This window comes from Sinorhizobium numidicum (assembly GCF_029892045.1).
Lineage (GTDB): Bacteria > Pseudomonadota > Alphaproteobacteria > Rhizobiales > Rhizobiaceae > Sinorhizobium > Sinorhizobium numidicum.
Map to the genome: position 1 here is coordinate 3,525,062 of NZ_CP120368.1, position 230,010 is coordinate 3,755,071.

Here is a 230,010-nt window from a genome sequence, read left to right on the forward strand (position 1 = left end):
TCGAAACGGTCATTGACGCCGCCGTGGCCGACACCATGGCTCGGACCGGCACTCAAGGCTAGCGGGAAGGAAAGAAGAATACATGATCCGGATACTGTTCTTCATCCTGCTTGTCCTCTGTCTCGCTCTCGGTTTTGCATGGCTCGCGGATCGCCCGGGGGAATTGTCGCTGATCTGGCAGGGGCAGCGCATCGAAATGAGCCTGATGCGCGCCGCTTCCATCCTGATTACGCTCGTCGCCGCGGTCCTGATCGTGATCTGGCTGATCCGGACGATTTGGCTGTCACCGCATACCGTCACCCGCTACTTTCGCGCTCGCAAGCGCGACCGAGGCTACCAGGCGCTTTCGACCGGGCTGATTGCAGCCGGCGCCGGAGACGCCGGTCGCGCCCGCAAGATGGCGGCGCGCGCGCAAGGCCTGATCAATGCCGATCGGGAGCCGCTCATTCATCTGCTTGAGGCGCAGACGGCGCTCATCGAAGGCAAATACGACGACGCGCGCAGGAAATTCGAGCTGATGGCGGATGATCCGGAAACGCGGGAGCTCGGCTTGCGCGGACTTTACCTCGAGGCCAAGCGGCTCGGCGCCACCGAGGCCGCGCGCCAATATGCGGAGCGCGCTGCCGAAAAGGCGCCGCAGCTGCCATGGGCGACGCTCGCAACCCTCGATCACCACAGCCAGGTCGGCCAATGGGACGAGGCGATCCGCCTCCTCGATCAAAGCCGCGCCGCGCACGTTCTGGACCGGAAGGAGGCGGACAGGAAAAAAGCCGTGCTCCTGACCGCGCGTGCGATGAGCAAGCTCGACACTGATACGAAGGCGGCGCGCGACGATGCCCTGGCGGCGCTGAAGCTCGAAGGCCGGCTGGTGCCTGCCGCGCTCGTCGCCGCAAAGGCGCTGTTTCGCGAGGGCAATTTGCGCAAGGGCGCTTCGATCCTCGAAAGGATCTGGAAAGAGGAGCCGCATCCGGATATCGCGCGGCTTTATGTGCGGGCACGCGGCGGCGATTCCGCCGTCGATCGCTTGAAGCGCGCAAAGAGGCTCGAATCCTTGCGCAGCAACAATGCCGTTGCTCTGGCAGCAGTTGCCGAAGCAGCGCTCGAGGCACGCGAACTTCCGCTTGCCCGGGTAAAGGCGGAGGCGGCCGCGCGGCTTGCGCCGACCGAAAGTGTTTTTCTGCTGCTCGCCGACATCGAGGAGGCGGATACCGGCGACGAGAGCCGCATGCGCCACTGGATGGCGCAGGCGCTGCGCAGTCCCCGCGACCCGGCCTGGACCGCCGACGGCGTCACTTCGCCGTCATGGCTGCCGGTCTCGCCGGTCAGCGGCCGGCTGGACGCCTTCGAGTGGAAAGCGCCGCCGTCGCAGCTTTCGGGCTCGATCGAGGATGGTCATCTGAGCGCCGACGAGGCGATCCGCAGCCTGCCGCCGGTATCGGCCGCGCAGCATGCGCCAGCGCGCGAAGCGCCGGGAGCGACATCTGCAGACTCGGCTCCGACCATTGTCGAAGCCGAGCGCGAGCCAGAGATAAAGGTCCCTGAACGGAAGGAAACCGTTGCCATGCCGGCCAAGAGCAAGGAGCCGATTTCCGACGAGGAGGCGGATCCTTTCTTCGGCCGCCCTCCGGACGATCCCGGCGTTCGCGAGCGGGCGTCGGAGGAGAGTAGCAAGGCGAATTTCCGGTTGTTCTAGAGCACCGCGCGTTCAAATGAACGCGCAAGGGATGCTCTAGGACTTTGAACCTGGAGCGAATGAAGCAAGTGCGGACGGTTTTCCGCCGCCGTCTCGCCATCTTGCTAGGATCGATATTTTGGCGGGCTGTGGGCATAAGACATGTTTGAACGGTTTCGAGCGTTTCTCGAGGAACTGACGGGGTCCGCCGCGCGAATCGACAAGGGCGACCCCCGCGTCGCGGTGATCGGACTCTGCTTCCAAGTCATGGAAGCGGACGGCGCGGTCCGCACCTCGGAGCGCCGCAAGATGAGGGCGGTCATCAAGGAGCACTACCAGCTTGACGATGCGGCCCTCAATGCGCTGGTCGAGGCAGGCGAGACCGCCGAAAGCGAGGCGATCGACTTCTTTCAATTCACCTCCGAGATCAAGCGCCACCTTTCGGAGGAACAGCGCATCGAGCTTGTCGGCAAGCTGTGGGAAATCGTCTATGCCGACGGCCTGCGCAGCGAGATGGAGGATCACGTGATTTGGAGGATCGCTGATCTTCTGGGCGTGTCCGGACGCGACCGGGTCTTGAAACGGCAGCAGGCAGCCGCCAAGATCAATGCGGTGGAGGAGGAGAACGAGGCGCAACAGGAAAGCTGAAGATGTTCGCAGAGCCCCGCGACGCCAAGAGACCCATCCTCATTGTCTTGCATCAGGAGCGATCGAGCGCCGGCCGCGTCGGGCACATCCTTGAGCAGAAGGGTTTTACCCTTGACATTCGGCGCCCGGCCCTCGGCGATGCGCTGCCGCCGACGCTGGAGGCCCATTCGGGCACGATCGTCTTCGGCGGCCCCATGAGCGCAAACGACGAGGAAGAATTCGTCCGCCGCGAAATCGATTGGCTGTCCGTGCCGCTTCTCGAAAACAAGCCCTATCTCGGCATCTGCCTCGGTGCGCAGATGCTCGCCCGCAATCTCGGCGGCAAGGTTGCCGCTCACCACGAAGGCATGACCGAAATCGGCTGGTATCCGTTGACGGCGACCGAAGCCGGCAAGGCGCTGATGGACTGGCCGGCCATGGTCTATCACTTTCATCGCGAAGGGTTCGATCTTCCGAAAGGGGCCGAGCTGCTGGCGACCGGCGAAACCTATCCAAATCAGGCCTTCCGCTACGGCGAGAACGCCTGGGGGATCCAGTTTCACGGCGAGCTGACGCGGGCGATGATGCATCGCTGGGTGGTTCACGGCGCCCACCGTTTCGTCCTGCCCGGCGCGCAGATGGGCAAGGCCCACCTCGACGGACGAATGCAGCACGACGCACCGCTGCGAACCTGGATGGAGAATTTTCTCGAGCTGATCTTCCTGGGTGGCGAGCCGCTCGCTCCTGTCCGCACATAGAACGTCGGGCGAGAGGACGCCGCGAGGCCCCTTCGCCGCGCTTGCGGGGAGAAGATGGCCGGCAGGCCGGACGAGCGGCCTTTTTCAACCCTCTCTACTTCAAGTCGCGCCTCCCGGCCGGTGCCGCTCCGGCACGTCGAGCGCATCGATCCAAGAAAGCGCAAGAAGAAATAACGCCGGTAACCCACGTGCTTGAACGCGCCGAAACGGTGCGCGGCGTGAGCGGCCGATATGACGGAGATGCTCCTCGGGTGAGAAGGCAGGAGGCCCCGCGTCGTTAAACATGATAGCGCGAGGCGGACTGGCGTACTTGCCCGTTTAGTTCCCAATGTCTAAATGTCTGTCAACAACGAATTGGAGACTGGCATGCTTGCTGTCATCGGCACCTTGAATTTCATAATCAATATCGCGTGGTTTCTGATCATCGCGTCGGCGATTTTCTCCTGGCTCTATGCGTTCAACGTCATCAACGTGAACAACCAGGCGATCAACATGATCGGCCGCTCGCTCTATCAGTTGACCGAACCGCTCTATCGCCCGATCCGTCGCGTGCTGCCGGATATGGGCGGCGTCGACCTTTCGCCGCTCGTCGTGCTGGTGATCCTCTATTTCATTCAACTCTTCCTGAACACGACGATAGCCCCGGCACTGCTCCGATGACATGGCACGCGGCGCCCTCACCGGTTTCGACGATCATGTTCGCCTGACCGTCCGCCTGACGCCGAACGGCGGCCGCGATGCGATCGACGGGTTCGTAAGTGCCGCAGACGGGGAGGACTATCTCAAGGTTCGCGTGCGTGCCGTGCCGGAGAAGGGAAAGGCGAACCAGGCCTTGATTGCCTTCCTTGCCAAGGCATTCGGTATTGCAAAGAACAGGATCTCGCTCATTGCCGGCGACACGCAGCGCAAAAAAATCCTCCGGATCGAGGCCGATCCGGAGGATATCAACAAACGTCTGGCCGAAATCGTCGGCGAGACTGGATAATTACTTCTTCGCTTTGGCGCGCTCGACCGCTTCCTTGATCAACTGCTTGGCCATGCCCGCATCCTTCCAGCCGAAGATCTTCACCCATTTGCCGGGCTCCAGATCCTTGTAGTGCTCGAAGAAGTGCTCGATCTGCTTGAGCGTGATTTCCGGCAGGTCAGTGTAATCATGGACCTTGTCGTAGCGCTTGGTCAGGTGGGCCGACGGCACCGCGATGATCTTTTCGTCCTGGCCGGAATTATCTTCCATCATCATCACGCCGATCGGGCGGACATTGATGACGCAGCCCGGCACCAGCGGACGGGTATTGCAGATCAGGACATCGATCGGGTCGCCATCGTCTGACAGCGTGTGCGGAACGAAACCGTAGTTACCCGGATAGGTCATCGGCGTGTAGAGGAAGCGATCAACCACCAGCGTGCCGGCTTCCTTGTCCATTTCGTACTTGATCGGATGCCCGCCAACCGGAACTTCCACGATCACATTGACATCTTCCGGTGGATTCTTTCCGATGGAAATCGCGTCGATCCGCATGAGCACCTCCAGGGTCGTTGAAAAGTCGCCCCGTCGGATAAAGGTAAACATGCCGCGATGCAACATAACTTTCGTTCGGACGGGCGGAATTGCTGTTCGGTATCGGTGAAGGAGGATCCCGCAGACGCTTCTTTATCCTGCCGTTTCCACGCTTTTCTGTGCTCCGGCCTTTGCCAGTGACAGCATCTGGACCGATGCCGGCCGCGACAAATGACCCATTATCTGCCGCAGCAAAAGATCTGCCGAATGAAGGGCAACGAAAGCAACTCAAACCGCTACAGCGACCTTTGTGCGTCTAAAAGGAGGCACGGCGCTGTGGCGCGTTCAGTTCCAGACGAAGCCGACCTTCTTCAGGTATTTATCGCCGAAATCTTCCATGCCTTCGGCGATGTCTCGGCCGCCGGCCGTTTGGAAAAAGCTGCAGGCATGTTCGCTTTCTTCCAGGCACCAGACGACCAGACCCTTGCAGCCGAGCGACTTCAGAAGGCTCTTCGCCTCGCCGAAGAGAACGCGCCCGAGGCCGATTCCCTGATATTCCGGGCGGAGATAGATCTCGTAGATTTCGCCTTCCTGTGGCAGCGCCCGTGCGCGGCTGAGGCCGAGCGTCGCGTAGCCGGCGATGGTTCCCGCCACGTCGACGACCAACAGCGTTGCCGGGCCGCGCGTTGCCTTGCGCCACCAGATTTCGTCGCGCCGGTTGACCATCTGGATCAGCGGGCGGTGCGGGATGATGCCGGCATAGGCTTGCAGCCAGGACACGCGATGCACGTCGGCGATTGCCGCCGCCTCACGTGGCTCCCCGGGCCTGACCTCGATCGAAACAGTCTTCATGACTTAGGACTCTAAACACACGACACGGCGAACCGGAATCCCGCCGGGCTGCCAAGCAGCGTTAACCCACAGGCAACTTTAACGGCATCCACTCGAAGGTTAACGCCTTTTTAACTTTGTCTGCAAGCCGCCCGCGACTGGCACACACAGCAAAAAACCCCGGATCGCTCCGGGGTTTCTCAAATGCCGAGATCATGATTGACTTAGAGCGGGATGCGGGCGGGAAGCCGCTGCACAGCTTTCCGCGATCTCGCCCGGGATTCCTTTGACCTTTACGCCGCGCCGGCGGTGCGGGCCTTTTCGAAGCGCTTGCGCTCGTTCGGATCGAGATACATCTTGCGAAGCCGGATCGACTTCGGGGTGACCTCGACCAGTTCGTCGTCCTGGATCCACGACAGCGCCCGATCGAGCGTCATGCGGATCGGCGGCGTCAGCTTTACCGCCTCGTCCTTGCCGGATGCACGCATGTTGGTGAGCTTCTTGCCCTTAAGCACGTTCACTTCCAGATCATTGTCGCGCGTGTGAATGCCGATGATCATGCCGGCATAGACCTTCTCGCCAGCGTCGATGATCATCGGGCCGCGATCTTCCAGATTGAACATCGCGTAAGCCACGGATTCGCCGGCATCATTGGAGAGCAGAACACCGTTCACCCGGCCGCCGATCTCACCCTTGTAAGGCTGGTAGTCGTGGAACAGGCGGTTCATGATCGCCGTGCCGCGCGTGTCGGTCAGAAGTTCGGACTGGTAGCCGATGAGGCCGCGGGTCGGCGCGAAGAACACGAGCCGGACGCGGTTGCCGCCGGACGGACGAAGCTCGGCCATTTCGGCCTTGCGTTCGGACATCTTCTGCACGACGACGCCGGAATGTTCTTCATCGACGTCGATAACGACTTCTTCGATCGGCTCAAGAAGCTGTCCTTTCTCGTCCTTGTGCATGACGACGCGCGGACGCGATACGGCAAGCTCGAAGCCTTCGCGGCGCATCGTTTCGATCAGGACCGCAAGCTGCAGTTCGCCACGGCCGGAGACAAAGAATGAATCCTTCTCGGAGGATTCCTCGATCTTCAGCGCGACGTTGCCTTCGGCTTCCTTGAACAGGCGGTCGCGAATGACGCGCGAGGTGACCTTGTCGCCTTCGGTGCCAGCGAGCGGCGAATCGTTGACGAGGAAGGACATGGTGACCGTCGGCGGATCGATCGGCTGCGCCTTCAACGGCTCGGCGACGGCCGGGTCACAGAATGTGTCGGCGACGGTGCCCTTGGAAAGGCCGGCGATCGCGACGATGTCGCCCGCATGCGCTTCCTCGATCGGCTGACGCTCGATGCCGCGGAAAGCGAGGATCTTTGAGATGCGACCGGTTTCGAGTAGCTTGCCGTCCTGCCCCAACACCTTGACGGCCTGGTTCGGTTTGATCGAACCGGAATGGATGCGCCCGGTGATGATGCGGCCGAGGAAGGGGTTGGCTTCGAGAATGGTGCCGATCATCCGGAATGGACCTTCGCCGACGCTCGGCTCCGGGACGTGATCGAGAACGAGATCGAGAAGCGGTGCCAGACCCTGGTCCTGCGGTCCTTCCGGCGCGACGTTCATCCAGCCGTTGCGGCCCGAACCGTAGAGAATCGGGAAGTCGAGCTGCTCATCGGTCGCATCGAGCGCCGCGAAGAGATCGAACACCTCGTTGATAACTTCCTCGTGACGGGCATCGGGACGGTCGATCTTGTTGATCGCCACGATCGGACGAAGGCCGACCTTGAGCGCCTTGCCGACGACGAATTTCGTCTGCGGCATCGGACCTTCGGCAGCGTCGACCAGAACGATGGCGCCGTCCACCATGGACAGAATGCGTTCGACCTCGCCGCCGAAGTCGGCGTGGCCGGGCGTGTCGACGATGTTGATGCGCACGCCCTTCCACTCGACCGATGTCGCCTTGGCAAGGATGGTGATGCCGCGTTCCTTTTCCAGCTCGTTGGAATCCATCATGCGCTCGGCGACACGCTGGTTGTCGCGGAAGGAACCGGACTGCTTCAGGAGTTCGTCAACGAGAGTGGTTTTCCCATGGTCGACGTGCGCGATGATCGCGATGTTACGAATGCTCATTTTTCGTCTCGGAAAGTTCTGGGCGCGCGCGACAAGGCGGGCACCGCTTTTCAGTTGCCGCGCTCATACAGGTTTTTTTGCAGGAGCGAAAGGGGGAGAGGACCGTACTAGCCGCGCCGAATTGCGAGCACGCGGAGGATTCTGTCCGCATTGCCAGGCCGCGCTCACGCAACCGCCGCGGGATCGAGTGTCACGCGCCAAAGTTCCTGGTCCCGCCGGTCCATCAGCCGCACGGTCATCTGCCGCGACTGGCCGTTGATATCGACGATACCGAAGAATTGCAGACCTGCGGACGGCGGCAGGTTGCTATCGATGGCGCCGCCGGACGCTTTTATGAACCGGACTTCCGGCCCGAAGGTCATGTCGAGCTCCTTCGGCCCATAGGTGCCGGAGTGCAAGGGGCCGGAGACGAACTCCCAGAAGGGCAGGAAATCCTTGAACGCGGCGCGCGACGGATCGTAGTGATGTGCTGCCGTGTAGTGAACATCCGCCGTCAGCCAGACGAGATTGTCGATCCCGTTGTCGCGGATGAAGCGGAGAATATCGGCGAATTCCGCCTCGCGTCCCGACGGCGCGCCGTCGTCTCCGTTGGCAATCGCATCCGATCCACGCTTCTCAGCATAATCGTCCCAGACGACGAGACCGATCGGCATGTCGCAGGCGATCACCTTCCAGGTGGCGCGCGAGGCGGCAAGCTCGCGCTTCAGCCAATCCGCCTGGCGCCAACCGAAAAGGCCGGCATCGCCCTCCCCCTGGTTCGGGCCGCGATAGGAGCGCAGATCGACGAAGAACACGTCGAGCAACGGCCCGTAGGCGATCTTGCGGAAGATGCGTCCCGGCTGCGTCGGCAGGGTGCGGATCGGCGTCATCTCATGGAAAGCGCGCGCGGCCCTGGCGGCATAGACCGCCACGTCCTTCTCCGGATAGCGCGGATCGTCGCGAAGGTCGGTGGAGGCCGACCAGTTGTTGAGCACCTCGTGATCGTCCCATTGGTAAAAGGTCGGGCAGACGGCGTTCAAATCGCGCACATGGGTGTCAAGCAGGTTGTATTTCCATTGACCGCGATATTCCTCGAGCGTGCGGGCGACGTCGCGCTTCTCGGGCGTGACGATCCTGTTCTTCCACATGCCGCCGTCCCTGAGCTTGATCTCGTCGGGAATCGGGTTGTCGGCATAGATCGTATCGCCGGAATGGATGAAGAAATCCGGCTCGTGCAGGCGCATGGTCGAATAGGTCTTCATGCCGACCTCGTCGATCCCCCATCCCTGGCCGGCCGTGTCGCCGGACCAGACGAAGCGCACGGATCGTCTGCGCAAGGGAGCGGTACGGAACCGCCCGACGATCGGCTCCGAAACACGATTGCCGTCATGGAGATCGACCGCTGAGAAGCGGTAGAAAATGTCCTGGTCCGGCAGCAAATTGTCGAGGCGGTATTTGACCGCGCAATCGGTCTGCGGCGTCGCGTCGACATCGGCGAGCCGCACGGCATTCGAAAAGCTCTCTGTGGTCGAATAGTCCACCGTGACACGCGCCGGTCGGTCGACCCGCGTCCAGATCATGCCCGATTGCGTATCGACATCACCGGACTGCACGCCATGCAGAAATTCCGGCCTCCCGTAGCCGCGGGCATAAAAGGGCGTCGCAAGCCCCGAAGAGGCGCCGAGGCCGGCCGCACCGGCGGATAAGAGGAAAGTGCGCCTGGTAAGCGTATTTCGAGCAGCAGCCAAAGCCTGCCTCCGTTTCGCGAATCATCGGTTTCTCGCGAGCGGACCATTGGCGCGCGCTGTGTCAGCGGCTTTACAGGCGGATGAAACTATTTGAACGGTTTGGCGACAGTTCTGTGACGCGCCGGTCAGCGCAGGTGCCTAGACGACCGGCTCTCTTAGTGCATCTAGTGAGTGAATTCGTACCGGTCTCTTATGTGCTCGTTGAAGTAGCGGCCCGGGGAGTCTGCCTCTGTCAACTCCTCATAAACGCGCTTTGGAACATCGTAGTAACGATAAGCGCCGCGTCTGCCTACGAACCAGATGCTCAACGTCCGATGGGGTATGTCGTACTTAACGCGCCTGATCACAGACGATTCCAGCGTTGCAGAGGCTTGCAGGACTGGCATTGTGAGTCCTCCGGCTGATGTTCAAAAGCACTCATGCGCTATAACGACGCTAACCGCGGCTTTGATCCTCATACGTTGAGTTTACGAGTGGCGTTCGGCCACCTGGCTGCTATGAACGATGTCAGAATTGCACGAAGGTCTTTTTGCCTTGCCTCGATCGGACAGTCCCTCTCGTGACCGGCTCGAAACCATTCTCGCGCGGCTGGAGCAGCGCCGGAACGAAGAGCGGGTCTTCGTAAAACTCTACCCGGAAACGGCCCGCCCTGAAGCGGACGCCGCCGACCGAAGGCTGCAGGAGGGAAAAAGCCTTGGACCGCTCGACGGCCGGATCGTCTCGATCAAGGACCTCTTCGATGTCGCCGGCGAGCCGACCCTTGCCGGCTCCATCATCCGCCGCAATGCGTCGCCGGCGAGCGCGGACGCAGCGATCGTCCGACGGCTGCGCGCGGCCGGCGCCGTCGTCATCGGCAAGACGCACATGACCGAGTTCGCCTTCACCGCCGTCGGCCTCAATCCGCATTATCCGCTGCCAGGCAACACGTTCGATGCGAGCCTCATTCCCGGCGGCTCCTCTTCCGGTGCGGCCGTATCGGTCGCGGAAGGCACGAGCGAGATCGCCATCGGCTCCGATACCGGCGGCTCGGTGCGCATCCCGGCGGCCCTGAACGGTCTCGTCGGCTTCAAGCCGACAGCCCGCCGCGTGCCCTTGGATGGCGCCTTCCCCTTATCGCCGAGTCTCGATTCGATCGGCCCGCTCGCCCGTTCGGTCGCCGATTGTGCGCTTGCCGACGCGATCATGGCTGGCGACACGCCAAAGCCGCTTGCGCCGCTGTCGCTCAAGGGCTTGAAAATCGGCATTCCAAAGGGCGTTCTTCTCGAAAATCTCGCGCCGGACATCGCCGAGGCATTCGAAACAAGCCTGCAAATGCTCTCCCGCGCCGGGGCAAAGCTTGCCGAATGCAACGTCGATGACCTCCTCGCGCACTTCGCCGTGGCGACGTCGATCGGCTCCGTCGCCGGGCTCGAAGCGAGCCGCATCCATGCGAACTGGCTATTGGACGAGAACGCCGCGGTCGACATCCGCGTGAAATCCACCCTCCGCCGCCTCGCGGTGCCCGACGCCGCAGTCGAAAACCTGCTGACAACGCGCCAGCGTCTGATGCGCGCAATGGACGAGCGGCTGACGCCCTATGACATGATCGTGCTGCCGACGACGCCGATCGCCGCTGTCCCGATCTCCGCCGTGGAAGACGACGAGAGAGAATACCGGCGCGTCGAGGATCTGCTCTTGCGCAATACCGAGGTCGCCAACCAGTTTGACCTCAACGCCGTCACGCTGCCGCTACGGGGCACGAGACTGCCGGCAGGATTGATGCTGATCGGCCGAAGCGGAACCGACGGGATGGTGATGGCTGCGGCTCTGTCAGCTGAGACGTTGCTGCAGGCTGGTTAACGGGAACTGCACGGCTAATGCTTTGTGGGAAACGTCGCGTCGTCACCAAGGATCCGAAGCGCATCCTCGAGCGCGGCAACCAGAATATCGGTCAGTTCGTCGCCATCATTGTGCATCAGGAACAGGGCTACGGCCGAATCCTGTGGGTCGCTGTAGTGCTCAACGTCGTTTGACATCCCATCGTCCTTGGTTCGCCGCGTCACATTCCGGCTGTTGCCACGACCATAGGAAGGCCGACTTGCGCAGGGCTTGAGCGGCAATGCGCAACGGCGTGCATGTCGAGCCTTCCGGATTTCGCGCCCTGTACCGGCCGAACCCGCACCGGTCCGTCAGGCGCGCTCGCGGGGCAGCGGTCATGTTTTTGCTCGCCCTGCCCTTCTAGAGCGTTTCATGTTTTGACGGAAGCGTAGCCTGCGTTGGCCAGATAGTTTGAGCATTCGTGTGGTTCGATTGTCTGGACGAGCGCTCCGATGTGTCGCCAGGCGTCTTCGACGGTTCGCTTCTGGGCCTGCCGCATCCAGTGCTTGATCTTGGAGAAAGCCTGCTCGATCGGATTGAGATCCGGCGAATAGGGCGGCAGGAACCAGAGCCGTGCACCGGCCGCCTTTATGATCTGCCGGATAGCTGCCGATTTGTGGCTGCCGAGATTGTCCATGATGACGATATCGCCGGGTTTGAGCGCGGGCACGAGCTGTTGCTCGACATAGGCGCGGAAACACTGGCCGTTGATCGGTCCGTCGAAGACACAGGGAGCAGTCAGCCGATCGCTGCGCAAGGCACCGAGGAAGGTCAGCGTCCGCCAGTGGCCGTGCGGAGCAAAGGCACGCAGGCGCTTGCCCTTTGGTCCCCAGCCTCGAAGCGGTGTCATGTTGGTCTTGATCCAGGTCTCGTCGATAAAGACCAGCCGCTCAGGATCGAGATTGCGCTGAAAGGTCTTCCATCGCTCCCGCCTGCGAGCGATGTCGGCGCGGGCTTGCTCAAGGGCGAACAGGGTTTTTTTTGAAGCGCAGTCCCTCGCGCCGGATGAATTCCCAGATCGTATTGTGGGAGACCGTGACGCCGCGTCTTGCCAGTTCATCCTTCAAGCCATGCAGCGTCAGATGCGGGTTCTGATTGAGCCGCTCGGCAATGAAAGCGCGATGCGGTTCCAGAATACGCTTGCGATGCCCGCCCATCTTGCCCGGTGCGCCAGAACCGGTCGCACGATAGCGCTGCGACCATTTCACCACGGACGAGACGGCAACTCCGAAGCGCGCCGCCACCACACGGCTGGTCTCGCCGCTCAAAACCGCTGCCAAAACGCGGTCGCGAAGGTCGTTCGATAAGGGTCGCGTCATCCAATGCTGGCCTCCTTCCAGCCAGCATCTTGATGATGTGGACGCCCCCGCACCGGCTGCGGCTATGATGCCGGCCTGTCATCCGAAGCAGCAAGAGGAGCATTCACGATGAAGATCACGATCATGGGATTGGACCTGGCCAAGAGCGTGTTTCAGGCGCATGGCATCGACGAGACAGGCAACACCGTGCTCGTGAAGCGGTTGCATCGGAAGCAGATGCTGCCCTTCTTCTCAAAGCTACCATCATGCCTGATCGGGATGGAGGCGTGCGGAACAGCGCATCATTGGGCTCGCACGCTCGCGGCGATGGGGCACGAGGTCCGGCTCATCCCGCCGTCCTATGTGAAGGCCTATGTCAAGCGTGGCAAGAGCGACGCGCTGGATGCCGAAGCAATCTGCGAAGCCGTGCAGCGCCCGACGATGCGGTTCGTGCCTGTGAAGACGGTGGAGCAGCAGGGCATTCTCATGACCCACCGCGCGCGAGCGCTGCTCGTTCGCCAGCGCACCATGGTCGCAAATGCGCTGCGGGCGCATTTGGCAGAATTCGGCCTTGTCGCCAATCCCGGCATTGCCAATCTGGCCAAGCTGGCGCAGCAAGCGCTGTCCGATGAGGACGGCCTACCTTCTTATGCACGCACTTCGCTGGATATTCTGATCCGGCAGATCATGGTGTTTACCGATGAGATTGCGGTGCTGGATCAGCAACTTCACGCTTGGCATGTCGACAGCGAAGCCAGTCGTAGGCTCGCAGCGATCCCCGGCCTCGGCGTAGTCACGGCCACGGCTGTTGCTGCCACCGTCACCGATCCCGATCAATTCCGTTCAGGTCGGCAATTTGCCGCTTGGCTCGGCCTGACGCCGCAACAGCATTCGACAGGGGGCAAAACCCAGCTCGGTGGCATCTCCAAGCAAGGAGACCGATATTTGCGCCGATTGCTGGTTGTCGGTGCTACCGCCGTCATCCGTCACACGAAGGACAAGGCAACACCCATGGCGAATTGGATCAGAAAGCTCTTGGAGAAAAAGCCGTTCAGGCTCGTCTCCGTCGCGCTCGCCAACAAGCTCGCGCGGATCGCATGGGTCGTACTGACCCGAAAGGAAGCTTATAGGGCTCATGAGCTGACGGCCTGAGTTCGATCCCAGACAACCCGAATTGGTAACGGCAGTCGATGATGTGTAACGATCGAGCCAATGGTGAGGCCAACCCGTCTGATTCAATGCGCTTCAAAAGCGCGCCAGCTTGATCAGGGACCTCACCGGCGGATTTCCATCAGGGCCAGCGGTCAAACTCTACGCCGCACAAACAGGCCGGACATATGAAAGCAACCGATCAAACCATCCCCGACAAAAGGCCCTTGCCATAGGGGCGTCCACATATGAATCACAACAACGACGATTCGGGAATCGGCAACGATTCAATCAAACACGGAAACGCTCTAGGCACGTTACACGACCACGCAAATTCAGTGTCGGAATGCGAGAATGGCGAAGAAGACGAAGCGCGATGAGGTCTACTACCTCCAACGGCTCAAGACCGAGTTTCCGGACGTGCACGCCGCCTTCCTGGCCGGCAAGATCCCGTCGTTGCGCAAAGCCCTCGTCCTCGCCGGCCTGAAGCCGGAGCGAAGCCGGCTCGATAAGCTGAAGAATTCCTGGGCGAAGGCTACAGATACCGAGCGCGACACGTTCCTGACCTGGCTCGCGGCCACAGGCGCGATGCCCGCGAACGCGACATCATTCTCCACCCCCTCGCCGCCTGCCAATTTCCGGGCCACGGAAACCCGCATTGCAACCGGCCGCTACCTGCTTGCCTCCACGATCGCCGAGATCAAAACGATCATGGCCCGGCGGCGACTCACGCCCGACGACGTGATGCGCGAAATGGGTTTCCCCTCCGACGACCGCTCGCTGGCTCGCGCGCTTGGCCTGAATGCAAGCCTGAGATTGACGGTGATCGCTGCATTGGAAGTGTGGTTGCGGAAGAATGCCGCGGATTGATGGATGTTCCGGTATTTCGAGCGCGGAAAGCCGCGCTCCTGCAACATGAATCGAGGCGGCCTACTGCATGGTGGCCATCTAAAAAGACGCACAGCACTGTAGACCACGTGGTCTAGCCTATTTATTTGGGAGAATTGACCGGTCTGGGAGAGGATGACGATTTGTGCCGGATGAACGGACGACACGTCCGCTTTGCGGAGGTGTTGACGCCCCCGTGCAAGAAGCGTTCGGTCGAAGAATAAATGAGGTTCGGTAAAATCGCACTGCTCGGCGTCGACGTTGGCTACTCCCGCTTACGCCCGCCGCCACCGGCATCGCCTGGAGCGCTGGAGACGACTGCGGCTCGGCAAAGATGCACAGCGATTGGGACCGCCGACAGCATCACATTCCGGCCTCGACGCCATTCGCCGTGATTGCCATCGATGGACCTTTGACGCCACCAACCGCACCCGACGATCTCGATCGCTTCTGTGACGCCTCTTCATCCGCGGCGCATTCCAGAAGCATTGCAAGCCGGGGCTTAGCCAGCGCGACTATGGCCACGATCTGAGAAAAGCTGCCGCGCAGACCGCCGCGCAGGTGCAGCACCTCGCGGATGCAACAACGATCAACAAATCCGTTATCCTCGGCACCGCGATTTGTCGAAGCCTTTCAGAACGCCTTTCTCGGAGTTCTTCTGTCCGACGAGCGCTTTGCCATATCCAAGGCGGCGAAACGCAAGGACTTCGACTGGCTTTACGATCACGCCGTCGAGACTGGCATTCTCGAAAGCCTAATTGAATTCAGCGGCTGGAGCGATGAACGCTTGCTTCAGAACGTCCTGACAGAAAGAGATTACGAAAAGTTGGCAGCCTGGATCTGACTGCTGACGACCGCGTGCGCCGCTGTTGGGAAATCAGAAGTTGTTGGCGAGGAAGCCGGAGGCTGGCTCTAGTTGCCCCCCTCGGAGTTGTGGGCGCCTTGGGCGTCGGATGCTTTGGCTCAAAACAGGGCAGCTATCTTGGCGCAGAGCGGCTGATGCCAGCCGCCACCGCTTTGACCCGCTGCCCTCCGATGTGCGGATGCGGCCAAGATTAAGGCGATCGAACAGTCACATAAGGGCGAGGATAATAGCGGTAATGTTTATGGCGGAGAGGGGGGGATTCGAACCCCCGATGGGCTTGCACCCATGCCGCATTTCGAGTGCGGTGCATTCAACCACTCTGCCACCTCTCCGCGGGGCCGGTTGGCGCCTTGTCGGCGCGGTCGGGTTCATAGCGGCAGTTTCTGTCGCTGGCAAGGGGCAGGAGGAAGAATATCTTTCAATATGGCGGCTTTCGCCTTGACAGCAAAGAGCGATTCCCGTAATTCGCGCAATGAAGTGGTGTGGTCTGCCCGCACCGCGCCGGGTAGAATTTGTGCCCGTTCACCGGCAGAGTTCAAGGGGTCTCCCGAAGCGCTCTGCTCAACCATCGACTGATAAAAAGACGGCCTTGCTGTTTCAAGCAAAGAGCCGGACCGAACATGAAAGGATAACGAATGTTCGCAGTCATCAAGACCGGCGGTAAACAATACCGCGTGGCGGCCGACGACGTCATCACCATCGAAAAGCTGGAAGGCGTTGCTGGCGACAAGATTGAATTCACCGAGATCCTGATGGTCGGCGTCGGCGCCGATGCCACCATCGGCGCTCCGTTTGTCGAAGGTGCCGTCGTCAGCGCCGAAGTTGTGGACCAGGGCCGCGCCAAGAAGGTCATCGCCTTCAAGAAGCGCCGCCGCCAGAACTCCAAGCGTTCGCGCGGCCATCGCCAGCATCAGACGACCGTCCGCATCCTGGACATCGCTGCTGCCGGCGGCAAGGCGAAGAAGTCTTCGAAGAAGACCGAAGCCGCCGCTGAAGCTGCTGCAAACTGAGTTCCGGGATCGAAGGTTTAAAGGAGAACACCAATGGCACACAAGAAAGCTGGCGGTTCGTCGCGCAACGGTCGCGATTCTGAGTCCAAGCGCCTTGGCGTGAAGAAGTTCGGCGGCGAAGCCGTCATTCCAGGCAACATCATCGTGCGCCAGCGCGGCACGAAGTGGCACGCGGGCGCCAATGTCGGCCTCGGCAAGGACCATACGATTTTTGCGCTTACGGCAGGTAACGTGGACTTCCGTACGAAGGCCAATGGTCGCGTGTACGTGTCTGTAATGCCGAAAGCGGAAGCAGCGGAATAAGCCGGTAGCGCTCTAAAACAGCCGGCGTCTCATCGACCCGGCTGACGCACCGCAAGGTTCAAAAGCCAGACTTCAAAGGGGAGATGGGGCAATACCCAACTCCCCTTTTCTCGTCTCTGGAGGATGAACCATGCAAACCGAGCTGTTGAGGGAAGACCAATCACGGTCTCCCGAACAAAGGCTGAGGCCTCAGCGGTCAAGGACCGATTGCCCGATATTGTTATCGCCCCGGCTCGTTCTGCGCGCGCCCCACGAAGACGATATCGACGCCCTTGCCCATCTTGCCAATAACGCCAATATCGCCACGATGGTCTCGCGCATGCCGCACCCCTACACCACGGCGGACGCGGCCGATTTCGTGCGACGCGCGAAAGCCGGCACGATTGGCAAGTGCGTCTACGCGATCACCAAAGCGGACAATGGCGCATTTCTGGGCTGCTGCGGCATCGAGCCGCATCCCGACGGCAAGACGGCGGAGCTCGGTTACTGGTTGGGCGAACCCTACTGGAACCAGGGCTACGCCACCGAAGCGGCGCAGGCGCTGACCGACATGGGCTTCCGCACCCGCGACATCGATCAGATCGATGCACGCTGCCGCGTCATGAACATCGCCTCGCGTCGAGTCATCCAGAAGTGCGGCTTCCAGTTCCAGGGCTCGGGCATGATCGACAGCCTGGCGCTCGGCGGCATGGTCGCTGTCGAATGGTACCGGCTCGACCGCAAGACCTGGGTTTCGCTGAGAAGCTGGGGAGGCACGCGATGAATGCGCTCGTTTCCGAACGGTCGCGGATCGCCGTCCGCCCCAATCCCGGCCCCTGCCCCATCATCGAAACCGAGCGGCTGCGGCTCCGGCCGCACCGCCTCGCTGACGCGCAGGCGATCGCCGAGTCGCTTGGCGACTTCCAGGTGGCTCGGATGCTGGCACGGGTGCCCGCACCCTATCACCAGCAGGATGCGCTCGACTGGCTGAACCGCCAGGCCGCCAACGTCCTGCCGGATTGGACGCTCGCCATCACCACCGGCGACGACGTCCATATCGGCTGCGTTGGTATCGAGCTTAGGTACGGCCAGTGGCATGTCGGCTACTGGCTGAACCGGTTCTATTGGGGCAAGGGGCTGGCGAGCGAAGCGGTTTACGCCGCGGTCGAACGCTTCTTCCGCCGCATGCCGGACGCGGTGCTGCATTCGGGCGTCTTCGCCGATAATCCGGCCTCGCTCAAGGTGCAGGAGAAGCTTGGCTTCAAGGTCACCGGCTGCAGCCAGATCTACGCGCTCGCCCGGAGCGCGATGGTCGCGCATATAGAGACGCGGCTAGCGGCAGCGGACCTGCGGCGGCCGGCCTGACGATAGCCTCCGCCAAAACTTTGCTTTGGCGGAGGCATGATTCAATGGAGTTCAATACCGACGGGCAAATGGTCGGATCCGGTGGCGTCGTAATCGGTCCAGGCGTCCTTGAGGCGGGAGACAAGACCGGCACTGAGAAAGCAATAGTCGAGATGCAGGCGCCTTTCGGGATCGTCCGGATCAATCCAGCTATAGCTTTCCGGTGTCAACCGGCCGAGATGGGCAAGCGCGTCGACCGGATTGCCGACGCGGAGCGACCGCCCGTAAAAGGCATCGGAAGTCCCGGTCATGACATTGTATTCGGGCGATTCCGGCTCCATGTTGAAGTCGCCCATGACCACGAAGTCTTCCGGATGCGGCGGTTCGGCAAAGCCGAAATCGGCAGCGCCGGAAATGGCGCCACCCTCCAGCGGATAGTTGACGAGCCGCTGCTTCAGACACTCGATCTGGGCGATGCGCTCGGCCGGCAGGACATGGTCGAGATGGACGGAGTAGACACGCAATGGGCCGGTGGGGGTGGCGACCAGCGCTTCCGTCGCGCCCCGCTGCAGGTTCATGGGGCTGACCGTTCGGGTGCGCGGCAGCATGATCAGCCGCGTCGAAAGGATCGGCCAGCGCGAAAGGATCATGTTGCCGAACTGAAAGCGGCGGTTGACGGCACGGCCGTTTTCGATCGACGAGCCGGCATCGATGTCGCAGGGCGCGTGAAAGACGGAAAAATAGCCGGGAAGCAACTCTGCGAGGGCCGAGACGAGATCGGCATTGCCGTTGCGGTGGAAGTTGCGCGTCACCTCCTGCAGGGCGATGATATCGGCTTCGCGAACAGAGGCGGCAATCCGCTCCGGGTCGAAGCGCCGGTCGAGACCGATGCCGTATTGAATATTGTAGCTTACGAAGCGCACGATAGTCTTTGACCTCCAAGGTAACCGCCTATATCGATGGCGGCAAAATAGCCGATACAGAAAACAGATGGCAGCCAGATGAAATTTCTCGATGAAGCAAAAGTCTATATCCGGTCAGGAGATGGCGGCTCAGGTGCCGTCTCCTTCCGCCGCGAGAAGTTTATCGAGTTCGGCGGCCCGGATGGCGGCGACGGCGGCCGCGGCGGCGATGTCTGGGTCGAGGCCGTCAACGGTCTCAACACATTGATCGACTTTCGCTATCAGCAGCATTTCAAGGCCAAGACCGGCATGCACGGCATGGGCCGCAATCGCACGGGCGCTGGCGGCGCCGACGTGACGCTGAAGGTCCCGGTCGGCACGCAGATCTTCGAGGAAGACAACGAAACGCTGATCATCGACATGGTGACCGAGGGCCAGCGCTACCGGCTCGCCGCCGGCGGCAATGGCGGTTTCGGCAATGCCCACTTCAAGTCTTCGACCAACCAGGCGCCGAACTGGGCCAATCCGGGCCTCGAGGGCGAGGAAAAGACCATCTGGCTCAGGCTGAAGCTGATTGCCGACGCCGGCCTCGTCGGCCTGCCGAATGCCGGCAAATCGACCTTTCTCGCCGCCTGCACCCGTGCGCGGCCGAAGATCGCCAACTATCCCTTCACGACGCTTCATCCCAACCTTGGTGTTGCGACCGTCGACGGCCAGGAGTTCATCATCGCCGACATTCCAGGCCTGATCGAAGGCGCCCATGAGGGCGTCGGCATCGGCGATCGTTTCCTCGGCCATGTCGAGCGCACGCGCGTGCTGCTGCATCTGGTTTCCGCGCAGGAGGAGGACGTTGCGAAAGCTTACAAGACCGTGAAGCACGAGTTGGAAGCCTATGGCGGCGGATTGGAGGACAAGCCGCAGATTGTGGCGCTGGCGCAGATTGACGTCCTGGACGACGAAGAGCTGAAGGTGAAGTCGAAGGCACTGGCCAAGGCTTGCGGCGCGCCGCCGCTGTTGATCTCCGCCGTTACCAACAAAGGCATGACGGAGGCGCTGCGAGCGCTTCGCAGCGTCATCTCCGCCGCCAAGTCCGGCGAGGAAAAGGCCTGAGATGACAACGACCCGCAAAGCCCTGCAAAAGTACCGTCGGATCGTTATCAAGATCGGCTCGGCCCTGCTCGTTGACCGCAAGACGGGCCTCAGGAAAGCCTGGCTCGACGCCATGTGCGCCGATATCGCCGCGCTCAAGGCGAAGGGCGTGGAAGTGCTCGTCGTCTCCTCGGGCGCCATTGCGCTCGGCCGCACCGTTCTCGACCTGCCGGCAGGCGCCTTGAAGCTTGAGGAAAGCCAAGCGGCCGCAGCCGTCGGCCAGATCGCACTGGCGCGCGCCTGGTCGGAAAGCCTCTCCAGCGGCGCCATCATTGCGGGTCAGGTCCTGCTGACGCTCGGCGACACGGAAGAGCGCCGCCGCTACCTCAACGCCCGCGCGACGATCAGCCAGTTGCTGAAGCTCGGTTCGGTGCCGATCATCAACGAAAACGACACGGTCGCGACCACCGAGATCCGCTATGGCGACAACGACCGCCTCGCCGCCCGGGTGGCGACGATGGTCGGGGCCGATCTTCTCGTCCTGCTCTCGGACATCGACGGCCTCTACACCGCGCCGCCGCATCTTGATCCCGACGCCCGCTTCCTCGAGACGATTGCAGAGATCACCCCGGAAATCGAGGCTATGGCCGGTGGGGCCGCGTCGGAGCTTTCGCGCGGCGGCATGCGCACCAAGATCGACGCCGGCAAGATCGCCACCACTGCGGGCTGCGCGATGATCATCGCCTCGGGCAAGCCGGAACATCCGCTCGCCGCGATAGAGGCCGGCGCTCGTTCGTCCTGGTTCGCCCCCTCCGGTTCGCCCGTCACTGCGCGCAAGACCTGGATCGCCGGGCAGTTGCTGCCGGCGGGCTCGCTCACGATCGATGCTGGAGCGGAGACCGCCTTGCGGTCCGGCAAGAGCCTGCTGCCGGCCGGTGTCCGCCAGGTGACGGGCGCATTCAGCCGCGGCGACACGATCGCGATCCTCGGCGCCTCCGGCCGCGAGATCGCCCGCGGGCTCGCCGGCTACGATGCCGACGAAGCGCGCCAGATCGCAGGCAAGAAATCAGCCGAAATCGCCGCGATCCTCGGCTATGCCGGTCGAGCCGCCATGGTGCATCGCGATGATATGGTGATGACGGCGCCAGCCGGCGTGCGCCCAGAAGACGGAAGACCGGAAGACGGAAGCGACGAGAGGAAGGGCGAGGTCCATGCTTGACACGGTCGAGAACGGCAAGGAGGTCAACGCGATCATGCTGGAAATCGGCCGCCGCGCCAAGGCTGCCAGCCGGCCGCTCGCCATCGCGAGCGCCGAGCGCAAGCATGCAGCCCTGATCGCCATGGCAAGCGCCATCGTCGCAAGCACCGAGGCAATCCTGGCCGCCAATGCGATCGATCTGGAAAACGCCCGTGAGACCGGTGTCGCGACGGCCTTCATCGACCGGCTGACGCTGACGGGCGACCGGATCCGTGACATGGCGGACGGCATTCGCGCGATCGCCGAATTCAAGGATCCTATCGGCGACGTGATCGCCGAATGGGACCGCCCGAACGGGCTGCACATCGAACGGGTGCGCACGCCGCTCGGCGTCATCGGCGTGATCTATGAGAGCCGCCCCAATGTCACGGCGGACGCCGGCGCGCTTTGCCTTAAGGCGGGCAATGCGGTGATCCTGCGCGGCGGCTCCGACAGCTTCCATTCGTCGCGGGCGATCCATGCCTGCCTCGTCGAAGGACTGAAGGCGGCGGGACTGCCGGAACACGCGATTCAAATGGTGCCGGTCGCCGACCGCGCCGCCGTCGGCGCCATGCTTTCCGGTCTCGACGCGGCGATCGACGTGATCGTGCCGCGCGGCGGAAAAAGTCTCGTCGCCCGCGTGCAGAACGAGGCACGGGTGCCGGTCTTCGCCCATCTGGAGGGCCTTTGCCACATCTATGTCGATGCCTCCGCCGACCTCGACATGGCGAAAAATATCGTCGTCAATGCCAAGATGCGCCGCACCGGCATCTGCGGCGCAGCCGAAACGCTGCTGATCGACCGAAACGCCGCCGCCCGGCTGGCAAAGCCGCTGCTGCAGGCGCTCGCCGACGCGGGTTGCGAGGTGCGGGTTTCGGAAGAGCTGAAGGATCTGCTGCCCGGCTTAAAGCCGGCAAGTCCTGAGGATTGGGCGACCGAATATCTCGATGCGATCATTTCGGCAAAACTCGTCGACGGCATTTCCGGCGCCATCGAGCACATTGATAGCTGGTCTTCCGCCCACACGGAGGCCGTCATTGCCGAAGATCCCGCCGTTGTCGAGCGCTTCTTCGCGGAAATCGATTCCGCCATTCTCCTGCACAATGCTTCGACGCAGTTCGCCGATGGCGGCGAGTTCGGCATGGGCGGCGAGATCGGCATCGCCACCGGCAAGATGCATGCGCGCGGGCCCGTCGGCGTCGAACAGTTGACATCGTTCAAATACCGCGTGCGCGGCACGGGGCAGGTGCGGCCCTGAACAGGCTCACCGAAGTGAATGCGCACTATCTGCGCATGCCGCATGTCGAAAGCGGCATGACCGTCGGCCTGTTCGGCGGTTCCTTCAATCCACCCCATGAAGGCCATGTCCTCGTTGCCGATACGGCGCTGCGCAAGCTCGGGCTCGATCAGCTCTGGTGGATAGTGACACCGGGCAACCCGTTGAAAGACCAGAATAATCTGGCGCCGCTGGCGGAGCGGATCGCGCTCAGCGAAAAAATCGCCATCAATCCGCGCATCAAGGTCACCGCCTTCGAGCAGGCGCTCGGCCAGAGCTATACCGCCCGCACTCTCGAAATCGTCCGGGCCCGCAATCGCGATGTGCGCTTCGTCTGGATCATGGGGGCGGACAATCTCATGAACTTTCACCGCTGGCAGAATTGGCGCCGAATTGTCTGCATGTTCCCGATCGCGGTGATCGACCGGCCGGGTTCGACGCTCGCCTATCTGTCCTCTCGCATGGCACGGACTTTCGGCTATGCGCGCATCGACGAAGACCATGCACCGGCTCTCCCCTTCCGTCGGGCGCCGGCCTGGACTTTCATTCACGGACCCCGCTCTCCGCTAAGCTCGACGGCGCTTCGTTCGGCCAAATCCGGGTGAATTCCCATGATTCACGTCTCGTGTCTTGAAACTGCACTGGTTTGGTGCCTACATTTACGGACGGTTCGACGCTATTGCATGGTTCCTTAGATCGATTGAGGGTTAAACCATGCAGCAGTTCAAAGTGTTACAGCGACTTTTGTGCGTCTGAAACGGCGCACGCTGTAAATTTCGAATCGGACGTGCTTGTTCTGTTCATTTGGAAAGGAAAAACCCTGACAACAGCACACGCCAAGGGATATGCGATTGCCGCATTCCCGCGCAGCACGGAAGAAAGCGACGAAGCCGCTGTCCGTGCGCTTCAACTGGTCCTCGAAAGCCTAGAGGACTCGAAGGCAGAAAATATCGTTACCATCAATATTGCCGGAAAATCGGCGCTGGGAGACTTCATGGTCGTCGTCTCCGGGCGATCGAACAGGCATGTGATGGCGATTGCCGACCACTTGATCACGGACCTGAAGGACGATGGCCTTGGCAGGGCCCGCGTGGAAGGTCTTGAGAGTGGTGACTGGGTGCTGATCGATACCGGCGATGTGATCGTTCACATCTTCCGGCCCGAGATCCGGGAGTTCTACAACATCGAAAAGATGTGGGCCGCCCCGGAGATCGAGGACAGCACCCTGCACTGAGACGCGCCGCCCGTACCTGACCCATAACCTCGGTACGGAGCGACGACCGGTGCCGGATTGAAATGCGGCTGTCATTGCCCGAGCGGGCCGATGGCAGCGAGAATGGGTTTTGCCGATCGAAATCCTTGTCGATCTGGCGCCGGTGGGGACATAACGGCTCATGCGTATCGGGCTTTTCGCAGTCGGCCGCCTGAAGGCGGGGCCGGAAAAGGATCTCGCGGCCCGCTATTTCGATCGTTTTGCCAGGGCGGGGCCGGCCGTGGGCCTCGAACTCGCTCGCGTTGTAGAAGTTAACGAGAGCCGCGCGGCCAACGCGGAGACGCGCAAGCGCGAGGAAGCGGCCCAGCTTGAAAAGGCGCTTGCTGACGGCAGTCTTCTCGTCCTGCTCGACGAACGTGGCAAGGCGGTCGATTCGGAAGGCTTCGCTTCCCTGCTCGGGACGTTCAGGGACAGCGGCAAGCGCGACCTGATGATCGCGATCGGCGGCGCCGATGGGCTCGATCCGGGGCTCCATGCGCACGCCGACGCCGTGCTGTGCCTCGGCAAGATGACATGGCCGCACCAGCTTGTGCGCATCCTCATCGCCGAACAGCTCTATCGCGCCGTGACGATCCTATCGGGCCATCCCTATCATCGGGCCTGAACCCCACCTACAGCACCGTGCGCCTTTTCAGACGCACAAAGGTCGCTGTAGCAGCGAGCGATAACGAGAATATGTATTGGTGGGCTTCGCCAAATCAGATTAGGCTTTGCTCACTTATTTCGCAGACCCACGAGACAGCATGACGCGCGCGAGGAAAAAAGCCGAATTGAGCCGGATGAGGTCTGCCGCGCGGCGGATCGGCCGGCGCACGGCATTGGCAGCGGTTCTTCTGTCGATCGTCACCCCGGCCCTGGCCCAGGATGCGGCTGTCGACGCAGCTCCCGGTGCAGCCGCGACGCAACAGGGTCCGCCCGACCCGGCAGCCAACCTGGCGCTCCGGCGCGACAGCACGCGCAGTGAGCTCGAGGCGCTGTCGAAGACGATTACGCTATCGCGTGAGCGCGCCGAGGCTCTCGAGCAGACGATCGCCGACATTGACAAGAGCAACGAGGCGTTGCGCGCCGCAATCATCGATTCGGCAAAGAAGCGGCAAGGGCTCGAGCAGCAGATTGCCGACGGCGAAAAGAAGCTCCGCGACCTGCGCGTCAAGGAGGACGTGGTGCGGGGCTCGCTCAGAGCCCGGCGTGGCCTGCTTGCCGAGGTGCTCGCCGCACTGCAGCGCATGGGCCGAAATCCGCCGCCGGCGATCCTGGTGAAGCCGGAAGACGCATTGGCCTCGGTCCGCAGCGCCATCCTGCTCGGCGCGGTGGTTCCCGAAATACGCGAGCAAACCGACAGCCTCGTCGCCGACCTGAAGGCGCTCGCCGAGATCCGCAGCGGTATCGCCGGCCAGCGCGAAGAACTGACCGCAGCGATGACCGCCAATCTCGAAGAAGAGCGCCGCATGTCGATGCTGGTCGCCGAAAAGGAGAAATTGCGCCGGCAGAACGCAACCGAACTCGCGGCGGAAGAGCGCAAGGCCGAAGAGCTGGCGCTGCAGGCGACCAATCTCGAAGGGCTGATCTCATCCCTCGAGAACGAGATTTCCTCGGTACGCGATGCGGCCGCGGCTGCGCGCGCGCAGGAGGAGGAGCGGCTGCGGATGAGCGAGGCCGAACGGGAAGCGGCACGCGAGCTCGCCCGCAGCGCGGTGCCCGACAAAAACCGCATTGCCCCCGCATACGTCTTTTCTGAGCTGCGGGGCCGGCTCGCCTATCCCGTCGCGGGATCGCTCCTGCGGCAGTTTGGTGATGCGGACGGCACCGGGCACTCGCTGCAGGGGGCCATGCTGGAGACCAATGCAGGCGCGCTGGTGACCACGCCGGCCGACGGATGGATCGTCTATGCCGGCAGTTTCCGCAGCTACGGGCAGATGATCATTCTCAATCCGGGCGACGGCTATCACATCGTGCTGTCCGGGATGGAAAATGTCAGCGTCCGACCCGGGCAATTCGTCGTCGCAGGCGAGCCCTTGGCGACGATGGGTGCAAAAAGAGTCGCGAGTGCGGCGGCCTTGGCGCTGGAAACGGACAGGCCAACGCTTTACATTGAATTCCGAAAAGACGGGAAACCGGTTGATTCCCGACCGTGGTGGACCGCAGCAGAGGTTGGAAAGGCGCGAAATGATACGTAGAGCTTCACTTGTTCTGGTCGGGGCGCTGATGGGTGCGACTGCGATGGGCGTCGTCTATTCGGCAACCATGCCGGCCGTGGCGGCCAATTCGTCGACATACCGCGAACTGGCAATTTTTGGCGACGTGTTCGAGCGCGTGCGCGCGCAATACGTGACGCCGCCGCAGGACGACAAGCTGATCGAGAATGCCATCAACGGCATGCTCTCCTCGCTTGATCCGCATTCGAGCTACATGAATTCGGCCGATGCGGAGGATATGCGCACCCAGACGCGCGGCGAATTCGGCGGCCTCGGCATCGAGGTCACGATGGAAGAGGATCTCGTCAAGGTGACGAGCCCGATCGACGATACCCCTGCCGCCCGCGCCGGCGTGCTCGCAGGCGATTTCATCTCGAAGATCGACGGACAGGATGTTCGCGGCCTGAAGCTCGAGGAAGCGGTCGACAAGATGCGTGGTGCCGTTGGCACGCCGATCAAACTGACCATTCTTCGCAAGGGCGCGGAAAAGCCGATCGAACTGACGATCGTGCGCGACGTGATCGCGGTACGTGCGGTCAAGGTCCGCACCGAGGGTGATGTCGGCTATCTCAGGGTGATCTCCTTTACCGAGAAGACCTTCGACGACCTGAAGAAAGGCATCGAGAAGATCAAGACGGAAGTTCCCGCCGACAAGCTCAAGGGCTATGTCCTTGACCTGCGCCTCAATCCGGGCGGTCTGCTCGATCAGGCGATCAACGTTTCGGATGCCTTCCTGGAGCGCGGCGAGGTCGTTTCGACCCGCGGCCGCAACCCGGACGAGACCCGCCGCTTCAATGCGACACCGGGCGATCTGAGCGATGGCAAGCCGGTTGTCGTGCTCGTCAACGGTGGCTCGGCATCGGCATCGGAAATCGTTGCGGGTGCTCTTCAGGATCTCAAGCGCGCGACCGTTCTCGGCACGCGTTCCTTCGGCAAGGGTTCCGTTCAGACGATCATTCCGATGGGCGAGGCCGGCGCGCTACGTCTGACGACGGCGCTCTATTACACGCCGTCCGGCAAGTCGATCCAAGGTACTGGCATTACGCCGGACATCAAGGTCGAGCAGCCGCTGCCGCCGGAACTCTTGGGCAAGGTGGAAGCACAGGGCGAGTCCGATCTGCGCGGCCATATCACGGGCCAGAACGAGACCGACGAGGGATCGGGTTCTGTTGCCTATGTGCCGCCGGAAACCAAGGATGATCTGCAGCTCAACTATGCGCTTGATCTGCTCCGTGGCAAGAAGACGGATCCGTCCTTCCCGGCCAGCCCCGAGCAGGCCGAACTCAAGAAGTAAATCCCCGTTGCGGTTCCGCGGACAGATCCGGGGAACCGCAACGGCACTTCAGACAAACAAAGGCGCCGGGCTGTTCAACCCGGCGCCTTTATATTATGCACGGCAATGCAGCCGAATCCGCTGATTCTTCGTACACGGCGCATTCCTCACCGGTAACTTTCCTTCAGGTCGACCGAGGCTCCATTTGGGAACCGATCTCAATGCCCCCCTTGGCCAAAGCCGAAAGGAGAGACCGGCGCGCAAATACGATCTGCGCCGAACGATCGGCTATTCCTCCCTCTGCATCTTTGCGCTCGCCATCATTGGCGTTTCGGGTTGGAGCGCCTTCTCACCTGACGGCCTGACCCGCGCGCCCGGCGCGCCGGATGGTTCCGAGACGACCATCGCTTCCTCCGGGCAGGCGGCACCCTTAGCTGAGCCCGGCCAACCGCGAGGGAACGGCGCCGCCTCGCTTCGTCCCAACGGGGCATTCTCCGGAGTCCATGTCGAGGAAATGCTGACCAATGACGGTGCGACGGTGACGAAATACACGCCGCGATCGCGCGAGAGCGATGGTCCGGCGCTGATCAGTACCGGATCGGCCCGAGGTCAGGATCCCCGCATGGCAGCGCTTCCGAACGAGCATCTGCTCGAGGACAGTCCGCAGGGCCGGCTGCCGATTGTCGGCCCGGACGGATCGCGGCCAATGGATCAATATGCGCGTCCCTGGTCCGGCGCGCGCGGCGTCCGCATCGGCCTTGTCGTCGGCGGATTGGGTCTCAGCCAGACGGGAACGCAGCGCGCGATAAATGAGCTGCCGCCGGAGGTGACGCTTGCCTTCGCTGCAGCCGGCAACAGCCTGCAGCGCTGGATGCAGGAAGCACGGCGCGACGGCCACGAGATCCTGTTGCAAATCCCGATGGAGCCGTTCGACTACCCGGACAACGACCCGGGTCCTCGGGCGCTTCGCGTCTCCCTGAGCGCGACAAAAAACCTGGCCGAATTGCACCGGAGCATGGGTGAGATCACCAATTACACCGGCATCATGAACTATCTCGGCGGTCGCTTCCTCTCCGAAGCCGACGCACTCGAACCGGTGATGCGCGACCTCGGTAAGCGGGGGCTGCTGTTCCTCGACGACGGCACCTCGGCGCAATCGCTCTCCGGGACCCTCGCCGGCGCCTTCGATGTGCCGCACGGCTACGCCGATCTCGTAGTCGACGGCGAGATCAGCCGCGGCGCGATCCTGCGCAAGCTTGATGAACTCGAGCGCATTGCGCGGCGCAACGGCGGCGCGATCGGCGTCGCTTCCGCCTTCGACGAAAGCGTCGAAACGATTGCAAAATGGATGGAGGAAGCCGGCGGCCGCGGCATCGAATTCGTCGGCGTTTCCGCACTCGTCAACGATCCGCAACAAAGATGAGTTACTGCATGTTCCGTTAAATCGGAGTCGATTTAACGATAAAAACATGCAGCAATTCAAAGTGCTACAGCGACCTTTGTGCGTCTGAAAGAGGCAGGCGCTGTAGGGGAGATGCAAGGGCTGATCTCAAACGTCTGGCTGTGAACCATTTTGCGTTCGCATCCGGCCGCTTACGCATCGGAACCGATCGGTGGGTGATCTCGGGTGATCAAAATCGCCGGATCCGGCCAAGGAAGGGAAGCAAGCATGAGCAAGGATAAAGGCAAGGTTGTGAAGGCGGAGGACCTGCCCTACCGGCCCTGCGTCGGTGTCATGGTCCTGAACCGCCAGGGCCTTGTCTGGGCCGGGCATCGGGTCGCCGTCGGCAATTCGGAATACGACGGTTCACCGCAGCGGTGGCAGATGCCGCAGGGCGGCATCGACAAAGATGAAGATCCGCTGAAGGCCGCCTATCGTGAACTCTATGAAGAAACCGGCATCCACTCGGTCTCGCTGCTCGCCGAGGCGCCGAACTGGATCAACTATGATCTGCCACCGCATCTCATCGGTATTGGTCTGAAGGGCAAGTACCGCGGCCAGACGCAGCGCTGGTACGCCTTCCGCTTCGAGGGCGATGAGAGCGAGATCGCCATCAACCCACCGCCAGGCGGCCATGATCCGGAATTCGATGCCTGGGAGTGGAAGCCGATACGCGAATTGCCGGAGTTGATCGTGCCCTTCAAGCGCAAGGTCTATGAAGAGGTCATTGCGGCTTTTTCCCATCTCATAAGCTGACCGCGGCCGGATCGATCGCGGCGCCGGCGGCAGGTCTCAGATGACAAGAAAACTCCGCGCGTTGGACGCGCGGTGTTGTAAATCTTTCAAATACAGCGCCGCGCGTCTTTTCAGACGCAAGGTCGCTGCAACGTTTGGAATTAATGCATAATTTTGTCCTTAAGCCGGATCCGATTTAGGGAATTATGCAGTGGGTCAGAAAATTCACTCGGCTTCGTCGGCAGGGGCGGCGTTGAGTTGGCCGTATTTTGCCTCGCCGATCTTTTTGAGCAGATCGAGCTGGGTTTCGAGGAAATCGATGTGGCTTTCCTCGTCGGCGAGCAGTTCCTCGAAGAGCTTCATGGAGACATAATCGCCGGCGGCGTGACAGACGTCGCGGGAATTCTTGTAGGCGCTGCGGGCGTCGTATTCGCCGGCGAGATCGGCTTCCAGAACTTCCTTAACGTTCTGCCCGATGCGCAAGGGTGCGACGGTCTGCAGATTGGGGTGGCCGTCGAGGAAGATGATGCGGTCGATGAGTTTGTCCGCGTGGTGCATTTCGTCGATGGATTCGGCACGCTCTTTCTTGGCCAGGAGTGTGTAGCCCCAGTTTTGGAGGAGACGGTAATGCAGCCAGTACTGATTAACCGCACCGAGTTCGAGAAAGAGCGCTTCGTTAAGCTGCTCGATGACCTTTATGTCGCCTTTCAAGATCCGCCCTCCGGTTTGCTTCGTGGAATTGTTTGAGGCGGGTCATGAAATCAAATATCTCGGCTTCCGTCGAGTCGCGACGGGCGTGATATTGCTCGGTGGTCCGGATGATGATGCCGACGACGTTGGGGAAGCAGCCACAGCAGCGGCCGCGTTTTTCCATCGCGTGGTAGACCTTCGCCGGCACGATCAACTGCCAACAGTCCTCGTCGAGAAGGCTGATGATCGTGTCTTCGATTTCTTTTTCACTGATGAAATTACAGCTGCAAACCAGCATCTCGTCTTGCCTGTGAAACGCAACGCCATGAATTATTTTTATAAAGCAAAAGAGGATATTTGCCGTCAAGAAAAAACTCCTCAGGGCGAATAGAGGCAGTGAGTTAGATTGATTCTAAACTTGAGGAAAAGCTTCGTATTTTCATTACATTAGAGGATTCTAGGGAGGATATCTCCCCTTCCGATTTTTTGTCTTTTAGGGAAGAACCTGCGACATTTTTACACAGAGGCAAGCGAGGAATGCCACGGATGCTTTCGCGATCTACCGTCAATGGAAGTTGCGCCCTTTCGGCATGACATCGGCCGCTTCATCCGTCTGTTCGCGCTGCTCTCGAGCCGTGCGGGCAGGCAAGGCCAAACGCAATTGCTTCAGTGCCTTCTTTTCACGGGCATCTGCCGTCGGCCGCAACGCCTCGTCTGTTCGCTCGTTGGCCGCGAAACGCCGCGCCTCCTTGCGCAAGAGGCCGAGCATTGGCGTTATGTCTTCGACATGTTCGGCGACCACATGAATGACACCGCTTTCGCTCTGTAAGCGGCCACGGACCTTCACAAGCCGCGAACCCATGACCTCTCGCCGATATTTATTGAACGTCTTTTCCCAGACAATGATGTTGGCGACACCGGTCTCGTCCTCGATCGTCATGAAGATGACGCCCTTGGCAGAGCCCGGCCGCTGGCGAACGAGAACCAGGCCTGCCACAGTCACCCTTCTTCCCGTTGCCGTCTGTGCCAGAGCCCGATTGGAAAGGATGCCCATTCGCGAGAAATCGTCCCGCATGAAGGAAACCGGATGGGCTTTCAGGGAGAGTGTCAGGTATCGGTAATCATTGACCACATGCTCTCCTTCGAGCATATCAGGCAGGATGACGGCTGGCTCGGCCATTAGACCCGCGGACCCCGCGCCATCGAAAAGCGGCAGACGCTCGACCGCAGACGTTTCATCCAGCGCTTTCACCTCCCAGAGGGCAGCACGCCGGTCGAGGCCGATCGAGCGGAAGGCATCGGCATCCGCAAGGCGTTCCAGGACGGATCGGGTCAGTCCGGAACGGATCCAGAGATCGTGAACGGAGCGGTATCCCTGCCCCCTCTGGGCGACAAGCCTGTCCATATCCGTTTGCCTCAACCCCTTGACCAGCCTGAACCCGAGGCGAACCGCCTTCTGCGTCTGGATCACATCTCGCATTCCGGCGTGGCGAGGCTCGATCGCCTTCTTATCGAACATGTCTGTGCCTTCAAGCAGGGCATCCCAATTCGAATGACTGATGTCGACCGGCAGTACCTTGACCCCGTGTTCCCTGGCATCGCGCACCAGTTGGGCCGGCGCATAGAAACCCATCGGCTGCGAATTCAGGATCGCTGCGCAGAAGACATCCGGATAGTAGGCCTTGAACCAGGACGAGGCATAGACAAGGGATGCGAAAGAGGCCGCATGGCTTTCGGGGAAGCCGTATTCGCCAAACCCTTCGATCTGTCTGAAGCAGCGTTCGGCGAAATCCTTGTCGTAACCGTTCCTGACCATGCCATCGATCATCTTCTGCTTGAAGGTATGAATCGTGCCGGTCCGCTTGAAGGTCGCCATGGCGCGCCGCAGGCGATCGGCTTCGCTGGGTGAAAAGCCGGCGGCGGTGATCGCGATCTGCATCGCCTGCTCCTGGAACAGCGGCACCCCGAGCGTCCTTTCCAGCACCGCCTTCAATTCCGGGCTCGGATATTCGACCGGCTCCTGCCTTTCACGCTGTGCTTCGCGCCGCTTCAGGTAGGGATGCACCATATTGCCCTGAATGGGGCCCGGGCGGACGATCGCGACCTCGATCACCAGATCATACATTTCGCGCGGCTGAAGGCGCGGCAGCATGCTCATCTGCGCACGGCTTTCGATCTGGAAAACGCCGATCGTATCGGCGCGGCAGATCATGTCGTAAACGACTGGCCTCTGGTCCTCATAGATTTCCGCGAGCGTTTTCTGCTCATGATAATGCGCCTCCAGAAGCTTGAAGGCCTTGGCGAGGCAGGTCAGCATGCCGAGCGCCAGCACATCGACCTTCAAGATCTTCAAATGATCGAGATCGTCCTTGTCCCATTCGATCATGTAGCGATCGGGCATGGCCGTGTTCATGATCGGCACGACCTCGTCGAGCCGATCGCGGGTGATGACGAAGCCGCCGACATGCTGCGACAGATGTCGCGGAAAATTCATGAGAAGGCTGGCATAGGCAAGGACGCGTTTCGTGAGCGGATCGGATATATCGAGACCCGCACCTTTCGCCTGGTCTTCGCTGAAGGACGAGGTGCTCCAGCCCCAGATCGAACTCACGAGGGCCGACTGGACATCCTCTGAAAGGCCGAACGCCTTGGCGACCTCGCGCCCGGCGGAGCGTGACCGATAGCTGATAACCGCAGCGGTAAGGCCGGCATGCTCCTTGCCATAGGTTCTGTATATATGCTGGATGACCTCTTCCCGTTGCTCGTGCTCGAAATCGACATCGATATCAGGCGGCTCATCACGATCGCGCGACAGGAAACGATCGAAAAGCAGCGTGAACTTCTGGGGATCGACCTCGGTGATGCCGAGACAGAAACAGACCGATGAATTGGCCGCAGACCCCCGCCCCTGGCAAAGGATTTCCGCATCGCGGGCAAACTTCACCAGTTTGTGCACGGTGAGAAAATAGGGTTCGTATTTCTTGTCGTGAATGAGTTCCAGTTCGTATTCGATCTGCCGCTTCACCTTTTCCGGCACACCGTCGGGATAGCGTTTGACCGCTCCTTCGGCGACAAGCCTTTTCAAGGTTTCGGCCGGTGTCTCTCCTTCGGCGTTTTCATCCGGATATTGATGGCTGAGTTCGTCGAGATTGAAGGAGAGCCGTTTGAAAAACTTTCGCGCATTAGCGATCGCCTCGGGATAATCGCTGAAAAGCCTGGCCATTTCCTTCGGGCTCTTCAGATGTCTTTCGGCATTTTTCTGAAGCAGGAAGCCGGCGCCGGCGATCGTCACATGTTCGCGAATTGCGGTCACGACATCCGCAAGAGGCCTGTAGTGCGGGTCGTGGTAGAGCACGTCATTGGTGGCCAGAAGCCCGACACCCGCCTTCCGGGCGAGTGCGGCAAGAACAGCAAAATCATGCCGGTCGAAACCGTCATAATGCGGTGTCAGACCGAGAAAGAGCCTGTCGCCCGCGTGATCCTGCAATTTTTGCAGGAGTCCTCCTACCGCTTCTGGTTCCGGCCGCCCTTCGCCTTGCATGAGGATGAGAAGAAGATCCTCCTGCCACTCCAGAAGATCGGCAAGATTGAGGGTACAGTCGCCTTTCTTCGAGCGTAGATTCCCGGCGCTGAGCAGCCGGCAAAGATGTCCCCATCCTCGCCTGTTCCGGGGATAGGCCAGGATATCAGGCGTACCGTCGGCAAAAACGAGACGGGCGCCCGGCTGGAAAGGATAGCCCTCCACCTTTGCCTTGGCATGCGCCCGGACGACCCCTGCAACGCTGTTGCGGTCAGCGATACCGAGGCCGGCAAGTCCGATCTTCTTGGCAAAGACGATCATTTCCTCAGCCGGCGCCGCACCCTCGAGGAAGGAAAAATTCGTCCGCGTGCCAAGCTCGTAGAAGATCGGGCCCTCACTCATGCGAAAACTCCATGCATGAACCAGCGGGCCGAAGAGACCTCCCTTCCGAAAAGACCTTCGCGGAACAGCCAGAAACGGCGGCCCTCCTGGTCCTCGACCCGAAAGTAGTCGCGCGTGGGATGGCCCTCCCCATCGAGCCACCATTCGGCGGCAATGCGTTCCGGTCCCTCGGCACGGGCGACGCGATACTGGGTCTTTCGCCAATTGAAGCTGCGGGGGGCGCCGTCGGGCACCTCGGCCGTCGCCTCCACCAGTTCAGGATGAGCGAAAATCCGCAAGGGGCGGTTCTCAGGAAAAGTCTTTTCTTCGGTTGGAGAAGAATCCATCAGCGCCGCGACATCCCTCAAAGCTGCAAATCCGCCCGCCCGCTCCGGCAGATGGCTTTCGGCAAGGGTCGTAATCATCAGGCTATCCGGCCCGAAACGGGCAGCTACCTTGTCGGCGAAGGCTGCAAGCGGCTGGCTTTCGTCGGGCGCACCGGAAAAATCCTGCTGAGCAGGATCGAGCCTTTCGCTTCGCAGGACGGAAAGCCGCAGGATTTCGAATCCGTAACCTGCGTCAAGATCATCATGGATTGCCTGCAACCGCTCGCGAAAGAGAGCCGCAATGCGGTCGACGTCATTCAAGGCGGCGGCCGCATGCGCCTGAACGCGAAACACCCGGCCATCGACGCGGAAAAGCAGAAGCTCGAACAGACGCCCGCCTTCGCCATGTCGCTCCAGGGAGGACCGAAGGTCCTTGGCGAGATGCCGGGTCAGTTCGAGAATGTGCTCTTCATCCTGAAGCGGCTCGGCGAGCCGGCGTTCGGACGAAAAGCTCGGCACGGGCAGGCGGGGCGAAAGAGGCTCGTCCTCCTGGCCTCTCGCCTGATCGAGCCTTAGGAGGAGCAAGGAGCCGAAACGGCGGGCCAACGGCGCGCGCGGCGCTTCGAGAAGGTCGCCGATCTGCTTCAGCCCGACCCGCTCGAGGAGGGCGGTGGTTTCCGCCGGCAGGCGCAGTGCGGCAACCGGCAAGGGGGCGAGGATCCGTTCGGCATCCTCGGCCTGGATGACGGCAGCATTGCCATACCGGGCAACGGCCCAGGACAGGCCGGCAGAGGAGGAAATGGTCGCCCGCGCCTCGACGCCGAGCGAAAAAAGACGCGAAAGCACGTCGTTCACCAGCGCCTTCTCGCCGCCATGAAGATGCGCGCAGCCGGTGATATCGAGGAACAGGCCCTCTTTTCCGTCAAGCGCGACCAGCGGCGTATAGCGATCGCACCAGTCAGCAAGCCCCTCCAGAAAAGCCTGGTCCGCCGCCGGATCGGCGGCAATCACGTCGAGCGACGGGCACATGGCGCGGGCTTCTGCAGCCCCCTGGCCGCGCTTCAAGCCTATACGTTCCGCAAGCCCGTCGAGCGCCACGAGACGCATGGCATTGTCGATCTTGGCGGCAAAAACCACAGGCGGATGATCAGGACGCCCGCGAGAAAGCCAGGAGGCGCCCCACCGATTCCGCGCTACTCGATCGGCCGGCAGATGCGGAAAGTGGATCGACAGAATTCGCTGGCTGTGCGCCTCTCTGAAGAGCGACGGATTGGTGCTGCTCGATGGGGTAAAAGCGGCGGTCATGGGCATTCCATTCCAGACAGATGTCAGCAGGTGCGTAACCCCTGCTTTTTTCGACAAGGAGGTGAAAGGCGGGATGACCGATGCTGCCGCAAAGCACCAAGCCATCGGGGAGAGGGCGTTCGCCGGCCGGCGCCGGCTTGATCTGAAACCGGAAGAAGGCGCTGCTCGCCTCCTCCTCTCCCGCCTGCCGGAAAAGAAGAAGAGGCACTCCGCCCGCCCGGGCTCTGACATGCAGGCGTCTGCTCTCACCTAGGGCAAGACAGGCGGGATTGCCGCGGATCTCCAGAACGACGGCAGCAAAGACCGGCACTTGAAGCGCCGTTTCGGCAATCCAGAGCGCATCCTTGACCGTGCGTGCCGAAAGGAAGAGAAAACGCTTGATGTCGAGCCCGTAGGACTTGAGCCCCGGCGCGTAGAGATGCCCAGCCTCACGAGAAGCAAGCGCTTGGCTGATCCACAGGACTGGCGCCAGATGCCCCTTCTCCGTCCTCATACGCTGATAAAGCACCGCAAGCGCCGTTACGAAACCGGCAGCCGCACCGGCATCGCGGGTTTCGCCATTGCGGATTTCCGTCATGCCTTCAAGCGGAAGTCCGCCTTCGAGCACATCATCGAGCCGCGGGATTCCGAGGGGCAGAACCTTGCGACGGGAGCTCCCTTCCCTGTCGCGCCGAAAACCGGCGGAATCGTTCACCTTAGCTGCCCGAGCGATCCCCGGCAGCCTGCGGTCTTCAATCCGTGCGATGGTTTCGCGAAGGGAAAGAACGGTTTCCCGTTGCACGGCGGTCTCGGCCATGACGGTCAACTCCATGCAGATGTTCACGTTATGTTCGTATGGATTCCAGAGCCTGCTAAAAGAGTCAACAACGAAGTTTGAGAATTTATTCCTTACGGGCCGCGGGACGGAATTCGACACTCGAAAAACACAGGCAAAATCGCTATATGAGGGCAACAAGGAGTGCCCATGGCCCGCATTGACCAGACCGATGATTGGCGGGAACGCCACGCACCGACGCTTACCACATTCGAACAGCTCGCGATTGAAGCCTACAGCCATCTGCCGCAGGAATTTCGCCAGCTGACGACCGATCTTATTATCGAAGTCGCCGATTTTCCGAGCGACGACGTCTTCGAAGACATGGCACTCGAGACACCCTTCGACCTGCTCGGCCTTTTCGAAGGCCGTGGCATCGGCGAACGCTTCACTATGGAAACCGGCGAGTTTCCAAACCGCATCACGCTATATCGCCGCCCGATCCTCGACTACTGGGCGGAAAACGAGGAAACATTGGGCGATATCATCACCCATGTGCTGATCCATGAGATCGGCCACCATTTCGGCCTTTCCGACGACGACATGGAACGGATCGAAGCGAGCGTGGAACACGTGGGCGGCTAAAGCGCGAGCGGCTTGTTCTCGCCATTTGCCCCTCATCCCTCCTGCCGGCCACCTTCTCCGCGCAAGCGGGGCGAAAAGGACAAGCGGCGAGTTCCGGATTCAAAGCTCCTTTCCCCGCCTGCGGGATTATGGGTGAGGGCAACCACTATCCATCTGTGGACGCCCCCTCAAGCGCAAGTGGTTTTTTCTGGAAAGGATAAGCACGTAGTCGGATGCTGCCATCTGTCCGGCCTCTGGGTGCAGTGATAAAGCTGCGGGCCTGTATGGGAGTTCGCGGACCGGATCCAAATCACCCAAAGCGTGCTTGAGAGCACGGTGGAAAGCCCTGGTTCTTCCGGTCCCGTCTCGCCGACTGGGTGCCATACCCTCCTTCGATCCTCCTGCGCCTGCGACGACCTCACATCCGCAGCGGCATCACGCCGCCGCGGCCGGAGCCCGATAAATGCCGCCGCTGGCCAACAGCGCCCAGACGATCCTCGCCATCTTGTTGGCCAGCGCCACCGTCACCAGCATGCGCGGCTTGCGCGCCATCATCTGCCCCAGCCATGATCCGGTCGGCGCACCGCGTCTGCCGGCCTGCAGCACGACGGCGCTCGCGCCGATGATCAGCAGCCGTCGCAACGTTCGCTCGCCCATCTTTGAGATGGCACCGAGCTTCTGTTTGCCGCCGCTCGACTTCTGCAACGGGGCAAGGCCGAGCCAGGCTGCAAAGTCGCGGCCCTTGCGGAACATTCCCGCCGGCGGAGCCAGGGCCACGATCGCGGTCGCGGTGATCGGGCCGACGCCGGGGATGGTCATCAACCGCCGGGCAACCGCATCTTCGCGCGAGCGTCGCGCGATCTCGCCATCCAGGCTGGCAATCTGCTCGTCCAGTACCCGCAGGCTATCGATCAGCACCTTCAAGGCCGTACGGGCGCTCTCCGGCAGCGGGCAGGCCGGATCCTCGATCCCCTCGATGAGCACCGCTATGTGAGACGGGCCCTGCGGCACGATCCAGCCATATTCCATCAGATGGCCGCGCAAGGCATTGATGAGCTGCGTGCGCTGACGAACCAGCAGATCGCGGGCGCGGAAAACAATGGCGCTTGCCTGCTGCTCTTCCTCCTTCACGGCCACAAACCGCATACTCGGGCGTTGTGCCGCCTCGCATATCGCCTCGGCATCGGCGGCATCGTTCTTGTGCCGCTTCACGAACGGCTTCACATAGGCTGGCGGGATCAGCCGAACCGTGTGGCCGAGCCTGCCGATCTCGCGCGCCCAGTAATGCGCTCCGCCGCAAGCCTCTATCGCTACGACGCATCGGGGCTGTGAGGCGAAGAAGCCAAGCAGCTTTGCGCGCGCGATCTTCTTGCTGAAAACAGCCGCACCCGACGCATTCGCGCCGTGCGCCTGAAAAACCCGCTTCGCAATGTCCAACCCGATTGTGCTAACCTCAGTCACGGACGCCTCCTCCAAGTGCTGTTCAACACCTCCACTTTGGCACATCGATGCCGTCAGGGGGCGTCCACCCCATCACCCATCGCCTTATTGCTCCGACAGCTTGATATCGGGATGATAGTCCTTTCCTTCGACTTCCTTGACGACCGCCTGGCCGCATTGCATGTGCTGGGTGTCGGCATTGAAGGCGTAGGTCGGCGCGCCGTGCAGGGCCCATCCCTGGTTCAAGGCGGCCGTTACCTTGTGGCAGAACGAAGCGTCGTCGGGGCCGGTGAGAAAACGATAGAGTTTCAAGATTTTGCCTTTCGTTTTTCGATGATCTCCGCCTTGGCGGCGAGTTTTACGGCTTGGTCGAGATGCAGCCGCTCGACCATGCGGCCCTTGAGATTGATCACGCCCTTGCCTGCATTTTCCGGCAGCGCGAAAGCATTGATGATGGCGTGCGCTTCGGCGATAGCCGCTTCATCGATACCGAAGCATTGATTGGCCACATCGATCTGCGCCGGGTGAATCAGCATCTTGCCGTCGTAACCCATATCGTGCCCCTGCCGGCACTCGGCCTCGAACCCCTCGGCATCGCGGAAATCGTTGAAGACCGCATCGATGGCGTCGAGCCCGCTGCCGCGCGCCGCAAGCAGAATTTGCATCAGCCAGGGTATGAGATAGGTGCGGCCGGAAAGAGCGGGAACGCCCGTCTCCTTTCTCAAATCATTGAGGCCGACGACGACGCAATCGAGCCGGCCACCGACGGTGCGGCCAGTCTCGGCGATCGCCGGACCGTTGATGACGCCGCGCGGCGTTTCGATCATCGCCCAGAGCCTTAAGTCTTCCGGCGCATCGTTCTCGGCGAGCCAGTCGAGAGCGGCCTGGATATCCGCGGGACTTTCGACCTTGGGGAGAAGGATCGCGTCGGGTTTGGCGGCAAGCGCTGCGGTGAGATCCTCCCGACCGAAGCCCGATCCGGACGCATTGACGCGGATGATCACCTCACCGTCGGGGCGGTTCGCACCAAGATGCTGGCCAAGCGCCTTGCGTGCCTGCGCCTTGCGGTCCGGCGAGACGGCATCCTCGAGATCGAAGATCACGGCGTCCGCCGCGAGATCCCGCACCTTCGCGAGCGCGCGGGCATTGTCGGCCGGAACGCAGAGCACCGAACGGCGCAGGCGAACGGGATGGTGATCGATCGCTCTTGTCATTCGCTCGTTGTGCCCGCCTTTCGGTTTTTGCGCAACAGCACCATGCGCCCTTTCAGGCGCGCAAAGGTCGTCTAACACTTTGAATTGCTGAATGGCGTTATCCTTAAATCGGTCACGATTTAAGGGACCATGCAGAAGACAAGGAGATCGGCAGCCTCTCCCCTTGCAAGCAGCGGCGCCAGCACCCACATCCGGAGAGAAAGGTGACGTTCATGCAAAGTATCCGCTCTGTTTTCTTCACGGCCGTTGCCATCGCCATCATGCTGGCCGCCTTCGTCCTCACCGCCTCGCTTGCCTTGGCGCTCGCCGGCATCGCCGCCGTCGTTGCCATCGGCAGCGCCATCGCGGCAAGGTTCAATGCGAAGCCGGTGCATGCGCGCGCTCGCCCGAATTCGGCCGAAGCCAAACGCGAGATACGGATCTGGAACGACGGGCGCGGTACGATCATCGATCTGTGATCGACCTCAGCACGGCCGCACACGCAGATTTTCCTTCATTTCGGCGCAAAACTGCTCTAAACGCTGTCCCAACATTTCCGCTGAAATCGAAGGCCAAAGTCATGGAAAAGTTCGTCAAGCTCACCGGCGTCGCTGCACCCCTGCCCGTCGTCAATATCGACACGGACATGATCATTCCGAAGGATTACCTGAAGACGATCAAGCGCACCGGCCTTGGCAAGGGGCTTTTCGCCGAAGCCCGCTACAACGAGGACGGCTCGCCGAACCCGGATTTCGTTCTCAACAAGCCGGCCTATCAGAACGCCAAGATTCTTGTCGCCGGCGACAATTTCGGCTGCGGCTCTTCGCGCGAACATGCGCCTTGGGCGCTCCTCGATTTCGGCATCCGCTGCGTCATTTCGACTTCGTTCGCCGACATCTTCTACAACAACTGTTTCAAGAACGGCATCCTGCCGATCGTGGTCAGCCAGGCTGACCTCGACAAGCTGATGGACGACGCCAACCGCGGTTCCAACGCCGTGCTGTCGATCGACCTCGAAGCGCAGGAAATCACCGGTCCGGACGGCGGTTCGATCACGTTCGAGATCGACGCCTTCAAGCGCCATTGCCTGCTGAACGGCCTCGACGACATCGGTCTGACGCTGGAGAAGGCAAGCGCCATCGACAGCTTCGAGAAGCAAAACGCCGCATCGCGCCCCTGGGCTTGAGCGCCGATGGCGCGTAAGCTCATCTCTTCTGGCTCCCCTTTCGAGAAGACGGCAGGCTATTCGCGTGCCGTCGTTCAGGGCGACTGGTGCTTTGTCTCCGGTACGACCGGCTATGATTACGCCACCATGGTTATGCCGGAAACGGTCGAGGAACAGGCACGCAACTGCCTGAAGACGATCGAAGGCGCCCTGAGGCAAGCGGGATTCTCGCTTTCAGACGTGGTGCGCAACCACTATTATGTCACCGATGCCGGCTTCGCCGATCGGGTCTTTCCGATCTTCGGCGAAGCCTTCGGAAACATCCGCCCGGCCGCGACGATGATCGTCTGCGATCTGATCCGCCCGGAAATGCTGATCGAAATCGAGGTCACGGCGTTTCGCGGCTAGATCACGATGATTTAGGTCGAATCGAAACCGGGGAGAAGGTCGCGGCAGCGGAATGAGGAGCCGCGCGGGGAACAAACATCGGCTGGTTGGTAAACGATAGCCAGCTAATGACCTGGCTGGCCTCTGATGGCGCCGCACGCCCGAGGCCGTGAATCCTTTTTCGTTGACCGCGCGGCATTGATCGCGCTATCAAACGATCCGTGGTGATTTGGCCGGCCGGCTTGCAGCCACGTTAAAGAAATCGCTAAAGGGCCGAGGAAAAACGGATTTCCGAGGACCGGTCGCGATCATCTCGCCGCCGGTTTTTTTTATTATCGAGTGGACCCCATGCCCATCAAGATACCCGATACACTGCCCGCCTTCGAGACCCTCGTGCATGAAGGCGTGCGGGTGATGACCGAGACCATGGCGATCCGCCAGGATATTCGTCCGCTTCAGATCGGGCTTCTCAATCTCATGCCGAACAAGGTCAAGACCGAGATCCAGATGGCCCGGCTGATCGGCGCCTCGCCGCTGCAGGTCGAATTGTCGCTGGTGCGCATCGGCGGGCACCGCGCTAAGAACACGCCCGAGGATCATCTCCTCGCCTTTTACCAGACCTGGGAAGAGGTGAAAGCCCGCAAGTTCGACGGCTTCATCATCACCGGTGCGCCGGTGGAGACGCTCGAATACGAGGACGTCACCTATTGGGACGAGCTGAAGCGCATCTTCGATTGGACGGCGAGGAACGTCCATTCGACGCTGAACGTCTGCTGGGGTGCGATGGCGGCGATTTACCATTTCCATGGCATTCCAAAATATCCGCTGAAGGAAAAGGCGTTCGGCGTCTACCGTCACCAGAACCTAAAACCCTCGTCGGTCTATCTGAACGGCTTTTCGGATGATTTTGCCGTCCCGGTCTCGCGCTGGACCGAGGTGCGCCGCGCCGATATCGAACATGTGCCGGATCTCGAAATCCTGATGGACTCGAAGGAGATGGGCGTCTGTCTCGTGCACGAAAGAAAGGGAAATCGCCTCTACATGTTCAATCATGTGGAGTACGATTCGACTTCGTTGTCGGACGAATATTTCCGGGATGTGGATGCGGGCGTGCCGATCAAGCTGCCGCACGATTACTTCCCTCATAACGACTCGAGCCTGCCGCCGCAGAACCGCTGGCGCAGCCACGCGCATCTCCTCTTCGGCAACTGGATCAACGAGATGTACCAGACGACGCCTTACGAGCTGGAGAAGATCGGCACCGGAGACCGTTAGACGCAACAATGTTCATCCCTTTTTCCTCGAACAGAGGGCAGCGACGAAGAAATCGTCCCGTTGAATTCACCTGCGGCGCGGCCTTTCGGACGCGCTAGCGCCGCCGCAGAAAAGTATGACTTTCCGGTTGCCGCACCGCTGGAAATGACGCAGGTTGCCGCCGGTTCCAGGAGTTGAGTTGCGGGATGCGGACGAAGCTGCGCATGTTTCCATGATCCCGCGAGAGGGGAGACAAGATGAGCACGGACACGGAAATCTTTGGGCGCCTGCCTTCCGGTGAGCAGGTCCATCGCATCACGCTTAGGGGCAGCGGATTGACGGCGAAGGTGATCACCTGGGGCTCGGTGATCCAGGACCTCAGACTTGAAGGCCACGCGCCGCCACTCGTGCTCGGTTTCGAGGATTTCGACAGTTATCCCGTCCACTCCCCCTACTTCGGCGCCACACCCGGCCGCAACGCCAACCGCATCGGCGGCGGACGCTTCACGCTCGACGGCAAGGCCCATCAGCTCGACCTGAACGAAAAGGGCGTGACGCATCTCCACGGCGGCAGCGATAACATCGCCAAGCGCAACTGGACGATCATCGATCGGGCGGACGACAGCGTCACGCTTCGGATCACTGACCCCGAAGGACGCGCCGGCTATCCCGGCAATTGCACGATCACCTGCACCTACACGCTGAAGCCCGGCGACGTGCTGAGCGTGATCTACGAATCGCAGACCGACGCGCCGACGCTCGCCAATGTCTGTCAGCACAGCTATTTCAATCTCGACGGCGGAGATGACGCGCGCGGCCACGATATCATGATTGCGGCCGACCATTACCTTCCGACGGACGAGCGGCTGATCCCGACCGGCGAAATCCGCGCCGTTGCCGGCACCGCCTTCGATCTCCGCGAAATCACGTCAATGCGGCGGCAGGTGGAAGGGGAGAAAATCGCCTATGATCACAATTTCTGCCTCTCGCCGGAACGGACGCGGAAACGATCCGTGGCGCTGGTGCGCAGCATCAATTCCGGGGTGTCGATGGAGGTGCTGACGACAGAACCCGGCATTCAGCTCTACACCGGCAGCAAACTGGACGTGCCGGTGCCGGGCCTCGACGGCCGTTACTACGCCCCCTTCGCCGGCTTCTGCCTCGAAACCCAGATCTGGCCCGACGCCATCAACCACGTCGGCTTCCCAACGGCCGTGCTGCGCCCAGGCGAAACACTGCGGCAGGAAACAGATTACATCTTCATGAAGAGCTGACCGAGCGCGATTGCACGCCGACAGGGGCGCTTCTTCAGCGCGGGTGAGAAAGACTGTGCGCGGTTTCTCGCAGCGTCCCGCGCTGAATCGATCAACGTGCTATGCGGCGGCTCTCATTGCTGAGCGGTGCGCTTTGCGCCAAGCGCGTTATCGATGCTCCAGGCGCCCGGCCCCGTGAACACGAGGAGCAGGAACACGAAGCAGTAAAGAATGGCTGCGTCTCCACCGTTCAAAGCCGGGAAGAAGCTTTGCGGTGCATGGACCATCCAATAGGCCACCGCCATCTCGCCAGCCAGAAGGAAAGCCACGGGACGGGTGAACAGTCCGAGCAGGATCAGGAGACCGCCGACAAATTCCATGATGCCGCCGATCCCCGACACGGAGAAGAGCGCCGGCAGCCCGCCCTCAGGCGGGGCTGGGAAGCCGAACAGCTTTTGCGTGCCATGTTCCATGAAGATCAATGCCGTCACGATCCGAAGCACAGCAACGGCGAAATGACTGTAGCGGTCGAGGAATTCCATCTGTCGCATGATGACGTTCCTGTGGTTTGGGTCGAGTTATGATGATCGCCGCGGCGCCGTGCGCTCTTTCAAATGTACAAAGGTCTTCGAATTGCTACGTATTTTTTATCCTTAAATCAGGTCCGATTTAAGGAAACATGCAGAAAGCCCCGACGAGACGTACACGCTCGGGCACTGCGAAGAATGAGAACCAGCCTGTTTAGGAGAAACTGGAGCGGGTGAGGCGATTCGAACGCCCGACCCCAACCTTGGCAAGGTTGTGCTCTACCCCTGAGCTACACCCGCTCATCGACCGCGGCCCGGGGGTAGTCGGTGGACCGTGGATGTCGTCTTGCGGCGACGGGCGCTATATGGCCTAGGCGTTTTTCAAATGCAACAGGGAAATGGCGGGAAGGCGAAGAAATTTTTCAGGCTTCCGGTAAAACCCCGGAAACGCCGCGTTTTCCGCTCTCTGCCGCCGCGTCTAAGATTGCAGAGGCTGCTTCTTCTCCTTAAAGCAGGGCGGAAAACGCGATAGCAGGAAGGATAGGAGCATGAGTGAGGCACAGCCGAAGACTGCGGAAGACCTGTTCCGCTTTCTCGACGAGCTTGATATCGAACATCGTACGAAGCGCCACGCGCCCGTCTTCACCGTCGCCGAATCGGTGGCACTTCGCGACGAAATTCCCGGCGGACATACAAAGAACCTGTTCGTGAAGGATAAAAAGGACAATTATTTCCTTCTCACCGTCGAGGAGCATGCGACGGTGGACTTGAAAACCGTGCATCAGATCATTGGCGCGGCGAGCAGGGTCTCGTTCGGCAAGCCGGAAAAGCTTATGGAATATCTGGGCGTGGTTCCCGGCGCCGTGACCGCCTTTGGCGCGATCAACGATACAGGCGGAAATGTGAAGATGATTCTCGACGAGGCGCTGATGGCTTTCGACACGATCAATTGCCATCCGCTCTCGAACGATCAGACGACCTCGATCGCCTCGAAGGACTTGTTGCGTTTCATGGAAGCGACCGGACACGAGCCGCTTGTCTTGAAAGTGACAGCCTGACATACGATCTTTGGCGCGAATGCATTAAGTCGGACGGCAAGTCCGCGAGGAGAGAAGAATGAGCGGTAGCGACAATCCCTATGCAGGATCCTTCGGCAATCAGATGACGGCTTCGGCCTCGTTCGGCGAGCCGGCGCCGAAGGCCGCGACCGCAGGCGACCTGATCAAGGAGACGACCACCGCCACCTTCGCCCGCGACGTGCTCGAAGCGTCGCGGCAGCAGCCGGTTCTCGTCGATTTCTGGGCCCCCTGGTGCGGCCCCTGCAAGCAGCTCACTCCGATCATCGAAAAGGTGGTAACGGAGGCTGCCGGCCGGGTGAAGCTGGTCAAGATGAACATCGATGATCATCCCTCAATCGCCGGCCAGCTCGGCATCCAGTCGATTCCGGCCGTCATCGCCTTCGTCGGCGGACGCCCGGTCGACGGCTTCATGGGCGCCATACCCGAAAGCCAGATCAAGCAGTTCATCGATCGCATTGCCGGTCCTGCTGTCGATGAGGGCAAGGCCGAGATCGAAACCGTGCTTGCCGACGCAAAGGCGCTGCTCGATGCTGGCGATGCGCAGAATGCCGCCGGCCTCTACGGCGCCGTTCTGCAGGCTGAGCCTGAAAATGCCGCTGCGATTGCCGGCATGCTCGAAAGCATGGTCGCGGTCGGGCAGCTTGCCGAGGCGCGCGAGGCGCTTTCGGAGCTGCCGGAGGAATTGGCCAAGGATGCGGCCGTGAGCGCCGTCTCCAAAAAGCTCGACCAGATCGAGGAAGCCCGCAAGCTCGGCGATCCGACAGCCATCGAGCACCAACTCGCACTCAATCCGGATGACCACGCGGCGCGGATGAAGCTTGCCAAGATCCGCAACGTCGAGGGCGATAGGACTGCCGCTGCCGAGCATCTGCTGACGATCATGAAGCGCGACCGGAGCTTTGACGACGACGGCGCCCGGCGCGAGCTCCTCGGCTTCTTCGAGGTATGGGGCCCGAAGGACCCGGCGACGATTGCCGCCCGACGCAAGCTTTCGTCTATTCTCTTCTCTTGAAGACCGTTGCCGCTGCGCCGAAAGCCGGCGCTTTTGGCCGTATCCGCAGCCGGATCACCCCTTTCGCCCTTGAGATTTTCAAGGGGCGCACCATTTCATGGTCGGGCGCTCTGCGCAAAAGCATGCGCGGCAGCCCGCCAGCGCATAAACCGAAAATCGGAAGCGATCAGCGGTAAGCTATGCGCAGATTCTGAAGTGTTGCGGCGTCCTTTGCGCGTCAAGTTTGGCGCGGGCGCGCGCTGTGAGTGCAAGGTCTGCCAGAATGCATGTCGGAAATGCGCGCTATCTCGGTCCGCAGGATTTGCCGGAAATTCTCCCGGTGTTGCCCCTGACGGGCGCACTCCTGCTTCCGGGCGCACAGCTTCCGCTCAATATCTTCGAACCGCGCTACATCGCCATGTTCGATGACGCGCTCGCCGGTAACCGCCTGATCGGCATCGTCCAGCCATCCTTCTCCGAGGGGCGCAGCGACATCGACCCGTCGCCGGTGCCGGCGCTGTGCCAGGTCGGCTGTATCGGCCGTATCACCTCTTTCGCGGAAACGGGTGACGGCCGCTATATCACCTCGCTCACCGGCGTCTGCCGCTTCCGGCTCTTCGCAGAGGTTGCCGGTACCCGTGGTTACCGCCGCTTCCGCATTGGTCCCTTCGCGACCGATCTCGAAAATCCGGATGATGAAAGCCTTGTCGACCGGGAGGCGCTTCTGGCCGCCTTCCGGGCCTATCTGGACGCCAACAAGCTGGAAGCGGACTGGGAAAGCGTGGAACGCGCAAGCAATCGCACGCTGGTCAATTCGATGGCGATGATGTCGCCCTTCGGCCCGGCGGAAAAACAGGCGCTGCTGGAAGCCCCTGATCTGAAGACGCGCGCCGAAACGCTGATCGCGATCACCGAGATCGTGCTCGCCCGCAATTTCGGCGATCTCGACAATATTTTGCAATGAGCGGCAAAGCCATGGACGTCAATGCCAGCAAGGTCGATCCGAAACTTCTCGAACTGCTTGTCTGCCCTTTGACGAAGGGCCGGCTCAGCTATGACGCGGAGGCCAATGAACTCATCTCCGAAAAGGCCCGCCTTGCCTACCCGATCCGCGACGGCGTGCCCATCATGCTGGTCTCGGAAGCACGCAAGATCGAAGACTGAGCGCTCGCGCTTTCGGCCTTAACAGGCGGTCCGCCCTTTACCTAGATCGGCTGGCCGGAAAGCAGGCGCGGGTCCCCTTCGCCGGCAATGCCGGCTGCCTGGCGGATGAAAAAACTCTTCAGCGACGGAAGGCGATCGACAAGGCCGAGGCCGATATCCCGGGCGATCCTCACGGGAGTGATATCGTTGGAGAACAGCCGGTTGAGGACGTCCGTCGTCACCCCCATGCGAAAGGTGTCGAAACGCCGCCAGGTCTGATAGCGCTCGAGAACCGCGAGCGAGCCGATGTCGAGACCGAGACGATCCGCTTCGACGATAGTCTCGGCGAGCGCCGCCACATCCTTGAAGCCGAGATTGAGGCCTTGGCCGGAAATCGGGTGGATGCCATGTGCAGCATCGCCCGCAAGTGCGAAGCGGGGCGCGACAAAGTCGCGGGCAAGCGTAAGCCCGAGCGGAAATGCCCGGCGGCCGCCGACGACCTTGAGATGGCCGAGCTTGTGGCCAAAGCGACGCTCCAGCTCCTCGTCGAAAAGAAAGTCGTCGCCCTTGACGAGGCGCTCGGCGTCGTGGGTGCCTTCGGTCCAGACGAGCGAGGAGCGGTTGTTCTTGAGCGGCAAGGTCGCGAAGGGTCCAGCGGGCAGGAAATGCTCCTCGGCGGTCCCTCCATGCGGCCGCTCGTGCTCGACCGTCGTCACGATGCCCGATTGGCCATAATCGAACTCGACGACCTTGATCCCGGCTGCCTCGCGCAGCTTGGAGCGAACGCCGTCGCAGGCGACCAGCAGGCGCGCCTCCAACCCTTCGCCGCCGGCGAGCGTGATAGCGACCGCGTGGTCGCCGCTCTTGAAGCTCTCGACCATTTTCGCTTGCCGGACGGGTATGCTGAAGTCCTTGCAGGCGTCGCGCAGGGCACCGACCAAGGCCGTGTTCGGCACCATATAGGCGAAGGGGCGTCCATCGCCGCCGTCGCCCTCGAAGGTGAGGAACACCGGGCGGACCGGATCGGCCGCTTTCGAATCGGTGATCACCATGCGCAGGATCGGCTCGGCCTCGGCCGCAATCGCCTCCCAAATCCCGAGCACGTCGAGCATCCGCTCGGCGGCCGCAGTGACGGCGGAAGCCCGTTCGTCCTTTTCCCAGGCGCCTTCCGGCGCGCCGTCGACGACCATTACCTGAAGATGCGGCGCCGCTTTTTTCAGGGATACCGCGAGCGACAGACCGACGTAGCCGCCTCCGGCAATCAATACATCGATCATCCGCCTGTCTCCCGTCACACTTGAGCATCCTTCGATGCCTATATAGATCAATGCCATCGCCGTTCCTACCATCGGAGACCGCCGAAAATGTCGCGCCCCGCAGAAACACCCAGGCCACCCATGGACACGCTTCTTGCCACGCTCGATCTTGAAAAGCTGGAGGAAAACCTGTTCCGGGGTCGCAGTCCGCAGGTCGGCTGGCAGCGCGTCTTCGGAGGCCAGGTGATAGGCCAGGCGCTGGTAGCGGCGCAGCGCACCGTCGACGAAGGGCGCTACGTCCATTCGCTGCACGCCTATTTCATGCGGCCGGGCGATCCTTCCGTCCCGATCATCTATGAGGTCGACCGCATCCGCGACGGATCGAGTTTCGCGACGCGGCGCGTCGTCGCGATCCAGCATGGTAAGGCGATTTTCGCGATGTCGGCCTCCTTCCAATATGACGAGGACGGTTTCGAGCACCAGTTCTTCATGCCAGACGTGCCGATGCCGGAAACTTTGCCGGGCGAGCAGGAACTGAAGGAAAAATTCCTCATCCATGCGCCCGAAGCGATTCGCCGCTACTGGGAGCGGCCGCGACCGATCGAAATCCGGCCGGTGTCGCTGCAACACTATTTCTCGCGCGACACGCTGCAGCCCACCCAGGACGTCTGGGTCAAGGCCGTCGGCGCCGTGCCGGACGAGCGGCATCTGCAAGCGGCCGTGCTTGCCTATATCTCCGACATGACGCTCCTCGACACGTCGCTCTATGCGCACGGAACCTCGGTCTTCGACCGCAACCTGCAGGTCGCCAGCCTCGATCACGCCATGTGGTTCCACCGGCCCTGCAAGATGGACGACTGGCTGCTTTACACGCAGGATAGTCCAAGTGCCCATGGCGCTCGCGGCATGACCCGCGGCAGCCTGTTCGATCGCTCAGGCGTGCTGATTGCATCCGTGGCGCAGGAAGGGCTGATCCGTAAAAAGGCAACTGAATAAAAAACAGTCAAAATTTTATTTTTGCCCATTTTTTAATCGAAAGGATTGGCGATTTTTTAGCATTCCGCGGCAGGACCTTAGCGGAATGGGCTTTTTCCATGTCTTTTCCGTGACTTAACCCACCTCATCGAATCTGGCACGCCCCTTGAATGTAGCTTTCCGGTTGCCTGACGCTTCACGCGCTCAGCAGCAAGGAGAGACGGCCTCCTGCCGGAGGCAGACAAGGATGGAAAACCGATGAAAATTGTGATGGCCATTATCAAGCCGTTCAAGCTCGATGAGGTTCGCGAAGCCCTCACTGCCGTTGGCATTCAGGGTTTGACCGTGACCGAAGTGAAGGGCTACGGCCGCCAGAAGGGACACACCGAAATCTACCGCGGCACCGAATACGCCGTGAGCTTTCTGCCGAAGCTGAAAATCGAGATCGCAGTTCCGTCGGAGATCGTCGACAAGGCCGTCGAAGCCATCGCCTCGGCCGCGAAGACCGGCCAGATCGGCGACGGCAAGATCTTCGTCTATTCGATTGACCACGCCGTGCGCATCCGCACCGGCGAAACCGATACAGAAGCGTTGTAAGCCACGCCGTTCAGGGAGCATTTCTCGATGTCATCATTTAAACTTTCCATCTCTCTCGGGCGTGTGGGCGCATTTGCTGCCGCCCTGCTCGCGCCGGTCGTCGCCTTGGCCCAGGAGACGGCGCCTGCTGCAGCCCAGGCCGTTGCCGCAACGCCGGTTGCGGATAAGGGCGACACCACCTGGATGCTGTTGTCGACCATCCTCGTGCTGTTGATGACCGTCCCCGGACTTGCGCTCTTCTATGGCGGCCTCGTGCGCGCCAAGAACATGCTGTCGGTGCTGATGCAGGTTCTGATGATCACCGCCGTGGTGATGATCATCTGGGTCACCTACGGCTATTCGCTGGCCTTCACGGACGGCGGTTCGCTCAACTCCTTCGTCGGCGGCTTCTCCAAGATGTTCCTTGCCGGTGTCGATACGACGACACTTGCGGAAAGCTTCTCCAAGGGCGTCTTCATTCCCGAATACGTCTTCGTCGTCTTCCAGATGACCTTCGCCTGTATTACGCCAGCGCTTATCGTCGGCGCCTTCGCCGAGCGCATCAAGTTCTCGGCCGTCATGCTGTTCGTCATCCTCTGGGTCACCTTCGTCTATTTCCCGATCGCCCACATGGTCTGGTTCTGGGGCGGCCCGAGCGCCTATACGGCCCCGACCGGCCTGATCTTCTCCTTCGGCGCGATCGACTTCGCCGGCGGCACCGTCGTCCACATCAATGCCGGCATCGCTGGTCTCGTCGGCGCGATCCTGCTCGGCAAGCGCGTGGGCTACAAGAAGGAGATCATGGCGCCGCATTCGATGACGCTCACCATGGTCGGCGCCTCGCTGCTGTGGGTCGGCTGGTTCGGCTTCAATGCCGGCTCCAACCTCGAAGCCAATGCCTACGCTGCACTCGCCATGATCAACACCTTCCTGGCAACCGCAGCGGCGATCATCTCCTGGGCCGTGGTTGAAACGCTGGTTCGCGGCAAGGCTTCCATGCTCGGCGCCGCATCCGGTGCCGTTGCCGGTCTCGTTGCCGTCACGCCGGCTGCCGGCTTCGCCGGCCCGATGGGCGCGATCGTCCTCGGCCTCGTCGTCTCGCCGGTCTGCTACTTCTTCGTCGATGTGGTGAAGAACAAGTTCAACTACGACGACAGCCTTGACGTGTTCGGCATTCACGGCGTCGGCGGCATCCTCGGCGCCATCGCAACCGGCATCCTCGTCAACCCGGCTCTGGGCGGCGCAGGCATCGTCGATTACTCCACGGCCGACTTTGCCGCCGGCTATGCGGGTACGGCGACGCAGGTCTGGGCCCAGCTCAAGGGCGTTCTCGTCACCGTCCTCTGGTCCGCAATCGGTTCCGCCATCCTCTTCAAGGTGGTCGATGCGGTCGTCGGCCTGCGCGTCACGGTCGAAGCGGAACGCGAAGGCCTCGACCTGTCCTCGCACGGCGAAGCTGCCTATCACACCAGCTAAGCGCATCGCGGCGCCGAACGGCGCCGCCAACAGTCCCGTCGCGGTCCGTATCTTGCGGATCGCCCTTAGCCCGGATCCTCGCGATCCGGGCATTTTTTTGCCCGACGACATTCCCCTTCCGCTATTTTGCGAACACACGCGCATGGTTAATGTCGCATTAACCGTACTCCGCTTAGGTTGATTCCATGGCACGCAATGTGCCCGGAGCATCTCGCTTCCGCGCCGAACAAGGCGGACAGGATGTTCCGGAATCCAAGAGCTGGAATGTTCCTCACGGTTTATCACGAACGGTGGCGCTCCAGGAGATCGAGACGGGCAACAGGCAAACATGAGCAGAAGCAATCCCGCAACGCTTGACAGCCGTTCCAACGGGTTCGTGCTAAGCACCTTCGTTTGGCGCCAGATCGCCTCGCTGGCGGGCTTTGGCCTGTTCGCCGCGCTGGCGCTTGCCGTCGCCGCGCTGTCGACATGGAACGTTTCCGATCCGAGCTTCTCCTATGCGACCTCGGACGAACCGACCAACGTGCTCGGCTACGCCGGGGCCACCTTTGCCGATGTCTTCATGCAGTTCTTTGGCCTGGCAAGTGTGGTGGCGCTGCTGCCGGCCGTCGCCTGGGCCCTCGTTCTGATTGGCGGCAAACCCTTCGACAAGATTTTCAAGCGGCTGGGCCTCTGGTTCGTCGGCTCGGTGCTGGCAAGCGCAGCGCTGAGCTGTGTACCGGCGCCCATTACCTGGCCGCTGCCGAATGGCCTCGGCGGTGTTTTTGGCGATATGATCCTGCGGTTTCCGGCGCTTTTCACCGGCGCCTTCCCGACCGGGACTTTCGCGACCACTCTCGCCTGCCTTTTTGCCGCGCCGGCCGCCTGGTGCCTGATCTACAGCGCCGGCCTCATAGGGGTGAGCGAGGAGGAAGAGGAAGAGCCGGCACCGCAAGCCGCCCCCAGCAAGGCACGCACGATCCGCGACGAACTCGATGAAGAGGACGAGGGAGGACCTTTCACGCTGCTGATGGGGTCGCTCGCTCATATGCGCTTCACGGCACAGGCCCGGCTGCGCCGCGCCTTCGGCATGAGCGGCACGCGCACCACCAGGCGCGAGTACGATGAACCTTACGACTTCAACAATGACGAATTCGGCACGTTGAACGAGCCTGCCCGGCCGAAACCGCTCGCGGCCGCCGATCGCATCGAGCCATCGCTCGGTCGGCCGGATCGCCGCGTCGTGACGCCGCCGCCGATCATGGCCGACGAAGACGACGATCTGCCCTTCGATATGGACGAGCCGCGCCCTGCCGGCATCCTGCCGGAGGATGACGAAGACGACGTTGCCGCCGACTGGGCGCCGAGGGCCGCGCCGCCGAAGCCGACGATCGCGAACCCGGGATCGCGCGTTCTCTCGCCAGCGCCGCGGCCGAAGGGCGGCCAGCGTATCGAACGCGAGGCGCAACGCTCCTTTGTCGACGAGGACGGCGATTTCACGCTCCCACCGATGCATTTCCTTGCGGAGCCGAAGAACGTCACCCGCGATGCCTCCCTCTCGGCCGACGCGCTCGAGCAGAACGCCCGCATGCTCGAAGGCGTGCTCGAGGACTTCGGCGTCAAGGGGGAGATCATCCATGTCCGCCCTGGCCCGGTCGTCACGCTCTACGAACTGGAGCCGGCGCCCGGCATCAAGTCCTCCCGCGTCATCGGCCTCGCCGACGACATCGCCCGCTCGATGAGCGCGATCGCGGCCCGCGTCGCTGTCGTGCCGGGCCGCAACGCCATCGGCATCGAGCTGCCGAACCAGCGGCGCGAGACGGTCTATCTGCGCGAACTGATCGGCTCGCGTGACTTCGAGACGACGAAGGCCAAGCTGGCCATGGCGCTCGGCAAGACGATCGGCGGCGAACCGGTCGTCGCCGATCTCGCCAAGATGCCGCATCTGCTCGTCGCCGGCACCACCGGCTCGGGCAAGTCGGTGGCGATCAACACGATGATCCTGTCGCTGCTTTACCGCCTGCGGCCAGACCAATGCCGCCTCATCATGATCGATCCGAAGATGCTCGAGCTCTCCGTCTATGACGGCATTCCGCACCTGCTCTCGCCGGTTGTCACCGATCCGAAGAAGGCGGTGGTCGCGCTGAAATGGACCGTGCGCGAAATGGAAGAGCGCTACAAGAAGATGTCGAAGATCGGCGTCCGCAACATCGACGGCTTCAATACCCGCGTCGAACAGGCGCTTGCCAAGGGCGAGGCGATCACCCGCACCGTCCAGACCGGCTTCGACCGCCAGACGGGCGAGGCGGTCTACGAGACGGAGGAATTCGACCTTTCGCCGATGCCCTATATCGTCGTGATCATCGACGAGATGGCCGATCTGATGATGGTCGCCGGCAAAGATATCGAGGGCGCGGTGCAGCGGCTGGCGCAGATGGCCCGCGCCGCCGGCATCCACGTCATCATGGCAACGCAGCGCCCATCGGTCGACGTTATCACCGGCACGATCAAGGCGAACTTCCCGACGCGTATTTCCTTCCAGGTCACCTCGAAGATCGACAGCCGCACCATCCTCGGCGAACAGGGGGCAGAGCAACTGCTCGGCATGGGCGATATGCTCTACATGGCCGGCGGCGGACGCATCCAGCGTGTCCACGGTCCCTTCGTCTCCGATACGGAAGTCGAGGAAGTCGTCGCCTACCTCAAGACCCAGGGCGTGCCCCAATATCTCGACGCGATCACCGAGGATGACGACGAGGAGAACGAGGGCGGCGGACCGGCCGGCACTTCGAATCTTGCCGATTCCGACGATCCTTACGACCAGGCGGTGGCGATCGTGTTGCGCGACGGCAAGGCCTCGACTTCCTACGTGCAGCGCCGCCTGGGGATCGGCTATAATCGTGCCGCCTCGCTGATCGAGCGCATGGAACAGGAAGGCATCATCGGACCCGCGAATCACGCCGGCAAGCGCGAGATCCTGGTGCCGACCGAAGAGGACATCACGGGCCGGTAAGGCCGGCCCCCTGCCGCACCCGCCGCGAGGGTGGCGGCCTGATAACGGTCATTTGAGAACCAGGCGATTACGGCATCGGACAACGCCTTGAAGACGCCCCACTTGCTCTCCAAATGATCATGAAATGAAGGAGACTGCGATGACAGAGACAAGAACCGGCGACGGCAGCAATCGGGCAATCTCGCGGCGCGTCTTCGTTTGCGGCCTGGCGGCTCTCGCGGGCATGGCCGGCACGACGATAGACGTGAAGCAGGCGTCGGCGCAGGCGTCCGGCACCGCCCAGAAGATCGCCGATCATTTTTCGTCGGTGAAGACGATGGCGGGCGAGTTTGTGCAGTTCGGCCCGCGCGGCGAACAGACGGGCGGCAAGTTCTACATCCGTCGGCCCGGACGAATCCGCTTCAACTATGAAGCCCCCTCGCCGATGCGGGTGATCGCCGACGGCAGGTCCGTCGTCATCGGCAACATGAAGCTGAAGACGTGGGATATCTACCCGCTGTCGAAGACGCCGCTCAACCTGCTGCTCAGCGAGAGGATCGACCTTAGCAGCAGGATGGTGCGTGACGTTCGGGAGGAATCCGACCTCATCACCATCGTTCTCGGGGATCGGTCGATCTTCGGCGATTCGACGATCACGATGATGTTCGACCGGAAGACCTATGACCTCCGGCAGTGGACAATTACCGATGCGCAGAAGAAGGACACCTCGGTGATGATCTTCAACGTTCGAACCGGGATGGAACTGGACGACAAGGTCTTCCGCATCCCTTATGACGAAGTGCGGAATAGAAAAGGCGGCTGACGGACAAAGCCAAGACCGTCCGACATAGGCCGCCTCCGGGCGGCCTTTTCATGTCTTGCCGACCGGCGCTGGACCTGCTTAAAACGCCACGCGTTGCCGGGCGCATCATCACGCTCCCACCACCGGATAACATCTCCAGGAGAATGACGAATGGCTCTGTCCATAGCCACGTGGAATATCAACTCCATCCGTCTGCGCATGCCGCTGGTGGAGCATTTCCTCGAGCAATGGCAGCCGGATGTCCTCTGCCTACAGGAAACCAAGTGCCCGAACGACCAGTTCCCGTCGTCGTCGCTCAAGGCGCTCGGCTATAAATATATCGAGATGCACGGTCAGAAGGGTTATCACGGCGTGGCAACCGTCTCGCGCCTGCCGCTGCATGAGCTTTCCGATCGCCGCGACTATTGCGGCGTCGGCGACGCGCGCCATCTTTCCGTGGTCTTTGAGGTCGGCGACAAGAGAATTCGGCTGCACAACTTCTATGTGCCGGCCGGCGGCGACGAGCCGGATCGCACGATCAACCCCAAATTTGGACACAAGCTCGACTTCGTCGATGAAATGAAGCTCCTGCATGCCGAAGCGGAGGCTGGCGTCTCGTCGATCCTGGTCGGCGACCTCAACATCGCGCCGTTCGAGGACGACGTCTGGTCGCACAAGCAGCTTCTGAAGATCGTCAGCCATACGCCGATCGAGACGGAGGGCCTGATCTCGGTGATGACCGGCGGCGCCTGGGTCGACCTGATGCGCCAGCACGCGCCGCCGCCCGAAAAACTCTACACTTGGTGGAGCTATCGGGCGAAGGACTGGACGGCCGTCGACCGCGGCCGCAGGCTCGACCACATCTGGTCCTCCGCCGATCTCGCACCAAAGCTCATTCGTGTCGACATCCTGCGCGAGGCGCGCGGCTGGGAACGCCCCTCCGACCATGTCCCGGTGATCGCGCATTTCGAGCTCTGAACTGCTGCTGCGCGTCGCGCTGAGGCGGTGGAGCGGGCGCGCACAGGGCGCTTCCCAGCGTGGGGCTACTCCTCCCCAACCTCTCCCCGCACGCGGGGGGAGAGGGGTTTTTTGACCTCGGAGGTGCCGCTTCCACCTTCTCCCGTCAAACGAGGAGAAGGTACCGGCAGGCGGATGAGAGGCAAAATTGATGCGCGCTCACTTTATGCAAAACGCCCGGCGAGCGCCTCGACGCGGCGGATCATCGCCTGCAGGTTCTCGCGGATGCGGGCTTCCACCATTGCGGTAACCTCCGGATACTCTTCCAGCATCCGGCGGAAAAGCGGCCGGTTGATGCGGATCACTTCGCTGTCTTCGTCGGCGGTCGCGGTGAACTTGCGCTCGACCATGGAAATCAACGCCAGCTCGGACAGGAGTGCACCGCGGCCGACGGTGGTGACGGGCTGTGGCCGGCCGTCGGCCTCCGCCTTCGAAAGCGAAAAGCTGCCGGCTGCAACGGCGTAGGCGCAATCGGCCGGCGCCCCTTCGCGGAAAAGCTCATGCCCCTTCGGCACCCGGCGGCGCTCCGCGCCGAAAGCGATCAGCCGCAGCTTGTCCTCGCCGATATCGGCGAAGAGCGACACGTTGGACAAAAGCGCGATGTCGTCGTTGAGCCCCAAGCGGCGAATCTCCCGTTACGGAACGATCTTGTAGCCGCCGTTCTCTGTCACCAAAATCTCCGCATTGGAAGGGTCACGCTCGATTTTCTGGCGCAGCCGGTAGACATGCGTTTCGAGCGTATGCGTCGTAACCCCGGAATTGTAGCCCCATACCTCCTCGAGCAGGACGTCGCGGGTGACCACCTTCTGATCGGCGCGATAGAGATAACGAATGATCGCCGCCTCCTTCTCGGTCAGGCGTATCTTCTGGCCGTTCTCCATGGTCAGGAGCTTCTGGCTCGGCTTGAAGGTATAGGGGCCGACACTGAAGGTTGCATCCTCGCTCTGCTCGTGCTGGCGAAGCTGCGCGCGGATGCGGGCAAGCAGCACTGCAAAACGGAAGGGCTTCGTCACATAGTCGTTGGCGCCGGCTTCGAGCCCGAGAATCGTATCCGAATCGGTGTCGTGACCGGTGAGCATGATGATCGGCGCCTTGAACCCGCCTTTGCGCAGGAGCTTTACCGCCTCGCGCCCGTCCATGTCCGGCAGACCGACGTCCATGATCAAGAGGTCGACCTGATGGGCGCGCGCCGCCTGGATGCCTTTTCCGGCGGTCGCCTCCTGCAGCAGATCGAACTCCTCGTAAAGAGAAAGCTGCTCTATCAATGTCTCACGCAGGTCATTGTCGTCATCGACAAGGAGGATCGTGCGAGTCGCCATGGGACAATTCCTGTTTGTTTCCTGATTCAAACTAGCTCAAATGCCGCCCTTGGCAAAGCGCGGCCGCCGTTCAACGTTGTTATATATGCAACCGTGCTTATGGTTGTCTCAAGATCACGGGCAACGCAAAAATCTGTGAGAATCATGCGCAAGAAAACGTCGGGAGTAAGATCGAAAAAATCCATGATCATCGTAAGAGCAGCTCCGAGAGACCGCAAGCGCGCGCTTATCAGCTTCGGAGGCAGAACCGAACAGGCGGCGATCGGGCGAAGTGGCATCACGGCGGTAAAGCGCGAAGGCGACGGCGCGACGCCACGCGCGGCAATGAAGCTGATCGGCGGCTACGTGCGCCGCGACCGCGTCTCCTTGCCGCCGACCCGCCTGCCTATGCGGACAATACGCCAAGACATGCTCTGGTGCGATGCGCCACGGCACGCTTCATACAATCGCCCGGTCAAGGCTCCCTTCCCCGCCAGCCATGAGTCGATGATGCGGGAGGACGGACTTTACGACGTCTGTCTTGTGATGGACTGGAATATCTCGTCCAGGCGGCGACACGCCGGTTCTGCGATCTTCTTCCACCTCATTCGCCCGGGCTACGAGCCGACGCAGGGTTGCATCGCCGTCAGCCTGCCGGCGATGAAACGGCTCATCCGGTATATGCGCCGGGGAATGCCGGTCAGGGTCATCTGACAGGCGGCTCATGGTCAGTTCACCCGTCAAGCATGCGCGGTGTGACGAACCGAACGAGACGGCCGTCGCCGGGCGAAACGTCCGACCATTGCTCGCTGTCGAAATCCAGCACGGCGAGCCCTGCCGTCGGAAATTTTTCCCGCAGGCGCTCTATAGCCGGCGGATCGCCGCTACCGGCGAGGAGCAGCGCAAGATCCGCCAAGCCCGGATTATGTCCCACGAGAAGAAGATTGCGCACCGACGGTTCCACCGTGCGAATGACCTCAAGAATGGCCGCGGCGGCAACCTCGTAAATTCCGACGGCGTCGCGCGCGGCAATGCTGCGCGGCAGCGCCTCCGCGACGAGATCCCAGGTTTCCTGGGCGCGCCGCGCCGTCGAGATCAACGCGAGATCCGGGACCAACCCTTGCTTAGCCATGTAGGCCCCCATGATCGGCGCTGCCTTTCGTCCGCGCCCGGCAAGCGGGCGGCGATGATCGGCAACGCCCTCCGGCCAAGCCGATTTGGCATGGCGGAGCAGCATCAGGCGGCGTGTTCGTGGCGGGTCGTTTCCGGGCATGGAAGTTCTTCGTAGGGGAGGAAACCAATCAATAGACCATCATTGTCGCACCCTTGCTGGCGCTTGTCTCGTCAGAGAAGCACTTGCAGCGATTGCAGCGCCGTGCGTTTTTTCAGACGCACAAGGTCGCTGTAACACTTTGATTGCTGCATGGTTTTATCCTTAAATCGGTTCCAATTTAAGGAACCATGCAGTAGTCGGACATGCTGTAGGCAATAAAAAAAACCGCCCCGAAGGGCGGCCCTAAACGCCGGAAAAGCTCGAACCGGCTTATTTCCACTCGCGGATATCGACGAAGTGGCCGGCGATTGCTGCCGCGGCCGCCATCGCCGGCGAAACGAGATGCGTGCGTCCTTTGAAGCCTTGGCGACCTTCGAAGTTGCGGTTGGACGTGGACGCACAGCGCTCGCCCGGCTTCAACCGGTCGTCGTTCATCGCCAAGCACATGGAGCAGCCGGGTTCGCGCCAGTCGAAGCCGGCTTCCTTGAAGATCTTGTCGAGACCTTCCGCTTCGGCCTGCTCCTTGACGAGGCCCGAGCCCGGCACAATCATCGCCGAGACGGTCGGGGCAACTTTGCGGCCCTCGACAACCTTGGCGACGGCGCGCAGATCCTCGATGCGGCCGTTGGTGCAGGAACCGATGAAGACCCGGTCGATGGCGATATCGGTGATCTTGGTAGCCGGCTTGAGGCCCATATAGTCGAGCGCACGCCACTTCGAAGTGCGTTTCGTCTCGTCCTGGATGTCATCCGGATTCGGAACGGCCCCCTGAACCGAAACGACGTCTTCCGGCGAAGAACCCCAGGAGACGATCGGCGGCAGGTTGGCGGCGTCGAGCACCACGACGCGGTCGTAATGGGCGCCTTCGTCCGTGTGCAGCGTCTTCCAATACTCGAGCGCCATGTCCCAGGCCTTGCCCTTCGGCGCGCGCGGCTTGTCCTTGATATAGGCGAAGGTCGTTTCGTCCGGTGCGATCAGGCCGGCGCGCGCGCCGCCTTCGATCGTCATGTTGCAGACGGTCATGCGGCCTTCCATCGATAGCGAGCGGATCGCCTCGCCGGCAAACTCGATGACGTGGCCGGTGCCGCCGGCGGTGCCGATTTCGCCGATAATGGCGAGAATGATGTCCTTCGCGGTAACGCCCGGCGGCAATTGGCCGTCGACACGCACCAGCATGTTCTTCGCCTTCTTTTGGATCAGCGTCTGCGTCGCCAGAACATGCTCCACTTCAGACGTGCCGATGCCATGCGCCAGCGCCCCGAAAGCACCGTGCGTCGAGGTATGGCTGTCGCCGCAGACGATCGTCATGCCGGGCAGGGTGAAGCCCTGCTCAGGGCCGACGATGTGGACGATGCCCTGGCGCTTGTCATTCTCGGAATAATACTCGACGCCGAAATCGGCAGCGTTCCTGGCAAGCGCCTCGACCTGGATGCGGCTCTCCTCGTTCTTGATGCCGAGGTGACGGTCCGGCGAGGTGGGCACGTTGTGGTCGACGACCGCCAGCGTCTTTTCCGGCGCGCGGACCTTGCGGCCGGTCATGCGCAGGCCTTCGAAGGCCTGCGGGCTCGTCACCTCGTGCACGAGGTGACGGTCGATGTAGAGAAGACAGGTACCGTCATCTTGGCTGCTGACCAGATGGTCGTCCCAGATCTTGTCATAGAGGGTACGCGGTGCGCTCATGGCGAAATATCCATCGAATTTTCAGAGTATGGGAAAAGCCGGCGGCAATGCGGCCGGAACACTGATCGGTCAAACGATCAGGATAGGCGGCTGGTGAGCGCGCCGGAGACGCGCGCGAAAAAGCGTGCCGGCAGACGCTTGTGGTCCTGCAGCACGACGATTTTCTGCTCACGACATCCGAATTTGGATTCCATGGCCGTGCTCATATCAATTTTTCGACCGTTCGGCAATCGGCGAGATGACGCCCTCACCGCGCCTCCGACCGTCTCAGCCGCCGCTCGAGCCCTCGTAAGCCAAGCGAAAGGCCGATCGTCAGGATGAGATAGATGTAGGCGACGATGGAATAGGTTTCGAAGAAGCGAAAGGAACCGGAGGCATAGATCTTGCCCATCTGGGTAATGTCGGCGACGCCGAGCACGGAGACGAGGGAGGAATCCTTGACCATAGCCACGAAGTCGTTGCCGAGCGGCGGCAGGATGACGCGGATCGCCTGCGGAAAGACGACGAGGCGAAAGCGCTGATAGCGCGAGAGCCCGAGCGCCTTGGCCGCCTCCACTTGCCCTTTGTCGACCGACTGGATGCCGGCGCGAAAGACTTCGGCGATGAAAGCGGAATAGCCGATCATCAGCGCCAGGATCGCCCGCCACATCAGCGACACGTCGCGAACCACGAGCGGCTCCATCCAGCCCGCCGTAATGAAGGGTGCTGCCAGGAAATTCGCCGCCACCACCAGCGCCGGCGCGCCGACGAAGGCGATGTAGAAGAGCAGCACGAGGATCGGCACGCCGCGGATGACTTCGGTGTAGAAGCGCGCGATCTGGCGCAGCGCGACGTGCTCGGAAAGCGCCATCAGCGCGATGCCGAGGCCGAGCACCGTCGCCAGCGCGAAGCCCGTCAGCGTCACGAACACCGTGACACTGATACCCTTGAGAACGACGGTGAAGACCTGGGTGAAAATGTCGTTGGTGACGATCACCGCGGCAAGCACCACGGCGATGGCGAGAAGGGCGACCAGCCACCAGGGATAGTCGCCCTTCTCGGAAGTGTCGGATGATTTAACCGGCGCCATTGTTCGCCATCAGCCGCCCATCTTGTAGTCGAGGAACCACTTCTTATTAAGCGCGTCGAACGTGCCGTCCTCCTTCAGCGCCTTGATGGCGGCGTTGATCGGAGCAACAAGGTCGGAGCCCTTCGGGAAGATGAAGCCGAAATCCTCGGTGCCGAGCGGCTCGCCGACGACCTTGAGGGCGCCTTCGGACGAATCGACATAGCCCTTGGCGGCAACGCTGTCGGTCAAGACAAGATCGACGTCGCCGGCCTTCAGCGCCTGCACCGTCGCTCCGAAGGTCTCGAACAGCTTGATGCGCGGGTTCTGCTCGTTGCCGTCGAGGATCTCATAGACCGCGGTGTAGAAAGGCGAGGTGCCGGGCTGGGCGCCGATAAGCGCATCCTCGACCGCCGCAAAGCTCTTGGCGTCTTTGAAGCGGGTTTCGTCGCCGCGCACCAGCATGAACTGCTGCGACCGCATGTAGGGATCGGAGAAATCGACCTTCTCCTTGCGGTCGTCCTTGATGGTAATCCCGGTCATGCCGATTTGGTATTGACCGTCGGAAACCGCTTGAATCATCGCGTCCCAGCTCGTGTTCTGGTATTCGAGCTTGAAGTTCAGCCGCTTGGCGATCTCGTTCATCGCATCATATTCCCAGCCGATCGCTTGGCCGGTCTTGGGATCGACGAACTGCAGCGGCGGATAGGCATTCTCCGTCACGACGACAACCGTCCGGCCGCCGAGATCCGGCAGGTCGCTCGCGGCTGCGGGCACGGAGAATGCGAATGGAACGGCAAGGGCTGCGGCGATGCCCGCAAGCACATGGCGACGGATTGTCATTGGAGGAACTCCCGAAAATTGTGGCAGCAGAAAATGTCACAAATTTCGCCGGAAAGACAAGCAGATAGTGCTAAAAAAGAAAGGCGGCCAAAAGGCCGCCTTCCTGCAGGTTCAAAGAACTGAAATCTTATTCTGCTGCGGCTTCCGCTGCCTTTGCTTCGGCAGCTTCGGCTGCCGCCTTTGCTTCGGCGGCTTCCGCTGCTGCCTTCTCGGCAGCAAGCGCCTGGGCGGCTGCGACCTTTTCAGCCTCGATGCGTGCCTTTTCCTCGGCAATGGCCTGACGCTCGGCTTCGTTCAGCTTGCGAGCGCGCGTGCCGGTGTTCTCGACGATGCGAGCCGACTTGCCGCGACGATCGCGCAGGTAGTAGAGCTTGGCGCGGCGGACCTTACCGCGGCGAACGACTTCGACGCTCTCGACGAGCGGCGAATAAACCGGGAATACGCGCTCGACGCCTTCGCCGTAGGAAATCTTGCGAACGGTGAAGCTCTCGTTGATGCCGCCGCCGGAGCGGGCAATGCAGACGCCTTCATAGGCCTGAACGCGGGTACGGTTGCCTTCGACGACGCGCACGTTCACGCGGACGGTGTCGCCGGCGGAGAAATCGGGAAGAGTGCGCTTGGCGGCGATCTTGGCGGCCTGTTCGGCTTCCAGCTGCTGGATGATGTTCATCGGTTTAACCTTTGCTTTCTTCTGAAACAGCCAGAGCGCTCTCGATCGGCCTGTCGGACTTTCCTTCAGGCCTTGCCGTCTTTACGCAGGAGCGGATTCGCCATTCTTTGTTGATGGTCGACGGGCAAGAACCCGAACCGGGCCGGCACATACACCAAACGACCCGGCTTGTCATCCCCGAAAGCCGATTTTCCAAGTGTTCGGCCGGTATTTTATCAGACTTGTCGAAAATGCAGGCATGAGAAAACGACGACACGGCGGGCTTGCGGTCGTTTCCACCAACCGCTATCCCGAGACCACACGGTTCGGGGATAGCCATGACGATAATGCAAGCCTTGCTGCTTTTTGTTTCGGGGTTCCTGTCCGGTGTCGTCAATGCCATCGCCGGCGGTGGTACCTTTCTGACCTTCGGCGCCATGACGCTTGGCGGCCTGCCGCCGATCGTCGCCAACGCCACGTCGTCGATCATCCAGTTGCCCGGCTACATCACCTCGGCGCTCGCCTATGCCAAGGAAATCCGCGCCGACCGGCGGAACGCGATCGTCCTCGGGCTCATTTCGGCCGTTGGCGGGCTCGCCGGCGCATTGCTCTTGCTTTCGCTCTCCAACCCGTCCTTCCGCGCGATGGTGCCCTGGCTGCTTGTTGCCGCGACGGCGATCTTCGCGGCGGGTCCGCTTCTGAAGCCGAAAGCACGCAGCGATGAACACCGCATCGGCCCGCTCGGCGTCGCGAGCCAGATGGCGACCTCCGTCTATGGCGGCTTCTTCGGCGCCGGTATGGGCATCATGATGCTCGCGGTGCTCGGGCTTGCGACCGGCGGCGGCTATCACAGGTTGAACGCGCTGAAGAACTTCATCTCGATCGTCATCGCCACGATCGCCATCTTCGTCTTTGCGGCGGGTGGCGTCGTCTCCTGGCTGCACGCGGCGATCATGGTGCCGGGTGCCGCACTCGGCGGCTATGCGGGCGTCTGGGCGGCCCGGCGCGTGTCCCAAACCGTCATCCGCGCGCTCGTCGTCGCCGTCGGCCTGCTGCTCGCCGCCTATTATTTTTTCACGGGCTGAGGCGAAGGCTCCCCGTCTTTCCGACTGTGCTCCAGAAGATCGGGACGGCGCTCGGCCGTCAAACGGCGGGCCTCCGCCTCGCGCCATTTGGCGATGGCGCCGTGGTTTCCGGAGGTCAACACTGCCGGGATTTCATGACCCTCGAAAACCTGCGGCCGCGTATAATGCGGGTGTTCCAGGAGACCGCCCTCGAAGCTCTCGTGGATGCCGGACAATTCATTGCCCATGACGCCTGGCAATATGCGCACGACGGCATCCAGCAGAACGAGCGCTGCCGGTTCACCGCCGGAAAGAATGTAATCGCCGATCGAGATTTCTTCGAGATTGCGCGTATCGATCACCCGCTGGTCGACGCCTTCGAAACGGCCGCAGACAATGACGACGCCGGGACCGGACGCAAGCTCGCGCACGCGGTCTTGCGTCAGCGGCCGGCCACGCGGGCTCATCAGCAGACGCGGCCGATGATCATCCGCCGAGACATGATCGATGGCGCGGGCGAGAACGCCGGGCTTCAGCACCATGCCGGCGCCACCACCCGCCGGCGTATCGTCCACGGTCCGGTGCTTGTCCTCGGCGAAATCGCGAATCTGCACGGCCTCGATCGACCATTGGCCGCGCTCCAGCGCCTTGCCCGCGAGCGAGACGCCGAGATGCCCCGGAAACATTTCCGGATAGAGCGTCAGGACCGTCGCGCGAAAAGACATCGCAGGACCGCTCACTTGCGTTTCGGGAATGGGCTGCCCGCGCCTTCGTTCTTGTCATCAATGAGACCGGCAGCAACCGGATCGACCAGCAGCCTGCCGGCTTCGAGATCGATTTCGAGCACGGACCACTCGGTAAACGGGATCAGCACCGGCCGCTTGCCGGGGCCTTTCAGTTCCAAAAGGTCGCCGGCGCCAAAATCGAACACGCCGGTCACCGAGCCATAGCTTTTGCCCGTGCCGTCGACTGCTTCCAGTCCTTCGAGATCGGCGTAGAAAAACTCGTCTTCATCGAGATCGTCGTCGGGAAGGTTGTCGCGCTCGACGAAAAGTTCGAGCCCGTTGAGCCCCTCCGCCGCGGTTCGATCATTGATGCCGCGAAAACGTACGACGACCATGTTCTTGGCTTCACGGATCTCGAGCACTTCGAAAACGCGGCCGTCGGCGCTATGCAGATTGCCGTAGTCGCCAAGCGCCGTCGGATCCTCAGTATAGGATTTCACCCGCACCTCTCCGCGCAGCCCTTGCGCCGCGCCGATGGTCGCCATCAGGATAGGGTTTTGAAGCTTCATCATCTTCCGGCATCCAGGTAGGGTCTGCAGTGCACAAAGCGTGTTTTCATACGCGTGCCAATAATGCAAAACGGGCAGCATGGAAATGCCGCCCGTTTGCCACACCGTTTGACGGATGTTATTCCGCGGCAGTTTCCTGAGCGGCTGCGGCTGCCTCTTCGGCCTTCTGCTTGGCCTCGGCGGCGCGTTCCTGCGCCTTCTTGCCCGGCAGCGCCTTGTTCGGGTTGCTGCGGGCCGGGCGCTGGGCAAGACCAGCCTGGTCGAGGAAGCGCAGGACGCGGTCGGTCGGCTGTGCGCCCTGGGCAATCCAATGCTGAACGCGCTCGGCGTCAAGCTCGACGCGCTTTTCGTCGTCCTTGCCGAGCATCGGGTTCCAGGAGCCGAGCTTTTCGAGGAAGCGGCCGTCACGCGGGCTGCGCGCATCGGCAACGACGATCTGGTAATAGGGACGCTTCTTGGAACCGCCACGGGCGAGACGAATTTTCAGTGCCATTTCAATTACTCCTTGCAGGCTTTCTTGACCGCTTCGTTCAAGCGGAATGGGTTGCACCGGCGCTGCCCGCGGGCTGCGAGCGATCGGCGGCGATGGCTTCATGATGCCGGATGACTTCCTTGATGATGAAGTTCAGGAACTTCTCGGCGAAATCCGGGTCCAGATTGGCATCCTTCGCCAGGTGGCGAAGGCGTTCGATCTGGTATTCCTCGCGCGCCGGGTCGGCCGGCGGCAGCTTGTGCTTGGCCTTGAGAACGCCGACCGCCTTGGTGCAGCGGAAGCGTTCGGCCAGCATGTGAACGAGCGCGGCATCGATGTTGTCGATCGACTGCCGGTAGCCCGCCAATTCCTCTGTGATCTCGGGATCAATCATTCTCTCGCGGCCCTCATTTCTTCTTCGGCAAGCCGGGAAGACCCGGGAACCCGCTGCCGAGACCCGGAAGCTTGGCAGTGCCAAGACCGGGGAGTCCGCCGCCACCGAGGGCGGGCAGGCTGCCGGGCTTGCCGAGGCCGGCGGCTTCGGCCTGCTTCTGCAACGCCTCGAGCTGCTTCGGATCGAGCTTCGACAGGTCCGGCATGCCGCCGTTCAAGCCGCCAAGGCCCATTTTGTTGGCAAGCCCGCCCATCATCTGCTTCATCATGCCGCCTTTGCCCTTGCCGCCCATCATCTTCATCATGTCCGCCATCTGGCGGTGCATCTTCAGAAGCTTGTTGATGTCGGCTGCATCGGTGCCGGAGCCGGCAGCGATGCGCTTCTTGCGCGAATGCTTGAGCAAATCCGGATTGGCGCGCTCGGCTTTTGTCATCGACGAGATGATGGCGAGCTGGCGTTTGAAGAGGCTATCGTCGAGTCCGGCGGCGGCCATCTTGTCCTTCATGCCCGACATGCCGGGCATCAGCCCCATGATGCCGCCCATGCCGCCCATCTTCTGCATCTGGCCGAGTTGATCGGCGAGATCGTTCAGGTCGAACTTGCCTTTGGCCATTTTGGCGGCCATGGCGGCCGCCTTCTCGGCGTCGATGTTCTCGGCAGCCTTTTCGACCAGCGAGACGATGTCGCCCATGCCGAGGATGCGGTCGGCGACGCGGCGCGGATGGAACTCCTCGAGTTCGTCCATCTTTTCGCCGACGCCGATCAGCTTGATCGGTTTGCCGGTGACTGCGCGCATCGAAAGCGCCGCACCGCCGCGGCCGTCGCCATCCATGCGGGTCAGGACGAGACCGGTGATGCCGACGCGCTCATCGAAGTTGCGGGCGAGATTGACCGCATCCTGACCAGTCAGCGCATCGGCGACGAGCAGGATCTCGTGCGGGTTGGACTTCCGCTTGATCTCCGCCATCTCGATCATCAGCGGTTCGTCGATATGGGTACGGCCGGCAGTATCGAGAATGACGACGTCATGTCCGCCGAGCTTCGCCGCCTGTACGGCGCGCGCGGCGATATCGGTCGGCGACTGACCGGCGATGATCGGCAGCGTATCGACGCCGGTCTGCACGCCGAGCTGGCGCAATTGCTCCTGCGCGGCCGGACGGCGGGTGTCGAGCGAGGCCATCAGGACCTTCTTCTTGTCCCTGGCCGTCAGCCGCTTGGCGATCTTGCCGGTCGTCGTCGTCTTGCCCGAGCCCTGGAGACCGACCATCATGATGACGACGGGAGCCGGCGCATTGAGGTCGATCGTCACGCCCTCGGAGCCGAGCATGGCGATAAGCTCGTCATGAACGATCTTGACGACCATCTGGCCGGGCTTGATCGATTTCAGGATTTCGGCGCCGACCGCCTTCTCGCGAACCTTTTCCGTGAAGGAGCGCACGACGTCGAGCGCGACGTCGGCTTCGAGCAGCGCACGGCGGACCTCCCGAAGCGCCGCGGAAACGTCAGCTTCCGACAGGGCGCCGCGGCCGGTCAGTCCATTCAATATGGAACCAAGACGGTCCTGGAGGCTCTCGAACATTCTTTCTTCCTTCTTGTTTCCGGTTGCACCAAAAGGATCAGCCGGAAACGTGGGTTCCCTCGCGCGGAAAACAAGGCGCAAAGCCAAAAACCACCCGAGGGCGCCACGCGCTGTCGGGTGTTGACCTCCGGGCTCTCTTTATACCTTTGCGGGGCCCAGTCGGCGGCTTCGAAGTCTTCACTTGCGAAGGAATTGGCCGGGATTAACAGCAAAGCGAACGAAAAGTCAAGGATCGACCCACGTTCGATCGCCTCTGTACGAGCGGAAACCCGCCGCACAGGTCCCTCGCCCCGCCGGTAGCGTCAGATAAGGACGGCGCCGCGCCCTTCGAGCGCCGCGACATGTTTGCGCCAGTCCGCTTCGTCGTGGCTCAGGACCGCGTCTTCAACGATCTCCACCCGATAGCCGCGGTTGAGCGCGCCGTTGGCGGTGGCCTGCACGCAATGGCAGCCGTCGAGCCCCGTCAGCAGCAGCGTGCCGATCCCCTTCGCCGCGAGATAGCCCTCCAGCCCCGGCGACGAGAAGCTGTCGCTCAACGGCTTCTCCACTTCGATGTCCGGCGAAACCGGCAGCTCGGGCGAAAGGCCGAGACCTTTCGAGCCGGGAATGCCGCGCCCCTCCCCGAAGAGCCGGATCATCAGCCTGATCAGCGGTGATCGATAGACATGGCGAATGGCGATGACCGGGATCTCGGCCTCTTTCGCCTTGGCCGCCATGATACCGATCGCCGCGAGACGCGCCTTCAGATAGGCCTCATCCCATCCGTATTTTCCGTCGACGGACGTGAAATCTTTCTGCATGTCGATGATGAGAAGGGCGAGATTCGGTCGCATGGAGAAATCGATGCGCTCACCGGTGGTCGGTGCTGATGTCTTCTGCAACTCGCGCCGCAGCGCGAAGACAAAGAGCGCTGCCACGACGATGATCGCCCCGGCCACTGAGAGAAACGCCGTCACGGACCCTCCTCCCGGATCTCGCCCGCCTGTCGGGCAAGCGCCTCGAACGCGGCGTCGATCCGCGTCATCACGCGCAGGGCCACGACCACCTCGGTCTGGTTGATATCCCCGAGCACCGCGTGCAGCATTTCGATCTCGCGCCGATGGACGGCGCTGAACAAGTCCCGCCCGGCATGGGTCGGAGCGCAGAAATAGGCCCTGCGGTGCTCGGGATTGGGCTGCTTCTCGACGAGGCCTTTCGCCAGAAGTCCTGCCGCTATGCGCTGCACGAATTGCCGCTTCATCGAGAGCCGCCGGGCCGCCTCCGGTACCGTCAGCGGCTCCTCGCAGAGCGCCTCCAGCACAGCACGCTCCGTGACCGTAATCCCCGCTCCCTCGAGCATTTTCTCGAGCGTCCGTTGGACGTTGAGATGAGCCGGGCGCAAAAGCTTGATGGCTTTGTAGAGGCGTTCCTGTTTATCGAAGCGGACGAGCATGGCGCATACTAGCAACCGAGTTGTCATCTTCAAGAATTTCTTAATGACCTTTGCCGCAACCCTGTGCTCGGACGCGAAACGCTCCTATCTTTCGGTCGGGAGAGGTGCTTGACCCTGCAGCGCCGCGCGTCTAACCAGACGCGCAAAGGTCGCTGTTTGAATTGCTGAGTGATGAGGAAAGCTGGCAACCCGTACTATAGCGGCCCCGTCTCGGATCATTTTGACGGCGTTCGCTTCTTCAATCCCGGCGGCAACATGCCACGCGGCTTCGCCGATCTGTTGCGCTGGCAGTTCGGCGGCGGCAGGGCGAAATGGCCGGGGCGCTACGATAGCCCCTTCCTCCAGGCCACACCCGATCTTACCGTCGACGGAGATCGTCTCCGGGTGACGATGGTCGGACACGCGACGCTGCTGATCCAGGTGGGTGGCGTGAATATCCTGACGGACCCGGTCTGGTCGCACCGCGCAAGCCCGTTCGCCCTTTTTGGCCCACACCGCCGCAATCCGCCGGGCATTCTGATGGACGACCTGCCGCCGATCGACATCGTTCTCGTCACGCACAATCACTATGACCACCTCGATCTGGATACGTTGAGCGCTCTGAACGACGAACATGCGCCGCATGTGATAACCCCGCTCGGCAACGACACGATCATCCGCCGCGCCGTCCCGGATGCGGAGATATCGGTTCTCGACTGGGGCGATCGGATCGATCTTGACGACGGCGTCGTCATCCATGCGGAGCCCTGCCATCACTGGTCAGCCCGCCGCTCCCGCGACCGGCGCATGGCGCTGTGGGCCGCCTTCGTCATCGAGACGCCAGCCGGCAAGATCTACCACGTCGGCGATACCGGTTTTCACGAGGGGATCAATTATCGCGCCGCGCGCGCCAAGCATGGCACTTTCCGCCTCGCCAACCTGCCGTTCGGCTGCTACGAACCGCGCTGGTTCATGGAGAGCCACCACCAGAATCCGGAAGAGGCGGTCATGGGCATGATCGCCTGCGGCGCCGCACACGTGGCGGGACACCATTGGGGTACGTTCCGCCTGACCGACGAGGGCATCGAGGAGCCGCTGCAAGCGCTGGAAGCGGCGCTCGAAAAGGCCGGCATCGAACAGGCCCGGTTCAGGCCGCTGCGCCCGGGGGAAGTCTTCAACGTTCCTCTCTCATCGGTGGCCCAGGAATAACGCCGGCACTGGTAATTTCCGGGCTTTTCCGCCATATACAGCGCAAATGAAGGGCGCCTCCCCGATTGGAGGCCGAGTTTGGACAATCGCGACATGGCCGACAACGTGCAATTTGCCAGGATGAACGGACTTGGAAACAAGATCCTGGTCGTCGACATGCGCGGGCGCAAGGATCGCGTGACGCCTCAGGCCGCGATCACACTCAATGCCGATCCGGCGACCGAGTTCGACCAGATCATGGCGATCCACGATCCAAAGGCGGCAGGCACCGATGCCTGGATCGACATAATCAACTGTGACGGTTCGATGGCGCAGGCCTGCGGCAATGGCACGCGCTGCGTCGTCCAGGCGCTTGCCGCCGAGACCGGCAAGAAGGCCTTCCTGTTCCACACCGTCGCCGGTCTGCTCGAAGCCAACGAGCATGACGACGGGACGATCTCCGTCGACATGGGAAGCCCACGCTTCGGATGGCACGAAATCCCGCTGGCGGAGGAATTCCACGACACGCGCCGGATCGAGCTGCAGATCGGGCCGATAGACGAGCCGGTCCTGCATTCGCCGTCCGTCGCTTCGATGGGCAATCCGCATGCGATCTTCTGGGTCGAGAACGATGTCTGGAGCTACGATCTCGGTCGTTTCGGTCCGCTCCTCGAAAACCATCCGATCTTTCCCGAACGCGCCAATATCTCGATCGCCCATGTCCGCTCTCGCAACGAGATGGACCTGAGGACCTGGGAGCGCGGCACTGGTCTTACGCTCGCCTGCGGCTCGGCCGCCTGCGCTGCCACCGTCAGTGGCGCGAGAACCGGCCGTACAGATCGGACGGTGACCGTGAACGTCCCCGGCGGACCGCTTCTGATCGAATGGCGGGAAAGCGACGATCACGTCATCATGACGGGGCCGGCCGAATGGGAATGGTCTGGCACGCTCGACCCTGCCACCGGCGTTTTTCAGCGCGACGACATAACGGCTGGCGACAACGGAGCGCGAGCGCTTTGAGCGGCGTCGAGGTCATAACCTTCGGCTGCCGCCTCAACACCTATGAATCGGAAGTGATGCGGGCGGAAGCCGAGAAGGCGGGGCTGAACAACGCCATCCTCGTCAACACCTGCGCCGTCACCGGCGAGGCCGTGCGTCAGGCGCGCCAGGCGATCCGCCGCGCGCGGCGCGACAACCCGCATGCACGCATCATCGTCACCGGCTGCGCCGCCCAGACCGAAAAGGAGACCTTCGCCGAAATGGCCGAGGTGGATGCGGTGCTCGGCAACGAGGAGAAGCTTACGAACGCCTCCTATCGCTCGCTGCCGGATTTCGGCGTCTCGGCCGAGGAAAAACTCCGCGTCAACGACATCATGAGCGTCACGGAAACCGCCCCGCAAATGGTGAAGCACATTGACGGGCATGTGCGCGCCTTCATCCAGGTGCAGAACGGCTGCGACCACCGCTGTACCTTCTGCATTATTCCCTACGGCCGCGGCAATTCGCGCTCGGTGCCGATGGGCGCGGTCGTCGATCAGGCGCGCCGGCTCATCGAAGGCGGCTACCGGGAGATCGTGCTGACCGGCGTCGATGCAACGAGTTACGGCGGCGATCTGCCCGGAACGCCGACGCTCGGGTTGCTCGCCAAGACGCTGTTGAAGCAGGTCCCGGAAGTCCTCCGTCTCCGCCTGTCATCGATCGACAGCATCGAGGCGGATCGGCATCTTCTCGACCTCATCGCCGACGAGCCGCGCTTCATGCCGCATCTGCATCTGTCGCTGCAGCACGGCGACGACCTGATCCTCAAGCGGATGAAACGACGGCACTCGAGCGCCGATGCCCGCGCCTTCTGTGACGAGGTCCGCCGCCTGCGGCCCGAGATCAGCTTCGGCGCCGACATGATCGCCGGTTTTCCGACCGAGACCGAGCCGATGTTCAACAATGCCGTCCGTCTCGCCGAGGACTGCGGCATCGCGCGTCTGCATGTCTTTCCCTATAGTCCGCGCCCCGGCACGCCGGCCGCGCGTATGCCGCAACTCGACCGCGCTCTCGTCAAGGATCGTGCCGCACGCATGCGGGCGAAGGGCACCGAGCTTCACGCCGCGCACCTCGATCGCATGATCGGTAGCGAGCAGACGATCCTCATCGAGATGAAGGGGCTGGCGCACACGGAAAACTTCACGCTCGTCGATGCGGCCGGCCTCGAGCCGCGGTCCCTTGTTGCGGTCACGATCACCGGCCACAATGGCAAGCATCTGACGATGCAGCGAAAACAGATGGCTGCGGCCTGAAATCCGGACATTCGAATGGCGATTGGTTTCATCAAGAAGATCTTCTCCTTCGGCAAAGACGCCGTCGAGGAGAAACCTGCGCCGCCGCAAGAGGCTGCGGCGGAGACTCCAGAGACGGCGGCGATACCCCCCTCTGTCCCTTCGGGAGATCTCCCCCACAAGGGGGGAGATCAGATCGCTACCGAGGCAACTGCCGAGGGTGACCGCACCACTATCGAGGAGGCAAAGGCCAGCGCGGACGATCTCTCTGGCTCTCTGTCCGCGGAAGACACGGACGCCCGGAGCGAAGGTTTCGAGGCCAGTCCGACCATCGCTGCCGACGAAAGCGTCAGGATAGAAGACGAGAGCCTCCCGCGTCCAATCTTCCCCCCTGCAGGGGAGAAGACCGGCGGGGCAGAGGCGGGTGAACCCGCCTCCGAACACGCCGAGACACTTGATGATGACAAGGGCGCGGCGGCGATACCCCCCTCTGTCCCTTCGGGACATCTTCCCCACAAGGGGGGAGAGCAGATGGCGACCGGGGCAACCGCCGAGGACGACACTGCAATCGGGGAGGCAAAGGCCGGCACAGATGATCTTGCCGTCTCGCCCGAATTGACCGCACGCGAGGCCGACACCACAGGCGATGTCGGTGCATCGCCCGACCTGCCCAAGGAAGACCCCGGCGCCACACGCGAAGGCGCCTTGGAAAACACGGACCTCGCTGCCGATGAAAACGTCACGGTGCATGAAGAGAGCGCCGCCATGCCAATCTCCCCCCTTGCGGGGGAGATGCCCGGCAGGGCAGAGGGGGGTGATGCAGCAGAGCCGCAGCTCTCAGTCGCACCCGCCCGCGATTTACCAAAAGGCTTCGCGGCCTCCGACCAGCGGCCTCGAGAGGAAGCGCCGGCGCCCCAGCCGAAGCTCTCCTGGTACCAGCGGCTGCGGCAAGGCCTCGCGCGCACCTCGTCGCAACTGACGGGCCAGATCGCCAGCCTCTTCACCAAGAGGAAGCTCGATGAGGCGACGCTGCAGGATTTGGAAGACCTGTTGATCCAGGCCGATCTCGGAGTCGAGACCGCAATGCGCATCACCGATACGCTCGCCTCCGAGCGCTACGGCAAGGATGTTACCGGCGACGACGTCTCCCGCATCATGGCCGGCGAGATCACCAAGGTGCTGGCGCCGGTCGCCAAGCCGCTGGAGCTCGATCTCAGCCACAGGCCGCATGTGATCCTTGTTGTCGGGGTCAACGGCACCGGCAAGACCACGACGATCGGCAAACTCGCTGCCAAGCTCTCCGGCGCCGGCCTGAAGGTAATGGTGGCGGCCGGCGATACCTTCCGCGCTGCTGCGATCGAACAGTTGAAGATCTGGGCCGAGCGGACGAAATCCGAGATCGTCTCCTCGAAGCTCGGCGCCGACGCGGCCGGGCTTGCCTACGACGCCTTCCAACTCGCCCGGGAAAAGAGATCCGACGTTCTGATCATCGATACCGCCGGGCGACTGCAGAACAAGGCCGAGCTGATGGCCGAGCTCGAAAAGATCGTCCGCGTTCTCGCCAAGCTTGATCCCGACGCGCCGCACACCGTGCTGCAGACGCTCGATGCGACGACCGGGCAGAACGCCCTGCAGCAGGTCGAGATTTTCCGCAACGTCGCCGGCGTCAGCGGCCTGATCATGACCAAGCTCGACGGCACGGCACGCGGCGGCATTCTGGTTGCGATCTCCGCCAAACACAAATTGCCGGTCTATTTCATCGGCGTCGGCGAAGGTATTGACGATCTCGAGCCCTTCGAGGCGAGGGATTTTGCCGAGGCGATCGCCGGCGTTGCCGCGTCCTGATACCAACAATTCTGTGCTCACCAAGCGGAACGCTTGGACGCGGAATGGCCCCGTTGATATGGTTTTGCCTCAATGCTGGTGTTATGAGCAGCCAGAAGATGAACGAACAGGATCCTGAAATGTCGACGATCGAGGCTGCCAAACCGCAGAAGGAAGTGAGCCCGCTCCTGAAACTCGTCCTGGAGCTGGGGCCCCTCATGGTGTTCTTCTTCGCCAATTCCCGTGGCGACTGGCTGGCGCACCATTTCCCTGCCCTCTCCGAACTCGGCGGACCGATCTTCATTGCCACCGGCCTCTTCATGGGGGCAACGGCAGTGGCGCTCATCGCTTCTTGGATGCTGACCCGTACCCTGCCCATGATGCCGCTCGTGTCCGGCATCGTCGTCTTCGTCTTTGGCGCGCTGACGCTCTGGCTGCAGAACGATACCTTCATCAAGATGAAGCCCACCATCGTCAACACGCTCTTCGGCGCGATCCTGCTCGGCGGCCTCCTCTTCGGCAAATCACTGCTCGGTTATGTCTTCCACGCCGCCTTCAAGTTGGACGAGGACGGCTGGCGCAAGCTGACGGTCCGCTGGGGACTGTTCTTCCTGCTTCTCGCGGTGCTGAACGAGGTCGTGTGGCGCTCCTTCTCGACGGATTTCTGGGTCGCCTTCAAAGTCTGGGGAACGATGCCGATCACCATTCTGTTCACGCTCGCCCAGATGCCGCTGATCATGAAGCATTCGCTGGAACAGGACGGCGCCGAGTGACTGTCGCAACCGGTACGGACGACACCAGGCAACGCCGTGCGACGCTCTGGCTGATCGCCTGCCTCGGCGTTCTCGCAATCCAGATCACGGCGCAGCACTTCATGGGGCGTCTCTGGATCTGCGAATGCGGCTATGCGAAGCTTTGGGAAGGCGTCGTCAAATCCAGCGGCAATTCCCAGCACATTACCGACTGGTACACGCCGTCGCACATCATACACGGCTTCCTCTTCTACGGCCTTGGCCATCTCCTGCTGCGTGGAAAGCCCTTGAGTGCGCGCCTGCTTCTCGCAACCGCCATCGAATCCACCTGGGAGATCGCCGAGAATACGCCGATGGTGATCAACCGCTATCGCTCCGCGACAATCTCGCTCGATTATTTCGGCGACAGCATTTTGAATTCCACCATGGACACGATCGCCATGGCGGCGGGCTTCCTCATCGCTTCACGGCTGCCGGTGGCGTTAACCGTCGCGATCGCAATTGCTCTCGAGCTTTTCACCAGCTGGATGGTGCGCGACAATCTGACGCTCAACGTGCTGATGCTGGTCTGGCCGCTCGATGCGGTGAAGGCTTGGCAGGCTGGGCTTTAACACAAGATCAGTCGAGGGCTCTACCGCTCACGAGCCCGCAAGCGCTTTCTCGATCGCCGGCGTCAGCCCTTCTCTGAGCGCGCGTTCATCGAACGGGCCGACGCGCTTGTAGAGGATCGTGCCGTCTGCGCCGACGAGATAGGACTCCGGAATGCCGTAGACGCCCCAGTCGATCGCCGCCTTGCCGGCCGGATCGACGCCGATCGCGGTAAACGGATTGCCGAGCTCGCCAAGAAAGCGCAGGGCATTGTCGTTGCGATCCTTGTAATTGATGCCGACGACGGTGAGGCGTGGATCCTTGGACAATTGCAGGATGATCGGATGCTCCTGCCGGCAGGGCACGCACCAGGAAGCCCAGATATTGACGAGCGTGAGCTTGCCTTTGATCGCCGCATCCGTCAGCGCCGGCACCGGCTGACCGGAAGGCGTCGCAGCGCCTTCAAGCGGCGGCAGATCGAGCTTCGGCGCTTTGGTACCGATCAGGGCCGACGGAATTTCGCTGACGTCCTTGCCGGAATTCAGTTGGCTCCAGAAGATAAGCGCCAACGCCGCGAAGATGACGAGCGGCAGCGCTGCGAGCACGAAGCGTAAAATGCCAGGCTTGCGCTCGTCCGGTTCGGGCACGTGGATGCTGCTCATTTGCCCTCTCCGCTCGATACCTCCGCCGAACGACGGCGAATGCCCGCGGCTTCGAGCGTCTTCAATTCGCGCTGGCGGGCGCGGCCGTCGCCGATGATCCAGAGCACGAGCCCCGCCACCGTCAAAGCGGCAACGGCGTAGCTGGCGATCATATAGGCGGTATGGCTCATCATGGCGTCAAAGCCTCTCTGCCGGCGTTGCGGGCGGCCTGACGCCGCAGCGATGTCACCCGACGGCGCCAGATCTCGTTGCGCATCGCAGCGATGTGCAGCGCGAAGAACAGCAATGTGAAAGCGATTGCCATGGTGAGAAGCGGCCGCAGAAACTCCGGATCGATCGTCGGCCCGTCGAGGCGCATAACGCTCGCCGGCTGATGCAGCGTGTTCCACCATTCGACCGAGAATTTGATGATCGGAATGTTGACGAAGCCGACGAGCACCAGCACCGCCGAGACGCGCGCCGAGCGGGCAGGATCGTCCATGGCGCGGTTCAGCGCAATCAGCCCGAGATACATGAGGAAGAGCACGAAGACGGAAGTGAGCCGCGCATCCCACACCCACCATGCGCCCCACATCGGCTTGCCCCAAAGCGAACCGGTGACGAGCGCGAGAAAGGTGAAGCAGGCGCCGATCGGTGCAGCCGCCTTGGCGGAAACATCGGCCAGCGGATGGCGCCAGACGAGCGTACCGAGCGCCGAGATCGCCATCACCGTGTAGCACATCATCGACAGCCAGGCCGAAGGCACATGCACATACATGATGCGCACCGTCTCGCCCTGCTGATAGTCGCCCTCGGTCGTAAAGGACAGCCACAGACCAACGGCGAAAAACAACGCGGTCAGAACTGCTAGCCAAGGCAGCACGCGATCCGCCAGCGCCAAAAACCGGGTCGGATTGGCAAGATCGCTGAATTTGTGGATGGCCAGGCTGTTTTCGTTCATAACGGCTCTTTAACGCGGAAGCACCCTTTTCGCAATTCATCCTACAGCGCCGCGCGTCTTATCAGACGAGCAAGGTCGCTGTAGCACTTTGAATTGCTGCATAATTCCTTAGATCGAATTCGATCTAAGGAATTATGCAGTGGCCAATCACGATCGCGTTAGACCGCGCCCTGTCTTTGTCTTTGTCTTTGTCTTTATGCATGTCTTCATTCCAAAACCGCTGCGCACTTTTGGGCAGAATGCATTAGTCGCCGGAATGCCTGAGGGCGGCGGCGGCCGCCACCGGTCCGATCACCGCGAAGAACAGGGTTATTGCCATCAATATCATGAAAGGCGGCAGAAAGGGGGCGGGATCTTCGATCGCTGCATAAACCGCGCTGACGCCGAAGATCAGCACGGGTATGGCGAGCGGCAGCACGAGGATCGACACGAGTAGCCCGCCGCGCGGCAAGGCCACCGCTACCGCCGCACCAACCGCTCCAATGAGAGTGATTGCAGGCGTTCCGGCAAGAAGAGTGAGCATAGTGGCGCCGATGGCGAGTTCGCTCATGTTCATGAAGAGCCCGAGCAGCGGCGAAGCGATCACCAGCGGCAAACCGGTCGCCGCCCAATGGGCGGCGCATTTGACGAAGACCGTCAAGAGCAGCGGCGTTTCCTGCATCAGCAGAAGATCGAGCGAGCCATCCTCTCGCTCCGCCTGAAAAAGGCGGTCGAGGCCGAGGAGCGAGGCGAGCAGCGCACCGACCCAGAGGATTGCCGGTCCGATGCGCGCGAGCAGGTTGAGGTCGGGCCCGACCCCGAACGGCACGACTGCGACGACCGTCATGAAGAAGAGCACGCCGAGCAGCGCTCCGCCGCCGGCGCGCACCGAAAGCTTCAGGTCTTGGAAGAAGAGGGCCATCAATGCGCAAACCCTTTCATCTGCAGGGCTTGCGTTCGTTCGAGGCGCAAAGGCTGGTGCGTCGCGGCGACGACGATGCCGCCGCGATGGAGATGTGTGATAACCAGTCCGCTAAAGAGCCTGTCCGCCCCCGCGTCCAGCGCGGCGGTCGGCTCGTCGAGGAGCCAGATGGGCCGGTAGGCGACGAGAAGCTTCGCCATCGCCATTCGTCGCTGCTGCCCGGCCGAAAGATAGCCGAAGGGAAGATGGGCAATGTCGGAAAGGCCGACGGCCGCCGCCGCCGCGGCCACGTCGACGCCGGAACCGCCAGGCGAATCACCCATGAAACGCTGCCAAAAGGAAAGATTTTCCTCGACCGTCAGCTCACGCTTCATCGCGTTGCGGTGTCCGAGATAGTGGCTGAGCTCGTACGGATGCTCGAATTCCGAAGGCCCGCCTTCGAGCCGCAGTCTGCCCGATTCCGCCTGCAGGAGGCCGGCAAGAACGCGCAGCAAAGTCGACTTGCCGGAGCCGTTCGGACCCGTGACGATAAGCGCTTCCCCCGCCGCAAGCGCAAAGGAAATATCGTTAAAAATCAGGTCTTCGCCGCGCCGCGCACTCAAACCTTCAGCCAGCAGGCGCATGAAACTTCAGCTTCCCTTCACGCTCGTTGCCGCAGAGCAAAAAAAGTTCAGATTGGACCTTGGTTGGTCTGGCACGATTTGGAGAAATTATCTATAACGCGCCCAACACGCCAGCGGTCGGCGTGAATTTCATCCAAGCGCCGAACATGGAATGATATTTCCACGTACGGACAGCGGAAATGGCCGCACCCGCATCCCATTTCGCGCTTCATAGCGCTCGGGCGTTCGTACGTCAGTTTTTGGCGATCAGACGGAACGGGGTATTATCCAAGTGTCCAAATCCCTAGACAGCTTCAATTGTCGCTCCACGCTCACCGTCAACGGTGTGGACTATGTCTATTACAGCCTGCCGAAGGCGGAGGCGAACGGCCTGGCCGGCATCTCGAAGCTTCCCTATTCGATGAAAGTGCTGCTGGAAAACCTGCTGCGCAATGAGGATGGCCGCTCCGTTACCAAGAAGGACATCGAGAACGTCGCCGCCTGGCTGAACGACAAGGGCACTGCGGAAAACGAAATCGCCTACCGTCCCGCCCGCGTCCTGATGCAGGACTTCACCGGCGTTCCGGCGGTCGTCGATCTCGCGGCTATGCGTGACGCCATGGTGTCGCTCGGCGGCGATCCGGAAAAGATCAATCCGCTGGTTCCGGTCGACCTCGTCATCGACCATTCGGTGATCGTCGACGAGTTCGGCACGCCGACGGCCTTCGCGCGCAACGTCGAACTCGAATATCAGCGCAACGGCGAACGCTACCGCTTCCTGAAATGGGGTCAGCAGGCGTTCAAGAACTTCCGCGTCGTGCCGCCCGGCACCGGCATCTGTCATCAGGTCAATCTCGAATACCTCGGCCAGGCCGTCTGGACCCGTGAAGAGGACGGCGAAATCACCGCCTATCCGGACACCTGCGTCGGCACCGACAGCCACACGACGATGATCAACGGCCTCGGCGTGCTCGGCTGGGGTGTCGGCGGTATCGAAGCCGAAGCGGCCATGCTCGGCCAGCCGGTCTCGATGCTGCTGCCGGAAGTCATCGGCTTCAAGCTCACCGGCAAGCTCAAGGAAGGTGTCACCGCGACCGATCTGGTGCTCACCGTCGTGCAGATGCTGCGCAAGAAGGGCGTGGTCTCGAAGTTCGTCGAATTCTTTGGCCCCGGTCTCGATAACATGACGCTCGCCGACCGCGCGACCATCGGCAACATGGGCCCGGAATACGGCGCGACCTGCGGCTTCTTCCCGGTCGATGCCGAGACGATCAACTATCTCACGATATCCGGCCGCGAAGAGCAGCGCATCGCGCTGGTCGAAGCCTATTCAAGAGCGCAGGGCATGTGGCGCCAAGGCGACGGCTCGGATCTCGTCTTCAGCGACACGCTGGAGCTCGATCTCGGCGACGTCGTGCCGTCGATGGCCGGACCGAAGCGTCCGGAAGGCCGTATCGCGCTCGAAAATATCGCCTCCGGCTTCGCCGTGGCACTCGAAAACGACTATAAGAGGCCCGGCCAGCTTGCGAACCGCTACCCCGTCGAAGGCACCGATTTCGACCTCGGCCACGGTGACGTCGCGATCGCCGCGATCACCTCCTGCACCAACACCTCGAACCCCTCGGTGCTGATCGCGGCAGGCCTGCTTGCCCGCAACGCCGTCGCCAAGGGGCTGAAGACCAAGCCCTGGGTCAAGACCTCGCTGGCGCCCGGATCGCAGGTCGTCGCCGAATACCTGGCGAAATCCGGCCTGCAGACCGATCTCGACAAGCTCGGCTTCAACCTGGTCGGCTTCGGCTGCACCACCTGCATCGGCAATTCCGGCCCGCTGCCGGGCCCGATCTCCAAGGCGATCAACGATAAGGGCCTTATCGTCGGCGGCGTTCTTTCCGGCAACCGCAACTTCGAGGGCCGCATCTCGCCGGACGTCCAGGCGAACTACCTCGCCTCGCCGCCGCTCGTCGTCGCTTACGCGCTCGCCGGCTCGGTCCAGAAGGATCTGACCAAGGAGCCGATCGGCGAAGACCAGGACGGCAAGCCGGTCTACCTCAAGGACATCTGGCCGACCGCGCAGGAAATCCAGGATTTCATCTTCAAATACGTGACCCGCGAGCTCTACGCGACGAAATATGCGGATGTGTTCAAGGGCGACGCCAACTGGCAGGCGGTCCAGGTTCCGGCCGGCCAGACCTATACCTGGGACGAGGCGTCGACCTATGTCCAGAACCCGCCCTACTTCGTCGGCATGGGCAAGAAAGGCTCGGGCATTTCCGACATCAAGGGCGCCCGCGTTCTCGGCCTCTTCGGCGACAAGATCACCACCGACCACATTTCTCCGGCCGGCTCGATCAAGGCTGCATCGCCGGCGGGCTCGTATCTGCTCGACCATGGCGTCTCCGTTGCCGACTTCAACCAGTACGGCACGCGCCGCGGCAACCATGAAGTGATGATGCGCGGCACGTTCGCCAACATCCGCATTCGCAACCACATGCTTGGCCCGAACGGCAAGGAAGGCGGCTACACGATCCACTATCCCTCCAAGGAGGAGATGTCGATCTATGATGCCGCCATGAAGTACAAGGAAGAGGGCATTCCGCTCGTCATCTTTGCCGGCGTCGAATACGGCAACGGTTCCTCCCGGGACTGGGCGGCGAAGGGCACGAACCTGTTGGGTGTGAAGGCCGTAATCGCACAGTCCTTCGAGCGCATCCACCGTTCGAACCTGGTCGGTATGGGGGTGGTTCCCTTCGTCTTCGAAGAGGGCATGACCTGGGCCACCCTCGGGCTCAAGGGCGATGAACTCGTGACGATCGAAAACCTTGCCAACGTCCAGCCGCGCGAAAAGCGCATTGCCAGGATCACCTACGGCGACGGCTCGGTGAAGGAAGTGCCGCTCATCTGCCGCATCGATACGCTGGACGAGGTTACCTACGTCAACAACGGCGGCATCCTGCAGACGGTTCTGCGCGACCTCGCAGCCTGAGCAGACGAATAGCTTGATCATGAAAGCCGGGGCATCTGCCGATGCCCCCGGCTTTTTTCGTACAGCGCCGTGCGATGAAGGAACCATGCAGCAGGCTGCCGCTGCACCGTTGCTTCACTTTTCCCCAGCGTCCCGAACGGGTCACTCCAACGTGACTTTCCGTTGAAGCTTGGCCGTCGTATGTAGTGTGCTCCCCCACAGGAGGCCGCCCGGCCCAATGAATATAAAGTGACGCCATGACATCTGCCTGCAATCCGACGATCCGGCGCATCGCCCTGACACTAGGGATTTTCAGCGCCATCTGCGGTGCGGCTGCGGCGGACGACGGCAAGACGATCAAGGGCGTCGTCGAACTCTTCACCAGCCAGGGCTGCTCATCCTGCCCGCCGGCGGACGCGGCACTGAAGAAGCTGGTCGATGAGGGCGACGTCGTGGCGCTCGCTTATCACGTCGATTACTGGAACTATCTCGGCTGGGCGGACACGCTCGCCTCCAAGGAGAATACCGAACGGCAATATGCCTATGCCCGCATGCTGGGTCGCAACGGTGTCTACACGCCCCAGGCTATACTGAACGGGCGCGACCATATGAACGGGGCCGACTTGCCGGCGATCAAGAGCCGACTGGAAATGATGAGGGCCGGCGGCAAAGGGCTTGCCGTGCCGGTCGACGCGACGATCGGCGGCGATGAGATCTCCATCAAGATCGGCGCCGGCGAAGGCAAGGCGAATGTGGTTGTCGTCTATTTCGATCGGGCCAAGGTGGTCGATGTCGAGAAGGGCGAAAACAGCGGCAAGCAGATCGCCTATTGGCATGCGGTGCGCGACATACAGACGATCGGCATGTGGGACGGCAAGCCCGCAGAATTTACGCTGCCTGCCTCGGTGCTGATCGAGGGCAACGGCAACAGCGGCTGCGCCGTCCTGCTGCAATCGATGAAGGATGCGGAAACGCCGGGCGCGATCGTCGGCGCCGCGACTGTTCTCGCTGGCCCGCAGGGGAAGCTCTGAAGGGGCAAGGCATCGGGCGAAGCGGCTTTCCGGCCGCATCGCCACATCTCGCCGTGATGTTTCGCGGCGGGGGATGGTTCGGCCCGGCAGCATCGAGGGGCTGGGGCTGAGGGTTCGAAGTTACCGGACCGAACCGGCCATGACTGCGTTCGTGAACCTCCCGCAGCATGACGACCTGTCCGGACATACGGTGGCAACGACTCTGTCCGGCAGCGGTCGGAGTGTTGCGGTGAAATGGGGCGGCGATTTGACTGAATTGCGGCAAGGGCAAGAATTGCCCCCACTGTTCAACAGCTTCCGGCTTGCTTTTCAGTCTGTGTCAGGCACACTGTCATGGTCCTGTCACATCAGAAGGCCGGAATGCCGATGACCGATCAACCGGATTTGCCGCGAGGCGAAACGCGTCACCAGGGCCAGACCACTTCGCAAGTGGTCGTCGATTTTCACGAATACAAACAAGCTAAAAATCCTCCTCCCGTCACATTCCATCGCCGTGAGCTGGACCAGATTCTACGGGTCTATGGCCGCATGGTCGGCGAAGGTGAATGGCGCGACTATGCGATCGACCACCTGAGGGACCGCGCCGTCTTCTCGGTATTCAAGCGCTCGGGAGAGGTACCCCTCTATCGGATAGAAAAGAACCCCAAGTTCGCGGCGAAGCAGGGTGCCTATAGCGTGCTCAACGCCCACGGCACGATATTGAAACGCGGCCACGAACTCGCCCAAGTGCTCAAGGTGCTCGATAAGGTGCTGAAACTCGTCGAGACCTGATGCGAGAATTGGAACAAATTGGAGCGGGATGGTTTCTCGCTCGATTGCGTGGTTCTCGCACCGGTGCCGACCCTTTGTGCATCTAAAAAGCACCTCGAGTGGCGCGTAGTTTTTTCGTAGATCGATTCCGACCTACGGCGCCCATACGCTTTTCAGCACAAAGATCGCTCTACACTTTGAATTGCCGCAGCGAAAAGCGCGGGCGAAGATCAACTCCGGTAAAGCGTATCCGGATAGAGACCTTCCGTGGGGGCCGTGGCCATTCCCTCGCCAAGTGGCAGTTGCATGATGACGGTATCGAGCCAGCGGCCGTGCTTGAAACCGGTCGCCTTCATCAGCCCCTGCTGTTCGAAGCCGAGAGCGCTGTGCACGGCAATGGAGGAGGATTGCGCACCGCCGATCACCGCCACCATCTGACGGAAGCCGAGCGCGGTGCAGCGCTTGACGAGCTCGGTGAGCAGAGCCTTCCCCGCGCCCTTTCCGCGCGCCTCCGGCGCGAGATAGATCGAGTCCTCGACCAGGAACCGATAGGCCGCGCGGGTGCGAAATGCGGAGGCATAAGCATAGCCGATTACCGCTGCGGTATCGTCCATGGCAACGATGTAGGGATAGCCACTGCCTGTGATGGTCGAGAAGCGCAGGGCCATCTCGGCCTCGGACGGAGGCACAATCTCGTAGGTAGCGACACCGTTTAAGACGGATTCGCGATAGATCTCGGTAATGGCGGGAAGATCGGCGGCGACAGCGTCGCGAAGGGTAATCGTCATGGAGTTCTTCGTCGTTTCGATTGCCTACAGCGCCGTGTGTCCTTTCAGACGACAGGGGATCGCTGCAGTAGGCAATCGCACGAAGCGGCTGAACCGATCAAGTTCCATAGCAACAAAAAAGGCGGCCAAGGCCGCCTTTTTCGTCAATTCCGTTCGTACTACTCGTTCTTGTTGCCAAGGAACTGCAGCAGGAACATGAACAGGTTGATGAAGTCAAGATAGAGCGTCAGCGCGCCCATGATAGCCTTGCGCCCGGCAACCGCGACGTCATCGGCTTCGAAGTACATTTCCTTGATCTTTTGGGTGTCGTAGGCGGTCAGGCCGGCAAAGATCAGCACGCCGATCACCGAGATGGCGAAGCCGAGCGCCGAAGAGGCAAGGAAGATGTTGACGATGGACGCGATGATCAGGCCGAAGAGGCCCATGATCAGGAACGTGCCGAAGCCCGACAGATCCTTCTTCGTCGTGTAGCCGTAGAGCGACAGGGCGCCAAATGAGGCGGCCGTCACGAAGAACGTCTGCACGATGCTCTGACCGGTGAAGACCAGGAAGATCGAGGAGAGCGAAAGGCCCATCAGCGCTGCGTAAATCCAGAACGTCGTCTGTGCGGCGGAAACGCTCATGGAGTTGATGCGGAAGCTCATGAAGAAAACCAACGCCAGCGGCGCCAGCATCACGACCCACCTCAGCGGTGAGGCATAGATAAGCTGGGCGAAAGCCTCGTTGGAGGCTGCGAGCGCAAAGGTTCCGTAAGCTGCCACACCGGTGATCGCCAGCCCGAGAGCCATCAGGTTGTAGACCTTCAGCATGTAAGCGCGAAGGCCTTCATCGATCACGGCACCCGCCTGAGCGCCGGCGGGCGACATTCGGGTTTGGTAGTTTCTCAGATCAGCCATTGTTTCCTCATTTAAGCCCCGGTTGAAGTGACGGTGTCGGGCGGTAAGTGTCTGTCCTTAAAGCGCCCAGGCGCCGCTGCGGGGCTCCAGCATGCCTGTGCACAAATATGATGTCGAAAGCTGTCACGCACAAGACCCAAGCCGCCGGAATCGAGCAAAGCCAAGGTTTCAGGCATCAAAGAAGGGTGATTAACGGTTAAATCGCGGCGCTCACAGCTCGCGCAGCACCGGTGCGGCTTTCTGCCCGAGAATTCGCCAGGTTCCAGCAAGGCCGATGCCGACTGTCATGACGAGCGCAACGACGATCGTTGCGACCGCCACATCGGGCAGGAAACTGGACGGCAGCGTCATCACGCGGCTGACGACGAACCAGGCCGATGCCGCTCCGGCGAACAGCGCAAACACAGCGGTCGCAAAGCCCAGGATGATATATTCATAGCTGAAGGCGCGGATCAGCGTTGCCCGGGTGGCACCAAGCGTTTTCAGCACCACCGCATCGTGAATACGCGCGCGATTGCCGGCGGCAAGCGCGCCGGCCAGCACGAGCACGGAGGCAATGAGAGCGACGGCGGCGGCAGCGCGGATAGCCGTTGCCAGCTGTCCGAGAAGCGTGTTGACGATATCGAGCGCATCCTTCACGCGGACGCTCGTGATCGTCGGATAGGTATTGGTGACGGCCTTCAGCACGGCCGCTTCTTCCGCCGCCGTTGCGCCGGAATCGATGATGGTCGCCAGCCACGCGTGCGGCGCGCCGGCGAAGGTATTCGGCGAGAACACCATCACGAAATTGATCGACAGCGATTCCCATTCGACATTGCGGAAATTGGCGATCCGGGCAGTAATATTGCGTCCGAGCACATTTACCGTGACGGTGTCGCCGAGCTTGAGCCCGAGCTCGGCCGCCTCTTCCGCGGAGAAGGAGACGAGCGGCTCTCCACTGTAATCCCCCGGCCACCAGGCTCCTTCGGTGAGCGTCGAGCCCTCTGGGCTGTTCCTCGCATAGGTAATGCCGCGGTCTCCGCGCAGCACCCATTGACCGCCGGGCGGAACGTTGCGGCTGTTCACGTCTTCGCCGTTGAGCGCGATGATCCGGCCGCGCAGCATCGGCACTTCGACGACCTTGCCCTTCGGCATCGCTCGACCGAGCAATGACCGAAAACCGTCGATCTCGCTACCCTGGATGTCGACGAAGAAAAAGTTGGGCGCACGCTCCGCCATATTGCCGGAGAGTTCGCGCCGGAGATTGCCGTCGATGAGCGCCAGCGTCACGAGAAGCGCGAGGCCGAGGCCGAGTGACAGAACGACCGACGGCGTCAGTGCGCCTGGCCGATGAATATTGCCGATCGCCAGCCTCAAAGCGGGCGAGTTCACGCGCGGGCTGCGCCGCGCGAGCCATGATATCAGGAGCGACACCCCGCGCAGCATAATAAAGGCAAAGGCGACTGCGCCGAGAAAGATCAGCGAAATCGAACGGTCGTAGGCCGTCCAGACGGCAAGCCCAGCGAGTGCCGCGAGGCAGATCAGAGCGCCAGTCAGATAGGGCCAGGCGGGAAAGCCGGTCGGCTCAAATCCCTGCTGCCGGAAAAGCGCGGTGGCCGGCACCCGGCGCGCGCGGCCGAGCGGCAGAACCGCGAAGGCGAGCGCCGTCAACAAGCCGAACAGCGCCGCAAGACCGAGCGCCGAAGGATAGAGCCGGAACGATGTCGGGAGCGGCAGCACGTCGGCGAGAAACTGGGCGGCGACGAAGGGGATCAGCGCGCCGAGCACGAGACCGAATGCAATGCCGATCAGCGCGATCATCAGGATCTGCGCAAGATAGATCGTGGCGACCAGGGATGCCGGAGCGCCCAGGCACTTGAATGTCGCGATCACGCTGCGCTTGCCGTCCAGATAAGCCCGTACCGCGTTGGCGACACCGACGCCGCCGACGATCAGAGCGGTCAGGCCGACGAGGGTCAGGAATTGGGAGAAACGGGTGATGTTCGCCGTCAGCGACGGGGCGGCATTGCCACTTGTCCGGATCGACCAGCCGGCGGCCGGAAAGCGAGCCTCCGCAACGGCACGAACGGACGCGACCTGTGCAGGGTCTGCCAGCTTCACCTTGTAAGTGTGCTCGACAAGACTGCCGGTCTGCACCAGCCCGGAGGCGGAAAGCGCTTCGGCAGATATCATCAGCCGCGGAGCAAAGCCGAATCCGTCGGAAAGGGCGTCCGGCTCGCGGACGACCGTGGCATTGATCCTGATCCGTGCATTGCCGAGCAGGATTTCGCCTCCCGGAGCAATGCCGAGGCGCTCCAGGAGCAGAGGTGCTGCGGCGGCGCCGAAGACCTCACCCTGCTTCGATAATAGTTCGGCAAGCGGCTTTGCCGGTTCGCTTTCGAGAATGCCGTATAACGGGTAGGTGCGATCGACGGCCTTCAACTCCACTAAGGCCTGATTCGACCCGTCGGGAAGCCGCGCCATGGAACGCAGGCCCGATGAAACCGCAACGCTGCCCAGGCTGTCGAGGAAAGCGCGTTCGTCGCCCGTTGCCACGCGATTGTTGAGTTCAAAGCGAATGTCGCCGGCGAGAAGCTCCTGGCCCTGCGAAGCGATGGTCGCGCTGATCGATTGCGACAACGAATTGACGCCGGCGATGGCGGCCGTGCCGAGCGCTATGCAGGCGAGAAAAATATAGAAGCCCCGAAGCCCACCGCGCATTTCGCGCAGGGCGAGGCGGAGGGCGAGGAACAGGCGAAGGCGGTTGACGGCGCTTGCCTCGCTCATGCCGATGCTGCCCCCTGGCGAATCGAGGCGGACAGCGGCTCGGCTTCACCGCCCGAGACGATTTCGCCGGAACGCATCCGCACCTGTCGCGCGCAGCGGCCGGCGAGCGCAGCGTCATGTGTCACGAGGATCAGCGTCGTGCCGCGCTCGCGCTGCTCGGCAAAGAGCAAGTCGGCGATCTGCCGGCCGGTTTCGGCGTCCAGATTACCCGTCGGCTCGTCGGCGATCAGCAGCTTCGGCGAAGGCGCGAGCGCCCGAGCGATCGCCACGCGCTGCTGCTCACCGCCGGAAAGCTGCCCGGGATAGTGCGTCAGGCGCTCTCCGAGCCCGACCGCGACAAGCTCCCGGCGGGCGATATCGAAGGCGTTGCGGACGTTTGCGAGCTCCAACGGCACCGCGACGTTCTCGAGCGCGGTCATATTCGGGATGAGGTGAAAGGACTGGAAGACGATGCCGACATTGCGCCCGCGAAAATCGGCGAGCTTGTCCTCGCTCAAGCGGTGCAGGGATGTGCCGTCGATGACGATCTCGCCGCCGTCGAGTTGTTCGAGCCCGGCCAGGACCATCAGCAGTGTCGACTTTCCCGATCCGGAAGGACCGACGATGCCGACGGACTCGCCGGCGTCGATCGTAAGACTGACGCCCTTCAGCACATGTACCGAGGCCGCGGCCTCGCCGAGGGTCAAGTCCGCATTTTTCAGCTCGATGATGGTTCTTGCCACGCGAAATAGCCCTATATGAAATTTAATATGATGACGAGATCATTACCCGCCGGGATTTAGGAACGAGCTTATGGCATTAAAAGATTTTCTGCCCTTTTTCTTAAGCATCGCAATGACAATTGCGTTATCTGCGGTTGCCCGTGCGGAAAACGTGAGTGTCGTCGCCTTTGGCGACAGCCTGATGGCCGGTTACCAGCTCCCCCCGGAAGATGCCTTTCCGACCCGTCTGGAAAAGGCTCTGAAAGAAAAAGGGCTCGATGTCACCATCGCCAACGCCGGCGTTTCCGGCGACACGACCTCCGGCGGCCTTGCCCGCATCGACTGGTCGGTGCCGGACGGCACCAAAGGCGTAATCCTTGAACTCGGCGCCAATGACGCGCTGCGCGGCATTCCGCCCGAAGAGACGCGGAAGAACCTGGAAGCGATGATTTCTCGGCTGAAGGAACGCGGCATCGCCGTGCTGCTTGCAGGAATGATGGCGCCGCCGAATATGGGCTCGGATTATGCGGCGCGCTTCAATCCTATTTATCCCGAACTCGCTCGGGAACATAAGCTGGAGTTGTACCCTTTCTTCCTGGACGGCGTCGTGACCGAGGCGGGCTTGAAGCTCGACGACGGCATGCACCCGAACAGCGATGGCATCGGCACGATGGTCGAACGTTTTCTTCCGACCGCCGAGCGTTTCATCAACTCTCTTGCGAAAGGAGAGTGACCAAGCATCCACAGTTAAGAGAAAGTTAATACCTGAGCACATTAAATAATGGTTGCGTGCAGACTCGATGCGTGATTCGCTTGAGACATCTGCAAGAGATTCGGGGAGCTCGCCATGCCGAGACTATTCACCGCCCTCGAAATTCCGCGCAATGCAGCAATGAGTCTTTCGCTGCTGCGCGGAGGTCTTCCCGGAGCTCGATGGATCGATGTGGAGAACTACCACATCACCCTTCGCTTCATCGGCGACGTGGACTGGCGCACCGCAGACGAAATCATCGACAGGCTCGATCGCATCGAGCGGCCGGAATTCCAGCTGCAGCTGGCCGGCACTGGCGCCTTCGGTTCGAAAAAGCCACACTCGGTCTGGGCCGGTGTGAGCAACAATCCGGAAATGTACGCGCTTCAGGCGGAAATCGAGCGCATCTGCCAGCGCCTCGGGCTGGCGCCGGACCCGCGCAAGTTCACGCCGCACGTCACGCTCGCGAGATTGCGCTCCTCGCGCGTCGAGGATGTCGTCGAATATCTGTCCGGGCGCGGCAATTTCGTCACCTCGCCTTTCACGGTTTCTCGCTTCGTTCTTCTGTCATCGCGCGATTCCGTCGGGGGCGGCCCCTATCTGACGGAAGAGGTTTTCCCGCTTCACGAAGCACGTTCGAGCTTTGCAAGCAACGACGAGCATCCGGCCTCCAGCATCTGGTAAAGCGCTTCGAAGGCGTCCGCAGTCTCGTAGTAAGGATCCGGAACGTCGTTGTGGCGCCCAGCGGCGTAATGCATAAAAAGGTGCACCTTTTCTGCTGCCGTTGATGGAGCCAGGGCGAGCAGGTCGCGGACGTTGGCGCTGTCCATGCCGAGAATCAGGTCGAAAGCCGCAAAATCCGCGGCGCCGATCTTTCGCCCGCGCAAGCCGGCTATGTCGATCCTGTGAGCTCTCGCCACCGCAATCGAGCGCCGATCGGGCGGATCGCCGATATGCCATGCACCGGTGCCGGCGGAATCGACCACGATTGCCGATGAGTGGCCGGCCCGACTTGCGAGATCGCGCATTAGGCCTTCCGCCAGCGGCGAGCGGCAGATATTGCCGAGACAAACAAAGAGAATTCTGACCGGTTTCATGCTAACCATTGAAAGTGACGCGGCCTGACGGGCGTCATTAGGCGATGCCATCGTTAAACACAAAGACGAAGGGAGGAAACAGCATGAGGCCTGAAAAGCTGGATGCCGCGGCGATCGCCGAACATCTGCACAAGATGGAAGGCTGGGTGCTTGCCGAGGACGGCGCCTCTATCTGGAAGGCGTTTCGCTTCAAAAATTTTGCCGAGGCCTTCAGCTTCATGACGCAATGCGCGCTTGCCGCCGAGAAACTCGACCATCATCCGGAATGGTTCAATGTCTACAACAAAGTGGACGTTACGCTTTCGACCCATGACGCGAACGGGTTGACCGAGCTCGATTTCAAACTGGCGGCGAAGATGGATCATGCGGCCGCCGGTCGGATGCCCGATCATTTGAAATAGCCCCTGCGCTTCCCATATCAGACTGCGGTGTCAAACCGGAACGGACGCGATGGACGATATCAAGATCGGTGAAATTCTCTTACCCGGCGAAGAGTCGGAACAGGAGCGCCGGGAGCGTAAGGTGCGCCGCCGTTTCTGGCCGACCTTTCGCCGCGCGGCTCGCCAAGTCCCGTTCAGCCGCGACCTCGTGGCCGCCTACTATTGCGCCGTCGATCCGAAGACGCCGACGCGCACGCGGGGCATATTGTTGGCCGCGCTCGCCTACTTCGTCCTGCCGCTCGATTTCGTGCCCGACATGCTGGCGGTCGTCGGCTTCTCCGATGACATCGCCGTGCTGACCGCGGCCTTCGCCGCAATCAGCGGTCAGATCAAGGAAGCCCACTATCGGAAGGCCGACGAGGCCCTGCACGACAAGCCGGATGAGTGAACGCGCGATCGACGTAGCGGCACGATACGCCCGTGTAAGCGAAGGTCGCCGCATTCCTGCTGCAAAGACAAACTCTTGCCCGATTCTTTGTGACATAGATTCCGGAAACGCGACGGCTGCATGCGAGAAGGCCGCAGAACGGCCCGTCGCGAGAGATTTGAGACAGGATTCCACGGCCCTCTACCACCGACCGTTGACTGACCGGCGCATCCGCAGGCAGAAGAACCCAGGCCGAAGGGATGGCTAGGTTCGATGCTCGGGTATGCAGTGGCCCGTTTTGGGCGGAAACGAAGCGGACTTTCGGTATCGTTGACGGTTTAGTAACCTGAATTAAGTCAAAATAAATCAAATCGTGACTATGCGTTGCCCGTCTGACCCGGGCGATCGTGAGCAAGAAAAGCGGCAGGAACTCATGTTTGTAAGAAAGATCGCAACTGCAATCGCCCTCGTACTGGCAACAGCCGGCGTTGCTTCCGCTCAATCCCCGACGCGAATCCAGCAGTTCAATGCCTGGGGCGCCTATTCCTATCAAGCGGGCGGCAGCAAGGTCTGCTACGTCCTGTCCGTGCCGAAGGAAAGGAGCCCGGCCAGCGTCGACCATGGCGACATCTTCTTCCTCGTCTCGCAGCGCCCCGGCCAAAATATCAGCTACGAGCCGCAGGCGATGATGGGCTACCCGCTGCAGGACAATTCGAAGGTCAATGTCGTCATCGACGGCCGAACCTTCGTCATGTTCACCAAGGGCAACTCCGCCTGGGTTGAAAACGCCGCGGAAGAGCCGGCGCTGGTCGCCGCGATGAAATCGGGCAAGGCCATGTCGGTCAACGCAAAGTCGCGCAAGGGAACGACAACCTCGTATTCCTATTCGCTCTCGGGCATATCCGCCGCGCTGAAGCAGATCGAGGCTTGCAGGTAAGCGCCGCAAGGAAACCGTTATTGCAAAAAGGCCGGCCGGTGGACCGGCCTTTTTGCATTCCGGTACCGGCGTCATGGTGACTCGCGAGCGAAAGAATGCTAAAGCGCCGGCAAATTCAGAGCCCCGCGCCCCGTCGAGCGCGCCCAAAGGCTCGCCAGATTCATTCGAGCATTGGGACGTGATCCGGAATCCTTCTCCGGACGAACCTTCGCTATACGACAGGACAACACAGGCATGGCAGCCACTGAAATTTTGACCCGGGTGGACATCGTTAAGACACCGCAGATACGCGCCGTGCCACAGGCGGAGAAGCCGTCGCTGATCGGTCTACTGCGCGAAGAGATGGCAAACCTCCTTGTCGCGAAGGGCATCCCTGAGCGACAGGCCAAGATGCGTGTGAGCCAGCTATGGCACTGGCTCTATGTTCGCGGTGTCTCCGATTTCGATCAGATGTCGAACGTTTCCAAGGACATGCGCGAAATGCTCAAGGAGCATTTCACCATCGCCCGGCCGGAAATCGTCGAGGAACAGGTCTCCAACGACGGCACCCGCAAGTGGCTGCTGCGCTTTCCGCCGCGCGGTGCCGGACGGCCGGTCGAGATCGAAACCGTCTACATTCCCGAGGAAGGCCGCGGCACGCTTTGCATTTCGAGCCAGGTCGGCTGCACCCTCACCTGCTCCTTTTGTCACACCGGCACCCAGAAACTCGTGCGGAATCTCACGGCGGAAGAAATTCTCGCGCAGCTTCTGCTCGCCCGCGACCGCCTCGGCGACTTCCCCGAGCGCGACACGCCGCAGGGTGCGATCGTGCCGGCGGAAGGCCGCAAGATCACCAATATCGTCATGATGGGCATGGGCGAGCCGCTCTACAATTTCGAGAACGTCAAGACCGCGCTGCTGATTGCCTCCGACGGCGACGGCCTTTCGCTCTCGAAGCGCCGGATCACGCTTTCGACCTCCGGCATCGTGCCGGAGATCTACCGCACCGGCGACGAAATCGGCGTGATGCTGGCGATCTCGCTGCATGCGGTGCGTGACGACCTGCGCGACATGCTGGTGCCGATCAACAAGAAGTATCCGCTGAAACAGTTGATGGAAGCCTGCCGGGCCTATCCGGGCCTGTCGAACGCGCGCCGCATTACCTTCGAATACGTGATGCTGAAAGACGTCAACGACGGCCTGGAAGACGCCAAGGAGTTGGTGAAGCTGCTCAAGGGCATTCCGGCCAAGATCAACCTGATCCCGTTCAATCCCTGGCCAGGTACCAACTACCAGTGCTCGGACTGGGAGCAGATCGAGAAATTCGCCGATTTCATCAACCAGGCCGGCTACGCCTCGCCGATCCGCACGCCGCGCGGCCGCGACATTCTTGCCGCCTGCGGCCAGCTCAAATCGGAATCGGAGCGTATGCGCAAGGTCGATCGCCTCGCTTTCGAGGCAATGATGATCGCCAACCACGGCGAGGATTAGAGCGGGATGAGGAAAAGTGTGAAGCGGTTTTCCGCCCGCATCCCAGCTCCTAGATCTTAGAATCACTCACGATGACTGGATGCTTTGATCCAAAGTCATCATGATTGATGAAGAAATTTGATGGATGAAGCGGTTCCGATCGATTGATTCGATCCCTTCGCTTTCTTAAAGAAGGCCGCAAAATCATCCTGAAACGGGAGCACGGGAAAGCGTCACACGGCTTTTCGATCGCATCCCGCTCGACAAATCGGAGGACACCATGCGTTCACTTCTCATTGCCCTCGCGGCCACCGTGGCGATTTCCCTGCCGGCACGTGCCGATGAGGTCACGGTTGCCGTGACGGCGATCGTCGAGCATCCGGCGCTCGATGCGGCCCGCGACGGCGTCAAGGAGGCGCTGGCCGCCGCCGGCTACAAGGAAGGCGAGAATCTGAAGTTCATCTACGAGTCGGCGCAGGGTAATCCGGCGACCGCTGCGCAGATCGCCCGGCAGTTTGCCGGCGAAGCACCGAACGTGATCGTGCCGATTTCGACCCCGTCTGCCCAGGCCGTGGTTTCCTCGACGCGCGACATCCCGGTAGTCTTCACCGCCGTTTCCGACCCGCTCGGCGCGCAGCTCGTCAAGGACATGGAGAAGCCCGGCGGCAATGTCACCGGCCTCTCGGACATGTCCCCGGTCGCCGAGCATGTGGCGCTGATCAAGGAAATCCTGCCGAACGCCAAGTCGATCGGCTATCTCTACAATTCCGGTGAGGCAAACTCCGTCTCGTTGCTCGCAGCCCTCAAGGCAGAAGCCGAAAAGGCCGGCATGACCGTGGTCGAATCCGCAGCGACGAAGTCGGCCGAAGTGCAGGGCGCCGCCCGCGCGCTCGTCGGCCGCGCCGACGCAATCTACGTTCCGACCGACAACACGATCATCTCCGCGCTCGAGGGTGCAGTCGCCGTCGCTGAGGAAAGCAAGCTGCCGCTCTTCACCGCCGATACGGATTCCGTTTCGCGCGGTTCGATTGCCGCCCTTGGTTTCAACTACCGCGACGTCGGCAAGCAGACCGGCGAAGTGGTCGTTCGGATTCTCAAGGGAGAGAACCCCGGCGATATCCCGGTCAAGGTCGCCGCCGGCACCGATCTCGTGGTCAACAAGGCCGCCGCCGCCAAGATGGACGTGACCCTGCCGGAAAGCGTTCTCGGCCGCGCGACCCGCGTCATCGAATAACGGCCGACCGAATTCATACTGAAGTGTTGCGTTCGAGCCGCCCCCGTTTCATGCGGGGGCGGTTCGCTCATCAAGGCTACTCGCATGTTTCCTTAAATCGAAGCCGATTTAAGGGTAGAACCATGCAGCAACTAAAGTCCTACGGCGACATTTATGCGTCTGAAAAAACGCGCGTTGCCGTAGGATGTCCGCCAGCGCGCGTGCGGAACGACTGAGAAAGGACCACCAGCGTTGAGTCAAATCGCTTTCTGGGGCGCCGTGGAACTGGGGCTCGTCTATGCCTTCGTCGCCGTCGGCGTCTTTCTCGCCTTTCGGGTGCTGGATTTTCCTGACCTCACAGTCGACGGTTCCTTTCCGCTCGGCGCGGCTGTCACCGCGGTGCTGATCATCGCCGGTGTCAATCCGTGGCTTGCGGCCTGCGTCGCCATGGTCGCCGGCGCCGCCGCAGGCATCGTCACAGCGCTTCTGAACGTGCGCTTCAAGATCCTTAACCTGCTCGCTTCGATCCTGACGATGATCGCGCTCTTCTCGGTCAATCTCCGTGTAATGGGCAAGCCGAACGTCGCGCTGATCAATGCCGACACCATGCTCTCGCCGTTCTACGGTCTTGGGCTCCGGGATTTTTACGTGCGGCCGCTTTTTGTCGGTATCCTGGTTCTCGGTGCCGTGCTGCTCGTCTGGCGCTTCCTTGAAAGCGACGCCGGCCTAGCGATGCGGGCGACCGGCGCCAATGCCCGTATGGCACGGGCGCAAGGCGTCGATACCAGCCGGCAGATCTACCTCGGCATGGCCATTTCCAACGCGCTGGTCGCCCTCGGCGGCGCGCTCTTTGCCCAGACGAACGGCTTTGCCGATGTGACCTCCGGTGTCGGAACGATCGTCGTCGGCCTCGCCGCTGTCATCATCGGCGAGACTCTGCTCGGCGCCCGCGGCATCCTGATCGCGCTCATCGGCTGCGTGCTCGGATCCATCCTCTACCGCATCGCGATCCAGCTCGCGCTCTCGACTGACATGCTCGGCTTGAAGGCCTCAGACCTCAATTTCGTAACCGCGCTGCTCGTTACGGTGGCGCTGGTTCTTCCCCGTTTGCGTCGCGGAGGTACCGCGTGATCAACATCAAGGATATTCAGGTCGTCTTCGGCAAGGGGACACCGCTGCAAAAACAGGCGCTGAACGGCGTCAGCCTGACCATTGAGGAAGGCTCCTTCGTCACGGTGATCGGGTCGAACGGCGCCGGCAAATCGACGCTGCTCGGCGTTCTCGCCGGCGACGTGCTGCCGAGCGGCGGGCAGGTGATGATCGGCAATGCCGACGTGACACGCAAGGGCACGGCAGCGCGCGCAGGTCTCGTCGCCCGCGTCTTCCAGGATCCGCTTGCCGGCAGTTGCGGCGCGCTCTCGATCGAGGAAAACCTGGCGCTTGCCGCCAGGCGCGGCGAAAGCCGCGGTCTGACGCCGGCCCTTGGGACAAAGCGTCGTGAGCATTTCCGCGAGCGGGTTGCCGAACTCAATCTCGGCCTCGAGAACCGCATGCGCGACCGTATGGACTTGCTCTCCGGCGGCCAGCGCCAGGCGGTCTCGCTGGTGATGGCGACGCTCGCCGGCTCCGAGGTGCTGCTGCTTGACGAGCACACCGCCGCGCTCGATCCGGGCATGGCCGAATTCATCATGGGCCTCACGCAGAAGATCGTCTCGGAACGCAAGCTGACGACGCTGATGGTGACTCACTCGATGCGCCAGGCGCTCGATTTCGGCCACCGCACCATCATGCTGCATGCCGGCGAGATCGTACTCGACGTCGCCGGCGACAGCCGCAAGACACTTCAGGTCGAGGATCTGATCGCCATGTTCCGCCGCATCCGCGGCCAGACGCTCGACGACGACGCGCTGCTGATCGGTTGAGCCGGCGATGGGCTGACGCCGCATCGCCGCCTTGCCTCATCTAACGACGCGCAAGCGACTGTAACAGCAGACTTACCGCGCCTGCGTTAGGAAGATCTTGACGGCGAAGATCGAAAAGACGCCGGCGAAGCTGTAGTCGATCGCCCGCATCACGCGCTTGTTGCGCTGCAGCCATGCCGCAAGCCAGTCGGCGGCCAGCACCACGAGCGCGTTGACCGGCATGCCGATGACGATGAAGAAGAAGCCGAGGAACAGGAGCTTGCCGGTCACTGCCAGGTCGTCGGCGCTGACGAATTGCGGCAGGAAGGTCATGAAGAAAATGACGACCTTCGGGTTCAGGATATTCACCGAGAAGCCGGTTGCGATGTTCGAGAGCGCCGTGCCTTTCGCCTCTGTCACTTTCGTGACCGACAGGCTGGATCCGTACCGGACCGCCTGAATCGCCAGCCAAAGCAGATAGGCAGCGCCGCCGGTTTTCAGCACCAGGAAGGCGGTCGGCGATGCGGTGATCAGTGCCGAGATGCCGAAGGCGACGAGCAGCGTGTGAACGACGATGCCGAGGCCGGTGCCAAGCACCACGAAGAGCGCCGCCCTCTTGCCCTGAGCCAGCGCCCGGCTGATCGACAGCGTCATGTCGGGGCCTGGCGTTGCGGCGAGCAGCAGGCTCGCAGCGGCAAAGGCGAGCAGGGTGGTCAGGCTGGGCACGAATTCCATGGCACATTCCCTCGGCAGATGATTGTTGCTGATACTGCCCGCCGCGCGCTTTTTCCAGCGGATTCGCGCGCCTGATCATAGATAGCAAGGTTACGGCACCCTTTGCGCGCCAATTTTTGACGCGCGGCGCTGTAATGCTTGTATCGCTTCGAGTTCTGGCTAAAGTGCCGCAGATTTTGCACGGCGGCATCGCCGCCCTTTAAGAGCAGACGGACAGATATCATGGCATCGCACAAAGACGTGAAAAAGGTCGTTCTCGCCTATTCCGGCGGTCTCGACACCTCGATCATCCTCAAATGGCTGCAAACCGAACTGGGCGCCGAAGTCGTGACCTTCACCGCCGATCTCGGCCAGGGCGAGGAACTGGAGCCGGCGCGCAACAAGGCCGAGATGCTCGGCATCAAGGAGATCTATATCGAGGACGTTCGCGAGGAATTCGTGAAGGACTTCGTCTTCCCGATGTTCCGTGCCAACGCCGTCTATGAAGGCGTCTACCTGCTCGGCACCTCGATCGCCCGCCCGCTGATTTCCAAGCATCTGATCGAGATCGCCAAGAAGACCGGCGCCGATGCTATCGCCCACGGCGCGACCGGCAAGGGCAACGATCAGGTCCGCTTCGAACTGTCGGCTTACGCGTTGAACCCCGACATCAAGATCATCGCGCCCTGGCGCGACTGGTCGTTCAAGAGCCGCACCGACCTGCTCGAATTCGCCGAAAAGCACCAGATCCCGGTCGCCAAGGACAAGAAGGGCGAGGCGCCCTTCTCCGTCGACGCCAACCTGCTGCACTCCTCCTCTGAGGGCAAGGTCTTGGAAGATCCGGCTCAGGAAGCCCCGGAATACGTGCATATGCGCACCATTTCCCCGGAGGCCGCCCCCGACAAGGCGACCGTCATCAAGGTCGGCTTCGAGCGCGGCGACGCCGTCTCGATCAACGGCGTGCGCATGTCTCCGGCAACGCTGCTCGCCAAGCTCAATGAATACGGCCGAGACAACGGCATCGGCCGCATCGACCTCGTCGAGAACCGCTTCGTCGGCATGAAGTCGCGCGGTGTCTACGAGACCCCCGGCGGCACGATCCTGCTGGCGGCGCATCGCGCGATCGAAAGCATCACGCTCGACCGCGGCGCCGCGCATCTGAAGGACGAGCTGATGCCGCGCTATGCCGAACTCATCTACTACGGTTTCTGGTTCTCGCCGGAGCGAGAAATGCTGCAGGCAGCAATCGACAGGAGCCAGGAGCATGTGGAAGGCGAAGTGACGCTGAAGCTTTACAAGGGCAACGTTATGGTCACCGGCCGTGAAAGCTCCAAGTCGCTCTATTCGGACAAGCTGGTCACTTTCGAGGACGACCAGGGCGCCTACGACCAGAAGGATGCCGCCGGCTTCATCAAACTCAATGCGCTGCGCCTGCGTACGCTCGCTGCGCGCAACCGTTAAGAGCGGATAATTCTACGAGATGAAGCCGCGGCGGAGAGATCTGCCGCGGCTTTTTCGTGCTCGCTGCCTATTCCGCCGCCTGGCGCACCGGCGCCTCCGCGGCTGCCGGCGCCACCAGCGGTCTCAGGTGAACGGTCCTGCGATACCAGAAATAGCTGACGATCGAGATGAGGCCGAAGGCCGGAATGATCGTCCCAAGCGCCAGCGCCGGCGCGCCGACCAAGGCGGCAAGCGCGCCGCCGAGAAGCCCGGAACTCATCTGGATGAAACCCATCATCGCAGACGCGGTGCCGGCGATATGCGGGAAAGGCACCATGGCCGCGGTCATCATGTAGGGCATGACGAAGGCGATGCCGAAAGCATAAATGCCGACCGGCGCCATCACCGACAGGAAGCTTAGGCTCAGCGCATGCATGGTGAAGGCAAGAACGAGACTGGCCACGGCGATGAAGCAAAGGCCGACGGGCACGAGCGCCTGCGGGGTAAAGCGCCGCATCAGGAGCCGCATGGTGACCGTACCGGAAAAGAAGAAGCCCGATTGCATCAGCATGCCGACGCCGAACTCCGTCGGCGTCAGGCCGATTTCGCCGATCAGCACGAAAGGCAGCATCGTCGCCTGGGCATAAAGCGCGCCGACGGCGCCGGCGATCACCAGTGTCGACGACAGAAAGCGGCTGTCCGTCAGCAGTTCGCCATAGGCCCGGAGAATGGGCCGCAAGTGCCCCTTGCGGCGGTCCGGCGTCACCGTCTCGACCATGAAGAACTGCACCGTGACGCAGGCCATCAGCGCAAAGCCGACCATCAGGAAGAAGATGGACTGCCAGCCGAAGAGGCCGAGCGCGAGACCGCCGAGCGTCGGCGAAACAGCGGGACCGATCGCCAGCATCATGCCGATCATGTTCATGATCCGGGCGGCCGTCGTGCCGGTGAACTGGTCGCGCACGATGGCGCGGGCCACCGTCATGCCGACGGAGGCGCCGATCCCTTGCACCAGACGCCCCGCCAGCAATATGCCGACCGACGGCGCAAAGGCGGCCATGAGGCTGCCCGCCAGATAGATCGCCATGAAGATCAATGTCGCGGAGCGCCGGCCGATGACGTCGGAAAGCGTGCCCGAAACGAGTTGGGCGAAGGCAAAGCCGCCGAAATAAAGCGAAAGCGTCATCTTGATCGCCGCCTCGCTGGAGGCGAATGCGCGAACGAGCTCCGGCATTGCCGGCGTATAAAGCGCCATGGAAACGGGGCCGAGCGCCACCAGGAAAGCGCCAATGATGCTCGTACGCCGCTCGCTCATGCGCAATGTCATTCCACCGCCCCCTTTTCCCTGCCGGCAAGGCAGGGGTCGAGGCGGCGAAGATTATCGCGCAGCGTCCTCAGATTGCCGCACAACGCCTCCCGCTCCGCCTCGTCGAGCCCTTTGGTATAGGCATTCATCATTTCGCGCAGCCCTGCCATAAGCTCGCTCAGCAGCGGGTCGGCCTTATCCGTCATGACAACATTCTTGGCGCGTCGGTCGGCCGGATCCGGCACGCGCGCGACGAGTTGCAGGGCCTCAAGGCGATCAAGATAAGCCGACAAGGTCATCGGCTCTATGCCCATGCGCGTGGCGATTTCCGCCTGCTTGATGCCTTCCGTCAGGGCGACCTGGATCAGCGTGCGGGCCTCGCCGGGCGTGATCCCCAGTTCCATGGCGTTCACCTTCCGGTCGAACGCGCCGCGCAGCAACCGGGAAACGTCGGTCAGCAGCATCCCGATCGTTTCGGATTCGAGCTTTCTTGGCATCACGATCATTCACAATGAATATAATAAGTTTTTCTTATCATATTCACCAAACCTGTTCAACGCAGCGGGCGAGGTCAGCCTTCGAGCTCTTCCCTCAGCATCTCCAATTCCAGCCACTCTTCTTCCATGCGCGTGAGGGTCTCGCGAAGCTTTTCCAGCTCGGCGGCGAGCTTCGCAAAAGCCTGCGGATCTCGGGCGAAAAGGTTGGGATCGGCCATCTTCTCTTCGTGCTTTGCGATCTCCGCTTGCGTCTTGGCAATCTCCTTCGGCAGGCTCTCCAGCGCGAATTTCTGCTTGTAGGAGAGCTTTCCCTTTGCCTTCTGTGTTCCCGGTGCTTCGGGAGTGTCGCTCGACTTGGCCTTCTCGGCCTTTTCCACCTTCCGCCTTTCTTCGATCGCGCCCCTGCGCTGCGCCATCATGTCGGAATAGCCGCCGGCATATTCGATCCAACGGCCGTCAGGCGCTTCCGGATTGGCCGGTGCAATGGTCGAGGTCACGGTGCGATCGAGAAAATCACGGTCGTGGCTAACGAGGATCACCGTGCCCGAAAAACCCGCGACGATCTCCTGCAAGAGGTCGAGCGTCTCGATGTCGAGGTCGTTGGTCGGCTCGTCAAGGATCAGCAGATTGGTGGCGCGCGCCAGGATGCGGGCAAGAATCAGCCGCGCGCGTTCGCCACCGGAAAGTTCGCGGATGGGCGTGCGTGCCTGCTCCGGCTGGAAGAGGAAGTCCTTCATATAGCCGGTGACGTGCCGTTGCTCGCCATTGACGATAAGGTTGTCGCCTCGTCCGTCGGTCAGGTAATGCGCCAGCGTATCATCGAGGTTCAGGCCCTCGCGCTTCTGATCGAGCGTCGCCATTTCCAGGTTGGTGCCGAGCTTCACGGTCCCGGAATCCGGCTCGATCTGCCCGGTCAGGAGCTTGAGCAGGGTCGTCTTGCCGGCGCCGTTCGGGCCGACGAGACCGATCCGGTCGCCGCGATGAACGCGGATCGAGAAAGGCGCGACGATTACCCGATCGCCATAGGCTTTGGTGATCTTTTCCGCCTCGATCACCAGCTTGCCGGATTCCTTGGCATCGGCGGCTGTCGCCTGCACCGTGCCCTGCGGTCCCTTATGGCCGCGATAGCGCGAGCGCATGTCCTGCAACTCGCCGAGGCGGCGCATATTGCGCTTGCGCCTTGCGGTAACGCCGTAGCGCAGCCAGTGCTCCTCGCGCTCGATCGCTTTGCCAAGCTTGTGCTGCTCGAGTTCCTCCGCCTCCAGCACCTCGTCACGCCAGGCCTCGAAATGGCCAAAGCCGCGGTCGAGCCGGCGTGACTGGCCGCGGTCGAGCCACACGGTAGCGGTCGAGACTTTTTCGAGGAAACGCCGGTCATGCGAGATGAGCACCAGCGCCGATCGGCTGCGGACGAGCTCGTCTTCGAGCCACTCGATCGTCGGCAGATCGAGATGGTTGGTCGGTTCATCGAGAAGCAGGATGTCAGGCTCGGGTGCCAGCACGCGGGCAAGCGCCGCGCGCCGCGCCTCGCCGCCGGAGAGCCGCTGCGGGTCCTCTTCCCCAGTCAACCCGAGATGCTGCAGCAGATAGGCGACGCGATAGGGATCGTCGCCTGGGCCGAGACCCGCTTCGGCATAGGCCTGGACCGTGGTGAAGCCGTCGAAATCAGGCGCCTGATGAAGATAGCGGATCGTCGCCGAGGGATGCCGAAAGATCTCGCCCGATTGCGGCTCGGCAAGACCTGCCGCGATCTTCATCAGCGTCGACTTGCCGGAACCGTTCCGACCGACGAGGCAGATGCGGTCGCCGGGCTCGACCTGCAAATTGGCACCGGCGAGCAGCGGCGCGCCGCCGAAGGTCAGGAAGATATCGTCAAGCTTCAGAATTGGAGGCGCCAATGTTCAGGCTCCTGAAAGGTCATAGGGACGGGCGAGAACGACCGCCCGGCCGGATTTGAGGGAAAAGCGAACCGGGCCTTCCGCAACATTGGAAATCGTCCGGGAGGAACCGAACGGCAACGGGAAATCCTCGAGCGGATAATGCGCCTGTTCGATCGACAGACCGGTGAGTTCGGTAAGGCCGAGGATCGAGAACAGGCTTCCCTTGGGCAGATCGATCTCCCGCGAGCCGGCGAGCAGCGGATAGGCTTCTTCCTCCCCGGACGTCAAGAATACCGGGAGGCCCTCTTCTGCCAGGGCGACTACCCTTAGAAGGTGCAGGAAGGCGTGGTCGCTGCGCGTCCCGCCGAGCGCGCCGGCAAAGACCAGCGACGTGGCGCCGCGCGAAAGCGCCGCCTCGACTGCGATCTCGCCATCGGTCGCGGTCTTTGCCGTCGGATAATGCTCCTGCGGAACATCGGCAAAGGCCGCAAGCAGCGCATCGTCCGTCGAGTCGAAGTCGCCGACCCAGACATCCGGAATGACGCCGAGCGTCGTCGCATGGCGCATGCCGCCATCGGCGGCGATGAAGCGGCTGCCGGACAGTTGCCGGGCAAGCCGTTCTGTGGGCGTGAGCGCGCCACCGAGAAGGATGGTGAAGGTTGATCCGGTCATGGCAGAAGCCCATAGCGCAAACCAGCTCCGAAGGAAAAGGGCTGAACGCCGTTTCCGGGTCGATCGCGCGCTTTTAGCCGAGGTGGAGTAAGGTTCAGGCCCTCGACGGCTCGTCGGCAGAAAGCATGCCTGCGTAAAGACCGGGCGTCGAACCTGGTATCTCCACCGCGCCGACGGCGCGAGCGTAGAATTCAGCCGGACCGACACCGCCGATAATGGCATAGCCGTAGCCGGCTGCACGCATCGCCATCAGGGTTTCGACAAGCAAGGCCTCGCCGATGCGCCGGCCGCGCATGCCTTCGTCGACGCCCGTCGGACCGAAGAAGCCGAGCGCCGTCACGTCATGACAGGCAAAGCCCACGAGCCGGTCCTGGTGCAGGGCGAGATGGATGCGCGTCGGCGTCGCGGAAAAGGCGGCTTCTGCCTCGCCTGCCCAGCCTGCGCCGAACCGCTCTTCGATCCAGGAGACCACGATCCGGCGTTCGGCCGCCATGGCGCGCCGGATGCTTACGTCGGGAAGCCGCGGAGCTTGGCGTTCAGGCAAGGCATAGAGGCGGACAAGCATGTCTGGCATCGAAATACTCCCCGTTTTGGCGAACAAACGCCGCCGAGCGTTGTTTGAGTTCAGAGCCCTGACAAGCGTCCAGGCCTGTCGCAAACTCTTGATAGCGCAGGCGGCTCGTACGGCAAGTGCTTCCACCCAAACTCCGCTTGCCTTGGCTGCCGCCGGAAGCTAAATCTCTGCTGCTCTAACGGGGTGCCTGGGTTCGCTTGCGACCCGATGGCTGAGAGGCTTCGGGCCAACCCGCGGAACCTGATCCGGCTCGTACCGGCGGAGGGATTAGAAGCGATCGGACCGATACGCGCTTTTCCCGTGCAGCATCAACAACAGGGGAGAGGTGCCCAAAATGTCCAGTTCGCTTCATCGCAACATCAGCCGGCTTGCCATCGCCGCCGTCGCCCTCGCGGCAGTCGCGACCGGCGCCGCCGCCGCTGCCGAAAAGACGCTGACAATCTACACCTATGAAAGCTTCATCACCGAGTGGGGTCCGGGCGCCAAGGTCGCCGAGGCCTTCGAAAAGACCTGCGACTGCAAGGTCGACTATGTCGGCGTCGCCGACGGAGTCGAGCTCCTGACCCGGCTCAAGCTCGAAGGCGAGGCCTCCAAGGCCGATATCGTGCTTGGCCTCGACACCAATCTCGTTACGGAGGCCAAGGCGACCGGCTTCTTCGCCCCCCACGGGCTCGACACCGTCGGCCTGAAGGTCCCCGGTGGTTTCTCCGACGACACTTTCATTCCTTATGATTACGGCCACTTTGCCGTGATCTACGACACCGAGACGCTGAAGAACCCGCCGAAGAGCCTCAAAGAACTGGTGGAAGGCGACCCATCGCAGAAGATCGTCATCGAGGATCCGCGTACGTCGACGCCGGGCCTTGGCCTGCTGCTCTGGGTGAAATCGGTCTATGGCGACGAAGCGGGCGCGGCCTGGTCCAAGCTCAAGGATCGCGTGCTGACGGTAACCCCCGGCTGGTCGGAAGCCTATGGCCTCTTCACCAAGGGCGAAGCGCCGATGGTGCTCTCCTATACCACCTCGCCCGCCTACCATATGGTGGCGGAAAACACCGATCGTTATCAGGCGGCTCCCTTCGTGGAAGGCCACTACATCCAGATCGAAGTGGCCGGCATGACGAAGAATGCGAAGGAACCGGCTCTTGCGAAAGAGTTTCTGGCCTTCATGATCGGCCCCGAATTCCAGTCGATCATCCCGACGACCAACTGGATGATGCCGGTAGGCGCAACCAAGGAGGCCCTGCCGGAAGCATTCGGCAAGCTCGTCAATCCGCAGAAGACCTTCCTGATGTCCTCGGAAGAGGTCGCCGCCAATCGCAAGGCCTGGGTCGACGAATGGCTGGCGGCGATGAGCAAGAATTGAGGCCAGATTGTTTGCCGCCACCGAGAACCGCATGACGATTGCCGCGGGCGCTTTCAGTCTCGGCGGCGTTCTGCTTTTCGTCGGCCTTGCAGCCGTCGCGCTGCTCGCCCAATCTGGCAACGGTGGAGCCTACAGCCTGTTCGACGCCTATATCTGGCGCGTAACGCGCTTCACGCTACTGCAGGCAAGCCTCTCGACGCTGCTCTCGATCCTGTTCGCAATACCCGTGGCCCGCGCGCTGGCGCGGCAGGCGTCCTTCCCCGGCCGTATCTGGTTGCTACGACTGATGGCCCTGCCGCTCGGTCTGCCCGCCCTCGTCGCGGCGCTCGGTCTGATCCAGGTCTGGGGTCGGCAGGGGCTTCTGAACAGGAGTCTTGCCGCAGTCGGATTACAGGAGCCGATCAGCATTTACGGGCTTTTCGGCATCCTTCTGGCGCATGTTTTCTTCAACATGCCGCTTGCCGCGCGCCTGATGCTGGCCGGTATCGAGCGCATTCCGGCGGAGTACTGGCGCACATCCGCCAATCTCGGCATGAGATCGATGGCCGTCTTTCGCTTCATCGAATGGCCGGCGATCCGGGGATTGCTGCCGGGCATCGCCGGTCTCATCTTCATGCTCTGCGCGACGAGCTTCACACTCGTTCTGACGCTCGGCGGCGGCCCCGCCGCAAGTACCATCGAAGTGGCGATCTACCAGGCGCTTCGTTTCGATTTCGACCCGCCCCGGGCGATAGCCCTTTCCGGACTTCAAGTCGGCATGACGGGCGCTCTGCTTCTCGTTCTGAAATTCCTGGCACCGCCGCCGCAGGAAGGCGAAACGACGGGCAAGGCGATCAGGCGTTTCGACGGCATGAGCGGGCTGCCGCGCCTCGCCGACCGGACCGGGCTGGCCCTCGCGCTCGTTTTCGTCGGCTTGCCCTTCGTGGCCATCGCCTATTCGGGCGCGCAGGCGGACTTACCGCGCCTCGTTAGCGAACCGATCTTTCATCGCGCGCTTGCCACCAGCGCGGCGATTGCTCTCCTCTCGGCCGCGATCTCCGTTGTGATGACTGCCCTGATGGTCCGCACACAGCGGCTGGTTTTGGCGCGGCGGCGCCCCGGCGTGGCAGCTCGCATGTTTGCCGCCGCGATCGGCGCAAGCACGTCGTTCATTCTGCTGGCGCCGCCCGTCGTGCTCGGTGCCGGATGGTTCCTGCTGTTGCGCCCGTTCGGCGATGTTGCCCGCCTCGCCCCGGCCGTCGTGATCGCCATCAATGCGCTGATGGCGCTCCCCTTCGTCCACCGCGTGCTTGCCCCCGCCATGACGACACATGCCGTCCGCAGCGACCGCCTTGCTGCCAGCCTCGGCATCGGCGGTTTGCATCGCCTGCGATGGATCGATTGGCCGCCACTGCGCAAGCCTGTTCTCATGGCTCTTTCCTTTGCCATGGCCCTGTCGCTCGGCGATCTCGGCGCCGTGGCCCTGTTCGGCTCGCAGGACATGGTCACACTGCCCTGGCTGCTCTATAGCCGCATGGGAAGCTACCGCACCGCCGACGCTGCCGGGATTGCCCTGCTGCTCGGGCTCATCTGCCTGATCCTGACCGTGCTCGGCACCCCCGGAGCCGAAAGGCCGGACGAAGGAGGAAGCACATGAATTCCACGGCGTCCGCCGCCACCGCCGTATCTCTCAAGGGCATCGAGGTGCGTTTCGAGACGACCGCGCTCACCTTCGATTGCGCCATTCCGGCCGGCCGGATCGTCGCCGTCGCGGGCGCCTCCGGCTCGGGAAAATCGACGCTCTTCAATGTCATCGCAGGGTTCGAGGAGCCGGAGCGCGGCGAGGTCCATATTCTTGGCAAGGACATGGCTGGCCGCGTACCGGCTGAACGCCCCGTGTCGGTCATCTTCCAGGAACACAACCTTTTTGCTCATCTCGACGTCGCCACCAATGTCGGCTTCGGCATCAGCCCGGCGCTGCGCCTGTCCACGGCCGACCGCATGCGCGTCGAGGAAGCGCTGAAGCGCGTCGGCCTTGGCGGCTTCGGCAACAGGCTGCCGCCGACGCTCTCCGGTGGCGAGCGGCAGAGAGTGGCGCTCGCCCGCGCATTGGTGCGGCGCCGACCGCTCCTGTTGCTGGACGAGCCCTTTGCCGCGCTTGATCCAGGAATGCGCGCTGAAATGCGCGATCTGCTGCGCGATCTTCACAACGAGGAAGCCAACACCATCCTCGTAATCACGCACCACCCGGATGACGTGAAGGCGCTGGCTGACAGCGTGCTTTTTCTCGACCGGGGCCGTATCGTCGCTCATGACAGGGTCGATCGATTTCTCGAGCGGCGCGACGTTGCGGCGATCAACCGGTTTCTCGGCAACCAGTAGAGCGCAGATCACATGGGCACTGCCTTTTCTTAAAACGGGGCCGATTTAAGGATAAAACATGCAGCGTTCAAAGTGCTACAGCGACCTTTGTGCGTCTGAAAAGACGCACGGCGCTGGCGCACTCGCGGAGAAATTCCCGACGATTCACCGTTCGCCACAATTTGACCGCCGGTTTGTGCGACCCGCGGACGTATCCGGCCAGGAATGTCGCGATATTCGCGCATCCGTTGCTGTGATACCACGGGGCAACTATTTCTACAGGGGTCAGCTAGGCAGGCGGCGCTGAAATCGGATACAGCAAGGTTATGGCTGAAATACCCACGCCGGAGCACGGTATCCGGCTGAAAAAGTAGGACTTTTCAACGCTGGCAACCAACGGCCCCAGAGCCTGCAGGTGGCGCCGGCGGATGGGAACGGGCTGAGGCATGGTAAGGCAGACAGTCATGAACGGCTGGTTTCCGACACGGCGCAATGGCGTGCATGCACGAGCGCTGGTTGCATTTTCGGCCGCCACGCTCCTCTCCGCCTGTCAGTCGATGATCGAGCAGACCTACGAACCGACCGTCTCGCCGTCCTCCAATCCGCAAATCGTCGAGGAAGTGCAGAAGAACGATCCGCGCGCCCAGCTCGGCGCGCGCGAGCACCCGCGCATCGTCGCAAGCTACGGCGGCGAATATAAGGATGCCAAGACCGAACGGCTGGTCGCCCGCATTACCGGCGCACTGACGGCGGTTTCGGAAAATCCGCAGCAATCCTATCGCATCACCATCCTCAATTCGCCGGCGATCAACGCTTTCGCGCTTGCCGGCGGTTATCTTTACGTGACGCGGGGTCTTCTCGCGCTCGCCAACGATGCCGCCGAAGTCGCCGCGGTGCTCTCGCATGAGATGGCGCATGTCACCGCCAATCACGGCATCGAACGGCAGCAGCGCGAAGAGGCGGAAGTGATCGCCAGCCGCGTGGTTTCGGAGGTGCTGGCCTCGAATCTCGCCGGCAAACAGGCGCTCGCCCGCGGCAAGCTACGGCTGGCCGCCTTCTCGCGCAACCAGGAACTGCAGGCGGATGTGATCGGCGTGCGCATGCTCGGCGAAGCGGGGTACGATCCCTATGCGGCCGCCCGTTTCCTTGATTCGATGGCCGCCTATGCCCGCTTCAGCGCGGTCGATCCGGAAGCGGACCAAAGCCTCGACTTTCTTTCAAGTCACCCCAACGCGCCGCAGCGCGTCGAACTTGCGCGCCGGCACGCACGTGCCTTCGGAGTCGAAGGCACCAGCGGCGACCGCGGGCGGGACTATTATCTCGCCGGTATCGACGGCCTCCTTTACGGCGACAGCCCGCAGGAAGGCTATGTCCGCGGGCAGACCTTCCTGCACGGTCAGCTCGGCATACGCTTCGACGTGCCGGTCGGATTCCAGATCGACAACAAGGCTGAGGCGGTGCTCGCAACTGGCCCGGGGGACATCGCGATTCGCTTCGACGGCATCGCCGACACGGCCCGTCGCAGCCTGCCAGACTACATAGCCAGCGGCTGGGTAACCGGCCTGCAGCCGGATACGATCCGCCCGATCACCGTCAACGGCCTCGAAGCGGCAACGGCGAGGGCATCGGCCGACCGCTGGGACTTCGACGTGACGGTGATCCGGATCGACGGCCGCATCTACCGGTTCCTGACGGCTGTCCCGAAAGGCTCCAATGCCCTCGAAACAACGGCAAGCCAGCTGCGATTCTCGTTCCGGCGAATGACGTCAAGCGAGGTCCAATCCCTGAAGCCGCTGCGCATTCGCGTGGTCACCGTAAGACCCGGCGATACGATGGCCACGCTGGCGGCGCGCATGATGGGAACGGACCGGAAGCTCGATCTCTTCCGGCTGATCAATGCCATGCAGATCACCTCCACCGTCAGGCCCGGCGACAAGGTAAAGATCATCGCCGAATGAAACGCGAGGCTGGCGCGCTTGCGTGATTGATTCTCAAGTTGAGACGCGGGTGCAGGTGGTCGCCCCTGCACCAGGCCATGTAGGGCGTGGCCCCTCACGCCGCCCCTCTTCCCGCAAGCGGGGAGAAGGTGGCCGGGCAGGCCGAATGAGAGAGAAACAGGACGGAGAAGGGCCTCCGTAGCGGCGGAAGCCGAGCTCTTCTCCTCATCTCTCTCCGGAAATCGGAACCTGCCGGCTCAACGCATGTCGGCCGTCAGGGCCGGCGCTTTGGCAGCAAGCGCCGCGCGCAGCTTTTCCAGAGCTCGCGTCTCGATCTGCCGGACGCGCTCCTTTGATATGCCGAGATCGAGCCCAAGTTCCTCCAGTGTCGCACCATCTTCCGACAGGCGGCGTGCTTGAATGATCTTCATCTCGCGTTCGCTGAGTTCCTCGAGCGCGATGTGGAGCCACCGGCGCGCACGCTCGCCATCGATCATGCTGCTGACTTGCTCATCCGGCAGCGGCGCGTCGCTCGCGAGGAAGTCGAGGCGTTCGCCACCCTCGGAATCGCCGTTGCCCACCGGTGCCTGCAGCGACGCGTCGTTTCCCGAAAGGCGGGCATCCATGGTCTGCACGTCCGCAAGGCTGACGCCGAGAGCTGCTGCAATCTCCTCATGCATCGCCTGCGATGTAAGCTGCCTGTCTCCCTGGGCTAGTCGGGCGCGCAGTCGCCGCAGATTGAAGAATAGTGCCTTTTGCGCCGAGCTGGTCCCGCCGCGCACGATCGACCAGTTCCGCAGCACGTAGTCCTGCATGCTCGCCCGAATCCACCATGTCGCATAAGTCGAGAAGCGGACCTCGCGGCTCGGCTCGAAGCGAGCCGCCGCCTCGAGCAGGCCGATATGGCCCTCCTGAACGAGATCCCCCATGGGCAGTCCGAAACTCCGGAACTTGGCCGCCATCGCGATCACCAGGCGCATATGCGACATAGCGATCTTGTTGCGGGCTTCCTGGTCGTTGTCGTTCCGCCAGGCTTGCGCCAGGGCATGCTCTTCGTCCCGTTCAAGATAAGGGGCGTCCATGGCAATCTTGATCATTCGCCTGTCTGCTGTGAGGGTCTTCATCGATCGCTCCGTAGCTGGCGCCAAACGCCGTTAACGATTGAACTCGAAGAGCCAAACGCATTTCGCAGCGTCCGGCAGCGGGGACGGCCGGGGCTGCTTGACGAAACGATGCAGCGCCCTAAATCGAAGACACGAACCTGAGACGGTGATGAAACACAGAAACAAGATCGCTCCGACAGCGCAGGCGGAGGCCTCCACGTCGGCGTGAATAAACGCGCGCCGGCTCGAAAAGTTCCTTGGATCAGTGACGATTTGCGTGTCAGCGGCCGGAGTGCTGCTACTGCAGGTTTCCGTAGGTCGGAACCGATTGAAGGAAAAAATGCAGCAATTCAAAGTGCTACAGCGATCTTTGCGCGTCTGATTTGTGCGCCTGAAAAGACGCACGGCGCCGCAGAAACCGATTTGAACAAAAAAAGCCCGGCGCAACGGCCGGGCTCTTTGGTTTCGTTTGGAGCGAAGGGCTTAAGCAGCTTCGTCCTGGGTATCGTCTTCTTCGATAGCCTTGCCCCGCTTCGGCCCCTTGTTCAGATTGGCTTCGACGAGGCGCACGGCCTCCGTTTCCGACATCTTGTTCACGGCAGCGATTTCGCGCGCCATGCGATCGAGAGCGGCTTCATAGAGCTGGCGTTCGGAATAGGACTGTTCCGGCTGGTTTTCGGCGCGATAGAGATCGCGCACCACTTCCGAAATGGAAATAAGGTCGCCGGAATTGATCTTGGCATCGTATTCCTGGGCGCGGCGCGACCACATGGTCCGCTTCACGCGCGCCTTGCCCTGCACAACCTTCAATGCACGATCTACGAAATCGGTTTCGGACAGCTTGCGCATGCCGATGGTCACAGCCTTTGCCACCGGTACCTTGAGACGCATCTTGTCCTTCTCGAAATCGATGACAAAAAGCTCGAGCTTCATGCCTGCGACTTCCTGCTCCTCAATCGCAACGATCTGGCCAACGCCGTGAGCCGGATAAACGATCGATTCACCGGTCTTGAAGCCTTGGCGCATTGAAGATTTTTTCTGCTGGGTCGTCATTCGTTTCAAAAACTCCCTATTGCGCACCCGGCCTCTAAAAGGCCGGGGCCGGGTCGGTCAGGCCCGGGATAGACGGGGATACCGCCGGGTGGGGTCCATCCTGGTCCGTCCAACGGAACGCAAACAGCCCCATGGAGGCGCGGTCACAAGCAACGGTACGTTGCGTATTTGAAAAGAGCCGCGCCGTGGAGATCGTTTGCTTTCGTGATGGTTTTCGGGCGCGCAAAAGCACCCTCTGTGGATCAGTACAAGGAACCTATCACAAAAAACTGCGGAAATCAATAATTTGCTGCATGGCAACGATCAAGTCACCACGCTCGCGCTTGCGAGGTGCCGGTTGGATTTCCCCAGATTTCCGGCCCCGCCTTCCATTTGTCCGTCAGCCGCGACGAACCAAGCGGCCGACAATCGCCTTAATCGCCCTGTCCCGGCTTGTCAGAAAAATACTTCTCATATTTTTCTTCGATGCCATCCATCTCCTTGGCCTCAGGCAGGGGATCCCGCTTGACCGTGATATTGGGCCACTGAGTGGCAAATTCCGCATTCAATTTCAACCACATATCAAGGCCCGGCTCGGTATCCGGCTTGATCGCCCCGGCGGGACACTCCGGCTCGCATACGCCGCAGTCAATGCACTCATCGGGGTGGATGACGAGGAAGTTCTCCCCTTCATAGAAGCAGTCCACCGGGCAGACTTCCACACAGTCCGTATACTTGCAGCGAATGCAGTTGTCGGTCACGACATACGTCATGAGGTACTCCAGCCAATGCTCACATTTGATGGCAGACGGCAATCAACGGTGATGTTCATCGTCCGCGCATGCTAGGAATGTCCGGCGCGCATAGCTGCCGAAGCAGGCCCGAATGCCACCCAACGTCGCTTGTCAGGTAAAGGCTTTAGACCGCCATTGCAAGGATAAACCATGCGCGATTTGTCGCGAACGGAGCAGAGTTTTCCAGGGTTGCGGGCGGTCTTGAATGGAAGCGATCCAAAATCCCGAACGTCATCGATTTCAGGATGGAAAGAGACGCAAGCGAGGCGAAAGACCGTCTGCACTTTTCCTGTCCCTCGCCGGATTCGAAGCGCTGCTGGTGAGGCCGCAACCCCTTGCCCGTCCGAATAGGCGCCGGCGCTACAGCGCCGTGCGTCTTTTCAGATGCACCAGATCGCTGTAACACTTTGATTGCTGCATGGTTTTATCCTTAAATCGGTTCCGATTTAAGGAACCATGCAGTAGAGCACGCCGTGCGTTGCGGCTCTCGACCAAGGTTACTCTATTCATCTGAATCGGGTTTTAGACGGTCGGTTTCGCGACGCTCCCGTTTCGTCGGACGCCCCGCGCCGCGCTCGCGCGTCGCCTGCTCGAAGGCCGTGCGGCTCTCCGCCGGCGCTGACGGCGTCAGGTCCTCGTAAAGCAGGCGAGCCTCTTCATAGGGGCCTCGCCGAGATCCCGGCAGCAGCACCCGCAGGACAAGATCACGTCGTTCGAGCGACAATTCCAGGGTGTCGCCCGCCTTGATCTGCACGGATGATTGCATGGCCCGCTCGCCATTGACGGCCACATGGCCTGCCTCGATCGCCTTTTGGGCGAGCGAGCGCGATTTGATCAGCCGCGCGAAGAACAGCCATTTGTCGAGCCGCTGACGCAGTAGGGGCACGGACGCTGGCTGTTTCTCCATGGGCGCGCCTATTTCTTTAGCTGCTCCTTGAGAGCGGCGAGTTTAGCGAAGGGCGAATCCGGATCCAACGGTTTTTCCTTGCGCGGCGGACGTCCTTCGAATTTCACGCCTGCCGGCTTTCCGCCCCGCTCATGTCGGTCGGGACGATCCTTGCGCTGGCCGCCGGATTTTCCGTCCTGCGCTTTGCCGCGCGCGGGCGCGCCGTCCTTGCGGCCGCCTTCCCTGCCATCGGCCTGACCGTGACGCTGGCCGCCCCGGCGCTGATCGCCGTGATGACGGCCGCTCTGGCGCTGGTTGTCCTGGCGCGTACCCGGGCGCCAAAGAAGAACGGGCTTGGCCTCGACGGGTTCTTCCGCCTGCGCGGGAGCCTCGTCGCTGCTGGCCTCCACCACCGGTGCCTGCGCCGCCGCCGCATGATCGGCGTCGGCCGCTTCGGCTTCGCTGCCGGCATCCGCCTCGCCATGCTCGACAGGTGCTTCGGTGGATGTATCCGCCTCGGTCGGCTCGCCGCCTTGGTTCGCGAGGAATGCCGCTGCCTCCTCGGCCGTGACGCTGTCGGAGCGATAACCGAGACCCTTGAGAATCTCCTCCATATCGTCCGGCGTTGCGCCAAGGATGGACAGCATCGCCGTCGTCGTCATGAAGCGGCGGCCGTCATAGGCCCCCTCCGGGCGCGGTGTCGTGCCCGGCTTCCACTGCAAAAGCGGGCGGATGAGATCGGCGAGCCGCTCGAGAATGTCGATCCGAACCGCACGCTTGCCAAGGTAGCGGAACCCCGCAAGCTTGTAGAAAGTACGCTCAAAGGAAGGATCGGTGACGACGGAGGTGCGACCGGCAGCGAGCATCGGAATGAGTTCGCCGTAACCGGGCTTGTCGAGGCCGTCATTCTTCAGCGCCCAGAGCAGTGTGATCAGCTCCGCCGGCGCCGGCTTCAGCAGCGCAGGAAGAAAGATGTGGTAGGCGCCGAAACGGACACCGTATTTGCGGATCGAGGCGCGGCCGTCCTGGTCCAGCGACTTCACCTCGTCGGCGACATCGCGGCGGAACAGCACACCGAGATTCTCGACGAGCTGAAAGGCGAGGCCCTTGGCGAGACCCTCGAGATCCTCCGCTCGGGAAATATCGTCGAGCGGCTTCAGCACCGTGCTGATGTGATGGTTCACAAAGCGCTCGATCCGCGCCAGCACATGCTCGCGGGCATTGGCCTGGAGCTGCTCGTCGGCCAGCAGGATGACGCGCGGGCGCATGACGTGGTCGCTTGCGGCAAGCCGTGCCACCGGATCGCCGAGCCAGCGAACGAGGCCGTCCGACGCCAGCGCCAGATCGCCATTGCCGGCCGCATGCAGACGGGCAGCACGCGCCTCGAATTCCAGCGCAAGCGCCTTCTGGGCGGCGCCCTGAACGGCTTTCGCATCCGACCCCTCGCCACCGGCCGCCAACGTAAACCGGAAACCGGAAAGTTGACCTACATGGTGTCCCTCGACGAAGACATCACCATTCACACTGATTTCTGCTTCCAGCATCGCATTCTCTCTCAGGCGCTTCATGAGCACAGATGTCCTGCGATCAACAAAGCGTTTCGTCAACCTTTCATGTAACGCGTCGGACAATCGATCTTCGATTTCCCGCGTCTTTTCTTGCCAGTGTGTCGGATCGGCAAGCCATCCGGGCCGGTTGGACACATAGGTCCAGGTCCTGATCTGCGCAATTCGCGCCGAAAGTGTGTCGATCTCCCCGTCCGTGTGGTCGGCGCGGCGAACCTGTTCGGCCATGAAATCCTCATTGACCGTGCCGCAGCGGATGAGATCCGCATAGATGGTCGAGATCAGGTCGGCGTGCTGCACCGGTGTAATACGGCGATAGTCCGGTAGGGCGCAAGCCTCCCAGAGCTTTTCCACTCGCTCGGAAGTAGTAGCGACATCCGCGACTTCCGGATAGCGCGCCAGATACTCCAGCGCCTGCTGATCGACGGCCGGAAGGGCGCGCGCCAGGCCAGAAACGGCCGGCGCCGCCTCGAGGCTCTTCTTCAGCTCCTTCAGCGACGAATAGTCGAGTGCCTTCGAGCGCCATTGCAGCACCCTGACGGAATCGAACTCGTGCGACTCGATCCGGTGCACAAGCTCGCTGTCGAAGGGATCGACGCGCCCCGTCACCCCGAAGGTGCCGTCGCGGACATGGCGCCCGGCGCGTCCAGCGATCTGGGCGAGTTCGGCAGGGTTCAAGTTGCGATACTGGTAACCGTCGAACTTGCGGTCCTGCGCGAAGGCGACATGATCGACGTCGAGGTTGAGGCCCATGCCGATGGCATCGGTCGCCACCAAGTACTCTACGTCTCCCTCCTGATAAAGCCCGACCTGGGCGTTGCGGGTGCGCGGCGAGAGGGCGCCCAGCACAACCGCGGCGCCGCCGCGTTGCCGACGGATAAGTTCGGCGATGGCATAGACCTCGTCAGCCGAAAAGGCGACGATCGCCGCGCGATGCGGCAGGCGGGTGATCTTCTTGGACCCGGCATAGAGCAGCTGCGACATGCGCGGCCGCTCGACGACGGTGATGCCGGGAAGGAGATGCTCGAGAATGGGGCGCATAGTGGCCGCTCCGAGCAGCAGCGTTTCGCCTCGCCCGCGCAGGTGCAGCAGCCTATCGGTGAAGATATGGCCGCGCTCCAGGTCGCCGGCAAGCTGCACTTCGTCGATCGCCACGAAGGACGCCGTCGTCTCGCGCGGCATCGCCTCGACCGTGCAGACCGAATAGCGCGCCCGATGCGGCGCGATCTTTTCCTCGCCGGTGATCAGGGCGACGTTATGGTGTCCGACCTTCTCGACAAGACGCGTATAGACTTCGCGCGCGAGAAGCCGCAACGGCAGCCCGATGACGCCGCTGTCATGTGCGACCATACGCTCGATCGCGTAATGCGTCTTGCCGGTATTGGTGGGTCCGAGCACCGCAGTCACGCCGCGGCCACTGAGGATCATGGATTGAAAGGACACGTCATCGATCCCGGGCATTCTCAACGAGCCGGCACGCCTTCGCGCTCCAGCGGGGAACAGATGCCCACGCGCCGGAGCAAACGCAAGGGGCGCGGACAATTAAAAAGCGCATGACGCTGTGCGCCATATCTAGGAGCTTCGGTCCAGCTCCCATATTAGCACGCGGAACAGCGGTGGAACGAATCGGCGACGAATCGCTGACTCTCATCGATTCACTGTATGTTCACGGCTACATATAGATTTCAATAGCCTGTTTTGCACCATATGCTGAATCAACTCCGATAAGGTCCTTTGAAGGCCCACGGAAGACGTCCGTCTTCATCGCCGGACGGTTGAGCGACCCAAAGGATTCGGAATCCAAGACTCTGGAATGTCTGGAAAATTTTAACCGCGATTCGCTTGCGGATTCGCTCAATCCAGAAATAAGAATCGCCGTGGTAACTTCTTGGTCAAAGCCAGAACGAATCGGCGACGAATCGCCGACAGATCAACTTCCTGTTTTGTTCACCACAACATGTAGTAGGGCTGGTGCTTCGCAACGGATAGAATCACCGAGGAATTTTTTTCGAATCCGGGTACAACAGGACCGCCCCAGTTGTGTTGACCGATAGCGCCCCGCCTCGAAACGAATCCGGCGCCACTAGGGGCGCCGGAACTGCTGGCCCGGGTTGAAGTGCGATCAGACGAAGAATTGGCCGCCATTCGCCGAGATCGTAGAGCCGGTGATGAAGCCGGCGTCATCGGAGGCAAGGAACACGACGCATCGCGCCACTTCCTCCGGCTCGCCAAGGCGGCCGACGGGGATTTGCGGGATGATCCTCTCGTTCAGCACCTTTTCCGGCACTGCGCGCACCATCTCCGTACCGATGTAGCCCGGGCAGATAGCGTTGACGGTGACGCCTTTTGCCGCCCCCTCCTGTGCCAGTGCCTTGGTGAAACCAAGGTCCCCAGCTTTGGCGGCGGAATAGTTCACCTGACCCATCTGGCCCTTCTGGCCGTTGATCGAGGATATGTTGATGACGCGGCCGAAGCCGCGGTCGCGCATGCCCGGCCACAACGGATGCGTCATGTTGAAGAGGCCGGTAAGGTTGGTGCTAATCACTTCCCCCCATTGTTCCGGCGTCATCTTATGAAACATCGCGTCCCGGGTAATGCCGGCATTGTTGACGAGAACGTCGATCGGTCCGAGATCCGCCTCCACCTTGGCGATACCCTCGGCACAGGCCTGGTAATTGGAGACATCCCATTTATAGACGGGGATGCCGCTGTCCTCCCGGAAAGCCTGCGCCTTTTCTTCGTTGCCCGCATAGTTTGCGGCGACTTTGTATCCAGCCGCCTTCAAGGCCACCGAAATTGCTGCGCCGATACCGCGGGACCCGCCCGTAACCAATGCTACCCTGCTCATGCTCGCCTCCACTGGTTAACTCAATTTCACAAAGGTTTAGAGTGCCACGTCCTTTCAGGCCCGCCGCTTTGGCACTCCGAAATGGTGCACAATTTCTCTTCAAGCTGGGTCCGCCCGAGGAGTCACGCCGCCTCCGGTCCGGCGCGCTGCGGATCGCCGCTGCGACCAAGGCTGGCGGGGACCCAATGTAAAAAGACGGCCAGCAGACCGGCAAACTGCACGCCGACTGCGGTCTACATGCGCTCGACGCACATTGCGATGCCCATGCCGCCGCCGATGCAAAGCGTCGCAAGCCCCTTGGAGATGCCGCGCCGCTTCATCTCGAAGAGCAGAGTATTGAGAACGCGGGCGCCGGAGGCGCCGATCGGATGACCAATGGCGATCGCTCCGCCGTTAACGTTGACGATCGCCGGGTCCCAGCCGAGATCCTTGTTGACGGCACAGGCCTGCGCCGCGAAGGCTTCATTGGCCTCAACGAGTTCCACGTCACCGACGGACCAGCCGGCCTTCTCCAGCGCCTTTCGCGACGCGGGAATGGGTCCCGTTCCCATGATTTGCGGGTCGACGCCCGCTGTCGCCCAGGAGACGATCCGGGCAAGCGGCTGAATGCCGCGCTTGGCCGCCTCTGCTTCCGTCATCAAAAGCGTGGCGGCCGCGCCATCATTGAGGCCGGACGCATTGGCTGCAGTCACGGTTCCTTCCTTGTCGAAGGCAGGCCGGAGCTTCATCATGGAATCGAGCGTGGCACCATGGCGGATATATTCGTCCTGATCGACGGTCACGTCGCCTTTGCGGGTCTTTACGACAAAGGGCACGATTTCGTCGGCGAACCGGCCGGCCTTCTGCGCGGCCTCCGCCTTGTTCTGCGAGGCAAGCGCGAATTCGTCCTGCTCCTCACGCGTCAACTGCCACTTGCGTGCGACGTTTTCAGCGGTGATGCCCATGTGATAGCCGTAAAAGGCGTCGATGAGCCCGTCCTTGATCATCGTGTCGACCATCTTGAAGTCGCCCATCTTCACGCCGCCGCGAAGATGCGCGCAATGGGGCGCCATCGACATCGATTCCATGCCGCCGGCGACGATGATATCCGCGTCACCCGTTGCGATCTGCTGCATGCCGAGCGCCACCGCGCGCAGTCCCGAACCGCAGAGCTGGTTCATGCCCCAGGCGGTCTTTTCCTGCGGAACACCGGCCTTCATCGCCGCCTGCCGCGCCGGGTTCTGCCCCTCGCCCGCCGGAAGGACCTGGCCGAGGATCACCTCGTCCACTTCTCCTGCCTCAACGCCCGCCCGTTCAAGCACCGCCTTAATGGCACTGGCGCCCAACTCGTGCGCAGGCGTGGTGCCGAAGGCCCCGTTGAAGGACCCCACGGCGGTGCGGGCGGCGCTGGCGATGACTATGGAGGGACTGCTCATGGGACGTTTCCTCTTATTTCCTTTGCCTGATGCAAGCAGACTGGCAAAGCCTTGGGCGCGAGTCAAACGTCTTGATGCCCCGCTACAAAAGCTTCACGTTGCCCAACCCGCCATGTTTCGCACCTGCGTCGCCGCATTGCACAAAGAGATTGTCAGCGGCGCTCTTTTGCGGATACTCTGAAAAACACAATAAAGACGGGACGATGGGGAAGAGGAGACCCTGATGGCGAAGAATGAAGGCCAGATCGTTATCAAGAAATATGCGAACCGGCGCCTCTACAATACCGGCACCAGCACCTACGTGACCCTCGACGACTTGGCCGTCATGGTGAAGAAGGGTGAGGATTTCGTCGTGCAGGACGCGAAGTCCGGCGAGGACATCACCCATTCGGTGCTGACGCAGATCATCTTCGAGCAGGAATCGAAGACCGGCAACACGCTGTTGCCGATTTCCTTCCTGCGCCAGCTGATTTCCTTCTATGGCGATCAGATGCAGATGGTCGTGCCGAGTTATCTCGAACACTCCATGCAGGCCTTTACCGAGCAGCAGGCGCAGATGCGCGAGCAGATCAACAAGGCCTTCGGCGATACGCCGCTCGGCAAGAACCTGCAGGTGCCGCTGCAACTGGTCGAAGAACAGGTTCGGCGCAATACCGAAATGTTCCATCAGGCCATGCAGATGTTCTCACCTTTCATGGCCGCTCCGCCGGCCAAGGAAACGAAGAAGGCCGAGGCAAAGGACATCGACGAACTGAAAGAACAGCTTCGCGCCCTGCAGACGAAACTCGACAATCTCGGCTGAGAAATTACCCAGCCGAACCCTGCCGATCCCTCCCAGAGCCATCGACGCGTCGCGACCGGCCGAGCACAGCACCGGCGTGGTTCCGTGCGTGCGTCTCAGTAGACGCACGGCGCTATAGTCTCGCTTCGAGGCGGAAATACACGCCAAAAGAGAAAGGCCGGCAATGCCGACCCTTCCAACTTTATCCGCAGTGTGGCAGCGCTTATGCGCTTTCCTTCGGCGTCAGAACCTGGCGACCGCGGTACATGCCGGTCTTCAGGTCGATGTGATGCGGACGGCGCAGTTCGCCGGAATTCTTGTCTTCGACGTAGGTCGGAGCCTTGAGGGCGTCAGCGGAACGGCGCATGCCACGCTTGGACGGGCTCGTTTTTCTTTTCGGTACAGCCATTTCATTCTCCACTTATCGGGCAAAACACTGTTCAGCAGCCGAAAATGGCCGGGTCAAACAGATGTCGATCTCGGAAATTTTGCGCGCTTATACATGCCCCACCACGCTTTGACCAGTCCCCGGCGCAAATTTTCGACTCAGAGCGGGACGAGAAAAAGTGCGAAGCGGTTTTCCGCCCGCGTCCCGCTCCAACTTTAGAGAGCCGAGCACGTTCATGACTTTGGATTAGCAATCCAAAGTCATCGTGATCTTGAGCGGGACGAGAAAAAGTGCGAAGCGGTTTTCCGCCCGCGTCCCGCTCCAACTCAAGAGAGCCGAGCACGTTCATGACTTTGGATTAGCAATCCAAAGTCATCGTGATCTTGAGCGGACGAGAAAAGGTGCGAAGCGGTTTTCCGCCCGCGTCCCGCTCCAACCTTGGGAGCTTCACGCTTCGTCTTCCGGCACGATCCAGGGTTCGGCTAGCGCGGCCTCCTGCCATTTGCGGAAAGCCGGATGCGCCTTAACGGCGTCCATATAACGGAGCGTCGCCGGGTCCGTTATCAGTTCGTAGACTTCAAAACGGTTGACGACCGGGGCGAACATGGCGTCGGCGGCAGTGAACCGACCGAAAAGAAATGGTCCGCCGGACCGGGCGATCGCTTCTTGCCAGATCTGTTCGATCCGCGCGACGTCGGCCATCACCCCATCGGCAAGCGCGATCGCCTTGCGCGGCCGGCGGATGTTCATCGGGCAAGCATTGCGCAGCGCGCGAAAACCGGAGAGCATTTCCATGGAATAGCTGCGAGCACGGGCGCGGTCCTCCCGGTCGTCGGGCCAGAGACCGGCCTCGGGGAAAAGCTCCGCCGCATATTCGATGATCGCCAACGATTCCCAGACGCGGACATCGCCATGGTGGAGCACAGGCACGCGGCCGGTCGGCGAGATTTCGCGAAACCGCGGATTGCCCGCGGGAAAATCGAAGGGGATGACGACCTCCTGGAACGGAATGCCGCAGGCCTCTAGCGCCAGCCAGGGCCGAAGCGACCAGGACGAGTAATTCTTGTTGCCGATAAAAAGAACGAGGTTGCCCATGAACGTGTCTCCCCTGATTTATCGGAAGCAGGCTTGCCACATCAGCGGCCGCAGGACCAATGAATTGCCTTCATCTCAATCATAAAGGCATGTGATGTAGCCGCCGGACCGGCTGGCGCGGCGCTCGATCACGGAGGCAAGGCGTCGGAGGCCACGCCCGGGCTTGCCGGCATTGCGGTCGATCGGATTGGGCAGCGACACGGCGAGCAAGGCCGCCTGACGGCGCGATAGCTTCGCCGCCGAAACACCGAAGTGGTGCCGCGCGGCGGTCTCGACGCCGTAGATTCCGTCGCCCCATTCGGCGACGTTCAGATAGAGTTCCATCATCCGCCGCTTGCTCCAGACGGAATCGGCGACGATCGCAAGTGGCAGTTCCAGTGCCTTGCGGACGAAGGAGCGCCCGTTCCAGAGAAACAGATTTTTGACCGTCTGCATCGGGATCGTGCTGGCGCCGCGCGTCTGTTCACCTTCGAGTGCATCCTCGACGACGCCACGCATCTGTCCCCAGTCCACCCCGCCATGGACGCAGAACTGGCCATCCTCGGACATCATCACCGACTGCACGAGCACCGGCGCGATGTCTTCGAACTCGACCCATTGCCGCTCATAGCCGCGCAGAAGTGCGAGGTCGCGCAGCATCAATGTCGAAACCGGATGAATGAAGTCGAGGAGATAGAGGAAGATCAGCAGATAGGGCAGCAGGAAGATGGAGAGCGCAACAAGCAGGAAGCGACGACGTCGCGCTCGCCAGGCGCGGCGCACAGCGGACCACCGGCCGGCGGGCATTTCGCCCTCCTCGCGTTCTTCCGGGACGATCCCCACCGCCTCGCTGTCTACCCCTCTATCCATGCCCCACTCTTATTTCATAGATCGCGAAAGTTGAACGGCCTTTCTGGCAAAAGACAAGGCGCTCATCGGTTCATCCCCGGCGAAAGCGCCGGAGGTGCGACGCGAATGCCCGTTGAAAGCCGCTCTCCCCCGTGCCAAAGAGCCTTTTATGAAAGACGAGACATCATCCTTTGCGGCGCGCCTGAAAGCCAATGCCCTGGCGGTCGAGACCCTGCTTGCGGAGCTTCTCGGGCCGGATCCCTGCACGGACGAAATCGCGCGCCCGGCGATCCTGTTCGACGCGATGCGGCACGGAGTGCTCAACGGCGGCAAGCGGCTGCGCCCCTTTCTCGTCAGCGAGAGCACCGCCGTCCTCGGAGGCAGTGCGGACGCCGCCCTGAGGATCGGCGCGGCGCTCGAATGCGTGCATTGCTATTCGCTCGTGCACGACGACCTGCCGGCGATGGACAATGACGACGTGCGGCGCGGAAAGCCGACGGTGCACGTCGCTTTCGACGAGGCGACCGCCATTCTGGCCGGCGACAGTTTGTTGACCCTCGCCTTCGATATCGTAGCTGCGCCGGAGACGCCGCTTTCCGACCGGCAGAAGACGGAGCTCGTGCTGGCGCTCGCCCGCGCATCTGGCCACGGCGGCATGGCCGGCGGGCAGGCGCTCGATCTCGCCGCCGAAAGGAAGACGCCGGATGAAGCGGGCATCGTCACGCTGCAGGCTATGAAGACCGGGGCGCTGATCCGCTTCGCCTGCGAAGCCGGCGCGATCATCGCCGACGCCGGCATCGAAGACCGACGGCGGATGCGCAGCTTTGGCGAAAAGATCGGTCTTGCCTTTCAGCTTGCCGACGACCTGCTCGATCTCACCGCGGACGCGGCAGTCATGGGCAAAGCCACCGGCAAGGATGCGGCGCGCGGCAAGGGCACGCTCGTCGCGCTGCATGGCCAATCCTGGGCCGAGCGCGAACTCGAAAAACTGGTGGCGCAGGCGGAAGAACTGCTCGCGCCTTACGGCGCCCGTTCGGCCGTCCTTGCCGAGACCGCGCGCTTCGTCGCGAACCGCAGGAGCTGAGCCCATGAGCAAATATTGGTCGCCGATCGTTTCCACGCTTAAACCCTACGTACCGGGCGAACAGCCGCGCATGGCAAACCTCGTCAAGTTGAACACCAACGAGAACCCCTATCCCCCTTCGGAGAAGGCGTTGGAGGCGATCCGCGCGGCGGCGAGCGCCGATCTCCGGCTCTATCCGGATCCGGTGGCGCTCGGGCTTAGGAAAGCCATAGCTTCCAGATATGGCATTGGGGCGGAGCAAGTCTTTGTGGGAAATGGTTCCGACGAGGTGCTGGCCCACACCTTCGCCGCGCTTCTGAAGCACGACCGACCGCTGCTCTATCCGGACATTTCCTACAGCTTCTATCCGACCTATGCGGGCCTCTTCGGCATCGATGCGATCGAAGTGCCGCTGAACTCCGCCTTCCGCATCGATATCGCCGATTACCGCCGCACCTGCGGCGCGATCATCCTTCCCAATCCCAACGCGCCGACTGGCATCGGCCTGCCGCTTGCCGAGATCGAGAGGCTGGTGGCCGAACACCCGGATCAGCCGGTGGTGATCGACGAGGCCTATGTGGACTTCGGCGGAGAGTCCGCGATGGCGCTCGTTCCAAAATACGACAACCTGCTCGTCGTGCAGACCTTTTCCAAGTCGCGCGCGCTCGCCGGTCTTCGGGTCGGCTTTGCTATCGGTCAGCGGCCATTGATCGCGGCGCTCGAGCGCGTCAAGGACAGTTTCAACTCCTACCCGCTCGGACGGACCGCCCAGGCCGGCGCCACCGCCGCGATCGCGGATGAGGCCTGGTTTGAAGCGACGCGCGGCAAGATCATTGCCTCGCGCGTCCGCTTGACGGCGGATCTGGAGACGCGCGGCTTCGAAGTTCTGCCGTCGCAGGCAAACTTCGTCTTCGCCCGCCATCCCGCTCACAGCGGAGAAAAACTGGCCGCACAGCTTCGGGAGCGCGCGGTCATCGTCCGCCACTTTGCCAAACCGCGAATCTCGGATTTCCTGCGCATCACCATCGGTACCGACGCGGAATGCGCAAGCCTCATCGGGGCGCTCGACGACATCCTGTGAGGCTTGGCGGCACCGCTTTAATTTATTCCGCCGCCGCCTGACCCCGGCCGTAACGCTTCTCGATATAGTCGGCGACGAGAAGCTGGAATTCCTCCGCGATCTTCAGGCCCCGCAGCGTCATTGCCTTCTGACCGTCGATGAAGACGGGTGCCGCCGGCGTCTCGCCGGTGCCCGGAAGCGAAATGCCGATATCGGCGTGCTTGCTTTCGCCGGGGCCGTTGACGATGCAGCCCATCACGGCGACCTTCAGCGCCTCGACGCCCGGATATTTCTCGCGCCAGGCCGGCATGCTCGCGCGGATGTCCTCCTGGATCTGCTGGGCAAGCTCCTGGAAAACCGTCGAGGTGGTGCGGCCGCAGCCGGGACAGGCGGCGACGACTGGCAGGAACTGGCGGAAGCCCATGACCTGCAGCAACTCCTGCGCCACCTGGACCTCGCGGGTGCGGTCGCCGCCGGGCTCCGGCGTCAGCGAAATGCGGATCGTATCGCCGATACCCTGCTGCATCAGGATACCGAGAGAGGCCGAGGAGGCGACAATGCCCTTCGTGCCCATGCCGGCCTCGGTAAGCCCGAGATGCAGGGCGTGATCGGAACGCGCGGCAAGCATCGCATAGACGGCGATCAGATCCTGCACGCCCGAAACCTTGGCAGAAAGAATGATTCGGTTTCGCGGCAGGCCAAGTTCCTCGGCAAGCTCGGCCGAAAGGAGCGCCGATTGCACGATCGTCTCGCGCGTTACCTGCTGCGCCGTCAGCGGAAATCCCTTGGCCTGATTCTCGTCCATCAGTCGCGTTAGGAGCTCCTGATCGAGCGAACCCCAGTTGACGCCGATGCGCACCGGCTTGTCATAGCGCATCGCCATCTCGATGATCTCGGCGAACTGCTTATCCTTCTTATCCTTGAAACCGACATTGCCGGGATTGATGCGGTACTTCGCCAGCGCCTCGGCGCAGCCCGGATGATCAGCGAGCAGCTTATGGCCGATATAGTGGAAATCGCCGACCAGCGGCACATCGATCCCGAGCCGCAGCAGCCGTTCGCGGATTTTCGGCACTGCGGCGGCGCTCTCATCCCGGTCCACCGTGATGCGCACCAGTTCGGAGCCGGCCTTGTGCAGGGCGGCCACCTGCGCGACCGTTTCATCCACGTCGGCCGTATCCGTATTCGTCATCGACTGGACGACGACCGGCGCACCGCCGCCGACGATCACGCCGCCGACGTCGACGGCGACCGAAGCGCGGCGCGGCTGTGGCTCGAAATCGAAGGCAGACGACATGAAGGCCTCTTCTTGGTCCCTTGGTTAAGAGCGTATCCGCTCAATCCCCGTAAATCCGAGCGGCACGCGGGCGAAAACGCCCATAGTTTTCCTCGTGCCGCTGCTTTTTCACCATTCAGGTGGATGAGGAAAGTTTGCTTGTCAACGGCAACATCACGCGCTGACGGCGAATTGATGGCGGCCGGCTTCAATGCTCCTTGCCGTGATCCGCATGGACCGCGTGATGCGATAGGAGGAGCACCACGGCGAAGAGAACGGGAATGGAAGCGAAGATGACCGCAAACCCGCTATGCTCCGCAATGAAGCCGATCAGCGACGGCGCAAACAGCATGCCGGAATAGCCCATGAAGGTCGCGACCGCGAGCCCGATCCCCGGCCGCAGGCCCGGCATGTTGCCGCCGGCCGAAAACGCAATCGGCACCATGTTGGAAATGCCGATGCCCGCGATGGCAAAGCCGATGATCGCGACGGGCGCATTCGGCGCAAGCCCCGCGAGAACCATGCCGATCAGCGCCGTCCCAGTGCAGATGCGCAGCGTTCTCGTTGCGCCGAAGCGATCGCGCACATGGTCTCCAGCAAAACGCATCGCCGCCATCGTCGCCGAGAAGGCGGCAAAGCCGAAACCAGAGAGCTCAACCGAAGCACCAAGCTCGTTGCGCAGATAGAGCGCGCCCCAGTCGAGCACGGCGCCTTCCGGTATCATTGAGAACAGCGCCATCAGGCCGATCAGCCAAGGCAGCGGCGTCATCGGCAGCCGCAGCTTCTCCTTCGCGGCGGCGGGGTGAGGCTGATCGGCAAGCATCATCGGCCAGGCAATGGCAAGCACGGCGACACAGAGCCCGGTGACCACAATTGCATGCGGCAGCACGCCGAAGCGCGCCATCAGGAAGCCGCCGATTCCGGCGCCGATCAGGCCGCCGAGGCTCCAATAGGCGTGACAGGACGACATGATCGCGCGCCGCATCGATTTTTCGACCTCGACCGCATTGGCGTTCATCGCCACGTCCATGGCGCCGACGAAGCCGCCGAGCAGGAACATGCCGATCACCGCCGTCCAGACGTTCGGGACCAGGGTTAGAAGCAGCAGCAGAGGCGACAGGATGATCGCCGTGATCTTGACCACCTTCTCAGAGCCGATGCGGGCGATAAAGCCGCCCGCGATCGGCATCAGCACCAGCGAGCCGACGCCGAATATCAGGATCAAAAGGCCGAGAATGCTCTCGCCGATCCCGAGGCGGTCCTTGAATTCCGGGATTTTTGGAGCCCAACTCCCGGTCACAAATCCGTTCATCATGAACAGGAGCGAAACGGCAAGCCGGTTCTTCGACATATAGCCCTGCCGGACTGCAGCCTTCGGAGCGGTCTCTGTGCGCTGATCCATGGGTTTAGCCCTCTGCTGCCGGTCCCGGCTCAAATGGTGATTTCGATGAGATTGCCGTCGGGATCGCGGATCACGGCCTCATAGAAGCCATCCCCGGTCCAACGGGCCTTGGATACAAGCAGACCTTGCCGCTCGGCGCGTTCAGCCATGTCGTCCACGGCCTCGCCGCTGCCGAGCGACAAGGCGATATGGGCATAGCCGGAACGCTCCACATGCGGCGCGTCGTGAGGCGCCAGCCATGGCGCCTCCATCACCTCGATCGATGCTCCTCCGCCGAGCCTCAGGAAGCGCGAACGGAACCCCGGCCGGCGCCGACTGTCATAAATCTCGCCGGCCTCTGCACCGAGGAACTCGACCCAGAAGTCCGCGATCCGCTCGAGGTCCATCGTCCAGAGGGCAACATGCGCGATGCTCATCGGCCGGGCTCCCTTGCGATGACGACGCTTGCGCCGCATGCGGTGAATGCCGCGACGTACGCCTCCGGCGCGTCCGCCTCGAGAACCAGTGTCGATACGCCTTCGACGCCGATTACCGCGTGCGGCGCCGCCGTGCCGAGCTTGTCGGTGGTGACAGCGGCGAGCACCGAACGGCTGCGCGAGGCGATCAGTCTCTTGAACTCCGCGTCCTCGAAGTGGATGGCCGTGAGCCCGGCCGCGGCATCGGCGCCGCAGGTGCCGAGAATGCAGAGGTCGGGGCGCAGCAAAGCGGCGTCGCGCTGGGCCCGCGCGCCGACGGCCGCGCCGACGGCGCGGTCGAGCGTGCCGCCGATCAGGATGACGTCGAGCCGTGGCTTCTCCATCAGGGCGGAGGCGATCAGCGGTGTATTGGTGACGATCGTCGCTGAAAGTTCCGGCTCGATCTGCCGCGCGATCGCCAGATTAGCCGAACCCGCATCGAGAAAGAGTGTCATGCCGGGCCGGACGAAGCCGACGGATGCCTGCGCCAAAGCCATCTTTCGTTCCGGCGCGAGCGAAGCACGCTCGCTCAAGGAGCCGCCGTCCGGGGCGAACGGCAAGGCGCCGCCATAGACACGCTCACAGAGCCCGGCTGCGGCCATTTCGCGCAGGTCCCGCCGGATCGTGTCCTCCGAAACCCCGAACTCGCGCGCAAGATCGGCCGCCAAAACGCGGCCTTCTGTCTTCAGCCGTTCGCGGATCAGGGATTTTCGCTCGCGCAGTAGCAGGTCCGTCGCCATGATTCCAATCGTGCATAAACATGCATGAATCGATGCAAACGTGAATACCAGCCTTCGCGTGCGGATTCAATCCTCGATCGTCTGGAACATGGAGAAGTGCAGCAAGTTTCTCTGCCGGGTGTTTTCGATGAAAATTCACCCGTTCGAGAAAAAATCTTCATCGAAACCGGCTTGAATTGGTCTTTTATGCGCTCAGATAGCGCAGCTTTTGTGCGAATGTCGGCGCAATCCGGGCTGACGGGCCGGAGAACAGAAATATGGAAACAAGACAATGAAACTCCTTCCGACGCTTTTCGTTGCCGCCCTCCTGCAACTCGCCGCCTTTGCGCCGGCTCAAGCCGGATCGAACCTCGAAGAGATCAAATCCGCCGGCGTGCTGAAAATTGGCACCGAAGGCACCTACGCGCCCTTCACCTATCACGACGCCAGCGGCGCGCTCGTCGGCTTCGACGTCGAGATCGGCCAGGAAGTCGCCAAGCGCCTCGGCGTCAACGCCGAATTCCTGGAAGGCAAGTGGGACGGCCTGATCGCCGGCCTCGACGCCCAGCGCTACGACGCCGTCATCAACCAGGTCGGCATCACCGAGGAACGCAAGAAGAAGTACGACTTCTCCGAGCCCTATATCGCCTCCAAGGCCGTACTGATCGTCCGGGGCGACAATGAGGAGATAAAGGAGTTCGCCGACCTCAAGGGCAAGAAGGCCGCCCAGTCGCTGACCAGCAATTTCGGCAAGCTCGCCGAGGCTTCAGGCGCCGAGCTCGTCGGAACCGACGGCTTCGACCAGTCGATCCAGCTCGTGCTGACGGGCCGCGCCGACGCGACGATCAATGACAGCCTTTCCTTCCTCGACTTCAAGAAGCAGAAGCCGGACGCCAACGTGAAGATCGCCGCCGAACAGGCCGACGCCGATTTTTCCGGCATCATCATCCGCAAGAACGAGCCGGAGCTGCTCGCCGCCATCAATAAGGCACTCGTCGAAATCAAGGCCGACGGCACCTACGAGAAGATCTCGCAGAAATATTTCGGCGCCGACGTTTCCAGATAACGCTGCCGGGCTGAACGTTTATCGATCGGCCTGGTTTCTCAACTTTACGCGGGATGCGAGCGGAAAGGCGCTTCACACTTTTCCTGATCTCGCCCTATGAGTTACGATCCGTTCCGCCCCCGGAGCGGATCGCGCGTTTTGAAAGGCTTCCCCCTTGCCCACTTGGCTTCAACTGATGGCGGATTCGCTGCCGACCCTGCTCTGGGCCGGGCTGATCTTCACGATCCCGCTGACCCTGCTTTCTTTCATTCTCGGCCTGCTGCTCGGCCTCGTCACAGCCATCGCTCGGCTTTTCGCGCCGGCGCCGCTCCTCGCCGTGGCACGCTTCTATGTCTGGGTGATCCGCGGCACGCCGCTCCTCGTCCAGCTCTTCGTCATCTTCTACGGCCTGCCGAGCATGGGCATATTGCTCGATGCCTTCCCGGCCGCTCTGATCGGTTTCACCCTCAATATCGGCGCCTATAGCTCGGAGATCATCCGCGCCGTCATCTCCTCGGTTCCGCGCGGCCAGTGGGAAGCGGCCTATTCGATCGGCATGAGCTGGAGCCAGGCGATGCGTCGGACGATCCTGCCGCAGGCGGGGCGCGTCGCCGTGCCGCCGCTCTCGAACACCTTCATATCGCTGGTCAAGGACACCTCGCTCGCGGCGGCAATTACCGTACCCGAGCTCTTCCAGACGGCGCAGCGCATCGTCGCGACCACCTACGAACCGTTGATCCTCTACATCGAGGCGGCGTTGATCTATCTTGCCATGAGTTCCGTGCTTTCGGCCCTGCAGGTGAAGCTGGAGCAGCGCTTCGCCCGCTATGGCGGTTTCCTGGAGGCACGCGCATGATCGAACTCTCGCATGTCGTCAAGCGTTTCGGCACCAATACCGTCCTGAACGACATCAGCGTCACGCTGGCGGAGGGCACCGTTACGGCGCTCGTTGGCCCCTCCGGCGGCGGCAAAAGCACGCTGCTGCGCTGCGTCAACCTCCTGGAAATTCCGACCGCCGGGACAATCCGGCTTGGCGACGAGCGGCTGGAATTCGCCCCCGGCCGCAGGGTCGGTTGGCAGGCGATCCAGAAGCTCCGCCGACAGACCGGCATGGTATTCCAGAACTTCCAGCTCTTTCCGCACCAGACGGCGCTCGGCAACGTCATGGAGGGCCTCGTGACCGTGCTCAAATGGCCGGCCGACCGCGCCCGCGCCCGCGCACTCGAACTCCTGGAAAAGGTCGGTATGGCGCATAAGGCCGACGCCTGGCCCTCGACGCTTTCCGGCGGCCAGCAGCAGCGCGTAGCAATCGCCCGGGCGCTTGCGCCCTCGCCGCGCGTGCTCCTCTGCGACGAGCCAACCTCCGCGCTTGATCCGGAACTCGCCGAAGAAGTGGTGGAAGTGTTGAGCCGCCTGGCGCGGGAGGGCACGACGATGATCATGGCAACCCACGACCTCCGCCTCGCCTCCCGCGTCGCCGACCACGTCGTTTTCCTCGACGCCGGCCTCGTCGTCGAAAGCGGCCCGCCGCGGAAGATTTTTTCTACGCCCGAGCGGGAAAGAACCAAGAGGTTCGTCGCTTCGCTCAGTGCGCCGATGAGCTATGATATTTGAGCGTTGGCGGGAGCCGAACGCAATCTCGGAAACAAGAAACGGCCGGATTGCTCCGGCCGTTAGATCACGATGATTTTAGGTCGGATCGACCTAAAATCATGAACGTGATCGATTCTAGTAAGTTAGCGCGAGATGCGGGCGGAAAACCGCGCACACTTTTCCTCATCCCGCGCTAGCAATTGAAGGCTCTGAGGAACGCATCACCCCCCAAACACGACCAGCAAATCCTTGGCATCGATCTGGTCGCCGGCCCTGACCAGCACTTCGGCGATCACGCCGTCCTTTTCGGCGTGCAGCGCCGTCTCCATCTTCATCGCCTCGATCGAGAGCAGCACGTCGCCGGCCTTGACTGGCTGGCCGGTGACGACCGCGACGGTCGAGATCACGCCCGGCATCGGCGCGCCGAGGTGGGCGGCATTGCCGAGCTCGGCCTTGCGGCGGATGGCGGTCGAGGCGCCGCGGTTGCGGTCGGGCACCTTGATCGAGCGCGGCTGGCCGTTCAGCTCGAAGAACATCTTGACCATGCCCTTCTCATCGATCTCGCCCTGCGCCTGGTTGAGGATGACCAGCGTCTTGCCCTTCTCGAGGTCGGCGAAGAGCTCTTCGCCCGGTGCCATGCCGTAGAAATAGGCGGGCGTCGGCAGCACGCTGACCGGGCCGTAGGTCTCGCAGGCGATCGCATAGTCGGTGAAGACCTTCGGATACATCAGATAAGAGGCGAACTCGAAGTCGCTCAAGCTCCGCCCGAGTTTCTCCTCGATACCTTTACGCTCCGCGTCGAGATCGGCATCTGCCAAGAGCGAGCCGGGACGAACCGTGTAGGATGTCTCGCCTTTGAGCGCCTTCTTCTGCAGCGCTTCCGGCCAGCCGCCCGGCGGCTGACCGAGATCGCCCTTGAGCATCGAGACGACCGATTCCGGAAAGGCGATGTCCTTGGCCGGGTTCTCGACGTCGGCAACGGTCAGGTCCTGGCTAACCATCATCAAGGCCATATCGCCGACGACCTTCGACGATGGCGTCACCTTGACGATATCGCCGAACATCTGGTTGGCATCGGCATAGGCCTGCGCCACTTCGTGCCAACGGGTCTCGAGCCCCAGCGAACGTGCCTGTTCCTTGAGGTTGGTAAACTGGCCGCCAGGCATCTCGTGCAGATAGACTTCCGAAGCCGGTCCCTTGAGGTCGCTTTCGAAGGCGGCGTATTGGTGGCGCACCGCCTCCCAATAGAAGGAGATGCGGCGGATCCATTCCGGATCAAGGCCGGGATCGCGATCCGAGCCGCGCAAGGCCTCGACGATCGAGCCGAGGCAGGGCTGCGAGGTGTTGCCCGAGAGCGCGTCCATCGCCGCATCGACGACATCGACGCCGGATTCGACGGCGGCGAGCACCGTCGCCGCGGCAATGCCGGACGTATCGTGCGTGTGGAAATGGATCGGCAGATCGGTTGCTTCTTTCAGCGCCTTGAACAGCACCCGCGCGGCGGCAGGCTTCAGCAGCCCGGCCATATCCTTGACGGCGATGATGTGGGCGCCGGCTTTTTCCAGTTCGGCCGCAAGCGCGGTGTAATATTTGAGATCGTATTTCGGCCGGGCGGAGTTGAGGATGTCGCCGGTATAGCAGATCGCCGCCTCGCAGATCTTGTTTTCTTCGGCGACCGCGTCGATCGCCACGCGCATGTTCTCGACCCAGTTTAGGCAGTCGAAGACGCGGAAGACGTCGATGCCGCCTCTCGCAGCCTGGCGGACGAAGTATTTGACGACATTGTCGGGATAGTTCTTGTAGCCGACGCCGTTGGCGCCGCGCAAAAGCATCTGCAAGAGCAGGTTCGGCGCGCCCTCGCGCACCATCGCCAGCCGCTCCCACGGATCTTCCGTCAGGAAGCGCATTGAAACGTCGAAGGTGGCGCCGCCCCAGCATTCGAGCGAGAAGAGGTTCGGCAAGGCCCGCGCGTAAGTGCCGGCAATGCGGGCGATGTCATAGGTGCGCATGCGGGTTGCGAGCAGCGACTGGTGGCCGTCGCGCATCGTCGTATCGGTGATCAGCACCTGCGGCTGTGCCTTGACCCATTCGGCAAACTTCTTCGGCCCGAGCTGATCGAGGAGTTGCTTGGTGCCCGGCTTTACCTCGGCGCCAATGAACGGCACGACGGGCGCGGCGATATCGTCCGACGGCTGCGGCCGGCCCTTCGCCTCCGGATGGCCGTTGACGGTGACGTCGGCGAGATAGGTCAAGAGCTTGGTGGCGCGGTCCTGACGCTTGACCTGCTGGAACAGTTCCGGCGTCGTATCGATGAAGCGCGTCGTGTAGCTGTTGTCGTGGAACTTCGGGTGGCTGATGATCGCTTCGAGGAAGGTGAGGTTGGTCGCAACCCCGCGGATGCGGAATTCCCTGAGCGCCCGGGTCATCCGCTGGATCGCCTCGTCCGGATTCGGCGCCCAGGCGGTCACCTTTTCCAAGAGCGGATCGTAGTAGCGGGTGATCACCGCGCCGGAATAGGCGGTACCGCCGTCGAGCCGGATGCCGAAGCCGGTGGCGCCGCGATAGGCGGTGATACGGCCATAGTCCGGAATGAAGTTCTGCTCCGGGTCTTCCGTGGTGATGCGGCACTGCAGCGCATGGCCGTTGAGGCGGATGTCCTCCTGGCGGGGAACGCCCGATTCCGGCGTACCGATCGCGTAGCCGTCGAGGATATGGATCTGCGCCTTGACGATGTCGATGCCGGTGACGACTTCTGTCACCGTGTGCTCGACCTGGATGCGCGGATTGACCTCGATGAAGTAGAACTTGCCGGTGTCCGCATCCATCAGATACTCGACCGTGCCGGCGCCGATATAGTTGGTCGCCTCGGCGATCTTCTTCGAATAGGCGGCAAGCTCCTCGCGTTGCGCGGCGGTCAAATAGGGAGCGGGTGCACGCTCGACGACCTTTTGGTTGCGCCGCTGGATCGAGCAGTCGCGCTCGAAGAGATGGACGACATTGCCGTGCGTGTCGCCGAGGATCTGGCTTTCGACATGGCGGGCGCGCTCGACGAGCTTTTCGAGATAGACCTCGTCCTTGCCGAAGGCGGCCTTGGCTTCGCGCTTGGCCTCGGTCACCTCGCGCGCGAGATCCTTGCGCTCGCGAATCGCCCGCATGCCGCGGCCGCCGCCGCCCCAGGAGGCCTTCAGCATCACCGGATAGCCGATCTCCTCGGCCATCTTCGCGACTTCGCTCATATCGTCCGGCAGCGGATCGGTGGCCGGCACGACCGGCACGCCGATCGAGATCGCGAGGTTGCGGGCGGCCACCTTGTTGCCGAGCTGGCGCATAGTCTCCGGCTTCGGACCGATGAAGGTTATGCCGTTCGCCGCGCAGGCCTCGGCGAATTCCGGGCTTTCCGACAAGAGCCCGTAGCCGGGATGGATGGCATCGGCGCCGGAAAGCTTGGCGACCCGGATCACCTCGTCGATCGACAGATAGCTCTCGATCGGCCCGAGATCACGCGCGAGATGCGGACCGCGCCCGACCTGATAGCTCTCATCCGCCTTGAAGCGGTGCAGCGCCAATTTGTCCTCCTCAGCCCAGATCGCGACCGTTTTCAGCCCCAGCTCATTGGCCGCGCGGAAGACGCGGATGGCAATTTCGGAACGGTTCGCAACAAGGATCTTCGAGATGGACAAGTCGGACTCCTCATGACTTGAAAACGCGGGAATGCTGCACCCGCGAAATAAAGTATTAGCGAGTCACCGGATGAAGTGCAATTTCAGATGCGACACGAAACCTAACCCTTTGGGTCAGGAGATCAGGCCCAGACGGAAGGCGATGGCGACGACGTGGTGCCGATTCTTGGCCTTCAGTTTTTCCTGAATGCCGTTCATGTACCAGTCAACCGTATGGCTCGAAATGTCGAGAACCTTGCCGATGTCGTTCGAGGTCATACCGTCTGCAAGATAGTTCAGCGCTTCCATTTCCCGCCGTGTCATCTGCACCTCGACGCGCGACACGAGCTCGGCCATGATTTCCGGATCGGTGAGTTCGAGCAGCTTCCAGAACAGCCTCTTGGCGATCGCGTCGAAAAGGCTCAATTCCACCGGGCTGAGATCGACCACCCGGCCACCGACCGTGAGATTGCCCATCAGGCCGCGCCGGCCGTGCACCGGGAAGATATAGCCGTCAAAGAGGCCGTGATTGCGCGCCTCGACCATCATGCTTTCCATGCGCTTGCGGTGGGGATCCGAGCGGAAGGCGACGAGCGTGTCGCGCCAGCGGAAGCCGCGCTGCGCATGCCCGAGGTAACGGATCGTCGGATCGATGACGACGTATTTCTTGCGGATGTAGATCTGCGGCCAGCCATCCGGCCATCGGCCGGCAAGCAGCAATCTCAGCGGGTTCTCGTTCGGTTTCGGCTGACGCACGATGCCGTAGAAGTCGAAGCCGCAGCGATCGAGGAGCCGCTCGAACTCGGGCAGGATCTCTTCTCGTGTCTTCATCTCCTCCAGAAGCGCCAGAAACTGTACGAGCAACGTTATATTCATGGAACACCTTCAGGTCAGATCGATCAGCGCAGCGCCTCAGAAAACTACATGAACGGGCCGTTCAGAAGCCGTTCATGTTGCAACCGCGATAATTCTTCTTATCACGCCCGGTCTTGGACGAAACCTGCAAAAAATCGGAGTCGAGGCACGACGATAGTGAACGATGGATTATCCCGCCAATCCTCCCTTGGAAAGAGATAGTCCGGCCGTCTGAACTGTCCGCTCACGGTTTTCCTGCAGGTTTTCGCAAGACCATCACGCGCGGCTTTGTCGGTCTCGCGAGGTGGAAGAAACGCCATCCTTGTCGAGACTGCCGGAGGCGCAACGCAATTGCCGCATTGAAACGCTATTGCGGCGCAATATCCGATGCCCAGAAGGGGTGAGACAGTGTCTTTATTCCAAGTGTATGCAAGAGCCCTTCAGTATCTTGCTGTTCACAAACTCCGCGTTGGTGCGATCGTCATCGCCAACATCGTGCTTGCCATCATCACGATTGCGGAACCGATCCTGTTCGGCCGCATCATTGACGCGATTTCATCGAAAGGCGAGGTCACGCCGATGCTGCTCATGTGGGCAGGATTCGGGGTGTTCAACACGATCGCCTTCGTTCTCGTCGCCCGCGAGGCGGACCGTCTCGCACATGGGCGCCGCGCCACACTGCTGACGGAAGCGTTCGGACGGATCGTTTCCATGCCGCTTTCCTGGCGCAGCCAGCGCGGTACCTCCAACGCCCTGCATACGCTGCTGCGCGCCTGCGAGACGCTTTTCGGTCTCTGGCTCGAATTCATGCGGCAGCACCTGGCGACGGCGGTGGCCCTGATCCTGTTGGTGCCGACGGCCTTCGCGATGGATTTCCGCTTGTCGATCGTCCTTGTCGTGCTCGGCGCGGCCTACGTGCTGATCAGCAAGGCGGTGATGAACCGCACAAAGGAAGGCCAGGCTTCGGTGGAGAACCATTACCACACGGTTTTCTCCCACGTCTCCGACGCGATCAGCAACGTCTCCGTCGTTCATAGCTACAACCGCATCGAGGCGGAGACGCGCGAACTGAAGAAGTTCACCGAACGGCTGATCTCCGCACAGCTTCCGGTGCTCGATTGGTGGGCGCTGGCGAGCGCGCTCAACCGCATGGCGTCCACCATTTCGATGATGGCGATCCTTGTGATCGGCACCATTCTGGTGCAGCGCGGCGAGCTCGGCGTCGGTCAGGTGATCGCTTTCATCGGCTTCGCCAACCTGCTGATCGGCCGTCTAGACCAGATGAAAGCCTTCGTTACCCAGATCTTCGAGGCCCGCGCCAAGCTTGAGGACTTCTTCCAGCTCGAAGATTCGGTGCGCGAACGCGAGGAACCGGCCGGGGCCAAGGAACTGACCGGCGTCGTCGGCGAAGTCGAGTTCCGCGACGTTTCCTTTGACTTCGCCAACTCGGCCCAGGGTGTGCGCAATGTCTCGTTTACAGCGAAGGCCGGCCAGACGATCGCCATCGTCGGACCGACCGGCGCCGGCAAGACGACGCTCGTCAATCTGCTGCAGCGCGTCCACGAGCCCAAGCATGGCCAGATCCTGATCGATGGCGTCGATATCTCGACCGTCACCCGCAAGTCGCTGCGTCGGTCGATCGCGACCGTCTTCCAGGACGCGGGTCTGATGAACCGCTCGATCGGCGACAACATCCGGCTCGGCCGTGACGACGCTTCGTTGGAAGAGATCATGGCGGCCGCCGAAGCTGCAGCCGCGAGCGACTTCATCGAAAGCCGCCTCAATGGCTATGACACGGTCGTCGGTGAACGCGGCAATCGCCTGTCGGGTGGCGAACGCCAGCGCGTCGCCATCGCCCGCGCAATCCTCAAGAACGCGCCGATCCTCGTCCTCGACGAGGCGACCAGCGCGCTCGACGTGGAGACCGAGGCCCGCGTCAAGGATGCGATCGATGCGCTGCGCAAGGATCGCACGACCTTCATCATCGCCCACCGGCTCTCGACGGTGCGCGAGGCCGATCTGGTCATCTTCATGGATCATGGCCGGGTCGTCGAGATGGGTGGCTTCAACGAACTCAGCCACAGCAACGGACGCTTTGCGGCCCTGCTGCGTGCAAGCGGCATCCTCACGGACGAGGATGTTCGCAAGAGCCATACCGCGGCCTGACGCCCTCTTCGGATCACCGCACGATAAAAATGCCCCGGACGCGTCCGGGGCATTTTTCGTATCCAGGACAGGCATACAGATTCCGAGCGACGCAAGCGCCCGACGGCGACGGCCAGTGAGATCGTCTCCCACGGAAGGAGGGCCCATTGCATCGTTCTTAAATCGGAACCGATTTAAGGATAAGACCATGCAGCAATTCAAAAGTATTACAGCGACCTTTGTGCGTCTGAAAAGACGCACGGCGCTGTAGCTCGATACCTGATATTCCCTGCGCCTGCTGAAGACTCAATATCCGCCTCTGTTGCGGCTCCTTGGATCATCCACCACCCTCTCTCGATAGATATCTCCCTGTCTCGCTTTCGCGCGCCAAGGACGGGCCCTTTGAAGCGGAATTTCATATGCGGGATCGTTCCGGTCGAGCGTTGCAAGTGCCAAGTCAGCTTCAAAGGATTCCGAGCATCGGCTAATCCATTTTCCATCGGGGCCGATTACTCCCGCCGTCCCTTGATGGGCGGTTTGCGCTTGCGTGGCTGCACTTATCCAGAGGCAGTTCAGCCCTGCGTACACCTGCAGTGCGATTTGAAAGCAGGAGGGTATGCCATAGGAGGAGAAGAGAACCGCATCGACCCCGATCGGTCATACACGGCGAATATCTCCGGAAACTGGCACTCGATGCACACCGCGCAGCCAAAACGGTAGCCATCGACATCAAAGGTGATGGGTTTCACTCCTGGCGTGTACCAGCCCCCCAGTTCGGAGTTCGACAGGAATCTCTTGTCGTACCTCGTCCGCAACGTGCCGGTGTCGTCGATAACGTAGAGGCTGTTGTGAGGTGGATGGGCCTCAGCGAGACGATGCGCAGCGCCAACGACCGAATATACGGAACTCTGCGCAAACTCCGGCTATTGAGCGAAGCTCGAATTCCTGTTGATCCCAGTCGAATTCACGCCAATGATCGGGGGTTCTAATATGGGCCTTCGCATAACCTGAGAGTGCGCCTTCGCAACGATGATCAATCGCGCGCCTTGATGCGCAGCGCGCTTGAGCATCTCGCATATCGCAGTTCCATTAGCCGAAATCTCCGGCAAGACGTTGGTCTGTGCTGTCGCCACTTTAAACGATGCGCCCCCTTGCCCGCGAATCAACAATCCACCGGACTCATAACGTCGACAAGCGCCCCCTCATGATCCAGATCGACGAAATCATCCGATCTGTATCTCTTTACGCCGCGCGCAGCGGTTTCCTGACGGCCACCTCTTTCAGCCAATCGAGGTAATAGGCATAGACGAAATGGAGGCCTATGCCGACGAGCACGAACAGCGAGCCGATGAGCGGGTTTCTGCCGGTAACGAACAGCAGCACCTGGCCGGCCATGGCAAGGATTGTGCCGAAGATGAAGACCTCCAGGGAATGTCGGCCGATCATCACCAGCGGATGATTGCTGTCGAGCCGCGTCAGCCGGCTGACGAACGGGATGATCGCGAGAAGATAGCCGAGTGCCAGAACGTGAAGAAGCCGTGTCAGCGACAGGAACGTCTTGTCGAAGCCGGTCAGGACCGCCGGCAGCCCGAACGAGAAATCGAGATTCCACCAGGAAAACAGCACCCAGAAACCGGAAATCAGCAGATAGAGGGCCGAAAGTCCGACCAGCCAGCGGCTTCGCGGCAAGCGGCCGCCGCTCCGGGCGTGGCTCATGCACAGAATGCCGATCACGAAGAGAAACTGCCAGGACCAGGGATTGAGGAACCAGTAGCCCTCGTCGAGGAAATTGTACGGGACGAGCTTGAAACAGCCTGCGGCGAGCCAAAGCCCTGCCGAGAGCACGAACAGCAGTCGCGGGCGGACCACATTCAGCCATAGCAAGCCTGGCAGCATCAGGAACAAGACCGCATACATCGACAGGATGTTGTTGTAGCCGAGCTGGTGGCCGAGAAGGACCATGGCGACGATACCCTGCTCCGCCTGCTCGACGATCGGCCGGATGTTGATTTCTCCTATCAGGTCCTGGCGGCCGAAATAGAGCGCGCCACCGGCGAAAATCGCCAATGTGACGACGCTCGTCATGATATGCGCAACGTAAAGCGTTAGCGCCCGCCGCCAGATCTTCAGCGTCAAAGCCAGCCGCGCGCCGGCGACGAACTTGCCGCCATAGGCCGCGCCGACGGAAAGCCCGGAAATCAGCACGAAGGCTTCGGCCGAATCCGAGAAGCCGTAGTTTTTGTGTGTCAGGTATTCGAGATACTGCCCCGGCACATGGTTGATGAAGATGGTCAACAGGCAGAGTGCCCGGAAAACATCGAGGCGTGTATCGCGCTCCGTCGGAACCGAGTGGGCGACCTTGATCTGGTCCTTACCGCCCCCAAAAGTCTTTTGCAGCATGCGGTCTGATATCCGGGATTTGGCGCCCCGCCCCACCCCTGTTGAAACCGGGCGCCGTCACGCCCGGGTAAGATCCGGGAACGCCTCGGCGCCGTGGATGAAGCACGACCCGAAACGAGGGATCGCGGCACGAGATCACATCTATGCTTTGGCTTGATTTCGACACAAATCATACACGTGATCTATTCTCGTAAGTTAGAGCGGGATTCGGGCGGAAAACCGCACACTTTCCTCATCCCGCTCACTGCATGGTTTCTTGAATCGGAACCGATTTAAGAACGAAATCATGCAGCAATTCAGAGTGCTACAGCGACCTATGCGCGTCTGAAGAGATGCGCGGCGCTGTAGAACTGAGCGGCAAAAAAACCGGCCTTGCCCTTGCGGAAACAAAGCCGGTTTCGCTTCATGCTCAATTCCGGCAGTTACAACAAAACGCCTTCATGCGCGTTTTTTGTGACACTATTATTGACGCTGACGACCGGCTCGCCACTTTTCTCGTCGCGATGGACGGAAATTTGGTGCGTGGCACCGTTCAATTTGACCTCGGCCGAATAGCCGGCCCATTCTGCAGGCAGTACCGGTCGAATAACCAGTCTTTTCCCTTCCTGGCGAATCCCGAGTATGCCCTCGACGCCGGCGCGGTAGAGCCAGCCGGCCGATCCGGTATACCAAGTCCAGCCGCCGCGGCCGGCAAGCTCGCCTTCGCCGTAGATGTCGGCGGCTACGACATAGGGTTCGACCCGATAATGCTCGGCCTCGTCGCGGCTGAGCGCGTGCGATACGGGGTTCAGCATGCAGAAGGTACGCCAGGCTTCTTCCGCCCGTCCCTGGGCGGCAAAGGCCAGCACGACCCAGGTCGCCGCGTGGGTGTACTGGCCGCCGTTTTCACGCACGCCCGGCGGGTAGGCCTTGATGTAGCCGGGGTCCTGCTCCGCCGTCTCCAACGGTGGCGTGAAGAGCCGGACGATGCGTTTTTCCGGGTCGACGAGCTCCGCCATCACCGCGTCCATGGCGCGCTTCGAGCGGTCTGCATCGCCCTCGCCTGAAAGCGTGCTCCACGACTGGGCAATCGAATCGATCCGGCACTCGCGATTTCCCGCGGACCCGAGCGGTGTGCCGTCATCGTAGTAACCGCGACGATAGTAATCGCCATCCCAGCCCGCCTGCTCGAGCGCATGTTTCAAGGCTTCGAGATGCGTCTCCCAAAGCGCCACGCGCGGCTCGTCCTTTCGCTCCACAGCATGCGGCAGGAATGCCCGCAGCGCACCGGCCAGGAACCAGCCGAGCCAGACGCTCGTGCCCTCTCCCGCTTCACCGACGCGGTTCATGCCGTCGTTCCAGTCGCCGCCGAGAATAAGCGGCAGTCCGTTGGCGCCCTTGCGGCTGATCGCGAGATCGAGCGCCCGAGCGCAATGCTCGTAGATATCGGCCAGTTCGTCCGCGGGCTCGGGGTTGTAGAAGCTGTCGTGCTGACCCTCTTCGACCGCCGGCCCGGTAATGAACGGGACCTTTTCTTTGAGGATATCCAATGTCCCGGTAACCGCGCAATAATGCGCGACCGCATAGGCCAGCCAGACGACGTCGTCGGAAATCATCGTTCGAACGCCGGCACCGGTGCCGGGAAGCCACCAATGCTGGACGTCACCTTCGACGAACTGCCGTGCAGCCGCGTTGAGGATCTGCGCGCGCGCGAGTTCCGGCCTGTGCGTGAGGAAGGCCAGCGTATCCTGCAACTGGTCGCGGAAGCCATAGGCGCCGCTTGCCTGGTAAAAGGCCGAGCGTGCCATGATCCGGCATCCGAGGCTCTGGTATGGGAGCCAATGGTTGATCATGTGGTTGAAGGCCCCGTCGGGCGTCTCGACCTTCACGACACCGGTGAACTCGCTCCAGAACGCCTTCGCAGCGTCCAGTGTGGTATCGAAGGCGCCGCCGCGTAGCTCGGCAAGAATCGCCTGTACCTGGTCAGCATTATCGGTGTCGCCGAGGAAGAAGGTGACCTGCCGCTCGACGCCCGGTTCAATGGTGAGATCGGTCGCAAGCGCCGCGCAGACATCGCCGTCGGCCTCGGTCGAGCCGGTCAGGTCTATGCCGGAGAGGACCGCCTGCGGAGCGAGAATTCCGCCTGCGCGGCCAAGGAATTCCCGCCGGCTCGCCGTAAAGCCGGCAACCTCGGCATCGACGGCGAGAAACGCCGACCGGCCCGCATAGTCGATGCTGTACGGATTGGTCGCAACCAGCGCCTCGGACGCCTCCTGCCAATCGGTGAGCACGAACGGAGCCGTCCGGCCGCGATTGCTGCCGAGAACCCATTCGGCATAGCCGTAGATTCGAAGCTGACGGGCAGCGGAACCGCGGTTGCGGATCGACAGCCGCACAAGCTTGACCGGCAAGGTCGCGTGCACGGTGTGCGCCGCTTCGATCTCGAGCTCGTCCTGCGTGCTACGGAAAAGCGAATATCCGAGGCCGTGGCGAGCCTCGAACAGGACGGACTGGCGCCGCGACAGGGCCGCATAAGGCGTCATGACCGAGCCGTTGGCCATGTCCCGGAGGAAGATAGCCTCACCCGGGCGGTTGACGACGGCGTCATTCGTCCAGGGGGTAAGCTGGTAGTCGCGCGAGTTCTGGCTCCAGGAGAAGGCCGCGCCCTCGGCTGAGACATGAAAGCCGAATTGCTCGTTGGAAATGACGTTGATCCACGGGTGCGGCGTAGCCTCGCCGCCGCGCAGCCGTACGACATATTCGCGGCCGTTGTCGGAGAAACCTCCGAAACCGTTCCAGAACTCGAGGCCGTCGCCGGTGACATGGGCGAGCGCTCGTTCCCCTGGCTCCTGCATCGCCGGCACCAGCATCTGCGTGCGCTCGGCCGCTTTTGCCGAAGGCTTCGAATAGAGCGCGGTGGCGCGGGCGATCTGATCGGAGATCGTACCGTTGCGGGCATGGAAGACGGCGCGCGACGCCGAAAGCAGCGTCGACCAGGTTTCCGCCTCCATAAGGTCGCGGCGCACGGCGAAGATGTGCTGGCGCGGGCCGTCCGAAAGGCCGCGAAGCCTCAGGTTCTCGCACATGGAATCAAGCGTATGCTGCAGGTCCTGCGCGTAAGAGGACGCCCGTTCGTTGATGATCACCAGATCGGCGGTGATGCCGCGTGCCCTCAGATACTCCTGCGCACGCAGGGCCTCGCGGGCGATTCCGAGATCGCCTTCGTCGTTGATCCGCAGGCAGAAGATCGGAAAATCGCCCGAGATCGCCAGCGGCCAAAGCGCCGCCTGGGAGGCCAGCCCGCTCTTGATCGTCACTGTGTCCGCGCGAAGGTGCATGTCCGGATAGACCAGATAGCGGCCGAGCATCTGGAAGCTTGCCGCCTCCTGCGAGGTGATCCCGACATGGCGCATCTGCACCTGGCTACGGGTCCAGGCGTGGATCAATTCATGATTGAAGGTTTCCGGATGCCGGTAGCGGTCGATCGCTCGATCGATCGACTCGCGGTTGGGCGCGGCAATCGTCCAGAAGATGACGCTCACCTTCTTGCCTGCCGGGACGCGCACGACGCGGCGAAGCGCCATGATCGGATCCAGCGTGAAGCCGTCAGTTCCCGAAAGAGAGACGCCCGGGTCGAAGGCGGCAGCCTCCGAAAGCGTCCGCCCTTGGCCGATGAAGCGCCGGCGATCGGTTTCCGCTTGCGTATGACGATCGCTGCCGGCGTTGTCGGTGACGAGGTGCGCGACCTCCATATCGGGATCGCCGGGACTGCGCTTGTTGCGCGAGACTCGAATGATATCGCCCTGCCGGCTGATTTCTGTGCGGACGAACATCTTCGAAAAGGCCGGATGGGCACTATCAGCTTCATCCATCGCAAGCACGGGTTCGGCATAGGAGGTCACTTCGATGAACCTGTCTTCCGTGCCCGTGTTGAGCAGGATAACCCGACGGCCTTCCGCGTCGTGCTCGGTGGCGACGATGCATTCCACTTCGCTTGTCAGATCGCCGACGACCTTCACGAACTCGGCCTTGTCGTCTCCGAAGCGGGTCATGGTCTTTTCGCCCGCGGCGCGCCGCGGCTCTGCCGTCGCCGACCACCAGTCTCCGGTGACGGTATCGCGCAGGAAGACGAAGGTTCCCGTCCTGTCTTCGACTGGATCCGGCTTCCATCGGGTGACGGACTGGCCGTTCCAGCGCGCATAACCTGCTCCGGTCGCCGTGAGCATGATCGAATAATGACCGTTCGAGAGGAACACCGTTTCGCGATCCTGCACCAGCGGGTCCTCAATGGCGCGGACTTCGGGTCGCAGGAGTTCGGCCTGGCCCTTGCCGAGCGATTCCGGCTCCCGCTTGGCAGCCATCACCGGAATGTCGCGCGGCGCCTTTTCCTGCAGCAGCAATTCGGCCGCCTCGATGACGGGATCGGCATGGAACCACTCGCGCAGCCGCCCGTTGAAGACGACGTTCGCGACAGCCGCAATCGACATGCCGTGATGGTGGGCATAATAGTTGCGCACCACGGCGCATTTCTGCCCTTCCGGCACACGCGTCGGCGTGAAATCCACGGCGTCGTGAAAACCGTAGTTGCCGAGAGCGCCGAATCCCCGCAAGCGCTTCAGATTGGCGAGCGCCGCCTTCGGATCATACATGCAGGCAAGAATCGACGCGTAGGGGGCGATGACCGCATTCTGCCCAAGCCCGCGTTTGAGCCCGAGGGTCGGCACGCCGAAATTCGTGTATTGATAGGTCAGCTCGTGGTCGCGCGCATTGAACGCGGCCTCGGAGATGCCCCATGGTGTTCCGAGGCGCCGGCCGTGGTTGACCTGTTCCTGCACCACCAGATTGTTGGTCTGGTTGAGAATGCTGCCCTGCCGCTCTTGCATGACCAGCGGCGGCATCAGATATTCGAACATCGAGCCGGACCAGGAGACGAGCGCGCCGCGCGCGCCGATCGGCACGATCGGACGGCCGAGCTTGTACCAGTGCTCGGTCGGCAGATCTCCCTTGGCGATCGCAAAAAGGCTCGTTAGTCGGGCCTCGGATGCCAGCAGATCGTAGCAGGCTTCGTCCAGCTCGTTGGCGTTTATCCGGTAGCCGATCGACAGCAGCCGCCGCTCCGGCCGGAAAAGAAAGCTGAAATCCATCGAGAAGGCGAGGTCTCGGGCGCGGTCCTTGAGAACCAGCAGGCGCCGACGCAGCGCCTCGATCGCACTAAGGTCGAACACGCCGTCGGCGATATGCGCCTCGCAGGTAGCCACCAGGGAACCCGCCCAATTCACCACCTCTGCGCTTAGAGCGGTGCGCACCTCGTGATCGAGATTGACGGTCAGCTTGTGCATGTCGCGCGCCAGCACCGCCAGATTGATCACTCGGATGGACGCGAATTCATGCTCGCGCTTGACCGCGGCAAGGGCATTTTGGAAACCGACGATCCGCTCTTCTATCAAGCGCCGCAGCGGCCGCACGGTCTTGCGATCGTCAGGAAGATCATCCAGAACCTCAGAGAGGATGGTGGCAACGTCGCCGATGCCGTCGAGATTGCCCTGTACGTGAGCGGAGGGCGCCTCGGCCCATTCCCGGCACATCGATGAAACCGCAATCAAATGTCCGGCAAGATTGCCGCTGTCGACGGACGAAACATAGCGCGGCTCCATCGGTTCCAGCGATCGGGTGCGGTACCAGTTGAACAGATGGCCGCGGTATTTCGGCATGCGGTCGATGGTGGCGATAGTCTGTTCGAGCCGCGTGATGCTTTCCTCGAAGCCGATCCAGCCGAAGTCGCGCGCGGACATGACCGACAGCAGATAGACGCCGATATTCGTTGGCGAGGTGCGTTCCGCCAGCACCGCCTGCGGCGTTTCCTGGAAATTGTCCGGCGGCAGGAAGCTCTGCTCGACGGTGACAAAGGTCTCGAAGTAGCGCCACGTCCGCCGCGCGATCTTGCGCATCTCCTCGATCGCCTCATCGGAAACGACGAGCTGGTCTTCCGTCTCCGCCGATTGGCTGACGAACCAGGCGACCGCAGGCGAGAGTGCCCAGAGGAGCGCAAAAGGAATGCCGATGAAAGGCAGTCCCGTATCGGAGACCGCCGCCAGCCCCAGCGAAACGAGCGATAGTGCCGGTGCCGTCCACATCGCCCGGAAATAATCGCCGATCGAGCCGTGACCGGCGCTTTGGACCTGCGCGGCAGTGCGCCATTCAAGCATCAGCTTGCGGCTGACGAAGGTCCGATAGAGCGAACGGACAATCGCATCCGCCATCATCGCAGCATTATGGGCGATGAAGACGATGCGCAGCGCCACCTGGGCATTGGCAGCTCGGATATCCGAGAGCACCGTATGGAGATGCGCCCTGGCGACGATATCGTTGCGCCGCGGCATCAGACCCGAGATGAGCGACAGAGTCGGGGCGACGAACAGGCTGAAGATCAGCACGATCTGCCAGATCAGCGCCTCCGTCGGCTCCATATAATACCAGCCCATGACGGAAGCGGCGAGCCAGGCGCAGGGGATCAGCGACCGGCGCAGGTTGTCGTACATCTTCCATCGACCAATCATCGACAGGCTGTTCGAAGGATTGAAGATGTAGGGAAGCAACTGCCAGTCGCCGCGCGCCCAGCGATGCTGACGCGACATTTCCACTTCATAGCGAATGGGAAAATCTTCGACCAGCTCAACATCGGTTACAAGCGCGCAGCGGACATAGGAGCCTTCGAGCAGGTCGTGGCTGAGCACGGCATTCTCTTCGATCCTGCCCTTGAGGGCTGTTTCGAAGGCATCCACGTGATAGAGCCCCTTGCCAGTGAAGCTGCCTTCGCCGACGATGTCCTGATAGACGTCGGACACGGTGAAGACATAAGGATCGATGCCGCGATTGATGGAGAAGATGCGCTGAAAGGCCGAGGCTTCGCTCCCCGTGGTGAGCGACGCGGCCACCCGAGGCTGCAGCAGACTATAGCCGGCGGCGACCCTTTGTGTCCGGGGATCGACCACCGGCCGGTTGAGCGGGTGATAGAGCTTGCCGACGAGCTTGGTCACCGCATCTCGCATCAGGCGCGTGTCGGAATCGAGCGTCATCACATATTGGACGTCCTCCGGCACCGTGTTGGCGCCCTGCAGGAATGACGTATCACGATCCCCGCGCAGGAGAAGGTTGAGTTCGTGAAGCTTGCCACGCTTGCGCTCCCATCCCATCCACACGCCCTCGGATTCGTTGAACAGCCGGCGGCGGTGCAGCAGGAAAAAGCGCGTTTTGCCGTCGTAGGCATAACGGGCCGCGAGCGAGGCCACTTCGCCCTTGGCGTATTCGAGGACGTCCATGTCGGCGGGCGTTTCCTCGAGCTTGCTGTCTGGCCAGTCGCTGAGGAGCGCAAAACAAATTTCGCCGCGCGGATTGGCGAGATAGTGGACCTCGAGATTGCGCACGAGTTCATCAACGTGATCGCGCTTGGCGATGAGACAGGGCACCACGACCAACGTGCGGGCATCTTCGGGGATACCGTCGAGAAACTCGTAGCCGACGAGCCGTGTCGGTTTGACGAACAGCGTGACCAGCGTGTTGAACAAGCCCATGGCGCCTTCGGACGCCGGCAGGGCGAAGAGCAACAGCATGATCAGCTTCGCTCCGCTTGGAATACCCATCGGGCTGACGAAGGCGTACACCGCGATCATCGCGAGAATGGTCAAGAGAACGTTCGGCCCGGCGATCGCGAACCAATCCAGCTTGCGGGCGAAGCGGACGATGCGCTGAGCCACCGATGGCGAATAGCCGATCCTTGCCTCCAGCCGCTTGCGCTCGTCGCCGACCAGAAAGAAACCGACATTCGGCTCCTGCAGCGGCGCCTCAGCCGCGGCCGCCGCCTTCGCCTCCTCGACCATTTCGATGGCGATCTCAGTCACTTCCTGTTCGCTGTGACCGGAACGGCGGGCGAGCTTCTCGATCGTGTCGCGATATTTGTTGCGCGACCCGAAGTCGAGCGCTGCATAGTCGGTGCCTTCCCGCAGCAAGGCATCGACCTTGCTGACGCTTTCGAACCAGACCGCCCAATCTGTGTCATCGATCTCGCGCAGGCTGCGGATGATATTGCTCATCGTCGCATTGCCGGACGATAGGCGGTTCTGTTCGGCGACCAACGCCTCTTCGACGTCGCTGCCTCTCCTTTCGAGTGTTTCCTCGATCCAGCCGATCACGATGCCCGAAGTCTGGGAACCGTCTCGCATGCGGTAGAGAAGCTGAGCGATGAAGGTGTTGTCGCTCGCAAGAGCTTCGGATTCGGCAAGCAGCTCCCGGCATGTTTCGGGTTCGCTCAGGCGGATGATCTGGTCTGCGACCTCATTCGCCTTCTGGCGCATCCCGCGCGAACGCTCGACGCGGATGGCGATCCGGCGCAGGTTTTCGATGAGAACGAAGCGCAGGATGGAAGGCAGCGCCCACAATTCACCAATCTTCAGGGTCTCGTGCTGCTGGAAGCCCTCGACCATCGCGGTAACGCTTTCCCGCGATACGGTACTGTGGGTGTGGGCGACGTAAAGCCAGGCAAGTGCCATCGTGCGCGGAATGACGATGCCGGAGACCGAGAGCGTCGGCAGTTGACGGTAGAACTTGCGCGGAAAATCGCGCCGGACCTCCTGAATTGCCTCCTCAACGACATGATGGTTGTCGAGCAGCCACTCGGCGGCCGGAGTGATCGAGGCACCGGCTTCGACGTCCGCGGCCGTCGCCCTATAAACGCGGAGAATTTCCTTCTCATTCTCCCGATGCCGCGAACGGAACTCGAATGGAAAGAAGCCCGGCAGAGACGAAATGCCGTTGAGCGCGAGATCCGCACCGCAGGTCCGCAGGTTGTCTAACGAGAAATAGGTCGAGCGGATCGAATCGTTATAATCGATTTGCTTCGCTTCGGGTTCGCGCGGAGAGGTAGGCGGCGTAGTATGCTGGAGCATGGGTGCGTATTCTGATTCCAATCGGGGTTGATCGGCTCGGCTGTCGTTTTTCTGCCGGACTGGTTGCGACTTTGAGGTTTCAAGCGGCGCCGGCGCTTTTCTAGACACGGTCATGTGTCCCCCCATTAGCCGTCATCGTCCCGGTAGCGCGAAGCCGGCGGAAACAGGCGCCGGACCGGGATGTGGACATCGAAGATCGTAAAGCCGACAGCGCGCTGCTCTCACGGCCGCGTGGTGCATGAAAGCGGCATTTTTTAGCCGTAGTGGCGGCCGCTTGCAAGGATTGCGAGCGTCGCTTTGGACGAATTCGGCAAGCCCGGAACGGGAGAAGACGGGTCAGTTGCCACGCTCCCGCCAGCTCAAAAAACGATTCTGTCAAATCCGCCCCTTCCTGGTGCATTGCAGCGTGGCGATCCGGATGTGGAGCCGCGGAAAAAGTTCCATCTCGGATCTCCCCTACTGTGCCGGGTCTTCAACCGACCTGTTCGGTGATCCACTCACGGAAAGCGAGGCTGATCGGATTCTCAAGCTTGCCTTCCGGAATGGCGAGATAGTAGCTGTTTTCGGTCTGCATCGGTCGATCAAGAACAATCCTCAGGGTGCCTGCGGCAAGTTCCTGTTCGATCAGATAGCGAGGCAAAAGGGCAAAACCGAGACCTGCGGTTGCCGCCTCAATCACCATGGAAAACTGGTCGAATCGGTTGCCGCGATAGGCGCCGCGGCCGTCCACGCCATTTGCCTCGAACCATTGCGCCCAGAGCTTGGGCCGAGTAGCGAGATGGAGCAATGGTCCGCCGCCGATATCCTCCGGCGTTTCGATCGGATTTGCTTGCAAAAGCGCCGGGCTGGCCGCCGGAACGATAACTTCGCTGCAGAGATAGCTGCAGGTCGCCCTCGCCCAGACGGGCTGACCGTAGTGGATCGCCAGATCGAAATTCTCCTCGTCGAAATCGAACGGCGCGGAACGGGAGGCGATATTCAGAACCGTGCCGGGACGGCGTCTCAGGAAATCGGGAAGACGGGGCACCAGCCAACGGCTGCCGAAGGTCGGGAGCGACGCGATCGACAAGGTGGAATCGGCACGCGCCGAGGCCATGGCGCGGACCATCAGCTCCTCGGTCTGGTGCAGCAGGCGGCGCACTTCGGGCAGAAACTTCTGCCCCGCGTCAGAAAGGATAACCCTCTGGCGCACGCGCTCGAAGAGAAGGACGCCGAGTTGGGTCTCGAGATCCTTGATCTGGCGGCTGACGGCGCTTTGCGTGAGGTTGAGTTCGGCTGCCGCCTGGGTGAAGCTCCCGTGCCGCGCGGCGCATTCGAAGGCCTGCAGTGTCGTCACGTCGGGAACCAGTCGGCGGCTTAACTTCATTCCAGCCTCGCATCAACATAGTCAGAAGCAGCGCGATCCACGGCCATCCTGTTTCGATATGATCAGAATTAAGAATGACCTTGTCCTTCACCCTTAGCGCGAGGCGAGCCCCAGTGAAAGAGAATAGTTTCGTATCCGCCGACGATATTCGCTCGGCCTTTTCCGCCGCGATGTCCGCGATGTACCGCGAGGAGGTTCCAGCTTACGGCACGCTGATGGAGCTGGTAGCGAAGGTCAATGCCGAGACCTTGGCAACGGATGCCGTCTTGAAGCGGCGCCTGCAGGCGACCGATTCGCTCGATCGCATCTCCGAGGAGCGCCACGGCGCGATCCGTCTCGGCACCCCGGCCGAGCTCTCGACGATGCGCCGCGTCTTCGCGGTCATGGGCATGTATCCGGTCGGCTACTACGATCTTTCGACCGCGGGCGTACCGGTTCACTCGACGGCCTTTCGCCCGGTCGGTGACGCCGCGCTGAAGCGCAACCCGTTCCGCGTGTTCACTTCGCTGCTCAGACTCGAGCTGATCGCCGATGTGAAGCTGCGCGCCGAAGCGGAAGCGATCCTCGGCGAGCGGAACATCTTCATGCCAGGCGCGATCGAGCTTACGGAAAAGGCCGAGCGCGACGGCGGCCTCGATAAGGCCGACGCCGAACGCTTCGTCGCCGAAGCGCTCGAAACCTTCCGCTGGCACGACAAGGCCAATGTCAGCGCCGACATGTACACGCGCCTGCACGATGCGCACCGGCTGATCGCCGACGTGGTGTCTTTCAAAGGTCCGCACATCAATCATCTGACGCCGCGAACGCTGGACATCGACCGGGTGCAGGCGCTGATGCCCGAATACGGCATCGCTCCCAAGGCCGTGGTCGAAGGGCCGCCGACGCGCAACTGCCCGATCCTCTTGCGCCAGACGTCTTTCAAGGCCTTGGAAGAACCGGTTTCCTTCCAGGACGGCGATGGCGGTTGGAAGATCGGCTCGCACACTGCGCGCTTCGGCGAGATCGAACAGCGCGGCATCGCGCTGACGCCCAAGGGACGCGGCCTCTATGACCGGCTGCTCGACCAATCGCGCAAAATCGTCCGTCCCGCCGCCGATGGTTCCAATGCGGCACAATACGAAGCGGCTCTTGCCGAGGCTTTCGGAGCCTTCCCGGACAGTTGGGCCGAAATCCGCGAGGCGGGCCTCGGCTATTTCAGCTATTCTCTGACCGAAAAGGGCCGGCAGACGAAAGTCACGGGCAATCTCGACCTCGGTTCGCTGATCGCCGACGGCCTCGTGCAGTTCGATCCGATCGTCTACGAGGACTTCCTTCCGGTCAGCGCCGCCGGTATCTTCCAATCGAACCTCGGCGACGGCGCACAGCAGGACTTCGTCGCGAGCCCCAACCAGAAGCGCTTCGAGGCCGATCTCGGTGTCGCCGTGCTCAACGAATTCGATCACTATGCCGGAATCGAGCGGGCATCGATCGGGAGCTGCCTTCGGGCTCTGAGCGCCGCCATGGCGGCAGAATGATACGTCGCTAATGATTGAACAGGAACATCTCGACCGGCTGGTGAAGATCCTTGGCGACAAGGGCGTCCTCACGCGTGCCGAAGACATGGAAGCCTACGAGACCGGCGCCCGCTATGATCACGGCCGCGCGGCCGTCGTGCTGCGCCCGGCGACGACCGCGGAGGTGTCGGCCGCGGTTGCCTATTGCGTCGCCAACGGCATCGCTCTCATTCCGCAGTCCGGCAATACCGGCCTGGTTTCCGGATCGACGCCGGACAGTTCCGGCAACGAGGCCGTCCTCAGCCTCGACCGGCTGACCCGGCAGTTCGAGCTCGATCTCGACAATCGTTCGGTGCGAGTCGATGCAGGATTTCGCCTGTCCGACCTCAACCGGCGACTGGAAGAACACGACCTGTTCTTCCCGATCGATCTTGGCGCCGACCCGCGGCTCGGCGGCATGATCGCGACAAATACCGGCGGCTCGCGTTTCCTGAAATACGGGGACGTCCGCCGTAACACGCTGGGCTTGAAGGTCGTGCTCGCCGACCAAACCGGCACGGTACTCGATCTCGACTGCGACCTGCGCAAGAACAATACCGGTGTCGACTGGAAGCAGATTTTCATCGGGACCTCCGGCGCCTTCGGCATCGTCACCGAATGCATGCTCAACCTCGAGCGCGTTCCGAAGCAGACGTCGACGGCGTTTCTGGTGCCGGCGAGCGGCGCTCATGTGCTGCCGCTGCTCAAAGCCATGGAAGAGCGGCTCGGCGCCTATCTCTCGGCCTTCGAAGGCATGTCGAAGAACGCGATCGCCGCCGCCTTTGCGCATGTGCCATCGCTGAAGAATTCATTCCACGGCGGCAATATCCCGGACTATGTGATCCTCGCCGAAATCTCCCGCACCTGGGAACCGCGCGAGGGGGAACAATCGCTCGATGCGGTTCTCGAAACGGTGCTCGCGGAAATATGGGAGACGGAAGAAGCGCCGCTCGCCGACGCTTTCGTCGGGCCGCCGCACGAGACCTGGGCGCTCCGCCATGCGCTTTCGGAAGGCGTGAAGCATCTCGGCAAGCTGATAGCTTTCGATCTTTCCTTCCGCAGGGGTGACATCATGGCCTTCTGCGACCATATGAAGGCGGAAATGCCGGAGAAATTTCCCGGCGTCACCGTCTGCGATTTCGGCCACATTGGCGATGGCGGCGTCCACTTCAACCTGGTCGTTGCGAGGGATAGCTCGCTATTGACCGACGGCAGCTTCGAGCAGCGCCTGCGCGAATGGGTGTTCGCCGTTGCAGTCGAGCAGTATCGCGGCAGTTTCAGCGCGGAACATGCGATCGGCCGCAGCAACCAGGCACTTTACGATTTCTACACACCGGAAAAACTCAAGGACATGGCCGCCGGCCTCAAGACACTCACCTCGCCAGGAAAACTCGGCAGCGTGCGTTTTGGCTAGGTCGTCGGAAGAACACGGGAGCAAGACGAGATGAACATTGCAGCCAAGAAAGTCGACGTCGCCAAGGAGGCAGCCGCCCTCCTCGATAAGATGGGCGTCGCGAAAGAACTCTATACCGGCGGCGACATGCCGTCCTACAGCCCGGTCACCGGCGAGAAGATCGCGAGTCTGAAAACCGTTTCGGCGGCCGAAGCCGCCGCGAAGATCGAAAAAGCCGACGAGGCCTTCCGCGCCTGGCGGCTCGTGCCGGCGCCGAAGCGCGGCGAACTCGTGCGGTTGCTGGGCGAGGAGCTGCGCGCCTTCAAGGCCGATCTCGGCCGCCTCGTCTCGATCGAAGCCGGGAAGATCCCGTCGGAAGGGCTCGGCGAAGTGCAGGAAATGATCGACATCTGCGATTTCGCCGTCGGCCTTTCCCGCCAGCTCTATGGTCTGACGATCGCCACCGAGCGCCCCGGCCACCGGATGATGGAAACCTGGCATCCGCTTGGCGTCGTCGGCATCATTTCCGCCTTCAACTTCCCGGTCGCCGTCTGGTCGTGGAACGCCGCACTGGCGCTCGTCTGCGGTGACGCCGTCGTCTGGAAGCCGTCCGAAAAGACGCCGCTCACCGCACTTGCATCGCAGGCTATTCTCGAGCGTGCCCTCGCCCGCTTCGGCGACGCGCCGGACGGCCTGTCGCAGGTCTTGATCGGCGACCGCGCAATCGGCGAGGTTCTCGTCGACCATCCGAAGGTTGCGCTCGTTTCGGCGACCGGCTCCACGCGCATGGGCTGCGAAGTCGGGCCGCGCCTTGCCAAGCGCTTCGCCCGCGCCATCCTCGAACTCGGCGGCAACAATGCCGGCGTCGTCTGCCCTTCGGCCGATCTCGACATGGCGCTCCGCGCGATCGCCTTCGGCGCCATGGGCACCGCCGGCCAGCGCTGCACGACGCTGCGCCGCCTCTTCGTGCACGAGAGTGTCTATGATCAGCTCGTGCCGCGGCTGAAGAAGGCCTACGCGTCCGTCTCCGTCGGCAATCCGCTCGAAAGCACCGCGCTCGTCGGCCCGCTCGTCGATAAGGCGGCCTTCGACAGCATGCAGAACGCGATCGCCGAAGCAACGGCTCATGGCGGCACCCTCACCGGCGGCGAACGCGTCGAACTCGGCTACGAGAACGGCTACTATGTGAAACCCGCGCTCGTCGAGATGCCGAAGCAGACAGGCCCGGTCCTCGAAGAGACCTTCGCCCCAATCCTCTACGTCATGAAATACAGCGACTTCGACGCCGTGCTTGCCGAACACAATGCCGTCGCGGCCGGGCTTTCGTCTTCAATCTTCACCCGCGACATGCAGGAGTCCGAGCGCTTCCTGGCAGCCGACGGCTCGGATTGCGGCATCGCCAATGTCAACATCGGCACCTCCGGTGCGGAAATCGGCGGCGCCTTCGGCGGCGAGAAGGAAACCGGCGGCGGCCGGGAATCCGGCTCCGATGCCTGGAAGGCCTATATGCGCCGAGCCACCAATACGGTGAACTATTCGAAAGCTCTGCCGCTGGCGCAGGGCGTCTCCTTCGACATCGAATAGGATCGGCCATGACCATCAATGCAACGGTCAAGGAGGTGGGCTTTCTGCCCGCCTCGCGGATCTCCTCGATCGGCGTTTCGGAAATCCTGAAGATCGGCGCCCGTGCCAGCGCCATGAAGCGCGAGGGCAAGCCGGTCATCATCCTCGGCGCCGGCGAGCCGGATTTCGACACGCCGGACCACGTCAAGCGGTCGGCCTGGGAAGCGATCCAGCGCGGCGAGACGAAGTACACCGCGCTCGACGGCACGCCGGAGCTGAAGATGGCGATCCGCGAAAAGTTTCAGCGCGAGAACGGCCTCATCTACGAGACGGACGAGATCACCGTCGCGACCGGCGCCAAGCAGATCCTCTTCAACGCCATGATGGCGACGATCAATCCCGGCGACGAGGTGATCATCCCCACGCCCTACTGGACCTCCTATTCGGATATCGTCCAGATCTGCGCGGGCAAGCCGGTGCTGATCGCCTGCGATGCAGCGGCGGGGTTCCGCCTCTCGGCAGCACAGCTCGAAGCGGCGATCACGCCGAAGACGCGCTGGCTGCTCTTGAACTCGCCCTCGAACCCGTCGGGCGCCGCCTACAGCGCCGCCGACTACCGGCCGCTGCTCGACGTCCTGCTTAAGCATCCGCATGTCTGGCTGCTCGTCGACGACATGTACGAACATATCGTCTATGACGATTTCCGCTTCGTCACCCCGGCCGCGCTCGAGCCTCGTCTGAAAGAACGCACGCTGACCGTCAACGGAGTGTCGAAAGCCTATGCGATGACCGGCTGGCGGATTGGCTATGCCGGCGGCCCGCGCGAACTGATCAAGGCGATGGCGGTCGTGCAGAGCCAGGCGACTTCCTGCCCGGCATCGGTGAGCCAGGCAGCTTCCGTCGCGGCACTCACCGGCCCGCAGGATTTCTTGAAAGAGCGCACCGCGAGCTTCCGGCGCCGCCGCGACCTTGTGGTAAGCCGGCTCAATGCGATCGATGGTCTCGATTGCCGCGTGCCGGAAGGCGCGTTCTACACTTTCTCCGGTTGCGCCGGCCTGCTTGGTAAGGTGACACCCTCGGGCAGAAAGATCGAGACGGATACGGACTTCTGTACCTATCTCCTGGAAGACGCGCATGTCGCCGTCGTCCCGGGTTCCGCATTCGGGCTTTCGCCCTTCTTCCGTATTTCCTATGCGACCTCGGAGGCGGAACTGCAGGAAGCGCTCGCCCGCATCGCCGCCGCCTGCGCGCGGCTTTCCTGAGAATTGGAGAGGCGGCCGACAGCCTGGCCGCCCTTCCCGCTCTCGGCACAGCACAGCTCCGACGCAACGGAACGATGCGGCCGCCAATTTCGGCGCCGACTGGTCAGCACTTTTCGAGATCTGCTGGCGCACGCGGAGCGGGACGTCCGCCCGCCGCGCGGGCGCGCCGATCAGCGAATCAATATCGCCCGGAAATCGTTGACATTCGTGCCGGTCGGCCCAGGAACAAAAAGATCGCCACTCGCGGCGAAAGCCGACCAGGCATCGTGCCGGGCGAGATGCGCCCGGGGATCGACGCCTGCCGCCCGCATGCGGCCCACGCTCGTCGCGTCCGCAAAGGCACCGGCATTGTCCTCCGAGCCGTCGATGCCGTCCGTGTCGGCGGCAAGCGCATCGATCCCGGCGACGCCATCGATATCGAGTGCCAGCGACAGCAGGAATTCGCTGTTGCGCCCGCCCCTGCCGTAACTGTCGCCGGAAATCGTCACCGTGGTCTCGCCGCCGGAAAGTAGCACGACGGGTTTGGCGAATGGACGGTCGCGCAGCATCACCTCGCGCGCGAGCGCCGCATGCATGCGGCCGATGTCGCGCGCCTCGCCCTCGATTGCATCCGAGAGGATCATCGCCTCGAAGCCTCTCTCCCGCGCCCGCACCGCCGCCGCTTCGAGCGAGACGCTCGCCGAGGCGATCACGTGGTATTCGTTGCCGGCAAAGGCCGGATCGTCTGGACTGGGCGCACGCGCGGCATCGGAAGAGAGATGCGCCATCACCCGCTCGGGCAGAGCCATGGCATAACGTGCCACGATCTCGCGCGCCTCCTCGACGCGCGACCGGTCCGGCACCGTCGGGCCGGAGGCGACGAAGGCAGGGTTGTCACCGGGAACGTCCGAGACGACCAGACTGACGACGCGCGCCGGCGATGCGGCAAAGGCGAGCCGGCCACCCTTGATCCGCGAGACATGCTTGCGCACGACATTCATCGCGGAGATCGGCGCGCCGGAGGCGAGCAAGGCCTTGTTGACGGCAATCTCGTCTTCGAGCGTCAGGCCTTCGGGCGGCGCCGGCAAAAGCGCCGAGCCACCGCCGGAAATCAGCGCCACCACCAGATCATCCCGCGTTAATCCTTCGACCAGCCTTAGGAGCGCCGACGAGGCGACGAGCCCCGCCTCGTCGGGCACCGGATGGGCCGATTGCAGCACCTTGATCCGCTCGCATGTCTCGACCGGTCCGTGCCGCGCGACGACGGCGCCCTCCAACGGACCGTCCCAGAGGCGCTCGAAGGCGGCCGCCATCTGGCTCGCCGCCTTGCCGGCGCCGACGACGATGGTGCGCCCCTTCGGCCGCGCCGGCAAATGGGCCCGAATGGCGGCGTAGGGATCAGCCGCCGCGACGGCAGCCTCGAAGAGAACTGTGAGAAAGGAGCGTGGCTCGATCGATGCCATGGAATCAATCCGGGATTTCGAGGTCGTAGACGAAGACACCTTGTACGCCGCCTTGCGCCGCTGCAACGATTTTTCCGCCGGCCCTGCGATGCTCAGGATCATCCAGATAGGCATCGCGCGCCGCCGCATCGGCGAAATCGACGATGAATCCTTGGGAATAACCCTTGTCCATGCCCGTCTCCGGGCTGACATTGGCGCCAATATGCGCGCCGAGGAAGCCCGACAGACGCTCGCTCAGGACCGCGATCTCCGCAAAGATCGCGGCCTTTTCAGCCTCGCTCACCTCTTGGCGAAAGCGGATGAAAACACAATGCCGAATCATGGTCATCCCGCCTCAGCAGATATCGGCGCGGGCGCGCGGGCGGGTATCGTTGCGCTCATACTGAAAGATCGCGCGCGGCAGCGGCGGCAGCCCCCGGATGATGTCGGCGCCCTTCTCACCCATCATGATCGTCGGGCCGTTGGTGTTGCACGACGGGACCCGCGGCATCACCGAGCTGTCGCAGACGCGTAAACCTTCAAGCCCATGCACTTTCAGTTCCAGGTCCACAACCGCCATCGCGTCTGTTCCCATCTTGCAGGTGCCGACCGGATGATGATCGGTCTTGGCATTGGCGCAGCCGTATTCGAAGAGCTCGTCTTCCGTCTTGATGTTGTTACCCGGCAAACGTTCCGCCAGCACATAGGACTTCAGGGCCGGCTGCTGCATGACCTCGCGAGCGATCCGCAATCCCTCGATCGACATTTTCCGATCATGCGGGTCCTCCCAGTAATTCGGGTCGATCAGCGGGGCCGCCGCCGGATCGGCGGAAGCAAGCCGAACGGTTCCGCGCGAGCGCGGGTGCAGATAGGCCGAGTTCAGCGTCACGCCGGCATTCTTGAGCCGGGCGACGCCAGCCTCGATGCCCGAGCCGAGGCCGAGATGAAACTGGATATCCGGAGAGCGGGCGTTCGGATCGGCATACCAGAAGCCGCCCGTCTCGAACAGCGAAGAGGCGACGGGGCCGGAGCGGAAGAGCACATACTGCAACCCGGCCCAGAGCGTGCGGTGCAGCTTGGCGGCGTTGTCGTAGGTGTGATCGCCCGTGCATTCCGAGATAACGAAAAGATCGAGATGGTCCTGAAGGTTGCCGCCAACGCCGGAGAGATCATGGCGGGCCTCGATGCCGACCGAACGCAGGTGATCGGCCGGGCCGATGCCCGACTGCAACAGCAGCTTCGGCGAGCCGATGGCACCTGAAGAAACCAAGACCTCGCGATCGGCGCGGATCGTCTCGTTGCCCTTCGCCGTCACCACCTCCACGCCGACCGCCCGTTTGCCCTCAAGCAGGATGCGGGCGACGCGAGCGCCGGTACGCACCGTCAGATTCTTGCGATCTCTGATCGGTGAAAGATAGGCGAGCGAGGCGGAGGAGCGCCGGCGATTGCGCTGCGTCAATTGGTAAAAGCCGACACCCGCCTGCTGTTTCCCATTGAAATCGTGGTTATAGGGAATGCCGAGTTCCTGACCGGCGCGGATATAGGCGTCGCAGATCGGCAGAGCCGAGACCGGCATCGAGACGCCAAGCGGGCCGCCATAGGAGTGATAATCATCGGCGAAACGCTCATTGTCCTCGGCGCGCTTGAAATAGGGCAGCACGCTGCGATAGTCCCAGCCGGTGCAGCCATCCTCGCTCGCCCAGAGATCGTAGTCGAGTGCGTTGCCACGGGTGTAAAGTTGCGCATTGATCGACGAGCCACCGCCGATCACCTTTGCCTGCGTGTAGCGTAGCACCCGGCCCTTCATGTGCTTCTGCGGCACCGTATGCCAGCCCCAGCTTCCAACGCCCTTCGTCATCTTGGCAAAGCCGGCCGGCATGTGGAACAGCGGGTTCCAATCGCTGCCGCCCGCTTCGAGCAGCAGCACCTTGACCATCGGATCCTCGCTCAGGCGATTGGCAAGCACGCAGCCCGCGGGGCCGGCACCTGCGATGATGTAGTCATAGGTCATTCACATCGTCCTCAAGGTCCGCGTTTTTCGCGGGGTATGATTGTGGCACGCCTCTCATCCGGCTGCCGCCACCTTCTCGCCGCACGCGGGGAGAGGGCTAGGGTGAGGGGCCACTCACAGACGGCTGATCGATAGCCCTCCGTCCGCCTGGATGACCGAGCCCGTGGCGAAACCGAATTTGCCGCTGGCAAGCCCGGCGACGATATTGCCGATATCCTCGGGATCGCCCCATCGCCGCATCGGCACCAGCCCGGCCTCGATCAGCGCGTCGTATTTGCCGGAGACCGCCGCGGTCATGTCGGAACGGATGATGCCGGGGCGGACCTCGAAAACCGAGATGCCGGTCTCGGCAAGCCTGAGGGCCAGGCCCTGGCTGAAGGCCGCAAGCCCCGCCTTGCTCATGCAGTAGTCGAGCCGCTCCGGCGATGTCATCGCTGCAGAGACCGAGGTGATGTTGACGATTGAGCGCGGCGCGGCGGCTGGCGTCGCCAGCATCGCCTTCAGCACAGCCTGCGTGAAAAAGACGGTGCCGCGCAGATTGATGCCGACGATCGCATCGAAGTTCTCGGGTTTGAGATCGAGGAAATCGCCGCGCACGACAGGGGCTATGCCGGCATTATTGACGAGGCAGTCGATCCTGCCGAATTCTGCGGCAACCGCATCGACGCTCGCCTGATGGCTGCCGAGGTCGGCAAGATCGGCCCTGAGAAAGACGGCCCGCGCACCGAGCGCGCCGAGATCGGCAATGACCCGTGCCACGCCTTCCGCATCGCCGATGCCGGTAATGGCGATATCGAAGCCGCTTACGGCGAGCGCCCGGGCTATGCCGAGCCCGATGCCGCGCCGGCCGCCGGTGACGATCGCGACCGGGCGTCTTGCTTCCGTCATGATCGAAGATCCTCTCGAACGATGTGATCGGCGACCCGCAGCGCCTGTGCCGCGACGGTCAGCGCCGGATTGACCGCAGCCGAAGTCGGCAGGAAGCTGGCATCGACGACGAAGAGGTTCGGATGGTCGAAGGCGCGGCAATAGATGTCGAGCGGCGCCATGCCGGGATCATTGCCGATCCTGACCGTCCCGCACTGATGTGACGGCGTGCGTTTGTCGAACGCTCGGGCCAGAACGACCGGGAAGCCAGCCCGCCGCAACACGGCCTTCACCTTGGCGACCAGATTGAGATGTGCCTGCCAGTTCGTCCGCACCCATTTCAGCACGATGCGATCACCGTCGACCATGACCCGGCTTTCCGGCGACGGCAGATCTTCGCTCATCGCATAAAAATCGATCGCCCGGCCGGAAACCTGATGGAGCAGCCATTCCGGAACCGATGGCATGTTCGCTTTGAGGATCGCTCCGGAGACGCGGCCGAGCAGCTGGATATTGCCGAGCGGCGGCCCGCCCTCCCCGTCCGACAAATAGAAATCGTTGAGCCCGAACGTCTTCTGATAGATCGAATCGTTGCGATACCAGGGGCTGAACGCGATCACCGCGCTCGAATTGTGATTCATGAAGTTGCGGCCGACCTGATCCGAGCGGTTGGCAAGCCCTCTCGGATTGCGGTCATCGGCGGAACGCAGCAGCAGCGCCGCCGATTGCACCGCGCCAGCCGAAAGAATGACCAGCCTTGGCGAGATGCTCCGCTCTACACCGTCCTTGACATAGAAAACGGTCTCTATCGTCTTGCCGTCTGGCACGGTCTTCAGGCGCGTGACGCGCGAACCGATCTGGAGCCTGACGTTCGGATATTCCAGCGCAGTGGTCAGCGCCGCCGTCTCGGCGTCCATCTTGCCGTCGAAACTGTTCGGATGCGCATCCCACGGCGTTTTCGCCTTGGCGAGCCAACGATCGATGTCGATGCCGAGCGGCAGCGAATAGGGATGCAGCCCAATCTCGCGCAGGCGCTGCCGCACCTTGGCGACCGCCGGCTCGTCGGGCACTGGATTATAGGCGTAGCTGTTCGAATGAGCGGGTTCGGTCGGATCCTCGCCCAGCGTGCCGCGGACTTGGTAAAGCTGTTCGGCCCTGGCATACCACGGCTCTAGTTCCTCATAGGGAAACGGCCAGGCCGGCGAGACGCCTTCGAGATGCTGCATCTCCTCGAAATCTTCGCGGCGATAGCGGGTGAGCACAGCGCCATAGAACTTCGAATTGCCGCCGACATTGTAATAGTTTCCGGGGTTGAAACCGGCACCGCCAGCTTCGTACCAGATTTCCTTCGGCCGGAAGTGGCCGCGTTGGAAGATCGCCCGCTGATCGCGGTTTTCCGGCCGATCCTCGATATGGACGCCCGCTTCGAGGATGAGGATTTCGGCGCCCGAGGCGGCAAGGCCCGCCGCTACGGTAGCACCGCCCACTCCCGACCCGATGATGACGATATCCGGCTGGCTCTGCATGCTGACGCTCATGCGATCCGCTTCTCGCTTTGCGGATCAAAGAACACCGCCTTGTCGAGATTGAAAGCGAGTCGTGACATCTGGCCGGGCGCAATGCGCGCATCGGCGCGCAGACGGGCGACAATTTCCTTGCCGCCGAGCCGGGTGACCGCAAAGGTGTCGGATCCGGCAGGCTCGACGACCTCGATCAGGCACTCCCCCTCGGCCACGAACTTGGCATTGCGGTCGGCGCCGTCCGGATCGGTCAGCGCCTCCGGACGGATGCCGAACACCACGTCCCTGCCGGCGTAGGCGGAAAGCGCCCCATCATGCGGGATCGCGAGCTTCAGCGGCTCGGCGTTTGGCCGGGAGAGCGTCACGGCCACATCGGAACCGGCTTTTTCGATGCGCGCGGTCAGAAGATTCATCGCCGGCGATCCCATGAAGTCGGCGACGAACATATTGGCCGGGTTGTTGTAAATCTCCGCCGGCGTTCCGAACTGCTGCAAGACCCCGTCCTTCAGCACCGCGATCTTGGTTGCGAGCGTCATCGCTTCGATTTGGTCGTGGGTGACATAGACGATCGTCGTCTTCATCCGGTGATGCAGACGCTTGATCTCGGTGCGCATGTCGACGCGCAGCTTCGCGTCGAGGTTCGACAAGGGCTCGTCGAAAAGGAAGACCTGCGGATTACGCACCAGCGCGCGGCCCATGGCGACGCGCTGGCGCTGGCCGCCCGAAAGCTGACTCGGCTTGCGGTCGAGCAGATGACCGATCTGCAACATGTCGGCGACCTGCTTGATCGCCTTCTCGCGCTCCTCCTTCGGCACGCCGCGGATTTCCATGCCGAAGGCAATGTTTCCGGCCACCGTCATGTTGGGATAGAGCGCATAGGACTGGAAAACCATGGCGATGTCGCGCTTCGACGGATGAAGTCCCGAAACTGACCGGCCGGCGATGGCGATGTCACCGGACGTGATCGGCTCGAGGCCGGCGATCGTATTCAGAAGCGTCGACTTGCCGCAGCCGGAAGGGCCGACGAGCACGAGGAAACCGCCCTCCTCGATCTCCAGATTGATGTCCTTGAGGATTTCCAGGGAGCCGTAGGATTTGCGTAGATTGGTGATCTTCAGGAATGACATGGGCTTATCCTTTCACGGCGCCGGACATCAGCCCGCGGACGAAGTAGCGGCCGGACACGATGTAGACGATCAGTGTTGGCAGGGCGGCGAGGATCGCGCCCGCGAAGTGGACGTTGTATTCCTTGACCCCCGTCGACGAGCTCACGAGGTTGTTGAGCGCGACCGTCATCGGCGTCGAATAGGGGCCGGAGAACGAGGCGCCAAACAGGAAGTCGTTCCAGATATTGGTGAACTGCCAGATGACCGAGACGACGATGATCGGCCCGGAGGACGGCAGCAGGATGCGCCAGAAGATCTGGAAGAAGCTTGCTCCGTCGATCTGCGCCGCCCGCACGAGCTCGGTCGGAAAGGCCTCGTAGTAGTTGCGGAAATACAGCGTCGTGAAGCCGATGCCGTAGACGACATGGACGAGGATCAGCCCCCAGATCGACCCGGCGAGGCCGAGAATGCCGAGAATGCGGGCCATCGGGATCAGCACGATCTGGAAGGGGATGAAGCAGGAGAGGAGCAGCATGCCAAAGAACACGTTTGCTCCCGGGAAGCGCCATTTCGTCAGCACGTAGCCGTTGAGCGCTCCGATCATCGTCGAGATCGCGACGGCCGGAACGACCATCAGGATCGAGTTGATGAAGAAGGGGCGCAGGCCGGTCGGCTGCACACCGATCTGCGCCGTCGACCAAGCCGAAAGCCAAGGCTCGATGGTCCAGACCTGCGGCAGGTTCAGCATGCCACCCTGGCGAATTTCATCGAGCGGCTTTAGCGAGTTGACCACCATCACGTAGAGCGGCAGCAGCGAATAGAGCGCGAAGAGGATCAGCGCCGCATAGATCAGCGCCCGCACGAGGCGATTGTGCGAGATGACGTTCTCTGGACTGGGAGCACCCATCAGCGTTTTCCTCCCCGGACTTCGGAATAGAGATAGGGAACGATGATCGAGAAGATCATCACCAGCATGATGATCGCCGAAGAGGCGCCGATGGCCATCTGGTTGCGTGTGAAGGTGTAGGAATACATGAAGGTCGCCGGCAGCTCGGTCGCCTGCCCCGGCCCGCCGCCGGTCAGCGCGATGATCAGGTCGTAGGCCTTGATGGCAAGGTGAGCGAGGACGACGAAGGCCGACAGGAAGACCGGCCGCATCAGCGGAATGATGATCCGCCGGTAGATGGTCGGGGTCGACGCCCCATCGATCTGGGCGGCTTTGATGATCTCATTGTCGACGCCGCGCAGGCCCGCCAGGAACATCGCCATGATGAAGCCGGTGGATTGCCAGACGGCGGCAATGACGACGCAGTAGATCGCGAAGTTGCGATCCTTGATCCAGTTGAAGGAGAAGCTTTCCCAGCCCCAGAGGTGCATGGTGTTCTCGAGTCCGATGCCGGGATCGAGGAACCACTTCCATGCCGTTCCCGTCACGATAAAGGACAGCGCCATCGGATAGAGATAGATCGGCCGCAGGAATCCTTCGGCCCGGATTTTCTGGTCCAGCAGGATCGCGAGCGCCAGGCCGAGTACGGAGCAGATCACGATATAGAGCGTCGCGAAGATCGCGAGGTTGCTGACCGCCCGCCACCAGTGCGGCAAGGCCCAGAGCTTGCTGTAGTTGCTGAAGCCGACAAAATTGTAAGACGGCAGCATCTTGCTGCCCGTCAGCGACAGGAACCCGGTGTAGGCTATGAAGCCGTAGACAAAGATCAGGACGATGAGGAAGCTCGGGCCTAGCACCAGCTTGGGCACCAATTCCTGCAATCGGCTGCGGCTATCCATGGGCGGTCACCACTCGTGGCGTATCGTGCAGGACGGAAAATGATGTGCTCCGTCAGGGCATACGCAGGTTTGAAGTTTCAAAGCTCCTCCGCGGCGTCCGCGGGGGCGCGGCGCTTCGAGGACGCTTGCATGGGCTTAGGGCGTCCGGGGCGCTGGCAGCACCCCGGACCCGGGTATGAACCCGTTACTTCGCGGCTTCGACCGCCGCGACCAGTTCCTTCACGGCATCTTCCGAGCTGAGCTCGCCGTTGAATTGGCGGGTCACCACGTCGTAGATCGCATTCTTGACGGCGGCCGGGTTGGCATGGCCGTGCGCCATGGAGCCAAAGAGCGTGCCCTTGGAATTGGCTTCGGCGAGATCCTTGATGCCCTTCTTGCCGCAAGCGTCGAAGTCGGTATCCGGAACGTCGGTGCGGGCCGGTACTGAGCCCTTGACGACGTTGAAGGCCGACTGGAATGTCGGGCTTTCGATCGCCGATGCCATCTGCAACTGCGCCGGAACCTTGTCTTCGGAAACCTTGAACATCGCAAACTGGTCGGAGTTGAAGGTGACGGAGCCTTGCGTCCCCGGGAAGCGCATGCAGACGAAATCGGTGCCGGGCACCTTCTTCGCTTTCAGGAATTCACCCTTCGCCCAATCGCCCATGAACTGCAGGCCGGCCTTGTTCTCGATGACCATGGCGGAAGCGAGATTCCAGTCGCGGCCGGAGAAGTTGTCGTCGACATAGGAGCGCAGCTTCGTCATCCGATCGAAGGCTTCCTTCATCTTGTCGCTGCCGAGTGCGGCAGGGTCGAGATCGATGAAGGCCTGCTTGTAGAAGTCGTTGCCGAGCGAAAGGACGACCGCGTCGAAGATCGTCGCATCCTGCCAGGCCTGACCGCCATGGGCGACCGGGGTGATGCCCTGCTCCTTGAACTTGTCGAGCAGCGCAATCAGCTCTTCCCAGGTCGTCGGTTCCTTGCCGCCGGCCTTGTCGAGCGCCGCCTTGTTGATCCACACCCAGTTCGTCGAATGAACGTTGACCGGAGCGGCGATCCAGTGGCCGTCATATTTGGAAAACTGCTGCAGCGCGGCCGGAACAACCTTATCCCAGCCTTCCTTGGCCGCAACCTCGTCCAGATTGCCGAGGGCGCCTTCCTTGGCCCAGTCGAGAATGTCGAAGCCGAGCATCTGCACCGCCGTCGGCGCGTTGCCGGAGGTGACGCGAGCACGTAGCACCGTCATGGCCTCCGTGCCGCCGCCGCCGGCGACCGGCATGTCGGTCCAGCTAATGCCCTTGCTTTCCAGGTCCTTTTTCAGAACGTCGAGTGCTGCCGCCTCGCCACCGGACGTCCACCAGTGCAGCACTTCCACGTTCTCAGCTGCGTGCGCGGCCGTCGCCGTCAACATCAGTGCTGCAACAGCCGTCGTCGTCATCAACTTGCGCATCGTTTTCCTCCCGTTTGCAAGTTACCGAAGCGGAAACCTCCTCCCGCCTTTTTTTGAATGCCGCCCCTCTGGGAGGCCGGCAGTGGGCTTGCGGCATGCGCCGCCCGCCCAATTTAAAACGTTACAAGTTCCCTCAAGTCAAGCAGACCGCACCTGTAGGCTGTCTTTGACCCAAAACTGACTGAATTTCCTGCGTTCGGCGCGACAGAAACATGCTGCGGAGCAACAAAACCAGCCCTTTTCGGGGACTTAAAACGTTTTCATCATACGATTGCCTATCGGTTCGCGTCACGTTACAAATGCCGCTCTTCAGCCTTCGCAGGAAAGCAATCATTTGGCCGATCCTTCCAAACCCTCGCGTTCCGAGAGCCGTCCCGCAAAGGGGCGTGGAAAGCCGACCCTGCGCACCATCGCAGACATCACCGGGCTTGCCGTGACCACGGTCTCGCGGGCGCTCGCCAATGCGCCGCAGATATCGATCGAGACGCGGAAGCGCGTGCGCCAGGTGGCGATCGATATCGGCTACTCGCCCGACCGCGCCGCCCAGCGCCTGAAGACCGGCCGCACCAATGTGATCGCGGTTCTGCTGGAGCCGCATGAGGAGATCCTCGGCTATGGAACCTCCGTGATGGCCGGCGTCGCCAAGGCCCTGCAGGGCACCTCCTATCACCTGATCGTCATGCCGAATTTCCTCAACGGGGCAAACCTCGATGCGGTGAATTACATCATCCGCAACGGCATGGCGGACGGGCTGATCTTTTCGCGCACCGAACCGCTCGATCCACGCGTCATGCTGCTTTCGGAGACCGGCTTTCCCTTCGTCACCCACGGCCGCACCGAGCTCGCCACGGCGCATCCCTTCGTCGACCACGACAATTTCACCTTCGCTTACGAGGCGACGCGCCGGCTGATCGCCAAGGGGCGGCACAAGCCGGCGCTGATCAGCGGCCCGGCTGGCTTCACCTTCTCCGGACACATTCTGCATGGCTTCATGACGGCCGTGCGCGAAGCCGGCTGCGCCTATGAAATCCTCTCCGACATCGACCTCGACAGCCCGGCCGGCGCGATCCGGGACCGGATTCGCCGGCGCAACACGGAAAAGGATCCGCCGGACGGCTTCGCCTGCGGCGGCGAAGTCTGTGCCTTGGCGACGATCACCGGAATGAGCGATTACGGACTGACACTCGGCGTCGAATACGACATCGTCGCCAAGCAGACGTCGCATCTCTTGAGCGCGATCCAGCCGCGGGTCGATACCATCTACGAGGATTTGACGGCAACCGGCGAGCACATGGGGCACATTCTTCTGCGCCGCATCGGCGGCAGCTTGAGTATGCGCGAGCTGCAACTGCTGCTGAGCCCGGAGCTTCCCTTCGAGACGCGGCCGCCCGAGATCGCAGTCCGAGACGAGGCGAGCTGAAGCGGACGCAGCCGAGCGCCCAAGGGCCGGCCCCAAACCTCCTTTCCCGATTCTTTCTGCGCTCATTGTGCGCAAGTCCATGTTCCACTCGCCTTCCGTCGATCTCAACGCGGCATCCACCAGTGGGTGCGCTGGCCGATATGCATGTTCAGCGTCTTGGTTTCGGTATAATCCTCCACCGCATGCCGCCCGAGTTCGCGGCCAAGACCCGATTGCCGGTAGCCGCCGAAGGGCAGCTCCGATGCGCCGTCCATGAAGGTGTTCGTCCAGATGGTGCCGGCACGCACGCGCCTCCCGATGGTCAGGCAAGTGTCGAAATCGCGGCTCCAGACGCCGGCCGAAAGCCCGTAATCGATCGAGTTGGCGATGCGGATCGCCTCTTCCGTCGTCTCGAAGGTAAGCACCGAAAGGACCGGCCCGAAAACCTCCTCACGCGCGACCGCCATTTCCGGCCTGACAGCGGAAAGAATTGTCGGTGCCATGAATTGCCCCATGCCGAGATCAAGCGCCGCTCCGCCATGGCTGACTGTCGCGCCCTCGCCGGCAGCGGAAGAAACATAGCCGGCGATCTTTTCCAGATGCTGCGGCGTGATGATCGCGCCAACCTGCGTTTCGGGATCGAGCGGATCGCCAACCTTGACCTTTGCCGAGAGGCTTGCGATGCGCGCCGTCACCTCCTCGGCAATATCGCGATGCAGGATCAGCCGCGAACCGGCATTGCAGCACTCGCCGGCATTGAAATAGGCGCCGAAGACGGCGGCATCGGCGAACTCGTCGAGATTGGCGTCGGGGAAGACGATCTGCGGGTTCTTGCCGCCGAGTTCCAGCGAGACCTTCTTCAAGGTCTGTGCGGCGTTCGCCATGGTCAGGCGCCCGACACCGGTCGAGCCGGTGAAGGAAACCATATCGACATCCGGGTGGCTCGTCAGCGGCGCACCGGCCTCCGGGCCTGTGCCGACGATGATGTTGACGACGCCGGCCGGCACGCCGGCCGCCTCGAGGATTTCGCCGAGAACAAGCGTCGAGCCGGAGGTGAGCTCCGACGGCTTCACCACCGTCGTGCAGCCGGCAGCGAGCGCGAATGGTAACTTCTGGCTGACGATCAGGAATGGGAAGTTCCAGGGCGTGATGATCGAGACGACGCCGATCGCCTCGCGAAGCACGACGCCGAGCGTGCCGTCGCCGAGCGTGTTGTAGCTCTCGCCGGAAAGGTCGCGGGCAAGTGCCGCGCCATAGCGCCAGATATCGACCGCGCCCGCGAGCTCGCCTTTTGCCTGGTTTATCGGCTTGCCGGATTCGATCGCATCGAGAAAGGCGAGTTCGTCCGCGCGGGCCGCGATCATATCTGCGGCTCTGAGCAGGATCAGCGAGCGCTCCGACGCCGTCATGCGCGGCCAGGGCCCCTCGTCGAATGCGCGCCGTGCCGCGGCGATGGCACGCTCAGCGTCAGGTTTCGTCGCCGACTGGTAGCGGCTGACGACGACGCCGTGCCCCGGCGCCACCCGCTCTATCGTCCGGCCCTCGGCGCCCGCCACCCATTGGCCGTCAATCAGCATGCGAAAGTCGCGGGCCTTATAGTCGCCGAGCGCCTTCGGCCTCACCAGAACCGTCATCACCATTCTCCCTTGAAGCGCGCTTCGCGCTTTTCGCTGAAGGCAGCGATGCCCTCCTTGAGATCGCCGGTCTTGGCGACGAGGATCGAGCCGAGCGTCTCGACTGCGGCGCCGTTGTCCTCGCCATTCGCCGAGGCGATCATCAGTTTCGATATTTCGAGCGACGCTGGCCCGCGGCTGGCGATCCGCGCCGCATAGTTCCGCGCCGCCGCCATCACCGTGCCCGTCTCGACGACGGCATCGACCACCCCTTCGGCCTTCGCCTCTTCCGCCGAAAACATTTCGCCGCCGAGCACCATGCGGCGCACGATCTGCGCGCCGAAGCGCGCGACCAGACGCTGCGTGCCGGACCAGCCGGGCACCATGCCGAGGCCCGTCTCCGGCAGACCGATCTTCACTTGGCTTTCGGCGATGCGGATATCCGCGGCGGCAGCGAGCTCCAGGCCGCCGCCGAGCGCGTGGCCGTTCAGTGCCGCAATCACCGGCATGCGCAAGGTCGCGAGCCGCTCGAAGACGCGGTGGCCGAAGCGCACCCAGTCATAGCCGAAGGCGGCCGCATTCATGCCGCCCCAGGCCTTGATATCGCCGCCGGCCGAAAAGGCCTTGCCCTCGCCGGTCAGAATCGCGACCCGCACGTCGCGGTTCGCCTCGACCGTGTCGCAGGCCGAAGCCAGCGCCTTCAGCATGTCGATGTCGAAGGCATTGAGCTTTTCGGGGCGGGCGACGGTCATCGTCGCGACCGGCCCGTCGAAATCGACGCGGATTCGGTCATCAGCCATTTGCACCTCCCGCAATGCTGCGCCGCGCCTTTGCAGGAAGCGCCAGGCCAAACGGCGCCTCGTGGAACAGTGCCGCATCCATCCGCTTCAGCCGGTCGGAGACGGTCAGCGGAAATTCCGACTGGTCGAGAATATCAGTCTGCAGGTCTGCCCCCGGTGCGATTTCAGTGAGCACGAGGCCTTCCGGCGTCAGCTTCATCACGCAGCGCTCCGTGACATAGGTGATGTCCTGCCGCTGTTCGACGGCGCGGCGCCCGGAGAAGGTGACGTGCTCGACTTGATTGACGAGCTTCTTAAGCTTGCCCTCCTTCTCGATGACGAGCCTGCCCTCGGCGACCGAGAGCTTGGCGCCGGCATTGAACATGCCGGAGAAGACGATCTTCTTTGCCCGCGCGGTGATGTCGACGAAACCGCCGGCGCCCGCCGTCACGTGCGGCCGGAAGCTGAGTTTCGAGACGTTGACCGAGCCGGTGCGGTCGATCTCCAGGAAGGAGAGCAGCGACGCGTCGAAGCCGGCACCCTGGAAATAGGTGAACTGGTAGGGCGACGGCATGAAGGCGTCGGCATTCGAGGCGCAGCCGAAAGCGAAGTCGAGCAGCGGCACGCCGCCGACCGCGCCCTGTTCGATCACCCAGGTGACCGCGCCGTGCAGCCCCTCTTCGAGCAATATGCGCGGCACATTGGCGGAGATGCCGAAGCCGAGATTGACCGCGCTTCCGGCTTCGAGCTCCTGAGCGACGCGGCGGGCAATCACCTTCTGGATGTTGAATTCAGGCACGCGGAAACTGTCGAGCGGGCGGAAGATTTCGCCGGAAATAGCGGGATCGTAGAGCGTCTGCGTCGTCTGCTTCTGGTCGGGATCGACGACGATATGGTCGACGAGCATGCTTGGCACGCGCACGTCATGGGGCTTCAGCGTGCCTCCCTTGGCGATGCGCTTCACCTGGGCGATGACGATGCCGCCATTGTTGCGGGCGGCCAGCGCCTGGTCGAGGCCGCCAAGATAGGCGCCTTCATGTTCATAGGTGAGATTGCCGCGCTCGTCCGCCGTGGTCGCGCGGATGATTGCGACCTGCGGAGCGATCGCCTTGAAATACAGCCAGTCCTCGCCCTCGAAGGCAATCTTCTTCACGACCGGTTCTGCCGCGGCCGACGCATTCATGGCACAGCCTTCGCGCGACGGATCGGCGAAGGTGTCGAGCCCGACCTTGGTCATGACGCCAGGGCGCTTGGCCGCCGCCTCGCGATGCATGTCAAAGAGGATGCCGGACGGAATATTGTAGGCCGCCACCTCGTCGGCGCCGATCATCTGCCAGATCAGTGGCGGCTCGGCGCTCGATGGGCCGGACGGATAGGAGCCACCGATGATCGTTTTCAGAAGGCCCTTCTTGGCGATGTAGTCGACGCCCTTGATGCCGCTCATGTCGCCGGCGGCGATCGGATGCAACGTCGTCAAGCCGCGCGGGTGGCCGGTCGCGTCGAAGCGGTCGCCGATCGCCTTCAGCATCAGGTCCGGGCAGCCAAGGCCGCTGGAGGAGGACACGGAGACAATTGCTCCATCCGGAATCAGGCCCGCCGCTTCGGCCGGGGAAATATGCTTGCTCATATGTTCGGGTCGGAAGGACATGCGGTTCAAAGCCCCGGTTCGATTGGGGCAGCCACGCCGGTGGCCGCTGCCTTGACGACGGCGAGTCCGGTGGCGAGCGACCAGACCCCATCCTCGCCCGTGGCCGAAGGCCGGCCGTTTCCTGCAATGGCGGCATGAAAAGCGTTGAGCGCCGTCTCATAGAGATTTCGGTGATCGAGCGGCAACTCGCTCTCACCTTCCTCGTTCCTCAGCAAGACCGTACCGACCGGCCGCTGCGTCATCACATTGCGGCCGATCAGCGAGCCTTCCGTGCCGTGCACTTCGAGCCCGGTCTCCGCGTATTTCGTCGTAAACGCATCATGGAACTGAGCGATCACGCCGGAGCGGAAGCGCAGCACGCCCATGACGCCGTCCTCGAGCCCCTCCTTGCCCATGCCGGCGCTGTGGCTGATCGCCACGGCCTCAAGCGGATCGTCATCGAGGATGAAACGCAGCGTATCGGCGTCATGCACGGTGATGTCGAGGATGACGCCGCCGCCGGCTTCCGGCTTGTCGAGCCGCCAACCTTGCAGATGCGGCGGCAGATAAACGGCGTGGAACACCCGCGCCGCGATCGGCCTGCCGATCCGGCCCGCCTTGATCGCCTCGCGCATGGCGCGGTGCGTCGCGGCATTGCGCAGGTGATGGTTCGTGCCGAGCACGACGCCGGCCTCACACGCCATCAGCACCATTTCGCAGCCGTCATTGAGGTTCATCGCCAGCGGCTTCTCGCAGAGTACATGCTTGCCGGCGCGGATCGCCGCGAGCGCCTGATCGTGATGAAGCTCGTTCGTCGTCGAGATATAGACCGCATCCACGTTCGGATCGCCAACGAGATCGTCGAGATTGGTGACGGCCTTCGCGATGCCGTTCTCCGTCGCATAGGCCTGTCCACGCTCGGCATTCGAACTCATCACCGATACCGCCTCGCCGCCGGCGGCACGGATGGCACCGATCACCCATTCGCGCGCGATCGTGCTCGCGCCGATCAATCCCCACCGAATCATGACGAAATCTCCTTCACTCTGCGCTCGACAGGCGCGCCGCAGCTTTGGCGGACGACGAGCCGCACCGGGCTGACGATCGCCTCGGGCTCCGCACGCCCGGCATGGATCTGCTTCAGCAGCAACTCCGCGGCGCGCTCGCCCATGCCCTGCGGATCGACGGAAACCGTGGTCAGCGCCGGCACCGCCGTCTTCGCCTCGATCACGTCGTCGAAGCCGATCACCGCGAAATCCGCGCCAGGCTCCAGACGCCGAGACCTGAGACCGTCGCAAACCCCGAAGGCGACGGCATCGTTGAAGCAGAGCGCCGCGGTCGGCCGCTCTTTGAGCATCATCGCCTGCTCGATCGCGACAACGCCGCCGGCACGCGACGGCGCAGAACCGATGATCAGTTCATCGCCGGCACTCAGCCCCGCCTCGCCTAGCGCATCGCGATAGCCGCGCATGCGCGCTTCGAAAACGGCTGTGTCGGCGAAGCCGCCGAGGAAGGCGATGCGGCGATGGCCCAGGCCGATCAAGTGGCGGACGGCCGCCAGGGCGCCGGCGCGATTGTCCGAGATCAGTGATGAAACGCCTGCCCCGGCGATATCGCGAACGACGAGCACCACGGGAATGCCGCTGGCGACGAGCGGCGCGAGGTCAGCGGCTTCGGTGCCGCGCGCCGGCGAAATGATCAGCCCGGATGTGCCGTGCTCCCGCATCGACGCAATCACCTCGCGCTGGCGCTCGATCTTTTCGCCGGTATTGGCGAGGAACTGGACGAAGCCCGCCGACTGCACGACCGCATCGACGCCGACGGCGAGTTCCGCGAAGAAGCTGTTGGTCAGATCATTGACGACGATGCCGATGATCTTCGATTTCGACTGGCGCAGGTTTGCGGCGCTGCGGTTATAGACATAGCCGAGCTCGCGGATCGCCGCGTTGATCTTCGCCCGCGTCGCCTCGTTAACCAGCGAACTGCCTTGAAGGACGAGCGACACGGTCGACTTCGACACGCCGGCGGCGCGCGCTATGTCGATAACCGTCACCCGCTCCTTCGCCATGAATGGCCTCCCACGAATTTCACCTCTTGCACCTTTAATAATTGGAACGTTCCAAACTCGTCAAGAGGGTTCTGTCACTTTTTTTGATGGTCAGTAGATCGGCCACGAAATCAGGTCGTCGCGGCGAGGAGTGGAAAATCATCATTCTTTCCGTAACTTAGCTATCCTCGAAACGCAAGCCAGCCTTTCTCCGGGATAATTTCGATGCTTCCGGCATAGGCGAGACGCCCGGCGATGGGCGGCAAAAGCGATATTCGAGCTTGAAGTTTGGAACGATCTAAATTATTCGATGCAGCAAGCTAGAGGAGGACGCTCGCCGATGACCAGCCTGATGTTGCCGCGCCAAGACGGCTCGCTCGAAGAATACCGGCTCCAGGGAACGCCGATTGCCCGGCCCGGTGCGGTACCGGTTTTCAATCGCATCGCCTATGCAGCGGCGCATGTGGTTTCCGATCCGCTTCGCGATGCCGATCCGTGGGGAAACCCCGCGATCGACTGGGAAGCGACGCTCGGCTTTCGCCACCACCTCTGGAGCCTCGGCTTCCGCATCGCCGAGGCGATGGACACGGCACAGCGCGGCATGGGGCTTTCCTGGCCCGGCGCACAGGAATTGATCCGCCGCTCGCTCCAGGAGGCACGCAGCGTCGCCGGCGCCGATCTCGCTTGCGGCGCCGGCACCGACCAGCTTTCGCCCACCGAGGCGCGGTCGATCGAGAACGTCATTGCCGCCTATGAGGAACAGATCGGCTTCGTCGAGGCCTATGGCGGGCGGGCGATCATGATGGCGAGCCGGGCGCTGGCCCGCGTGGCGCGCTCCGCCGACGACTACCGGCATGTCTATGGCCACATCCTGCGCCAGGCGAAGGACAAGGTCGTGCTCCACTGGCTCGGCGACATGTTCGATCCGCAGCTCAATGGCTATTGGGGATCGGTGAATTTCGAGGAGGCGCTCGAAACGGTGCTGTCGATCATCGGCGAGAACAGCGCCAAGGTCGAAGGCATCAAAATTTCCCTGCTCGACAACGCCAAGGAAGTGGCGCTGCGCAACCGGCTGCCGGAAGGCGTCCTCTGCTTCACCGGCGATGACTTCAACTATGCGGAACTGATCGAGGGGGACGGCGAAAAATACAGCCATGCGCTGCTCGGGATCTTCGACGCCGTCGCGCCGTCAGCCTCAAAGGCGCTGGCGGCACTGGCGCGCGGCGATCTCGCGACCTTCCGCGGCGTCATCGAGCCGACGGTACCGCTGTCGCGCAAGATCTTCGAGACGCCGACGCAATACTACAAGGCCGGCGTCGTCTTTCTCGCCTGGCTGAATGGTCACCAGCGCCATTTCACCATGCCGGCCGGCATGCAGTCCGCTCGTGGCCTGTTGCATTATGCCGAGATCTTCCGCCTGGCGGATCGGGCCAACGTACTTGACAAGCCGGAACTGGCGGCGGCGCGGATGCGCAATCTGCTCTCCGTCTTCGGTATTGAGCAAGCGGCCTGGCGGTAGCTTTGGAATCGACCACGATGGGCGCGCGCCTCTTCGAGGAAACCGAAGCCTCCAGAAGGCTGGCCCGTTATGTCGCCAACCCCTTCTTTGCCAGCATCGCGTCGGGGCTCGGCAGCTTGCCGCGGAAGGCCTTGTAGGCGTCCTCCGGATCGATGGCGCCGCCGACGGAGTAGATGTTGTCCTTGAGCTTGCGCGCCGTCTCCGGGTGGAAAGGATCGCCGGTCTCCTCAAAGGCGGCAAAGGCGTCGGCGTCGAGCACTTCCGACCACATGTAGGAATAATAGCCGGCGGAATAGCCGTCGCCGGAAAAGACATGCAGGAAATGCGGACTACGATGGCGCATGACGATCGATTGCGGCATGCCGATCTTCTCAAGCGTCACCGCCTCCAACGCCATCGGATCGCTGATGGCCCCCGCCGTATGATAGGCCATGTCGACAAGCGCAGAGGAGGTGAACTCGACGGTGGCGAAGCCGGAATTGAAGGTTCTCGCCGACAGCACCTTGTCGAGCAGCGCCTCCGGCATCGGCTCGCCGGTCCGATAGTGCACTGCGTATTTTTTCAGGATATGCGGCACGGTCAGCCAATGCTCGTAGAGCTGCGACGGCAGCTCGACGAAATCGCGTGAAACGCTGGTACCCGATACGGACGGGTAGGTGACGTCGGACAGCATGCCATGCAACGCATGACCGAACTCGTGGAAGAGGGTACGGGCGTCATCGATCGACAGCAGCGCCGGTTTGCCATCGGCGGGCTTGGCGAAATTACAGACGTTGTAGACAATCGGAATTTCGCCAACGGCGCCGTTCTTCAGCTTCAGCTTGTGCTGCGACTGGAAGGAACTCATCCAGGCGCCGGAGCGCTTGGATGAGCGGGCGAAATAGTCGCCGAGGAAGAGGGCGACGAGTCGGCCCGAAGCGTCGCGGATCTCGAAAACGCGAACATCGGAATGGTAGCCGGCAACGCCCTTCTTCTCCGTCACGGTAATGCCGAAGAGACGATGGGCGACGTCGAAGCACGCATCGATGATCTTTTCGAGTTGCAAATAGGGCTTCAGTTCGCTTTCGGAGAAACTGAACTTTTGGGCCCGCAGCTTTTCGGCGTAGTGGCGCCAGTCCCACGGCATCACATAGTGATTGCCGCCCTCGGCGGCAATCAGCTTGGCGAGGTCCGCCTCTTCCTCGCGGGCGCGTACGACGGCCTTCTCCCAGACCTCAATCAGCAGCCCGTTCACGGCTTCGGGCGTCTTCGCCATCGTGTCGTCGAGCTTCAGCGCCGCATAGTTCTCGTAGCCGAGCAAGTTTGCCTTCTCCGCACGAAGCGCCAGCGTCTCGGCGATGATGCCGCGATTGTCGGTCTCGCCACCGTTTTCGCCGCGCGCCGTCCAGGCTTTGAACGCCTGTTCGCGAAGCTCGCGGTTGTCGGAGAAAGTTAGAAACGGCTCAATGATCGAACGCGACAGCGTGACCGCATATTTGCCGTCTTCGCCCCTGTCGCGGGCAACGGCCGCCATCGCGTCCTTGAGAAAGTCCGGCAGTCCCGCCAGTTCCTCTTCGCTCGTCAGCAGCAGCGCCCAGTTCTTTTCGTCGGCAAGCACGTTCTGGCCGAATTTCGCGCCGAGCCCGGCGAGTGTCTCGTTAATCGCCGAAAGCCGCTCCTGGTCCGGCTTGTCGAGCTTGGCGCCGGATTTGACGAAGCCCTTCCAGTGCCGCTCGAGCACGCGCGTGGCCTCGAGATCGAGGCCGAGCTCCTCATGTTTCTCCCACAGCGTGTCGATGCGCCTGAACAAGGCCGGGTTTGTGCCGATCTTCGAATAATGCCGCGACATCTTCGGCGCGATCTCGCGTTCGAGCGCCTGGATCACATCGTTCGTGTGGGCGCCTGCCTTGTTCCAGAAAAGCGCCGAAACGCGGGAAAGCTCGTCGCCGGCAATTTCCAGGGCGACAATGGTGTTTTCGAAGGTCGGCGGCTCGGGATTGTTGGCGATCGCGTCGATTTCCGCCTCATGTGCGGCGAATGCCGCATCGAAGGCGGGTGCAAAGTCCTCGTCCCTCACCGCGTCGAAGCGAGGCAGGCCCTCGTGTCCGGTCCAGTTCACCAAAGCGGGATTGAGCGAAGCGCTGACGGTCATGAGGGTTCCTTTCGCATGCGGGCCGGCGTGGCACGGAATCGGCTAGCCGGCGGAGACGTTGAAGTGGTCGGTGAGCGCGGGACCGTCAAGGCCTGCGCACGCCAAAAAGGCCCGGCGCCGCATGCCAGATCGCCTGCGCGGCGAAGCCGATGAACAAGAGGCCCGAGAGACGCACGATCGCCAGCTCGTGGCGGCGATAGAAGCGGCGGACGACAGAGGCGCCGATGATGGCGATCAGGATCACGTCGGCCAGGAGAAAACCGATCAGCGACACCGCGAGCAGCATTGGCAGAGTATTGAATTCCAGCGCATTGGCCGAACCGGCGAGGAGCGCCGTGAAGGTCGCAAGCGCAACCGGGTAGCCTTTGGGATTGGTGAGCCCGAAGATCAGTCCTCGGCGCAACGGCCGTTCGACCGTCAGGAGTGCCCGGTTCTCGCCCTTCGGACGGGCGTTGAGCGCGGTCCAGCCGATCCAGCCCAGATAGAAGCCGCAGAAAAGGCCGAGAACGTCGAAGATTGCCGTGCCGATCGATCGCGCTCCGACGATGGCGACGAGCGCGAGCGCCGACCAGAGGATGTCGCCGGCAAGATGGCCGCCCATGAAAAGCGCGCCGGCCTTTCGCCCCTGACCGGCGCCGATGCCGAGAAGCGCCAGAAAGGCGGGGCCGGGGATGAGCGTATAGGAAAGCGCAGCGAGAAAGGCACCGACAAGAAGCGTCACGGACATCTCGGAAATCCCCGATTGCAATCGAGCCATTCGAGCGTCAGCTGTCGATTCCGTCAAGGGAAAGGTGAGGGCTCGTGATCGGACGGCACGAACAAATCTTTCGCCGGCGCGATTTCCCTCGACACGAAGTTGCGCTAAGAACGCGCCCGAGTTTTTCCCCGCGAAAAGGACTTTCCATGACTGTGCGCAATCTCTTCCTTCTGCCCGGCGACGGCATCGGCCCGGAAGCCATGGCGGAAGTCCGCAAAATCATCGCTTACATGAATGCCGAGCTTGACGGCGGCTTCGCGACGGACGAAGGGCTTGTTGGCGGTTCGGCCTATGATGTCCATGCCGCGGCGATCTCGGAAGACGACATGGCGAAGGCGCTTGCCGCCGATGCCGTCCTCTTCGGCGCCGTGGGCGGTCCGAAATGGGATGCGGTGCCCTATGAGGTGCGGCCGGAAGCGGGTCTTCTCCGCCTGCGCAAGGACCTCGAGCTCTTCGCCAACCTGCGGCCGGCGATCTGCTATCCGGCGCTCGCCAATGCCTCCTCGCTGAAGCCAGAGCTGGTCGAAGGGCTTGATATCCTGATCGTGCGCGAACTGACGGGCGGCGTCTATTTCGGCGAGCCCAAGGAAATCATCGACCTCGGCAACGGCCAGAAGCGCGGCATCGATACACAGGTCTATGACACCTACGAGATCGAGCGTATCGCAGGCGTTGCCTTCGAACTGGCGCGCACCCGCAACAACCGCGTCTGCTCGATGGAAAAGCGCAATGTGATGAAGTCGGGCGTACTCTGGAACCAGGTCGTGACGGAAACGCACAAGGCGAAATATGCCGACGTCCAGCTCGAGCATATGCTGGCGGATGCCGGCGGCATGCAGCTCGTCCGCCAGCCGAAGCAGTTCGACGTGATCGTCACGGACAATCTCTTCGGCGACATGCTCTCCGACGTCGCGGCGATGCTGACTGGTTCGCTCGGCATGCTGCCTTCCGCTTCGCTCGGCGCTCCCGACGCCAAGACCGGCAAGCGCAAGGCGCTCTACGAGCCGGTGCACGGCTCCGCTCCCGATATTGCCGGCAAGGGCATCGCCAACCCGATCGCCATGATCGCTTCTTTCGCCATGTGCCTGCGCTATTCCTTCAACCTCGTGAAGGAAGCCGACGATCTGGAGAAGGCGATTGCCAACGTGCTCGACAAGGGCGTCCGCACGGGCGACATCATGGCGGAAGGTTGCCGCCAGGTCGGCACCGCCGAGATGGGCGACGCTATCCTCGCCGAGTTCAAGGCGCTCTCGGCCTGATCGCCCGTCAGGGTCGATCGGTTTTACTGTCTGCTCCGTAACGAGCTTCGATGAACGGGCACCTCCGGAAACTCCGGAGGTGTTTTCCGTTTGGACCTCTTGATTTCATCCGGTTCGCCTTCACATCCCGTGAAAAGGAAAAGGAAGGAGTGACATGAACCAACCGCTTTCCTCCACCGGCTGGATAGTGCTGACGACGGTCATACTTGTGCTGGCTTTCGTTCCCTTCGACCCGCAACTGGCGGAGTGGGCGCAGGATCTGCCGGAAGAGATCGTTGCCTTCAACCGGACGATCACCGATTTGGGCACCTTTGCCTGGATGATCTACACGTCTGCCTTCCTGCTGCTGATCACCTTCATTGTCCGGCGAACGACCGACCGCGACACGGTCCAGAACCGGGCTCGAACCGCGCGTAATCTTTCAGCCTATTTTCTGCTGACGATCGGCACTGCGAGCGCGCTGGTGCATGGATTGAAATTCCTCATCGGCCGCGCACGCCCGGAACTTGTCGCCGACTACGGCGCCTACAGCCTTACCCCGTTTACCGGCGACACATTGTTCGAGAGCTTCCCCTCCGGCCATGCGACGGCCGCCGGGGCATTCTTCGGCGCCTTCGCGATGCTGATGCCGCAGCTCCGGCCGTTGTTTCTACTACTGGCGCTGATGATTGGCGTCTCGCGCGTGATCGTCGGCGCCCATTATCCGAGCGATGTCGCGGCGGGCCTGCTCCTCGGCCTCTGGGTCGCCCTGATGGTCGCCTTTCTCTTCGCCAGCCGTGGCTGGCTGTTCCGGTTCGATGCAGGCGGCTGGCCGACACCAAAGAATGCAGGTCGCCTGCCGAGGGGCAAATAAAAAGCCGGCGCGGAAGACCGCGCCGGAGTCAGGAGAGCTTCTTCGACCGGTCCGCTTAGTCCATCGTGTGGATATCGCGGTCCTTGGTTTCCGGCAGGAAGAGCATGCCGATGACCAGCGTGATGCCCGCGAAGACGATCGGGTACCACAGGCCGTAGTAGATATCGCCCTGAGCGGCACTCATCGCGAAGGCGGTCGCCGGAAGCAGGCCGCCGAACCAGCCGTTACCGATATGGTAGGGCAGCGACATGCCGGTGTAACGAATACGGGTCGGGAAAAGCTCGACCAGCAGGGCGGCGATTGGGCCGTAGACCATCGTCACATAGATGACGAGAACCGTCAGCACCGCGATGATCACCGTCCAATTCACGCGGGCAGGATCGGCCACCATGGTGAAGGCGCCGGCCTTGTCGATCGTGTAGACCCCCATTTCGGTTGCGCCGCCAAGTTCCTCTTTGGTCAGGAGCTTGTCGGCGATCAGCTTGTCGGCCGGCACCACGGTTTTTTCGCCGGTGCGGACGGCAGCCGCGTCGAGCCCCAATTCCGGATTGGCTGCGACGAAAGTGTCGAGCTTCGATTCCGGCACCTTGGCAGCAGCGCGCACCAGCGGATAGCCGGAGGCCTGAAGCGCCATGTTGACCTGCTTCTGGAAGGCAGCGTCCTGTGCCTTGGCGGCGTCGCCCGCAGCGACAGCATCATAGCTGGTGATCGTCGTTTCACTGATTTTCACGGTCGCCGGTGTCCCCGCAGGAGCCGTCGTTACCACGTCGTAAGGAACCGAGTTGCGGGTTAGGAAGGCGGTCGCAATATCGCACGAGGTGGTGAACTTCGCGGTGCCGGTGGGGTTGAACTGGAACTTGCAGTCGCCGGGAGCGGCGGTAACCGTCGCGCGGACACTCTGCTGCGCTTCGGCAAGTGCCGGATTGCCGGCCCAGGTCAGCGTCTTGAACAGCGGGAAGTACGTCAGCATGGCAAGCAGCAGACCCGCCATGATGATCGGCTTACGGCCGATCTTGTCCGAAAGCCAGCCGAAGAAGACGAAGAAGCCTGTGCCGATCAAGAGCGAAGCGGCAACCATCAGGTTCGCCGACTGGCCGTCGACCTTAAGAATGCTCTGCAGGAAGAACAGCGCATAGAACTGGCCGGAGTACCAGACGACCGCCTGGCCGACGACGGCGCCGAAGAGCGCGAGCAACGCGATCTTCGCGTTTCTCCACTGGCCGAAGGCTTCCGTCAGCGGCGCCTTCGAACCCTTGCCCTCTTCCTTCATCCGCTTGAAGGCGGGCGACTCGTTCATCTTCAGACGAATCCAGACGGAAACGCCGAGAAGGATGAAGGAGAGCAGGAACGGGATGCGCCAGCCCCAGGCAGCGAATGCGTCCTTGCCGAGCATGAACTGAACAAGCAGGATCACCACCAGCGAGAGGAACAGGCCAAGCGTCGCGGTCGTCTGGATCCAGGAGGTGAAGTAACCGCGGCGTCCATGCGGTGCGTGTTCCGCAACATAGGTTGCAGCACCGCCATATTCACCGCCAAGAGCGAGACCCTGCAGCAGGCGCAGGCCGACCAGGATGATCGGCGCGGCAATGCCGATGGAGCCGGAGCCCGGCAGGATGCCGACGAGGAAGGTCGAAAAACCCATGATCAGGATGGTGACGAGGAACGTATATTTGCGACCGACGAGATCGCCGAGGCGACCGAAAACCAACGCGCCGAAGGGCCGCACCAGGAAGCCAGCGGCAAAGGCGAGCAGCGCGAAGATGTTGCGCGTCGTCTCCGGATACTGGCTGAAGAAGGCGGCGCCGATATAGACCGCGAGCGAGCCATAAAGATAGAAATCGTACCATTCGAAGACGGTACCAAGCGACGAGGCGAAGATAACCTTCTTTTCCTCGCCGGTCATCGGGCGGGCTTTTGAGCCTTCCGCTGTCGCGACGTTTGCCATTTTGATGATCCTCCACTCCAAAATCAGCATATTGGAGCGCCCATTCCCCGGCCCGAAGCTCCTCCCTGAGTGTTCGGGCGTGGTGCGCCTCGTAACAAGATGTCAGAAAAGCGGCGCACCGGGCAGGGATGCTTTGGACTTATGACTTTCGTCTAATGCCGCGATCGTGACACTCCGAATGCCGACGGCGGCTTGACTCTTCACGAAAAGCCGGTATGAGCAGCGGCGAACGAGGAAACCGCCATGCGACCGAACCGCGCGTCCATCGCTGCGCCGATCTTGCCGGCCCATGCCGCCGGGCAGGTTTGCCATTTCTCGCTCGCTAGCAAAACAACGGCCAAAACGACGACGAAAACCGTCTGACGTCTCTGGCCCGCCGCTCTCTCCCCGGTAAGGCCGGGGACAGGAACCCTCGCGGCAGTCCGCGCGGTTTCCCCCTCCACCAGACGAGGAGAGACAGAAAGAGAGCTTAGATAATGGGTTTCAAGATTGCAGTCGCAGGCGCTACCGGCAATGTCGGCCGGGAGATGCTGAATATCCTCTCGGAACGCGGATTTCCCGCAGACGAGGTAATTGCGCTCGCCTCCTCCCGCTCCGTCGGCACCGAAGTCTCCTACGGCGACAAGACGTTGAGGGTCTCGAACCTCGAAACCTATGATTTCTCCGATACCGACATTTGCCTGATGTCCGCCGGCGGCGCGGTTTCGCAGAAATACTCGCCAAAGATCGGCCAACAGGGGTGCGTCGTCATCGATAACTCGTCCGCCTGGCGTTACGACGCCGACGTGCCGCTGATCGTGCCGGAAGTGAACCCGGACGCGATTTCCCTCTTTTCCAAGAAGAACATCATCGCCAATCCGAATTGCTCGACGGCGCAGCTCGTCGTCGCGCTGAAGCCGCTGCACGACCACGCCAAGATCAAGCGCGTCGTCGTTTCCACCTATCAGTCCGTTTCGGGTGCCGGCAAAGACGGCATGGATGAACTCTTTAACCAGACGCGTGCGGTCTTCGTTGCCGATCCGATCGAGAGCAAGAAGTTCACCAAGCGCATTGCCTTCAACGTCATCCCGCACATCGACGTCTTCATGGAGGACGGTTACACCAAGGAAGAGTGGAAAGTTCTGGCTGAGACCAAGAAGATGCTCGATCCGAAGATCAAGGTAACCTGCACGGCCGTGCGCGTGCCGGTGTTCATCGGTCATTCGGAATCGGTCAATATCGAATTCGAGAACGAGATCAGCGCTGAAGAGGCGCGCGAGATCCTGCGCGAAGCTCCGGGTTGCCTTGTTGTCGACAAGCACGAGAACGGCGGATACGTGACTCCTTATGAGTGCGCCGGCGAAGATGCGACCTATATCTCACGCATCCGCGAGGACGCAACGGTCGAGAACGGCCTCAATATGTGGGTCGTTTCCGACAACCTGCGCAAGGGCGCTGCCCTCAACGCCATCCAGATCGCTGAGCTGCTCGTTAATCGCGGTCTGGTCAAGCCGCGGAGGCAGGCCGCCTGACAGGCACAGAGATTGAGACGGAAGCCCCGCTCGGACCTCCAGCGCCGAGCGAGGTTTCCTATTGAATTCGGCGGATGACGGATTCACGTGAAACCACGACGCCGCAAGTAAGAATGAGGTCGGCGAAGGCCGGCATTTTTGAAGGCAACACGATTCGGGCAATGACGGGGTATTTCATGCATATGGTGAAGTGCGCAGCAGTTGGGCTTGCGGTCCTCATTTCAACGGCAACTCTTCCCGTGAGTGCCGCCGCGGCGCAATGCGGCAATGACAGCAGCGGCTTTCAGGCCTGGGTAAGCGAGTTCAAACGGGAGGCGGCGGGCAACGGCATCAGCCCCTCGGTGCTCGACCAGGTACTCGCGAATGTCTCCTACAGCAGGGCGACGATCCGTGCCGATCGCGGCCAGAAGAGCTTTAAGCTCTCGCTCGATCAGTTCATGAAGAAGCGCGGTGGCCAGGCGATCATCTCGCGCGGCAGGAAGATGCGAGCCCAGAACGTCGAGCTTTTCGCAAGCATCGAACAGCGCTTTGGTGTCCCCGCCGGTCCGCTGATCGCGATCTGGGGCATGGAGACCGGTTTTGGCTCCTTCATGGGCAAGGAACACACACTCTCTGCGGTTTCGACCCTTGCCTATGACTGCCGCCGCTCCGACTATTTCACCAACCAGCTCTATGCCGCTCTCCAGCTCGTGGAGCGCGGGGACCTGAGCCCCGCCGCCCGCGGCGCCGCCCATGGCGAAATCGGCCAGACGCAGTTTCTGCCGGTAAACGTTTTGAAATACGGCGTCGACGGTGACGGCAACGGCCACATCGACATGGTCCGCTCTAAGGCAGACGCGCTTGCTTCGACGGCGAACTTCCTGCGCGGCCACGGCTGGCAGCCGGGTGCCGGCTATCAGCCGGGTGAAGCGAACTACGCAGCGATCCAAGGATGGAACGCCGCCAGCGTGTATCAACAGGCGATCGCCATCATCGGCGCCGAAATCGACGGCAACTGACAAGGCTGATTAGAACGGAATGAATGAAGGGCCCGGTTCGAAAGAATCGGGCCTTTTCCTTGCGATTACATGCCGGGCCGGGCAAAATCGCCGGTCTTGGCGTCCATCACCCAAAGCTCGCCGGTCGAAATATCGAACCAGGCCCCGTGCAGCTGCAGCTTTCCCTTCGCCTCGAGGATCTGCACGCAGGGGAAAGTCCTGAGGTTGGCGAGCGAGTTTCGGATCGACACGCGCTCGAGTGCTCGCTGGCGTTCCCCCTCGGTCATGAAGCCGTTGCTCTGAATCTGCTCCGCCGCCGGTTTCAACAGGTTCATCCAGCGGCCGATGAAATCGCCGGGCGAGAGAGGTTCCGCGTCCGTGTCGAGCGCTGCCTTGATGCCGCCGCAACGGCCGTGGCCCATCACGACGATGTCGCTGACGCGCAGAGACTGGACCGCGAATTCCAGCGCCGCCGAAGTCGAATGATAATGCCCGTCGGGCTCATAGGGGGGCATAAGATTGGCGACGTTGCGGACGACGAAGAGTTCGCCCGGACCGCTGTCGAAAATCGTCTCGGGCGCGGCTCGCGAGTCGCAGCAGGCGATGACCATAGTCTTCGGCTTTTGGCCGCTCTCGGCGAGCGTCCTGTAGCGTTGCTGCTGTTCGTTAAAGCGACCGCTCATGAAATTGCGGTAGCCGCTCAGAAGATGTTCCGGAAAGCGCTGCATGTCCATCGGTTACCCTGCCCCGATCGTCTGATCAATCCATTATCAGCAGTTTCTTTTATTTCCGCCGGGCTTGGCTCGGATGCATGAGGCGGCGCATCTGCACCATAGCCATCGGCGTTGCGAGGCTCGCAGCGTCCTGCTCAAGCGTTAGCTCGTCGGCGCCACGCCGAGCGGTGCGCGCGATGATTTCGAAGACGCTGGCGGTCGCCATCTGCAGTGCCCGCTCTTCCGCCAGTCCCTGCAGCAGCCGCGCCAGAAACACGGCCGAGAGCAGGTCCCCCGTGCCGTTTGGCGGATTCTCGATCATCCGATGTTCGGCGAGCAGCGCATGGCGGCCCGACAGATAGAGATTGCCGGTGCCGCCGCTCATCATCGGGATTGCCGACGTGACCAGCATGCGAGAAGGCCCGAGAGCGAGCGCTGCGTCGAGAATAGCAGCGTTCGTTTCTAGCTCGGCGCCCGCAAGCCAGGACAGTTCAAAACGGTTGGGCGTTGCAAGTGTTGCCAGAGGCAGCAGCCGGTCGCGAATGGCGACGGCGGTTTCGGCCGGCACATAAAGACCGTTCGCGTCGCCGATGACCGGATCGCAGGCATAGAAAAGGTCAGGAGTGCGTTCGCGCAGGGTCGTCACCAGTCTGGCGACGCCCTCGGCCTGATCCGACGAACCGAGATAGCCGGAGAGGACAGCCCCCACCTCGCCGGTCCACCGCGCCCCGGCGAGATCATCGATGACCGACTGAAAGTCCGCGTCCGGCATCGTCACGCGCGTCGACCGGCCATGTCCCGGATGCCAAGGGAGGATCACCGTCGGCAGGGCCCAGACCCGGTGCCCGAGCGTTTCCAATGCAAATACTGCGGCACGGTTGCCCACGGCGCCGCGAACCACATGGCTGGAAATGACAATGACGGCGGCGGGCGCGGCGGGCGTTTCGGACATCGGCGATCCCATTCCTTCGAGACGAATGTGATCGCCCGACTGCCGTCGCCATGTCAACAGCGCACGTCCGGAGCAGGCTCTGAACAGAGCTCAGGCGTTTTCGTTCGTTTTCGCCGTTTTTGGAGCAATTTTCGCAAAATCACCTTCGATTTAAATGGATTTAAGCCGAAATCGCGTGAATTTCTCCAAAATTCGGCTCGATTTAGCCGAAATCGAGGATAAAAACGATCGCCATTGGCCATGGTTCTGATAGGCTCCGTCCTATCTTGGATGGGGAGTGACTTCATGGGCGTGAAATACAATCCGAAGCGGGATAGGCATATCGACGCGGCCCGAGCGGCAGCGACCAAGATCGGCGCCGACGCTTTGGCGCCGGAGATCCTCTTCGGCGGCGCCAGCAACGACGATCTCGACCTTTACTCGGCCGATATGCTGGCGTTGACTGCCGCCCATGCGCGGCGGGAATTGGCCCTCTGGGACGGCGGCAAGCCTCGAGTTTCGGTCGAAACGGTACCGGGGGTTGCGCCGGGCGGCACCGAAGTCTCGACTATCGCGATCACCGAGCGCAACATGCCGTTCCTCTATGATTCGATCATGGGGGAGGTGACGAGTACCCATCGTGACATCTATCTCGCGATCCATCCGATCCTGGTCATGGAGCCGGGTGAGCCGGTGAAGCTGCTCGATCCGGATGAAGAAAGCGATCCTGCGCACCGCGTGAGTCACATCCAGATTCATTTGAATAAGCTCACGGAGCTCGAGGCGCGCTCTTTGAGCAAGCGCATCGCCGGCGTCCTCGAACAGGTCTATCAGGCGGTCCACGATTGGCCGGCCATGACGGTACTGCTCGAGCAGGCCATGCGCGAGCTGGAGAATTACAATGCCTCGCGTAAGAAAAGCGATCGTGACGAAGCCCTGGCTTTCCTTCGCTGGCTAAAGGACAACAATTTCATCTTCCTTGGAATGCGCGAATACACCTATTCCGGCAAGGGCGAGAAGGCGACGGTGGAGCGCGGCAAGGGTAGGGGCCTCGGTCTTCTTTCCGATCCTGACGTCCGCGTGCTGCGCCAGGGCAAGGATGCGGTGCTGACGACGCCGGAGATCCTGGCCTTTCTCGAAGGCCCGGAATTCCTGATCGTCACCAAGGCCAATGTGAAATCCGTCGTCCATCGCCGCGCTCACATGGATTATATCGGCGTGAAGCGCTTCGACGCTTCCGGCAACGTCATTGGCGAACTGCGCATCGTCGGCCTGTTCACCTCCTCGGCCTACACTCGGCAGGCGGCCGAAATCCCCCTGCTCAGGCACAAGATCGAGAAGATCATCGACCACTTCGGCTATGATCCGCAGAGCCACTCGGGCAAGATGCTGGCCAACACGCTCGAATCCTATCCGCGCGACGATCTCTTCCAGATCGATGTCGGCCTGCTGGCGGCTTTCTGCGAACAGATCAACGAACTCGGCGACCGGCCGCGTGTTCGCGTCCTGCCCCGCATCGACCATTTCGATCGCTTCGTGTCCGTGATCGTCTTCGCGCCGCGCGAGCAATACGACTCGGATGTCCGCGAGAAGATCGGCGAGTATCTGAAGACGGTCTATGACGGCCGCGTGTCCGCCTACTATCCCGCCTTTCCGGAGGGCGGGCTGGCGCGCGTTCATTTCATCATCGGCCGCTCGGGCGGCAAGACGCCGCGCATTCCGCAAGCCAAGCTCGAGGAGGCGGTTCGCACTGTCGTCACGCGGTGGATAGACCGGTTCAATCTGCTTGCGCGCAAGGACGGTATCGAACTCTCGGTTGGCGAGGCCTATCAGGCGGCCTTCACGCCGGCGGAAGCTTATGCCGATCTCGGGGATATCGCCGCTTGCAGGGCCGAGGACCCCATCCGCATCTCCTTCTACCACCGCCATCGGCAGAGGCCGGACACGCTGGAGCTGAAGATCTTCCATGCAAATGATCCGGTGTCGCTGTCTCGCCGCGTGCCGCTGCTTGAAAATCTCGGTTTCCGCGTCATCAGCGAGCAGACCTACGACATTGGCGTCCGCACGCCAGGAGAGGGGCAGTGTGAGGTCGTATTGCACGACATGGAGCTCATCCATCGCGATGGCCACGCGGTCAACCTCGGCAAGACGGGACCGGCGCTCGAGGAGGCGTTCCTCGCCGCCTGGAACGGCACGACCGAGGACGACAACTTCAATCGGCTGATTCTGCTCGCGGGGCTTAACGCCCGGGAAGTGACGGCGCTACGCGCCTATGCGCGTTATCTTCGTCAGGCCGGCATCACCTATTCCCAAGGCTATATTGCCGATACGCTGAACAAATATCCGTCGATCGCCGCCGATATCTTCCGGCTGTTCGCAACGCGCATGGACCCGAAGCTCGAGGCGAAGGCGCGCGCGCGGAAAAACAGCGCGCTGCTCGCTGATATCGAGGAGGCGTTGGCGGCCGTGCCGAGCCTCGACGAGGACAGAATTCTCCGCCGCTATGTCAATGTGATCCAGTCGACGCTCAGAACCAACTATTTCCAGAAGGATGCGGAGGGTAAACCGCGCGCGGTCCTCGCTTTCAAGCTGGATCCGAAGCAGCTCGAAGGCCTGCCCGAGCCTCGGCCGTTCCGCGAGATCTTCGTCTACGGCACCGAAGTGGAAGGCGTGCACTTACGCTTCGGCAAGGTGGCACGCGGCGGACTTCGCTGGTCCGATCGGGCGCAGGACTACCGCACCGAAGTTCTGGGCCTCGTCAAGGCTCAGCAGGTCAAGAATGCGGTTATCGTACCGGTCGGCGCCAAGGGCGGCTTCTATCCGAAGCAACTCCCCATCGGTGGCAGCCGCGACGAGATATTCAAGGCCGGGACCGAGGCTTACAAGACCTATATCCGAACCCTCCTGTCGGTGACCGACAACATTGTCGGCCAGGAGGTCGTGCCGCCTGAGGACACGCTGCGGCTCGATGGCGACGACCCGTATTTCGTCGTCGCCGCCGACAAGGGAACCGCAACCTTCTCGGACACGGCGAACGCGCTCGCCCAAGAAGCAGGCTTCTGGCTGGATGACGCCTTCGCCTCCGGCGGTTCGGCCGGTTACGACCACAAGAAGATGGGCATCACCGCCCGCGGCGCCTGGGAGGCCGTCAAGCGGCACTTCCGCGAAATGGATATCGACATCCAGACGACTCCCTTCACCGTCGCCGGCGTCGGCGACATGTCGGGCGACGTCTTCGGCAACGGCATGCTGCTTTCGCAGAAGATCCGCCTCATCGCCGCCTTCGACCACCGCGACATCTTCATCGATCCGAATCCGGATACCGATCTCTCCTTTGCCGAACGCAAGCGCATGTTCGCGCTGCCGCGGTCGAGCTGGCAGGACTATGACCGCAAGGCGCTCTCGTCCGGAGCGATGATCATTTCGCGCTCCGAGAAGCTGGTGACGCTGACGCCGGAGGCGATGGCCGTCATCGGCATCGACAAGCAGAAGGCAACTCCGTTCGAGATCATCAGCGCCATCCTCAAGAGCCCGGTCGACCTCCTGTGGTTCGGCGGGATCGGCACCTATGTGCGCGGCAGCAACGAATCCGACGCCGAGGTGGGTGACCGTGCCAATGACGCAATCCGCGTGACCGCCGACGAGGTGCGCGCCCGCGTCATCGGCGAGGGCGCGAATCTCGGCGTGACCCAGAAGGGGCGCGTGGGCTTCTCGCTCAACGGCGGACGTTGCAATTCCGATGCGATCGACAATTCGGCCGGCGTCAATTCCTCCGACGTCGAGGTCAACATCAAGATTGCACTCGCTTCAGCCATGCGGGACGGGCGGCTGACGAGACCGAAGCGCAACACGCTTCTGGCTTCGATGACCGACGAAGTGGGGCATCTGGTCCTGCGCAACAACTATCAGCAATCGCTGGCAATCTCGCTCACGGAAATGCAGGGCCTTGCGAATCGGACCTCACTGGCGCGGCTCATGGCGCGGCTCGAGGCCGACGGCCACCTCAATCGCAAGGTGGAGACCCTGCCAACGGATCAGGCGATGAGCGAGCGCTACCAGACGGGCAAGCCGTTGACGCGGCCCGAGATCGGTGTGCTGCTCTCCTATGCCAAGCTGGTGCTGTTCGATGAGCTGATCCTGAGCGACCTTCCGGACGATCCCTATTTCACGGCGACGCTCGAGCGCTATTTCCCTGCGAAGATGCGCAAGGCCTATGCCGGCGACATCCACGGGCATCGGCTGCGCCGCGAGATCATCGCGACGGTACTCGCCAATGAGACGATCAATCGCGGCGGCCCCGCGTTCGTTTCCACGCTCACGGATGCGACCGGCTTTCTCTCAAGCGATGTCGTCAAGGCCGCCGTTCTTGCGCTCGACGGCTTCGATCTGCCGCGGATCTACGGCGAGATCGACGCGCTCGACAACAGGATCAGCGGCATGATCCAAAATGCGCTCTATCAGGAGGTCAGCCGCATCTTCGCGCTCGTCACCGAAAGGGCGCTGCGTACCCGTGCCTCGCAAGGACCCGTTTCCGATGCCGTGGCGCGGTTGCGCGACGGGCTGCAGAAGTTGCGCGCGACGATGCGCGCGGCGATTTCCGGCGAGAGCGCCGAGGAGGCACGCCTGAAGACGGCCGCTTTCATCGAAAGCGGCGTGCCAGCGAAGCTTGCCGAAGAGATCGCCGAACTGTCGCTGATGACGCTCGTACCCGAGATCATGCAGATTGCCACCGTCACTGGCGAATCCCTGAACCGCACGGCGCAGGGATATTTCACTGTCACGGAAAACCTGCGGGTTAATCGTCTGCTGGCGGCCGCCGACCGCGTTCCAGCCACCGAACAGTTCGAGGCCATGGCTCTGTCGCGGGCCGTCGCCGACATTGCCACCGCCCGCCGCGACATCACCATCGCCGCTCTCGTCGAACAGAAGGGCGAGCGCAACCCCGCTCTCGCTTGGCAGGATCAGGATCGCGAGCGGGTGATGCTGGTCGGCGATCAGCTGAAGCTCCTGACCGAAAAAGGCGAGACGACGCTCGCCAAGATCACGGTTGCGGCCGGCCTTCTCAGCGACCTTGCACGCGGCAGGGCGAGATGACACAGTTCCCTCCGGGTTACTGCCTGATTCCTTAAATCCGGGAGCATGCGGCAACTCGAAATGTTATAGCGACCTTTGCGGGTCTGATCAGACGCGGGCGCTGCAGCGCTGCGGGTCTGATCAGACGCGCGGCGCTGCAGCGCCGACCCGGAGGGCGGTTTCCGGTTCAAGCGCGATTTCAATGCGTTGCCGGCTCCCGTGTCTTGCGAGAGTCGGCGCCCCGGGAGGGCAGCTTGGACATCACATCCGCACAAGCCGAGGCACGGCCGAAAACCTCACGTCTCGGCATTGCCGGCTGGATGCTGTTTGACTGGGCGGCCCAGCCTTTTTTCACCGTCATAACCACTTTCATCTTCGCACCCTACTTCGTTTCCCGGCTAACGGCGGATCCCGTGCACGGGCAGGCAGTCTGGGGATATACGCTTGCAGCTTCTGGCATCGTCATTGCCGTGCTCTCCCCCGTCCTCGGCGCGATTGCCGATGCGAGCGGGCCACGCAAGCCGTGGATCGGCTTTTTCGCGGTCATCAAGATCCTGTCACTCGTCCTTCTGTGGTTCGCCGTTCCAGGGTCGCCGCTGATCTATCCGGCAATCTGTCTCGCACTGGCGACCGTCGCGGCCGAATTTTCGATTGTCTTCAACGATTCGATGATGCCCCGTCTCGTCAGCGAAGAGGAAGTCGGACGCATCTCCAACATTGCCTGGGCCTTGGGCTATCTCGGCGGCATGATCGTGCTGATCGCCGTTATCGCCCTTCTTGCGGGAAATCCGGTGACGGGCAAAACGGCGCTCGGTCTCGACCCGCTGTTCGGCCTTGATCCGGCAAAGGGCGAGGATGCCCGCATCACCGGGCCGATTTCGGCCGCCTGGTATCTGATCTTCACCCTGCCGATGTTCCTATTCACGCCGGATGCGACCAGAGCAGCGATGTCGCTCCGGCAAGCGACGACGAGCGGCCTCGCGGACCTCAAGGGCACGCTCGGCGAACTCAAGCAGAGAGCCGGCATATTGCGCTTCCTGATCGCCCGCATGATCTTCCAGGACGGCGTCAACGGCCTGCTTGCACTCGGGGGTACCTTTGCTGCCGGCATGTTCGGCTGGCAGACGATGGAACTCGGGCTCTATGGCATCATCCTCAACGTCGTCGCGATCGGCGGCTGCCTTTATGCGAGCTGGCTTGATGCACGGCTCGGCTCCAAGGCGATCGTCGTCACCAGCCTGATCTGCCTCACCCTTGCGACGCTCGGCATAACTTCGACCGGCCCCGGTTTCACGCTGTTCGGGCTGGTGCCATTGCCGAACGACGATTCGGGCGGGCTTTTCGGCACCGCCGCCGAGAAGGCATATATCGTCTATGGCTTGCTGGTCGGCATCGCCTTTGGTCCGGTTCAGGCGTCGTCACGATCCTATCTTGCCCGCAGCGTCGCGGCCGACGAGGCGGGACGATATTTCGGGCTTTACGCGCTTTCCGGACGCGCCACATCGTTCCTGGCGCCGGCCTCCGTGGCGACGATCACGGTGATGACCGGCTCGGCCCGCATCGGCATGATGGCGCTGGTCGCCTTTCTCGCCGCCGGTCTCATCATCCTTTTGCGGACACCCTATCCAGCCTACCGGCCGGCATGAAAAACCGCCGCGGCAGACGCGCGGCGGGTTGCAAGACCGTGGTTCGTCCCGGTCAATGGCGGAAATGGCGCATCCCCGTAAAGACCATGGCGACGTCATGCTCATTTGCCGCGGCGATCACTTCCTCGTCCCGCATCGAGCCGCCCGGCTGGATGACGGCAGTCGCGCCGGCGGCAATTGCCGAAAGCAATCCATCTGCAAAGGGCAGGAAGGCTTCCGATGCCACGGCCGAACCGCGCGTAAGCGGCTCGGCAAGGCGGAGAGCCTTGGCGGCTTCCTCCGCCTTGATGGCGGCGATGCGGGCGGAATCGACGCGGCTCATCTGCCCTGCACCGATGCCGGCCGTCTGACCGTCCTTCGCGTAAACCACAGCATTCGACTTGACGTGCTTCGCCACCTTGAAGGCGAATTTCATGTCTTCCAACTCCTGCGCGGTCGGCGCGCGCTTGGTGACGACCTTGAGCTCCAGATCCTCGACCATGCCATTGTCGCGCGTCTGGACAAGAAGACCGCCTGCTACCGTCTTGGCGGAGAGCCCGGGGACACGGGGATCAGGCAGACCGCCGGTTGCCAGCAGCCGGAGATTGGGCTTGCGGGCAATGATCGCCTTCGCCTCGTCGCTCACCGACGGCGCGATGATGACTTCGGTGAAGAGTTTGACGATCTCTTCCGCCGTCTCCGCATCGAGTTGCTGATTGAGCGCGATGATACCGCCGAAGGCGGAGGTGGAATCGCAGGCGAGCGCACGGCGATAGGCTTCCGCAAGCGACGGCGCCGCTGCGACACCACAAGGATTGGCATGCTTGATGATTGCGCAGGCGGGAGCTTTTTCCGGCAGGAATTCAGCGATCAGTTCGAAGGCTGCGTCTGTATCGTTGATATTGTTGTATGAAAGCCGCTTACCCTGCAAAAGGGTGGCCGTCGCCACGCCCGGCCGGTTCTCGCCGGTGACATAGAAGCCGGCCTTTTGGTGCGGGTTTTCGCCGTAACGCATGTCCTCCTTGAGCACTCCGCCGATGACCCGGTGACGCGGCATCGGCGTGTCGAGCACCTCGGCGAACCAGTTGGAGATCGCCGCATCGTAGGCGGCCGTGCGGGCATAGGCCTTCGCCGCCATCTTCTGGCGGAAGGCATAATGCGTCGTGCCACTGGCGATTTCGTCGCGCAGCAGAGAATAGTCGCCCGGGTCGGTGACGATCGTGACATAGGCGTGGTTCTTTGCCGATGCGCGGATCATCGCCGGACCGCCGATATCGATATTCTCGACCGTGGTCGGATAGTCGCCGCCCTTGGCGCGAACCTCTTCAAATGGGTAGAGATTGATGACGGCGAGATCGATTGCGGCAATGCCGTGCTCGCTCATCGCAGCCGCATGCTCGGCATCGTCGCGAATGGCGAGAAGTCCGCCATGGACACCCGGGTGGAGCGTCTTGACGCGGCCGTCCATGATTTCCGGAAAGCCGGTCAGCTCCGAAACGTCACTGACGGGAAGACCAGCATCGGAAAGCGCCTTATGCGTGCCGCCGGTCGAAACCAGCCGCACGCCTTTTTCATGCAAAGCGCGGGCAAGCTCGACGATACCGGTCTTGTCGGAAACGGAGAGAAGGGCGGTACGGATCCGAACCTCATCGGGCGCGGGGATTTTCTTGGAGGCGACAGCCATCAACCATGCTCCTTTGGCAGCGCCGGACGCTTGGGCGAGTGGTTCCGGCGGGTGGTTTGGCTGCCCGTTAGCATAGCTTGCGGCCGGAAGAAACCTTCGCCGCCACGAGGACCGGAAAATAGGCCGGAGGCATGGAGCAGATCTCTAAGCGCCTTTCCGCCGGGGTGCTGGGTTCACTTCGCAGCTTAACCCTCGCGCGTGAGCGTCCACTGGATCTCCGGTTGTGCCGCGGTAAACGTGACGGTTATCTGCGACGAGGCTCTCACGCCGGAAGGATCCGCGAAGAAGATGTCCTCCTCGATGGCGAGCTCTCCATCCGGGCAGGCGAAGAGCCAGACCTCGCCGTCCGGTGCGCTCAGGTATATTTCACTCTTGCTATGTTGGCGCATTCCGATGGCGGGATGAATGTGAAAACGCGCGACGGCAGTGGCGGCGTCGGTTGCATCGGGATCGCTGCCGTCCTCCCGTGCCAGCCGGTCCCGGCCGCGGACCAGCCGCCCGCCGTTCAGGACACCGACGTCGCGCTCATGGAGCAGGTCGAACGCAGCGAGATAGCCGTCATGGCTGGCTTTGACGAATTCCATACGGCCGGGGTCGTCCCTTCGCTCGACCACCACGCGCGACAGACCGCTCGTCATGATCGGGCCCAGAAAGCGCGATTGGGAAAAACGACAGGAGGACGTATCGTTGACCGTTACGGTGGAATGCGCGGCGGTCGTGCGCGCCATCTGGCGAAATCGTTCGCCGGCGAATTTCGGTGCGCCGGAATTGATGATGAAGCGATTTCTGCCCGAGGACATCTCGAAGGAAAGGCAGCCGGCATGCGCGCTCCGTGAGAGGTCGACCGAAAGCGGACGGCCGGTGTCCATGATGATGACCGTGTCGCCCAGAGACAGGCGCTCATAGTGGATATGCGGCAGCGATCGGAAGGGTTCGCCCGCCGTTTCGTCGTAGCGGAGCACGGAGGCGAGTTCATGGGCGAGCACGGAGGTTGCGCCGTTGAAGAGCGCAAGCTCGCCGCCCTGGTGGCGAAAGAAGCGCAATGCCGGATACATCCGGTCAATGCAGGGAATGAGCCGCGAAGGCACATCATGGCCGAGATTGACATAGGTCTGCCGGAGCGGCAGCAGATCGAGCAAGAGCTCCAGACCCGCCCGAGGGCTGCGGGAGAAATGCCCGCCGTCCGGCAGGATCTGGCGATCCAGTTCCAGATCGAGATGACGCGACGCCTTGCGGACCGCCGAAGCCGAGGTGGACATCGACACGGACGCCATTGCCAGCGCCATTCGCACCCTGAGCCGCGCCTCTCCGTCGCAGACGGTATCGGCTATGTGGCGCAGATAACGGACCTGGAAGGCCAGGCTCTTTAGGAAGCGTCGGTAGAACCCGTGCTCGGCATTGCGCAGCACCACGGGCGAGTGCGACAGCCATGCGATGATGCGCTGAGCAACCACATCCGCGTCCCAGGAAATATCTGCGATGTTGCGCCCATGGGTGCCGATCCAGTCATCGACGATCTGACGCAGCCTGACAAACCCAGCATCGTCGCGTACTGCGCGAAGATGGCGCAGCCAGCCGAACGAATGGAGCCGGACCGCAAATTCGTGCGACGGCAAATCGATCTCGAAAGGCGATTCGCCTTCCGTATCGAGCACGCGGCCGGCAAGCGGGTAGCGGCCCTGGAGAATTTCTTCGGCGACGAAAGGATCGATGGCCCGAAGATCCGTGGGCGCAACGATGAGGCGATCGGGCGTCGATCCGGCAAAACGCAGCGCCGTCATGCGGCTGAGCGAAAGGCGGCGCGAAAAGCGGCGCCAGCCTTCACGCAGATAGAGATAAAAGAGCCTTCGCTTATTGGAAAACAACATCGGCGCCCGTCGGTTTCCTCAATTCGGCAACGGACCCTTCGAAGCGCTTGAGCAGCACCTGCCCGGATTGCGCCAGAATCCCTTTCCGGAGCGGAATCGTGCCGGAAAGATTATTAAACTTTTATCAATCCTGCCGCCATTGATAGGCTGATGGTCAGAAAGCGTCAATTGTCGCGGTAAAACAGCCTGTTGACGGCTGTCTTGCCGACTGCGTTCGCGCCGCCTGCTGCGCGCGGTTTTCCGCCCGCATTCCGCTCCAACTTGTCGTGATCTAGTTTCTCGCGCGGCGGAGTACGGCAGCATAAAATCCGTCGAGCCCGCCGGAAAACGGCGGCGCCATCGGTAACATCGCAGGCGTTGTACGGAATTCGCCATGTTCGGTGATCGCTTCTTCAAGCCCCGGCCAATCGGCCGCGACAACGGGGACGCGTTCGCATTCTCCGTCTGCAAGAACGCGCGCGACAACCTCTTCGCCCTCGCGCGGGTCAAGCGAGCAATTGGAGAAGACCAGGATACTGCCGGGCTTTACAAGAGTGAGCGCGTGGCGCAGCAGCCGCTCCTGAAGCCTGGCAAGCTTGTCGATATCATCCGGCCCTTTTGTCCAGAGCACATCCGGATGACGGCGCGTCGTGCCTGTCGAGGAGCATGGCGCGTCGAGGAGCGCAGCATCGAAGAGCTCATCCGCCTCGAACTCCGCCATGTCGGCTTCCTTCATCTCGGCTTCGAGGCCCAGTCGCTCCAAATTTGACTTCAGCCGCCGCAACCGACTGGCCGACTGGTCCAGCGCCGTGACCTTCGCGCCGGCGAGAAGGAGCTGGGCGGTCTTGCCGCCCGGAGCGGCGCAGAGATCGACCACAGCCTTGCCGGCGAGATTTCCAAAAAGGCGCGCCGGAATGCACGCAGCCGCATCCTGTACCCACCACGCGCCTTCCGAAAAACCCGGCAGCGACGGAATGGAGCCGGAAAACGCGCCGAGGCGAACGGATCCGGTCGGCAAGACCGTGCCGCCGAGGCGCTCGGCCCAGAAAGCAGGATCCGATTTCACCGTGAGATCGATTGCAGCGGGAACGAGTTGCGCCTCCGAAATGCGTTCTGCCTGGGCGCGGCCGTAGTGGACTACAAGCCTGTCGTAGAACCAGGCCGGCATTGCCGGAACGGTTCGGACCTTTTCAAGAATGGCTTCCTTCTCGCGCGAGAGCCGCCGCAGCACGGCATTAACGAGGCTTGCAAAACGGCGATTGCGCGGATCCGATTGCGCCTGCTCCACCGCAAGGTCCACCGCCGAGTGATCCGGAATATCGAGATAGAGGATCTGCGCTGCGGCAACGGTCAGCACGTGGTCGAGCGCGCGCGCGCCCTCCGGCAGCGGCGTTTGCAGGAGCGAGTCGATCGCAGCCCGGATACGCGGCAGATGTCTGAGCGCGGAATTCAGAATGGCGCGCACCAGCGCGCGGTCGGCGTCGCTCAGCTCGCGATAGACCGGATTGCCGTGCTCCTGGTCGAGCATACCGTCGAGCGGCGTCTTGCGGTCGATGACCGCCGCCAAAATCTTGGCCGCGGCCTGACGGCTCTTCAGGCCCGGCTTTGCAACGGCAGCAGCGCCCGGCAGCGTCCCGGAATTATGGGACGCCTTGTGTGTTCGGGCTCGTTTCGGCTGTGAATCATTTCTTTTTTCAGGCATCAGGACCAGGGACCTTTCGGCGGCTCGGAACCACCGCGACCCCAGCCGGTTTTCGGAACAGAGCGCGATTTGCGCACGGCATTATCAGCACGAACCGGTGGCGTCGACCCCATCGACATCTCGCGCGCCATCCGCTCAAGCGCCGCGACACGGTTTTCCGTGCTCGGATGGGTCGAGAACAGATTATCCATCCGCTCGCCGGAAAGCGGATTGATGATGAACATATGCGCCGTTGCCGGGTTACGCTCCGCGTCATAATTCGGAATAGCATGAGCGGCACCGGCGATCTTCCTGAGCGCCGAGGAAAGCCAGAGCGGATTGCGGCAGATTTCCGCCCCGCGCCGGTCGGCCGAATATTCGCGTGTGCGGCTGATCGCCATCTGCACCAGCGCCGCCGCGAGCGGGGCGACAATCATCGCAATGAGCACGCCGACGACGCCGAGCGGATTGTTGTTCTCGCGGTTGCCACCAAAGAAGAAGGCGAAATTGCCGAGCATCGAAATGGCGCCGGCAAGCGTTGCGGTGAGCGTCATCGTCAGTGTATCGCGATACTGGATGTGCGCGAGCTCATGCGCCATGACGCCGGCGACCTCTTCATAGGAGAGCGAATGCAAAAGGCCGGTGGAGGCGGCGACCGCCGCGTTCTGCGGATTGCGGCCGGTAGCGAAGGCGTTCGGCTGCGGACTGTCGATGACATAGACGCGTGGCATCGGAAGGCCGGCATTCTGCGCAAGATCGCGGACAATACCGTAATATTCGGGAGCGCTACGCTCATCCACTTCCTGGGCCCGGTACATGCGCAAGACCATGCGATCCGAATTCCAATAGGAGAAGAAGTTCATGCCGGCAGCAATGACAAGGGCGATCATCATGCCGCCCCTGCCGCCAATCGCATAGCCGACGGCCATGAAGAGAACGGTCATGAAGGCAAGCAGCATTGCGGTGCGCACGAGGTTCATCGATCAGCTCCAGGCATTTTCAAGTTCCATCCACTCGGCGGCTGGCGAAATGCGGCGGTAACCGCATCACTGCTCTCAGCCGAGCGTTTCACGTGAATCAGGGTTTCCGCTCGCGCGGAAGCACCTTATATGATGGGGATAAACCTCCCGGTCTTCAATACAATTAGGGAAATCCGGCACCCCCATGCAAAACGACAACGACAACGCCCCCGATGGTCGCAAACGTCCACTGTCACCGGCGGCGCGGCGGGCGCTGAAGGAAGCGGAAGAAAGAAGGCGGGCTGAGGCACCGCAGGTCATGCCGCCGGAGCTTGGCGGACGCGGCGGCCCCGACCCGGCTCGTTTCGGCGACTGGGAAATCAAGGGACGGGCGATCGACTTCTGAGCCGGATCAGCAGCGCTGCAAAGCCATCTGGGATCGTTTCGAAGATGAATCGAGTTCGGCGACCTTCAGGACCGGTACCGTGTTTCACTTGGTGCCTAGCCGTAAGGGTTCGCTTCATCATGCCGAATACCGTCCGATCGACCGAGAAGAATCCGGCTCACGATGAGCCGGTCTCCTACATGGTATCCAGCTGACAGGTAAAACTGTGGAGCGATCCAGGTGTCACAGACACCTTTGTGCGTCTAATGAAGACGCACGGCACCGTTGCTATTCAGCGACAGATGGGCGCGGACCTCGCGCTTGCCGGCACGTGGTCCGCGCAGAGGGTCAACCGCGGTTCTGGCGATTGGCGATCAGGTCGTCGACGACCGCCGGATCGGCGAGCGTCGAGGTATCGCCCAGCGAACCGAAGTCGTCCTCGGCAATCTTCCGCAAAATCCGGCGCATGATCTTGCCCGAGCGCGTCTTCGGCAGCCCGGGCGCGAACTGGATCTTGTCCGGCGTGGCGATCGGCCCGATCTCCGAGCGCACGTGCTTGAGAAGCTCCTGGCGAAGCTCGTCACTGCCGACCTCGCCCGCCATCAGCGACACATAGCAATAAATGCCTTGTCCCTTGATCGGATGCGGATAGCCGACCACCGCCGCTTCCGAGACGAGGTGGTGTGAGACAAGCGCCGACTCGACCTCCGCCGTACCCAGGCGATGTCCGGAGACGTTGAGAACGTCGTCCACGCGACCGGTGATCCAGTAGTAGCCGTCCTCGTCTCTACGGCAGCCGTCACCGGTGAAATATTTGCCCTTATAGGTGGAGAAATACGTTTGAACGAAGCGCTCGTGGTCGCCATAGACGGTGCGCATCTGCCCAGGCCAACTGTCGACGATGCAGAGATTGCCGTCGGCCGGCCCTTCGAGCACCTTACCCTCGTTATCGACGATCTGCGGCTGAACGCCGAAGAAGGGCCGCGTCGCCGAGCCGGGCTTGAGATCGGTTGCGCCCGGCAGCGGCGTGATCAGGATGCCGCCAGTCTCCGTCTGCCACCAGGTATCGACGATCGGGCAGCGTCCCTCGCCAACCACATGGTAGTACCACTCCCACGCTTCCGGGTTGATCGGCTCGCCGACCGTGCCGAGGAGGCGAAGCGAAGTACGCGAGGACTTTTTGACAAAATCGTCGCCGGCGCCCATCAGCGAGCGGATCGCCGTCGGCGCCGTGTAAAAGATGTTGACCTTGTGCTTGTCGACGACTTCCCAGAAACGCCCAGCATCAGGGAAGTTCGGTACGCCTTCGAACATCAGCGTCGTCGCGGCGTTGGCGAGCGGCCCGTAGACGATATAGGAATGGCCGGTCACCCACCCAACATCCGCCGTGCACCAGTAGATGTCGCCATCGCGGTAATCGAAGACATATTCATGCGTTATTGACGCGTAGACGAGATAACCGCCGGTCGTGTGCAGCACGCCCTTCGGTTTGCCGGTTGAACCCGAAGTGTAGAGGATGAACAGCGGGTCTTCGGCCTTCATCTTCTCCGGTGGGCAATCGGGCTCTACCGTGGCGATTTCCTGGTGGTACCAGAGGTCCCGTTTCTGGGCCCAGCCGATCCTGCCGCCCGTGCGGCGCACGACGAGGACCTTGTCGACCTTCACGTTCTGCTTGGCGGCGATCTGGATGGCCGTATCGGTATTTTCCTTGAGCGGAATGGCCTTGCCGCCGCGCATGCCTTCATCGCAGGTGATGACGAAGGTGGATTCGCAGTCGACGATACGGCCAGCCAGCGCATCCGGCGAGAAGCCGCCGAAAACCACCGAATGGATGGCACCGATGCGGGCGCAGGCGAGCATCGCATAGGCGGTTTCCGGAATCATCGGCATGTAGATGGTGACGCGATCACCCTTCTTGACGCCGTGTTTCTTGAGCACGTTGGCAAGCCGGCAAACCTTGTCGTAAAGCTCGTTATAGGTGATCTTCTTGTCGAGGTAGGGCGTGTCCCCTTCCCAGATGATCGCGGTCTTCTCGCCATGTGTCTTGAGATGGCGATCGATACAATTGTAGGAGATGTTGGTAAGCCCGTCCTCGTACCACTTGATCGAAACCTCGCCTTTGAAGGACGTGTTCTTGACCTTGGTATAGGGCTCGAACCATTCGATCCGCTTGCCGTGCTCGCCCCAGAACTTCTCCGGATCGGCAATGCTGTCCTCATACCACTTCAGATAGGTCGCATTGTCGAGCAGCGTCCGGCTCTTGGCCGCTTCCAGGACCGGATAGGTCTTCACCGACATATTTTCCTCCCTATGCATTCTGACCAAGGACGGCACTCCAAGCCGCCCCTTTGCGACGATTCATAGCAGGTCAAATCCCCGCCGCAATTAGACAAAAGGACATTTGGAAGTGAAGAATTGCAATTTCGCGACAACGGCGATATAGAGGCGCTCAATTCCCGGAAATCAGTGGTAGACTCCACGGCCCGCGACACCGGCGCGGACGGACAAAAGGACTATATCCATGGCTCAGCAACTGCTTATGCCCAAGGCAACAGCCGTCTGGCTCGTTGACAACACCGCTCTGTCGTTTGACCAGATCGCGCAGTTCTGCAAGCTGCACCCGCTCGAAGTCAAAGCGATTGCCGACGGTGAATCGGCGCAGGGCATCAAGGGCCTCGATCCGATTGCCACCGGTCAGCTTTCGCGCGACGAGATCGCACGCGCCGAGGCAAATCCGAACCACAAGCTCAAGCTTTCCGAACCGAAGGTCCGCGTTCCGGACTCCAAGCGGAAGGGCCCGCGCTACACGCCGGTGTCCAAGCGCCAGGACCGCCCGAACGCTATTCTTTGGCTCGTGCGCAACCATCCCGAGCTTAAGGACGCGCAGATTTCGCGGCTCGTCGGCACCACGAAGGCGACGATCGAGCAGATTCGTGAACGCACCCACTGGAACTCGGCCAATCTTACCCCGATGGATCCGGTAACGCTTGGCCTCTGCTCACAGATCGATCTCGATCTCGAAGTCGAACGCGCCGCAAAGGGCCGTCCGCTGCCCACCGCAGCCGAGACTGGCGCAACGCTCGAGGCGGCACAGGAGACCGAGAAGCTGAATTACAACTTCGATCGCGAGGAAGAGAAGGAAATCGATGCCGATGCCGTCTTCGCGAAGCTGAAGTCGCTGAAATCGGATCGCAAGGACGACGAAGACGACAACTATTGATCGTTCGTCATCCGCTACTGCATGTTTCCTTTAATCGTAGCCGATTTAAGGAAACATGCAGCAATTCAAGGTGCTACAGCGACCTTTATGCGTCTGAAAAGACGCACGGCGCTGTAGACGAGAAGCCCGGATCGCTTGATCCGGGTTTTTTATTGTCATCGCCTTTCCAGCGGGGGGCCAGCGGGGCTGGTTGCTCGAGCGTCTTCAGACGCCGATGCCCTTTGCGTGAAGTGCCGCCGTAATCTCGTCGAGGATCGCCGGATCGTCGATCGTCGCCGGCATTTTCCAGGGTTGGCGATCCGCGATCTTCTGGATCGTTGCCCGCAGGATCTTGCCCGACCGGGTCTTCGGCAGTCGCTTGACGCAGATTGCCGTTCTGAATGCGGCAACGGGGCCGATTCGCTCGCGCACGAGACCGATGAACTCCTGCTCGATGTCCGCGGTTTCACGGGAAACATTGGAGTTGATCACCAGGAAGCCGGCCGGGATCTGTCCCTTCAGCGGGTCGGCAATGCCGATGACGGCGCACTCGGCGACATCCGGATGGCTGGCGCACACTTCCTCCATCGCCCCCGTCGAAAGGCGATGACCCGCGACGTTGATGATGTCGTCGGTGCGAGCCATGATGAAGATGTAGCCGTCGTCGTCAATGTAACCGGCATCCGCCGTTTTGTAATAACCGGGATATTCCTCGAGATAGGCCGCATGGAAGCGCTGGTCGGCATTCCAGAGGGTCGGCAGGCAGCCGGGCGGAAGCGGCAGCTTGATCACCACGTTGCCGAGCGTCCCGGCTGTGACCGGATGACCCGCGTCATCGAGGACCTGGACGTCGTAACCGGGCAGGGGGACCGCCGGCGACCCATACTTCACCGGCACCAGCCCGAGACCCATCGGATTGCCGGCGACGGGCCAGCCGGTTTCCGTCTGCCACCAGTGATCGATGATCGGAATCCCAAGCGCGCGCTCGGCCCAGTGGATCGTGTCCGGATCGGCCCGCTCACCCGCCAGATACAAGGCACGGAACCGCGAAAGGTCATATCGGCTCACATAGGAAGCGTCAGGATCTTCCTTGCGGATCGCGCGCAACGCCGTCGGCGCAGTGAACATGACGGCGACGCCGTGTTCGGCGATGATCCGCCAGTAGGTCCCGGGATCGGGTGTGCCGACCGGCTTGCCTTCGAAGAGGATCGACGTATTGCCGTTCAGCAGCGGTCCGTAGACGATATAGGAATGCCCGACCACCCAGCCGATGTCGGACGCCGCCCAGAAGACTTCACCCGGCTGGACACCGAAGAAGCTCTCCATCGACCACTTCAGCGCCACCATGTGTCCGCCATTGTCGCGCACGACGCCCTTCGGCTGCCCGGTGGTTCCGGAGGTATAAAGCACATAGAGCGGATCGGTAGCGGCGACCGGCGCGCAGGGCGCTTCCTCGCCGGCCTCCTTCGCTGCGGCGAGCGCCTCGGCGAAATCGAGATCACGCCCCGGCAGCAGCTCGGCCGCGAGCATTTCCCGCTGAAAGATCAGGCAATGGGCGGGCTTGTTGCTGGCGATCTCGATTGCCGCATCGAGCAGCGGCTTGTAGGCGACGGCGCGCCCGGGCTCCAGACCGCAGCTTGCGGAGACGACGAGTTTTGCCTGACAATCATCAATGCGCACAGCAAGTTCGTTCGCTGCAAATCCGCCGAAAACGACGGAATGCACGGCGCCGATGCGCGCGCATGCCAGCATGGCGATCGCCGCCTGCGGGATCATCGGCATGTAGATGATGATCCGATCGCCCTTGCCGATCCCAAGTTTGCGGTAAACCGCGGCCATCGCCTTCACATCGGCGAGCAAGGCTGCATAGGAAATCTTATCGATCCGACCGGTAACGGGGCTGTCGTGGATAAAGGCCACCTGCGAGCCACGCCCAGCGCTCACATGCCTATCGAGGCAATTGTAGCAGGTGTTGGTCACGCCATCGGGAAACCAGTGCCCGTAGGGTCCGCGCTGAGGCTCGAAGAGACGCTTCGGCCTTTCGAACCAGTCGATCGCATCAGCGGCATCCGACCAGAAGCCGTGCGGATCGGCTTTCCACGCGGCATACACCTCGGAATAGCGGCTCGCCATTTCCGTTCTCCTCACTTACCTCCCGACCCACTGCACGGCGCTGTGGATCCGTCTCCTCGCGATCGAGGATAGGCTAATGAAGGGTAAGGCAGAACCCCGACGAAAGCGTAATGGCCTACAGCGCCGTGCGTCTTTTCAGATGCACAAAGGTCGCTGTACCACTTTGAATTGCCGCATGTCTTTATCCTTAAATCGGCTCCGATTTGAGGATGCATGCAGCAGTCTGGCTCAGCGCGCTCCAAAAATGGCCGAGCCGACGCGCACGCTGGTGGCCCCGAAAGCGATTGCCGTTTCGAAATCGCCGGACATGCCCATGGAAAGCTTGGCGAGACCGCATGCGCGGGCGAGTTTCGCAAGCAGCGCGAAATGCGGCCCGGGATTCTCATCGACGGGGGGAATACACATCAGTCCTTCGATGTTCATTGCCAGCTCGCCGCGGCACAGATCCACGAAAGCGGCGGCGTCTTGCGGCGCTATGCCTGCCTTTTGCGGTTCGAGACCGGTATTGACCTGCACATAGAGGCGAAGACGGCGACCCTGTCGCGCCATTTCGGCGGCAATCGCGCGGGCAATCTTTTCGCGATCGATGGTCTCAATGACATCGAAGAGTGCGACGGCGTCTGCGGCCTTGTTGGATTGCAGCGGGCCGATCAAATGAAGCTCGATGTCGGGCGTTTCACGCCGGAGCTGGGGCCATTTGCCCTGCGCTTCCTGGACACGGTTTTCACCAAATATCCGCTGACCGGCCTCTATGACCGGGCGTATCGCCTCGGCATCGAAAGTTTTCGAAACGGCGACGAGACTGACCGCATGTGCGGGACGATTCGCCGATTTTTCGCTTGCGCGAATCCGGCTAACGACATCGTTCAACGCCTCTTGCACATCCATGCTCATGCTCCCGTCTCAGAACGCGTCTATAAACTGCCTTCGCCGATTATTGAAACTTACGATGCTTGCCAAGCCCGCGTACCGAGCGGCAGTCCGCAAATGTGCCAAAGTGCGCCGCAGAAACCTTCAAAACTTGACGCTTAGGCGGTTTCGTGGTGAAGGTCACGCCAGCTATCATGAGGGCTTTGGGCCCCGTAGAATTTCCGGAACATCGATAAAGACATGGCTACCGAACGATATAATCCGCGTGATGCCGAGCCGCGATGGCAGGAGGCATGGGAAACAGGCAAGGTCTTCGAGACCAGCAACAATGATCCGCGCGAAAAATACTACGTGCTCGAGATGTTCCCCTATCCGTCCGGACGGATCCACATGGGGCACGTGCGCAATTACACCATGGGTGACGTCGTCGCTCGCTACAAACGCGCCCGCGGCTTCAACGTGCTGCATCCGATGGGGTGGGACGCTTTTGGCATGCCTGCGGAAAATGCTGCCATGGAGCGCGGCGTACATCCGGCAAGCTGGACCTACCAGAACATCGCCTCAATGAAGGCGCAACTGAAGGTGATGGGGCTCTCGCTCGACTGGAACCGTGAATTTGCGACCTGCGATCCGGCCTACTATCAGCGCCAGCAGCACCTCTTCCTCGATTTCCTCGAGAAGGGTCTGGTTTATCGCAAGCAATCGAAAGTCAACTGGGACCCGGTCGACAACACCGTGCTCGCTAATGAGCAGGTGATCGACGGGCGCGGCTGGCGCTCGGGTGCGCTGGTGGAACAGCGCGAGCTGACGCAATGGTTCTTCCGCATCACCGACTTCAGCCAGGAACTGCTCGACGCGCTCGATACTCTCGACCAATGGCCGGAAAAAGTGCGGTTGATGCAGAAGAACTGGATCGGCCGTTCCGAAGGCCTGTCGCTGCGATGGGAGCTCGATCCCGCGACCACTCCCGGGGACATGACGGAACTGACCGTCTATACGACGCGGCCGGACACGCTCTTCGGCGCTTCCTTCCTGGCAATCTCGGCGGATCACCCACTGGCAAAGCAAGCCGCTGCCAAGAACGCCGCGATCGACGCTTTCTGCGAAGAATGCCGCCGCGCAGGCACATCGCTCGCAGCGCTCGAAACAGCGGAGAAGAAGGGCATCGATACCGGCATCCGCGCCAAGCACCCGCTCGATGCAAGTTGGGAGCTGCAGGTCTATGTCGCGAACTTCGTGCTGATGGACTACGGTACGGGCGCGATCTTCGGGTGCCCCTCCGGCGATCAGCGCGACCTCGATTTCGCCCGGAAATACGGCCTGCCCGTTGTGCCGGTCGTCATGCCGAAGGACGCCGACGCCGCGAGCTTCACGATCGGCGACGAAGCCTACATCGGTGACGGTGTGATGATCAATTCGCGCTTCCTCGACGGCCTTTCGACGGAAGCGGCCTTCGAAGCTGTCGCTTCGAAGCTCGAGAACGACGTGCTGAACGGCGCCCCACGCGCCGAACGCAAGGTCAATTTCCGCCTTCGCGATTGGGGTATTTCGAGGCAGCGCTATTGGGGCTGCCCGATCCCGGTGATCCATTGCGACGACTGCGGCGTGGTCCCCGTGCCGAAGGCGGATCTGCCGGTCACCTTGCCGCCGGACGTGACCTTCGATAAGCCCGGCAATCCACTCGACCGGCACCCGACGTGGCGACACGTCGCATGCCCGCAGTGCGGCAAGGACGCGCGCCGGGAAACCGACACGATGGATACCTTCGTCGATTCCTCCTGGTACTTCGCCCGTTTCACCGCGCCCTGGGAGAACAATCCGACCGACCCGAAGGCTGCCAATCACTGGTTGCCGGTTGACCAATATATTGGCGGCATCGAGCATGCGATCCTGCATCTGCTCTATTCGCGCTTCTTCACCCGCGCCATGAGGGCGACCGGCCACGTGGCGGTGGACGAGCCCTTCAAGGGGCTCTTCACGCAGGGCATGGTGGTGCACGAAACCTATAGCCGCGGCGAAGGCGCCCAGCGTGAATGGATCACCCCTGCCGAAGTCCGCGTGGACGAAGTTGACGGGCAGCGGCGTGCCCTCCTGATCGAAACCGGCGAGGAAATCGCCATCGGCTCGATCGAGAAGATGTCGAAATCGAAGAAGAACGTCGTCGATCCGGACGATATCATCGGCTCCTACGGTGCCGATACGGCGCGCTTCTTCGTGCTTTCCGATTCGCCGCCGGACCGCGACGTCATCTGGTCGGAGGCGGGCGTCGAGGGCGCTCACCGCTTCGTTCAGCGCGTTTGGCGGCTGTTGGCCGAAGCCTCGGAAAACCTGCGCCAAAGCGAGGCTTTGCCGGCAAGCGAAGGCGAGGGCCTCGCTATTTCCCAGGCGGCTCACCGTACCTTGCGTGCCGTCGAGGGGGATTATGACAAGCTCGCGTTCAACAAGGCCGTTGCGCGTATCTACGAAGTGGTCAACGTGCTCGCCGCACCGCTCGCACAGGTGGCGAACGGCAAGGCGGACCAGTCCGTGACCGCTGCCGTAAAGGATGCGACGGCCATTCTCATCAATCTGATCGCGCCGATGATGCCGCACCTCGCGGAAGAATGCTGGCGCGTGATCGGCGGCGAAGGACTGATCGCCGAGAGGCCGTGGCCGAAGTTCGATCCGGCTCTGGTCGTCGAAAATGAAATTACCATGCCGGTTCAGATCAACGGTAAGAAGCGCGCCGATTTGACAATCGCGCGCGACGCAGATCAGAGTGCGATCGAAAGCGCCGTTCTTGCCCTCGACGCCGTTCAGACCGTGCTCAACGGCGGCAGCCCGAAAAAGATCATCGTCGTGCCCCAAAGGATCGTCAATGTCGTTGTCTGATAAAGCTGGCTTTCGCTTCCGCTCGCTTCCGATGCTGGCCGGCGCTCTCTTGCTGACCGCACTGGCCGGTTGCCAGGTGAGGCCGCTCTATTCGGATGGGCCAACCGGCGCTACTTCCACGGGACTCGCCTCGATCGAGATCTCCGATGCGGACGATCGCGTGGAGCAGGAAGTCCGCAACGCGTTAGTCTTCATGACCTCGCGCGGCCAGGGTGAGCCGGTTAACCCGCAATATCATCTCGCACTGAACGTCTCGCATCGAACGATGGGCGTGCTTTACGATCAGGCGAGGGACCGGGCCGGGGCCGGTCGGATTGTCGTCAAGGCGGACTATAATCTGACGAAAACCGCAACCGGCGAGACGGTAGAGTCCGGCAACCGCTCGGCCGTCGCGCTTGTCGATTTCCCTGCCCAGGAGTTTGCGAAGGTGCGCGCGGTTCGCGACGGCGAGAACCGCGCGGCGAAGGAATTGGCGGAGATCATCAGCGCAGACATCGCCGCCGCCCTCGGCCGCTGATCCGGTGGGGCGATGAGCGAGGTCAAGTCGCACGAATTCGACAATTTCCTGCAGAGGTCTGCAGCGAGCTACCGGCTTTTCCTGCTTTACGGTCCCGATCGCGGCCTCGTTTCCGAGAGGGCAGCACAGCTTGCCGGCAGGTTCGGCGTAGCGCTCGATGATCCTTTTGCCGTCGTGAAACTCGATGCCGCGGAGCTGCAGCAGGGCGTTGGCAGGGTTCTGGACGAGGTCAACGCCATTGGCCTTTTTGGTGGCGAAAAGCTGATCTGGGTGCGCGGCGCCTCGGCGGAAAAGGGGCTTTTCGAGGCCCTGCAGATACTTGCAGCAGAACCTCCCACCGGCAGTTATCTGATCATCGAGGCGGGCGACCTCAAGAAAGGCGCGGCGCTGCGAAAGGTGGGCGAATCTTCCCGTACCGTCGCCTCGGTCGCCTGCTACAGTGATGATGCTCGCAGCCTGCATGCACTTGTCGACAAGGAGCTCGCGGATGCCGGCCTCAGGATAAGCCCCGCGGCGCGCCAGCGGCTCCTGGAAGCTCTCGGCGGCGATCGCCTCGCCTCACGCAATGAAGTTCGAAAACTGGCACTTTATTGCCGCGGCAAGGACCTCGTCGAGGAGGAAGATGTTCTCGCCATCGTCGGCGACGCCAGTGCCATCTCGGTGGATGACGCCGTCGACGCGGTTCTTCAGGGCGATCCCGATGCGCTGTTGCACGCTATGCGAAAGATCACCACCTCGAAAACGCCGCCTTTTCTGGTACTTCAGGCCTGCTTAAGACAGTTCCAGCAGCTGGATGTGATGCGCGCGGAAATGGACGCCAGCGGGCAATCTTCCGGCCAGGTGATTACCAGCCTTGGACGCAATCTGCATTTCCGGCGCAAGCCGATCGTCGAAGCCGCTTTGCGGCATTGGACCTCTCCGGCAATCCGCCGTGAATTGAACCGGCTACAGGCGACGATTTACCAGAGCCGAGCTCGCCAGAGCCTGGAAGACAGCCTGGTCTTGCAAAACCTGCTCGCCATAACCGTCCAATCGGCCCGCCGCTAGAGCCTTCATGGCTAATTGGAAACATTCTGCCGGAGCAGATTTTCGTCAAGATCAGAGGCGATTGCCGAGTGCCGTACACAGACGTACGGCCGAGGCGATCGCCTCTGATCCTGGCGGAAAGATGCCCGGCCCTTCGGGTTGGCTGAAGCGGGCCGCCTGTTTGCTCGGCTGGCTTGGCGGTATGCTTTGGCTACGCCACGCGCCAGCCGAGCAAACATTCCACTCCGCTTAAGCCAACAGAATTGTTTCCATTTAGCCATGAAAGGCTCTAGGTTCCGTTACTCCATTGATCCTCAGCAAACGCAAAAATGGCCAGCACGCGCGCTTTTCGAGCTAGTACTGCACAATCCGAAATTGTGCAGAGACTCGGAGCGGCTACTTTCTGCGTCCGAAAGGGCGCGCAGGTAATCAGCGGCGTTCCAGCAGACGGCAAATCTCTTCAAGTTGATCGAGCGTCTTGTAGGCGATTCGTAAGTGTCCGCCGGAGGCCTTATGGCTCACGGTGACCTCCAGCCCGAGACTATCCGACAGCGTTCGCTCGAGCGCCAGTGTATCGGCATCCTTCTCCTCGCGGCGCGGCCCCTTGGCAAAATTTGGATCGTTTTGGGCCTTGATGTCGTTTTGCGCGAGGCGCTCCGCTTCGCGTACGGAAAGTCCCTTCGCAACGATGTTGCGCGCCAGCGCCACCGGGTCGGAAGTCGGAATCAGAGCCCTCGCATGACCCGCTGACAGACTGCCGTCGGAAAGCATGTCGCGTACAGGCTCCGGTAGCTTCAGCAATCGCAGGCTGTTGGCGACATGGCTGCGGCTCTTGCCGATAATGTCGCCAAGATCGTTTTGGGTATAGCCATGCTCCGCGATCAACTGCTCGTAGCCCAAGGCCTCTTCGAGCGGATTGAGGTCAGAGCGCTGCACGTTTTCGACGATCGCGATCTCCAGAGCCGTCCGGTCATCGACGTCCCGCACGATCACCGGAATTTCGGTAAAGCCCGCAAGTTGCGCCGCCCGCCAGCGCCGTTCTCCGGCGATAATTTCATAGCGCTCGTGCCCAACGGTGCGAACGACCACCGGCTGAACGATGCCGTGCTGACGGATCGAACTCGCCAGATCCTGAAGCTCGGCTTCGTCGAACTGCCGACGCGGATTGCGGGGGTTGCGCGACACGAACTCGATTGGAACACGCCGGTCGGCACTGACAGAGGCTGCCTGCGCAGCCCCCGTCTGTAACGGCTGATCCATTTCGCCGATCAAGGCGGCCAAGCCGCGACCCAGACGCCTCTTGGAGCTGTCGTCGTTCATATATCACCCAACTTCATTACGAGTCCGAAACGATTAAGCAGCCTTGCGTTGCCGCTCGCGCTGTATCACTTCCGAAGCCAATTGCAGATAGGCTTGGCTTCCAGCACATTTCAAATCATAGAGAATAGCTGGCTTTCCGTAGGAAGGCGCTTCCGAAACCCGTACGTTTCTCGGAATCAAGGTATGATAGACCTTGTCGCCGAGGTGGGTGCGGACGTCGCTCACGACTTGCTGGGCCAGATTGTTGCGAGAATCGAACATTGTCAAAACGATGCCTTGAATATCAAGGCTTGGATTGACGGTGCGACGCACCTGGTCAACGGTTTCCAGTAGCTGACTTAGCCCCTCAAGTGCAAAGAATTCACATTGCAACGGCACGAGCACCGAATGCGCCGCGGCCATGGCGTTCATCGTCAACAGATTGAAAGATGGCGGGCAGTCGACCAGAACATAGGAATAGGCGAGCGCGTCTGCCGTCCCCAGCGCTTTGCGAAGACGGAAGACACGGTCGGACTCTCTCGAGATCTCCATCTCAATGCCGAGCAAATCCATCGTCGAGGGAATGATCGCCAGGTTAGGTACAGCGGTGTTTTGTGCGATGTCGCCGATGGAATGCGTACCCATCATCAGCTCGTAGGATGACAGGTGCCTGTCACGGCGCTGGATTCCAAGGCCCGTGCTGGCGTTTCCCTGCGGGTCAAGGTCGACGATCAGCACTTTCTCGCCGATGGCTGCCAAAGCCGTCGCAAGATTGATGGCGGTTGTCGTCTTACCGACGCCGCCCTTCTGGTTGGCAATGGTGATAATCCGATTTCTTGGGCCAAACATGTTTCCGCTCGCCTATCACTTCATCCGACGCGAAAGATTTGCAATCTCGAGTACAACCGAATCCGGCTCGACAACACTGGCATGTTTTACCAGATCGAATTGAAAGCGGCTAACGGCTTTGTCGATTTCCTGCTGATAATCCCGTCCTTTGTGAAAGAAGGCGACAGTTTGGGAGTGTTCGGCGAGCATCCAGGGCGTGCAATAGTCCAGCAACTGGCTCAAATCGGCCAGTGCACGCGCCGAAATGGCGTCGCAACGGGGGACGACCGAGCTGGCATCCTCGATTCGAATCGGATGAACCGACCCTCTTGCGCCTGTTTCATTCAGCGCGACGCGGAGGAAGGCGGACTTTTTGTTGTTGCTTTCGATGAGATGCACCCAGCCATCGGCAAACTCCGACAGGCAGATGGCGGTGACGACGCCTGGAAAGCCGGCGCCGCTGCCGAGATCAACCCAGATTTTCGGACCAGGCGAAAGCTGAAAAATCTGCAAGCTATCCAGGATGTGGCGTCGCCATAAATCCTCCAGCGTGGAAGGGGCGACCAGATTGATCGTTTTCGCCCACTTCTGGAAAAGGGCCGCAAAATGCTCCAGCTTTTGAAGCGTTTCACGTGAAACACGCAATCCGTTCAGTTGCTCAGCCAGACTCGTTTTCATTGTAGGCCTCACCCCGCCACACGTGGCGTCGCGCGCCCCTGCCGCCGCAACCAGCTCAGGAGCAGCGACACCGCCGCCGGCGTCATGCCGTCGACTTTCATAGCCTGGGCGAGGTTTCGCGGCCTTTGCTGCATCAATTTCTGCTTCAACTCGTTCGACAGACCCGGCAGGTCGCCATAGTCGAAATCATCCGGAATGACCGCGGTCTCCTCCCGGCGAATGCCTGCGATATCCGCTGCCTGGCGTTCCATATAGACCGCATAGGCCGCGTCGATCTCCAATGCTTCAACGACCCTGACATCTATGCTGCCGAGCTCAGGCCACAGCGGCTTGAGTCCTTCGATCGTCTGATCCGGATAAGAAAGGACCTCGAAGGCCGATCGCCGTTGTCCATCCTGATTGAGCTTCAAACCGAAACGTCTGCCCTCCGTGGGAGTAACCGAGAGCGACTGCAACAGGCGACGCCCCGCTTCAAAGGAACTCTTCCACACATCAAAGCGCCGGCGGCGCTGATCTCCAACGCAGCCCAGATCGATGCCAACCGGTGTCAGGCGCATATCGGCGTTATCCGCCCGCAGCGAAAGCCGATATTCCGCGCGCGAGGTGAACATTCGGTAGGGCTCCGTTATCCCGCGCGACGTCAGATCATCGATCATTACACCGATATAGGAGTCCGTGCGGCTGAAAAGTAACGGATCACGCCCCGTCGCCGCCAGTGCTGCATTGAGACCCGCTACCAGGCCCTGGGCACCCGCCTCTTCATATCCGGTCGTGCCGTTGATTTGTCCGGCCAAGAACAGACCCGGCATCTTCCGTACTGCCAGCGAGAGCTGCAGCTCCCGCGGGTCAACGTGGTCGTACTCGATCGCGTAACCGGGCTGAAGGATCGTGACGTTCTCCAGTCCCGGAATCGTCCGGATAAACGCCTCCTGCACGTCCTCCGGCAGCGATGTCGAAATCCCGTTCGGGTAGATCGTGTCGTCGTCCAATCCTTCGGGTTCCAGAAAAATCTGGTGACCGTCGCGTTCCCCGAAGCGAACGATCTTGTCTTCTATCGAAGGGCAATACCGAGGCCCGACGCCTTCGATCTGGCCCGAGTACATCGCGGAGCGGTGGATATTGTCGGAAATGATCTTGTGGGTCGCATCCGTCGTGCGCGTCACGCCGCAGTCGATTTGCCGGTTTAGGATTCGATCAGTCATGAACGAGAAGGGCACGGGATTCTCATCCGGTCCCTGACGGCCGACGCGGTCCCAATCAATGGTGCGCCCGTTAAGGCGAGCTGGCGTGCCGGTCTTGAGGCGTCCGAGCTTCAGCCCAAATCGTCCCAGCGTCCCTGAAAGACCAACTGACGGTTCTTCCCCGACCCGACCTGCGGGGATCTTGCGATCACCGATATGAATGAGACCCTTCAGAAACGTTCCAGTCGTGAGAACGACGGCGGCTGCCCGGAAAGTCCGGCCATCCTTCATCACGACGCCGCATATGATGTCATTCTCGGTCAAAAGGTCACATGCATCGCCCTCGATCACCGTCAGGTTCTCGATGGCCTCGATCTCGCGCTGCATCGCTTGCCGATAGAGCTTCCGGTCGGCTTGCGTTCTCGGGCCCCGCACCGCCGGACCCTTGCGCCGGTTGAGCAGCCTGAACTGAATACCGGCGGCATCCGCGATGCGTCCCATGAGGCCATCAAGCGCATCAATTTCTCGGACCAGATGGCCCTTACCCAACCCCCCGATAGCGGGATTGCAGGACATCACGCCAATCGTTTCTTTCTTGTGCGTGATCAACGCGGTATGTGCACCAAGGCGCGCTGACGCCGAAGCCGCTTCGCAGCCGGCATGGCCGCCGCCGATCACGATGACATCATAAGTCGCCATAGTTGTTGCTCCAGCTCTCGGCTGTTGATCGTCAATTCACTATCCCGAGTCAACCGCGTTTCACGTGAAACCAGCGGTGCTCTATGTCGCGGCATTCGCCGTCATTTGCCGATGCAGAACTCGGAAAATATCACGTCCAGCAGATTCTCAACATCCACGCGCCCGGTGATCCGTCCTAGCGCTTCGCTTGCCAACCGAAGCTGCTCCGCTTGGATATCAAGGTCCTTTGAAGCCAGGCTTTGCTCCAGTGCATCTTTCGCTTGCCGGAAACAGTCAACGTGTCGCCTGCGTGATGGCATGGAAAGTGACGTCCTTCCCGCCAAGTCTGGAAGATGTGAACTCAGCGTCTGCAACAGATCGTTGATGCCGGCGCCGGTTTTCGTGGACAGAAATATGTCCGCATCTTTCGCGTCCCAGCGAATGTCGTGCCTGTCGATCTTGGTCGCAACCCGAATCACCGGAACATTCGGGGGAATCTCCTCCTCGGTATGGAATCCAGGTTTTTCCGATAGCAGGATAACAATATCGGCATGACCGATAGCTTCTCTCGCCCGCCGTATGCCTTCACGCTCCACGACCTCCTCGGTGTCTCGAAGCCCGGCCGTGTCGAACAATTTTACCGAGAATCCGGCTAAGGAAAGGTCAACGGAGAGAACGTCCCGGGTTGTTCCAGCGATTTCCGTCACAATGGCAATGTCTCTCTTCGCGAGTGCATTGAGCAGGCTCGATTTGCCCGCATTCGGCTCCCCCGCAATGACGATCTTGAGACCGTCGCGGATAATCTCCGCCAATCCGGCACGATCGAGATGTGCATCGATCTCGCCACGCAGTTTCTCGATATCTTTCCAGACCGATGCGCTTACCGAGCCCGGAACATCGTCCTCGTCGGCGAAGTCGAGTTCGGCTTCGATCATGGCCCGTGCGTGCGTCAGACGGCCGGCCCAGCCTTGATAGACGGCCGACTGTCCACCGCCGGATTGTTCAAGGGCGAGACGCCGCTGCATTTCGGTCTCTGCTGCGATCAGATCCGCCAGACCTTCGACCTCGACCAGGTCCATTTTGCTATGCTGAAAAGCGCGCCGCGAGAATTCTCCCGCCTCCGCGTGACGCAGGCCCTTGATGCCGGCGAGCTCGTCCAGGATCGCGTGAACAACAGCGCGACCGCCGTGAACCTGGAGCTCGCAACAGTCCTCGCCGGTAAAGGATGCCGGGCCTGGGAAGTAGACGACAAGCCCCGTATCCAGTGCCTCGCCGTTTCGATCCCGAATCGTTCGCAATGTCGCCTGCCGTGCAGGCGTCAAAGCGCCGCAAAGGCGAAACACGACATCTGCCGTCGCCGGACCGCTAATGCGAATAACCGCAACGCCGGCCGGAAGGGAGCCGCTCGACAAAGCGTAGATCGTATCCGTGAACTGCATTTAGGTACCAGGAATTCTGAAGCGCACCACGCTCGCGGCAGAGACACGGCTCGGCCGCTCATATCGCAGAGCCAAGAGCCGGGCAGGTCCAAATCGCGCTCCGAGCGTCTTCGTTTGCCTTGCAATGTGCTCTTGACTATCGCGCCGCGCACGATGAGAGCGGCGTCTTATGCAATGACGGGTCTCGGAAATCAAGTCTGCCTGGCCTGTTCAAAAGGCAGAAGCACTATGTTTCACGTGAATCATCCGGCAGGAATGCCGCAACTAGCCACTGGAATGGCGTAACTTGACCAAGAAGTTCGCCAAAAGAAGGTGGCCGGCGCGGGCCGGCCACTACAGCCGTTTAAGATAACAGCGACTTTGCGCGCCTCAACGCGCCGAACGCCTTGTACGGTCAGGTGTTCATCGAATCGAAGAAATCGCCGTTGGTCTTGGTCTGCTTCAGCTTGTCGATGAGGAATTCGATCGCATCCGTGGTTCCCATCGGCGCGAGGATCCGGCGAAGAACGAAGATCTTTTGCAGATCCTGCCGCGGCACCAGCAGATCTTCCTTGCGCGTTCCGGATTTAAGAATGTCCATCGCCGGGAAGATGCGCTTGTCAGCGACCTTGCGATCGAGCACGATTTCCGAGTTGCCGGTGCCCTTGAATTCTTCGAAGATGACTTCGTCCATGCGGCTACCGGTATCGATCAGCGCCGTAGCAATGATCGTCAGCGAGCCGCCTTCTTCGATGTTGCGGGCTGCGCCGAAGAAGCGCTTCGGGCGCTGCAGTGCGTTAGCGTCGACACCGCCAGTGAGCACTTTGCCCGATGAAGGCACGACCGTGTTGTAGGCGCGGCCGAGGCGGGTGATCGAATCGAGAAGAATAATCACGTCGCGTCCATGTTCAACGAGGCGCTTCGCCTTCTCGATGACCATTTCGGCAACCTGCACGTGGCGGGTCGCCGGTTCATCGAAGGTGGAGGACACGACTTCGCCCTTAACTGAGCGCTGCATATCCGTCACTTCCTCTGGCCGCTCGTCGATCAGCAGAACGATCAGATAGCATTCCGGATGATTGGCCGTGATCGAATGCGCAATGTTTTGCAGCAGCACCGTCTTACCGGTGCGCGGCGGCGCCACGATCAGACCGCGCTGACCCTTGCCGAGCGGCGCGACGAGATCGATGACGCGGGCAGACAGATCCTTCGACGTCGGGACTTCGAGTTCCATCTTGAAGCGCTCATTCGGGTAGAGCGGCGTCAGGTTGTCGAAATGGACCTTGTGACGAATCCTTTCCGGGTCGTCGAAGTTGATCGTATTGACCTTCAGCAGGGCGAAATAGCGTTCACCTTCCTTAGGGCCGCGGATCGGCCCTTCGACCGTATCACCCGTCTTCAGCGAGAAACGCCGGATCTGCGACGGGGAAATATAGATGTCGTCCGGCCCGGGAAGGTAGTTCGCATTCGCCGACCGGAGGAAACCGAATCCATCCTGGAGGACTTCGACGACGCCTTCACCGATGATCTCGATGTCCTGCGTCGCGAGCGCCTTGAGGATCGCGAACATCAGTTCCTGCTTGCGCATGGTGCTGGCGTTCTCGACTTCGAGCTCTTCGGCAAAGGCCAGGAGATCGGTCGGCGTCTTGTTCTTGAGTTCTTGAAGCTTCATTTCAGCCATGAAGAGTCCACGTTCGGTATGGGGAATGGGAGGCGGGGTGATTTTCGTAAGGGAGCTGCGAGGGGAGAGGCAGGCTCTAAACTTTGTCACAGGGCCATGGAAGAGGAGATAGGCGAAAATAGCGATTCACGTGAAACGCCGCAAGGGGTCGCGGCAATTTAGCGACAACTATTGCATCTGCGAATCGATTGAATTCAAAATGGTTTCACCACAGCCATAATCACGATGAGAATCATCAGCAGCGTAGGGGCCTCGTTCATCAGCCGCCAGTAGCGCGCATCGCGCCGATTGTCGTCGCGATCGAAGGCATTGACCGCCCGGCTGAAATGCACATGCACCAAAGTCAGCAGCACGACGAAAAGCAGTTTGGCGTGCAGCCAGCCGCCGCGGAAACCGTAAACGCTCCATGCGAGATAAAGGCCAAGCACCCAGGAGATCATCATCGCCGGGTTCATGATGATCTTAAGCAGCCGCTGCTCCATCATCTTGAATGTCTCGGATTGCACCGATCCGGGCGCAGCATCCGTATGGTAGATGAAGAGACGCGGCATATAGAGAAGCGCCGCCATCCATGACATCACCGCGATAATATGAAATGCTTTTATCCAGAGGTAGAGGTCGTCCGGCTGCCAGGCGAATAGCCCGAACAGCAGCGCCGCGAAAGCCGAAATTGCGAAGATTGCACGCCGCCGCGCTCTGTTTCCTGGACCGCTGTCGGTCTGGCGTTCCCCCATCACCCTCTCCCGCGAACCCGGGCGACCAGAGCCGCAACATGTTCCGGATCGGCTTCGGGCGTTATCCCGTGCCCCAAATTGAAGATCAGCGGTCCATTACCGAGCACGTCGAGGATACGGTCTATGCCGATTTCCATCGCCTTGCCGCCGGCCACCACTCGCATGGGATCCAGATTGCCTTGGACCGGACCATCCTTCTGCAGTTCGGCGGCAAAGGACAACGGCACCGACCAGTCGAGACCGATCGCGTCCGCTCCGGTCAATTGCCGGTAATCCCTTAACAGGAGACCCGCCCCTTTGGCGAAGGCGATAATCTTGGCGGACGGTCGCCGGGCGCGAACGGAAGCGATCATACGGCGGACGGGCTCGACGGCAAATCGGGCGAATTCGTCCTCGCCGAGCACGCCTGCCCAAGAATCAAATATCTGGACGGCGTCGGCTCCGGCATCAATCTGTTCGACCAGGTAGTCCGCCGAAACGTCGGCGAGAAATGCCATGAGGTCATCGAACGCTTTCGGATGACGATAGCCGAAGAGCCGGGCGGGCGCTTGGTCGGGCGTTCCGCGCCCCGCAATCATATAGGTCGCGACGGTCCAGGGGGCGCCGCAGAAACCGAGGAGCGTCGTCTCGGTGGGCAATTCCCGCCGCAATCGCGAAACCGTTTCGAACACCGGCGCCAAATGGCTGGAAATGCCGTCACCCCTGAGCCGGGCGATACCATCCTCATCGATAGGATCCATTCTCGGCCCGTGGCCTTCCTCGAAACGTACATTTCGCCCGAGCGCGTCAGGAATGACCAGGATATCGGAAAAGAGGATCGCAGCGTCGAAGGCGTATCGCCGGATCGGCTGCAATGTCACTTCCACTGCCAGATCGGGTGTGTAGCAAAGATCAAGGAAACTCCCAGCTTCCGCGCGAACCTGCCGATATTCCGGGAGGTAGCGGCCTGCCTGGCGCATCAGCCAGATGGGTGGTGGGGTCAGGCATTTTCCTTCCAAGACCTCCAGCACCTTGCGACGTGTTTCGGTCACTCGCAGCTTCTCCCAATCTATAATCAAACTCTATTGAAAAGGTTTCTATTTCTTAGAGTCGGTGGGTATCAAGGATTAAAATCAATTCTCGTTTCGTCCAAGCTGCAGGCTTCGGCGTCGGCGGATTGGGAGAGGATAGGCTCTGCTTCGGAGCAAAACCGGGAGAAGCAAAAAAACGACGCGGAGTCAAAGCGTTGAGGGTCCGGACAAAACTGCACTTCCTGTGGATGAAGAGTCGATCGCCGTGACACTTTGTCTTTCTCATGAGTCTTGTCCACATGCGCTTTCGCCGGTTTTCCTGCCAGGCCGCGAATGTGAATAACTCGCCGCTTTTCCACTTGCCTCAAGCGCCGTCGCGCCGTTACGTGTTTCTGTCCCGGCCTATCAACAGCCTCCGGAGAATTGCGTGGAGAACCGAAAAAACTATTTCCACCTGCATCTCGTCTCCGATTCGACCGGCGAGACGCTGATCGCTGCAGGACGTGCCGCTGCCGCGCAATTTCAATCGTCGCACGCTCTGGAACACGTCTATCCGCTGATCCGCAATCGGAAGCAGTTGATGCAGGTATTGGATGCGATCGATGGCGCGCCCGGCATCGTGCTTTATACGATCGTCGACCGTGAACTCGCCGGTATTATCGATCAGAAATGCCGCGAGATCGGCGTGCCTTGCGTCTCGGTCCTCGATCCGATCATCGAACTGTTTCAGTCCTATCTAGGCTCGCCGTCGCGCCGCCGCTCCGGTGCGCAGCACGTCATGGATGCCGAATATTTCGCCCGCATTGAGGCGCTGAACTTCACGATGGATCATGATGATGGACAGATGCCGGCCGATTTCGACGAAGCGGATGTCGTGCTGGTTGGAATTAGCCGTACGTCGAAGACGCCGACGAGCATCTATCTCGCCAATCGCGGCATCAAGACGGCCAACATGCCGATCGTTCCTGGCGTGCCGCTTCCCCACGCGCTGCTAGAAGCGACGAAGCCGTTGGTGGTCGGTCTCATCGCGACCGCCGACAGGATTTCGCAGGTGCGTCAGCATCGCGTGCTCGGCACGAGCCAGAGCTTTCATGGAGAGGAATATACCGATCGCGCCGCAATTGCGGAGGAACTGAAATATGCCCGCACCCTTTGCGCACGCAACAACTGGCCGATGATCGACGTGACGCGCCGCTCGATCGAGGAAACCGCCGCCGCCATCGTTGCCCTTCGTCCGCGGCTCAGATAAGCGCATAAGAAAGAAGAAACGCCGGTCTCCGAGCGTTTCCGCTCCGGCGTCCTGGTGACGTTGTGAGGAATCCAGGAATTTTGCGATGACATCCTCACTCGTATTGGCTTCCGCCAGCCCCTTCCGTCGCGCCCTCTTGGAGAATGCTGGCCTGTCGTTTCAAGCTAGGGCGGCCGAGGTCAACGAGCGGGCACTGGAGCGGCCGTTGGAGGACTCCGGAGCATCGCCCGTGGATGTTGCACTGGCGCTGGCTGAGGCCAAGGCGAGGGACGTGGCACGGCATTTCAGCGGCGCACTGGTCATCGGTTCCGATCAGACGATGTCGCTCGGATCGCGGGTCTATCATAAGCCGAAGGATATGGCGGAGGCAGCCGATCATTTGTTGTCGCTATCCGGAAAGACACACAGCCTGAACAGTGCGATTGTTCTTGTCCGCGATACCGAGGTCATCTGGCGACACGTCTCGTCCGCCCATATGACGGTGCGGCCACTCAGCCGGGCTTTCGTTGAACGGCATCTGGAAAGGGTCGGAGAGAAGGCGCTTGCGAGCGTCGGAGCCTATCAGCTTGAAGGCGAGGGCATCCAACTCTTCGAGAAGATCGAGGGCGACTACTTTACCATTCTCGGCCTGCCGATGCTGCCGCTTCTCTCCAAACTTCGCGAACTGGGTTCGATCGATGAGTGATTCACGTGAAACATTTGTTAACCATGCCTTCGTCGCCGGCTATCCAATCAAGCATTCGCGCTCGCCGCTCATTCACGGCTATTGGCTGAAGCAGTTCAAAATCGCGGGAACCTACCGGGCCTACGAGGTCACGCCCGAAGCCTTCCCCAATTTTATGCGCGAATTGAAGGACGGGACCGCCGGCCTTTGCGGCGGCAATGTCACCATTCCGCACAAGGAGGCGGCCTTTCGACTTTCCGACCGACCCGATGAACTGAGCGCGGAGCTCGGTGCGGCCAATACCCTTTGGCTCGAGGATGGCGCAATTTGCGCGACGAATACGGACGGCCGCGGCTTCGTCGCCAATCTCGATGAACGCGCAGCCGGCTGGGACCGGATCTCGACCGCTGTTGTCCTGGGCGCCGGCGGCGCGAGCCGCGCCGTGACCCAGGCGATCCGTGATCGCGGCGTCAAGACGATTCATGTGGTGAACCGCACAATCGAAAAGGCAAGGGAGCTCGCCGATCGCTTCGGTACCCCTGTGCACGCACATCCGATGACGGCGCTTGCCGAAGTCATGTCCGGCGCCGGACTGTTCGTAAACACCACCTCGCTCGGGATGGACGGCGAGACGGCACCGATGATCGATTTCTCGCCAATGGCGCGCGAGGCCGTCGTCACCGATATCGTCTATGTGCCGCTCAAGACGCCGCTCTTGGCCCAGGCCGAAGCGCAGGGCTTCCGGATCGTAGACGGACTTGGCATGCTGTTGCATCAGGCGGTGCCCGGCTTTGAAAAATGGTTTGGTCGCAGGCCCGTCGTCGATGAGACGCTTCGGCAGATCATCATAAGGGATATGGACGTTCACGCATGATCATCGTCGGGCTCACGGGCTCCATCGGGATGGGGAAATCGACTGCCGCCCAGATGTTCCGGGAACTCGGCGTGCCAGTAAACGATGCCGACCAGGTGGTGCACGACCTCTATCGCGGGGAGGCGGTGGCGCCGGTCGAATCGGCCTTTCCCGGTGTGGCAAAGAAAGGCGTGATCGACCGCGCGGAGCTTTCGCGACAGCTTGTCGGCGCGCCTGATCGCCTGGCGGAATTGGAGCGGATCGTACATCCGCTCGTCCGCGCCAAGGAGAAGGAGTTCATCGCGCGGCACAAGAGGGCCGGGGCGCCCTTCGTTCTTCTCGATATTCCGCTGCTTTTCGAAACCAAGGCAGAGACGCGCCTGGACCGGGTGGTCGTCGTTACTTGCGATCCGGAAAGGCAGAAGGAGCGCGTCATGAAGCGCCAGGGGATGACCGCCGAGAAATTTGCGATGATCCTCGCGCGGCAGGTGCCAGACAGCGAAAAGCGCGCACGCGCGGACTACATCATCGACACGAGCAACAGTTTCGACGAGACGCGCCAGCAAGTTCGCGCCATTGTCGATCGGCTGCGGGCAGAGGGGGGTTGAGTCGCTTGCCGTTTGTCTCTTCGCCCGCTTGCGCGGGGAAGGTGGCGGCAGGCCGGACGAAGGGGCGCAACTCCGCCGTTAAGAGGAAACCGGCAGCGGTGCTTCAACTGCGGAAAGAACAACATTAGAATGCAGAACGGCTCGCATTGATTCGGTCCAGCCCCGCGAACCAGGGAAACTTCATGCGTGAAATCATCTTCGATACGGAAACGACGGGTCTAGACAGCCGCGAGGACCGGGTGATCGAGATCGGCGGCGTCGAGCTCGAGAATCAGTTTCCAACGGGGCGTACGATCCATATCTACATCAATCCGGGGGATCGCAAGGTTCACCCGGACGCGCTGGCCGTCCACGGCATCACGGATGAATTCCTTAAGGACAAGCCGTGCTTTGCCGATGCCGTGGAAGAGATCCTCGATTTCTTCGGCGACGCGCGCTGGGTGGCGCACAACGCGACCTTCGACGTCGCCTTCATCAATGCCGAGTTCGCAAGGCTCGGATTGCCGCCGATTGGCATCGACCGGGTGACAGACACGCTGGCGCTCGCCCGGCGCAAGCATCCGATGGGGCCTAATTCGCTCGACGCCCTCTGCCGCCGTTACGGCATCGACAATTCCCATCGAGCACAGCACGGCGCCCTTCTCGATTCCGAACTGCTCGCCGAAGTCTATATCGAGATGATCGGTGGCCGACAGGCGGCGCTGGGCCTCGTCACAAGCCAGATGGGTGGCTTAACGATCGAAGCCGACGACGCACCGATCATCATTGTGCAAAGGAAACGGCCTTTGCCGCCGCGACTGACGGAAGTGGAAATCGCCGCGCATGCCGCGCTCATTTCCAATATCGGCAGCAAGGCTATCTGGGTAAAATACAGCGAAATAAAATAATGCCCGACTCGCGAGAGCCGGGCATTGCATTTCCAACACAGAAAAACGTCAGTTGGAGGTGCTGTTGGTGTTCGCGACCTGAGCGCGGACCTTTTCTTCCGCCATGCGCTGGGCAAACATCTGAGCGAAATCGATCGGGTCGATCATCAGCGGCGGGAAGCCGCCGTTACGCGTTGCGTCTGCGACGATCTGGCGAGCAAACGGGAACAACAGGCGCGGGCACTCGATGAAGAGCAGCGGCAGCATGTGTTCCTGCGGAAAACCGCTAACGCGGAAGACGCCGCCATAGGAGAGCTCGACATTGAACAGGACCTTGTCCCCGTCCTTGGCTTCGGCATTCAAGGACAGAACGACGTCGAAATCGTTCTCCGCAAGCGGGTTGGCGTTGACGTTGACATTGATGTTGATCGACGGAGCCCGGTCGCGAGCCTGCAGAGAACGCGGCGCGCCTGGGTTTTCGAAGGAAAGATCCTTGACGTACTGGGCCAGGATATTGAGCGCCGGGCTTTGCTGGGCACTGCCGTTGCCGTTGGATGCGGTATCAGTCGTCATAAGAGTTTCCTCGGACTTCGAATTGGTGAGGCCATCTAGCATTTAGGACCTGGGCTTACAACCCTCGTGGCCCTGGGTCCGTTCCCCTTGCGGAGAAGCCTGCTGGTCCCTCCACATCCCGCCTTGTCTTATTATAAACCCAATCTAATGAGAAATCCGGTTGTTCGGCGGTGAGGAATCGTCCTCGTCCTTCCCCTTTCTGGAGAATTCATCCTCATCGAGGTCGATAATAAGCGGCCCGCGCGGTTGCTCGCGCCGGGGGCCACTTGAACGGTAGAAGCCGGTCCCGGCGGTCAGGATCGTGACACGCGTCCGCAGAAAAGCCGCAAAGGCCCGCCTCACCGGCGGCAGGAAGAGCAGAAGACCGACAATGTCGCCGACGAAGCCTGGTATGATAAGAAGGACCGCCGCAATGAAGATCAGCGCGGCGCCAAGGACATCCAGGCCCGGGTCGTTCCCCGTCCGAGCTGCATCCTGCAGGCGCTGAAGTACGCCGAAACCCTGGATGCGCAGGAGGAAAATGCCGACGACAGCGCTCAGGAATACCAGCAGGAGCGTCATCAGGAGCCCGATTTCGCGGCCGACGATGACAAATCCGGCAATCTCTGCGAGCGGCAGGCCGAGGACAATGAGGGGAATGATCAAGGAACGCATCGATCGGGCTCGCAAGAAGAGTCGTGCAATTGGTCGGTCTCCGGTTTATGGGTGCGACATCATCATTTGAATGGTTTATCCTTGCAGACTATATGGAATGCCAGGGAAATTCTAACAGCGGTTCCGGGTGAAAATGGGCTCCTTCGACTTCATCACGTTTTTTTTCCTGATCGCTGCCGTGGTCATCTTTCTGCAGTTGCGGAGCGTGCTCGGACGCAGGACGGGCAATGAGCGCCCGCCTTTCGACCCCTATTCGCCGCGGGATATCGGCCAGGGACCAGAGGCGAAGGACAATGGCAAGGTCGTTCAACTTCCCCGCCGCGAGAGCGCTGCGGAAGACGAGTCCCGGTATGCCACCATCGACACTTTCGCCAAGACCGGAACTGCGCTGAACACCCAGCTAAGGGCGATCAGCGATGCGGATCCGAGCTTTGACCCCGGCGAATTCATCAATGGAGCCAAGATGGCCTATGAGATGATCGTCATGGCCTTTGCTGACGGCGACCGTAAGACGCTGAAGGGACTGCTGTCACGCGAAGTCTACGAAGGGTTCGACACGGCCATCGCTGAGCGCGAGGCCAAGGGAGAGGTGGTCAAATCGACCTTCGTCGGCATCGAGAAGGCGGACATCGTGCATGCCGAGCTCAAGGAGAACGAGGAAAACATCACGGTGCGGATCGTCAGCCAGCTCATTTCCGCCACCTATGACAAGCAGGGCAAGCTGATCGACGGCGACGCAGACTCGGTTGCCGAAGTGAACGATCTTTGGACTTTCGCGCGTGACGTCCGCTCACGCGATCCGAATTGGAAGCTGATCGCCACCGAATCGGAAAACTGACCGTAAGAGGCGATCATGGCCTTTCATCTCGAGCCGGTCAGCTTTGCGGAACTGTCCGGCTGGCAAGCGGACGATCCGACGCCCGTCATCACCGCGCTGCGCCGCTGCCATCGCCATGTGGTGATCGCCAAACCTTATAAGACCGGCTCGCTCGGTATTTCCGTTACGGATCTGTTGCCCGCCTTCGAGGCTTCCGGCTCCGGGGTCTCCGATGCAGCCGGAGCCCGCGCCTTTTTCGAGGAGCAGTTCGTACCTTTTCGAATTCGCCCCGATGAAACGAGGACCGGTTTCGTCACTGCTTTCTACGAACCGGAGATAGAGGTTCGCGCGGAGCCGGACGAGGTATTCCATTTTCCCTTCTACCGCCGCCCGGCCGATCTGGTCGAGATCGACGATGCGAACCGGCCGGGCGGCATGGACCCTTATTTCGCCTTCGGCCGCCTTCGCGACGGCGCCGTCGAAGAATATCCCGACCGCAAGGCGATCGAGCGGGGCTTTCTTGCCGGCCGCGGCCTTGAAATCGCCTACGCCAGATCGAAGGTCGATGTCTTCTTTGTTCATGTGCAGGGCGCCGCCCGGCTCGTGTATGCGGACGGGTCGCGCCGTCGCATTACCTACGCCGCCAAGACCGGCCACCGCTTTTCTGCAATCGGAAAGCTGCTGATCGACCGGGGCGAGATCGACGCGACGACCGTTTCCATGGCAACCATCCGCAACTGGCTGGCAGCACATCCTGAACGGGTCGACGAGGTTTTGTGGCACAACCGGTCTTTCATCTTCTTCCGCGAGGCGCCCGTCGAGAAAGAAGATCTTGGCCCTGTCGCAGCGGCAAAGGTGCCCCTGGAGCCGGGACGGTCGCTGGCGGTCGATCGTCTCATCCACACCTTCGGCGTCCCCTTTTATGTTGCGAGCGCGACGCTCACCCACCTTGACGCCGGGCGCCCGTTCGGACGGCTGATGCTGGCGCTAGATACCGGTTCGGCGATTGTCGGTCCGGCGCGCGGCGACATCTTCACCGGATCCGGCGACGAGGCGGGCAATCTTGCGGGCTCGGTTCGAAACGAAGCCGATTTCTTCATCTTCGTCCCTCGTGCGGCTGCTAGCAGATACCGCCATGGCTAGGGAGAAGAAGCTTTCGCCGGAGGACCGCATTCTTTGGGGGAAGGTTGCGCGCTCGACCAGACCCATGCCAGGGCGGGTGGAAGACCTGACGGAGTTGCTGCGCGAAGATGAACCGCCGTCCGCCACAGCGGCCACGCTCCCGTCCGATACGGCGACGTCGAAGCCCGAAAAGGCCGATCGCGGCATCGCCCTCAGCGGCGGCAAGGCCGAACGTCTGCACTATCCTCTTGAGCGGCCAGTCAAACGCAAGTTGGCAAAAGGTCGGCTCACGCTTGAAGCGCGAATCGATCTGCATGGAATGATCCAAAGCGAGGCGCATGGCCTGCTGCTGCAGTTTCTGCTGAAAGCGCATGAGCGCGGCCTTCGTCACGTCCTGGTGATAACCGGCAAGGGAACGTCGCTCGGCAGCGACGGCGCTTTGAAGCGGGCGGTGCCGCTCTGGTTCTCGCTGCCGGAGTTTCGCTCGCTGATATCATCCTATGAACCGGCGGCGCGAAACCATGGAGGCGAGGGGGCGCTCTATGTCCGGCTGGCGCGCGCAAAGGGAAGTGCATCGTGACGCCGTTCGGCGAGGCCATGCGCGAACTGCGCCGCCGGAAAGGTGTATCGCAAAAAGAGATGGCGGCGGCGATCGGCGTTTCCGCCGCTTACCTTTCGGCGCTCGAGCATGGCAAACGCGGCGCGCCGAGCTTTGATTTCCTTCAGCGTGTCGCCGGTTACTTCAACGTCATCTGGGACGAAGCCGACGAGCTCTTCCGGATTGCCGATATTTCCGACCCGAAAGTGGTGCTCGATACATCGGGCCTGCCGCCCGGTCACACCGCATTTGCCAACCGGTTGAGCGGGCAGATACGCAGCTTGTCGGAAGAGACGATCCGGGCATTGGAAGAAATTTTGGAAAAAGCCGCAATTCCTGATAATGACAGGGGATGAACCCGTTCCCGACCGCTGTTCTGGGGTCTGGGATTTGGAACCTTTGGACAAATTTTCTATAGTCCGCGAGGCATCTCGCGCTGTGATTCGCGACGAATCACGACGTCCGAAAACTGGAAAGACTTGAAGCCGAATGACCGATATTCCTGAGACCGAAGCCGGCGCCAACGCCGAATATGGTGCCGATTCCATCAAGGTGCTGAAAGGCCTCGACGCCGTACGCAAGCGGCCGGGCATGTATATCGGTGACACCGATGACGGTTCCGGTCTGCACCACATGGTCTACGAGGTCGTCGACAACGCGATCGACGAAGCGCTTGGCGGCCATGCAGATATCGTCACGGTGACGCTCAATCCCGATGGCTCCGTTACCGTTACGGATAATGGCCGTGGTATTCCGACCGACATCCACAGGGAGGAGGGCGTCTCTGCCGCTGAGGTCATCATGACGCAGCTCCACGCCGGCGGGAAGTTCGACCAGAACTCCTACAAGGTCTCCGGCGGTCTGCACGGGGTCGGCGTTTCTGTCGTCAACGCCCTCTCCGCGTCGTTGAAGCTCAAGATTCGCCGCGCCGGTAAGATACACGAGATGAGCTTCACGCACGGTGTCGCAGATGGCCCGCTGAAGATCAGCGGAGATGCCGGCGACGAAACAGGCACCGAAGTTACATTCCTGCCGAGTTCAGAGACGTTTACCAACGTAGAGTTCGACTACGCCACCCTCGAACACCGCCTGCGCGAGCTCGCCTTCCTCAATTCCGGGGTCCGCATCGTCTTGACCGACAAGCGCCATTCGGACGTGCGTCAGGATGAGATGATGTATGATGGCGGGCTTGAGGCTTTCGTTGCCTATCTCGACCGGGCAAAGAAACCGCTCGTACACAAGCCCGTTTCGATTCGTGGCGAAAAGGACGGCATCACCGTCGAAGTGGCGATGTGGTGGAATGATAGCTATCACGAGAACGTGCTCTGCTTCACCAACAACATCCCGCAGCGCGACGGTGGCACGCATATGGCGGGCTTCCGCGGCGCGCTCACCCGACAGATCACGTCCTATGCGGACACATCCGGCATCACCAAGAGGGAAAAGGTATCGCTGACCGGTGACGATTGCCGCGAAGGGCTGACGGCGGTGCTGTCGGTGAAGGTGCCGGATCCGAAATTCTCGTCGCAGACCAAAGACAAGCTGGTTTCGTCCGAAGTCCGGCCGGTCGTCGAGAGCCTCGTCAACGAGGCCTTGAGCGTCTGGCTGGAAGAGAACCCGTCGGAGGCGAAAATCCTCGTCGGCAAGGTCGTCGAGGCGGCCGCTGCGCGCGAAGCAGCGCGCAAGGCACGCGAACTGACCCGCCGCAAGGGTGCGCTCGATATCTCGTCGCTGCCCGGCAAACTTGCCGACTGTTCCGAACGCGACCCGGCGAAATCGGAAGTGTTCCTGGTGGAGGGTGATTCGGCCGGCGGCTCGGCCAAACAGGGCCGCTCGCGCGAAAATCAGGCGATCCTGCCGCTGCGCGGCAAGATCCTGAACGTCGAACGCGCGCGTTTCGACAAGATGCTTTCGAGCCAGGAAATCGGCACGCTGATCACCGCGCTCGGCACGTCCATCGGCAAGGACGAGTTCAACGCTGACAAGTTGCGCTACCACAAGATCATCATCATGACGGACGCCGACGTCGACG

Annotated in this window: 202 protein-coding genes, 2 tRNA genes and 2 riboswitches (2 of these 206 only partly in view); of the genes, 99 read left to right on the plus strand and 105 right to left on the minus strand. The window is 61.8% G+C overall.

The features are described 5' to 3' along the window. The 6 genes from PYH37_RS28100 to PYH37_RS28125 form a co-directional block, all read left to right on the plus strand. A protein-coding gene (locus PYH37_RS28100; RefSeq protein WP_280734767.1) for a COG4223 family protein crosses the window boundary here: on the plus strand, positions 1–62 show its final stretch. Its footprint begins 1,171 nt before the window's first position; 62 of the gene's 1,233 nt are visible here — the last part of the coding sequence; its start codon lies off the left edge, out of view; it ends in the stop codon at positions 60–62. A 20-nt stretch (positions 63–82) separates the two neighbouring features. After that, positions 83–1,693: a heme biosynthesis protein HemY gene (locus PYH37_RS28105; RefSeq protein ID WP_280734768.1), complete on the plus strand. Its 1,611-nt coding sequence runs from the start codon at positions 83–85 to the stop codon at positions 1,691–1,693. Positions 1,694–1,834: 141 nt separating this feature from the next. Beyond that, positions 1,835–2,320 (plus strand): tellurite resistance TerB family protein, encoded by a 486-nt coding sequence (locus PYH37_RS28110; protein WP_280734769.1) that lies wholly within the window; start codon positions 1,835–1,837, stop codon positions 2,318–2,320. Between the two features lie 2 nt (positions 2,321–2,322). Next, positions 2,323–3,057: a glutamine amidotransferase gene (locus PYH37_RS28115; protein WP_280734770.1), complete on the plus strand. Its 735-nt coding sequence runs from the start codon at positions 2,323–2,325 to the stop codon at positions 3,055–3,057. 366 nt (positions 3,058–3,423) lie between these two features. After that, positions 3,424–3,717 carry a YggT family protein gene (locus tag PYH37_RS28120; RefSeq protein WP_003531184.1) on the plus strand — a complete coding sequence of 98 codons (294 nt, stop codon included), beginning with the start codon at positions 3,424–3,426 and terminating at the stop codon, positions 3,715–3,717. Position 3,718: 1 nt separating this feature from the next. After that, the gene (locus PYH37_RS28125) at positions 3,719–4,042 is read left to right on the plus strand and encodes a DUF167 domain-containing protein (protein WP_280734771.1); all 324 of its coding nucleotides are present in this window, start codon (positions 3,719–3,721) and stop codon (positions 4,040–4,042) included. Here the strand turns inward: PYH37_RS28125 and ppa are convergent, their stop codons facing one another. The 5 genes from ppa to PYH37_RS28150 all read right to left on the minus strand — a co-directional run bounded on the left by ppa (position 4,043) and on the right by PYH37_RS28150 (position 9,619). Continuing rightward, positions 4,043–4,576: an inorganic diphosphatase gene (gene ppa, locus PYH37_RS28130; protein WP_280734772.1), complete on the minus strand. Its 534-nt coding sequence runs from the start codon at positions 4,574–4,576 to the stop codon at positions 4,043–4,045. Between the two features lie 324 nt (positions 4,577–4,900). Beyond that, positions 4,901–5,407, minus strand: coding sequence for a GNAT family N-acetyltransferase (locus tag PYH37_RS28135; RefSeq protein ID WP_280734773.1), 507 nt, complete (start codon positions 5,405–5,407; stop codon positions 4,901–4,903). 272 nt (positions 5,408–5,679) lie between these two features. Continuing rightward, positions 5,680–7,506, minus strand: a complete 1,827-nt coding sequence (gene typA / locus PYH37_RS28140) for a translational GTPase TypA (protein WP_280734774.1) — start codon at positions 7,504–7,506, stop codon at positions 5,680–5,682. A 164-nt stretch (positions 7,507–7,670) separates the two neighbouring features. Continuing rightward, complete coding sequence (locus PYH37_RS28145) at positions 7,671–9,233, minus strand: alkaline phosphatase D family protein (RefSeq protein WP_280734775.1); 1,563 nt, start codon at positions 9,231–9,233, stop codon at positions 7,671–7,673. A gap of 164 nt (positions 9,234–9,397) precedes the next feature. Continuing rightward, positions 9,398–9,619 (minus strand): KTSC domain-containing protein, encoded by a 222-nt coding sequence (locus PYH37_RS28150; protein ID WP_280734776.1) that lies wholly within the window; start codon positions 9,617–9,619, stop codon positions 9,398–9,400. A 148-nt stretch (positions 9,620–9,767) separates the two neighbouring features. On the opposite strand from PYH37_RS28150, the gene PYH37_RS28155 reads away from it, so the two are divergent. Further along, complete coding sequence (locus PYH37_RS28155) at positions 9,768–11,072, plus strand: amidase (RefSeq protein WP_280735993.1); 1,305 nt, start codon at positions 9,768–9,770, stop codon at positions 11,070–11,072. A 14-nt stretch (positions 11,073–11,086) separates the two neighbouring features. Here PYH37_RS28155 and PYH37_RS28160 read toward each other — a convergent pair whose 3' ends face one another. Further along, complete coding sequence (locus PYH37_RS28160; RefSeq protein WP_280734777.1) at positions 11,087–11,248, minus strand: hypothetical protein; 162 nt, start codon at positions 11,246–11,248, stop codon at positions 11,087–11,089. A 212-nt stretch (positions 11,249–11,460) separates the two neighbouring features. Continuing rightward, positions 11,461–12,409, minus strand: a protein-coding gene (locus PYH37_RS28165) for an IS630 family transposase (RefSeq protein ID WP_280734778.1) whose coding sequence is annotated in 2 segments (ribosomal slippage) — positions 11,461–12,072 and positions 12,074–12,409 — 948 coding nt in all. Because the reading frame shifts where the segments join, the coding sequence is not laid out codon by codon here. Between the two features lie 108 nt (positions 12,410–12,517). Between PYH37_RS28165 and PYH37_RS28170 the strand changes: the two genes are divergently transcribed. The 3 genes from PYH37_RS28170 (at position 12,518) to PYH37_RS28180 (ending at position 15,269) form a co-directional block, all read left to right on the plus strand. Beyond that, positions 12,518–13,540, plus strand: a complete 1,023-nt coding sequence (locus PYH37_RS28170) for an IS110 family RNA-guided transposase (RefSeq protein WP_252746836.1) — start codon at positions 12,518–12,520, stop codon at positions 13,538–13,540. A 351-nt stretch (positions 13,541–13,891) separates the two neighbouring features. Next, positions 13,892–14,407 carry a hypothetical protein gene (locus PYH37_RS28175; RefSeq protein ID WP_280734779.1) on the plus strand — a complete coding sequence of 172 codons (516 nt, stop codon included), beginning with the start codon at positions 13,892–13,894 and terminating at the stop codon, positions 14,405–14,407. Positions 14,408–15,002: 595 nt separating this feature from the next. Next, positions 15,003–15,269: a hypothetical protein gene (locus tag PYH37_RS28180; RefSeq protein ID WP_280734780.1), complete on the plus strand. Its 267-nt coding sequence runs from the start codon at positions 15,003–15,005 to the stop codon at positions 15,267–15,269. 263 nt (positions 15,270–15,532) lie between these two features. Here the strand turns inward: PYH37_RS28180 and PYH37_RS28185 are convergent. After that, positions 15,533–15,622: transfer RNA gene (locus PYH37_RS28185), tRNA-Ser, on the minus strand. 303 nt (positions 15,623–15,925) lie between these two features. On the opposite strand from PYH37_RS28185, the gene rplU reads away from it, so the two are divergent. From rplU to PYH37_RS28205, 4 genes are all read left to right on the plus strand, one after another. Continuing rightward, positions 15,926–16,300: a 50S ribosomal protein L21 gene (gene rplU / locus PYH37_RS28190; protein WP_280734781.1), complete on the plus strand. Its 375-nt coding sequence runs from the start codon at positions 15,926–15,928 to the stop codon at positions 16,298–16,300. Between the two features lie 33 nt (positions 16,301–16,333). Further along, positions 16,334–16,603, plus strand: coding sequence for a 50S ribosomal protein L27 (gene rpmA, locus PYH37_RS28195; RefSeq protein ID WP_026620081.1), 270 nt, complete (start codon positions 16,334–16,336; stop codon positions 16,601–16,603). Between the two features lie 130 nt (positions 16,604–16,733). After that, positions 16,734–17,366, plus strand: a complete 633-nt coding sequence (locus PYH37_RS28200) for a GNAT family N-acetyltransferase (protein WP_280734782.1) — start codon at positions 16,734–16,736, stop codon at positions 17,364–17,366. Continuing rightward, positions 17,363–17,947: a GNAT family N-acetyltransferase gene (locus PYH37_RS28205; RefSeq protein WP_280734783.1), complete on the plus strand. Its 585-nt coding sequence runs from the start codon at positions 17,363–17,365 to the stop codon at positions 17,945–17,947. Before PYH37_RS28200 ends, PYH37_RS28205 begins: the two co-directional genes overlap by 4 nt. A 41-nt stretch (positions 17,948–17,988) precedes the next feature. On the opposite strand, the gene PYH37_RS28210 is transcribed toward PYH37_RS28205, so the two are convergent. After that, positions 17,989–18,849 carry an endonuclease/exonuclease/phosphatase family protein gene (locus tag PYH37_RS28210; protein ID WP_280734785.1) on the minus strand — a complete coding sequence of 287 codons (861 nt, stop codon included), beginning with the start codon at positions 18,847–18,849 and terminating at the stop codon, positions 17,989–17,991. Positions 18,850–18,927: 78 nt separating this feature from the next. On the opposite strand from PYH37_RS28210, the gene obgE reads away from it, so the two are divergent. The 10 genes from obgE to PYH37_RS28260 all read left to right on the plus strand — a co-directional run bounded on the left by obgE (position 18,928) and on the right by PYH37_RS28260 (position 29,368). Beyond that, positions 18,928–19,938: a GTPase ObgE gene (gene obgE / locus PYH37_RS28215; protein ID WP_280734786.1), complete on the plus strand. Its 1,011-nt coding sequence runs from the start codon at positions 18,928–18,930 to the stop codon at positions 19,936–19,938. A 1-nt stretch (position 19,939) separates the two neighbouring features. Beyond that, the gene (proB, locus tag PYH37_RS28220) at positions 19,940–21,136 is read left to right on the plus strand and encodes a glutamate 5-kinase (protein WP_280734787.1); all 1,197 of its coding nucleotides are present in this window, start codon (positions 19,940–19,942) and stop codon (positions 21,134–21,136) included. Then, on the plus strand, positions 21,129–22,412 hold the full coding sequence (locus tag PYH37_RS28225; protein ID WP_280734788.1) for a glutamate-5-semialdehyde dehydrogenase: 1,284 nt from the start codon (positions 21,129–21,131) through the stop codon (positions 22,410–22,412). The genes proB and PYH37_RS28225 overlap by 8 nt, the downstream gene beginning before the upstream one ends. Before the next feature lie 56 nt (positions 22,413–22,468). Then, positions 22,469–23,035 carry a nicotinate-nucleotide adenylyltransferase gene (locus PYH37_RS28230; protein WP_280735994.1) on the plus strand — a complete coding sequence of 189 codons (567 nt, stop codon included), beginning with the start codon at positions 22,469–22,471 and terminating at the stop codon, positions 23,033–23,035. 182 nt (positions 23,036–23,217) lie between these two features. Further along, entirely contained in the window at positions 23,218–23,664 is a 447-nt protein-coding gene (rsfS, locus tag PYH37_RS28235) for a ribosome silencing factor (RefSeq protein WP_280734789.1), read from the plus strand. Positions 23,665–23,824: 160 nt separating this feature from the next. Next, complete coding sequence (rlmH, locus tag PYH37_RS28240) at positions 23,825–24,307, plus strand: 23S rRNA (pseudouridine(1915)-N(3))-methyltransferase RlmH (RefSeq protein ID WP_280734790.1); 483 nt, start codon at positions 23,825–23,827, stop codon at positions 24,305–24,307. Positions 24,308–24,482: 175 nt separating this feature from the next. Next, positions 24,483–25,880 carry a murein hydrolase activator EnvC family protein gene (locus PYH37_RS28245; protein WP_280735995.1) on the plus strand — a complete coding sequence of 466 codons (1,398 nt, stop codon included), beginning with the start codon at positions 24,483–24,485 and terminating at the stop codon, positions 25,878–25,880. Then, entirely contained in the window at positions 25,870–27,192 is a 1,323-nt protein-coding gene (locus PYH37_RS28250) for a S41 family peptidase (RefSeq protein ID WP_280734791.1), read from the plus strand. The genes PYH37_RS28245 and PYH37_RS28250 overlap by 11 nt, the downstream gene beginning before the upstream one ends. Before the next feature lie 184 nt (positions 27,193–27,376). Beyond that, the gene (locus PYH37_RS28255) at positions 27,377–28,594 is read left to right on the plus strand and encodes a divergent polysaccharide deacetylase family protein (RefSeq protein WP_280734792.1); all 1,218 of its coding nucleotides are present in this window, start codon (positions 27,377–27,379) and stop codon (positions 28,592–28,594) included. A gap of 246 nt (positions 28,595–28,840) precedes the next feature. Beyond that, positions 28,841–29,368, plus strand: a complete 528-nt coding sequence (locus PYH37_RS28260) for an RNA pyrophosphohydrolase (RefSeq protein WP_280734793.1) — start codon at positions 28,841–28,843, stop codon at positions 29,366–29,368. Positions 29,369–29,572: 204 nt separating this feature from the next. Here PYH37_RS28260 and bfr read toward each other — a convergent pair whose 3' ends face one another. From bfr to PYH37_RS28285, 5 genes are all read right to left on the minus strand, one after another. Continuing rightward, positions 29,573–30,058, minus strand: a complete 486-nt coding sequence (bfr, locus tag PYH37_RS28265; RefSeq protein WP_280734795.1) for a bacterioferritin — start codon at positions 30,056–30,058, stop codon at positions 29,573–29,575. Next, positions 30,024–30,419, minus strand: coding sequence for a (2Fe-2S)-binding protein (locus tag PYH37_RS28270; RefSeq protein WP_425336145.1), 396 nt, complete (start codon positions 30,417–30,419; stop codon positions 30,024–30,026). Before PYH37_RS28270 ends, bfr begins: the two co-directional genes overlap by 35 nt. Positions 30,420–30,602: 183 nt before the next feature. After that, positions 30,603–33,959, minus strand: a complete 3,357-nt coding sequence (locus PYH37_RS28275) for an error-prone DNA polymerase (protein ID WP_280734797.1) — start codon at positions 33,957–33,959, stop codon at positions 30,603–30,605. Further along, entirely contained in the window at positions 33,956–35,371 is a 1,416-nt protein-coding gene (locus tag PYH37_RS28280) for a DUF6504 family protein (RefSeq protein WP_280735997.1), read from the minus strand. The genes PYH37_RS28275 and PYH37_RS28280 overlap by 4 nt, the downstream gene beginning before the upstream one ends. A 40-nt stretch (positions 35,372–35,411) precedes the next feature. Further along, positions 35,412–36,365 (minus strand): ImuA family protein, encoded by a 954-nt coding sequence (locus tag PYH37_RS28285; RefSeq protein ID WP_280734798.1) that lies wholly within the window; start codon positions 36,363–36,365, stop codon positions 35,412–35,414. 168 nt (positions 36,366–36,533) lie between these two features. On the opposite strand from PYH37_RS28285, the gene PYH37_RS28290 reads away from it, so the two are divergent. Further along, positions 36,534–36,968: a metallopeptidase family protein gene (locus PYH37_RS28290; protein ID WP_280734799.1), complete on the plus strand. Its 435-nt coding sequence runs from the start codon at positions 36,534–36,536 to the stop codon at positions 36,966–36,968. Between the two features lie 414 nt (positions 36,969–37,382). Here the strand turns inward: PYH37_RS28290 and PYH37_RS28295 are convergent, their stop codons facing one another. The 3 genes from PYH37_RS28295 to PYH37_RS28305 all read right to left on the minus strand — a co-directional run bounded on the left by PYH37_RS28295 (position 37,383) and on the right by PYH37_RS28305 (position 39,601). Then, positions 37,383–38,408 carry an IS110 family RNA-guided transposase gene (locus tag PYH37_RS28295; protein ID WP_280734667.1) on the minus strand — a complete coding sequence of 342 codons (1,026 nt, stop codon included), beginning with the start codon at positions 38,406–38,408 and terminating at the stop codon, positions 37,383–37,385. An 84-nt stretch (positions 38,409–38,492) separates the two neighbouring features. After that, complete coding sequence (locus tag PYH37_RS28300; RefSeq protein WP_280734801.1) at positions 38,493–38,699, minus strand: DUF1737 domain-containing protein; 207 nt, start codon at positions 38,697–38,699, stop codon at positions 38,493–38,495. After that, positions 38,696–39,601, minus strand: a complete 906-nt coding sequence (locus PYH37_RS28305) for an HpcH/HpaI aldolase/citrate lyase family protein (protein ID WP_280734802.1) — start codon at positions 39,599–39,601, stop codon at positions 38,696–38,698. The genes PYH37_RS28300 and PYH37_RS28305 overlap by 4 nt, the downstream gene beginning before the upstream one ends. A gap of 212 nt (positions 39,602–39,813) precedes the next feature. Here PYH37_RS28305 and PYH37_RS28310 point away from each other — a divergent pair, with 212 nt between their 5' ends. The 5 genes from PYH37_RS28310 to PYH37_RS28330 all read left to right on the plus strand — a co-directional run bounded on the left by PYH37_RS28310 (position 39,814) and on the right by PYH37_RS28330 (position 43,660). After that, positions 39,814–40,059: a hypothetical protein gene (locus PYH37_RS28310; protein WP_280735998.1), complete on the plus strand. Its 246-nt coding sequence runs from the start codon at positions 39,814–39,816 to the stop codon at positions 40,057–40,059. 101 nt (positions 40,060–40,160) lie between these two features. Beyond that, a complete protein-coding gene (gene leuD / locus PYH37_RS28315) occupies positions 40,161–40,766 on the plus strand; it encodes a 3-isopropylmalate dehydratase small subunit (RefSeq protein WP_280734803.1) in 606 nt (201 codons plus the stop codon). Between the two features lie 6 nt (positions 40,767–40,772). Continuing rightward, positions 40,773–41,153, plus strand: coding sequence for a RidA family protein (locus PYH37_RS28320; RefSeq protein ID WP_280734805.1), 381 nt, complete (start codon positions 40,773–40,775; stop codon positions 41,151–41,153). Positions 41,154–41,343: 190 nt separating this feature from the next. Next, positions 41,344–41,421, plus strand: a riboswitch (SAM riboswitch). A 59-nt stretch (positions 41,422–41,480) separates the two neighbouring features. Continuing rightward, positions 41,481–42,407, plus strand: a complete 927-nt coding sequence (metA, locus tag PYH37_RS28325) for a homoserine O-acetyltransferase MetA (RefSeq protein ID WP_280734807.1) — start codon at positions 41,481–41,483, stop codon at positions 42,405–42,407. Positions 42,408–42,643: 236 nt separating this feature from the next. Then, positions 42,644–43,660 (plus strand): aldose epimerase family protein, encoded by a 1,017-nt coding sequence (locus PYH37_RS28330; protein WP_280734808.1) that lies wholly within the window; start codon positions 42,644–42,646, stop codon positions 43,658–43,660. Positions 43,661–43,773: 113 nt separating this feature from the next. On the opposite strand, the gene PYH37_RS28335 is transcribed toward PYH37_RS28330, so the two are convergent. Both PYH37_RS28335 and PYH37_RS28340 read right to left on the minus strand, forming a co-directional pair. After that, entirely contained in the window at positions 43,774–44,190 is a 417-nt protein-coding gene (locus PYH37_RS28335; protein ID WP_280734810.1) for a DoxX family protein, read from the minus strand. 201 nt (positions 44,191–44,391) lie between these two features. Beyond that, positions 44,392–44,466, minus strand: a tRNA-Gly gene (locus tag PYH37_RS28340). 248 nt (positions 44,467–44,714) lie between these two features. Here PYH37_RS28340 and PYH37_RS28345 point away from each other — a divergent pair. From PYH37_RS28345 to PYH37_RS28360, 4 genes are all read left to right on the plus strand, one after another. Beyond that, on the plus strand, positions 44,715–45,224 hold the full coding sequence (locus tag PYH37_RS28345) for a prolyl-tRNA synthetase associated domain-containing protein (protein WP_280734811.1): 510 nt from the start codon (positions 44,715–44,717) through the stop codon (positions 45,222–45,224). Positions 45,225–45,282: 58 nt separating this feature from the next. Beyond that, a complete protein-coding gene (trxA, locus tag PYH37_RS28350) occupies positions 45,283–46,257 on the plus strand; it encodes a thioredoxin (protein ID WP_280734812.1) in 975 nt (324 codons plus the stop codon). Between the two features lie 262 nt (positions 46,258–46,519). After that, positions 46,520–47,200 (plus strand): LON peptidase substrate-binding domain-containing protein, encoded by a 681-nt coding sequence (locus PYH37_RS28355; protein WP_280734813.1) that lies wholly within the window; start codon positions 46,520–46,522, stop codon positions 47,198–47,200. Between the two features lie 11 nt (positions 47,201–47,211). After that, a complete protein-coding gene (locus tag PYH37_RS28360) occupies positions 47,212–47,400 on the plus strand; it encodes a Trm112 family protein (RefSeq protein ID WP_280735999.1) in 189 nt (62 codons plus the stop codon). 41 nt (positions 47,401–47,441) lie between these two features. On the opposite strand, the gene PYH37_RS28365 is transcribed toward PYH37_RS28360, so the two are convergent. Next, positions 47,442–48,656 carry a ubiquinone biosynthesis hydroxylase gene (locus PYH37_RS28365; RefSeq protein ID WP_280736000.1) on the minus strand — a complete coding sequence of 405 codons (1,215 nt, stop codon included), beginning with the start codon at positions 48,654–48,656 and terminating at the stop codon, positions 47,442–47,444. A gap of 87 nt (positions 48,657–48,743) precedes the next feature. On the opposite strand from PYH37_RS28365, the gene tesB reads away from it, so the two are divergent. From tesB to PYH37_RS28395, 6 genes are all read left to right on the plus strand, one after another. Then, on the plus strand, positions 48,744–49,631 hold the full coding sequence (gene tesB, locus PYH37_RS28370; RefSeq protein ID WP_280734814.1) for an acyl-CoA thioesterase II: 888 nt from the start codon (positions 48,744–48,746) through the stop codon (positions 49,629–49,631). Positions 49,632–49,868: 237 nt separating this feature from the next. Beyond that, entirely contained in the window at positions 49,869–50,207 is a 339-nt protein-coding gene (locus PYH37_RS28375; RefSeq protein ID WP_280734815.1) for a P-II family nitrogen regulator, read from the plus strand. Positions 50,208–50,234: 27 nt separating this feature from the next. Continuing rightward, positions 50,235–51,662, plus strand: coding sequence for an ammonium transporter (locus PYH37_RS28380; RefSeq protein ID WP_280734816.1), 1,428 nt, complete (start codon positions 50,235–50,237; stop codon positions 51,660–51,662). Between the two features lie 328 nt (positions 51,663–51,990). Beyond that, a complete protein-coding gene (locus PYH37_RS28385; RefSeq protein ID WP_280734817.1) occupies positions 51,991–54,654 on the plus strand; it encodes an FtsK/SpoIIIE family DNA translocase in 2,664 nt (887 codons plus the stop codon). Positions 54,655–54,793: 139 nt separating this feature from the next. Further along, on the plus strand, positions 54,794–55,456 hold the full coding sequence (locus PYH37_RS28390) for an outer membrane lipoprotein carrier protein LolA (protein WP_280734819.1): 663 nt from the start codon (positions 54,794–54,796) through the stop codon (positions 55,454–55,456). A gap of 150 nt (positions 55,457–55,606) precedes the next feature. Continuing rightward, positions 55,607–56,413, plus strand: coding sequence for an exodeoxyribonuclease III (locus tag PYH37_RS28395; RefSeq protein WP_280734820.1), 807 nt, complete (start codon positions 55,607–55,609; stop codon positions 56,411–56,413). A 203-nt stretch (positions 56,414–56,616) separates the two neighbouring features. On the opposite strand, the gene PYH37_RS28400 is transcribed toward PYH37_RS28395, so the two are convergent. Together PYH37_RS28400 and PYH37_RS28405 are read right to left on the minus strand one after the other, a co-directional pair. Next, positions 56,617–57,072, minus strand: a complete 456-nt coding sequence (locus PYH37_RS28400; RefSeq protein ID WP_280734821.1) for a cyclic nucleotide-binding domain-containing protein — start codon at positions 57,070–57,072, stop codon at positions 56,617–56,619. A 15-nt stretch (positions 57,073–57,087) separates the two neighbouring features. Next, complete coding sequence (locus tag PYH37_RS28405; protein WP_280734822.1) at positions 57,088–57,771, minus strand: response regulator transcription factor; 684 nt, start codon at positions 57,769–57,771, stop codon at positions 57,088–57,090. A gap of 144 nt (positions 57,772–57,915) precedes the next feature. On the opposite strand from PYH37_RS28405, the gene PYH37_RS28410 reads away from it, so the two are divergent. After that, positions 57,916–58,464, plus strand: a complete 549-nt coding sequence (locus PYH37_RS28410; protein WP_280734823.1) for a L,D-transpeptidase family protein — start codon at positions 57,916–57,918, stop codon at positions 58,462–58,464. A 19-nt stretch (positions 58,465–58,483) separates the two neighbouring features. Here PYH37_RS28410 and PYH37_RS28415 read toward each other — a convergent pair whose 3' ends face one another. The 5 genes from PYH37_RS28415 to rplS all read right to left on the minus strand — a co-directional run bounded on the left by PYH37_RS28415 (position 58,484) and on the right by rplS (position 63,261). Then, positions 58,484–59,023, minus strand: a complete 540-nt coding sequence (locus tag PYH37_RS28415) for a SixA phosphatase family protein (RefSeq protein ID WP_280734825.1) — start codon at positions 59,021–59,023, stop codon at positions 58,484–58,486. A 270-nt stretch (positions 59,024–59,293) separates the two neighbouring features. Next, on the minus strand, positions 59,294–60,703 hold the full coding sequence (gene leuC, locus PYH37_RS28420) for a 3-isopropylmalate dehydratase large subunit (RefSeq protein ID WP_280734826.1): 1,410 nt from the start codon (positions 60,701–60,703) through the stop codon (positions 59,294–59,296). 247 nt (positions 60,704–60,950) lie between these two features. Next, the gene (locus tag PYH37_RS28425) at positions 60,951–61,772 is read right to left on the minus strand and encodes an amino acid ABC transporter permease (RefSeq protein WP_280734827.1); all 822 of its coding nucleotides are present in this window, start codon (positions 61,770–61,772) and stop codon (positions 60,951–60,953) included. 9 nt (positions 61,773–61,781) lie between these two features. Then, positions 61,782–62,591: a basic amino acid ABC transporter substrate-binding protein gene (locus tag PYH37_RS28430; RefSeq protein WP_280734828.1), complete on the minus strand. Its 810-nt coding sequence runs from the start codon at positions 62,589–62,591 to the stop codon at positions 61,782–61,784. A 127-nt stretch (positions 62,592–62,718) separates the two neighbouring features. Next, positions 62,719–63,261, minus strand: coding sequence for a 50S ribosomal protein L19 (gene rplS / locus PYH37_RS28435; protein WP_280734829.1), 543 nt, complete (start codon positions 63,259–63,261; stop codon positions 62,719–62,721). Positions 63,262–63,578: 317 nt separating this feature from the next. Between rplS and PYH37_RS28440 the strand changes: the two genes are divergently transcribed. Then, positions 63,579–64,325, plus strand: coding sequence for a sulfite exporter TauE/SafE family protein (locus tag PYH37_RS28440; protein WP_280734830.1), 747 nt, complete (start codon positions 63,579–63,581; stop codon positions 64,323–64,325). Here PYH37_RS28440 and trmD read toward each other — a convergent pair. From trmD to PYH37_RS28475, 7 genes are all read right to left on the minus strand, one after another. Then, a complete protein-coding gene (gene trmD, locus PYH37_RS28445; RefSeq protein ID WP_280734831.1) occupies positions 64,307–65,029 on the minus strand; it encodes a tRNA (guanosine(37)-N1)-methyltransferase TrmD in 723 nt (240 codons plus the stop codon). The two genes, PYH37_RS28440 and trmD, sit on opposite strands and share 19 nt — an antisense overlap. Positions 65,030–65,040: 11 nt before the next feature. Beyond that, complete coding sequence (gene rimM / locus PYH37_RS28450) at positions 65,041–65,601, minus strand: ribosome maturation factor RimM (protein ID WP_280734832.1); 561 nt, start codon at positions 65,599–65,601, stop codon at positions 65,041–65,043. A 115-nt stretch (positions 65,602–65,716) separates the two neighbouring features. After that, complete coding sequence (gene rpsP, locus PYH37_RS28455) at positions 65,717–66,091, minus strand: 30S ribosomal protein S16 (protein WP_280734833.1); 375 nt, start codon at positions 66,089–66,091, stop codon at positions 65,717–65,719. 37 nt (positions 66,092–66,128) lie between these two features. Then, positions 66,129–66,464, minus strand: a complete 336-nt coding sequence (locus PYH37_RS28460) for a chorismate mutase (protein ID WP_280734835.1) — start codon at positions 66,462–66,464, stop codon at positions 66,129–66,131. Positions 66,465–66,477: 13 nt separating this feature from the next. Continuing rightward, a complete protein-coding gene (gene ffh, locus PYH37_RS28465; RefSeq protein ID WP_280734836.1) occupies positions 66,478–68,043 on the minus strand; it encodes a signal recognition particle protein in 1,566 nt (521 codons plus the stop codon). Positions 68,044–68,345: 302 nt separating this feature from the next. Then, entirely contained in the window at positions 68,346–68,999 is a 654-nt protein-coding gene (locus tag PYH37_RS28470; protein WP_280734837.1) for a cysteine hydrolase family protein, read from the minus strand. Next, positions 68,996–69,502 (minus strand): MarR family winged helix-turn-helix transcriptional regulator, encoded by a 507-nt coding sequence (locus tag PYH37_RS28475; RefSeq protein ID WP_280734838.1) that lies wholly within the window; start codon positions 69,500–69,502, stop codon positions 68,996–68,998. Before PYH37_RS28475 ends, PYH37_RS28470 begins: the two co-directional genes overlap by 4 nt. Before the next feature lie 144 nt (positions 69,503–69,646). Here PYH37_RS28475 and PYH37_RS28480 point away from each other — a divergent pair, with 144 nt between their 5' ends. From PYH37_RS28480 to PYH37_RS28505, 6 genes are all read left to right on the plus strand, one after another. Further along, a complete protein-coding gene (locus PYH37_RS28480; RefSeq protein ID WP_280736001.1) occupies positions 69,647–70,663 on the plus strand; it encodes an MBL fold metallo-hydrolase in 1,017 nt (338 codons plus the stop codon). Positions 70,664–70,756: 93 nt separating this feature from the next. Next, a complete protein-coding gene (dapF, locus tag PYH37_RS28485) occupies positions 70,757–71,662 on the plus strand; it encodes a diaminopimelate epimerase (protein WP_280736002.1) in 906 nt (301 codons plus the stop codon). Beyond that, complete coding sequence (gene mtaB, locus PYH37_RS28490; RefSeq protein WP_280734839.1) at positions 71,659–72,933, plus strand: tRNA (N(6)-L-threonylcarbamoyladenosine(37)-C(2))-methylthiotransferase MtaB; 1,275 nt, start codon at positions 71,659–71,661, stop codon at positions 72,931–72,933. The genes dapF and mtaB overlap by 4 nt, the downstream gene beginning before the upstream one ends. A gap of 213 nt (positions 72,934–73,146) precedes the next feature. Further along, positions 73,147–74,757 (plus strand): signal recognition particle-docking protein FtsY, encoded by a 1,611-nt coding sequence (gene ftsY, locus PYH37_RS28495; RefSeq protein ID WP_425336146.1) that lies wholly within the window; start codon positions 73,147–73,149, stop codon positions 74,755–74,757. A gap of 119 nt (positions 74,758–74,876) precedes the next feature. Continuing rightward, entirely contained in the window at positions 74,877–75,509 is a 633-nt protein-coding gene (locus tag PYH37_RS28500) for a septation protein A (protein WP_280736003.1), read from the plus strand. Then, positions 75,506–76,099: a DUF2585 domain-containing protein gene (locus tag PYH37_RS28505; protein ID WP_280734841.1), complete on the plus strand. Its 594-nt coding sequence runs from the start codon at positions 75,506–75,508 to the stop codon at positions 76,097–76,099. Before PYH37_RS28500 ends, PYH37_RS28505 begins: the two co-directional genes overlap by 4 nt. 27 nt (positions 76,100–76,126) lie before the next feature. On the opposite strand, the gene PYH37_RS28510 is transcribed toward PYH37_RS28505, so the two are convergent. The 5 genes from PYH37_RS28510 to ccmA all read right to left on the minus strand — a co-directional run bounded on the left by PYH37_RS28510 (position 76,127) and on the right by ccmA (position 79,202). Next, the gene (locus tag PYH37_RS28510) at positions 76,127–76,738 is read right to left on the minus strand and encodes a DsbE family thiol:disulfide interchange protein (RefSeq protein WP_280734842.1); all 612 of its coding nucleotides are present in this window, start codon (positions 76,736–76,738) and stop codon (positions 76,127–76,129) included. After that, on the minus strand, positions 76,735–76,911 hold the full coding sequence (gene ccmD, locus PYH37_RS28515; RefSeq protein ID WP_280734843.1) for a heme exporter protein CcmD: 177 nt from the start codon (positions 76,909–76,911) through the stop codon (positions 76,735–76,737). The genes PYH37_RS28510 and ccmD overlap by 4 nt, the downstream gene beginning before the upstream one ends. Continuing rightward, positions 76,908–77,678 (minus strand): heme ABC transporter permease, encoded by a 771-nt coding sequence (locus tag PYH37_RS28520; protein WP_280734844.1) that lies wholly within the window; start codon positions 77,676–77,678, stop codon positions 76,908–76,910. Before PYH37_RS28520 ends, ccmD begins: the two co-directional genes overlap by 4 nt. Positions 77,679–77,922: 244 nt before the next feature. Next, on the minus strand, positions 77,923–78,582 hold the full coding sequence (gene ccmB, locus PYH37_RS28525; RefSeq protein ID WP_280734845.1) for a heme exporter protein CcmB: 660 nt from the start codon (positions 78,580–78,582) through the stop codon (positions 77,923–77,925). After that, complete coding sequence (gene ccmA, locus PYH37_RS28530; RefSeq protein ID WP_280734846.1) at positions 78,579–79,202, minus strand: heme ABC exporter ATP-binding protein CcmA; 624 nt, start codon at positions 79,200–79,202, stop codon at positions 78,579–78,581. The genes ccmB and ccmA overlap by 4 nt, the downstream gene beginning before the upstream one ends. Before the next feature lie 271 nt (positions 79,203–79,473). On the opposite strand from ccmA, the gene acnA reads away from it, so the two are divergent. The 3 genes from acnA (at position 79,474) to PYH37_RS28545 (ending at position 83,945) form a co-directional block, all read left to right on the plus strand. Beyond that, a complete protein-coding gene (gene acnA, locus PYH37_RS28535) occupies positions 79,474–82,164 on the plus strand; it encodes an aconitate hydratase AcnA (protein ID WP_280734847.1) in 2,691 nt (896 codons plus the stop codon). A gap of 236 nt (positions 82,165–82,400) precedes the next feature. Continuing rightward, positions 82,401–83,174: a DUF1223 domain-containing protein gene (locus tag PYH37_RS28540; protein WP_280734848.1), complete on the plus strand. Its 774-nt coding sequence runs from the start codon at positions 82,401–82,403 to the stop codon at positions 83,172–83,174. Between the two features lie 360 nt (positions 83,175–83,534). Then, on the plus strand, positions 83,535–83,945 hold the full coding sequence (locus PYH37_RS28545; RefSeq protein WP_280734849.1) for a DUF2794 domain-containing protein: 411 nt from the start codon (positions 83,535–83,537) through the stop codon (positions 83,943–83,945). A 209-nt stretch (positions 83,946–84,154) separates the two neighbouring features. Here the strand turns inward: PYH37_RS28545 and PYH37_RS28550 are convergent, their stop codons facing one another. The 4 genes from PYH37_RS28550 to PYH37_RS28565 form a co-directional block, all read right to left on the minus strand. Continuing rightward, positions 84,155–84,712, minus strand: a complete 558-nt coding sequence (locus tag PYH37_RS28550; protein WP_280734851.1) for a GNAT family N-acetyltransferase — start codon at positions 84,710–84,712, stop codon at positions 84,155–84,157. A gap of 158 nt (positions 84,713–84,870) precedes the next feature. Continuing rightward, positions 84,871–85,608: a Bax inhibitor-1/YccA family protein gene (locus PYH37_RS28555; protein ID WP_280734852.1), complete on the minus strand. Its 738-nt coding sequence runs from the start codon at positions 85,606–85,608 to the stop codon at positions 84,871–84,873. 210 nt (positions 85,609–85,818) lie between these two features. After that, positions 85,819–88,374, minus strand: a complete 2,556-nt coding sequence (locus PYH37_RS28560) for an ABC transporter permease (RefSeq protein WP_280734853.1) — start codon at positions 88,372–88,374, stop codon at positions 85,819–85,821. Further along, the gene (locus PYH37_RS28565; protein WP_280734854.1) at positions 88,371–89,096 is read right to left on the minus strand and encodes an ABC transporter ATP-binding protein; all 726 of its coding nucleotides are present in this window, start codon (positions 89,094–89,096) and stop codon (positions 88,371–88,373) included. The genes PYH37_RS28560 and PYH37_RS28565 overlap by 4 nt, the downstream gene beginning before the upstream one ends. Positions 89,097–89,166: 70 nt before the next feature. Between PYH37_RS28565 and PYH37_RS28570 the strand changes: the two genes are divergently transcribed. Both PYH37_RS28570 and thpR read left to right on the plus strand, forming a co-directional pair. Further along, entirely contained in the window at positions 89,167–89,808 is a 642-nt protein-coding gene (locus tag PYH37_RS28570; RefSeq protein ID WP_280734855.1) for an arylesterase, read from the plus strand. Between the two features lie 114 nt (positions 89,809–89,922). Then, entirely contained in the window at positions 89,923–90,510 is a 588-nt protein-coding gene (thpR, locus tag PYH37_RS28575; RefSeq protein WP_280734856.1) for an RNA 2',3'-cyclic phosphodiesterase, read from the plus strand. Here the strand turns inward: thpR and PYH37_RS28580 are convergent. Then, the gene (locus tag PYH37_RS28580) at positions 90,450–90,923 is read right to left on the minus strand and encodes a low molecular weight protein-tyrosine-phosphatase (RefSeq protein ID WP_280734857.1); all 474 of its coding nucleotides are present in this window, start codon (positions 90,921–90,923) and stop codon (positions 90,450–90,452) included. The two genes, thpR and PYH37_RS28580, sit on opposite strands and share 61 nt — an antisense overlap. A gap of 83 nt (positions 90,924–91,006) precedes the next feature. Between PYH37_RS28580 and PYH37_RS28585 the strand changes: the two genes are divergently transcribed. The 7 genes from PYH37_RS28585 to PYH37_RS28615 all read left to right on the plus strand — a co-directional run bounded on the left by PYH37_RS28585 (position 91,007) and on the right by PYH37_RS28615 (position 97,251). Next, positions 91,007–91,324, plus strand: coding sequence for a 4a-hydroxytetrahydrobiopterin dehydratase (locus tag PYH37_RS28585; protein WP_280734858.1), 318 nt, complete (start codon positions 91,007–91,009; stop codon positions 91,322–91,324). 49 nt (positions 91,325–91,373) lie between these two features. Then, positions 91,374–91,751, plus strand: a complete 378-nt coding sequence (locus PYH37_RS28590) for a YkvA family protein (RefSeq protein ID WP_280734859.1) — start codon at positions 91,374–91,376, stop codon at positions 91,749–91,751. A gap of 412 nt (positions 91,752–92,163) precedes the next feature. After that, entirely contained in the window at positions 92,164–92,667 is a 504-nt protein-coding gene (locus PYH37_RS28595) for an invasion associated locus B family protein (RefSeq protein ID WP_280734860.1), read from the plus strand. A gap of 234 nt (positions 92,668–92,901) precedes the next feature. Then, entirely contained in the window at positions 92,902–94,137 is a 1,236-nt protein-coding gene (rlmN, locus tag PYH37_RS28600; protein WP_280734861.1) for a dual-specificity RNA methyltransferase RlmN, read from the plus strand. Positions 94,138–94,396: 259 nt separating this feature from the next. Continuing rightward, complete coding sequence (locus tag PYH37_RS28605; RefSeq protein ID WP_280734862.1) at positions 94,397–95,350, plus strand: ABC transporter substrate-binding protein; 954 nt, start codon at positions 94,397–94,399, stop codon at positions 95,348–95,350. 231 nt (positions 95,351–95,581) lie between these two features. Continuing rightward, positions 95,582–96,460 carry an ABC transporter permease gene (locus PYH37_RS28610; RefSeq protein ID WP_280734863.1) on the plus strand — a complete coding sequence of 293 codons (879 nt, stop codon included), beginning with the start codon at positions 95,582–95,584 and terminating at the stop codon, positions 96,458–96,460. Beyond that, on the plus strand, positions 96,457–97,251 hold the full coding sequence (locus PYH37_RS28615; protein WP_280734864.1) for an ABC transporter ATP-binding protein: 795 nt from the start codon (positions 96,457–96,459) through the stop codon (positions 97,249–97,251). Before PYH37_RS28610 ends, PYH37_RS28615 begins: the two co-directional genes overlap by 4 nt. Before the next feature lie 72 nt (positions 97,252–97,323). Here PYH37_RS28615 and PYH37_RS28620 read toward each other — a convergent pair whose 3' ends face one another. Beyond that, complete coding sequence (locus tag PYH37_RS28620; RefSeq protein ID WP_280734865.1) at positions 97,324–97,965, minus strand: LysE family translocator; 642 nt, start codon at positions 97,963–97,965, stop codon at positions 97,324–97,326. A 222-nt stretch (positions 97,966–98,187) separates the two neighbouring features. Here PYH37_RS28620 and PYH37_RS28625 point away from each other — a divergent pair, with 222 nt between their 5' ends. Continuing rightward, the gene (locus PYH37_RS28625) at positions 98,188–99,405 is read left to right on the plus strand and encodes an argininosuccinate synthase (RefSeq protein ID WP_280734866.1); all 1,218 of its coding nucleotides are present in this window, start codon (positions 98,188–98,190) and stop codon (positions 99,403–99,405) included. Positions 99,406–99,472: 67 nt separating this feature from the next. Here the strand turns inward: PYH37_RS28625 and PYH37_RS28630 are convergent, their stop codons facing one another. The 5 genes from PYH37_RS28630 to PYH37_RS28650 form a co-directional block, all read right to left on the minus strand. Beyond that, positions 99,473–100,711, minus strand: coding sequence for a multidrug effflux MFS transporter (locus tag PYH37_RS28630; protein ID WP_280734867.1), 1,239 nt, complete (start codon positions 100,709–100,711; stop codon positions 99,473–99,475). Continuing rightward, a complete protein-coding gene (locus PYH37_RS28635; RefSeq protein WP_280734868.1) occupies positions 100,708–101,187 on the minus strand; it encodes a MarR family winged helix-turn-helix transcriptional regulator in 480 nt (159 codons plus the stop codon). The genes PYH37_RS28630 and PYH37_RS28635 overlap by 4 nt, the downstream gene beginning before the upstream one ends. Before the next feature lie 74 nt (positions 101,188–101,261). Continuing rightward, positions 101,262–103,085 carry an ABC-F family ATP-binding cassette domain-containing protein gene (locus PYH37_RS28640; protein WP_280734869.1) on the minus strand — a complete coding sequence of 608 codons (1,824 nt, stop codon included), beginning with the start codon at positions 103,083–103,085 and terminating at the stop codon, positions 101,262–101,264. 3 nt (positions 103,086–103,088) lie between these two features. Then, positions 103,089–103,739: a thiamine diphosphokinase gene (locus tag PYH37_RS28645; protein ID WP_280734870.1), complete on the minus strand. Its 651-nt coding sequence runs from the start codon at positions 103,737–103,739 to the stop codon at positions 103,089–103,091. A 94-nt stretch (positions 103,740–103,833) separates the two neighbouring features. Next, on the minus strand, positions 103,834–104,313 hold the full coding sequence (locus PYH37_RS28650) for a GNAT family N-acetyltransferase (protein ID WP_280734871.1): 480 nt from the start codon (positions 104,311–104,313) through the stop codon (positions 103,834–103,836). Between the two features lie 169 nt (positions 104,314–104,482). After that, a riboswitch (TPP riboswitch) is annotated at positions 104,483–104,597 on the plus strand. A 50-nt stretch (positions 104,598–104,647) separates the two neighbouring features. Here PYH37_RS28650 and thiB point away from each other — a divergent pair. The 4 genes from thiB (at position 104,648) to PYH37_RS28670 (ending at position 109,974) form a co-directional block, all read left to right on the plus strand. Continuing rightward, positions 104,648–105,676, plus strand: coding sequence for a thiamine ABC transporter substrate binding subunit (gene thiB, locus PYH37_RS28655; protein WP_280734872.1), 1,029 nt, complete (start codon positions 104,648–104,650; stop codon positions 105,674–105,676). A gap of 7 nt (positions 105,677–105,683) precedes the next feature. Continuing rightward, positions 105,684–107,312 carry a thiamine/thiamine pyrophosphate ABC transporter permease ThiP gene (gene thiP, locus PYH37_RS28660; protein ID WP_280736700.1) on the plus strand — a complete coding sequence of 543 codons (1,629 nt, stop codon included), beginning with the start codon at positions 105,684–105,686 and terminating at the stop codon, positions 107,310–107,312. Continuing rightward, positions 107,309–108,037, plus strand: coding sequence for a thiamine ABC transporter ATP-binding protein (locus PYH37_RS28665; RefSeq protein ID WP_280734876.1), 729 nt, complete (start codon positions 107,309–107,311; stop codon positions 108,035–108,037). The genes thiP and PYH37_RS28665 overlap by 4 nt, the downstream gene beginning before the upstream one ends. 443 nt (positions 108,038–108,480) lie before the next feature. Further along, positions 108,481–109,974 carry a M48 family metalloprotease gene (locus tag PYH37_RS28670; RefSeq protein ID WP_425336131.1) on the plus strand — a complete coding sequence of 498 codons (1,494 nt, stop codon included), beginning with the start codon at positions 108,481–108,483 and terminating at the stop codon, positions 109,972–109,974. A gap of 236 nt (positions 109,975–110,210) precedes the next feature. Here PYH37_RS28670 and PYH37_RS28675 read toward each other — a convergent pair whose 3' ends face one another. The 7 genes from PYH37_RS28675 to PYH37_RS28705 form a co-directional block, all read right to left on the minus strand. Then, the gene (locus tag PYH37_RS28675) at positions 110,211–111,077 is read right to left on the minus strand and encodes an RNA polymerase factor sigma-32 (protein ID WP_280734878.1); all 867 of its coding nucleotides are present in this window, start codon (positions 111,075–111,077) and stop codon (positions 110,211–110,213) included. 462 nt (positions 111,078–111,539) lie between these two features. After that, positions 111,540–112,109, minus strand: coding sequence for a CarD family transcriptional regulator (locus PYH37_RS28680; RefSeq protein ID WP_280734879.1), 570 nt, complete (start codon positions 112,107–112,109; stop codon positions 111,540–111,542). Positions 112,110–112,522: 413 nt separating this feature from the next. Then, positions 112,523–112,861: a ferredoxin FdxA gene (gene fdxA / locus PYH37_RS28685; protein ID WP_280734880.1), complete on the minus strand. Its 339-nt coding sequence runs from the start codon at positions 112,859–112,861 to the stop codon at positions 112,523–112,525. Positions 112,862–113,384: 523 nt separating this feature from the next. Beyond that, entirely contained in the window at positions 113,385–113,789 is a 405-nt protein-coding gene (locus PYH37_RS28690) for an RNA-binding S4 domain-containing protein (protein WP_280734881.1), read from the minus strand. Between the two features lie 8 nt (positions 113,790–113,797). Next, on the minus strand, positions 113,798–116,776 hold the full coding sequence (locus PYH37_RS28695; RefSeq protein WP_280734882.1) for a helicase-related protein: 2,979 nt from the start codon (positions 116,774–116,776) through the stop codon (positions 113,798–113,800). A 679-nt stretch (positions 116,777–117,455) separates the two neighbouring features. Beyond that, complete coding sequence (gene phbB, locus PYH37_RS28700) at positions 117,456–118,181, minus strand: beta-ketoacyl-ACP reductase (protein WP_280734883.1); 726 nt, start codon at positions 118,179–118,181, stop codon at positions 117,456–117,458. Between the two features lie 233 nt (positions 118,182–118,414). After that, the gene (locus tag PYH37_RS28705; RefSeq protein WP_280734884.1) at positions 118,415–119,596 is read right to left on the minus strand and encodes an acetyl-CoA C-acetyltransferase; all 1,182 of its coding nucleotides are present in this window, start codon (positions 119,594–119,596) and stop codon (positions 118,415–118,417) included. A gap of 223 nt (positions 119,597–119,819) precedes the next feature. On the opposite strand from PYH37_RS28705, the gene phaR reads away from it, so the two are divergent. Further along, complete coding sequence (phaR, locus tag PYH37_RS28710; RefSeq protein ID WP_280734886.1) at positions 119,820–120,398, plus strand: polyhydroxyalkanoate synthesis repressor PhaR; 579 nt, start codon at positions 119,820–119,822, stop codon at positions 120,396–120,398. Positions 120,399–120,600: 202 nt separating this feature from the next. On the opposite strand, the gene rpmF is transcribed toward phaR, so the two are convergent. The 3 genes from rpmF to mtgA form a co-directional block, all read right to left on the minus strand. Further along, a complete protein-coding gene (gene rpmF, locus PYH37_RS28715; RefSeq protein ID WP_003543812.1) occupies positions 120,601–120,786 on the minus strand; it encodes a 50S ribosomal protein L32 in 186 nt (61 codons plus the stop codon). A gap of 426 nt (positions 120,787–121,212) precedes the next feature. Continuing rightward, positions 121,213–121,860, minus strand: coding sequence for a glutathione S-transferase family protein (locus PYH37_RS28720; protein ID WP_280734887.1), 648 nt, complete (start codon positions 121,858–121,860; stop codon positions 121,213–121,215). Positions 121,861–121,935: 75 nt separating this feature from the next. Next, entirely contained in the window at positions 121,936–122,682 is a 747-nt protein-coding gene (gene mtgA / locus PYH37_RS28725; protein ID WP_425336147.1) for a monofunctional biosynthetic peptidoglycan transglycosylase, read from the minus strand. A 175-nt stretch (positions 122,683–122,857) separates the two neighbouring features. Here mtgA and PYH37_RS28730 point away from each other — a divergent pair, with 175 nt between their 5' ends. Beyond that, positions 122,858–123,772 carry a polyprenyl synthetase family protein gene (locus PYH37_RS28730; protein WP_280734888.1) on the plus strand — a complete coding sequence of 305 codons (915 nt, stop codon included), beginning with the start codon at positions 122,858–122,860 and terminating at the stop codon, positions 123,770–123,772. A gap of 4 nt (positions 123,773–123,776) precedes the next feature. Then, positions 123,777–124,832: a histidinol-phosphate transaminase gene (hisC, locus tag PYH37_RS28735; protein ID WP_280734889.1), complete on the plus strand. Its 1,056-nt coding sequence runs from the start codon at positions 123,777–123,779 to the stop codon at positions 124,830–124,832. A gap of 22 nt (positions 124,833–124,854) precedes the next feature. Here the strand turns inward: hisC and ispG are convergent, their stop codons facing one another. The 4 genes from ispG to PYH37_RS28755 all read right to left on the minus strand — a co-directional run bounded on the left by ispG (position 124,855) and on the right by PYH37_RS28755 (position 128,684). After that, positions 124,855–126,108, minus strand: a complete 1,254-nt coding sequence (gene ispG / locus PYH37_RS28740; RefSeq protein WP_280734890.1) for a flavodoxin-dependent (E)-4-hydroxy-3-methylbut-2-enyl-diphosphate synthase — start codon at positions 126,106–126,108, stop codon at positions 124,855–124,857. Between the two features lie 187 nt (positions 126,109–126,295). Further along, entirely contained in the window at positions 126,296–127,489 is a 1,194-nt protein-coding gene (locus PYH37_RS28745; RefSeq protein ID WP_280734891.1) for an MFS transporter, read from the minus strand. Between the two features lie 29 nt (positions 127,490–127,518). Next, entirely contained in the window at positions 127,519–127,905 is a 387-nt protein-coding gene (locus PYH37_RS28750; RefSeq protein ID WP_280734892.1) for a VOC family protein, read from the minus strand. Then, the gene (locus PYH37_RS28755; protein WP_280734893.1) at positions 127,902–128,684 is read right to left on the minus strand and encodes a DeoR/GlpR family DNA-binding transcription regulator; all 783 of its coding nucleotides are present in this window, start codon (positions 128,682–128,684) and stop codon (positions 127,902–127,904) included. The genes PYH37_RS28750 and PYH37_RS28755 overlap by 4 nt, the downstream gene beginning before the upstream one ends. A gap of 271 nt (positions 128,685–128,955) precedes the next feature. Here PYH37_RS28755 and PYH37_RS28760 point away from each other — a divergent pair, with 271 nt between their 5' ends. The 3 genes from PYH37_RS28760 (at position 128,956) to PYH37_RS28770 (ending at position 131,322) form a co-directional block, all read left to right on the plus strand. Continuing rightward, complete coding sequence (locus PYH37_RS28760; protein ID WP_280734895.1) at positions 128,956–129,729, plus strand: amino acid ABC transporter substrate-binding protein; 774 nt, start codon at positions 128,956–128,958, stop codon at positions 129,727–129,729. A gap of 154 nt (positions 129,730–129,883) precedes the next feature. After that, positions 129,884–130,564 carry an ABC transporter permease subunit gene (locus PYH37_RS28765; RefSeq protein WP_280734896.1) on the plus strand — a complete coding sequence of 227 codons (681 nt, stop codon included), beginning with the start codon at positions 129,884–129,886 and terminating at the stop codon, positions 130,562–130,564. Then, complete coding sequence (locus tag PYH37_RS28770; protein ID WP_280734897.1) at positions 130,561–131,322, plus strand: amino acid ABC transporter ATP-binding protein; 762 nt, start codon at positions 130,561–130,563, stop codon at positions 131,320–131,322. Before PYH37_RS28765 ends, PYH37_RS28770 begins: the two co-directional genes overlap by 4 nt. Before the next feature lie 200 nt (positions 131,323–131,522). Here PYH37_RS28770 and pyc read toward each other — a convergent pair whose 3' ends face one another. Both pyc and PYH37_RS28780 read right to left on the minus strand, forming a co-directional pair. Continuing rightward, entirely contained in the window at positions 131,523–134,981 is a 3,459-nt protein-coding gene (pyc, locus tag PYH37_RS28775) for a pyruvate carboxylase (protein WP_280734898.1), read from the minus strand. Between the two features lie 114 nt (positions 134,982–135,095). Then, positions 135,096–135,836 carry a helix-turn-helix transcriptional regulator gene (locus PYH37_RS28780; RefSeq protein ID WP_280734899.1) on the minus strand — a complete coding sequence of 247 codons (741 nt, stop codon included), beginning with the start codon at positions 135,834–135,836 and terminating at the stop codon, positions 135,096–135,098. 387 nt (positions 135,837–136,223) lie between these two features. On the opposite strand from PYH37_RS28780, the gene PYH37_RS28785 reads away from it, so the two are divergent. Continuing rightward, positions 136,224–137,981, plus strand: a complete 1,758-nt coding sequence (locus tag PYH37_RS28785) for a glucan ABC transporter ATP-binding protein/ permease (protein ID WP_280736701.1) — start codon at positions 136,224–136,226, stop codon at positions 137,979–137,981. Between the two features lie 1,221 nt (positions 137,982–139,202). On the opposite strand, the gene PYH37_RS28790 is transcribed toward PYH37_RS28785, so the two are convergent. The 3 genes from PYH37_RS28790 to PYH37_RS28800 form a co-directional block, all read right to left on the minus strand. After that, positions 139,203–140,360 (minus strand): OpgC family protein, encoded by a 1,158-nt coding sequence (locus tag PYH37_RS28790; RefSeq protein WP_280734901.1) that lies wholly within the window; start codon positions 140,358–140,360, stop codon positions 139,203–139,205. Positions 140,361–140,782: 422 nt separating this feature from the next. Next, positions 140,783–149,395, minus strand: coding sequence for a cyclic beta-(1,2)-glucan synthase (gene ndvB, locus PYH37_RS28795; protein WP_280736702.1), 8,613 nt, complete (start codon positions 149,393–149,395; stop codon positions 140,783–140,785). Positions 149,396–149,753: 358 nt separating this feature from the next. After that, on the minus strand, positions 149,754–150,647 hold the full coding sequence (locus PYH37_RS28800; protein ID WP_280734903.1) for a LysR family transcriptional regulator: 894 nt from the start codon (positions 150,645–150,647) through the stop codon (positions 149,754–149,756). A gap of 113 nt (positions 150,648–150,760) precedes the next feature. Here PYH37_RS28800 and hglS point away from each other — a divergent pair, with 113 nt between their 5' ends. Genes hglS through PYH37_RS28820 form a run of 4 tightly spaced genes read left to right on the plus strand, consistent with a single transcriptional unit; the run spans position 150,761 to position 156,397 of the window. Continuing rightward, on the plus strand, positions 150,761–152,161 hold the full coding sequence (gene hglS / locus PYH37_RS28805) for a 2-oxoadipate dioxygenase/decarboxylase HglS (RefSeq protein ID WP_280734904.1): 1,401 nt from the start codon (positions 150,761–150,763) through the stop codon (positions 152,159–152,161). Between the two features lie 10 nt (positions 152,162–152,171). Beyond that, entirely contained in the window at positions 152,172–153,593 is a 1,422-nt protein-coding gene (locus PYH37_RS28810; RefSeq protein WP_280734905.1) for an FAD-binding oxidoreductase, read from the plus strand. 30 nt (positions 153,594–153,623) lie between these two features. Next, entirely contained in the window at positions 153,624–155,156 is a 1,533-nt protein-coding gene (gene amaB, locus PYH37_RS28815) for an L-piperidine-6-carboxylate dehydrogenase (protein WP_280734906.1), read from the plus strand. A gap of 8 nt (positions 155,157–155,164) precedes the next feature. After that, positions 155,165–156,397 carry a pyridoxal phosphate-dependent aminotransferase gene (locus tag PYH37_RS28820; protein WP_280734907.1) on the plus strand — a complete coding sequence of 411 codons (1,233 nt, stop codon included), beginning with the start codon at positions 155,165–155,167 and terminating at the stop codon, positions 156,395–156,397. A 170-nt stretch (positions 156,398–156,567) separates the two neighbouring features. Here PYH37_RS28820 and PYH37_RS28825 read toward each other — a convergent pair whose 3' ends face one another. From PYH37_RS28825 to PYH37_RS28865, 9 genes are all read right to left on the minus strand, one after another. After that, complete coding sequence (locus PYH37_RS28825; protein WP_280734909.1) at positions 156,568–157,839, minus strand: glycerate kinase type-2 family protein; 1,272 nt, start codon at positions 157,837–157,839, stop codon at positions 156,568–156,570. Positions 157,840–157,843: 4 nt separating this feature from the next. Continuing rightward, on the minus strand, positions 157,844–158,161 hold the full coding sequence (locus tag PYH37_RS28830; RefSeq protein ID WP_280734910.1) for a Dabb family protein: 318 nt from the start codon (positions 158,159–158,161) through the stop codon (positions 157,844–157,846). A gap of 12 nt (positions 158,162–158,173) precedes the next feature. Then, positions 158,174–159,829 (minus strand): GMC family oxidoreductase, encoded by a 1,656-nt coding sequence (locus PYH37_RS28835; protein ID WP_280734911.1) that lies wholly within the window; start codon positions 159,827–159,829, stop codon positions 158,174–158,176. 114 nt (positions 159,830–159,943) lie between these two features. After that, the gene (locus tag PYH37_RS28840; RefSeq protein ID WP_280734912.1) at positions 159,944–160,717 is read right to left on the minus strand and encodes a 3-ketoacyl-ACP reductase; all 774 of its coding nucleotides are present in this window, start codon (positions 160,715–160,717) and stop codon (positions 159,944–159,946) included. Next, a complete protein-coding gene (locus PYH37_RS28845; RefSeq protein WP_280734913.1) occupies positions 160,714–162,234 on the minus strand; it encodes a GMC oxidoreductase in 1,521 nt (506 codons plus the stop codon). Before PYH37_RS28845 ends, PYH37_RS28840 begins: the two co-directional genes overlap by 4 nt. Then, positions 162,231–163,343 (minus strand): ABC transporter ATP-binding protein, encoded by a 1,113-nt coding sequence (locus tag PYH37_RS28850; RefSeq protein WP_280734914.1) that lies wholly within the window; start codon positions 163,341–163,343, stop codon positions 162,231–162,233. The genes PYH37_RS28845 and PYH37_RS28850 overlap by 4 nt, the downstream gene beginning before the upstream one ends. A 4-nt stretch (positions 163,344–163,347) precedes the next feature. Next, positions 163,348–164,229 (minus strand): carbohydrate ABC transporter permease, encoded by an 882-nt coding sequence (locus PYH37_RS28855; protein ID WP_280734915.1) that lies wholly within the window; start codon positions 164,227–164,229, stop codon positions 163,348–163,350. Beyond that, positions 164,229–165,107 (minus strand): carbohydrate ABC transporter permease, encoded by an 879-nt coding sequence (locus tag PYH37_RS28860; protein ID WP_280734916.1) that lies wholly within the window; start codon positions 165,105–165,107, stop codon positions 164,229–164,231. The genes PYH37_RS28855 and PYH37_RS28860 overlap by 1 nt, the downstream gene beginning before the upstream one ends. Positions 165,108–165,291: 184 nt before the next feature. Then, positions 165,292–166,536 carry an ABC transporter substrate-binding protein gene (locus tag PYH37_RS28865; protein ID WP_280734917.1) on the minus strand — a complete coding sequence of 415 codons (1,245 nt, stop codon included), beginning with the start codon at positions 166,534–166,536 and terminating at the stop codon, positions 165,292–165,294. A 334-nt stretch (positions 166,537–166,870) separates the two neighbouring features. On the opposite strand from PYH37_RS28865, the gene PYH37_RS28870 reads away from it, so the two are divergent. Then, positions 166,871–167,956, plus strand: a complete 1,086-nt coding sequence (locus PYH37_RS28870; RefSeq protein ID WP_280734918.1) for a LacI family transcriptional regulator — start codon at positions 166,871–166,873, stop codon at positions 167,954–167,956. 104 nt (positions 167,957–168,060) lie between these two features. Here the strand turns inward: PYH37_RS28870 and PYH37_RS28875 are convergent, their stop codons facing one another. Genes PYH37_RS28875 through PYH37_RS28895 form a run of 5 tightly spaced genes read right to left on the minus strand, consistent with a single transcriptional unit; the run spans position 168,061 to position 174,022 of the window. Next, a complete protein-coding gene (locus tag PYH37_RS28875; protein ID WP_280734919.1) occupies positions 168,061–169,569 on the minus strand; it encodes an aldehyde dehydrogenase family protein in 1,509 nt (502 codons plus the stop codon). Then, positions 169,569–170,348, minus strand: a complete 780-nt coding sequence (locus PYH37_RS28880; protein ID WP_280734920.1) for an enoyl-CoA hydratase/isomerase family protein — start codon at positions 170,346–170,348, stop codon at positions 169,569–169,571. The genes PYH37_RS28875 and PYH37_RS28880 overlap by 1 nt, the downstream gene beginning before the upstream one ends. Beyond that, positions 170,341–171,954, minus strand: a complete 1,614-nt coding sequence (locus PYH37_RS28885; RefSeq protein ID WP_280734921.1) for an acyl CoA:acetate/3-ketoacid CoA transferase — start codon at positions 171,952–171,954, stop codon at positions 170,341–170,343. The genes PYH37_RS28880 and PYH37_RS28885 overlap by 8 nt, the downstream gene beginning before the upstream one ends. Before the next feature lie 26 nt (positions 171,955–171,980). After that, entirely contained in the window at positions 171,981–172,982 is a 1,002-nt protein-coding gene (locus PYH37_RS28890) for a Gfo/Idh/MocA family protein (RefSeq protein ID WP_280734922.1), read from the minus strand. Then, complete coding sequence (locus tag PYH37_RS28895; RefSeq protein ID WP_280734923.1) at positions 172,979–174,022, minus strand: LacI family DNA-binding transcriptional regulator; 1,044 nt, start codon at positions 174,020–174,022, stop codon at positions 172,979–172,981. Before PYH37_RS28895 ends, PYH37_RS28890 begins: the two co-directional genes overlap by 4 nt. 319 nt (positions 174,023–174,341) lie before the next feature. Between PYH37_RS28895 and PYH37_RS28900 the strand changes: the two genes are divergently transcribed. Then, on the plus strand, positions 174,342–175,520 hold the full coding sequence (locus PYH37_RS28900) for a dihydrodipicolinate synthase family protein (RefSeq protein ID WP_280734924.1): 1,179 nt from the start codon (positions 174,342–174,344) through the stop codon (positions 175,518–175,520). A gap of 67 nt (positions 175,521–175,587) precedes the next feature. Here PYH37_RS28900 and PYH37_RS28905 read toward each other — a convergent pair whose 3' ends face one another. Beyond that, a complete protein-coding gene (locus tag PYH37_RS28905; protein WP_280734925.1) occupies positions 175,588–177,651 on the minus strand; it encodes a M3 family metallopeptidase in 2,064 nt (687 codons plus the stop codon). A gap of 85 nt (positions 177,652–177,736) precedes the next feature. Beyond that, positions 177,737–178,378 (minus strand): LysE family translocator, encoded by a 642-nt coding sequence (locus PYH37_RS28910; RefSeq protein ID WP_280734926.1) that lies wholly within the window; start codon positions 178,376–178,378, stop codon positions 177,737–177,739. A 176-nt stretch (positions 178,379–178,554) separates the two neighbouring features. On the opposite strand from PYH37_RS28910, the gene leuB reads away from it, so the two are divergent. Both leuB and PYH37_RS28920 read left to right on the plus strand, forming a co-directional pair. After that, the gene (gene leuB / locus PYH37_RS28915) at positions 178,555–179,667 is read left to right on the plus strand and encodes a 3-isopropylmalate dehydrogenase (RefSeq protein WP_280734927.1); all 1,113 of its coding nucleotides are present in this window, start codon (positions 178,555–178,557) and stop codon (positions 179,665–179,667) included. Between the two features lie 154 nt (positions 179,668–179,821). Continuing rightward, entirely contained in the window at positions 179,822–180,520 is a 699-nt protein-coding gene (locus PYH37_RS28920; protein WP_280734928.1) for a phosphatase PAP2 family protein, read from the plus strand. A gap of 55 nt (positions 180,521–180,575) precedes the next feature. Here the strand turns inward: PYH37_RS28920 and PYH37_RS28925 are convergent, their stop codons facing one another. After that, on the minus strand, positions 180,576–182,465 hold the full coding sequence (locus tag PYH37_RS28925; RefSeq protein ID WP_280734929.1) for an MFS transporter: 1,890 nt from the start codon (positions 182,463–182,465) through the stop codon (positions 180,576–180,578). A 476-nt stretch (positions 182,466–182,941) separates the two neighbouring features. Between PYH37_RS28925 and PYH37_RS28930 the strand changes: the two genes are divergently transcribed. Together PYH37_RS28930 and PYH37_RS28935 are read left to right on the plus strand one after the other, a co-directional pair. Further along, a complete protein-coding gene (locus PYH37_RS28930; RefSeq protein WP_280734930.1) occupies positions 182,942–183,976 on the plus strand; it encodes an aspartate-semialdehyde dehydrogenase in 1,035 nt (344 codons plus the stop codon). Between the two features lie 176 nt (positions 183,977–184,152). Next, positions 184,153–184,974: a lytic murein transglycosylase gene (locus tag PYH37_RS28935; RefSeq protein WP_280736005.1), complete on the plus strand. Its 822-nt coding sequence runs from the start codon at positions 184,153–184,155 to the stop codon at positions 184,972–184,974. Between the two features lie 65 nt (positions 184,975–185,039). On the opposite strand, the gene PYH37_RS28940 is transcribed toward PYH37_RS28935, so the two are convergent. Both PYH37_RS28940 and pdxY read right to left on the minus strand, forming a co-directional pair. Then, positions 185,040–185,687 (minus strand): carbonic anhydrase, encoded by a 648-nt coding sequence (locus tag PYH37_RS28940; protein WP_280734931.1) that lies wholly within the window; start codon positions 185,685–185,687, stop codon positions 185,040–185,042. Positions 185,688–185,736: 49 nt separating this feature from the next. After that, positions 185,737–186,618 carry a pyridoxal kinase PdxY gene (pdxY, locus tag PYH37_RS28945; RefSeq protein ID WP_280734932.1) on the minus strand — a complete coding sequence of 294 codons (882 nt, stop codon included), beginning with the start codon at positions 186,616–186,618 and terminating at the stop codon, positions 185,737–185,739. A gap of 285 nt (positions 186,619–186,903) precedes the next feature. On the opposite strand from pdxY, the gene PYH37_RS28950 reads away from it, so the two are divergent. Both PYH37_RS28950 and PYH37_RS28955 read left to right on the plus strand, forming a co-directional pair. Beyond that, positions 186,904–191,691, plus strand: coding sequence for an NAD-glutamate dehydrogenase (locus tag PYH37_RS28950; protein ID WP_280734933.1), 4,788 nt, complete (start codon positions 186,904–186,906; stop codon positions 191,689–191,691). A 299-nt stretch (positions 191,692–191,990) separates the two neighbouring features. Further along, positions 191,991–193,316, plus strand: a complete 1,326-nt coding sequence (locus tag PYH37_RS28955; RefSeq protein ID WP_425336148.1) for an MFS transporter — start codon at positions 191,991–191,993, stop codon at positions 193,314–193,316. 52 nt (positions 193,317–193,368) lie between these two features. On the opposite strand, the gene purH is transcribed toward PYH37_RS28955, so the two are convergent. The 4 genes from purH to htpX all read right to left on the minus strand — a co-directional run bounded on the left by purH (position 193,369) and on the right by htpX (position 199,487). Continuing rightward, positions 193,369–194,979, minus strand: a complete 1,611-nt coding sequence (purH, locus tag PYH37_RS28960) for a bifunctional phosphoribosylaminoimidazolecarboxamide formyltransferase/IMP cyclohydrolase (protein ID WP_280734936.1) — start codon at positions 194,977–194,979, stop codon at positions 193,369–193,371. Positions 194,980–195,164: 185 nt separating this feature from the next. Beyond that, positions 195,165–196,847 (minus strand): heparinase II/III family protein, encoded by a 1,683-nt coding sequence (locus tag PYH37_RS28965; RefSeq protein WP_280734937.1) that lies wholly within the window; start codon positions 196,845–196,847, stop codon positions 195,165–195,167. A gap of 271 nt (positions 196,848–197,118) precedes the next feature. Next, on the minus strand, positions 197,119–198,528 hold the full coding sequence (locus PYH37_RS28970) for an RsmB/NOP family class I SAM-dependent RNA methyltransferase (protein WP_280734938.1): 1,410 nt from the start codon (positions 198,526–198,528) through the stop codon (positions 197,119–197,121). Then, on the minus strand, positions 198,528–199,487 hold the full coding sequence (gene htpX / locus PYH37_RS28975) for a zinc metalloprotease HtpX (RefSeq protein WP_280734939.1): 960 nt from the start codon (positions 199,485–199,487) through the stop codon (positions 198,528–198,530). Before htpX ends, PYH37_RS28970 begins: the two co-directional genes overlap by 1 nt. Before the next feature lie 184 nt (positions 199,488–199,671). On the opposite strand from htpX, the gene PYH37_RS28980 reads away from it, so the two are divergent. Next, positions 199,672–199,872 carry a DUF1674 domain-containing protein gene (locus PYH37_RS28980; RefSeq protein ID WP_280734940.1) on the plus strand — a complete coding sequence of 67 codons (201 nt, stop codon included), beginning with the start codon at positions 199,672–199,674 and terminating at the stop codon, positions 199,870–199,872. Positions 199,873–200,199: 327 nt separating this feature from the next. On the opposite strand, the gene acs is transcribed toward PYH37_RS28980, so the two are convergent. Next, positions 200,200–202,149, minus strand: coding sequence for an acetate--CoA ligase (gene acs / locus PYH37_RS28985; RefSeq protein ID WP_280734941.1), 1,950 nt, complete (start codon positions 202,147–202,149; stop codon positions 200,200–200,202). Positions 202,150–202,372: 223 nt separating this feature from the next. Here acs and PYH37_RS28990 point away from each other — a divergent pair, with 223 nt between their 5' ends. Then, entirely contained in the window at positions 202,373–203,071 is a 699-nt protein-coding gene (locus tag PYH37_RS28990; protein WP_280734942.1) for a DUF1013 domain-containing protein, read from the plus strand. 204 nt (positions 203,072–203,275) lie between these two features. On the opposite strand, the gene PYH37_RS28995 is transcribed toward PYH37_RS28990, so the two are convergent. Continuing rightward, positions 203,276–205,183 (minus strand): propionyl-CoA synthetase, encoded by a 1,908-nt coding sequence (locus tag PYH37_RS28995; RefSeq protein ID WP_280734943.1) that lies wholly within the window; start codon positions 205,181–205,183, stop codon positions 203,276–203,278. Positions 205,184–205,411: 228 nt separating this feature from the next. Beyond that, positions 205,412–206,071 (minus strand): YggS family pyridoxal phosphate-dependent enzyme, encoded by a 660-nt coding sequence (locus PYH37_RS29000; protein ID WP_280734944.1) that lies wholly within the window; start codon positions 206,069–206,071, stop codon positions 205,412–205,414. A 222-nt stretch (positions 206,072–206,293) separates the two neighbouring features. Between PYH37_RS29000 and leuS the strand changes: the two genes are divergently transcribed. Genes leuS through holA form a run of 3 tightly spaced genes read left to right on the plus strand, consistent with a single transcriptional unit; the run spans position 206,294 to position 210,488 of the window. Continuing rightward, positions 206,294–208,924: a leucine--tRNA ligase gene (gene leuS, locus PYH37_RS29005; protein WP_280734945.1), complete on the plus strand. Its 2,631-nt coding sequence runs from the start codon at positions 206,294–206,296 to the stop codon at positions 208,922–208,924. Next, positions 208,911–209,441, plus strand: a complete 531-nt coding sequence (locus tag PYH37_RS29010) for an LPS assembly lipoprotein LptE (protein WP_280734947.1) — start codon at positions 208,911–208,913, stop codon at positions 209,439–209,441. The genes leuS and PYH37_RS29010 overlap by 14 nt, the downstream gene beginning before the upstream one ends. 12 nt (positions 209,442–209,453) lie before the next feature. Further along, complete coding sequence (gene holA, locus PYH37_RS29015; RefSeq protein WP_280734949.1) at positions 209,454–210,488, plus strand: DNA polymerase III subunit delta; 1,035 nt, start codon at positions 209,454–209,456, stop codon at positions 210,486–210,488. 408 nt (positions 210,489–210,896) lie between these two features. On the opposite strand, the gene PYH37_RS29020 is transcribed toward holA, so the two are convergent. The 8 genes from PYH37_RS29020 to hemE form a co-directional block, all read right to left on the minus strand. Next, positions 210,897–211,787: a ParB/RepB/Spo0J family partition protein gene (locus PYH37_RS29020; protein ID WP_280734950.1), complete on the minus strand. Its 891-nt coding sequence runs from the start codon at positions 211,785–211,787 to the stop codon at positions 210,897–210,899. 33 nt (positions 211,788–211,820) lie between these two features. Then, a complete protein-coding gene (locus PYH37_RS29025) occupies positions 211,821–212,615 on the minus strand; it encodes a ParA family protein (RefSeq protein ID WP_280734952.1) in 795 nt (264 codons plus the stop codon). A gap of 15 nt (positions 212,616–212,630) precedes the next feature. Continuing rightward, a complete protein-coding gene (gene rsmG, locus PYH37_RS29030; protein ID WP_280734954.1) occupies positions 212,631–213,272 on the minus strand; it encodes a 16S rRNA (guanine(527)-N(7))-methyltransferase RsmG in 642 nt (213 codons plus the stop codon). An 8-nt stretch (positions 213,273–213,280) separates the two neighbouring features. Then, positions 213,281–215,152 (minus strand): tRNA uridine-5-carboxymethylaminomethyl(34) synthesis enzyme MnmG, encoded by a 1,872-nt coding sequence (mnmG, locus tag PYH37_RS29035; protein WP_280734955.1) that lies wholly within the window; start codon positions 215,150–215,152, stop codon positions 213,281–213,283. A 101-nt stretch (positions 215,153–215,253) separates the two neighbouring features. After that, positions 215,254–216,570, minus strand: coding sequence for a tRNA uridine-5-carboxymethylaminomethyl(34) synthesis GTPase MnmE (gene mnmE, locus PYH37_RS29040; protein ID WP_280734956.1), 1,317 nt, complete (start codon positions 216,568–216,570; stop codon positions 215,254–215,256). A gap of 394 nt (positions 216,571–216,964) precedes the next feature. Beyond that, entirely contained in the window at positions 216,965–218,230 is a 1,266-nt protein-coding gene (gene rho, locus PYH37_RS29045; RefSeq protein WP_280734957.1) for a transcription termination factor Rho, read from the minus strand. A 194-nt stretch (positions 218,231–218,424) separates the two neighbouring features. Then, on the minus strand, positions 218,425–218,967 hold the full coding sequence (gene hemJ, locus PYH37_RS29050; protein WP_280734958.1) for a protoporphyrinogen oxidase HemJ: 543 nt from the start codon (positions 218,965–218,967) through the stop codon (positions 218,425–218,427). Beyond that, positions 218,964–219,995, minus strand: a complete 1,032-nt coding sequence (gene hemE / locus PYH37_RS29055; protein ID WP_280734959.1) for a uroporphyrinogen decarboxylase — start codon at positions 219,993–219,995, stop codon at positions 218,964–218,966. Before hemE ends, hemJ begins: the two co-directional genes overlap by 4 nt. A 406-nt stretch (positions 219,996–220,401) precedes the next feature. Here hemE and PYH37_RS29060 point away from each other — a divergent pair, with 406 nt between their 5' ends. The 5 genes from PYH37_RS29060 to dnaQ all read left to right on the plus strand — a co-directional run bounded on the left by PYH37_RS29060 (position 220,402) and on the right by dnaQ (position 224,235). Continuing rightward, on the plus strand, positions 220,402–221,223 hold the full coding sequence (locus tag PYH37_RS29060; protein WP_280734960.1) for a pyruvate, water dikinase regulatory protein: 822 nt from the start codon (positions 220,402–220,404) through the stop codon (positions 221,221–221,223). A gap of 85 nt (positions 221,224–221,308) precedes the next feature. Continuing rightward, entirely contained in the window at positions 221,309–221,908 is a 600-nt protein-coding gene (locus PYH37_RS29065) for a Maf-like protein (RefSeq protein ID WP_280734961.1), read from the plus strand. After that, positions 221,901–222,761, plus strand: coding sequence for a shikimate dehydrogenase (locus PYH37_RS29070; protein ID WP_280734962.1), 861 nt, complete (start codon positions 221,901–221,903; stop codon positions 222,759–222,761). Before PYH37_RS29065 ends, PYH37_RS29070 begins: the two co-directional genes overlap by 8 nt. Then, positions 222,758–223,348: a dephospho-CoA kinase gene (gene coaE / locus PYH37_RS29075; protein WP_280734963.1), complete on the plus strand. Its 591-nt coding sequence runs from the start codon at positions 222,758–222,760 to the stop codon at positions 223,346–223,348. Before PYH37_RS29070 ends, coaE begins: the two co-directional genes overlap by 4 nt. 182 nt (positions 223,349–223,530) lie before the next feature. Continuing rightward, positions 223,531–224,235, plus strand: coding sequence for a DNA polymerase III subunit epsilon (gene dnaQ, locus PYH37_RS29080; protein WP_280734964.1), 705 nt, complete (start codon positions 223,531–223,533; stop codon positions 224,233–224,235). A gap of 48 nt (positions 224,236–224,283) precedes the next feature. On the opposite strand, the gene secB is transcribed toward dnaQ, so the two are convergent. Both secB and PYH37_RS29090 read right to left on the minus strand, forming a co-directional pair. Further along, positions 224,284–224,787 carry a protein-export chaperone SecB gene (secB, locus tag PYH37_RS29085; RefSeq protein WP_280734965.1) on the minus strand — a complete coding sequence of 168 codons (504 nt, stop codon included), beginning with the start codon at positions 224,785–224,787 and terminating at the stop codon, positions 224,284–224,286. A 144-nt stretch (positions 224,788–224,931) separates the two neighbouring features. After that, entirely contained in the window at positions 224,932–225,441 is a 510-nt protein-coding gene (locus PYH37_RS29090; protein ID WP_280734967.1) for an FxsA family protein, read from the minus strand. Positions 225,442–225,574: 133 nt separating this feature from the next. Here PYH37_RS29090 and PYH37_RS29095 point away from each other — a divergent pair, with 133 nt between their 5' ends. The 5 genes from PYH37_RS29095 to gyrB all read left to right on the plus strand — a co-directional run. Next, the gene (locus PYH37_RS29095; RefSeq protein WP_280734969.1) at positions 225,575–226,279 is read left to right on the plus strand and encodes a Tim44/TimA family putative adaptor protein; all 705 of its coding nucleotides are present in this window, start codon (positions 225,575–225,577) and stop codon (positions 226,277–226,279) included. 15 nt (positions 226,280–226,294) lie between these two features. After that, positions 226,295–227,401, plus strand: coding sequence for a murein transglycosylase A (mltA, locus tag PYH37_RS29100; protein WP_280734970.1), 1,107 nt, complete (start codon positions 226,295–226,297; stop codon positions 227,399–227,401). Beyond that, entirely contained in the window at positions 227,394–227,960 is a 567-nt protein-coding gene (locus tag PYH37_RS29105) for a Smr/MutS family protein (RefSeq protein WP_280734971.1), read from the plus strand. Before mltA ends, PYH37_RS29105 begins: the two co-directional genes overlap by 8 nt. Next, complete coding sequence (locus PYH37_RS29110) at positions 227,957–228,334, plus strand: helix-turn-helix domain-containing protein (protein ID WP_280734972.1); 378 nt, start codon at positions 227,957–227,959, stop codon at positions 228,332–228,334. The genes PYH37_RS29105 and PYH37_RS29110 overlap by 4 nt, the downstream gene beginning before the upstream one ends. A gap of 133 nt (positions 228,335–228,467) precedes the next feature. Beyond that, positions 228,468–230,010 carry the 5' portion of a DNA topoisomerase (ATP-hydrolyzing) subunit B gene (gyrB, locus tag PYH37_RS29115; RefSeq protein WP_280734973.1) on the plus strand. Its footprint extends 893 nt past the window's final position, so only the first 1,543 of its 2,436 coding nucleotides appear in the window; it begins with the start codon at positions 228,468–228,470; its stop codon lies off the right edge, out of view.

What these genes read in the sequence shown, in the direction of transcription:
- PYH37_RS28965 (WP_280734937.1), bottom strand. Translation starts at nt 196,847, where the DNA reads ATGTTGTTTTCCAATAAGCGAAGGCTCTTTTATCTCTATCTGCGTGAA.
- PYH37_RS28200 (WP_280734782.1), top strand. Translation starts at nt 16,734, where the DNA reads ATGCAAACCGAGCTGTTGAGGGAAGACCAATCACGGTCTCCCGAACAA.
- PYH37_RS28110 (WP_280734769.1), top strand. Translation starts at nt 1,835, where the DNA reads ATGTTTGAACGGTTTCGAGCGTTTCTCGAGGAACTGACGGGGTCCGCC.
- rpmF (WP_003543812.1), bottom strand. Translation starts at nt 120,786, where the DNA reads ATGGCTGTACCGAAAAGAAAAACGAGCCCGTCCAAGCGTGGCATGCGC.
- PYH37_RS28690 (WP_280734881.1), bottom strand. Translation starts at nt 113,789, where the DNA reads ATGGAGAAACAGCCAGCGTCCGTGCCCCTACTGCGTCAGCGGCTCGAC.
- fdxA (WP_280734880.1), bottom strand. Translation starts at nt 112,861, where the DNA reads ATGACGTATGTCGTGACCGACAACTGCATTCGCTGCAAGTATACGGAC.
- coaE (WP_280734963.1), top strand. Translation starts at nt 222,758, where the DNA reads ATGATCATCGTCGGGCTCACGGGCTCCATCGGGATGGGGAAATCGACT.
- PYH37_RS28365 (WP_280736000.1), bottom strand. Translation starts at nt 48,656, where the DNA reads ATGATCGATGTATTGATTGCCGGAGGCGGCTACGTCGGTCTGTCGCTC.
- secB (WP_280734965.1), bottom strand. Translation starts at nt 224,787, where the DNA reads ATGACGACTGATACCGCATCCAACGGCAACGGCAGTGCCCAGCAAAGC.
- hisC (WP_280734889.1), top strand. Translation starts at nt 123,777, where the DNA reads ATGAGCAAATATTGGTCGCCGATCGTTTCCACGCTTAAACCCTACGTA.
- PYH37_RS29020 (WP_280734950.1), bottom strand. Translation starts at nt 211,787, where the DNA reads ATGAACGACGACAGCTCCAAGAGGCGTCTGGGTCGCGGCTTGGCCGCC.
- PYH37_RS28630 (WP_280734867.1), bottom strand. Translation starts at nt 100,711, where the DNA reads ATGACATTGCGCATGAGCGAGCGGCGTACGAGCATCATTGGCGCTTTC.
- PYH37_RS28205 (WP_280734783.1), top strand. Translation starts at nt 17,363, where the DNA reads ATGAATGCGCTCGTTTCCGAACGGTCGCGGATCGCCGTCCGCCCCAAT.
- PYH37_RS28755 (WP_280734893.1), bottom strand. Translation starts at nt 128,684, where the DNA reads ATGGCGACGGACCTGCTACTGCGCGAGCGAAAATCCCTGATCCGCGAA.
- PYH37_RS28425 (WP_280734827.1), bottom strand. Translation starts at nt 61,772, where the DNA reads ATGGCGCCGGTTAAATCATCCGACACTTCCGAGAAGGGCGACTATCCC.
- ccmD (WP_280734843.1), bottom strand. Translation starts at nt 76,911, where the DNA reads ATGATGAGCCATACCGCCTATATGATCGCCAGCTACGCCGTTGCCGCT.
- PYH37_RS29105 (WP_280734971.1), top strand. Translation starts at nt 227,394, where the DNA reads ATGGCTAGGGAGAAGAAGCTTTCGCCGGAGGACCGCATTCTTTGGGGG.
- ffh (WP_280734836.1), bottom strand. Translation starts at nt 68,043, where the DNA reads ATGTTCGAGAGCCTCCAGGACCGTCTTGGTTCCATATTGAATGGACTG.
- PYH37_RS28460 (WP_280734835.1), bottom strand. Translation starts at nt 66,464, where the DNA reads ATGATTGATCCCGAGATCACAGAGGAATTGGCGGGCTACCGGCAGTCG.
- PYH37_RS28585 (WP_280734858.1), top strand. Translation starts at nt 91,007, where the DNA reads ATGAGGCCTGAAAAGCTGGATGCCGCGGCGATCGCCGAACATCTGCAC.
- PYH37_RS28595 (WP_280734860.1), top strand. Translation starts at nt 92,164, where the DNA reads ATGTTTGTAAGAAAGATCGCAACTGCAATCGCCCTCGTACTGGCAACA.
- PYH37_RS28835 (WP_280734911.1), bottom strand. Translation starts at nt 159,829, where the DNA reads ATGACCTATGACTACATCATCGCAGGTGCCGGCCCCGCGGGCTGCGTG.
- PYH37_RS28860 (WP_280734916.1), bottom strand. Translation starts at nt 165,107, where the DNA reads ATGGATAGCCGCAGCCGATTGCAGGAATTGGTGCCCAAGCTGGTGCTA.
- PYH37_RS29065 (WP_280734961.1), top strand. Translation starts at nt 221,309, where the DNA reads ATGACATCCTCACTCGTATTGGCTTCCGCCAGCCCCTTCCGTCGCGCC.
- phbB (WP_280734883.1), bottom strand. Translation starts at nt 118,181, where the DNA reads ATGAGCAGGGTAGCATTGGTTACGGGCGGGTCCCGCGGTATCGGCGCA.
- acs (WP_280734941.1), bottom strand. Translation starts at nt 202,149, where the DNA reads ATGTCGGTGAAGACCTATCCGGTCCTGGAAGCGGCCAAGAGCCGGACG.
- PYH37_RS28895 (WP_280734923.1), bottom strand. Translation starts at nt 174,022, where the DNA reads ATGGCGAAGGAGCGGGTGACGGTTATCGACATAGCGCGCGCCGCCGGC.
- PYH37_RS28285 (WP_280734798.1), bottom strand. Translation starts at nt 36,365, where the DNA reads ATGGCCGAGACCGCCGTGCAACGGGAAACCGTTCTTTCCCTTCGCGAA.
- PYH37_RS28980 (WP_280734940.1), top strand. Translation starts at nt 199,672, where the DNA reads ATGCAAAACGACAACGACAACGCCCCCGATGGTCGCAAACGTCCACTG.
- PYH37_RS28850 (WP_280734914.1), bottom strand. Translation starts at nt 163,343, where the DNA reads ATGTCATTCCTGAAGATCACCAATCTACGCAAATCCTACGGCTCCCTG.
- PYH37_RS28925 (WP_280734929.1), bottom strand. Translation starts at nt 182,465, where the DNA reads ATGGCAAACGTCGCGACAGCGGAAGGCTCAAAAGCCCGCCCGATGACC.
- PYH37_RS28885 (WP_280734921.1), bottom strand. Translation starts at nt 171,954, where the DNA reads ATGAGCAAGCATATTTCCCCGGCCGAAGCGGCGGGCCTGATTCCGGAT.
- PYH37_RS28990 (WP_280734942.1), top strand. Translation starts at nt 202,373, where the DNA reads ATGGCTCAGCAACTGCTTATGCCCAAGGCAACAGCCGTCTGGCTCGTT.
- PYH37_RS28415 (WP_280734825.1), bottom strand. Translation starts at nt 59,023, where the DNA reads ATGCCCGGAAACGACCCGCCACGAACACGCCGCCTGATGCTGCTCCGC.
- PYH37_RS28995 (WP_280734943.1), bottom strand. Translation starts at nt 205,183, where the DNA reads ATGGCGAGCCGCTATTCCGAGGTGTATGCCGCGTGGAAAGCCGATCCG.
- PYH37_RS28570 (WP_280734855.1), top strand. Translation starts at nt 89,167, where the DNA reads ATGGCATTAAAAGATTTTCTGCCCTTTTTCTTAAGCATCGCAATGACA.
- PYH37_RS28790 (WP_280734901.1), bottom strand. Translation starts at nt 140,360, where the DNA reads ATGCTGCAAAAGACTTTTGGGGGCGGTAAGGACCAGATCAAGGTCGCC.
- tesB (WP_280734814.1), top strand. Translation starts at nt 48,744, where the DNA reads ATGTCGCGCCCCGCAGAAACACCCAGGCCACCCATGGACACGCTTCTT.
- PYH37_RS28360 (WP_280735999.1), top strand. Translation starts at nt 47,212, where the DNA reads ATGGACGTCAATGCCAGCAAGGTCGATCCGAAACTTCTCGAACTGCTT.
- PYH37_RS29090 (WP_280734967.1), bottom strand. Translation starts at nt 225,441, where the DNA reads ATGCGTTCCTTGATCATTCCCCTCATTGTCCTCGGCCTGCCGCTCGCA.
- PYH37_RS28105 (WP_280734768.1), top strand. Translation starts at nt 83, where the DNA reads ATGATCCGGATACTGTTCTTCATCCTGCTTGTCCTCTGTCTCGCTCTC.
- PYH37_RS28950 (WP_280734933.1), top strand. Translation starts at nt 186,904, where the DNA reads ATGGGCGTGAAATACAATCCGAAGCGGGATAGGCATATCGACGCGGCC.
- PYH37_RS28830 (WP_280734910.1), bottom strand. Translation starts at nt 158,161, where the DNA reads ATGATTCGGCATTGTGTTTTCATCCGCTTTCGCCAAGAGGTGAGCGAG.
- PYH37_RS29095 (WP_280734969.1), top strand. Translation starts at nt 225,575, where the DNA reads ATGGGCTCCTTCGACTTCATCACGTTTTTTTTCCTGATCGCTGCCGTG.
- PYH37_RS28410 (WP_280734823.1), top strand. Translation starts at nt 57,916, where the DNA reads ATGCGCAAGAAAACGTCGGGAGTAAGATCGAAAAAATCCATGATCATC.
- PYH37_RS28475 (WP_280734838.1), bottom strand. Translation starts at nt 69,502, where the DNA reads ATGACAACTCGGTTGCTAGTATGCGCCATGCTCGTCCGCTTCGATAAA.
- rho (WP_280734957.1), bottom strand. Translation starts at nt 218,230, where the DNA reads ATGGCTGAAATGAAGCTTCAAGAACTCAAGAACAAGACGCCGACCGAT.
- proB (WP_280734787.1), top strand. Translation starts at nt 19,940, where the DNA reads ATGACAACGACCCGCAAAGCCCTGCAAAAGTACCGTCGGATCGTTATC.
- leuB (WP_280734927.1), top strand. Translation starts at nt 178,555, where the DNA reads ATGACTGTGCGCAATCTCTTCCTTCTGCCCGGCGACGGCATCGGCCCG.
- PYH37_RS28680 (WP_280734879.1), bottom strand. Translation starts at nt 112,109, where the DNA reads ATGACGACCCAGCAGAAAAAATCTTCAATGCGCCAAGGCTTCAAGACC.
- PYH37_RS28580 (WP_280734857.1), bottom strand. Translation starts at nt 90,923, where the DNA reads ATGAAACCGGTCAGAATTCTCTTTGTTTGTCTCGGCAATATCTGCCGC.
- rpsP (WP_280734833.1), bottom strand. Translation starts at nt 66,091, where the DNA reads ATGGCACTGAAAATTCGTCTCGCCCGTGGCGGTTCCAAGAAGCGTCCC.
- PYH37_RS28675 (WP_280734878.1), bottom strand. Translation starts at nt 111,077, where the DNA reads ATGAAGACCCTCACAGCAGACAGGCGAATGATCAAGATTGCCATGGAC.
- thpR (WP_280734856.1), top strand. Translation starts at nt 89,923, where the DNA reads ATGCCGAGACTATTCACCGCCCTCGAAATTCCGCGCAATGCAGCAATG.
- PYH37_RS28935 (WP_280736005.1), top strand. Translation starts at nt 184,153, where the DNA reads ATGCATATGGTGAAGTGCGCAGCAGTTGGGCTTGCGGTCCTCATTTCA.
- PYH37_RS28330 (WP_280734808.1), top strand. Translation starts at nt 42,644, where the DNA reads ATGAGCACGGACACGGAAATCTTTGGGCGCCTGCCTTCCGGTGAGCAG.
- phaR (WP_280734886.1), top strand. Translation starts at nt 119,820, where the DNA reads ATGGCGAAGAATGAAGGCCAGATCGTTATCAAGAAATATGCGAACCGG.
- PYH37_RS29025 (WP_280734952.1), bottom strand. Translation starts at nt 212,615, where the DNA reads ATGTTTGGCCCAAGAAATCGGATTATCACCATTGCCAACCAGAAGGGC.
- PYH37_RS28650 (WP_280734871.1), bottom strand. Translation starts at nt 104,313, where the DNA reads ATGCCAGACATGCTTGTCCGCCTCTATGCCTTGCCTGAACGCCAAGCT.
- PYH37_RS28310 (WP_280735998.1), top strand. Translation starts at nt 39,814, where the DNA reads ATGCAAAGTATCCGCTCTGTTTTCTTCACGGCCGTTGCCATCGCCATC.
- PYH37_RS28335 (WP_280734810.1), bottom strand. Translation starts at nt 44,190, where the DNA reads ATGCGACAGATGGAATTCCTCGACCGCTACAGTCATTTCGCCGTTGCT.
- rimM (WP_280734832.1), bottom strand. Translation starts at nt 65,601, where the DNA reads ATGATGAAGCTTCAAAACCCTATCCTGATGGCGACCATCGGCGCGGCG.
- PYH37_RS28180 (WP_280734780.1), top strand. Translation starts at nt 15,003, where the DNA reads ATGCAACAACGATCAACAAATCCGTTATCCTCGGCACCGCGATTTGTC.
- PYH37_RS28345 (WP_280734811.1), top strand. Translation starts at nt 44,715, where the DNA reads ATGAGTGAGGCACAGCCGAAGACTGCGGAAGACCTGTTCCGCTTTCTC.
- PYH37_RS28550 (WP_280734851.1), bottom strand. Translation starts at nt 84,712, where the DNA reads ATGACGATTACCCTTCGCGACGCTGTCGCCGCCGATCTTCCCGCCATT.
- PYH37_RS28250 (WP_280734791.1), top strand. Translation starts at nt 25,870, where the DNA reads ATGATACGTAGAGCTTCACTTGTTCTGGTCGGGGCGCTGATGGGTGCG.
- PYH37_RS28225 (WP_280734788.1), top strand. Translation starts at nt 21,129, where the DNA reads ATGCTTGACACGGTCGAGAACGGCAAGGAGGTCAACGCGATCATGCTG.
- PYH37_RS28590 (WP_280734859.1), top strand. Translation starts at nt 91,374, where the DNA reads ATGGACGATATCAAGATCGGTGAAATTCTCTTACCCGGCGAAGAGTCG.
- PYH37_RS28320 (WP_280734805.1), top strand. Translation starts at nt 40,773, where the DNA reads ATGGCGCGTAAGCTCATCTCTTCTGGCTCCCCTTTCGAGAAGACGGCA.
- trmD (WP_280734831.1), bottom strand. Translation starts at nt 65,029, where the DNA reads ATGTCTTTTCGCGCGACGGTCCTGACGCTCTATCCGGAAATGTTTCCG.
- PYH37_RS28900 (WP_280734924.1), top strand. Translation starts at nt 174,342, where the DNA reads ATGACCAGCCTGATGTTGCCGCGCCAAGACGGCTCGCTCGAAGAATAC.
- PYH37_RS28665 (WP_280734876.1), top strand. Translation starts at nt 107,309, where the DNA reads ATGAATTCCACGGCGTCCGCCGCCACCGCCGTATCTCTCAAGGGCATC.
- leuD (WP_280734803.1), top strand. Translation starts at nt 40,161, where the DNA reads ATGGAAAAGTTCGTCAAGCTCACCGGCGTCGCTGCACCCCTGCCCGTC.
- PYH37_RS28555 (WP_280734852.1), bottom strand. Translation starts at nt 85,608, where the DNA reads ATGGCTGATCTGAGAAACTACCAAACCCGAATGTCGCCCGCCGGCGCT.
- PYH37_RS28720 (WP_280734887.1), bottom strand. Translation starts at nt 121,860, where the DNA reads ATGGGCAACCTCGTTCTTTTTATCGGCAACAAGAATTACTCGTCCTGG.
- PYH37_RS28865 (WP_280734917.1), bottom strand. Translation starts at nt 166,536, where the DNA reads ATGCGCAAGTTGATGACGACGACGGCTGTTGCAGCACTGATGTTGACG.
- PYH37_RS29000 (WP_280734944.1), bottom strand. Translation starts at nt 206,071, where the DNA reads ATGGATGTGCAAGAGGCGTTGAACGATGTCGTTAGCCGGATTCGCGCA.
- PYH37_RS28260 (WP_280734793.1), top strand. Translation starts at nt 28,841, where the DNA reads ATGAGCAAGGATAAAGGCAAGGTTGTGAAGGCGGAGGACCTGCCCTAC.
- PYH37_RS28125 (WP_280734771.1), top strand. Translation starts at nt 3,719, where the DNA reads ATGGCACGCGGCGCCCTCACCGGTTTCGACGATCATGTTCGCCTGACC.
- ispG (WP_280734890.1), bottom strand. Translation starts at nt 126,108, where the DNA reads ATGTCGTCTGCCTTCGATTTCGAGCCACAGCCGCGCCGCGCTTCGGTC.
- amaB (WP_280734906.1), top strand. Translation starts at nt 153,624, where the DNA reads ATGAACATTGCAGCCAAGAAAGTCGACGTCGCCAAGGAGGCAGCCGCC.
- PYH37_RS28840 (WP_280734912.1), bottom strand. Translation starts at nt 160,717, where the DNA reads ATGACGGAAGCAAGACGCCCGGTCGCGATCGTCACCGGCGGCCGGCGC.
- pdxY (WP_280734932.1), bottom strand. Translation starts at nt 186,618, where the DNA reads ATGTCCGAAACGCCCGCCGCGCCCGCCGCCGTCATTGTCATTTCCAGC.
- PYH37_RS28875 (WP_280734919.1), bottom strand. Translation starts at nt 169,569, where the DNA reads ATGACGGTTCTGGTGAGGCCGAAGGCGCTCGGCGACTATAAGGCCCGC.
- trxA (WP_280734812.1), top strand. Translation starts at nt 45,283, where the DNA reads ATGAGCGGTAGCGACAATCCCTATGCAGGATCCTTCGGCAATCAGATG.
- PYH37_RS28770 (WP_280734897.1), top strand. Translation starts at nt 130,561, where the DNA reads ATGATCGAACTCTCGCATGTCGTCAAGCGTTTCGGCACCAATACCGTC.
- PYH37_RS28120 (WP_003531184.1), top strand. Translation starts at nt 3,424, where the DNA reads ATGCTTGCTGTCATCGGCACCTTGAATTTCATAATCAATATCGCGTGG.
- metA (WP_280734807.1), top strand. Translation starts at nt 41,481, where the DNA reads ATGCCCATCAAGATACCCGATACACTGCCCGCCTTCGAGACCCTCGTG.
- leuC (WP_280734826.1), bottom strand. Translation starts at nt 60,703, where the DNA reads ATGAGCGCACCGCGTACCCTCTATGACAAGATCTGGGACGACCATCTG.
- typA (WP_280734774.1), bottom strand. Translation starts at nt 7,506, where the DNA reads ATGAGCATTCGTAACATCGCGATCATCGCGCACGTCGACCATGGGAAA.
- leuS (WP_280734945.1), top strand. Translation starts at nt 206,294, where the DNA reads ATGGCTACCGAACGATATAATCCGCGTGATGCCGAGCCGCGATGGCAG.
- PYH37_RS28115 (WP_280734770.1), top strand. Translation starts at nt 2,323, where the DNA reads ATGTTCGCAGAGCCCCGCGACGCCAAGAGACCCATCCTCATTGTCTTG.
- PYH37_RS28405 (WP_280734822.1), bottom strand. Translation starts at nt 57,771, where the DNA reads ATGGCGACTCGCACGATCCTCCTTGTCGATGACGACAATGACCTGCGT.
- PYH37_RS28135 (WP_280734773.1), bottom strand. Translation starts at nt 5,407, where the DNA reads ATGAAGACTGTTTCGATCGAGGTCAGGCCCGGGGAGCCACGTGAGGCG.
- PYH37_RS28390 (WP_280734819.1), top strand. Translation starts at nt 54,794, where the DNA reads ATGACAGAGACAAGAACCGGCGACGGCAGCAATCGGGCAATCTCGCGG.
- PYH37_RS28905 (WP_280734925.1), bottom strand. Translation starts at nt 177,651, where the DNA reads ATGACCGTCAGCGCTTCGCTCAATCCCGCTTTGGTGAACTGGACCGGA.
- thiB (WP_280734872.1), top strand. Translation starts at nt 104,648, where the DNA reads ATGTCCAGTTCGCTTCATCGCAACATCAGCCGGCTTGCCATCGCCGCC.
- PYH37_RS28670 (WP_425336131.1), top strand. Translation starts at nt 108,481, where the DNA reads ATGAACGGCTGGTTTCCGACACGGCGCAATGGCGTGCATGCACGAGCG.
- dnaQ (WP_280734964.1), top strand. Translation starts at nt 223,531, where the DNA reads ATGCGTGAAATCATCTTCGATACGGAAACGACGGGTCTAGACAGCCGC.
- PYH37_RS28355 (WP_280734813.1), top strand. Translation starts at nt 46,520, where the DNA reads ATGCATGTCGGAAATGCGCGCTATCTCGGTCCGCAGGATTTGCCGGAA.
- PYH37_RS28510 (WP_280734842.1), bottom strand. Translation starts at nt 76,738, where the DNA reads ATGAGCAGCATCCACGTGCCCGAACCGGACGAGCGCAAGCCTGGCATT.
- PYH37_RS28940 (WP_280734931.1), bottom strand. Translation starts at nt 185,687, where the DNA reads ATGGACATGCAGCGCTTTCCGGAACATCTTCTGAGCGGCTACCGCAAT.
- PYH37_RS28160 (WP_280734777.1), bottom strand. Translation starts at nt 11,248, where the DNA reads ATGTCAAACGACGTTGAGCACTACAGCGACCCACAGGATTCGGCCGTA.
- dapF (WP_280736002.1), top strand. Translation starts at nt 70,757, where the DNA reads ATGGCCGACAACGTGCAATTTGCCAGGATGAACGGACTTGGAAACAAG.
- PYH37_RS28545 (WP_280734849.1), top strand. Translation starts at nt 83,535, where the DNA reads ATGCCGATGACCGATCAACCGGATTTGCCGCGAGGCGAAACGCGTCAC.
- PYH37_RS28955 (WP_425336148.1), top strand. Translation starts at nt 191,991, where the DNA reads ATGCTGTTTGACTGGGCGGCCCAGCCTTTTTTCACCGTCATAACCACT.
- PYH37_RS28880 (WP_280734920.1), bottom strand. Translation starts at nt 170,348, where the DNA reads ATGGCTGATGACCGAATCCGCGTCGATTTCGACGGGCCGGTCGCGACG.
- PYH37_RS28730 (WP_280734888.1), top strand. Translation starts at nt 122,858, where the DNA reads ATGAAAGACGAGACATCATCCTTTGCGGCGCGCCTGAAAGCCAATGCC.
- PYH37_RS29010 (WP_280734947.1), top strand. Translation starts at nt 208,911, where the DNA reads ATGTCGTTGTCTGATAAAGCTGGCTTTCGCTTCCGCTCGCTTCCGATG.
- htpX (WP_280734939.1), bottom strand. Translation starts at nt 199,487, where the DNA reads ATGAACCTCGTGCGCACCGCAATGCTGCTTGCCTTCATGACCGTTCTC.
- rpmA (WP_026620081.1), top strand. Translation starts at nt 16,334, where the DNA reads ATGGCACACAAGAAAGCTGGCGGTTCGTCGCGCAACGGTCGCGATTCT.
- PYH37_RS28750 (WP_280734892.1), bottom strand. Translation starts at nt 127,905, where the DNA reads ATGAGCATCGCGCATGTTGCCCTCTGGACGATGGACCTCGAGCGGATC.
- PYH37_RS28230 (WP_280735994.1), top strand. Translation starts at nt 22,469, where the DNA reads ATGACCGTCGGCCTGTTCGGCGGTTCCTTCAATCCACCCCATGAAGGC.
- mnmG (WP_280734955.1), bottom strand. Translation starts at nt 215,152, where the DNA reads ATGGCGACTTATGATGTCATCGTGATCGGCGGCGGCCATGCCGGCTGC.
- purH (WP_280734936.1), bottom strand. Translation starts at nt 194,979, where the DNA reads ATGGCTGTCGCCTCCAAGAAAATCCCCGCGCCCGATGAGGTTCGGATC.
- PYH37_RS28440 (WP_280734830.1), top strand. Translation starts at nt 63,579, where the DNA reads ATGACGATAATGCAAGCCTTGCTGCTTTTTGTTTCGGGGTTCCTGTCC.
- obgE (WP_280734786.1), top strand. Translation starts at nt 18,928, where the DNA reads ATGAAATTTCTCGATGAAGCAAAAGTCTATATCCGGTCAGGAGATGGC.
- PYH37_RS28170 (WP_252746836.1), top strand. Translation starts at nt 12,518, where the DNA reads ATGAAGATCACGATCATGGGATTGGACCTGGCCAAGAGCGTGTTTCAG.
- PYH37_RS28910 (WP_280734926.1), bottom strand. Translation starts at nt 178,378, where the DNA reads ATGTCCGTGACGCTTCTTGTCGGTGCCTTTCTCGCTGCGCTTTCCTAT.
- rsmG (WP_280734954.1), bottom strand. Translation starts at nt 213,272, where the DNA reads ATGAAAACGAGTCTGGCTGAGCAACTGAACGGATTGCGTGTTTCACGT.
- ccmA (WP_280734846.1), bottom strand. Translation starts at nt 79,202, where the DNA reads ATGCGCCTGCTGGCTGAAGGTTTGAGTGCGCGGCGCGGCGAAGACCTG.
- PYH37_RS28305 (WP_280734802.1), bottom strand. Translation starts at nt 39,601, where the DNA reads ATGACAAGAGCGATCGATCACCATCCCGTTCGCCTGCGCCGTTCGGTG.
- PYH37_RS28970 (WP_280734938.1), bottom strand. Translation starts at nt 198,528, where the DNA reads ATGCCTGAAAAAAGAAATGATTCACAGCCGAAACGAGCCCGAACACAC.
- PYH37_RS28430 (WP_280734828.1), bottom strand. Translation starts at nt 62,591, where the DNA reads ATGACAATCCGTCGCCATGTGCTTGCGGGCATCGCCGCAGCCCTTGCC.
- PYH37_RS28280 (WP_280735997.1), bottom strand. Translation starts at nt 35,371, where the DNA reads ATGCGTCTCGTGGCGCTCGACGGGCTTGCGGAACGTATAGGCTTGAAG.
- PYH37_RS28800 (WP_280734903.1), bottom strand. Translation starts at nt 150,647, where the DNA reads ATGAAGTTAAGCCGCCGACTGGTTCCCGACGTGACGACACTGCAGGCC.
- PYH37_RS28385 (WP_280734817.1), top strand. Translation starts at nt 51,991, where the DNA reads ATGAGCAGAAGCAATCCCGCAACGCTTGACAGCCGTTCCAACGGGTTC.
- PYH37_RS28780 (WP_280734899.1), bottom strand. Translation starts at nt 135,836, where the DNA reads ATGAATATAACGTTGCTCGTACAGTTTCTGGCGCTTCTGGAGGAGATG.
- PYH37_RS28645 (WP_280734870.1), bottom strand. Translation starts at nt 103,739, where the DNA reads ATGACCGGATCAACCTTCACCATCCTTCTCGGTGGCGCGCTCACGCCC.
- PYH37_RS28380 (WP_280734816.1), top strand. Translation starts at nt 50,235, where the DNA reads ATGTCATCATTTAAACTTTCCATCTCTCTCGGGCGTGTGGGCGCATTT.
- PYH37_RS28890 (WP_280734922.1), bottom strand. Translation starts at nt 172,982, where the DNA reads ATGATTCGGTGGGGATTGATCGGCGCGAGCACGATCGCGCGCGAATGG.
- PYH37_RS28290 (WP_280734799.1), top strand. Translation starts at nt 36,534, where the DNA reads ATGGCCCGCATTGACCAGACCGATGATTGGCGGGAACGCCACGCACCG.
- PYH37_RS28845 (WP_280734913.1), bottom strand. Translation starts at nt 162,234, where the DNA reads ATGAGCGTCAGCATGCAGAGCCAGCCGGATATCGTCATCATCGGGTCG.
- PYH37_RS28500 (WP_280736003.1), top strand. Translation starts at nt 74,877, where the DNA reads ATGTCGACGATCGAGGCTGCCAAACCGCAGAAGGAAGTGAGCCCGCTC.
- rlmN (WP_280734861.1), top strand. Translation starts at nt 92,902, where the DNA reads ATGGCAGCCACTGAAATTTTGACCCGGGTGGACATCGTTAAGACACCG.
- rplU (WP_280734781.1), top strand. Translation starts at nt 15,926, where the DNA reads ATGTTCGCAGTCATCAAGACCGGCGGTAAACAATACCGCGTGGCGGCC.
- PYH37_RS28825 (WP_280734909.1), bottom strand. Translation starts at nt 157,839, where the DNA reads ATGGCATCGATCGAGCCACGCTCCTTTCTCACAGTTCTCTTCGAGGCT.
- PYH37_RS28920 (WP_280734928.1), top strand. Translation starts at nt 179,822, where the DNA reads ATGAACCAACCGCTTTCCTCCACCGGCTGGATAGTGCTGACGACGGTC.
- PYH37_RS28395 (WP_280734820.1), top strand. Translation starts at nt 55,607, where the DNA reads ATGGCTCTGTCCATAGCCACGTGGAATATCAACTCCATCCGTCTGCGC.
- ppa (WP_280734772.1), bottom strand. Translation starts at nt 4,576, where the DNA reads ATGCGGATCGACGCGATTTCCATCGGAAAGAATCCACCGGAAGATGTC.
- PYH37_RS28745 (WP_280734891.1), bottom strand. Translation starts at nt 127,489, where the DNA reads ATGGATCAGCGCACAGAGACCGCTCCGAAGGCTGCAGTCCGGCAGGGC.
- PYH37_RS28605 (WP_280734862.1), top strand. Translation starts at nt 94,397, where the DNA reads ATGCGTTCACTTCTCATTGCCCTCGCGGCCACCGTGGCGATTTCCCTG.
- PYH37_RS28480 (WP_280736001.1), top strand. Translation starts at nt 69,647, where the DNA reads ATGAGGAAAGCTGGCAACCCGTACTATAGCGGCCCCGTCTCGGATCAT.
- PYH37_RS28625 (WP_280734866.1), top strand. Translation starts at nt 98,188, where the DNA reads ATGGCATCGCACAAAGACGTGAAAAAGGTCGTTCTCGCCTATTCCGGC.
- PYH37_RS28635 (WP_280734868.1), bottom strand. Translation starts at nt 101,187, where the DNA reads ATGCCAAGAAAGCTCGAATCCGAAACGATCGGGATGCTGCTGACCGAC.
- holA (WP_280734949.1), top strand. Translation starts at nt 209,454, where the DNA reads ATGAGCGAGGTCAAGTCGCACGAATTCGACAATTTCCTGCAGAGGTCT.
- PYH37_RS28275 (WP_280734797.1), bottom strand. Translation starts at nt 33,959, where the DNA reads ATGAGTGAGGGCCCGATCTTCTACGAGCTTGGCACGCGGACGAATTTT.
- mltA (WP_280734970.1), top strand. Translation starts at nt 226,295, where the DNA reads ATGGCCTTTCATCTCGAGCCGGTCAGCTTTGCGGAACTGTCCGGCTGG.
- PYH37_RS28540 (WP_280734848.1), top strand. Translation starts at nt 82,401, where the DNA reads ATGACATCTGCCTGCAATCCGACGATCCGGCGCATCGCCCTGACACTA.
- PYH37_RS28150 (WP_280734776.1), bottom strand. Translation starts at nt 9,619, where the DNA reads ATGCCAGTCCTGCAAGCCTCTGCAACGCTGGAATCGTCTGTGATCAGG.
- PYH37_RS28855 (WP_280734915.1), bottom strand. Translation starts at nt 164,229, where the DNA reads ATGGGTGCTCCCAGTCCAGAGAACGTCATCTCGCACAATCGCCTCGTG.
- rlmH (WP_280734790.1), top strand. Translation starts at nt 23,825, where the DNA reads ATGCGTATCGGGCTTTTCGCAGTCGGCCGCCTGAAGGCGGGGCCGGAA.
- PYH37_RS28520 (WP_280734844.1), bottom strand. Translation starts at nt 77,678, where the DNA reads ATGAACGAAAACAGCCTGGCCATCCACAAATTCAGCGATCTTGCCAAT.
- ndvB (WP_280736702.1), bottom strand. Translation starts at nt 149,395, where the DNA reads ATGACCGTGTCTAGAAAAGCGCCGGCGCCGCTTGAAACCTCAAAGTCG.
- mnmE (WP_280734956.1), bottom strand. Translation starts at nt 216,570, where the DNA reads ATGCAGTTCACGGATACGATCTACGCTTTGTCGAGCGGCTCCCTTCCG.
- PYH37_RS28810 (WP_280734905.1), top strand. Translation starts at nt 152,172, where the DNA reads ATGATTGAACAGGAACATCTCGACCGGCTGGTGAAGATCCTTGGCGAC.
- PYH37_RS28760 (WP_280734895.1), top strand. Translation starts at nt 128,956, where the DNA reads ATGAAACTCCTTCCGACGCTTTTCGTTGCCGCCCTCCTGCAACTCGCC.
- rplS (WP_280734829.1), bottom strand. Translation starts at nt 63,261, where the DNA reads ATGAACATCATCCAGCAGCTGGAAGCCGAACAGGCCGCCAAGATCGCC.
- PYH37_RS28930 (WP_280734930.1), top strand. Translation starts at nt 182,942, where the DNA reads ATGGGTTTCAAGATTGCAGTCGCAGGCGCTACCGGCAATGTCGGCCGG.
- PYH37_RS28705 (WP_280734884.1), bottom strand. Translation starts at nt 119,596, where the DNA reads ATGAGCAGTCCCTCCATAGTCATCGCCAGCGCCGCCCGCACCGCCGTG.
- PYH37_RS28245 (WP_280735995.1), top strand. Translation starts at nt 24,483, where the DNA reads ATGAGGTCTGCCGCGCGGCGGATCGGCCGGCGCACGGCATTGGCAGCG.
- PYH37_RS28620 (WP_280734865.1), bottom strand. Translation starts at nt 97,965, where the DNA reads ATGGAATTCGTGCCCAGCCTGACCACCCTGCTCGCCTTTGCCGCTGCG.
- PYH37_RS28820 (WP_280734907.1), top strand. Translation starts at nt 155,165, where the DNA reads ATGACCATCAATGCAACGGTCAAGGAGGTGGGCTTTCTGCCCGCCTCG.
- PYH37_RS29070 (WP_280734962.1), top strand. Translation starts at nt 221,901, where the DNA reads ATGAGTGATTCACGTGAAACATTTGTTAACCATGCCTTCGTCGCCGGC.
- PYH37_RS28560 (WP_280734853.1), bottom strand. Translation starts at nt 88,374, where the DNA reads ATGAGCGAGGCAAGCGCCGTCAACCGCCTTCGCCTGTTCCTCGCCCTC.
- PYH37_RS28375 (WP_280734815.1), top strand. Translation starts at nt 49,869, where the DNA reads ATGAAAATTGTGATGGCCATTATCAAGCCGTTCAAGCTCGATGAGGTT.
- PYH37_RS28175 (WP_280734779.1), top strand. Translation starts at nt 13,892, where the DNA reads ATGGCGAAGAAGACGAAGCGCGATGAGGTCTACTACCTCCAACGGCTC.